The organism is Flavobacterium sp. TR2 (genome assembly GCF_025252405.1).
Classification (GTDB): Bacteria; Bacteroidota; Bacteroidia; order Flavobacteriales; family Flavobacteriaceae; genus Flavobacterium.
In genome coordinates this window covers 4,382,107-4,612,792 of the sequence record NZ_CP104307.1, presented here as the reverse complement: position 1 = coordinate 4,612,792, position 230,686 = coordinate 4,382,107, and the positions used below count along the sequence as shown (strand labels likewise).

The following is a 230,686-nucleotide window of genomic DNA, read 5'->3' as shown; positions in this document are numbered from 1 at the left end:
CGTTGATGTTATTTAGTTTCAACAAAGTTTCGGCTTTTGTCAAATACAGCTCAGAAGTTCTGAAAGATGACTTTTGATTATCATTACCGCCTTTTAGAATTCTGAAACGGCTTCCACTAGCAGAAAAGTAAAGAGGGAAACGCAAGTCTGCTGTTTTGTTGTACGCTGCAATTAAGTCTGCAGAAGCAAATGAAGCTCTTTGAATTCCAACTATATATCCATCTTCAAGCGCTAAAATAGATTCTTTTCCATCAAATTTTGTAGCCAGAACTGGAGTTGCTTTTAAATCGATTAAAGTATTATTGATTTCTAAAGCTTTGTTGGCTGCGTCTAATGATTTTTGCCATTGCTGCTGATACAAATACACGCGGCTTTCTAAACTGAATAAAGCTGCTTTTGAGAAACGGTAATTTAATCCTTTTGGCTGTGTGCTAATGTTGATTAATTTTTCAGCTTCTTTAGTGTCAGAAATAATTTGATTGTAAACAGCTTCTACGCTCTGCGGTACAAAAACTTGTTCTAAGTCAATTTCTAAAGCCAACGGAATTCCTTTGTCTGTTCCGGCAGTTGCAGCATTATAAGGTTTTCCGAAAAGGTTTACCAAATCAAAATGCGCCATTGCTCTCAAAGCATAAGCTTCTCCTAGTAATTGGTCTTTCTCTTCAGATGCCTCTACTTTTTTTGAAGCTTCGTTTATAACCACATTGGTGTAAAAAATGACATTGTATAAATCTTGATAGTGAAATTCTAATGTGCTCTTGTCAGGATTTACATCTTTCCATAAGTACACATCTTTATAAATAGAAACTTCACTATTGTCCTCATTCATTACCAATTCGTCTGTGCGAACCGCTGATAATGATTTGTGCTCTGGATATGAAGCATATCCTTTGGTTAGAACTGCACGAAATTCTTCTAGCGATTCTGGAATTACTTTTCCTATTGGCGTAATGTCCAGATAGTCATCGCAACTGCTAAAGGCAATAGCAGCAACGAATAGTGTTATATATTTTGAGAATTTTTTCATCTTTTTTAGTTTTTTAGAAAGTAACATTAAGTCCTACAGTAAATGATCTAGGAACTGGCTGCGCGTAAATGTTTCCATAAGTTTCTGGATCAAAATAACCTTTGAAATCTGAGCTTATCACAAATAAGTTTCTAGCTTCAAGATTTAAACGAATACTTTGGATATTGATGTGATCTGTGAATGTTTTTGGGAATGTATAACCAAAACGAACACTGCTTAATCTCATATAGCTCATTTCGCTAACCCACGTATCTAAGTAATTGTAAGTATTGATTTGATTTGCACCAGAAAACCAGCTGTATGCCATCCATGAATCGCCTGTACCAGAATCTTTACTTGTAATACCAGGCAAATTAGATGAAGTATTGGTTGGTGACCAAGCGTTTAAAATATCAGTCGTATAATTCTGTCCTCTGTCTACTATTGTTCCGTTGTAAGGAGGCGTTTTGGTAACAGTTTGTTTGATATTGAATGATGCTGCAACTGTAAGGTCAAAATTGCGAACTTTAAATGTGTTTGTAAGACCTCCTGTAAATTTAGGATCTCTGTCTCCTAGGTAAACAAATAGATCTCTAAATTCTGCTGGCGTTAAACTTGATTGAGTAATTTCTCCAGGCAAAAATTCAGCATAAGGATCATATAGACCAAAGAAAGTCTGTGCATTTACAGTTTCTCCTTTTTTGTTTACGAATAAAGGATAACCGTTTTCGTCAATTCCATTTGTTTTAAACCCAAAAACGGCGTTTACAGCATGGCCTTCTTGGTTTGGCAAATAACTGTTGTCTCTTATTTCTAAACGGTCAATGTTACTTTTGTTATGAGCAAAATTAATTGTGGTATTCCATTTAAAGTTAGGACGATCTATGTTTTTTGTTGCCAAAGCAATTTCGTATCCTTTGTTGCTTACTTGTGCCCAGTTCATGTTGGTAAATTCAAAACCATTTTCTAACGGGAGCGCTTTTAGACCAATTAAATCGGTACTTTTTCTTCCGTAGAAATCTGTTACAATGCTAATGCGGTTATTAAACACGCCAAGATCAAAACCTAAGTTGGTATTTTCTGTTTTTTCCCAACGCAATTTGCTGTTTGGTGGGGTCGTTACTTCTATTATAGGTTCTGTCTGTCCTGGTAAAATAGTAGTGGTTTTATTTTCTCCAACTACATAAGGCGAGGTATTTTTGTCAATATTCCCTTGTAAACCATAAGAAGCGCGAAGTCTTAAGTTAGAAATCGTTTTGCTGTCTTTTAAGAAATTTTCTTGAGATACTAACCAAGATCCAGATGTTGACCAAAGTGGCAAATATTTGTATTTAGGGTCTACACCAAATAAGTCTGAACCATCATAACGCACACTTCCGTAGAAGCTATATTTTCTGTTGTAAGTATATGCTGCTGTTGCAAAGAATGATGCAAAAGCATTTTCTTTTTGTGTTTTGATGTATGTTTTGTAAATAGCATCATTAACAGAATTTGAGTTAGGGAAAATAATTTGCTGCGTAGTCAAATTCTTTTCGTCAAAACCAAAACCTCTTGTCAAGATAGAAGTTGTTTTATTTCTTCTTAATTCATTACCAACCATTACTTCAATTTCGTGTTTTTCTCCTAAAAGTTTAGAATAGTTCACCATTGTTTTTAAGTTGTACTGAAAAAAGTCTGTGTTTGTATTTTGAATAATACCGCCTTCAGGAAGGAAATACTTTTGAACTCCTCCAGAATAGTAACTTGTTTTTTCTTTTTGCTTTCTAGTATAAAAAGTTTCTTTGCCTGCAAATTTTTCGCTAGAAGAATTATCCAACTGCAAACCTAATTGGCTTGATACTTTCAAATCTTTAGTGATTTTATATTCAGCATCAAACAATGCTTTTATTGCTCTCGTTTTTAAATCGTACGAAGTATTGTTTCTTTCTTCTAAGAAATTAAAAGGCAATTTAATATCTGAGTACGAAGCAATATCTGGATCGTATTTATAGCTTCCGTCTTCATTATAAGGTGTAAGATACGGATTTACATTTCTTGAATAATTTGCAGGATTTGTAAAGCCATCAGTATCTGTAACATAAGAAGTAGTTTTGCTGTCTGAACCAAAAATTCCAACACCAACTTTAAATTTGTCAGTAATGTCGTAGCTATTTTTTAAGGTTAAATTATAACGCTTAAGGCCAGTTCCTATTGTAGTTCCTTTTTCATCATAATATCCTAAAGAGAAATAGTAGTCAGATCTTTCGCTGCCTCCAGATAAACTTAATCCATGCTGTGTATTAATGGCTGATTGGTATAATAAATTACCCCAATTTGTATTAATGCTTCTTAAGTTGTTGATTGACTGTTGCGTTTGCGGACTCAAAGAAGAGAATCCACCGGCTCTGTACGCGTCTAATTCATTCGCTCCATTCAGGATACGAGCAACATCACCACCGGTGTCTCTGTATGTCAAATCTGCACGGCTAGCCATATCAAGTTCAAGATCAACTTTCTGATTAGAGTTCATCAAATTTAATTTTGAAAATTCTGGTCTCTGCGTGACAAAAGTATTGGTGTTGAAGCTAACGGTCATTTTTCCGCTTCTACCTTTTTTAGTAGTTACAACGATTACACCATTTGCCGCACGAGCACCATAAATTGCTGTTGCCGCGGCATCTTTTAAAATCGTAATGTCTTTAATATCGTCTGGATTTAAACCAGCAATAGAGTAATTGTTTAATACATCGATATTGTCTTTATCGTAATTTTTAGGAACATCATTGTTCTCTAATGGAAGTCCGTCTAATACCCATAAAGGATCCTGAGTTCCGTTTAAAGAAGCTGTACCTCTAATTCTGATTTTTGCTGCTGCTCCCGGCGCTCCAGATGGAGTCGTTACAGCAACCCCTGCAACTTGCCCAATCAGTAATTGGTCAATGCTTGAAACACCTGTCTGTTGGATCGAAGCCATATCTACTTTTGTAATAGCAGATGTCAGCTTTCTTTTTTCAATTTTCTGATAACCTGTTATAAGAACTTCCTGAAGTTTTGCTGTTTCGGAAGTTAATGCAATAGTATAATCTTTTTGAGCAGATAATTCAAGAGTGTACGATTTGTATCCCATGAAAGTAACTCTCAAAGTAGTAACGTTCTTTGCGATTTTTAAAGTGAATTTACCATCGAAATCTGAGGTAGTTCCAATTGCTTCGCTATGAATAATACCTGCCATAGCAGTTTTGTTCGATATAGAATTGTTCTCAACGAAGATTGATGCACCAGGAATTGGCGACGAATCTGCTGCGTCTTGAACAATTCCCGTAATGGTTCGGGTTTCCTGCGAGTATCCTGCGATGGCCAGGAACAGCAGTAAGGCTTGTAAAATTTTCTTCATGTTTTTGGGTTGTGTATTAAAAGGTTGTATTATTTAGGGCTTTTTCGATTCGTTGTATCAAATCGCGGTAATGGTTTTGGGTAGATTGATCTCCTGTATTCTTTTTAGTTTTTAGTAATTGAAGGATTTTATTTAGTTCTCCTTTTTTATCAGAAGTCACCTCTGTAACTCTTTTTAAAGAAGATTGATTAATATTTCTTGCCATATGCGCATCATCCAAATAGGTGCACAAATGCGGCATATTTAAAGTCTGCTGAATGTCGATTAATTTTTTAGCATCTGTTTTTTCAAACAATTTATTAGTCGAAACAACCAACACATCTACGTAATTCTTTTGCGTCATACGTTCTAGAATCGACAGTGATTTATTAGCAATCGTTCCTGCAAAAACACTTTGATGTATTTTTTTAAACAAATCATTTACGGTAAAAACTGGATCTTTGGTTTTGTTGCGCTGATATAATTCGTTTTCAGTCATTCTAAGCAAACGATCGTCGCTGAATAAATCATACATAATGCCGTACTGTAATTCTCTAGAAAGTGTATACGGAGTATATTCGTAAGGTCCAAGCGGAGAATCCTTCAGCGGGTTTGTTTTGTCCAAAATGTCATTAAAGAATAGCCATTGCGGAATGGTAATTACATTTTTAGCTAAATAATCTGCAGCTCTTTTTTGCATCGCTGCAGAGACAGGAATGTAGCTTTGCTTGTTGTCGCCGTGAACCGTTGTATTCAAATATACACCACCAATATTGTTCATTACGTGTCGGTTGTACATTTGCCATTGACCGATCGTTCCGATGTATAATTTTCCAGTTTCATAATATGACTGATCTTTATCGTAAGTCCAGTTTAAGATATTGTCTACGACACGTTTTAAGTTTTTTAAACCGTATTCGCTAGCTTTCATAGCATCATTTCCTAAATCTTCAGATTGCGAACGCGGATCAATTATATTTTCCTGCTGTTCTCCATAAAAATAAATGGGGTCATCTTGATGTTTTGTAATTAAGGCGTTTAGTTTTGTTGTTTCGTTGTCGTTAGGCGAGTACCATCTGTAACCCCATTCAATAGCATATTTATCATATTCTCCAATTTTCGGAGTGATAACTGTAACATTGTCTTCTGGCTGCGCTACATAATTGTAACGTGCATAATCCATAATTGACGGAGCAGTTCCGCCCATTTTTGCTGTAAATTCTTTAGAACGTAAAGATTCTACATCATAGGCAAAAGAAGAACCCATATTATGTTTCAAACCAAAAGTATGCCCCACTTCGTGAGACGAAACAAAACGAATTGCCTCTCCCATATGTTCATCACTAAATTTGTTTCCTCTAGCTTTAGGATCAATTGGCCCTGTTTGGATGCGCATCCAGCTTTGAAGAGAAGTCATTACATTATGCCACCAGATAATATCCGCTTCGATAATTTCACCGCTTCTCGGGTCAACCACAGATGGCCCCATAGCATTCGATTTTGGAGATGCTGCGTATGTAATTACAGAATAGCGCACATCATCAATGTCAAAATCTAAATCATTTTCAGTAGGTTCTTTTGCTATAATAGCGTTCTTGAAACCCGCTTTTTCAAAAGCTGCCTGCCAATCGTGTACCCCATCAATAATGTATTTTCTCCATTGTTTTGGAGTCGATGGATCGATGTAATAAACGATTGGTTTTTTCGGCTCTACTAATTCACCCTTTAAATATTTTTCTTCGTCTTCTTTTTTAGGTTCTAATTTCCAACGTGTAATGAGTTCTTTTTCAACCATTGCCTGCTGAGCATCGGTGAAATACCAATGTTTTTCAGAAAAGAAGCCAATTCGGTCGTCAGAAAAACGTGGTTTCATTGGAGTTTTATCCAATAAAACAATATTGCTTGTTACGCCAAGCGTTACCGATAATGCTGGTCCGCCTTCACTTACAGATGTAGTGAGCTGCGATTTTACAACTACATTTTTTGGAAAAGATTTTACACTTTCTATATATGAAAGATCAGATTTTACAGAACCGCCAAAACCAATGTTGCTCAAAACATCATTGAAGCTTTTTTGTTTTCCGTCAAAAATCTTATTTACTTTAATAACAACAGAAGTCGAGTCGTTGTTCTTTGTTTCGATATCAAAAACTTCGATAATAGACTCGGAAAAGTTATTTTTAACCGATTGAGTAATGGCGTCTTCTTTTGGAGAAGAAACTTTAGGAACATACGATTTTACCCAAACTTTCTTTGCAATTGTGTCTTTATAAAAACTAATGACTTTGTTTTCATAATTCATTCCTTTGTTCAAACCGGCTTCGTTTACTTGAAAAGGAACTTGAGATAATTTGTTTACAACTAAAAATTCTCTTTGGAATAAACTGTCTTGAATTTCAAAATAAACATCAGTTTTAACTTGAATGATATTGAACAGTCCTTTTTTGACAGAACCTTTTTTTACAAGGTCATTGTATTTTTTACCTTTTTTAGAATCGGTAGAGTCTTTTTTAATTTCAGTTGCGGTCTCTTTTTTGTCCTTCTTTTTCTTTTGAGAATGAACAGTAAGAGGCGATAATAGTAATAAGGATATGCAAAATATTATCAAATTATGCAGGAATGATTTTTCCTTCATCAGATGTTAAGTTTAGGTTAATTTTCGATCCGAAACTATTTTATTTTAGTTCAGGAAAAAAACAAAAAGGAGTGAGTGGCTTTTTTTTAGGAGTGAATGGATATTAATGGAAGAATACAAACAAAATAGCCATCTTTTTCTGATGTCTTAAATTCTGTTTTTAGATAATAATTGTAAATACGCTTTAGGTAATTTAACCCAAATTTGGTACTTGGCTCTGCAGTCAACTTCTTTTGAAGATTATTGCTGATGATAACCTGATCTTCTGTAATCAGGATTTTTGTAGTAAGAGGGCTTTCCTGAGTGGCTTTATTATGCTTAATGGCATTTTCGACCACAATCTGAAAAGCAAGATAGGGGATGTGTTTGTGTAATGCAGTTTCGTTTTCAATTTCGATAGAAAAAAATAATTCATCTTTAAAACGGGTCTGCTGCAAAAAGATATATTTTTCGATAAATAATAATTCGTCCTTCAAAGGAACAATGTTCTTTTCTGGCGGATCAATTAAATAACGATAAATGCGGGATAGGTTTAAAGTAAATTTCTGTGCAACTTTAATATCGCTACCAATCAGCATATAAAGCGAATTGAGCGAATTAAATAAAAAGTGCGGATTAATCTGCTCTTTTAATTGCTGCAACTGGATGAGCGCTTTCTCTTTGATGATTTTTTCGTTCTCAACCAAAAGTTTGTTCTTCTCTTTTATGACAATTCCCTTTTCTCGGTAAGCGCGTCTGTTGGCATACGAGAAAAGATAAAAAATCAAAAGCAGCATTATGGTCGTAATCGAATACGTTAAAGTCGAATACCTTTTGATGACTGCTACATTTTCATCAACAAAAATTTTAGGAAAATTGACGCAGATAAACCAGTTAGTATTTTTGACATCTAGTTTTTGTGTATAACGAATTACATCTAGCTTTAAAAACTCAGACATGGTAATTCTTTTTGCAAAATCTTCATTCTTCTGGAAAATCGTATCAGAAGAAACTAACGACGAAATTTTAAAAATGTTTTTTCCAATAAAAGCAGCTTCGGGATGGTAAACGCAAGTCCCTTTTTTGTCAAAAACAAAAGCGTAGTTTGAAGCTGTTTTGTCTATTTTAGAAAAATAAGTATGAAGCAATCTGAGATTAATGTCATAACCATATTTTACAACCGTATTATCATCAGAAACTAATCTGAAAAAAATACGCCAAACCAATTCTTTCCCCTGACGGACAACGATACTGATGTGCTTCGCGTTTTTATTTTGTAGCAGAAAAGTTTTTAGATCATTTTTGGTCTCATTAGAAATGCCTTTTTTTCCGTATTGAATCGGATTTTCATTAATCTGAAACCAATTATCCTCAATTAATCTATTGCTGGCTTGCAGCAGCGACATAAGCTGCAGATTATTATGAAGATTTGTGGCGTTGCTTATTTCTAAAACGTGCTGGATTTTTTTCTCCTGCTCCAGAAACTTAGAAAATTCTTCAGACATGAACTCCTGCTTTTTAATTAAAGTGCGCAGCGAAGCATCGTCATTGGCTTTTTCGGTCAGATCTGTAATCAGATTACTCAAAATGTAAACTGCCGAAACTGTAATGAGAATCGATACAATAACGTATATTAAAAAAGCACGTCTAGAAGTAATATTTTTTAACCTAAATTTCAAAAAGCAACATTATGACTTAATTTGCCACAGCAAATTGCGAGTCATACAAATTTTTATAGTAGCCATCAGTTTTAAGCAATAGCTCCTGATGGGTTCCTTGTTCAACAATCAATCCCTTATCCATCACCACAATTTTATCTGCATTTACAATTGTTGCTAATCTATGTGCAATAATAATAGAAGTTCTTCCTTTTGTAATCGTTTCTGTTGCACGCTGAATCATTTCTTCAGAATACGTATCGATCGAAGAAGTAGCTTCATCCAAAATCAAAATACTTGGATTGCTCACGTAAGAACGTAAAAAAGCAATAAGCTGGCGCTGTCCAGAAGAAAGCATAACGCCTCGCTCTTTTACATCAAAATCATAATTATCCGGAAGGTTCATAATAAAATCATGAACACCTATTTTTTTCGCGGCATCAATTACCCTGTCTCGAGTAATTGCCGGATTGTGCAAAGTAATATTATTGTAAATCGTATCGGCAAACAAAAACACATCCTGCAAAACAACAGCAATTTGTTTTCTAAGAGAAGCCAAAGTGTAGTTTTCGATATTTTCGCCGTCAATGCAGATTATCCCACTGTTGATTTCGTAAAAACGATTCAATAAATTAATGATCGTCGATTTACCTGCACCCGTAGACCCCACGATAGCAATAGTCTGCCCAGCCAAAACCGATAAATCAATTCCTTTAATAACTTCCTCTTCTGGAATGTAGCTGAAACGAACGTCCTTAAATTCGATGCTTCCCTCAAAAACAGGAGCTTCAATTGTTCCTGTATCCTGAATATGATCTTGAGTGTCAATAATATCAAAAACACGATTGGCAGCAATCATTCCCAGTTGCATCTCGTTAAACTTATCTGCAATTTGCCTCAACGGATTAAAAAGCATTCCGATAAACATGGTATAAGAAAATAAATCTCCAAACGTGGTAAAATGATCTCCATTCAAAATTCTAAAACCGCCATACACCACAACCAAACCTAAAGTGATAGACGAAATAATATCGGCGATAGGGAAGAAGATGGAGTTGTACAAAATAGTTTTAATCCAAGCGACTCTATGTTTGTTGTTGATTTCTTTAAAGTTTTCGGCTTCGATTTTTTCGCGGTTAAAAAGCTGCACGATTTTCATTCCCGTTACGCGCTCCTGTACAAACGAGTTCATATTCGCAATTTGAGTTCTCACTTCTTCAAAAGCTACTTGCATTTTGCGTTGGAAAATTCTAGTGACATAAACCAAAATCGGCATCGCAATCACAACGATCCAAGTCAGTTTCCAGTTCATGTAAAACATAAAAATCAAGACCACAACCATTTTCATCAAATCGCTTATAATCATAAACAGACCTTGGCTGAAAATACGAGCAATCGACTCAATATCCGAAACGGCACGTGTAACCAATTGTCCAACTGGCACCAAATCAAAATACTTCATTCTAAAACTCAGAATATGCTGAAAAAGTTTGGTTCTAATATCTTTTACAATGTCCTGACCAAGCCAGTTTGCCCAATACACAAAGTAAAACTGAGAAAAGACTTCCATAAGCAAAACCACCCCCATCAGAATGATGTACAGCAGCAATCCCATTTTATCGTGGGTTTTGATATAGCCGTCGACCGTTTCTTTAAGTAAATAAGGACGAAGCGCGGCAAAAATAGACAGCGAAATAGCAAAAATAATTACGCCGTAATAGCGCCATTTGTAAGGGCGGGTATATTTTAAAATTCGTTTGAATAATCCTGTGTCGAATGCTTTTGCTTTCATTTGTTTTTTCAAGCTTTAAGCTTTAGGCTTTAGGCAATAGGCTTAACACTTAGTGCTTAAAGCCTATAGCTTATTGCTTATAGCTATAAATAATCGTAATAAATATTGGTCAAATATAAACCATGTGCCGGGACAGAAAACCCCGCTTTTTCTCTGTTTTTGCTGGCAATAATATTTTCAAAATCTGCCAGGGTGATTTTGTGCAACCCTATATTAATTAGAGTTCCCACAATTGAGCGAACCATATTTCTTAAAAACCGATTTGCCGAAATGGTAAAAATCAGCTTTCCGTCCTCCTGTTTCCAAAAGGCCTCAAAAATCGTGCAATCAAAAGTGTTGACATCAGTATTAACTTTTGAAAAACACTGAAAGTTGGTATGATTCAATAATAATTGCGCGGCTTCATTCATTAAATCCACATCAAGTTTCTGTGTAACATACCAGCTCAATTCCTGTAAAAATGGGTTTTTGAAGGTATTGATATGATATTCGTAAGTTCGCTTTGTAGCATCAAATCGGCAATGCGCATCATCATGAACTAGTTTAATGTCAAAAATAGCAATGTCTTTTGGCAGATACGAATTCAATTTATAAACTAAAACCGGAATATCCAAAGTCTTTTCTGTGTCAAAATGACCGTACATTTCACTCGCATGAACACCAGTATCTGTTCTTCCAGCACCCATAATGCTGATAGTTTCGTTTAATAAAACCGAAAAAGCCTTATTTAAAGTTTCCTGAACTGAAGAAGCATTTGGCTGTATCTGCCAGCCATGATAATGTGTTCCGTTATAAGCGAATTGAATAAAATATCTCATTTTAAGGGACAGAGGTTCTGAAATGCAAAGGTATGAAAAAAAGCTTCTAAGATGTTAAGATGCTAAGGTGCTAAGGTTTTTTCTTTTTTAGGGGCAAAGGTTCAGAGTTGCAAAGAGGCAAAGGTTTTTTATCATACATATCTGTAGAGACGCATTGCAGTGTGTTTAACATCAAAGTTTTTTCTTTTTTAGAGGCAAAGGTTCAGAGTTGCAAAGAGGCAAAGGTTTTTATTATGCATATCTGTAGAGACGCACTGCAGTGCGTCTAACATCAAAGTTTTTTCTTTTTTAGAGGCAAAGGTTCAGAGTTGCAAAGAGGCAAAGGTTTTTTATCATGCATATCTGTAGAGACGCACTGCAGTGCGTCTAACATCAAAGTTTTTTCTTTTTTAGAGGCAAAGGTTCAGAGGTGCAAAGAGGCAAAGGTTTTTATTATGCATATCTGTAGAGACGCACTGCAGTGCGTCTAACATCAAAGTTTTTTCTTTTTAGAGGCAAAGGTTCAGAGGTGCAAAGTTGCAAAGGTTTTTTATCATGCATATCTGTAGAGACGCACTGCAGTGCGTCCAACATCAAAGTTTTTTTTAGAGGCAAAGGTTCAGAGTTGCAAAGAGGCAAAGGTTTTTTATTATGCATATCTGTAGAGACGCACTGCAGTGCGTCTAACCAATAGATATAAAAACATCTAAACGTGAACATAAAAACGAAAGACGCACAGCAGTGCGTCTCTACAAAAACCTTTGTACCTTTACACCTCTGAACCTTTGCACCTTTAAAAAAAAAATGACTAAAATTCTTCTCCTTTCCGATACTCACAGCCACATCGATGACACAATTTTAAAATATGTTGCCCAAGCAGATGAAGTCTGGCACGCTGGAGATATTGGAGATTTGAATGTTACGGATACGATTAAAAAACTAAAACCATTAAGGGCAGTTTACGGAAACATAGATGATGCAAAAGCAAGATTAGAGTTTCCGCTAAATAATCGTTTTTTCTGTGAAAACGTATCTGTTTGGATTACGCACATTGGAGGTTATCCAGGAAAGTATAATCAAAATGTTAGAGAAGAATTGGCTTTGAATCCGCCAAAACTTTTTATCTGCGGACATTCGCACATTTTAAAAGTCATGTTTGATAAAAAGAACAACCTACTGCACATGAACCCGGGCGCGGCAGGAAAAAGCGGTTTTCACAAAGTGAGAACCATGCTTAGATTTGTGATCGATAATGATAAAATAAAAGATCTCGAAATTATTGAAATAGGAGCGAAGTGATTAATGTGGCAAGGGAATCTGAATTTTTATTTTAGTTCCCTGATTCTCTTTTGAAACAATTGACAGCGAGCCTCTGTATTTTTTTATTCTAGCTCTAATTCTGTTTAAGCCAAAACCTTCTGCTTCTTTTAATTTTTGGGTTTTAAAGCCAATTCCGTCATCATTAATGCGCAGAATTAATTGATTCTCTTTTTCGTTCAAAGAAAGTTTTGCTTTTTTGGCGTTGCTGTGTTTGGTGATATTGCTGAATAATTCGCTGACAATAAAATAGATTTTCATTTCAAATTTTTCGGCATATCTTCTGCTGGTGGGAATAGAACTTGAAAATTCAAATTCAATGGCAGAATTGGAGTTCTTTTCGCATAAATCTTCTAAGGAATATATTAATCCAAAGCGCACCAAAAGCGTCGGAACAAGATCGTGAGACATATCTCTTAAGAGTTCATGAGCTTCAGATAAAATGGCTTTTGCCTTCTGTATTTCGTCCGATTTTATATTATGCTGTGCTGTAAATGTATTTAAATGCAATCCTGCTGAAGATAATAGCGAATTGATATTGTCATGCAGAAAAGAAGCAATTTTTTTGTGCTCTGCTTCTTGAGAGTCTATTCCAGAATTGATGATGTCCAGAAGGATTTTCTGCTTCGTGTCTTTTCGTTTTATTTTTTGCTTTAGTTTGCTATTTTGATATAAAAAGTAAAGCAAAAGAAAAATAACTACAGTAAGGATAATAGACAGGCTGACGATTTTTTTATTTTGCAGCTGTTCCGATTTGCCAATAGGTTTAGGCGCAGTGGTATGGACAGCTTGGGTTTTCAGCGCCTTTGCATCTACAGTATCTTTTGGCTGTGCAATGTGAGCTCCCTTAACAGCGAAAAATAATAATAAAGTGATGAAAAAATGTAAACCAGGCATATATGCAGCTGTTTAAGGATTAATCAAATTGTTTTTAAGAGCATATTTTACTAAACCGATTGTACTTTTTATATTCAGCTTTTTCATGATATTTTTACGATGTGTTTCGACCGTGTGCGAACTAATAAAAAGCTGTTCGCTGATTTCTTTTCCGCTGTATTCCAAAGCAATCAAAATAATGATTTCAATCTCTCTCGGACTTAAAAGAGGATTTTCAACTACAGCATTACGGTTTAATTTTGGATTGTCCATAAAGGAATTGAAGATTTTTTTTCTAACAGCGTCGCTAAAATATTCCTGACCCTGATATACGGCTTCAACCGCCTCAATAATGTTTTCGCCAGCACAATTTTTTGTCAGATAGCCTTTTGCTCCTAGTTTCATCACTTCCTTAATGATCTTTAAATCGTCGTAGCTGGATAAGATAATGACTTTGCAAAGCAGCTTTTTTTCATTAAATTCTTTCAGGGTTTCAATGCCATCTTTTTTAGGCATACTGATGTCTAAAATCAAAACATCGGCTTGATCTTTTACAACATCTTCGTAAACAGTAGTGCCGTCTAGAGAAGTTCCTGCTACTTCAAAGTTTGAAACGGTTTGAAGTAAGTTGGATAGTCCATCAATTAAGACCTGGTGATCGTCTGCAAGATGGATCCTTATTTTTGGTGTCATGATTATTTGAATTTGAAAATGCAAATTTATCATGGAAAGCACATTTTTATTATGCTCTTTAGGTCTGATTTATATTATAATAGGGTAAAAAAAAACCCGAATCAAAATTCGGGTTCTTCTTCGCACAAAATAAACTAAGTTTATAGGTTTACCTCAAACGATCAACAGATTTTACAAGATCTTCGTCCTTTTTGATGGCCTTATTAGCTAAAACTAATAACACGATAGCAACAATCGGCATGAACATCCCAATACCTTTCTCAGAGACTTCAGTCCCTCCAGATAAATTTAGTGATCGATATACAAATAATCCTAATAAAATTAAATTTAATATGATGTTCAGTCTGTTTAGCACAAACTGATTTTGTCTCTTCTTAAATGAAATAATACTGATAATGCTTAGCATAGTGGTTAAGCCTAATAAAACAGTATAAAGCTGGTCCTGCATAAAAAAGAATGGCTTTCCTGCACTAGTTGTCCAAAGCGGAATAAAAAGCATTAAAATGCCAGTTACAGCAAAAGCTAGAAATATATATACAGTCTGAATTCTTTGTATCATGATCTAAAAATGTTTTACAAAAATATATTTTCTTTTTTTAAAATACTATTGTATGATAAAATTTTATTCGTATTATTGCATCATAATACCGTAAGCACTTCATACTGCGGTCAATTCAATTTCAAATTAATTATCTACCTATTCTTTTTACAGTATTCCTTAAAATAATTAAATTCATAGAACATTCATGTTTGATATTTCTGCATTAAAAGAAATGAAGCTTTCTGAGCTTCAAGAAATAGCTAAATTAGCTAAAACAATAAAGATTACTGGTGTCAAAAAAGAGACTTTAATTAGTCAGATTTTAGCACACCAAGAAGCATCTATTGCGCCAACGGAAACTCCAAGAACTGAAACAGCTGCAGAAATCAAAGAAGAGAAACCAAAGCGTACTAGAATTGCTCCAGCCAAAACAAAAGCAGCAAATACCAAAAATACTCCCGTTTTAGAATTTGATAAAGTAGAGGAAACTGTTCAAAAAAACGATAGTGCTGAAACAGCTGAGCCAATTGCAGAAACGCCGGCAGCAGAAGCACAGGGAAATAAAGCATCAGCAGCAAAAAAAGAGCCTAAAGCTGTAAAATTCAATAAATCGGCATACGAGAAAAAAGTGGCTCTTAAAAAAGAGAAAGAGACCATAAAAGAAGCGGCAGCTGAAGAAACAGCAGAGTCAATTCCATCAGAATCAATTCCATCAGAATCAATTGCTTCTGAGCCAGTAGCTGAAACAGCAGAAAAAACTCCACAAATTGCTCCTGCAAAAAAGATCAATCCGAATCAGAATCAAAATCAGAACGGGAATGGCAATGGAAACGGAAATCATAACAATCAAAACCCTAATCACAAGAATAAAAAGAATAACAATAATTTCAGGGATTCAGACTTTGAATTTGATGGAATTATCGAGAGTGAAGGCGTTCTTGAAATGATGCCAGACGGTTATGGTTTTTTACGTTCATCAGATTATAATTATTTAGCTTCTCCAGATGATATTTATTTATCAACTTCACAAATCAGATTGTTTGGTTTAAAAACTGGAGATACCGTAAAAGGAGTGGTTCGCCCTCCAAAAGAAGGAGAAAAGTTTTTCCCGTTGGTTCGTGTGTTAAAAATTAACGGACACGATCCGCAAGTGGTTCGAGATAGAGTTTCTTTTGAACACTTGACACCGGTTTTCCCTTCAGAAAAATTCAAATTAGCCGAAAAAGGCAGTTCTATTTCGACAAGAATTATAGATTTGTTTTCACCAATAGGTAAAGGTCAGCGTGGTATGATCGTTGCACAGCCTAAAACAGGTAAAACAATGCTTCTTAAAGATATTGCAAACGCAATTGCAGCCAACCATCCAGAAGTTTATTTGATTGTTCTTCTTATCGACGAACGTCCTGAGGAGGTTACTGATATGCAAAGAAGTGTTCGCGGTGAAGTTATTGCTTCAACTTTCGATAGAGAGCCGCAAGAACACGTAAAAATTGCCAACATAGTATTGGAAAAAGCAAAACGTCTAGTTGAGTGCGGTCACGATGTAGTGATTTTATTAGACTCTATCACTCGTTTAGCAAGAGCTTACAACACTGTTCAGCCAGCGTCTGGAAAAGTATTGAGCGGGGGTGTTGATGCGAATGCATTGCAAAAGCCTAAACGTTTCTTCGGAGCTGCTAGAAATGTAGAAAACGGAGGATCGTTAAGCATCATCGCTACAGCATTAACAGAAACTGGTTCTAAAATGGACGAAGTTATCTTCGAAGAATTTAAAGGAACAGGTAATATGGAGCTTCAATTAGACCGTAAGATAGCCAATAAACGTATTTTCCCTGCAATCGATCTTACGTCTTCAAGCACACGTCGCGATGACTTGTTGTTAGACGAAAAAACACTGCAAAGAATGTGGATTATGCGTAAATATCTATCAGATATGAACCCAGTAGAATCTATGGATTTTGTAAACGATCGTTTCAAGAAAACTAAAAACAACGAAGAGTTTTTGATCTCGATGAATGATTAGAATAGGAGCAAAGGCTCAGAGGTTCAAAGTTACAGAGGTTTTACTAACTTTAAGATAATAAATATAAAGTAACAAAAAAGGATAAGCTAAGCTTATCCTTTTTTTTGTTTAGAAGTCAAAGTTTAGAAACCTTTGCAACTTTGCAACTTTGAACCTTTGAAGTTTATTTCTTATCCACCACAGGTCTATTTTCTCTATTGGCTAACTCCCATGCTACAACAAAAGCCAGTTTAGTTCTTTTGGTCAAAGCATCGTATTCAATTTTTTGAGGTTCGTCACCTTTTCCGTGGTAATCTTCGTGAACTCCGTTGAAGAAGAAAACAGAAGGAATGCCATGTTTAGCAAAGTTATAGTGGTCAGAACGCTCATAGAAATGATTAGGATCTTTCGGATCGTTAAATTTAAAATCTAAGTCCATTTTGATGTATTTGTCGTTTTGAGCTACAACAGCATTATGCAAATCAGATGATAATCTATCAGCACCAATTACATAAACATAATTGTTTGTATTAGAATGCTCAACATCGCGACGTCCGATCATGTCAATGTTGATGTCAGCAATTGTATTTGCAATTGGAAATAATGGATTTTCAGAATAATAGCGTGATCCGTGCAAACCATGTTCTTCGCCAGTTACGTGAAGAAACAAAATAGAGCGTTTTGGTCCGTGGCCCTGTTTTTTTGCTTTAGCAAAAGCCTTAGCCATTTCCATAACTGCAACAGTTCCTGAGCCATCATCATCAGCTCCGTTATAAACTTCGCCATCTTTGATTCCCACGTGATCGTAGTGCGCAGAAATTACCAAAATTTCATCCGGTTTTTCAGTGCCTTCAATGTAAGCCCAGATGTTTTCTGAATCAGGCAGGTTCTGATTGCGTTTTCCGTTCATAAACGCAGCAGGAACAGGCTGGTAATAATCTGAGGCTCCTTTTGGGAAAGAGATTCCATTTTTTTTGTATTGCTCAATCATGTAAAGCCCTGCTTTTTTCTGTCCTTTAGAACCGGTTTCACGGCCTTCCATTTCATCAGAAGCAACTGTATAAAGCATTTTCTTAAGATCTTTTTCGCTGATTGCCTTAATATATTTTGAAGGATCCGAATTGTCTTTAGATGCTGTCGACTGCGTAGTTTTACATGAGTACGCAGTAACAATTAAAAATAAAATGAGTAATTTTTTCATTCTAAATAGTTAGTGTAAATTAATAAATGTGTAAAGAACGTACAAAATGAGTAAAAATAGTATAAAAAGTGAGTTTATTACGAAGAGCATAGCGCTTTTAATAAATGACACGATTCTAGATTCGCCATAAAAACGATGGTGAGCTGGATAAAAATAGTAACACATCCAGATGGTTCCCGCAAAAGTGATTGTGCCTGAGATAAATGATAGCAAATTGTTTTCTCCAAATAGCCCTAAAACTCTGTCAATGACAAACATGATAAGGAAAATCAATAAGAGGAACGAAAAATAATGGAGCGTGAAAATTCCGTGGTCAAAATAGTACCATTTCTTTTTGTTGTGAAAAAGCCACAAGAAAAAAGCAAAAAACGGCATGATGATAAAGAGAATTTTAGGGAGATTATGAAAAAAAGCTTCTACGAATTTTTCATAAATTTCTTTTTTGGTGTATTTTTCTGTAACGTGAATTGCTTTTTCAGAAAACCAATAAGACGAAGCGTTCAGCTTCTCGCTTTCTTTTCCATATTTTTGAATCGAATCAATTTCTTTCATCGTTTTAAAGTGAAAATATCTTTTGTCTTCCTTTCTGCTTATGCTTATACTATCAGTAGCTTTAGAAATTTCTTTATTCAGTGCTTCCTCACTTTTATCAATTTGCTCATTGACATTATTTGGAAACATTGCAATCAATAGAAAAGTAATAAAACTGATGAAAATATACAGTCGAACTGGCGCAAGATAAGACAAACGTTTTCCAGAAAGGTATTCTTTTGTAAGTGTTGAGGGCTTGAACAGAAGATTTTTTATGGTTTTCCAAAAGGCATTTTCATAATGCGTCAAATCTTCGAAGAAATGAACAAATAAATGATGAAAAGTTTTTCGGCTATCGCTGTTTTCCTGTCCGCAGTTTGGGCAGTATTTCTGCTCCACTACGTGCCTGCAATTTAGACAAGTTTTGTCTTCTCTAATTTTATTATGTGACATTGGTTTGTGTTAAATGATTTGTTCTTGGGTATCTGTTTTTAGAAATTATTTTTTCAGGACTTCGTTTAAGAAAAGCTGTAAATGGTCAAAAGATCTTTTTGCTGCTACAGCGTTATATGCAGCGCCTTTAGAATTGTCATTGCCTGCTTCTGGATTAGTAAAAGAGTGAACGGCATTGGCATAATAAATCATTTGCCAATCTGCTTTGCCATCACGCATTTCCTGCTGAAACGATGTGATTTCTTCTTTAGAAACAAACGGATCATCTGCTCCATGACAAATAAGAACTTTTGTAGAAATTGGCTCATTTTTTCTGCTGTCATCTTTTCCTAAACCTCCATGGAATGAAGCAATACCTTTTATGTTCAAATGACCTCTTGCGGCTTCCAAAACTCCAGTTCCACCAAAGCAGTAGCCAATAGCGACAATATTATCTGCATTAGCTCCAGATTTGATTAATTCTTGAAGAGCGGCATTTATTCTTTTTTGATAAACTTGATAATTTGTTTTGTAAAAACCAGCCTGTTTTCCAGCTTCTCCCGTATTTTTAGGATAATTTCCTTCGCCATAGATGTCGGCGATAAAAACGTGATAGCCCAGTTTAGACAATTCTTCGGCGATTCCTTTAGAAGCATTGTCGATTCCAAGCCAAGCTGGCAGCAGTAAGATTCCTGGATTGTTAGCGCTTTTTTCAGCAGATTTTATAAATAAGCCATTCAATTTTTGGCTTCCATCGCTATATTTTACTGGTTTTAATTGCGCATTCATAAGATTTGAAAATAAGATTGCACTGAATAAAATGAGTATGGGATTTTTCATGATTTCTTCAATTTTTAACAAATATCAGAAATATTATGTTACAAAAAAACCTCACAAGTAAATTCTTGTGAGGTTTGTAACCCATATTGTAAAAGAATAATTTTTCTTTTTACAATGATATATTTCGTTTAAAAGCACAGCCCAATTCTACAATAGAATCGGTTTTGTCAATGCCAGGAATTCCATCAATTTTCTCATACAGGATTCGGCGCATATGCTCGTGATTTTTGGCAATGATTTTTATGTAAAGCGTAAAAGAACCAGTTACATAATAGCATTCGGTAATCTCGGGAATTTCTTTAAGCGCTTCAATAATTCTTTCAGAATCAGAATCTTTGTTTAATGTGAGTCCAGTAAAAGAAGCCCAGTCGTAGCCAATTTTCTTTTCTTGAATAATTGGTCTTATTCCGCCAATTACACCTTGTTCAATCATTCTGTTAATACGCTGATGTACCATTGTATTTGATATTTTTAGATTAGTGGCGATCGCAGAATAAGCCATTCTTCCATCTTTTTCTAATTCTTTTAGGATACTAATATCAAATTCGTCTAATAATTCCATTCAGTAAAAATCGTTTTAAAATTGAGTCTTTTGCGATTCATAAAAGTAATTCTTTTTTTTAATAAACAGGCATTGAATCATATTTCTCAAAAATAAATATGCCTTTTTTGAGGTGTGTAAATTTAAGTTTTGACTTTTATTTTGTTATATTTAAGTCAAAATATTGTTTTTTGGATTGTTATTGGTTTAATTTTAATATTTTTGCAGAAATAAAAAGCATATTATGATAAGTACAGAAAAAACACTTTCGTCGAAATCAGAAATTTTGATTGAAAAAGAAAACAAATATGGTGCTCATAATTACCATCCACTTCCAGTAGTTTTAGAACGAGGTGAAGGCGTATATGTATGGGATGTTGACGGAAAGAAATATTATGATTTTTTATCTGCTTATTCTGCAGTAAATCAAGGGCATTGTCACCCTAAAATTGTAAACGCAATGGTAGAGCAAGCTCAAAAACTTACTTTGACTTCTCGTGCTTTTTACAATGATAAGCTAGGAAATTACGAAGAATATGTAACGAAATATTTTGGTTTCGATAAAGTTCTTCCTATGAATACGGGTGCCGAAGCAGTTGAAACAGCGCTGAAAATTTCTAGAAAATGGGCTTATGAAGTAAAAGGAATTCCAGAAAATCAAGCCCAGATTATTGTGTGCGAGAATAACTTTCATGGAAGAACAACGACTATCATTTCATTTTCTAATGATGAAACGGCACGCAAAAACTTTGGGCCTTTTACAGATGGTTTCATCAAAATAGAATACGATAATCTTGAAGCGCTTGAAAATGCTTTGAACTCATCAAAAAATATCGCAGGGTTTTTGGTTGAACCAATTCAGGGTGAAGCAGGAGTTTACGTTCCTTCTGAAGGTTATTTGGCGAAAGCGAAAGCACTTTGCGAAAAACATAATGTACTTTTTATTGCTGACGAAGTTCAGACTGGAATTGCACGTACTGGAAAATTGTTAGCAGTTCATCACGAAAATGTGCAGCCTGATGTTTTAATTTTAGGAAAAGCAATTTCTGGCGGAGTTTATCCGGTATCTGCAGTTTTATGCAATGACGAAATCATGAATGTGATCAAACCGGGACAGCATGGCTCTACTTTTGGAGGAAACCCTGTTGCTGCTGCTGTAGCGGTTGCTGCTCTTGAAGTGATTAAAGACGAAAAACTGGCTGAAAACGCAGAACGTCTGGGAGTAATTTTGAGAGAGGGACTAAATAAAATAGCTGAAAAAAATAATTTGATTACGCTGGTTCGCGGAAAAGGTCTTTTGAATGCCATTGTCATCAATACAGATGAAGAATCTGATCTGGCTTGGGAAATTTGCTTGAAATTTAGAGATAACGGATTATTGGCAAAACCAACTCACGGAAACAAAATCAGATTGGCGCCGCCTTTGGTAATGACCGAAGAGCAAATTCTAGAATGTCTGCAAATTATTGAGAAATCTTTGAATGAATTTAAAAAATAACACTCCTTTTTGGGGTAAAACGAAAAAGCAGCAAATTAATTTGCTGCTTTTTTTGTAGACCATTTCATTTTTATTAAAAAGCGATTGCCCTGACAACAATCGCTTTTTTTATAATTACTTAAAATATCAAAAAAAGTAATTATTTCGTTGGGTTTCAACTTAGGCTTACAAATCAACAAAGTATTTCTGTTTGCCAAAATCGAATTCATAATAAGTTAAATTGGGCCAAAGTGGTTTAATTAAACCTTTTTCCCAAGTTTGCAGCGCAGTTTGCAATTCTTTTACTTTTTCTGGATGTTTTTGTGAGAGGTCTGTTATTTCAGATTTATCAGAGGCAAGATTATAAAGCCATTTTTCATGCGTTTTTCCGCTGATGATTAGTTTCCAGTCACCGCTTCTAATGGCTTTTGCATCGCCAGAGCGCCAATATAAATCTTTGTGCGCTACTTTGTTTTCATTTATTGTTTGAATTAAATCTACACCATCATAAATACGGTCTTTTGGTAATTCAGAACCAATAGCTGATGCGATTGTTGTAAAAATATCCAAAGTGCTTACAGGGTTTTTGTAAACGGTATGAGGTTTTATTTTTCCTTTCCACGAAAGCGCAAACGGAACATTGATGCCGCCTTCAAAATGAGAAAATTTGCCGCCTTTAAGAGGTGCATTTGTTGTCGCAAAAGTATAATCGGCACCGCCGTTATCACTGACAAAAATGATTAAGGTATTTTCTTCAAGACCTTCTTTTTTGACTTTTTCGCGAATTCTTCCAATGGCATCATCCAAAGCGCTGATCATGGCAAAATAGACACGTTTGTTTTCGTCTTTTACATTCGGGAAACGATCGTAATATTTTTTTCGAACTTGAAATGGCGTGTGAGGAGCATTAAACGGAATGTAGAGCAAGAAAGGCTTGTTTTTATTTTTATCAATAAAAGCTTCTGCTTCTTCGGCAAACTTTTCTGTCAAATAGGCTTTTTCATCAATAATTGTAGTGTCTCTGCGAATTTGTCCAATTCCGACACGGCCATTGCCCCAAATGGTCTTATCTGTAAAATCTTTATGATGATGATTGATAATATCTGGATCATCTTCGGGAGCAAAAAGCGAAAACGCCTGATAAAATCCGTAATGATAATCGAAACCTCGATCTAAAGGAAAAAATCCTTTGTTGTGGCCCAAATGCCATTTTCCGATAATTCCTGTGCTGTAACCTTGCCTTTTGGCTAAATCGGCAAAAGTGATTTCAGATTTAGGGAGTCCTTGCGTTTTGATAGAGGCCTCGTTTGGATAATCGATCTTGTCATTTAATTTCCAACCGTCCGTTTTGATTAAATATTTAAAAGCATAATATTCAAGATTGTTTTTAGGATAGCGATCTCCGGGCTGATATTCATGTCCAAAGCGTTCTTGATATCTTCCTGTGATCAGTCCTGCACGTGAGGGCGAGCAGATTGCGGCAGAGGCGTAACCGTCTGTAAAAGTAGCTCCTGAAGCTGCTAGAGAATCGATTTGGGGTGTCGGTGTCGATTTTCCGCCGTAAAGCGAAATGTCGTATTTTCCTAAATCATCTGCGAGGAGAATAATAATATTGGTCTTTTTCCCAGTAACGGAATCTTTAGGTTTTGAAGCTAAAAATTCTTTTTTCCCTTCTGCCAGTTTTTGGTCTTCTTTGATTAAAGTGCCATCCGTATTTATCGGCCAAAATAAAAATGCTGCCAGAATGAGAAGCGCTATTAAAATGGGAACAGCAATTTTGGTTATTTTTTTATAGGTTGCCATAGTATGGTTTTTGGTTGGTTTTTGAGTAACCTTTCTCAAGGTTTTAAGATTTTGATAAAGGTTTACAAGTATTTTTTGTCATTCCGAGGCTTCTCCCGAAGTCTCGGGATCGCTCAGCCTGACAAGCAGTGCACTGATTAACTTTGTCAAAGTTTAAAACTTTGACAAAGTTTGAAATATCTATTTCGAAACCAGTGCTACATCAACTTCGTTCTTCAAATCGTTGATGCCTTCTTTCTTAAAAACGATTTTTCCGTTTTGATATAAAATCAAAGTAGGGAAAACTTTTACGGTTTTTAAATCGGCAATAACTTGCGGACTGTCTTCTAGCTCAATTTCTACGATTTTTAAGTTTGAACCATATTCTGATCTAATGGTTTCTAAAAGCGGTTTGACTTTTTTACAGGCGCCGCAGTATTTTGAGCCAATATCAACCAAAACGGTTTTATTTTCAGCAATGATTGTATTGAATTCAGCCAAAGACAATTTGCTTTTTAGGTTGGAGTAAAAAGGTTTTCCGTTTCCAATCCAATTTGCAATTCCGCCTTCCAAACTATAGGCTTCTGAGAAACCGTTTTTTAATAGTTCTTTTTCTAAGGCGACACTTCTGCCGGCTCCGATAGAATAAATAAAAACAGGTTTTGACTTATCTAATTTAGCAACAGATTGCGCATAATTTTCAGACTGAAGATTAAAATTTACCGCACCTTCAATATGATTCAATGCAAATTCTTCAGGCGTTCTCGCGTCAACAATCTGTGGATTTTTTTGACTTTTAATTTTCGAATAAAAAGAATCCAGAGACAATGAGCTATGGATTTCATTTTGAGAAAAAGCAGCAACTGTCCATAAAAAGACAATTGCTGTTATGCTGGTTTTTAGAATTTTATTTTTCATAATCGAGAAGTATTATACTCTTTCTAATACTGGCGCAGGGGTTTCTTCAGCAGCCTTAGGTTTTAACGGAAGTGACAAAACGCCTTCGGCAAGAGAACTTCCTTCTTTTTTAGATTTAAAAATCGGCCAAAGAAACTGAGCGTACCATTCTTCTTGTTTGTACGATTTTGTTCCGAATGATTTTGGATATTGGCGAGTAATCAATCCTGTTCCGAAAATGACATCCCAGATGAAGAACATATTTCCGAAGTTTCCTTTGAAATGTCCTACACCGTCTCCGCTTGTGTCTGCGTGGTGTGCATGATGCGTTGCAGGAGTAGAAATCAGTCTTTCTAAAACCCACGCAATTGGATGCAATACTTTGTATTTGTAAAAAGGTTTATCCCATGGAATGCTGGAGTGCGCTCCTAAAGTGATGAAACTTTTGATTACTAAAACAAACAACGCAGGAAGCCCTAAACCTAAATACGTTAAAGTCGCCGTCAAATAAATTTGAGAGAAGAAAACCGTATAAATAAAGTTTTGTCTAGAAGCCATTGCCATTCCCATGTATGGAGCTGAATGGTGCGTTCTATGAAAACGCCACAAAAAAGGAACCTGATGATGCAATCTGTGATACCAATATTGGGTTAAATCGTCTGCAATTGCAATTAAGAAAAAACCTCCCCAAAATGGGACCCACGATAGTGAATTAGCCAAATTTGGCAATAGATAAGGCAAAGCGGTTAAGCTGAAAAATGCAATTACAGGAGGCAAAAGCAATTTTGGAGCTAAGAAACAAACAATGTCAATTTTGCGTTCTTCGCCTGTCCATTCATCATCGTATAATCCAGCCGCAAATTCAATGATTCCTAAAACGATCATAAAGACTGTTAGCCCCCAAGTTCTGATGTTAGCAAAAACAGGTTGGGCAAATTCTAAAAATGAAGGAAGCGTAATATGCGATTCGCTTACAGCTCCGCCTGTTAATTTAAAATAAAGGTAAATTGCCACAACAGGCAAACTGTAAATGAAGAAACTTATGGTTAAGTCTCTCGTTAATTTTTCTTTTTGAACTATTGCCATGATTTCTTATTTTAAAAATTGATTTACTACTGCTAGTCCGCCAGCAAGAATGGCCAGAGGAACTAAGAACAAGATTATCCCAACGACAATCTTTTTTCCGATAATTTCATAATCTACTCGTTTCATAATCGTTCATTTTATGTCCTGCAAGGTTTTTTAAACCTTGTAGGTATTTGTTTTTTTAGTAGAAACCTACAAGGTTTGGAAAACCTTGCAGGTTATGTATTTTAGTTATTTGTTCCTCCAGGTTTTGTAGCCTGTTTGATCAAGTCAGAAACTGTTTTTCCTTTGTCGGCACCAGTATTATGGATTCTTCTGTTGTAAACATCCTGCCAGTCAATCAATGGGTATAGATTGTTTTCTTTGGCTTGCTCGTCAAATAATTTTTGAAGTTCAGCCAGTTTTTCAGGATATTTTTTCGCCAGATTATTACGTTCGTTAAAATCTTCGTTTAGATTGTACAATTCCCAAACATCTGTATCAAAATTGCTTGGAGCGGGTTTCTCGTTATTGCCTAAAGATTTTTTCACAGCAAAAGAATCTGGCAAATGCGCGGCAGAAGCTTTCCATCCGTCTTTATAAATGGCCCTGTTTCCAAAAATGTAGTAGTACTGCACTTTATGCAGCGATTCTGCTTTAGGATTATCTAAAGAAGCTTGAAATGATGAACCTTGAATAATGTCTTGTTTGATTCCTTTGATATATTCTGGCGCTTTAATTCCAGTAATGGCTAAAGTAGTAGGAAGCAAATCGGTTACGTGGCTGTATTGGTTTCTAATGCCGCCTTTGTCTTTAATTCCGTTTGGATAAAAAACAATCAATGGGTTGCGAGTTCCGCCTTCTGAATGGGCATCTTGTTTCCAGTTTTTGAAAGGAGCATTTGTTGCCTGAGCCCATCCTAAAGGATAATTGGTGTTTAAACCTTTTGCTGTTCCGATTTCCCCAATATTGTTCAAATTGCTTTGAAAGTTCTCTTCGTCTGTTTTTCCTTGAGCAAATAAACTCTGATTGATTGTTCCTTGCAAAGTGCCTTCTTTACTTGCGCCATTATCGCCAATGGCCACAAAGATTAAAGTATTGTCAAGCTGTCCGCTTTGTTTTAAATAATAAACAACTCTTCCAATTTCGTAATCGGTATACGTCAAGAATCCAGCGTAAACTTCCATGAATCTAGCGTATACTTTCTTTTGGTCAGGAGTCAGTTTTTTCCATTCTGTAATTAAGGCGTTACGATCTGGAAGTCCTGCGTTTTGAGGAAATATTCCTAGTTTCTTTTGGTTAGCCAAAACTTTTTCGCGGTAAACATCCCAACCTTCGTCAAATTTGCCTTTGTATGGTTCAACCCATTTTTCTGCTACCTGATGAGGTGCATGAACTGCTCCCGGTGCATAATATAAGAAAAATGGTTTTCCAGGTGCCGCTTTCTGCTGCTTCTGAATGTAGCTGATGGCTTTATCAGTAATTAATTCATTCAAATGGCGCCCATCTGGTTTTATATGAACTTGATCTTCTACCAAATCAGGATTGTATTGGTCGGTTTGAGAACCTAAAAATCCGTAGAAATGATCGAAACCTTTTCCAGTTGGCCATCTGTCAAACGGACCTGCATCTGTGGCATCTTCGTCTGGCGTAACGCCATATTTTCCAACGGCGAAAGTATTATAGCCATTGTCACGCAAAATCTCTGCAATGGTTCCTTTATCAGAAGGGATTCTACCGTCCCAACCTGGGAAACCTGCTGATAAAATGGTGTGCGAAAATCCGCTTACATGAACTCTTCCTGAATTTCTTCCTGTCAATAATGCTGCACGGGTAGGAGCGCAAATTGCAGTTGTATGGAAGTTTGTGTAACGTAAACCATTGTTTGCCAGATTATCAAAAGTAGGCGTGTTGATTAAACCTCCAAATGCGCTTGAAGCTCCAAATCCTACATCATCCAATAAAATCCAAACCACATTCGGAGCGCCTTTTGGTGCCGTAACGGGATCTGGCCAATATTCTTTGGAATCGGCCAAAGTTTTTCCTATGGTTCCTTTAAATTCTGTATTTTCTTGTGCAAATCCTAATTGAGCAATTAAGAAAGCGGTAAGCAAAAGCCCCTTCTTAGAGCCTTTGATTGAGATGCTATTTTTTAAATTTTTCATAGTGTATAATTTTTTTAGTTAAAAGGTTTTCAAATAATATTTTGTTTTTTTAGGAGCTAATCCCGCTATCCGTTGCAATCTTTTGTGGCGAACCCCGCCACAAAAGGATTTTCACTTCTATCGGGGCTAGGGTATTCATTGTCAGAAGATTGATTTCGTCTCTATTTGTCATTTCGACGAAGGAGAAATCTCTGTGAGTAGCTCCGTAAAGCTTAGCAAATCTTTGTCGAGTTTCTTGCGGAGATTTCTCCTTCGTCGAAATGACAAGATTATGTGTTTATATTTCATTGAATACTAATATCCAGGATTCTGAGGCAAGCCGTCAGGGTTAATATTTCTTTCGCTTTGCGGTATCGGGTACAGATTATTGCGCTCTGAAACCGAGTTTTTAGCCGTTACTTTTTTAACTTCGGTAACCAATGTTCCCCATCTTACCAAATCGTACCAGCGCTGTCCTTCCTGAACAAATTCTTTTTTGCGTTCTTCCTGAATTGCAGCTCTAAAACTGGTTTGGTTTAATCCAACCAAATCAACAGAGGCATCTGGTGTTGTAATGGCTTTTCCAAAAGCTCTTCTTCTTACTTGGTTAATCAATTCATACGATTCTGCAGTTGGTCCGCTTTGTTCATTTATCGCTTCCGCTAAAGACAAAAGGATGTCTGCATAGCGAATAACCGGAAAGTTGATGGCAACATTGGAAGGCGTTGCGAGATTGCTTAAATCCAAATATTTTTTGAAGATTGGCTTCGGAAAAGTATAAAGCGTTCCTGTTGCAGGATTTAGCAGTTGTTTGGCATAGCTTACATCTCTTCTCTTGTCTCCAGGGGCATAGATATCGTAAAACAAAGCAACGTCTGAGACAATATCTGCCGGTTCTGTTGCTGTAAATCCAGTAAAAGAAGTAGCTTGAAAAGTGCTTCCGCTAGAACCATTTCCAGCTTGATTTGGCTCAAATTGAACAGAGAAAATATGCTCTTTCCCGTTCTTTTTGGTTTTAGTGAATATATCCTGAAAATCTTCAAATAAGGCATATCCATAACCGCCGTTTATAACTTCTCTTGATTTTGCAATTGCATTTGGCCAGTCTTTTCTAGTCAGATATACTTTTGCCAAAATAGCTTTTGCAGCTCCCGAAGTAGCGCGTCCAGCATCTGCCGCTGTGTATGTTTTGGGTAAAGCTTCAGCATCAGTCAAGTCTTTAATGATTTGATTGTAAACTTCGTCAGCTGTGGAACGATTTGTTTTTAAATCTCCTAAATTGATAGAAGTCGCTTCATGCAGCACAATCGGAACTCCGCCCCAAAGACGAACTGCCTGAAAATATAGCAATGCTCTAATGAATTTTGCTTCATTGATCAATCTCGTCTTGATGACTTCTGAGCCAGATACTTTCGGAATATTGTCAATCGAAACGTTGGCTCGATTAATTCCATTGTAAATTTGTCTCCATGCTACCTGAACGCGGTCGTTAGTAGCATCGTGCGTCAAACTGCTCATTGCCCTAACTTGCGGGTTTGTAGCAGAAACTCCTGCAGCTGCGTAATCAGATCCCATGTCGGTTAAGAAATAGAGATTTCGGCCAAATAAACTCTGTTCGCCCGGATCAAGGCTTAAAGAGGCGTAAACAGCGGTTACACTTGCAGTAGCATCATCTTGAGTGACAAAATAATTGTCTTCTGTGACAAAAGAGGTAGGCGTTACCTCAAGATCGGTGCACGATGCCAATAGACCGGCACTTAAAAGGAATGTTATGATTATCTTTTTCATTTTGATATTTTTTTACTTAAAAAGTTACGTTCAAGCCCGAGATGAATGTTTTGGAGTTTGGATAAGAGCCAAAGTCAATTCCCGGATATAAGTTGTTTTGTTCGTATGAACTTACCTCTGGATCATAGCCAGTGTATTTGGTCCATGTAATTAGGTTTTCTGCTGAGATGTAGATTTTTACGCTTTTTGTTCCCAATTTTTTAGAAACGCTTTTTGGTAAAGTGTATCCTAAGGTGATTAATTTTAATCGTAAGAAAGAAGCATCTTCTACATAGCGTTCAGAAACGATTCCTAACGGAGAACTTGAAGCTCTCGGAATTTCATTACTTGGATTTGTTGGTGTCCAGCGGTCATTCAGAGTGGCTGCGGCATTAGTTCCAAGTGTAGAAATTTCTAACTGCTGATTTAAAGCATTGAATATTTTTCCGCCATAAGCTCCTTGAAAAGAGAAATTCAGATCAAAATCGTTGTACGAAACCGTGTTGCTAAAACTTCCGACAAATTTGGGTTGGGAAGTGCCTAAATTTCCTTTGTCGAGAGCGGTAATTACGCCATCTCCATTGGTATCTACATATTTTCTGTCTCCCACTTTCGTATTTGCCAAACTGTTGATTTTTGGCTGCGTGTTAACTTCTTCCTGAGTCTGGAAAATTCCGTTGGTTTTATATCCCCAGAAAGTTCCCAAAGGCAGTCCTACTTTTACAGTAACGGGCTGCTGCTGCAACAAAGAACCGTTTGGCACGACAGGGAAAAACTGATCTACGCCATTTCCAATTTCTGTAACTTTATTTCGGTTTAAAGAAAACACGATGTTGGAGTTCCAAGCGAAGTTTTCTGTTTTAATGTTTTCAGTTGTTAAACCAACCTCAAAACCTTTATTTTCAACGCCACCAATGTTTTGAAGCACTGTTGCATAACCTGAACTCAATGGCACAGGAACGTTGATCAATAAATCTTTTGTCTTTTTATAATACACATCAAAAACAAAATTGATTCTTCGGTCTAGTAAAGACAAATCCAATCCAACATTATACTGATTTGTTTTTTCCCATCTCAAATCAGGGTTTGCCAGTCGGGTAGGGGCCAGACCTGTGTACAATGTTCCTCCAAAAGAATAATTTACAGATCCCATTGAAGCCAGAGGAAGATAGTTTCCAATTTCTTGGTTTCCTGTTGTTCCTGCTGTAATTCTAAGTTTTGCTTCGGTTACGCCTTTAATGTTGTTGGCAAATTCTTCGTCTGTAATATTCCAAGAAAATCCAGCAGAAGGAAAGTAGCCCCAAAGTGATTCAGAACCAAATCTAGAAGAACCGTCTGCTCTTCCTGATAGGGTAAAATTGTATTTTCCTTTATACGAATAGTTTATTCTAGCCAGCCAAGATTTCAAAACACTTTCGTAAGCTTCACTATAAGGTTTTACCGCTACACCATCTTGAAGCGCATTGTAAGTATTGGCATCATTAACAAAAGTTTGAGCGCCAGCATTTACAACTTCGCCTTTTGTGTACTGTAGCGTGTAACCTCCCAAAGCTGAGAATTTATGGTTTTCGCCAAAATGTGTGTTGTAATTCAGTGTGTTTTCATTCAAAACAGAACTTACCTGTCTTTCTCCAATAGAAGCCAATCCTTTTGTTCCTGCGCCAGTAGTGGTGTTTGAAGGAGCATAATAATTTTGTTTCGTATTTAAAACATCCCCGCTTACAGCAACTTTGGCAGTCAGTTCTTTATTGAATTTGTACTCGCCAAATAAACTGGTTAGAGTTCGGTTTAGCTTCGTTTCGTTGATTGTATTTTCCAAATCGTTAATCGGATTTGGGACATAGCCATTTACAGAAGTCGCATAAGGATTATTGGTTACATTATAGGTTCCGTCTGCATTTTTGATAGGAACAACAGGAGCGGTCAAAACGACACTAACAAGCGGATTTGGATTTCTTCCGGCAGAAGCGCCTCCATTTGTGCCTACGCCATTTGCAATAGAATTGGTATAATTGGCATTTACGCCGAATTTGAATTTTTGAGAATAATTTCGTTCATAGTTTGCTCGAAGCGAAATACGTTTAAAATCAGAGCCTAAAACAATACCGTCTTGATCAAAATATCCAGCAGAAACAGCATATCTTGATTTCTCGTCTCCGCCAGAAAAAGATAGATTATGGTTTTGTACCGGAGCAGCAGTTACGAATGCTGCAGACTGCCAATCGTAGTTCCCAGAAGTTTTTAACGCTTCAATTTGTTGAGGAGAAAAAGAAGGAGCTTGGCCAATGCTTGCCTGAACGTCGTTTCTTAAACTTGCCCATTCGCTGGCATTCATCAGCTTAAGTTTTTTTGAAATATTTTGGAATCCGAAATAGCCTTGATATGAAATGTTATCTTGACCTTTTGTTCCTTTTTTAGTTGTAATAATGACCACCCCATTCGCACCGCGAGAACCATAAATTGCAGTTGCCGAAGCGTCTTTTAGAACCTCGATAGACTCAATATCGGCTGGATTTATAGTAGAAAGAACGTTTACAGTTGCACCCGCATAGGTCACGCCCGCGCCACTGTTGCTGTTGTCATTGTAAATTAAAATTCCGTCAACAACATACAGAGGCTCATTACCAGCAGTAATAGAGTTTCCTCCACGTATGCGGACACTCGAAGATGCACCCGGGCGACCTGAACTTTGCGTAACTACAACTCCTGCAACGGCACCTCTTAAAAGATTATCGGCAGAAGAAGTCACTTGAGATAAATTGGCTTTTGGAACTGAAGCTACAGAACCCGTAATGTCTTTTCTCTTTTGGGTTCCGTATCCCACAACTACCAATTCATCTAGTTCCTGACGCTCTTCTTTAAGATTAATGATAACTGGATTTTTCTCTACAATTACTTCCAGTTTTTTATATCCAATGTAGCTTACAATCAACGTATAAGGGAATTTTTGTCCTGTCTGAAAATAAAATTTTCCTTCAGCATCTGTAACTACACCGTGAGTTGTTCCTTTAATGGTAACTGAAGCTCCTATAACAGGTTGATTTGTAATAGCATCTACAACAGTTCCATCCAATTTTGACTGAATAAGCGGGGTAGTATTTTGGGCTTGTATTCCTGCCGTTATGAAGAGTAGAAACAGCAGTATGTATATGTTTAACTTTTTTTTCATTTCTTTGTATTGGTTTTAAGTAATTAACAAGACGCCCTGAGCACTGTTTATACAGCACTCTAAAAGTGTTCTTGATTTAGTGATAAATATTCTTTAAGCCTCGCCATTTCTGTTGCCGCAGAAATGGCTTTTTTTATTTACAGCAACACGTTTGCATTATTTTCATTTTTGATTTTTTTAGTTGTTAGTCATTTAATTTGTTGGATAATAGGTATCATTTCAAGAATCCGTCCAATGCACTTACGGGCATAGGAGAGATTTTTGGTTTAAATTCAGTAAAATATTTTTGGTGGTGTTTTCTTAGAAATTTACTTTGATGCAAAACCTCAAAGCAAAAAGAATAAAAGCAGAGTATTAACAACAGATACACATATAACAAAAAGTGTTATAAGTGTACTTTTTAGGAAGAATGAAATGTAATATGCTTTCTGTTGTTTTCACAATAATAGTTTTTATGGTTTGAAATATTATTTTAAACTCTACTAATCCTATAGACAAAGTTAAATTTTATATAATAAAAACCAAAAGTTTGTGAAGTTTTTTTTGAAAAATATGCTGCTGTGAGGACCGAAATAAATGGAGGATTTATGTTCATGCCTTATTTTCAGGCGTATCATAAGAAATTTAGGTTCTGTAAAAATGTTAAAAAGAATTTTATTTCCGAACCTAAATTGTAGTATTTTTACGTTTGTTTTGAAGCTTTAAAATAACTCTATAAAGATTTTTTAATGGTTTAAACGAGCCAAAAAAGCCTTAAATGAATGTTTTGCCTATTTATTTGTAAAATCTACGCTAAAATTTTAAAGTTGATTTTGAATAAATTAGAGTAATTTTATAGTACCAAAAGAAATAATAAATTTTTTAACCAACCTAACGATAAATACTTATATTTTTATCAAGTATTATTATTTAGTTTTATAATTAACAGAAATGATAGAAGTAAAAGAAGCTTTAGAAATTGTCGCTGCAAATAGTTCAACTTTGTCAACTCAAAAAATTTCTGTGCGTAAGGCACTGGGATATATTTTGGCAGAAACAATTTATTCGCCAATTTCGATGCCTCCGTTTCGCCAGTCAGCAATGGATGGTTATGCTTTTATCCATTCGCGAAGACATCAATTTGATGTAGTCGGAATTTCTCAGGCAGGAGATCATGCCAATATAAAATTAAAAGAAAATCAAGCTGTACGCATATTTACAGGCGCATACGTTCCAAACAGTGCAGATACGGTAGTAATGCAGGAAGACGTGATGGTAAACGGAGATTCGATTTTGATTGCAAAAATGCCAGAACCTTTTTCCAATGTAAGAGGTAAAGGGGAACAAATTAATGAGGAAGATGTTGTTTTTGACGCTAATACCTTAATTACTCCTGCCGCAATTGGCTTTTTAGCGTGTTTAGGAATAACAGAAATTACAGTTTATAAAAAGCCGAAAGTGGCAATTTTAGTCACAGGGAATGAATTGGTAAAGCTAGGAAAAAAACTTTCAAAAGGAAAAATATACGAAAGCAACTCCGTTATGCTGCAAGCTGCTTTGCAAACTATCGGAATTGATAAAATTAAAATTCATACAGTTAAAGACAATTTAAAAGCGACTAAGCAAGCATTGAAATCAATTCTTAAAAAGAATGATATTGTTTTGGTTTCTGGCGGCATTTCAGTTGGAGATTATGATTTTGTGAAAGAGGCATTGTTGAAAAATGGCGTAGAAGAGCTTTTTTACAAGATCAATCAGAAACCCGGAAAACCGATGTTTTTTGGCGCCAAAAAAGATACGCTGGTTTTTGCATTGCCAGGAAACCCAGCTTCGTCACTGACTAATTTTTATATTTACGTATATCCTGCAGTCAAAAACAAAATGGGGTTTTCTAATACGCATTTGCCAAAAATTGTTCGAAAATTAGATAATGCAATAGCAAATGATACGGGAAAAACTCTTTTCTTGAAAGCATTATACAATGAAACTAGCGTTGAAATCTTACAAGGACAGGGATCTTCAATGCTGAATTCTTTTGCTGTAGCAAATGGTTTGGTCATTGTCCCGCATGATACTGAAAGCATTAAAAAAGGTGCGTCAGTAACAATTTTACCAATTGATTAATGACTCTTAGAAATAAATTTAGATAAAAAATAAAGAGCGCTATATAAATAAAAACACACAGCGATAAACCTGAAACTTGATCCCGAAGCTTCGGGAGAAACTTGAAACCTGAAACCTGAAACTTGAAACTGAAACCTGAAACTTGAAACTGAAACTTGAAACCTGAAACTTGAAACAAATAAAACAAATAAAACAAAAAGCAAAATGAGCCTCCTAAATTCAGAAAATATACTATTGTTTAGTTTTGCCTTAATAGTCATTGCATTTTTATATTCAAGCGTTGGGCACGGAGGAGCTTCTGGATATTTGGCTTTGATGAGCATTTTTGCTTTTCCGGTTTCGATCATGAAACCATCGGCTTTGCTGCTGAATTTGTTTGTTTCGAGCATTTCGTTTCTGTTTTATTACAAGAATAATTATTTCAAACCCAAGCTGTTTTATCCGTTTGCCATTGCATCAATTCCGGCAGCGTTTATTGGTGGGTTTATAACTTTAGAGAATGCAGTTTATAAAATTGTTTTAGGAATTGTATTGGTTTTTGCAGCGCTGAGGTTGTTTGGAGTATTTAATTTTAAAGAAAAAGAAGAAGTAAAAATCAACCTTCCGTTTGCCCTAGCAATTGGATTTGTCATCGGATTATTATCAGGAATGTTAGGAATTGGAGGCGGAATTATTTTAAGTCCGATTCTGTTATTTTTAGGATGGGCCTCAGTCAAAGAATCGGCAGCGATTTCGAGTTTATTCATTTTTGTGAATTCATTTGCCGGAATGCTGGGATTCTTTTTAGGAGGAAAAACAATTCCGATGGAAAGTTTTTATTTAGTTCCAATTGCGGTTGTAGGAGGAATGTTAGGAGGGTTTTACGGCAGCGGTTCCTTCTCAAACAGAACATTAAAAATGGTTTTAGGAACAGTGATTTTAATGGCAAGCATTAAATTGATTTTTCCTTGAAAAATTGATTTGCTTATTGGGGTGCTCCAGAGGTTGAAACCTTGGGCTATATTTGAAGATCAAATGTTAAAGGAAGCCATATAAACATAGCCAGCGGTTTCAACCGCTGGAGACATAGATTGGCAAAACCTGAAACTTAAATAAAGATTGTCACCCTGAGCGAAGTCGAAGGGCGCTCCAATTGGAATGTGGGCTTCTCCCGAAGTTTCGGGACGCTCAGCCTGGCAAACCATGAAACCTGAAACAAAGAAAACTTGAAACCTGAAACAAAAAACGACCATGGAAACACTAACAGTATTTATTCTTTGCGGAGGAAAAAGCACCAGAATGCAATCAGAGAAAGGATTGGTTTTGTTTCAGGATAAACCATTTATAGAACACATCATTCAGGCGATTTTGCCAATAACAGATCAGATAAAACTGATTACGGCATCAAAAGAATATGATTATTTAGCATACGAAAAAATACCAGATTTAATTTTAGATAAAGGTCCGCTCGGTGGAATTTATACCGCATTATCGCATTCAGAAACCGAATTCAATCTGATTTTAAGCTGTGATATTCCGTTAATTTCAACCGAATTATTGCAGGAATTAATTTCAAAGCATACCCAAGAAGCTGGAATTACAGTTTTTGCCTCCGAAAGCAAAACGCATCCATTAATTGGGATCTATTCAAAAAATATCGTTTCGACTATAAAAGAAGCCATCGATGCTAATGAATTAAAAATAATGGATTTGCTGGCAAAACTGCCTCATCAGATTATCAATATAGAAGAAAGTGAAAATTTTCCTTTGACCAATATTAATTCTGCCGACGAATTAAACGATTTGAATATCAATTTAAGTTAAGGATTATGCGAAATTTAAAAACACCAAAATTGACCATTGTAGGCGCAGGTCCAGGCGACGCTGAATTGATTACAATGAAAGCAATAAAAGCATTAAAAAGCGCTGATGTGGTTTTATATGATGCCTTGGTCAACGAAGAACTATTAGAATATGCATCAAATGCAGAAATTGTTTTTGTTGGAAAGCGTTTAGGCTGTCATGCTTATACGCAAGATCAGATTAATGATTTAATTGTTTCTATGGCAAAAGCTCACGGACACGTGGTTCGTTTAAAAGGCGGCGATCCGTTTGTGTTTGGGAGAGGAAGCGAGGAAATCGAATTTGCAGAAGATTTCGGAATCGAAACCGCAATTGTCCCTGGAATTTCATCTGCTTTAGGAGTTCCTGCTTCAGTTGGAATCAGTTTGACCCAGCGCAAAGTAGCCGAAAGTTTTTGGGTAATTACAGGAACTACTTCAGACCATAAATTATCAAACGATATTCTGTTGGCATCAAAATCGGCGGCAACAGTTGTTATTTTAATGGGGATGCATAAATTGGACGAAATCATTTCGATCTATCAGCAAAACAGAAATGACGATCTGCCCATTGCCATTATCCAGAACGGAACGAAAAATTCAGAACAAAAAGTGATAGGAACTATCAATACAATCACTAAATTGGTAGCTGAAAAACAAATAGCATCGCCGGCAATAATTGTCATTGGCGAAGTAGTGAGAAATACATCAAGCTGGATCTCGTATTTTCAAGAACACTTTGATGACGAATTTATTTTTCAGAATTTAAATTTATAAAAATGATTGAGGTAAAATATTTTGGAGCTGTTGCTGAAAAAACAAAATGTGAATTCGAAAAATTGTCTTTTTCAGAAGAATTATCATTGCAAAAACTATTGCAGGATTTAAACAAAAAATATGAGTTTGAATCGCTGACTTTCAGTGTTGCGGTCAATCAAAAAATAGTTCCCAAAACTGCAGATTACACATTGCAGACACATGATATCGTAGCTTTATTGCCGCCGTTTGCAGGAGGCTAAAAAAATTAAAAGATGAGTGGAACTGCACGATATAATAGACAGATTTTGCTTCCTGAAATAGGAGAGGCGGGTCAGCAAAAATTATTGGAATCAAAAGTTTTGGTTATTGGCTCTGGAGGTTTGGGCGCTGCAATTCTGCCTTATCTCGCTGCAGCTGGAGTTGGCGAAATTGGAATTGTAGATGATGATCTTATCGAAATTTCGAATTTGCAGAGACAAGTTATCTACAAAACTGACGCTATAGGAAAATCTAAAGCAAAGCAAGCCAAGGCAATGATTTCTGACTTGAATCCCTTGGTTAAAGTAAAATCAATTTCTGAAAAATTATCTGGAAAAAATGCTATTTCTCTATTTGAAAAATATGACATTATAGTAGACGCAACAGATAACATTGCAATAAAATATTTAATAAATGATGCCTGCCTGGCGACAGAGAAGCCAATGGTTTACGGATCTATTTTCAGGTTTCAAGGACAAGTATCGGTTTTCAATTATCAAAACGGTCCAACATACAGATGTTTGTATCCAGATGAAAATTCGAATGCTGCAAATTGTGAAGATGCTGGCGTTCTTGGCGTTTCGGTTGGAATTATCGGGATGTTTCAAGCTAATGAAATCCTAAAAATGATTCTGGGAATTGGCAAGGTCCTGAGCGGAAAAATATTGGTTTATAATACTTTGAATAATGAACAGCAAAAGTATGATTTTGAAAAAAGCAATTTTGAAGCCATAACTAGAGAAGCATTCGAAGAAAAATACAATAAATGCGAAGTTGAAGAAATAAATTTTGAAGCTGCATTGAATGAAATAGATACTGAAGGAGCTCTTTTTCTAGATGTCCGAAATACTGACGAATCGCCAAAAATCAGTATAAAAAATCAAATTCAGATTCCGTTGATGCATTTGGAAAAAGAAATTGAAAAACTGGATAAAAACCAAAAAATCTATGTTTTTTGCCAATCTGGAATTAGAAGTAAAATTGCAGCCGAATTGCTTCAAAAGCATCGATTTAAAAATATAAAAAGCATTGCTGGCGGAGCTTTGGCAATGAAAAATGTACTAAGTAAAAAGAATAGCTACGACTCGAGTGAAAACGAACTGTCGAGGCAATTGACGAATTAAACAAATATTTTGCGTATAGATTTTAAAAATAAAATTCGTGAATTCGTGGCTGTTAAAAAAAAATAAAAAATGAGTAAAAATGTATTTGTAGAAGGACCAATTTCTCCTGAATTTATTGCAGAATCGATTGCCAAGCACCAATCCAAACATACTATTGGGGCGCATAACATCTTTTTAGGGCAAGTTCGCGCAGATGTTATTCACGAGAATACAGTCGTTGCAATTGATTATTCGGCATATAAAGATATGGCAAATGAAGCACTGTACGCCATTCGCGAAAAAGCGTTCGCTAAATTTGACTTAACCTGTATGCATATTTATCACAGCTTAGGCGTTGTAAAAGCGGGCGAAATCTGTCTGTTTGTTTTTGTTTCGGCAACACGTCGCAAGCAAGTTTACGAAGCGACAGAAGCTATTGTAAACTGGATTAAAACCGATGTGCCGATTTTTGGCAAAGAAATGTTTGAAAATGATACCTTCACTTGGAAACAAAATACCTAAGAAAATAAAATGGTAGATATTACGCATAAAATAAGCACTTTAAGAGTGGCAACTGCAACTGCAATCGTAAAAGTCAGCAAACAGGAAACGATTGATGCCGTTGTCAATAATTTGGTGCCTAAAGGAAATGTTTTAGAAATGGCCAAAACGGCTGGATTATTTGCGGTAAAAAACACGCATTTGTCTATTCCGGACTGCCATCCGCTTCCTATTGAATTTACTTCTGTTGAATATCATATCGAAGGTTTAGAAATTCAGATTATTTTTAAAGTAAAAACGGTCTACAAAACTGGAGTTGAGGTAGAAGCAATGCACGGCGCATCAATTGTAGCGCTTACCATGTACGATATGCTCAAGCCGATAGATAAGGAAATTGAGATTTCAACCATCAAATTAATCAATAAAGAAGGCGGAAAGTCATCTTTCAAAAATAAGTTTCCAAACACTATAAAAGCAGCGGTTTTTGTCTGTTCCGATTCGATTTTTGCAGGCGATAAAGAAGATCGCTCAGGAAAAGCAATTGTCGAAAAATTAGAATTGCACGGAGTGGAGACTTCTCATTACGAAATCATTCCGGATGAGCTGGATATTATTCAGGAGAAAACAAAAGCTCTTGCTAAAGAAAACCAGCTGGTGATTTTTACGGGAGGAACGGGTTTGTCGCCACGAGATGTTACGCCAGAAGCTTTAGAGCCAATTTTAGAAAGCAGAATTCCTGGTATCGAAGAAGCTATTCGCAGTTATGGACAGCAGAGAATGCCTTATGCAATGCTTTCGAGAAGTGTTGCGGGAACTTTGGGCAAAAGTCTGGTTTTGGCCTTGCCGGGTTCTACAAACGGGGCAAAAGAATCGATGGATGCCGTGTTTCCTCACGTTATGCACGTTTTTCATATTTTAAAAGGAAAAAACCATGACAGCCTCTAACACTATTTTGACGGATGGTTTTGGGCGCAAGCACAATTATCTGCGCATTTCACTGCTAGAAAAATGCAACCTGCGCTGTACGTACTGTATGCCTGCAGATGGAATTGCATTATCTCCAAAAGCCAGTTTGATGACGGCCGACGAGATTTTTGCCATTGCCCAGACTTTCGTAAAAAACGGTGTTGACAAAATAAGGTTAACAGGCGGAGAGCCTTTACTAAGAAAGGATTTTCCTGAAATTGTTTCTAAATTATCTGATTTAGAGATTTCACTTTCCTTAACGACAAACGGAATTTTAATTGACCGTCATATCGAGACTTTAAAGCGGTTTAAAGTTAGAAAAATCAATTTGAGTCTAGATACTCTGGTTTCGTCTAAATTTGCTTCTATAACGCTTCGAAATCAGTTTGAGAAAGTGATTGGCAATTTGCATCTGCTTCTCCAAAATGATTTTCAGGTAAAAGTAAATGTGGTTTTGATCAAAGGGTTTAATGACAACGAAATTGTCGATTTTGTAAAATTGACGCAATTTCTTCCAATTTCTGTCCGTTTCATCGAATTTATGCCCTTTGCAGGAAACGAGTGGGACAGGAGTAAAATGGTTTCGCAGAAAGAAATCTTAGCTGCAGCTGAAAGTGTTTTTTCTTCAGAAGAAATTCAAAAACTGGAAGATGAAAAAAACTTCACCGCCCGAAATTATAAAATCAAAGATTTTCAAGGCGATTTCGGAATCATTAGCTCCATAACAAATCCGTTTTGCGATAGCTGTAACCGAATCCGCTTGACGGCAAACGGAAAAATAAAAAACTGCCTATTCTCCAATTCAGAAACCGATTTGTTGACCGCTTTTAGAAATGGAGAATCTATTGCCAGCTTGATTGCCGCATCGATTCAGAACAAAAAGGAAGTTCGTGCCGGAATGTCTACAGTAAGCGAAATCAATGATCCGTCACTTCACTCAGATAATCGCAGCATGATTGCGATTGGGGGGTGATAGTTATGAATTATGAATTATGAATTATGAATTATGAATGATTCAACGTAATATCCCTTCGACTTCGCTCAGGGTGACACAACGTTTGTCAGGCTGAGCGTCCCGAAACTTCGGGAGAAGCCTAATCTGTAATGGACTCGCTGGAGCGAATAAAAAAAGGTTCAACTCTCAAAGTCAAACCTTTCTTGCAGTTATTTTTTCTTTTTAGCCTTAGCCTTTTTCTGTGCTTTCGCTTTCTTTTCAAGTTTCTTAGCTTTCGCTTTTTCTTTTGCTTTCTTAGCCTTTTCTTTTTTCTTTTCGGCAGCTTTTAATTTTGCTTTTTTAGCTTTTTCTAATTTTTTAATCACTGCCTTAATCGCTTTTTCCCTTTTCTTTTCTTTCTCTTTTTTGGCTTTAAGCTTAGCTTTCAGTTTTGATTTTATATCGTTTTTTTCTTTGCCAATTTTCTCGACAGTCACCACTGGCTTGTTTTCTTCAAAAGGAACTGGTATATCATCAGTTTTAATTTCTACAATTTCAGAAACAATAGGCGCTGTCTTAGCAGGTGTTGCTGCTGCTTTTTTTACAGTTGCGCTAGGCGTTGTTTTAGACGCGGCGCTCACTGGTGTTTTTGCAGTTGATTTAACGGTTGCCGCAGGTGCTTTGGCAGTTGTCGTTTTGGTCGCTGGAGCCTTTACTGTCGTAGGTTTTGCAGCAGTTTTGGTTGTTCTTCTAATTGTTGTTTTGGCTTCTGGCTGCGTCTGTGTTTCTGTAGTGCTTTCTACAGCTGTTTCTGCTGGAACATCAGTAGCTTTTTCAGCAGAAGATTGTGTTGTTCTTTTTATCATAACTGTATTTTTTATTGAATAAATAGATGTTAACCAAGCAGATTAAAGCTTTTGAAGTGTATTGCTTTGCTGTGAATTCTTAGTTAAGCTAAATATACGCAATTTTTGAATACATAAATAATAGAACGCATTAATTTTCAACGGTTTCCAAAAATCTAAAATTGCTTTTAGAAGCTTCACAAAGAGAACAGCAGTAGGTTTCTGAAAGATTCTCAAACAAAAGGCCTTTTGGAATTCCTTGTGTCTCGTCTCCGTATTCTGAATTTTAAAGCTTTGGAAATGAGTTTGTTTTGTCTGTATTTTTCTAAAAGCTCAGCAGTTGTTTTATACTGTCGTTACTATTTTTTCAAGTTTACAAATTATCTTCTAAAAGAATATTTTTTAAGAGATCTTTTGTAGAGTTGCACTGCAGTGTTTCTCCATTTTAACACATAGAAACATAGAATTTTGAATTCCTAAATAAAATGATTTTAGAAATCTAGATTTTCACATATAATCTATGTGTAAGTTTCTGTGTGTTAAAATGAATGGTGTGCAAATATTTATTTTTTCCTTCCCACAAATCGAATTACAGAACCCGTTCCGTTGTGGAATAAACCTTCGCTGAGTTCGATTTCTTTTTCTTCCAATTCGATGATTTCATAATTTGTAAAATCGGTTTTTATTTCTTCGATAGAGAATAAGGATTCAATATCTTTTGGTCCGCCGACTTTTTCGTTTTGGGTTACATACTCTAAATGCTTTTTGCTGAAAGCTTCAAAAATAATAATGCCGTTTTTGCGTACTAAAGCATTTAATCGTTGATGAATTTCAGATTTAATTTCAGCCGGAAAATGCGCATAAATCAATGCGACAGCATCAAATTGCTCTTCGTGAAAATCCAGTGTTTCTAGTTCGCCAACCTGATAATCAATCGAAACATTATTTGCTTCAGCAAGTTTTAAAGCTTTATTTCTTCCTTCTTCGCTAATATCGAAAGCCGAAACTTTCCATCCTAATTTTGCGGCAAAAACGGCATTTCGTCCTTCGCCTTCGGCAGGAAAAAGAATTGTACTTGGGTTTAATTTTTCCAGTTGTTCTTTTAAATAATTATTGGGTTCTTCGCCGTATGCAAATTCTTCGCTTTTATAACGGTCGTCCCAACGCTGAGTCCAGTTGTTCATGGTTTATATATTGAATTTAATTATTAAAGGATAATTCTAAGAAACCCATGTTTCTTCAATCTTATCGATAATCCACTTTTCATTCATTTTTTTTATATAAATTCTAAAACCTTGACCGCAAAGTCTCCCGCAAACAAAACCTCCATTTAAAACCCCCAATTTTTTATTTTGATCAAATTGTATTCTTGTAAAGAAAACAGTTCCTGAAAAATTAAAGTTATATTTAGTTTCCCAAATTTTGCCTCTTTCTTTAGGAAACTGATTTCTGTTTCTTAATTCAAATCTGTTATTAAGTTTGATCTTTGCAAAGTCAAAATTATATTCATTGTATACTTTCTCTTTTGGAACAAATGCTTTTGTATTTTTAAAATATTTTTTAAGATATTCTTTTAAATCTTCCCTGCTATATTTTATTATAGGATCAAATGCAATTATGATTTTTGATGTGTCTTTTTTTATTTTCTCTGTATTAATTTTCCACTCTAATAATTTTTGCTTTTGTTCTTTTGTTGCTTTTGTGCTATCTACACCTACGTAATGACCTGCTTTATTATATATTGGCTCACCATATTCAGGAGGAAAATTAATAAATAGCCTTGTATCCATACAGGTTGAATCTATTAGACTAGGAAAAATTTCTGTCATTACATTTTTTTCAAATTCTAAATCGGTCATTTTCTTTTCACAGCTTGAAAAGAGAATAATTAAGAGTATAATTGCAAAACTTTTATGTTTCTTCATACATCAAATGTATCAATTAAAAAATTAGAATAATTTACATTAAACAAAAAAAATACCCTTTCTCAAAATAGAAAAAGGGCAGTTTATATGTTTATTTTTTTTTAATCTTAACCAACAAATTTTGTCTCACCGCTATTAATGTCGATTTCAGCAAAATTATGTTTTCCGATAACGATAAGCAGTTTGTCTGAGTTATAACCAACATATCTAATCTCAGGTTCTCCTTTTTTTGGTTTTCCGCAGATTGAAATTACATTGGTCTGCCATTTCAGTTTTTTTCTTTTGTAGGCAGAAATGGTTTGCAAATCATTTTCTACATAATAGACAATGTTGTTTTTTTTGATTCCTCTTTTTTGCGTTTTTGCAAAATTGATTTCAGAGTTTTTCGAAATTAAGGCATCATCGTACTTTTGGGCAATACCTGTTTGCGTGACAATAAAAGTCAGCAAAGACAATTTTAGAAATGGTTTCATTAGGATAGAATTGGGGGTTCATAATCGATTCAAATATAAATAATTAAACATATAATCTACACTATTTTGCAATAAAAAAATACCCTTTTCCAGAAATAGGAAAAGGGTAAAATTTATAGGTTAATTTTGATGAAAAATTATTTTTTCCAGCTAAAAATTTTAGGATCAACAGAAATCATCAGCCAAGCCCAATTGTTGGTATGGCTTGCATCTCCGCTTTTAATAAATTCCATTGTTTTAGAACCAAACATTTGAGAATATCCGCCTGAAACCGTAATGTTTTTCTTGAAATTATAACCAAAAGTTGCGTCAATCTCAGTTCCTAAATACGAATCCAGTTTTTCATTTGCAGGCGTAACAACATCAGCAGCCGATAAAAACACATGAGGAATCAAAGCAAACTGCCATTTGTTTACATTGTAATTCAATTTGATAAAAGCATCTTGCAAACCGACACTATTTAAATGATTTCCAACATAAAAGTAATCCATGTAACCGTTAAGACCGTGATTGGTTCCAAATATCGGATTAAAAGATTTTATGACTGTGCTTCCGTCATTTGAAGCTTTTCCGGATAAAAATTCGTAACCTAAACCTGCTTTAAATGAGTCTGTTATGTTGTAATTGAAATTTGCGGCCACATTGTATGCGCTTACTTGAAGATCGGTGCTTTTTCCCGTTTGTCCGTACAGCCAGAAATTAGTGTCGATTTTGCCTTTTTTGTAAGTCAGATAGGGACCAAAGGTTTGCTTGTAATCTACCAATAACTTTGCATCTGCATTGGCATATTCATAGCCTGTATTAAGCAATAGGAAACTCAAACCCAAATCAGCGCTAAATTGATTGTGATACCAAGCATATTGCATGGCTTTATAATTGGCAACGGTATATGGAGTCTGCACGACGTTTTCTGCATTTGAATTATAGGCGCCTCCAAAGTCTAATTTTTGAGTTTCGGTATGAAAAGTTACGGTAAGAGCATCGTGGCTCTGACCTTGCTGAGCCCAGTCCATCTCTCCAAGAATACGCTGGTTGTCATAAGAAAGCACCTGGCGTCCGATTCTGGCGCTCCATTTTTCAGTAAAGTTGTATTGTGCCCAAGCTTCAAAAACCGCGACGCCATTTTTATCGGCAACCGTTGCTGGAGGAACATCACCCCAGGTTCTTGTATTTTGGAAAGTTAATTTTAAAATTAAATCATCTTGTTTAAAATTGATATTTAAACGTGAACGCTGCGAAATTTGAGAAGTCCCTTCTTGACCATAAGGCAATAGGGTTTTGTAGCCGTTTCTGTATTCAAAACGTGGCCTAATCTGCAGATTGACATCTAATTCCTGTGCCTGAATTTCAAAACTTAATCCTACGATAAGAATTAAAATTAGTTTAAGTTTTTTCATAAATTTTTTAAATTTTTTAACGGTGGTAAATTTATAAGAAAAAGCCGTGTTTTTTTACCGCTGTAATCATAATTTCGCTTTTTAACTCTATCTCTAATACGCGGGCTCTAGTTTTGTCTTGCTGATTTTATTTTGTTTTTCTTTAGATAATTGATTTATAGTATAATGCATCCAAACAAGGCAGATTTGTTGAGAAGAGAAGAATAAAAATCCATGAGCTTGACCAGATTCCGGTTGCGGTCAATAAATATCCGAAGATGATTGGACTAAAAAATCTTCCTAAACCTCCTGAACGAGGAAAAGCAGAATCGAGCAAAGTGGTAATAAAAGAGAAAAAACGTATTTGCCGCCAAATTTATCGGTCAAAATTCCTATTGTGATAGTTACGTATTTGTACGTATTTTTTAAATTAAAGAATACTCTGTTGCTTTGTTCGAAAGTTCCATTAGGTTTTTCACTTTCAGTTTTTTCATTAGGTTAAAACGGTGCACTTCCGCAGTTCTTTTGCTAATGTCCAGCGCTTCAGCAATTTCTTTGTTTCCTTTTCCTGATAATAAAAGAGCAAGTATTTCTTTTTCTCTTTTGGTAATCATCATTTCTTCGCCTAGTGTTTGTTTAGGTTCTAATGATGCAGATGAATTTGTCAATTGGCTAATTAAAATAGAAGAGATATCTCCGCTATAGTATTTTCCGCCACTGGCAACGCTATGTAATGCCTTTAAGAATTCTTCTTTTGATGAACCTTTCAATAAATAGCCGTCGGCACCAGCTTTGATAGATTTCAGTACGTATTCTTCAGATTCATGCATTGAAAGCATGATGGTTTTAATGCTGTTTTTTTCGTTTCTAAGTTTTTCTACTACCTCGATGCCGGTTAAATTTGGCATACGAATATCTACTATAAGTAAATCTGGATTTGTCGCAGCAACGACTTCCAGAGCATCAGCACCATCGATTGCTTCGCCTACAACCTCAATGTTTGCTTCATTTTCAAGTAAAGATTTGATTCCGTCTCTAACAAAAACATGGTCATCTGCCAGTACTACTCGAATAATATTGCTCATAGTTTACTTAATTTTGATTTTGGATTTTTACGTATATTCATCTAAAGGGAAGACGCTAATATACGTACTTTTTTGATTTTAAATTCCAATTTTTTGAAATTTCAAATTCTAATATTAAAAAATCATTAGAAAAATTAAATTACAATATCTAAATTCCAAATTCCAAAGCTTTGTATGGTCAACTTTGACAAAGTTTGAGCTTCAATTGCCTCCAGATTTAGTCGGAGGTTTTGTAGAAAACATAAAGGGCTTTAGCCAAATGAATAAGTTTGGCTAAAGCCCTTTTAGAACTTGTTTGCCTACCTCCAGCTAAAGCTGTAGGCAATTGATTTGTAATTCTTAAATAAAGTTAAAATCTTCTTTTGAAAACCTTTGCCCGCGAGAGGGATAGGAGCAATCCGCCACTGCGGAGCGGATAGCCCGACAGGATTAGGGAAAGTGGGCGAATTAAGACATAGATTGGTAGCCCACTTTTTCTAATACTGGCTCGCCATGATAATTCGATAATGAGTTAATGTGTCAATTAGATAATTTTTATGAATGTGTTAAATAATTATCTAATTTTTGAATTGGCATATTGCCACATTATTTTAAGATCGGAATGTCGAAGGTAATTCTTGTGCCTTCGCCTGGAATGGAGTTCATGAAAACGCGCCCGTTGATGTATTGGATTCTTTCTTTCATGAATAAAAGTCCCATTCCAGATTCGCTGTTGCGTTTTTTATCTACCGAATTGATGTCGAAACCTTTTCCGTTGTCGTCTACGATGATGGTTAAAAGTGTCTCGCTGTGCGAAAGCTGGACAATAATATGCGATGATTCGGCATACTTTATGGCGTTGTTTATCGCTTCTTGCGTAAGACGGTAAATATTGATTTCGATTAAGGAATCTAAGCGCTGGTCGAAATCGGTTTTATTGTAGAAAAGGATTTCTTTTCCGGTAAGTTTAGAGAGTTCCTGAGTTAATTTTGAAAGCGATGAAACTATGCCGTGACCGCTTAATTCTGGTGGCATCAGATTAAAGGTTGCGGTGCGGGCGCCTTTGATAATATCCAGAGAAAGTTTCTTTAAATGCTCAATTTTTTGTTCTGATTTTTCTCTATCATCCAGATTAATGCTTTCCAAACTGAACTTTAAGCCCGTAAGCATTTGACCGATTCCGTCATGAATTTCTTTGGCAATTCGGTTTTGCTCGTTTTCCTGATTTTCGACAATTTTGCTTGAAATAATCTTCTGCTGATTGATTTTTTCGGTTGTGTTTTCAAGGTTTAAACGCTCGACTTCTCGTTGCATTTTTTTGCGTTCGGTAATGTTGAAACTGGTTGCTTTGAAAATGAAGAAGAATTCTAAAAGCAGAACAAGCAGAGTGAAACCAAAAATCCAATATTCGATTTTGCGCTGTTCGGTTACTTTTTGGTGTGCTTCGAGATTGTATTGCGTTACAATCTGATTCATTTTTGAAAGGAAAATACCTTCGTTTTCTAGAATAATTTGAACTAGTTTCAGATTTTCTGAAGCTGTTTTTTGCTGCTGTAAATTCAATAAAAAAGAATCTGTAGTTTGTGCAATTTTATTGAAAATCGGATTGATTTCAAGATATAATTTAGAAAGTGTTTCTGATTTTTCTTTTGGAAAAGCCAAACTATCACTGCCATTTTCCAGTGCATTTTGGTTCTTTTTCCAAAGTTCTAAAACCTCTTTTAAGTGCGAGGTTTTTTTGGCAGTAGCCGAATCAGAAACGTAATGTAAAATCAGTACTTCTTTGACGATTTTTTGGCTCAGCATTTTTTGCTTGCCCGAAAAATTAATGATTTTAGAATCGCTTAACTGCTGATTCAGATTGTGTTGTGCTAAAAACTGACTGATGATTATGATTAAGGCAATAGTAAGAAGCGCAAAAAAATACAGCCGTCGTAAATTTTTGAAAGTGATTTTTTCTGCAGCTTCCTCATTGCTTTTCTTCATATCTTTTTTACAATCCCAAAGAAGCTTTTATCAGGTTTAAATTTTCTTCAGAATATTTGATTTTTAAGGCTTCCTCGTGTCCTTTGTCCGACATTTTATCCCAAGTTTTCTTGATGATGTTTTTCAGCTTTTCTTCATCGTGTTTGTGAACGAAAGGTTCTAAATAATATTCTAAGAAAACCAGACAGATAACATCTTCGAGTAATTGTGTTTCAGCATCTTTTTTCAGCAGTTTTTTTTCAATTAAGAAAGAAACGCGATCAATAAAAGTTTGATCGTACCCCGCTTTTTCTAATATCTCTGCAGTAGTTTTTGCGTGAAATTTTTTCAGTTCTTCTCTCCATTTTAAATAACCTACACGATCCATTGGGTACGATTCGCGAGCGACTTTCCAGCGACAGATGTGCTGTGCTTTTGAAGCAATCTGAATTTCTTCTGATGCATTAGGCTCAAATTCCATCAGTCTTTTGTACATCCTGTCAGAATACAGTAATTCTTTTGGGTATTCTTTGTTTTGGTCTAATTCGATGTTGGGATCTTGTGCATTTTCTGCATCAATCCATTCGCTTGCTTTTTGAAAAGGTGTAGTCATTTTTTGGTTTGATAATGGAATTTCAAAGATAGGGAATTAAGTAGAAAAGTCGAAAGTCAAAAGTCGAAAGTCAAAAGTCGAAAGTCAAAAGTCGAAAGTCAAAAGTCGAAAGTCAAAAGTCGAAAGTCGAAAGTGAGATGAAAGGAGCCAGACTATTTCTTGGTTCTTCTCCAAATACTGTGATTTGATACTTTTCCTGTCCTGATTTTGCAACGAACTTTTCGCAAAATTTATTACTTTAATTAAGTGTTATTACGTAAATGTAAGTATTTGTGCTTATAAAAACACGTAATTTGTTTATTTTTTGTTTCGTGATTTGGGTTTTAAATTAAGTATTTTGACTTAACCTTTTACGTACTCTGGGGTTGAAATAATTTTACAGCTGTCTTGCTTTTTTAAATTTGAAAAAATTCTAAATAGGCTTTTCGAAAAAATGTCGTAAATTCATAAGAATTTTATAGGCGTTTTAAAAATAGGAGCATTTTTTAAACTGAAATCTCATGAAAAATATACTTTCAATATTGTTTTTGTCATTTGTAATGATAGGCTGTAAAACAGCGGCAAACAAAGAATCTAGCGCAAACTCTTCTGTAAGTTCGACAGAAGAAGATTTAAAATACTATTTTAAAGGTACAGGGAATGAACCTTTTTGGGGAATCAAAATAGGAAATGATGAAATTGTTTTTACGTCTTTAATACCAGGGAAAGAAAAACTGATTTTTCCTGCGGTTGATGCAGTTAGAGCGATGGATGCGAATGTGAAAATGTATAGAGTAAGTAACGAGACTGCTTCTGCAACGATTACAATTCAGCAGTTAGATTGCCAGGATTCGATGTCGGGAGCGATTTCTCCTTATAGCGTAAAGGTTGAAATTAAAAACAGCTCAGAATTAGAAATGAAGAAATTAAGCGGCTGCGGAAAATATCTAACGGATTATCGACTTCATGATATTTGGGTTTTGGAAGAATTAAACGGTTATAAAGTTTTTGCTGCAGACTTTCAGAAAGAATTCCCAAGGATAGAGATTAATTCAGCTGAAAACCGATTCTCTGGCTTTGGAGGCTGCAATTCCATAACTGGACAAATCTTTTTCGAAAAAGATTTACTCCGCTTTACAAAAGTAGTATCTACATTAATGGCTTGTCCTCAAGGAAATAAAGAAGGCGATTTTTTGAAGGCGCTGCAAAGTACAACAACGTATGCTATTGGAAACAATCAATTGACTTTGTCTAATCCTTCTGGAAAATTGGCTGTTTTTAAGAAGGTGGATTAAAGGTTTTGTTTGTTTTGTTTCAAGTTTCAAGTTTCAAGTTTCTGTTGAGCATAATTAATAGAAACATAGCCCACGGTTTCAACCGTGGGAGAGTTGATAGGATTTATTCAAACAATTCCTTAGGTTCTTCGTCTTGCGGTTCTTCTTCGATAAAATCCAATTCTAAAGCTCGAACGCTCTGAACTGCATTTCCGGCTATGCCACGTATAGAACCGTACATTCCTAAAGTGTTGTGAACGACTTTTTCAATTTGTTTTTCACGCTGTTTCCAGATTCTCTGCATGGCTCTTTTTTCAGAATCTAAATCGCTTTGCATTTGAGTGAAACCTTCTACAATTCCTTCAATCTGCAAACGGAATTCATTGCTCGTCAAGAAATCGTATAGCATTGACATTTTATCTCCTTTGTTTTCCTGCGCTTGAACCGCTTGATTGATCTGAATTAGCGACTGGCGCAAAACAGCGCTCAAACCTTTAAATTCTTCGTAAGTGCAAATCCATATTCCGTCGCGCATACCCATTCGTTCCATTCCCGAAGGCATTACTTCAGTCACTAAAACTCCGATATTGGCCCTTTTGGTTCTAATATCATTTTTGAATTTCTCGATCCATGAAGGCTGAAAAGCTTTGGTTCTTTTGCTTTCGTAATAAATTGATCCGCAGTTTTGATGTTCGCGCGTGTTGACAATTTGAAGGCAGTCAGCACCGTTGGCGCCTTTCTTAATTTCGTCAATACTGTCAAGCGGGAAATTGTTGGCCAGCCATTCTTCAATCGCCAATTCCATTACTTCGCCCTGCAATTGCATCGAACCTTGTTCTTGTTTGCGCTTCATTTCTTCGGTCAGCTTTTTTTGTTCTTCCAGCTGTTTCTGAAGTTCCTTAAATTTCAGTTCGTTTTTATCGTCCTCCTGTTTTCTGATTTTTTCGCGTTCCAAAGCCAATTGCGCATTCAATTGCTTTTCGGCTTCGGCTTGAATCGCTTCTTTCATTTCCAGTTTTTCGCGCTGCAATTTGGCGATTTCACCTTCCATTTTATTTAATTCTCTGATTTTTTCCGATTTTTCAGAGAGTTCTTTTTCCATCAAAAGCAAACGGTCTTTATTTTCTTCTTCGAGTTTTGCTTTCAGCTTTTCAGAAATTTCTTTTTCGGCTGTTTTTTTCTCGCGCTCTAGGCGTTCAGCAAAAAGTTCATTTTCCTGTTTTTTCTTCGCTTCAAATTCGGCTTTCGATTTTTCCAATTGTTCGCTTTTAAGCTCTAATTCACGGTTTTGAATATTGGCTTTTTGCTGAAACTCTTTACGAATGCTATCTTCCAATTGATGTTTTAAGACATCATTTACATCGATAGGAGTTCCGCAGTTTGGACACTGAATTGAAGATTGCTCGGCCATTTTTATTGAAATTTATTGTAGAATTTGAATTTGCTAAGATATTTAAAACTTCTCTTTTTATAATGTGGATTTCTGTACTAATTTGTAACGATTTTTTTTTATAGCTACGAAGGCGCTAAGACGCAAAGTTTTTTTTAGCTACAGATTAAGGATTTTTTGAATTGCCTCCAGCTTTAGCTGGAGGTGTAAAAGTTGAATTGGAAAAGGCTTTAGCCAAACCCGTATTTGTTGGTTAAAGCCTTTTAAACTTAATTATTTTTCCATCCAGCTAAAGCTGGACGCAACTTATAAATAAAAACGTTGCACCTCTGCGTCTTTGCGAGATTAATTTCACCACGAAACTTAGCTTTTATTCAATAAAAAATGAACAGCAGTTTTCGTGATCTCAGAATCATCTTCTTTTGAAATTATAATTGACACATTTGTCTGAAGATTCACTTTTTTCAATTCAATAAAACCAATCTCCGGATCCTGATTGTTTTTGGCAATGTTTGACGAAACAATCGAAATTCCCAATCCGTTTTTGACTAATTGTACGATGGAGTTAATATTATTGGCTTCGTGAATAATCTTCGGCGTAAAGCCATAAAACGCACAAAGTTCTAATAAAACTTCATGATAATGCGGTGCATAGTCTTTGTTGAAGAAAATGAATGTTTCATCTTTTAGGGATGTAATTTCACTTTCAGATTTTATCTGAATAAATTTTTTATTGTAAACCAATGAAAATCCATCTTTAAACCATAAATGCGATTTTATTTTAGGCGAATGAATGGGCGATCTGATAATTCCCATTTCTATTTTTCCTTGCTCTAAAGCATTGATTTGTTTAGTGGTGGAAACTTCAAACAGTTTGAAATTCACATACGGAAACTGTGTTTTCAGATGTTTGATTAAATCTGAAATAATAGAAGAATATATCGAGCTGATGTAAGCGATCCTAAATTCGCCAGAAACGTTTTCTGCAATCTTTTTTGTTTTCGCCGCAACGTGCTCAAGATGCTGGAAAAGTTCTTTTATTTCTTTTTCAAAATACTTTCCCGCTTCTGTAAGTTCTACTTTTTTATTATTTCTGATGAAAAGCTTGGCCTGAAGCTCTTCTTCCAGTTCAGCAATCTGTCGGCTTAATGGAGGCTGCGAAATAAAGAGTTTTTCGGATGCTTTGGTAAAGTTGAGTTCTTCGGCTACAGCCAAAAAATATTTTAAGTGTCGTAATTCCATGATACTTTAAAAGTATTATTAATTGATAAAAATAGTATTTTTAAAGTATTTATGAAAAGGATAGTTTTGAAATAAATAAACCTCTCGCAGATTGAGCAGATTATTAATTTAGATAAAAATCGTCTAAACCATAATATTTCCAATCCATAATAGCAAAAAGATTCGCGAAATCTGCGAGAGATTACAAAAACAAAAGACCATGAAAAAATCAACTATTGCAGAAATCAAAGAACGATTTGACAATGATGTCGAACGATTTTCAAATTTAGAAACGGGGCAAGTGGCGACAATCGATGCTACTATTTCTTTAGAATTGATAACTGAAGCTTCAAAACGTATTGTACCGAATGCCAAAAATGTTTTGGATGTGGGCTGCGGAGCTGGAAATTATACTTTAAAAATGTTGTCTAAAGTGCCGGATTTAAACTGTATCTTGGTCGATTTGAGTCTGCCTATGTTAGATCGTGCTTTTGAAAGGGTTTCGGCAGAAACAAAAGGAAAGGTTGAAATTAAACAAGGTGATATTCGTGAGGCAGATTTAGAAGAAAACAGCTTTGATATTATTTTAGCGGGTGCCGTTTTGCATCATTTGCGTGATGATAAGGACTGGGAGACAACTTTTGCAAAATTATTCAGATTGTTAAAACCGGGAGGCTGTTTGATGATTTCGGATTTAATTACTCAAGATACCGAATTATTGAACGAATACACTTGGCAGCGTTATGGCGAATATTTGGAAGGAATAGGAGGGAGTGAATATCGACAGAAAGTTTTGGATTACATTGAGAAAGAAGATTCTCCGAGATCGATGAATTATCAATTGGATCTGATGAAAAAAGTAGGTTTTTCTAAAGTTGAAATTTTACACAAAAATATGTGCTTCGGGGCTTTTGGAGGAATAAAATAAGATTTGAAAGAGACTCAAATGCATAAATGCATTTAAGAGAAACTGCCCTTGGAGGCAGTTTTTTTGTTTTATAGAAATAGTTTAGGAACTTAACGGAACTAGTTAATATACAATTGTTTTACAATAAGATAATATCATTTTCTTGCATTCCATTTAAATATTTTTATCAAAAAAAATAATAAACAAAACAATTAAGAGGCGAAGTGAGGATGCTTTTTTAATTGGTTTTTGTAGGAGCTAACCAGTACTACTAACCTAAACAACACTATTTTGAAAAAACACTACTTTTTTGCAGCAGCTTTTCTGCTTCAATTTTTTGTGTCCTTTGGACAAAACCCAACTCGATGCGGAACCCAATTATCTCAAAAGGAAGAAGCCGCTTTCGTAAAATCGCTATCAAAAATTAAAACATGGAAAAAAGGAAGTACGGCCAAGATGACCGCAGCGCCCTATATCGTTCCTGTTGTATTTCATATTTTGACGGATGGAACCAATGTTAGCAGCGGTTTTACCAAAGAGCAGATGAAATGCAGGATTGATGATGCATTGCTTACCATAAATAAAGATTTTAATGGTTTGTTTCCTGAATATGCCATGACAGATCCGCGTTTTGACGGAGTTAAAAGTAAGATGAATATCCAGTTTGTTTTAGCTACTGTTGATCCAGAGGGCAATCCATTGGAGATACCTGGCGTAGACTGGCACCCGGAAGCGCATATAAGCGATGGATACGATTCTAGAATTTACGATTACATTTGGTATGGCAAAAACAGCAGGTATTATCTGGATGTTTTGGTTGTTAATGAGCCGAATACAGGTCAAGGATCTGTTGGTTCTGGGCACGCATTTTTGCCCATTCAAGATGCTATTCCTCGCGTGACCTACAATCACAGGTATATTGGAAGCACGTGCGGATCTGATGCCAGCGCTACTTTCGCAAAGGTAATGACACATGAGTTTGGCCACTATTTTGGATTAAAACACACTTTTCAAGATGATTGCGATCCTATTAACGATGGTATGGCCGATACTCCGCCTACAAAAGTAGGGGAAGGCTGCACTAGAAATGTGCTCAATAGCTGCGGAGTTTACGCCAATGCTGAGAATCATATGGATTACAATACAGATTGCCAAAATATGTTTACCAGAGATCAGACAAATGCAATGACTTATTGGCTAGACGATACTTCGGTGGCAAAATACCCAAGAGGGTTTTTATGGCAGGAAAACAATCTTAGATCGGTTGGGGTGATAGAAGCGGTTCCTGTAGCAAATTTCAGCAGCAGTACAACTGCGGTTTGTTCTGGAAAAGCAATTGTTTTTAAAGATCGTTCTCTAGGTTTGCCTGTTTCGAGGTTATGGACTTTTGAAGGAGGAACGCCTTCGACCTCTACAGAATCGAATCCGACGGTTGTTTACAATGCTTCTGGAGTATACAAAGTGAAATTGGAGGTTACAAATTCTTTGGGAACAAACGCAAAAGAAATACCAAATTATATTGAAGTAGACCAAAAATCGGCTGTGAATTTAGCGGAGAGTTTTTCTGGCGCTTTTCCTCCTTTAGGATGGGAAGTTTCTAATCCTGATAATGGATTGACATGGGAAAAACGCAATGGAATAGGGCACAACGACAGTTCTTGTATGATTATGAACAATGCCGATAATGCAGTTGTTGGCGCATTAGATTATATCAGACTGCCTTATTTTGATTTTACCGCAGGACAAAACAGCCAAATGTTTTTTGATGTGGCTTACACAAAATTTGATGATGTGAGCCCAGATGTTTTGAAAGTGCAGGTTTCGACTGACTGCGGACAGACATGGAATGACGTGTACTCCAAAACACATACGCTTTTGCAGACCACTGAGGTGCCTACTGCTTTGGCAAATAATTGGATCCCTACAGGAGATGCCAATTGGAGAAAAGAAGTTGTAGACCTGAGTGCTTATCAAGGAAATGGAAATGTTTCTATTCGATTTGTCAATATATCAGGATACGGAACGAGAATTTGGATTGATAATGTAAATGTAGCAGTAACACAAGCAGCTACTCCAGTGTCTGATTTTACTTCCAATACCAGAAGCACGAGATGTACAAATCTTACTGTTCCGTTTGTAGATGTTTCAACAGGAAATCCTACATCTTGGGAGTGGTCTTTCCCAGGAGGTACGCCAGCAAGTTCGACAGATAAAAATCCTTTGGTAACTTATAATGTGCCAGGTTCTTATGCGGTTACACTTTCTACAAAAAACAGCAATGGAACAGGAACAACTTTAACCAAATCTAATTTTATTAAGATTGTTGATCCAGACCGAATTTCTTATACAGAGGATTTTGAAAATTCTTTTCCTCCAGCAGAATGGGAAATTGTTAATCCAGACAATAAACTGACTTGGGAAAAACGAGCAGATGCAGGACATAATTCTTCGTCATGTATGGTCATGAATAATGCAGATAATGATAAAGTGGGCGCTATTGACGAAATTATCCTTAAACCTGTTGATATGTCTGTAGGAATAACTGATTTTTCATTTGATATTGCTTATGCGAAATTTGATGCTGAAAGTCCGGATGTTTTAGAAATTTTAGCTTCTACAGACTGTGGTGCAACTTGGAAAACTATTTATGCAAAGACGCATACCGAATTGGAGACTTTTATAAGTACAGATCCTAATAATTGGATTCCGACGGCAGATTCTCATTGGAGAACAGAAAGAGTGTTGCTGACCGAATTTAAAGGTACTTCGAATGTTTTATTTAAATTTAAAAATACTTCAGGATATGGATCGAGAATATGGATTGACAATGTTAAATTCACTTTTGACAGTAAAGAAAGTCCGTTTTCAGAATTTACTATAGAAAGCGATAAAATCTGCAGCGATTTGCCAGTTGTATTTAAGGATATTTCAACAGGAGAGCCTACTTCTTGGCTATGGTCGTTTCCAGGCGGTTCTCCGTCTACTTCTACAAGCAAGACGCCAGCTGTTATTTATGAAAACCCAGGTACTTACGACGTTACATTAACGGCCACCAATTCTTATGGAGTTGGAACCGTAATGCATAAAACAGGGGTAGTGGTTGTAAAAGGAAAAAATAGTCTTCCGTATTTTGAGAATTTTGAATCGAATTTTCCTATTCAGGATTGGGAAATTATTAACCTAGACAAAGATGCTATAACTTGGGAAAAACGTTCAGATGCTGGAAAAGGAGATTTGTCTTGTCTAGTAATTAATAATGCCGACAATCCAGCCGATTTGGTAGATGAGCTGATATTAAAACCATTTGATTTTTCTGCCGCTTCAAGTCCATTTTTATATTTCGATTTGGCTTATACGCAATATATAAATGCTTTTGATCCAACGCCTGCTCCCGATAAAATAGAGATATTCGCGTCTTCAGATTGTGGAGCAACATGGACTTCTGTTTATTCAAAGAATCAGACACAGCTGCAGACTGTTACGCCTAGAATTGAGGACGATCCTGCCACTACAATGACAAATGAAACCAATGATTGGATTCCGACCAAAAATTCGGATTGGAGAGAAGAAAAAATTAATTTAGAGATTGTAAAAAATCAAAAGAATGTGCTGCTTAAAATAAAAAATACTTCGGGCTACGGGACAAGAATCTGGTTCGATAATTTGAAAGTGGATAATGGTCCGAATTTGGCCGTGGCAAAACCTAAGAAGCCAATTGATTTAGAGGGCGTTCAAATATATCCAAATCCGTCGAGCGATGTGTTTTACCTAACAGCACCGTCTTCTGGAGATGATTATACTGTTACCGTTCATAACGTGGCTGGACAAGTGATTTACAGCGAAAAATTCCAAACAAAAAACAATAACACTAAAGCGATTAATTTAGCAAAACAATCAAAAGGAGTGTACTTTTTAAACGTGACTTCTTCGACCCAAAAGATTTTTAATCAGAAAATAATAAAACAATAGATTAAAAATCAATAAAAAAGAAAAGACTGCATCTGTAAATAGATTGCAGTCTTTTTTTTGTTTTATGAGATAAGATTTTAGAAAAATGCCTATTCTATTTCTGAAGTGTTTTTTGCTCTCGGTGCTGGAAACTTAGTTCTAAAATCAAAAACCAATTCTGAAGCTCCATTTTGCTGCAGATAATCTAATTTTCCAACAGCTTCTTCGAGACTTGGAATATGCCCTTTTGGAATCCACCACATAGCAGTATGCGCTTTTCCGAATTTTTGAAACCATTCTTTTCGGCGTCTTAAAAAGTCACTGTGAAAAGTTTTGTACATATAATGTTCTAAAGTTTCGATGCTTTCCCAAACAGAAACATTGATAATAATTTGTTCATCATTGTACGGATTAAGATTTGTAGCATTGTCGGTTTCGTCTTTTAAACGCCAGACAAAACCTTCGCTTTCTTCAGCTAAAGTATTTATAGCATCCAAATTATCTACAAATTCTTTCATAATTGGGTCGTTAATATCGACACCTTTCATTTTGGCAATATTAATTTCGGCAAGATGATATTTGCTCATATTAAATTATTTGTGATTTTGCAGACAAGTTAAGCTTTTTCTGAATTATTATTTTAAAGAAATAAGTTATGTATGCCACCCATATTAATCCTGCAAGATTTTTAAAACATTGTAGGTATTTTTTTGAAAGGTTTTAAAAACCTTGCGGGAGGAGAATTATAAAATCTGCGCAGTTTTGTAAACCTGAATTGGGCTTGAAACCAAGTTTTCGGTTTTTTTGATGAACTCTTGCAAATAGGACTGATTGTTGTGCAGCTCCAATCCCGGTTGATCTTTCCATTCTTCCCAAAGAATAAAAACATTTTCGGAAGTGTGTAAATCGTAACGAATACAGGCAGCCTCTTTTCTAGTTTCGGTTACTAGATGCGTCAGCAGGTTTTGAACTTCAATTAAATGCTCTGGTTTACTTTTTAAAATTGCTGTAATCGAAATCATAATTATAAGTTTTTAAAAGTTTGCTCTAAATGTTTCGTATAATTCTCTTTAAAGATAACAATATTTTCTGGTGTTGCGCCTTTTTCCACATCGTGAAAATGGAATCCGTTTATTTTTTCCATTCCTGTAAATTTGTTCATTTTATGGAAGCCAAACATTACGCCATCATCAACAGAAGTTTCTTCGAAGAATTCTCCCGGAAGGGTAAAAGCCGTTGCGGGCGCGTTCCAGCTTGTGGTGAGCATATATTTGCGTCCATGTAAAAGTCCGCCAGTTCCGTAATTAATGTCTGGGTTTACGCGACTTCTGCCGTCACTTTTATAGATTCCATTGTCGTGCCCTTGTGTGAAAACATCATCAATATATTTCTTGAAAAGGTTTGGCAGTTGAAACCACCAAACAGGCGTGTGATAGATGATTAAATCTGCCCAAACAAATTTTTCTACTTCTTCCTGCAGATCAATCTCGTCTTCAATATGTGTAGTTTTTATTTCGTAATTGCTGTTTTTTGAAAGAAATTCTACTGTCCAGTCTTGAACGGTTTTGTTGAATTGTCCTCCTGAATGTGCGAACTTTTGCCCGCCATTAATTATAAATATCTTTTTCATTTTTACTGTTGTTTCTTTTGAAAATGGATGCGTGAGGGATAGTAGTGGAAATTCTTTTGTGTCTCGTTTTTTAACGAGTCGCAAAAGATTGTAACGGATAGCCCGATTCGCCGCGGCGAAACACGCCCAAATCTTAATTATTTAATTTTTATGATTTTTTAAACACATAGAAACATAGAGTTTTTCTTTCTGGAAAAGAGAATAGAAAGAAACTAGTTTCTAAAACATAGCTCACAAAGTTTGTCATTTCGAATGGCGAGGTTGTGCATACTATGTGTGTTTATGCAAGTGAAACGCCTTTGCAGACAAAGCAAAACCTATGTTTCTATGTGTTAAAAAAAAAGAATTATTTTATTTTAGCAATTGCCTGATTGATAAATTCCAATTCAGAAGCTGATAAGTCAAAATCCATTGTTTTGGCGTTTGAAATGGCTTGTTCTGCATTTCTCGCTCCTGCAAGAACAATTGAAATTCCTTTTTGTAAAGTCGTCCAGCGCAAAACCAATTGAGAAATAGAAATATGTTTTGAATGCGCTAAAGCACTTAATTCTTCGATTAAAGTTTTTACCTGCTGCAAATCGAATTTTCCAAAATAACCGTTTCTATGGTCGTTTTCTTTTAATTTGCTGTCAGTGAAATATTTTCCAGTCAATAAACCTCTTTCCATTGGACTGTAAGCAATGATTCCGATGTTTTCTGCTACTGTAAATGGAACTAAATCTGTTTCAATTCCGCGGTTTAGCATACTGTACGCCACTTGGTTTGAAGCCACTTGAATTGTTTTTTGAGCTTCTTGAATTTGCGCTACATTGTAATTGCTCACCCCAAAAGCTCTAATTTTTCCCTGTTGGATAAGGGTTTCAACAGCTTCCATTGTTTCAGAAATTGGCGTTGTTGAGTCTGGCCAGTGAATCTGCATTAAATCGATATAATCGGTTTGAAGACGTTTTAGGCTTTCTTCAACTTCCTTAATTACGTTTTCTTTTGATGAAAATTTGTAAATCGGAACTTTTTTGCCATTATCATCTGCATCAAAAAAGTAATCGCCTTTTCCATTATTGCTTCCGTCCCAAACCAGACCGAATTTAGTAAGCAATTGAATTTTAGAACGGTCGTAAGATTTTATCGCCTCGCCGATCATTTCTTCACTTAAACCAAATCCGTAAAAAGGAGCGGTGTCAATTGTAGTAACGCCGTGGTCGATTGAAGCTTGAACAGATTCTATTGAATCTTTCTTTTCTGTTCCGCCCCACATCGTCCCGCCAATGGCAAATGCACCGTATGTAATTGCTGATAATTCAAGTTCTGAGTTGCCTAGTTTTCTATATTCCATGATTGTGATTTTTTATATTTAAAATTGATGAGGCAAAATTATACCGTTTTTGTGATTCTTATTTGGTATATATTTGTCTTTTTTAGGTATATTTGCATCTTCAAATAAATTGAATCATGAAAAAAGAAAACTTATACGAACCCTTTACAGTCTCTTTTGAAACCCTGAATGAATATCCAGACGTTGGAGATCGTCATAATTTTTTTGAACTCGTTTATATTTTAGAAGGAACGGGGAGGCAATGTATCAATAAGAATATTTTCGAGTATGATCCAGGGCATTTGTTCTTATTGACGCCTGAGGACTGCCATAATTTTACAATTGAAACTAAAACGAAATTTTTCTTTTTGAGGTTTAATGATATCTATTTGAAAAATTCTAGTCTGCAGAACGAAAACATTCAACGATTGGAATATATTCTTCAAAATGCCAATCATCAGCCGGGCTGTATTCTTAAAAATGACCCTGATAAATGCTTGGTGAAAGTAATGATTGAAGCCATTTGCCGTGAACATCAGGACAAAGATGTTTACAATCAGGAATTGATTCAGCAGTTGGTAAACACCCTAATTATCATCGTAGCGAGAAATATTGCGAAATATCTTCCAGAACAGGTAACAATAAATACTGAGGCTAAAGCGATGGATATTCTGCAGTATATTCAGAACAATATTTATTATCCAGAAAAAATCAAAGCAGAATCAATCAGCGATTATTTCGGAATTTCGAATACCTATTTAGGCCGTTATTTTAAAAAACACGCCAGCGAAACCATGCAGCAGTATATCAGTAACTACAAAACCAAACTGATTGAACATCGTTTGCAATTCAGCGAAAAGCGCATTAATGAAATCGCATATGAATTTGGTTTTACGGATGAAAGCCACTTTAATAAGTTCTTTAGAAAACAAAAGGGATATAGTCCGTCTGAGTTTAGAAAAACAATTCGACTAAGCGCATAGGTTTTTTAGCCACGAATTTCCCGAATTTGCACTAAATTTATTTTTGCCACAGATTTTGTGGATTAAAAATGATTTTTTAGCTTATTAATTTTCTCTCGCAGATTTAGCAGATTATGCGAATTTATTTTTTTTAAATCTGTTTAAATCCGCTCAATCTGCGAGAGAGAAAAAACAGATCCGTACAAATCCGCGTCTTCGCAAAGCAAATCCGTTTTATCCGCGTACTTTAATTCTCTTTTCAATAATAAAAATTAAAACTAGATAATCTTCTTAATTACACGAAGTTTATGAGTGTGCTTGTTTAATTCAGGATTGTAAATTCCGGTATGATCCAAGCGGTCAATGCGAACTTTACCACTTGCGTGAATGATGTAGTTATTTTCCATTATGATGCCAACATGGGTAATATTGCCTTCGTCATTATCAAAAAAAGCCAAATCACCGGCTTCACATTCTTCAATAAAACTCAAAGGATCGCCTTCGAGCGCCTGTTGAGAAGCATCACGATGAATTTTATAACCGTTTAATTTGTAAACCATTTGGGTAAAACCAGAACAGTCAATGCCGAAAGGAGTTTTTCCGCCCCACAAGTACGGAGCATTCAAATACATAAAAGCAGTTTTAATTAAAGCGCTTTTAGGCTTTATGCCGCTAGTTTTGGTTCCTTCAAAATCAAAGTTCGAAATATTGATTTCGCTGTTGTTTAAAAAAGATAGTGAGGCTCCAAGCGGAATTGGCAGTAAAAGATTGTTTGGAGCTGTAATATAATCAACTAAATCAGCATTTAAAATAATTGCCTCTTGGCTCAACTGATCAAATTGTTCTTTTGTAATTACCTGATATTGTTTAGAATCTACCCAGCCTTCATAATTATCAAACTGAATTCTTATTTTAGCCCATTGATTATGGCGTTCTAAAATTTCGATGTGTTCGCCAAACAAAAGCTGTGTAACGATTTCACTTCTGTCGCTTGGTTCAGATCGAACAGGTACTATGGCTAAATTGCAAATTCCAAACATTTAAGGAAATTTATAAAGTTGAAAAAATCAGGAGCTGTATTTATAACTCCTGATTTTTTGTGATATTGTTTTAAGCTCTTTCGATAACAATTGCCGATGCGCCACCACCACCGTTGCAAATTGCAGCAGCTCCAGTTTTTGCATTGTTTTGTTCTAAAACGTTTAGTAAAGTTACAATAATACGTGCTCCCGAAGCTCCAAGAGGATGTCCTAAAGAAACAGCACCACCGTTTACGTTTACTTTGTCGTTATCTAAATTTAAAATTTTTGCATTAGCTAATCCTACTACAGAGAAAGCTTCATTGAATTCGAAGAAATCAACATCTGAAATTGAGATTCCTGCTTTGTCTAAAGCTTTTGGTAAAGCCTTTGCAGGACTTGTTGTAAACCATTTTGGCTCTTGAGCAGCATCTGCATACCCTTTTATGTAAGCTAAAGGTTTTAAACCTAATGCATTTGCCTTTTCTTCAGACATTAAAACCAAAGCAGCAGCGCCGTCATTGATTGTTGAAGCATTTGCAGCAGTTACAGTTCCGTCTTTTGTGAAAACTGGAGCTAAAGATGGAATCTTATCTAATTTCACATTAGTATATTCTTCGTCTTTAGAAAATATAATAGGTTCGCCACGTCTTTGCGGAACTTCAACAGGAACAACTTCATTGTCAAATTTTCCAGCGTCCCAAGCCTTTGCGCTTCTTTCATACGATTGGATAGCGAAAGCATCTTGCTCTTCACGAGTAATTTTATATTCAGATGCACATAAATCAGCGCAAACTCCCATTGCGTTGTTGTCGTAAGCATCTGTCAAACCATCTTTCTGCATACCGTCAAGCATAGTTGCAGGACCAAATTTGTTTCCAGCACGCATTTGCACATAGTGAGGAATCAAGCTCATGCTTTCCATTCCGCCCGCAACTACGATTTCAGCATCTCCACAGGCGATAGCCTGAGTGGCAAACATTACGGCTTTCATTCCAGAAGCGCATACTTTGTTTACTGTTGTTGCGGCAACTTCTTCAGACAGGCCGGCAAAAAGTGCTGCTTGGCGTGCAGGAGCTTGTCCAACACCTGCCTGAATTACATTCCCCATGAAAACTTCATCGACTAATTTTGGGTCAAGGTTAATTTTTGAAAGGGCTCCTTTTATAGCAGCAGCGCCTAATTTTGGTGCAGGTACAGTAGATAACCCGCCCATGAAACTTCCGATAGGTGTTCTAACGGCAGAAACGATAACAACTCTTTTGTTCATTTTCTGTTTAATAATAGTTAGTAAGCAAATTTACTGTTTATTTGAATAAATTCAAATTTTGTATTGAATAGGGTTAATTTTAAATTTAAGGTGAAATTTTTGTTAATTCTATTTGTTTGATTGTGAAGTGGTTTTGAAAAAAGATGAAAAAAAACTAAAAAAAACTCAAAAAAAAGCTTGTGAGAAAAGGAATGTTGTTATACATTTGCACTCGCAAAACGGAAGCAATTCCACTAGCAAGGAGAGGTGCCAGAGCGGTAATGGAGCAGATTGCTAATCTGTCGACGGGTAACCGTCGCCAGGGTTCGAGTCCCTGTCTCTCCGCTTAAATTTTGCATCGGGGTGTAGCGTAGCCCGGTTATCGCGCCTGCTTTGGGAGCAGGAGGCCGCAGGTTCGAATCCTGCCACCCCGACTACAATTGAAATAATGGACGCATAGCTCAGCTGGATAGAGCACCTGCCTTCTAAGCAGGCGGTCGAAGGTTCGAATCCTTCTGCGTTCACAAAAAGTCACTCAAATAGAGTGGCTTTTTTGTTTTATATCCTTTCGAAAGCATAAAATGTTGTGCATTATCTTTTTGTTTTTTCATTTGTTTGCATATAGTTTGCACATAAGAACCATAATTTACCCTTTATTATGGCAAATTTAAAAGTTCTCCTTGATAAAAGAAGACAAAAGAATGATGGCAACTATAATGTTATTTTTAGGATTACTCACAATCGAAAAGTTTACACTTTAAACTCTGGAATATCAACTACAGAAATGTATTGGAATGAACAAAGAAAAGAATTGGATAAATCTCATCCCAATTCAAAACTGTTGAATATTAAGTTGTCAAAAGAATATTTCAAGATACAACAATTGATCTTAGAGCTTGATGAAACTTTTTCTATTACTGATTTGAAGAATAAATTGGAAGGAAAAGCAAATGTTTCAGAAGCGGTAACTTTTAAATCATTTTCAGATAAGTTAATAGTTCAAATGTTTGAAGTGAAAAAGACTGGTAATGCTTTGGTTTATCAAACTGCGGTTAATCAGTTTGTTTCTTTTGCTTCTGAATCAAGTTTGTTGTTTAGTGATATTGATTATACTTTATTGGAGCGGTTTGTTCATCATCTTCAAATAAAAGGATTGAAGCAAAATAGTATTTCGAATTATTTACGAACTATTAGGGCAATTTATAATAAAGCTATAAAAGCTAAAATAGTGGAACGTTCTTTTTATCCTTTTAATGATTTAATTATAAAGTCTGAAAAAACAGGGAATAGAGCTGTTTTAAGGAAGGATATTCTAAAGTTTGAGCAAATGGCCCTTGTTGAAAATTCAGGCTCATGGAAGGCTGTAAATTGTTTTCTTTTAAGTTTTTATCTTGTCGGTATGTCGTTCACTGATTTGGCCTATTTAAAGACTGAGAATATCATTAATGGGAGAATAATATTTAAAAGGAGAAAAACTCATAAAAACTATTCAATTAAACTTTTTGCAAAGTCAGAAAGTATTATTAATAAGTTCAATTCAGCTACTAGTAAGTATTTGATTCCTGTTTTAAATGAAAATATTCCTGAGGATAGTCAAGAAGCTAAGAAAATTATCAAGCAGTGGATTAAAACCACAAATAAGTATTTAAAGCGTCTAGGAAGGCAAGAAGATATGAGTGTTCAGATAACTACCTATGTGGCAAGGCACACTTTCGCAACAACAGCAAAAAGACTAGGTTATTCAAATGAAATTATTGCGGAGGCTTTAGGACATGAGTATGGAAATCGGACAACTAATATTTATTTGCATTCATTTAATCAAAATATTGTTGATGAAATGCATTTTTCGGTAATTTGTTAAAAGTATTTGGATTGTATTTTTTTGATAGGATATGCCTTGGCGATATCCTGTCAAAAAAAGATTTTTTTACTTTTATCAATTTATTTGTGTTTAGTTATAGTTTCAAAAAAACTTATTAATATTTCATGTTAGATTATTAGAGTTTTTTTGTAATATGCTAACAGATGTTATTTCAGGTAACAAATTAAATAAACAAAAGACAAAATATGTTAACAACAGAAATAAAAAACAAAATACAACTTTTATGGGATAGACTATGGGCTGGAGGATTGTCGAATCCCATAACAGCCATTGAACAAATTTCGTATTTACTTTTTATGAAAAGATTGGAAAAATTTTCTCCAAATCTAGAAAAGAATTTAAAATGGAGTACCTATAACACTTTTGAAAATGAAAAATTAGTCCGTCACATAAAGGAGGTTGTTTTTGAGTATATTAAAAATAATTTAGCGAGTGAAGAAGAACCTTTTGCTAAAGCGCTTAGAGATTCTTCTTTCATTGTTAATAATCCATCACTTTTAAAAGATTGTATAGTTTTTATAGATTCGATTTATGAAGATATTGAAAAACAAGAAAAGGAAAATAATCAATATTTTCATGATATTCAGGGAGATGTTTATGAGTATTTGTTAAAGCATACTAGTGAGGCAGGAAAAAATGGACAATTTAGAACACCAAGGCATATTATTCAAATGATGACAGAGATATTAGATCCTGATGTTGATGGTAAAATTTGCGATCTAGCATGTGGATCTGGAGGTTTTTTAATAGGTGCGTATCAGTATATTGTTACAAAGTACTCTGCAAAAAAAATAAAAGATGAAAATGGTTTGTGGAAAGGGTTAGATGGCAAAGAATTTCAAAAAGCAGAAAATAATGGGAAGGATATATTGTTGAGGGAAAATACATTTTACGGATTTGATATTGATCAAACAATGGTTCGTATAGGCATGATGAATTTAATGATGCATGGAATTACTAAGCCGAATATTGAGCATATTGATACTCTTTCATTAGATTATGAGAAGTTAGAAGCTAAAAGGATTAATGAATCATTTGATTCAAGTGATAGGATTAAAATCGAAAATAAAAAGTTGCAAGGTCAGTATAAATATATTCTTGCAAACCCTCCTTTTACAGGCAAGATTAATAGTGAAACTGTTTCAGAAAACTTAGATAGAATCTATCCAATCGTACACAATAAGAAAAGTGATAAAAAGGAAAGGCAAAAAACAGTACAGTCGGAATTGTTATTTTTGGAAAGGATGATCTATATGCTTGAAGATGGTGGTAAAGCCTGCGTCGTTGTTCCTGAAGGCTTACTTTTTAATACTTCATCAGCACATGTTTCTACTCGTAAAATATTAATGCATGATTGTGATCTTCAGGGAGTTATTTCGCTTCCTAGTGGTGTTTTTCAGCCATACACAGGAGTGAAAACTTCTATATTGATTTTTGAAAAGAAAAAATATAGAAAAACTACACCACAAGAAGTTGATGTGTGGTTTTATGAAATGAAATCAGATGGGTACACTTTAGATACAAATAGGAAAAAATTAAAAGAGAATCCCTTACCTGAATCAATTAAAAAATGGAATAATCGACATAAGGAAGAACAGTCTGATAGGAAATTGCAATATTTTGCCATACCATTCGCTGAAATTCAAAAAAACAAATATGAATTAAACCTTAATAGATATAAAGATTTTGAATACCAAGCAGAAGAATATAGGTTGCCTAAATATATTTTAGATGAGTTGTTTGTTTTGGAAGAAGAAATATTTAAGGGGTTATCCCAATTAAAAGAAAGTGGAGAATAAAAAAGTAAAATTAAAAGAAGTTGTCAAATTAGTTAATGGTTATCCTTTTAAGCCTGTTGATTGGGGGGAAAAAGGAATTGAAATTATTCGAATCCAAAATTTGAATAATCCACTGGCAATTTTTAATAAAACGGCTATAGAAATTGACGATAAGTATCTTGTGAGGGAAGGTGATATTCTTATATCTTGGTCTGCCTCATTAGGAGTGTATGAATGGAAAAAAGAAAGTGCTTATCTTAATCAGCATATTTTTAAAGTTGAATTTATTACCAATAAAATTTCAAAAGATTACTTCAGATATGTTATTCAATTAGCTATCGAAGAATTAACTTACAAAATGAGAGGGGTCGGTTTAAAACATTTGACAAAAGCTCAATTTGATGAGTATGAATTTGTTTTGCCTGATTTAGTAAAGCAAACAGAAATTATAAATAAACTCAATAATATTGAATCTTTAATTGTAAAGAGAAAAAGAACAATAGAATTACTTAAAGAGTATATTAGTTCAACATTTTATAATATGTTTGGACCTCCTATTTCAAGTAATAAAAAATTTAAATTTAAAAAATTATCAGAATTAGTTTTAAATAAAAGGAATGCTATTAAAGCTGGCCCGTTTGGTTCAGAATTGAAAAAAGAATTCTATGTAGATAATGGTTATAAAGTTTATGGGCAGGAGCAGGTTATTAGAAATGATTTTAATTATGGAGATTATTTTATTGATGATGAAAGATATGAAAAATTAAAAAGTTGTAAGATAGAATCTGGAGATATTTTAATTAGTTTAGTAGGCACGTTAGGGAAAGTTGCAATTGTTCCTGAAAATTTTCAAGAGGGTATTATAAATCCACGTTTAATTAAAATTTCAATAAATAATAATTTGGTAAATCCTTTTTATATTAAGTCTTTATTTGAAACAAATTATTTTGAAGCATACCTTAAGGATATAGCTAAGGGTGGCGCTGTTCAATCATTAAATGTAAGTGTGTTGAAAGGAATTGATTTTCCAATTCCTAGAATTGACCTCCAGAATAAATATTGTGAAACATTAAAAAAAGTTGAAATACAAATACAGAAATGTCTAAAGTCATTGAGTCTTTTAGAAGAGATTTTTCAATCAATTTTGTATAATTCTTTTAATAATGAAAAGGTCGATGAGGATGAAGTAGATAAAATAATGAATGATGATTTAGAAGTTGAAACTATTATAGGGACAATTTTAGCATCCGATTTTGAATCTTTAGCGCAATACAATGTTTATAAAAATATATTATTTAAAATTTTAGACAGAACTGAAAAGAACATTGAAATTTCTAAAGATGATTTATCTTATAGTAAAGGGATTGTACAAGTTTATTCTAATAATAAAATATCTATAAAGACACTTAGGGAACATAAATTGGATGATAATGAAGTTATTACGTTTTAAATTAAATACTAAATTTAGGAGTTTACCGAAAGGTTTTGAATTAATTTTTAGAAAAAATAGTTCTTTAGATCGTGATAAATTAAATCAATTTCATCCTTTTTGCTTTGCTGGTCTTAATGGGAGCGGTAAATCTAATATTCTGGAGGCTTTATCGCTAATTTTTTTTTATTTAGAATGTTCTTTTTCAAAATATCTGCCAGATGATTTTAATGAAGCGTTTGAAAAAAGCAATATTCCATTTTCATTTGAATTAGAATATCTTATTTATAAACAAGATAACGATTCGATTATTCCAATAAAAATTATTAAGCCTGACAATAAACCAGTTGAATTTTATCGTTTTTCGGAAGATGGCGAAATTATTAGAGTTAGTACAGTGCCAGTAAGGGAAGGGATTATTAAAAGTAATGCTGTTGCAAAACAGTATCTTCCAGAAATTGTGATAGGTTATTCATCAGGAGAGAATGAAATATTAAGTTTACCGTTTTTAAAAACAAGATTAATTCACAGTGATAATTATAAACAATCTTTACTTGAAGATGAAAAGTATGAAAAGAAACCATTAACAAGTTTAGTTTATATAGATTATAGTATGAGTCAAGCGGTACTATTATCTAATTTTTTGATGCAAAAAGAATTTGAAGATGAAAAATTAGATTTATTACAACCGATAAAAGAAATATTGGAGATTGAGAAGTTACAGAGCTTTCGATTGGTAATTAAAGATTTTTTAATTAGAAAGGAAGAAAGTTCGAAATCAAAGAATCGAAAACTATTATCTCAATTGAAAGAAAAAGGGGAACTATCAATTATTGATAAATTAAAGTTGTGCTCAACTTCATCATATTTAACTGCTGATGGAGAATTAGTATTAGATTATTTTGTAAATAGAGAAACAAAAACGGCATTTCAAAAAAATTTTGATTCTCCATATGATTTATTTCAAGATTTGCAAACATTATTAGAGCTTAATCTTCATTCCATAAACGAAACTTTAAAGAAAACAATTTATACATCTAATAGTATGTATGTTTCTGAAAAAATGCCAAAGCCAGAAGGGAAGGATTTAGTCTTTTATTTTAATGATTTTTTAATAAAAAAGAAAAATGATGATCAACCAGTTTTAGTAAAAAATTTGTCTGATGGCGAGCATCAATTTTTGCACAGTATGGGAATTTGTTTAATGTTGAAAAACAAAACAGCTTTATTGTTGTTAGACGAGCCTGAAACTCATTTTAATCCAGACTGGCGGTCAAAATTTATAAGTGTTTTAAAGGATAGCTTAGAACGAGGAGAGAGTAATAATCTTGTTAGGGATATTTTAATTACGTCACATTCTCCATTTATAATATCAGATTGTTTTCCTGATAAAGTGGTAGTCTTTAAAAAAGGTCATCAACCAGTTAATGCATGGGATATGAATTTTAATACTTTTGGAACTTCTGTAAATATTGTGTTGGAAGAAATATTTAGAAAAGAAGAAAGTATACCTAATTATTCTTTGTCTGAATTAAATAAAATAAAAAATAGAAAGTTCGATTCAATTGAAGATATTCAGAAAGCTAAGGAGGATTCTAGATTGTTGGGAGATTCTCCTGAAAAGGTATTTCTTTTTAGAGATTTATTGCTAAAAGAAGAAGAATTTAAAGAAGAGAATTAGATGCTTAGATCATATAAATACATAGAGACTTCACACCGTTTTTTAAACGAGAATATAATTGGTTTTTTTAATCGCATTGAATTTGAAACAGATGATTATTCAACAAATTTTTTTGATCCCGATTTTTATAATAATATTGTTAGTCATCATAAAAAAATATTAGAAGAGCCTCTGATTGCGATCTATGATATTATTAAAAAATGGGATCAAATTAAAAGGACAAATTTTTGTAATGAGATAAGGATAAGTAATGATATAGAAAGAATCTGTAAAAGGGAAGTTTTTCCTTTGAAGATAACAGAGATTGATGAAGAAATAACGAATGCAGTTGATATTAAAAAATTATTTGCCGATCTATATAAGCAAGTTTTGTATGGGAGTCATTGTAAAGGAATTTATGGAGATATGCAGGAGCATTTTAAATTATTTAAGATTGATGAGAATGAGATTTTTAAATGCCCAGTATGTGGACTAATACCACAAAATTCTAGAGAAGAAAAAAAAGAGGATTATGATCATTTGTTACCATATACTATTTATCCTTTTTCAGCTGTAAATTTTAAAAATCTTGCACCAATTTGTGTTGATTGTAATTCCGATTACAAAGAAAATAAAGATGTATTAAATAATGGAGGCAGGAAAATATTCTGGTATTATGATCAATTGCATCAAGGCATTACAATAAATGCCAAACTAGAAAATGAAGCAGATTATACATTTACATTTGATTATGGTACTTTGGATGACAGAGTTGACGAAATCGAGTCATGGAATGATATTTTTTGTATTACTACAAGATACATAAAAAGAGCAAAAGGGAAAGCAGATAACTGGTTTAGGAATTACTGGGAATTTTTAGAGGATCCGACATTTAAGCATGTAGATCTTGATACAAAGAAAAATATGTATGCCACGATTATGAAAAAAGATCTGGATATTGAATCTATTAAAGCACCTGTAATACTTGCTATGGAGAATTCTAAACTGTCGATAGCTTATCAGGAAACAGCAAGATACAAAATGAACTTTTAAGTAATACTGTAATAAGGTTAGCAACAGGGCATAGCTATCCCCTTAATTATTTGTTATACTTTTTAAAGTATTTACTTTTCTTTATTCCTTGATAGAACTAAGAAGTATGAGAGATTCTTTCAAGGGAGTGTTTGAAAAGAGTTGATTAAAAAAATGAAGTGTTAATTGTAAAGGAACTCTACCAAGTTCCTTAGTGTTCAGCAAAGTTCGACTATTTTTTGGACAATTTCAAGGGTTTGATTGATAAAATTGATGTTTTACTGTAAAGTTTTATAATTAAAAAAGTTATAACATCTCAAATCTTAGCATTTGTTATTTGGAAAGGAAATACAAGCCGTCTTCTCATTAGTTGAGAATTTATCTTTTCAAGAATTATTTAATAATTAGATCCCAAAATATAATAATATAGCTTTATAACTTTTTTAATTAGATAATCTAAAAAATTATTTTGCTTTTATAAAATTGAACAACTCCTCTATAGAAACGTCTAAAGATTTAAGAATCTTGAGCATTGTTGTAATTTTCATTTCTTGTTTCCCTTTCATGTATTTTCGTAGATTTTCTACATCTAAATCAGCATCATGTGCTACAATTCTAGTCTTTAACCCTTTTTCTTTAATAATTTCAGTAATACGTGTTCCTAAAAGAACAACTTCTTCGTTGATTGCTGATTTTCTACCTTTCTTTTCCATTTAGGAAAATTACTTTCAAGAGATTAAAATAAAGTGATTGATGTAGTCGTATTGTTTTCAACCGTTTTTTTTATAAGTTTGTAAATAAATTGAATTTAAAGAATTTGATTTGCCCATTGAATAAACAAGCTTTAAATAACCTTAATCAACTAAAATATAAATAATGAAAAAAGTTAGTCTTTTAATTACAATCCTTTTTTTTGTTCTCCAATCTTGTTCATCAGATGATGATAAATCTGTTGTAAATGAAAATATTAAACAGCCCTTTGATGTAAAGTATGAGGTAATCTTTTCAGAAGGTCTAAAAGAAAAAAGGAATTATACAGTTATTGAATACGGAAGTGAAAGTTCTTCCGAAAATTATTTTTTACATAATAGAGTAAAAATAGGTGATTTAAGTAAAACGTGGACTCATAGTTTTACTTCTAGAGTTGCAAAAATGCCTATGTTTTTAGTTGTTAACACTAATATAGAGCCTGTGAGCGAAGGAAATGTGAGATTTAAAATATATGTTAATAATAAGCTCGTTCAAGATAAAACTACCACTGTTAGTCCAAGGACAGATATTTTGATTGAGAAATTCTTTGGGGCTTCTTATTGGGTAAACAATACTAAATAAAATCTATTAAATAGTCTTAATAATCATTTGCCACAGAAATGAAAAAAATAGCCAAACTCATCTTTGTTTTATTCTGTTTTAGCATAAATGCACAGGTTAGTAATCAAAATAATAAAGGGCTTCAGTCTAAGAACAAAATAAGTAATAATAATGTTTCTTATGTCTATTATACTTTTTTGGAAATGGGAAATAGTGTTTCGAAGAAAGATTTCTTTGGGGATATTATTCCGCCTGAATATTCTAAGATGTACTCTATATCAAATTATACAAATGAATTAGAAAAAAGCTTACAATTCTGTTTAATCAAGAATTATAAGGAGATGAATGGCAAAATTGTAGTTTTAATTCCTCATTTGTTTTTTGATAGGCATTCATTATTACAAAGTTGGCAAAAAGAGAAAGGAAATGTTTTTAATTCTTATAAATGCTCCAATTTGAGTGAATTTGGAATAAATGAGCAATAGCACTTTCAATGCGTAAAGTGTCTGTAGATAGGCTTATTTTGCTTGTTAGAAGTATAATTTTTAATTTGAAATATGGTTGATAAAGAAGTTTTAGAAGATAGTTTTATGACCGACAGTTTTTTAAAAGTCATTTTTATGAGTTCTCTTTTGATAGCTGTTTTAATTTTTCTTTTCAAAGGAAAAGATGAATCAAAGACTTTTTTGTCAGTCATTACAGTAGTAGTAATTACAATCTTTATTTTTAGTATGATTTTCATAGGTCTAAGAAGCTTGTTTTAGAATTAAATACTTTTTAATATCAGGGATTAATTTTGCCATTTCTCCTGCCTACGCACAAGGAAAGTTTAGTTGGGGTAATCTTCCATTTCCCCAAGCCCCTATGGATGCTCTTTTTTAAAGAATTTAAAAATTACAATGTGAGTAGAATTCTTTAAAAAGAGAGCCATTGTATATTCATAATTATTTTTTTTGATTTTTTTTAATGATTTGTGTTGGAAAAGACAGGGTACTCCTGATAAGACACCCCCTTAAGATTTAGTAAATTGAGTGTTCCCCCCTTGGAAGCATCAATTAAAAGCAATATTAATCAGGTTTTTGTTTGCACACTATTTGCACAAACGATTAGAATAATAAAAGAACTCAATAGTTTCAATAGCTCAGCTGGATAGAGCACCTGCCTTCTAAGCAGGCGGTCGAAGGTTCGAATCCTTCTGCGTTCACTTTTAAGGATGATCAAGAAATGATCATCCTTTTTTGTTTTATACCTATTTTGTTTATTTTAATTGTTCATGATAAAAAAAATATTCAGAATATGAAAATAGCAATATTAGGAGCTCATAGGGTTGGCAAAACTACTTTGGCTGAAAAACTGCATGAATCTTTTCCTAATTATGAGTTTTATCCGGAGCCTTTTTTTGAATTGCAGGAAATGGGTTTTGATTTTTCTGAAACACCGACTACAGATGATTATATGATGCAGCTTGAACATTCATTAAAGCAAATCTTGAGAAGCGGCAGAAATGCTATTTTCGATCGCTGTCCGATTGATCTTTTAGCATACGCTATGGCAGCGGACAATACATTAGATTTTTCGGCACTATTTAATAAAATTCAAAATGCAATTCAAGAAATTGATGTTTTTGTATTTGTCCCTATTGAAGAGCCCGACCGATTTTCATGTGCAGACTCCGATTTGCCTGATCTTAGAAATGAAGTAAATGATAGTATTGTCGAATTAATTGATGATTTTGATTTGAAGGTAATTAAAGTCAGAGGAAGTTTATCTGAAAGACTAGATCAAATTCTACGCAAATTATAAAATAGCCATTCAATTGAGCGGCTATTTTATCAGTTCTAAATGCAGAATCGGGTAGGGTTTTCCACAGCCGTCTACATCAGATGTTGATTTTGTCTCAAAACCAAAATGTTTGTAAAATGCTGAGGCTGTTAGGTTTTCTTTATTTACATCAACTTTCGTGATCTTAAGCTCTTCAATTGCGTACAATAATAATTTTTTGCCAATTCCTTTTCCTATTTGGTCTGCCGTTACAAATAGCATTTCTAAGTTTCCATCATGGGTTCCGATAAAACCAATAATCTGCTGTTGGTCATTTTTTATGCAGTGCAATGAAACATTATCAAAAAAGTTTGGGATAAGTTCTTTGTAAAATATAAAATCTTCGGGTTTTAAGAAGTCGTGTGTTGCTTTTACAGAAGACTCCCAAACCGAAATAAGTTCAGGATACTCTGTTTTATTTACTTTTTGAATCACAGTTTAAATTTGTTTATTTTTTGATGAATGGCAAAAATAGCAATTATGTCCAATATTGACTTTATCTTTTGCCAGCTGCCCAGAAAATTGAATTTCGAAGCAGGGTAGTATAGGCGCCATTTTCGAATAATTCTGGCGAATGTCCCATAAAGATGTAAACATTTCGAGATTTAAAATGATCGTTTGTCCATACTACAGGGTGATCCCCCATTTTTATTTTTGAATCTGGCTGATAAGTAGATTCGTCAACCGAAGCCAAAATATGAACATTTGGCCTAGGGCTTTTATCATACGTGTACCATTCTTCTTTTTTAATCAGGAAATCAAAAGGAACTCCTTTAGTTACTGGATGTGATTTATCTTCTACATTTACTTTTCCGCTCGCAAAATCTGGTATGTAATTCGCAAACCTAATGCCGCCCATAAAATCAGAAAACCATTTCCACATTTGAAATCCATCAAATTCACCGAGCAGGGTAGCGTGATGCAAGCCAACCCATCCGCCTTTGCCGCTGTTCATGTATTTCTGAAAGGCCTGCATCGATTCTTCGCTCCAGGTATAAGGAGGATAATCCAATTGGATGAAAACTTGATATTGCTTTAAAAGTGCTTCATTGATTGTTTTAGTGTTCTCGATATAGTCAATTGTAAAACTGCTATCGATGGCAAGTTTATTGAGCCACGGTTTTGCTGCTTTGGTAAATGGAAGGTGATGCCCGCCATTTTCATATAAAACCAAAGCTTTAAAACGTGATTTTTTTTGTTTTTGAGCCTGACAGTCCTGCTGAAAGAAACAGCTTAAAAGAAGTAAAATAAATACTATTGCGTTTTTCATGAAAGTAATTTAGTAAATCGAATTAATTTACGGTTCAACCATTGCAGTTATTGCTTGTAAAAACCATGCTGAGTGCGGAATCCATTGTTCGGTCCAGCGCCATTCGTTTCCCTTATCTTCCATTTTAAAATCAATGCCAGAACCATCTCCATTTCCGTCTTTACCGGTAATTCCGTTAGAAATACCGCCTTTTTCAGATCCATGACCGTAATTGGAATGCATATAAGGCACATTGTTTTCTCCAAATTTGTACAAAAAGCACATGGAATACGGATTGCATCCTAAAATCCAAGATAATTGCTGAGAAGCATACAAATCGAGTGATTTTTTTGTACTGTTATTTTTTTGAAACGAAATGTTTTTTCCGCCTTCTATTGCCGCAGTTGCCAATGAGGCCAATCTGGCATTTTCGCCTTGCCACCACCAGCCAGTTTCGTTATCATGCGGAATAAAAAATCCGTCTTGAACTTTGTCATTAAATAAAAAGCTTTGTCGTGCATAACCAAACGGATTAGCTACACTGTTTGTAACGGCTAGATTGTATTCTAAGGCCTTTTTGATGACATTTTCTGCAGCAGCTTTTTCTTTATTGTCAGATTCTTTTTTTAGATATCGAGTTAGCGCTACAATTGGTAAACCTGCATCGGCTGCGTGCCAAAACGGACGATTCGTGTCATTGCTTCTAAACCATCCTTTATCCGTCATTCGGTTTTCAAGTTTATGAGCCCATTTTCTGGCTTCGCTTTTATAAAAATCATCATTGGTTGCAATCCACAATTCTGTCGCAGCCATCAAAGCGCAATAATCATCTATAATATTTTCTTTTCCGTCATCATCATATTTTGTGTTGTTGATTAGGAGATGGGCGTAGGCTCGTTTGGCGCCCTCTAGATATTGTTTTGAAGTAAAATCGCCTCTCTTTTTCCATTTTGAAATTCTCGCAAGTGATGCTATAGCCATTCCTGCGCCTTCGCGAAAAGCAGATTGATATTCATCTGTTGTAACACTATTAGCCTTTAATCCGACAATTCTTCTCGCTGATGGATTTTTGTCAAAATAGCTAAAGACAATCATGTAAAAATAGTCTTCATCAGAAAGGCAGCGCATCATATAATCGGCTCCCCAAATGGCTTCATTATCCAAAGAATCTTTTATTTTCCATTCTGTAAGCTTTTTTGGAATGGTTTCGGAGGTATTAATAAGCGACCAAGTGACCAAAGGTGTCTGCTGAGGCGATACAAAATTAGCGTAGGCTAAATGCGAAAAATACTTGCTCACGTCGCCAGACGCATCACACCATCCGCCATGTACATCTACTTTTTTAGTGCTTCCAAACAATAGCATATTTTTGTCTGCCTCAAGTTCTTCGGGAGTGTTGGCTCTTTGTTTATTGTAATAATGTACAATGGAAGAAATGGTTTTTTTGGCTAATATGTTTTCTTCAATTGAAAAACGTGCGGAACTATAAGTTTGATCTCCAATTTTGAATGCAACTTGATAATTCCCCGGTTTTTGGAAAGACGAAAAATCAGCTTTGTAATAATATTTGCCTAGTTTCCAATCTTCAACAGTTTCTGCTTTTCCAATTTTAGAAGTGAAAACTGTTTTTCCTGTTTCGGCATCTATGATATCAAAAGTTGAATTCAAGAGATTGCTGGAATATTCGATTATAGCAATTTTTGGACTTTTGGGATCAAAGCCAACTTGATTTACAAAAATGATAGTTTTGCTGTAAGCCGAAATGGAAAGGAGCAAAACTAATACAACACATCTTAATTGTTTTCTGATTTTTAGCATGGTTTTTTTGTTTTTTAGCCCGTAGAAAGGGCAAATTACAAAAAAGGTAAAATTTACCTAAACCAAATGTTTTTCCACTAAAAATTCGAAAATTGCAATATCGAATTAATTTTAGCGGGATTTATGCTTTAATTAAAAAATCAATGATGTGTATTTGATGTGATTTTTATTGGCTGTCGGACAATTTTAATTCATTATTTGTTTTATTTTTTTCATCTGATTAAAGTATTGTGAGTGAATTTCAAGTCCTTCTTTATATTCTTCAAGGCTCATTCCGTATAAATAAGGTATATTTTCAAAGTCGATCTTGTGTGAAGACGTAACTTCAAATTTTTGAATAGAATCTGACTGGTTGTTTTCTTTTTTATTGCTATTGTGGGCGGTCATAAAATTGATGCTTTTGTTAAAATAGTTAACGGTACTTTTTAGACTTGAGAAGTTAAAAGCTTTATTTTTTCGATGGCTTGTTTATTTTCATATGCGACTTCTACTAATGCGAGTAGGATGTCATTTCTCAAAATGGTTTTGTTTCTCACGTTTCTGACTAGTGCTTTGCTTGGAGCAGGCAGTCCTTTTTTTACGATGCAGTTTATAGTAAGGTCTACATAAGTTACAGGTAAATGCTTATCTATAAATTCGTAAGCTTTCGTATTGTGAGAATTATCTTCTTTAAAATTGCTATTATTGATTAATTTTGACATATCTTTGCTAATTATTATTAATAGGTTAATTGGTCTGTGTAAATGTAAGAATATTATTATATTTATTATTCTTTTTAATGTTAAAAAATATATTTTGGCTATATTTTACATGAATTTTTAGAAGATGTATCATGAGAAACTAAGTAAATTCTTTAGGGATAAAGGATTAAAGCAAAAGGAAGTAGGGGCAATTTTAGGATTTAGCCCTGCGATGATTGGAAGATACTTACATGGGACTGCCAGTATTGGCTCAGATTTTATTATCAGTCTAAGTAAAAATTTTCCAGATGTGGATTTGAATGATCTTTTTGCTCCCGATGAGCAAGATATGGTCAATGAAATTGGTGCAGTTTATGAAAAACAGAATATTTTGAATGACTTGCAAGAAATTGAAGTGCGCATTCATAATATCAGGCTGCGTTTAGCAGATAAAAATTTTGAGGAATAATTGCAGTAAGGAGTTTTCTAAAATTATAGCTGACAATTTTAGCAATTACAGCATTGGTTAAACCACTCTAAAAGGAGTGGTTTTTTTGTTTTAAAATACTTCATTTTTAATTAAGTACAGCTTAACTGTTTAAGTTTTTTTTTATTAAATTTGATTAACAATTTCTAGCAGTAACCAATATGGAAAAATTAAAACGACCGGTTTATGTTAAACCTGGAGCAGATGATTTTTTTAAAAAGATGCGTTTAGAAGTGAATGAAACGGTCTTAAAAAACTCGTCTTTGTATGTATTGAATGTCGTGAAGTCTTTAGGGCTTCTGGCAGTATTTTTTTTGTTCTACGCCTGTATTTTAATTTTTGGCAACCAGACGCCTTTGTTATTTCTTTTTTACATTTTGTCTGGCATTACAATGATCGTTTTATTTATAAATGCTTTTCATGATGCTGCACACGGAGCTTTGTTTAGAAAGCCAAAGCACAATGAATGGTTTTTATATGTTTTAGAACTCTTCGGGAGTAATCATTGGCTTTGGATGCGACGCCATATAAGCCTGCATCATGCCTATCCAAACGTGCCAGATTGGGATGTTGACATTAAGCAGAGTGATATTATTAGGATATTTCCAAATAGCCCATTGTTTAATTACCACAAGTATCAGCATATTTATATGTGGTTCATCTATCCTCTTTATAGCTTGAACTGGCTTTACATAAGAGATTTTAAAGACTTTTTTGGAACAAAGGATAATTATGTAAAGAAAGTTGTAGACAAAATTCCGAGACAAGAAGTTTACAGATTATTTGCGGCTAAGATTATTAACCTTATTTATTTGCTTTTTATTCCAATGATGCTTTTAAGCCAGCCTTGGTATATGGTGCTTTTTGCTTGGCTGTCTATGCATTTGTGCGGTAGCGCAATTGGTGTCGTGGCATTGGTTTCCACTCACGTTGATGAAGATGCCCACTTTCCGCATACTGATGAAGACGGAAATCTTTCGGATACATGGGTTATGCATCAAATGATCGTGACTAAAGATTTTAGCACAGAGAGCAAATTGGCTAATTTTCTTTACGGCGGATTTACACATCATGTAGCGCATCATCTTTTTCCAGCGGTTGGACACACTTACTATCCGTATATTACGCCAATTATCAAGCGTTATGCAGAAGAATATAACTTGCCTTATACTTCATATCCGTTTTATCACGCTGTTCGATCTCATTTCAGAATGTTGAAAGACAAAGGTGTAAAAGAAAATATTTTAGTGACAGGAGAAATCTAATGCTAAAAAATAGTAAATGGAAAAGCGGTTCATTTGAACCGCTTTTTTTATGATTGCGCTTATTTTTTAACTGCTGTATTTTCTTTTTTAATATTTAAATCTTTCAAGAAGTTGCCTTTTATTTCAATATCAAAATTATCTTCTTTAAAAATCGTCAGTTTGGACTCAGAGAATTTATAGACATTGATTTTGTTGTTTTTTACATCAATATACAAATCATACGAATACGTGCTGCAGTCATGCTGTTTGCATCCCCAAGCGTGCAGTACATTGTCTTGCTTTTCAAAAGGGGTCTCAGTATTCCAGTATTTTACCATCTGATCGTAATCGGGGCCTAATAATTTTTTCAATCTTGGCGCTAAACTGCTTTTGGTTAAAAATTGTGTTCCAATGACGCTTTTGTCTACAAGACCATACAAAGAATCATTCGGGTTCAAAACAGTGCTGTCTGCTTGTAAAGCTTCAGTTTTTATTGAAGTTGAATCTGTTTTGGGCACTTCTTTTATAATTTCTTTTTTGCATGACAACAAGACTAAACTGCTAACAATGGCTGCTGAAATGTATTTGGCTCTGTAATTCATAATATAACTGATTTTAGAATTAATAATTTTAGTTTACAAAGTCGTAATGATCTAATTTTCATAAAGATATTAAAATTATTCTTTGTTTTGAAAGTAATTTATGACGGTTTTTAATCCCAAAAAGTAAATTTTTAAGTTTAAGTAATAATGCCAAAAATCAATTTTTAAGATTTTTTGTTTAACTTCAATTTTTTAAAATCTTCTTACAATGAATCATACTTTCAAAATTTTAAGCTTTTTTCTTTTAGGAATTGGCTTTTTGCAAGCGCAGAATGAAACTTACGCTTCTCCAGCAGAAGTTAAAATTTCTGATACTACATTTGTAAATCTAAGAGATTATAGCAACGATTTTGTTTATGATATGAAATATGCTACCGAAGACAATTTCTTGAAAACAAAAGTTTACGATTGTGCCGAATGTATGCTTCGCCTAAAGACTGTAAAAGCATTGATTGCGGCCAATAAAGATTTTTTGAAAAAAGGCTACAGAATCAAATTGTATGATTGTTATAGACCTTTGGACATTCAGAAAAAAATGTGGGAGATTGTATCGGATCCAATTTATGTTGCAGATCCAAAAAAAGGCTCCATCCATAATAGAGGAGGAGCCGTTGATATTTCTTTGGTAGATATTACAGGAAAAGAAGTTGATATGGGAACTTCTTTTGACTTTTTTGGCATTATGGCAAGTCATAATTTTAAACAGCTTTCTAAAGAAATTCTTTCCAATAGGGCTTATCTAAAAAAGACCATGATAAAAAATGGTTTCAACTCTTTTGAGTCGGAGTGGTGGCATTACAATTTAAAAACAGGTTTAAAAGATAAAGTGGCCAACCAAAAATGGAAGTGCAATTAATTACTCCACACACCTAATATTATCCATGAAGTAGGTATTCGGATTAGTCACTTTTCCAGTTAACTCAGAAGTAAGTTCTCGTTTTACAATATAATCTTCTATATTGGTTAGATATTTAATTCGCATTATTGAAATTGGAGATTTTTTCAGTTCCTCATAATTATCTTTCATAAACATAAAAATCCCAGTATTGATTCGGTTGTCGAAACCTTTTTCGTCACGAACCAATGTGCCGCAATTTTCTTGATTGATATGCATAAGCGTTACAATCTTCCCGTTTTCTAACTGCAAAAAGATTTTTGAATTTTTATCAAAACAGTTAGCCTTAATAAAATCCTTGCTTTTTTGGATAGATTGCAGGTTTAATGTCGGCAAACCATCTGTTTGAGCCAAAGAGAAGAAAATATAATTAAAGCTTCCGCCAAAATATTTTTCACTCATCAAGTATTCGTTTGTCACTTTGTATGATCCGATAGAGTCATTTACATTGACGCTATATTCGCAAGGTTTTTGGGCAAATGCGGTAAAGGTTAATAAAAAAAGAGCTAGTGTAATTAGTTGTTTCATTGTATTAGATTATTTTGGTGCAAATTAAAACTATTTTGTTATCTTTTACATCTGTCGTAAAAAAACAATACAAATCACCGCCATTTTTTATTTTCCACTTTTTTCGAATGTTATCTACAGTCTCAGGAAAATTACGAGTGGTAATATTGGCCTGCTGATTGGATAATTCGTTTTTCATCTCATTTTTGTTATATGAAATCACTTTTTGAACCTCAAATTTTCTTCCCGGAAAATCAATTAAATTTTCTGAAGTATACAAATGCGAGTGTTTATGGAGTTTGTTAATTTGAAAACTGGCGCTAACTTCATCAAAACCGCCAGATTTCATTATTGCCGCATTGGGTTCGTAAAGATATTGTTGAGGTAAGCCGTAAGAAAGCGATGGTGTTTCATGGCCTAAAGAAAACTCAAAAGTTTCTATTTTTTCTTTTAAAAGGTTAGCTGTTTTTAGTGTTATTTCGCCAGAATAGCCTTTTTGAATTTCGAAGAGCAGTTCTTTGACTTCGTTTTCAAGGGCAATGATATGAATGTTCTTTACATTTTTTAATTCGGATAATCCTGCTGAAATGTCTAATAAGGGTGCAGTCTTAATTAAAATGCAGTCCGATTTTTCGAAATAGAAATCAAGGAGTTCAGGAACATTTGGAAGACAGTCTTTTAGCATAAAAACTTTGCCTTTGCTGTCATTTCTTCGCGAAGGATCAATATAAATCCAATCGTATTTTAGTTCAGATTCATGTAAAATATTGATTGAATCGGTTGGGTAACAAAAGCAATTTTTTATTTCTAATTGTTGAAAATTATGTTTGACAATCGAAGATAATTCTTCATTAATTTCACAATGCGCAACAACTTTAAATTTCTTTGAAAAATAATAATCATCAACACCAAAACCTCCTGTAAGATCAATTAAAGTTTTGCCAGAAATTAAAGAAGCTTTGTAAGCAGCTGTTTTTTCTGATGAGGTTTGTTCTACAGAGACTTTGCTAGGATAAATGATATTTTCGGCATCAAACCAAGTCGGCAGTTTATCCTTTGCTTTGCTCCGTGCTTCAATTTGATTCAAAATTAAAATCCAATCCGTTTCTGGGAATGGATTTTTTTGCAGCGCCAATTTCGTTATATCTGCACCCGTATTTTCAATAATAAATTTCTGAATATCTGAATGCAAAAGGGAAGTGTTCAAAGCTAAATTCTTTCGGTTAATACGGAGACAATTTTATTGTCAGGGAAAAATTCTTTTAAAATTACTTTAATCATCGTAAATGCAGGAATGGCTATTATCATACCTACAATTCCAAACGTAATGCCGCTGATTAATATTACCAAGAATATCTCTAACGGATGCGAATTTACACTTTTTGACGAAATTATGGGCTGGCTAATATTGTTGTCAATTGCCTGTACCAATAAAAAACCAATAATGACATAAATTGTTGTTGGCAGAATTTCTGATTGAAAATCCTTTCCAATCATACTAATCATGGTTAATAGTCCTGCCAAAGTAGTTCCGATAATTGGACCCAAATACGGTATTATGTTTAGAATTGCACATAAGAAGGCAATTACAAATGCATTTTTATTTCCAAATATCAGTAACACGATTAAGTAAAGAATAAAAACAACTATCAATTGTAATAATAAACCAATAAAATAGCGGGTTAAAAGATGATTTATTTTGGTAATAGAATTTAATATTTTGTCTTCATTTGAATCTGGTAATATTCTTCTAGCCTGATCTTTAAAAATGTCCTGGTCTTTAATAAAAAAGAAAGTAATAAAAAATACAGAAACAAGTCCCATTCCCATATTAGCCATAAAATTGATTATCGAATTGATAAATCCTGTAAAATAACTGAAATCTAAAACAGAAGTAAGTTTAGAATCTTTTATCACTTTATTTAAATCAATATGCTGAATATTAAAGTAGTCTTCTAGATGTCTTTCTGCCTCTATAAAATTGGTTTGGAGATGTGCAGTATCTAGTAATGCTAAATTATTGGCTTGAGAAATAATTAAAGGAACAAACAAAAGGATGAAACCCACAATTAGAAATATAAAAAAGATGATGGTGGTGGTGGCAGCCATTGAATTGCTGAATTTCAGTTTGTTTTTTAGAAATAAAACTAACGGATTTGCAATTAAACACAATATTAAAGAAATGCATAAATAGACAATAACAGTTTGTATTTCATAGAGAAAATATAAAACAATGCCGATAATTAAAATTGTTGCTAAAGCTCTTAAAATTCCGTTAGAAATAGTTTTTGATGTGATCATGCTTAAAATTTAGACCATAAATATAGGAAAAAGCATTGTAAAATTCAGGGATAAACAAAAAAAGGCGAGATGAAATCATCTCGCCTTTTTTTAAATTTCTTTTTTATTATGGTTGTGCAAAAGAAGCTCTAGCGCCTCCAGTTGTAAAAATAGCCGATATTCTGTTTTTCTGTCCTGTTGAGAACATATACATTGCAGCATCATCAACATAATCCATGTAGTTCATTGTCATTTCTACAGGTGTGCCTGTACAAGTGCTGTAATGAGGGTAAGCAGGAACTCCGTAGTTTGCTGTGTTATGAGTAGGAGTATCTGCAACTAAGTCGCTTCCGCAAGTTGCATCTCCCCAGATGTGACGTAAATTCATCCAGTGACCTACTTCGTGAGTAGCTGTTCTTCCTAAATTATATGGTGCATTTGCAGAACCAGATAATCCGAAGTATTTAGGATCAATTACCACTCCATCAGTAGCAGAAGCGCCGCCAGGAAATTGTGCATAACCTAAAATTCCGCCACCAATAACACATGACCACAAGTTTAATTTTGTAGTTGGGCTAGTTGGAGCAAGTCCGCCTTGAGCTGTTTTTTTCATCGCATCATTTGTTCCCCAAGAAGTTTTAGTTGTTGATTTTCTAATAACTTGGTCTAAAACAAAAGAAATTCCGATGTTTGCTTTAACTCCTGCAAATAATGCTGGCACATTATTGTAATCTGAGTTTAAAGCATTGAAATCTTTGTTTAGCACATCAATCTGTGATTGGATTTGTGCATTTGAAATATTTTCAGCTGTAGTTCTATAAAGAACATTCACTACAACTGGAATTTCAATTTTTCCATTTACCAGACGGCCTGTGAAATTTTTACCTTCGTGTTGTATAGTAAAAGTTTCGATTTCATTCATTCTGATTGCCAATGAAGGATCAGCTTTCAATTGAGCTTCTAAAACTTCTTGCGTTGCGCATCCTCTTCTAGATGGAACACTTGCATCAGCGTTAGCAGATTCAGCCGATTGATCATTTTGACAAGCAAACAGCATTAATGCTGCGAATGTGGTAATAATAACTTTTTTCATAATAATTTAGGTTTTTGTTATAAAATAGTTGATTAGTTGAATAATGTGGCAATTTTATAACAAAATACCTTTCTTGCAAAATATTAGAACAGAAATTTTGTGAGAAATTTTACAACCCCTTACAAACATTGATTCCTACAAAAATTAGTCTTTAAAAATTATGCAGTATTTTCTTTCTTTTGTATTTTTTAACGCATTTTGTCGTGATTATCTGTCGTTTAACGATAATATAAAAAGTTAAATTGCTGTTAAGTCAGAATATTGCTTCAAAAATAAATTTCAAGAATTCAATTTTTTACAAAGAAGTAATTTCGTAAAGCGCTATGCTTGCCGCTTGCACAACATTCATGCTGCTATTTTTTCCGAACATATTAATGTGCACAATTTGATCAGAAAGTTTTAGGAGTTCCTCAGAGATTCCATTAATCTCGCTTCCGATCAAAAGCGCGATTTTTTTGTCAAAAGGAATCATGACTTCTTTCAAAGGTTTGCTGTTTGAAGTGATTTCTAAGGCAATAATTTCAAAATTATTGTCAGTCAAATAGGATTCAAGCTCATTATAGTCTTCAATGGTAGAATGAGGCACATGAAGATGCGTGCTGCGTGAAGTTTTATTGATTTTGCGTGGTGTCAGCGGAATGTCTTTTCCAAAAAAAATAATGTTTTCAACTCCGAAAGCTTCAGAAATTCGGAACAAAGAACCAATATTTTGCTGAAAGTAAATATGATCACATACCAAAGTAATGGGAAATGTTTTTCTTTCAAATTGATTTTCTTCGTGAGTCAGCTGCACTTTTTAAAATTTAATTGGTAAAAATATAATTGATAATGTTAGCACCCATTTTAAGCGCTTTGTCCCTTACGTTTGCTGGATCGTTATGCACTTCGGGATCTTCCCAGCCATCGCCCAAATCACATTCGTAAGTATAAAGTAAAACCAGTTTGTTGTCTATGAAAATTCCAAAAGCTTGAGGACGGGTTCCGTCGTGTTCGTGAATTTTTGGCAATCCGTTCGGGAAAGGAAATGGTTTCTGAAAAATCGGATGATTTGCCGGAAGTTCTACCAAATTATTATTTGGAAATATTTTTTTGATTTCTTTCCTAATAAACTGATCCATTCCGTAATTATCGTCGATATGCAGAAAACCTCCAGCTGTTAGATAATTTCTTAGATTGGCTACGTCAGCGTCGCTAAAAACAACATTTCCGTGCCCCGTCATGTGTACAAACGGGTACGAAAGTAAATCTGGATTGCTTGGCTCTACAGTCGAAGGCTTGCTTTTGATGCGGGTATTGATATTAGCATTGCAAAAACTGATTAAGTTAGGCAAAGAAGTTGGATTTGCATACCAATCGCCACCGCCACTGTATTTAAGCAAAGCGATTTCCTGTGAAAAAGAAGAAATTGAAAAAAGTAATAATAAATAGAATATTTTTTTCATGTGAGTTTTAAATATCTCGTTCCTCGGAATGAAAAACTTAGCGTTTTAATTTATGTATAAATAAGCTTTGTCAAAGTTTTAGACTTTGGCAAAGCTGACTTGAATTATTCATTAAAAAAAACAACGCTATGGCAAGCCACGACTGCTGCTGTTTCTGTTCTTAAACGCGTGTTTCCTAGAGTTACCGGTTTGTAATTGTTTTCTAATGCCAATGCAATTTCTTTTTCAGAAAAATCGCCTTCTGGGCCAATTAAGATCGTTACGTCTTCATTGGGTTTTAAAACCTCTTTTAGCGACTTTTTATCGGTTTCTTCGCAGTGCGCAATTAATTGCAGTCCATTTTGCTGTTGTTTAATGAATTCTTTAAACGAAATAGCTTCATTCAATTTCGGAAGAAAGGTCTCATTGCATTGCTTCATTGCCGAAAGAATGATTTTCTCAAAACGATCACGATTAATTACTTTTCGTTCAGAACGGTCACAGAAGATCGGAGTGATTTCCTGAATTCCAATTTCTGTAGCTTTTTCCAGAAACCATTCAAAACGATCGTTCATTTTGGTTGGAGCTACAGCCAGATGCAGGTTAAATTTTGGTTTTTCGGCATTTTTTATCGAAAGAACTTCAACCGTGCATTTATTGTCAGAAGCCAATGTAATCTGGGTTTCAAATAATAGTCCTGAGCCATTTGTAACGTGCAGGATATCTGAATCTTTCTTTCTGAGCACTTTTATGATATGACGGCTTTCTTCTTTGTCAAAAGAAAAACTTTGTGTTGTCTCGTCTATATTCGGATTAAAAAATAACTGCATGGTTTAAAATTCGATTCTGGCTTTAGAAACCACAGAAGAAGTTTCAAAACGATTAGATAAGTATTTTTGGTAGCCTACAATTCCAATCATTGCAGCATTGTCTGTTGTATATTCAAATTTCGGAATAAAAGTTTTCCAGCCGTATTTGCTTTCGGTTTCCTTCAATGTATTTCTGATTCCTGAATTTGCAGAAACACCTCCGCCTATGGCAATTTGCGTAATTCCAGTTTCTTTAACGGCTAGTTTAATCTTATCCATCAGAATTTCGATAATCGTATGTTGGATGGAAGCGCAAATATCATTGAGGTTTTCTTCTATAAAATTCGGATTCTGCTGTTTATTTTTTTGAATGAAATATAAAATGGCGGTTTTTAGTCCAGAGAAACTGAAATCTAATCCTGGAACTTTTGGTTTTGTAAAAGGAAACGCTTTCGGATTTCCTTCTTTTGCATATTTGTCTATCAAAGGTCCTCCGGGATAAGGAAGTCCAAGAATTTTGGCACTTTTGTCAAATGCTTCACCCACAGCATCATCGGTAGTTTCTCCGATAATTTCCATATCAAAAAAGCTATTCACTTTTACAATTTGGGTGTGTCCTCCGCTAATTGTTAAAGCTAGAAAAGGAAATTCGGGTTTATCGTAACCTTCTTCGTCAATAAAATGAGCCAATATATGTGCGTGCATATGATTTACAGCAATTAACGGAATATTTAAGGCCAATGACAATGATTTGCTGAAAGAAGTTCCCACCAATAAAGAGCCCATTAATCCCGGTCCTTGCGTAAATGCGATTGCGCTTAACTGTTCTTTTTGTACATTTGCTTTACGAAGTGCAGCATCTATCACTGGGACAATATTCTGCTGGTGCGCTCGGGAAGCCAATTCGGGAACAACACCTCCGTATTGATTATGAATTAATTGATTGGCTACAACATTTGACAATACTTTGTCGTTATGTAAAACCGCGGCAGCAGTATCATCGCATGAACTTTCGATGGCTAGAATAAAAACCTCTGGATTTTGCATATAAAGGCACAAATTTTGAATTATATTTGACAAATCAAATGATTATATTTCTTTGATTTAAGCAGTGCCCCAAAATTAAAGAATTTTTATCAAAAACAGCCGTTCTTTGTCTGTTCAAAATAAATTAAAAGAAAAACTAAAATTAAAGAAGCTATCAAAAAAGTAAAGAAAATAATATCTAGAACCCTAATTGGGTTGATTTTACTTTTGTTAGCGCTTGCTATCATATTATCTCTTCCTGTCGTTCAGACACAGATTGCCAATTATGTTACCAACTCATTAAATGAAGATTATAAGGTTAATATTAATGTAGAAAAAACCGCAATCAATATTTTTGGCGGAGTCAAATTGAAGAAAGTAACGATCTTGGATCATCATAAAAAAACGATGATTTATTCGGACATCATTACTACAGATATTGCCAGTTTCAGCAGATTGCTAGACGGAGATTTGATTTTTGGAGATTTGCGTCTGACCGGTTTGATTTTTAATCTGAAAACCTACAAAGGCGAAGATGAAAATAATATCAATAAGTTTATTCAAGCTTTTGAGGTAGAGAATACGCCTAAGAAAAAATCGACAAAACATTTTCTTTTAACGGCCAAAAACGCTTACATAGAAAAAGGAAGATTTTCTGTTGTTGATGAAAATAAAACTACTCCAAAATTTCTCGATTTCACAAAATTAAATGCGTACATCAGCGAGTTCAAGTTGTACGGGCCAGATGTAAATACAAACATTCACCGATTTTCGTTTATGGATCATCGCGGTTTGTATGTTTCTAATTTCGCTGGAAAATTCAGTTATACCAAAAAACAGATTAAGGTTGAAAATCTGGCTATTAAAACCAAAAGATCTTCTATTTATGGCGTAGCAATTTTAAATTATAAGCCATCAGATTTTATTGATTTTACAGACAAAGTCCGATTTGATGTGTTGATAGATTCATCTTCTATTGCAACCAATGATATTCGCCATTTTTATGATGGCTTAGGTAAAAATCAGCATTTTAAATTGAAAACCAAATTAGACGGTCCGTTGAATAATATGACGCTTACAGGATTGAGGCTGAGCGATACAAACGGATCGAAAATTAATGGAACAATTAATTTCAGAAATCTTTTGGGAAGTAAATCTCAGAAGTTTTCTATGGATGGAAAGTTTAGCAAACTGCTTTCTAGTTATGACGATTTAGTGGTTTTGCTTCCAGGAGTTTTAGGTAAAAGCCTTCCGAAAGAAATGAAGCGAATTGGCAAATTTAATATTGTCGGAAAAGCTAAAGTTTCGACCACAGCATTAGAAACCGTTTTTAAAGTTGCAACAGATCTAGGAAATGGAGAAGTCGATCTTCATTTGAATAATATGGATTTTATTGACAAGGCTTCGTATGCGGGAAATATTATTCTGAATAATTTTGACGTAGGCGCTGTTTTAAATCGTAAGGATATTGGCAAAACAACTTTAAACCTTGATGTCGATGGAGTTGGTTTTACTGAAAAATATCTGAATACCGTTATTAAAGGAGATATTTCAAAACTAGATTACAATAAATACACCTATAATAATATTGTAGTAAACGGAAATTTTAAACTTCCTTATTATAAAGGGCAAATTGCAATAAATGATCCGAATTTAAATTTAAATTTTGATGGTTTATTGGATTTGAGCAAAAGAGAAAACCGTTATGACTTTCATATTAATATTGAAAACTCAGATTTAAGAAAACTTAAGTTTATTAGCGATTCTATTTCACATTTTAGAGGAGATGTCGTAGTTCAATTATCTGGAAATTCTATTGAAAATCTGCAGGGAGATATTTTTATAAACGATGCAGAATATCAAAATCCAAAAGCTACTTACGTTTTTGACCAAGTAAACTTAAACTCAAGTTTTGATGCAGATCGATTAAGAACCATTACAGTAAGTTCGAATGATGTTGTAGACGGAAAAATTGTAGGTAAATTTAGATTTGATCAATTAGATAAATTGGTCATGAACTCAGTTGGTAGTTTATATACCAATTACAAACCTTATAAAGTTAGAAAAGGGCAGTTTCTGAATTTCAATTTCCGCGTCTACGATAAAGTGGTCGAAATGCTTTATCCAGAAATAAATATTGATTCTTCGACGGTTGTGCGAGGAAAAATAGATTCAGATTTGCAGGAATTTAAATTCCGTTTCAGATCCAAAAAAATTACGGCAGACAAAAATACATTTGACAACATACGCATTAACATCGATAACAAAAATCCGCTTTATAATGCTTATGTTGAGTTAGACAGCATCAAAACGCCTTATTACAAAATACGTGATTTTAACTTGATCAATGTTACTGCAAACGATACTCTTTTTGTTCGTTCAGAATTTAAAGGCGGAGATAAAGGCGAAGATTATTTTAATCTGGATTTGTATCATACAATTGACAAAAGCAAAAATAATATTGTCGGAATCAAGAAATCTGAAATGAAGTTTAAAGACTATATCTGGTATTTAAACGAAGATGCAGAAAAAGACAATCAGATTGTTATTGATCAATATTTTAAAAATTTCAATTTTGATAATATTGTTTTATCTCATGAAAACCAGAAAATCGATTTAAACGGAGTTATAAAAGGAAAAGATTATAAAGATCTCGTGCTGAGCTTTGAGGATGTGGATATCAATAAGATTACGCCAGTAAATTCCAAATTCGTATTTAATGGTAATTTGAACGGAAATGTCAATTATAAGCAAAATAAAAATGTTTATCAGCCCACGGCATCCATAAAAATTGACCATCTTATCATGAACAAGACGGAGCTCGGGACGCTTAATTTTGATATTTCGGGAGATGAATCCTTTAGGAAATTTACGGTCAATTCGTCAATTCAAAATGGTTTTACCGAGTCGTTTAGAGCAAACGGAACATTTGCTGTAGAGAATAAAGAAACGATTATGGATATGAGCCTGAAATTGGAAGGTTTCAATCTGGCGACTTTAGGAACTATTGGCGGAGATGTTCTGTCAAATGTGCGCGGATCTGTTTCTGGAAATGCCGCTGTTATCGGAAATTTGAAAAAGCCTGAAATCAACGGGCGTCTTTATGTTGAAAAAGCAGGAATGACAATTCCGTATCTAAATACCGATTATGAATTAAGCGATCGAACGGTTATTGATTTGACTAATGAAAAATTCCTGTTTAGAAATAATCAGTTAACCGATACTAAATATGGTACAAAAGGTTTGCTGAACGGTAGCATCGAACATCATAACTTTGGCGATTGGAAATTAGATTTAAATATTACTTCTAAACGATTGGTGGCTTTAGATACAAAAGATAGTGATGATGCCGCTTATTTCGGAACCGCGTTTATAAACGGAACGGCAAGCATAAAAGGCCCAGTAGAAAGTCTCTTTATTAAGGTGGATGCAAAATCTGAAAAAGGAACAGAAGTTAAGATCCCGATTAATAATGCGCAAAGTGTTGGGGAAAGCAACTGGATTCATTTTGTAACCCCAAAAGAAAAGTATAATCTTGAAAACGGAATTGTTGAAAAAACAAGAGATTATAACGGACTTGAACTTGAATTTGATTTTGATATTACCCCAGATGCCGAAGTAGAAGTTATTCTAGATCGAAATTCGGGACATGGTATGAAAGGAAAAGGATACGGATCGCTTTTGTTTAAAATCAATACATTAGGTAAGTTTAATATGTGGGGAGATTTCCAGGCATACGAAGGAACTTACAATTTTAAATACGGCGGACTTATCGATAAAAAGTTTACCGTGAAAAAAGGAGGCTCGATTATTTGGGAAGGAAACCCAATGCGTGCCCAATTGAATTTGGAAGCAGTTTATAAAACACAGGCCAATCCAGCAGTGCTTTTAGATAATACTTCTTCATTCAATAAAAAAGTTCCGGTAGAAGTGGTTATTGGATTGAGAGGAGATTTGGCTAGCCCAGAACCTAATTTTGATATCCAGTTTCCATCGGTAAGTAATGTTTTAAAATCGGAGATACAATATAAGCTGGACGATAAAGATATTCGCCAGACACAGGCGTTGTACTTATTGTCGACAGGCTCATTTATGAGTACGGACGGATTTAGCCAAGGAGATTTTTCTGGAACATTGACAGAAACAGCTTCAAGTTTATTGGGTGGCATTATTAAGTCAGATAATGATAAAGTGAACATCGACTTAAATTACATCGCAGCAGACAGAAGAACAGGGCAGGAGGTTGATGGTCAGTTTGTGGCTAATATATCTTCTCAGATTAATGAAAGAATTACGATCAACGGAAAGTTAGGAGTTCCGGTTGGAGGTGTAAATGAATCTGCAATTGTTGGAGATATCGAAATTTTGTATCGTGTAAATGAAGACGGTACAATGAACCTTCGTCTGTTTAATAAAGAAAATGACATTAATTATATAGGACAAGGAATCGGTTATACGCAAGGTGTCGGTATTTCGTACGAAGTAGATTTTGATACCTTTAGCGAGCTTGTAAACAAACTGTTTAAAAACCATAAAATTGAAAAAGCCGTAAAAGGTTCTTCACATGATGATCTTCAAGATTCGTATCTTCCTGAATATATGAATTTCTCAAGCAAGAAAGATTCAGAAAAAAACAAAAAGAAAGCAAAAGAAGAGGAAGAGAAAAAGAAAAAGGAGGAAGAAAAGAAGAAAAAAGAACAGGAACATACACCAAGCAATAATCAAGGGTTAATTCCTGACAACGATTATTAACACTTTGTTAAAAATAGCCTTTTATAAAACCATTATTCTCATAATGGTTTTTTTTGTGCTAAATTTAAGCACTCTTTTAAAATTTTCCATGTGAGCGGGAAATTCTGATTTTTATAACACTTCATCAGGGTATTGTTAATTTTGACGATTTAATTAAAAAATTAGCGTTTTATTATTTTTAATGAAATTTTTTCCTAGAAAAAACTTATTAACGAAAACGTTTGAATTTAACAGATTTTATTAATTTATGATAATCGTAACCCGAAAAGTGCTGAATGTTTGCTAATTTTACACTTTAATACTTAAATAATGCCAAAAACAATAAAAAAAGTAGGTGTTCTTACCTCAGGAGGAGATTCACCTGGAATGAATGCTGCAATACGATCAGTTGTTCGAACTTGCGCATATCATAATATAGAATGCATCGGAATTTATAGAGGGTACCAGGGAATGATTGAGGGTGACTTCAAAGAGATGGGACCACGTAGCGTAAATAATATTGTAAACAAAGGTGGAACGATCTTAAAATCGGCTCGTTCAGTTGAGTTTAGAACGCCAGAAGGTAGAAAAAAAGCACACGAGAATCTTGTTAAGGCTGGTGTTGATGCTTTGGTTGTTATTGGTGGTGACGGAAGTTTTACCGGAGGATTAATTTTTAATTCAGAATTTGGTTTTCCAGTAATGGGAATTCCAGGTACAATTGATAATGATATTTATGGTACAAGTTTTACTTTAGGGTATGATACAGCTTTAAATACTGTTGTAGACTGTATCGATAAAATTAGAGACACAGCGAGTTCTCATAACCGTCTTTTCTTTGTAGAGGTTATGGGTAGAGATGCTGGTCATATTGCTCTTAATGCAGGTATTGGTGCAGGAGCAGAAGAAATCCTTATTCCTGAAGAAGATTTAGGTTTAGATCGTCTTTTAGATTCGCTTCAAAAAAGTAAAGCGTCAGGAAAATCATCTAGTATAGTTGTTATTGCTGAGGGAGATAAGATAGGTAAAAACGTATTCGAATTAAAAGATTATGTTGAAGCCAACCTTCCAGAATACGATGTACGAGTTTCTGTTTTAGGACATATGCAGCGTGGTGGTTCTCCGTCTTGTTTTGACCGTGTTTTAGCAAGCCGTTTGGGAGTAAAAGCAGTAGAATCTTTAATAGAAGGAAAATCCAATTATATGGTTGGACTTCGTGAAGATAAAGTGGTTTTAACTCCGCTTGAGCAAGCTATCAAAGGAAAATCAGAAATTGATAGAGAATTGTTAAGAGTGTCAGACATTATGTCTACATAGACAATATAAAAAGTTTAAAAAAGAAAAGAAGTTTATTGTGAGGAAATTAGACTTTGAAATAGTGTAATAAAAACAAAAGCAAAAAATTTAGTAAAATGTCAAAAGTAAAATTAGGAATAAACGGATTTGGACGTATCGGAAGAATCGTTTTTAGAGAGTCTTTCAATAGAGATAATGTAGAAGTTGTTGCAATCAACGACTTGTTAGACGTAGATCACTTAGCTTATTTATTAAAATATGATTCAGTTCACGGTCGTTTCAACGGAACTGTAGAAGTTAAAGAAGGAAAACTTTATGTAAACGGAAGAAACATCCGTATCTCTGCAGAAAGAAATCCAGCTGATTTAAAATGGAACGAAGTAGATGTAGATGTTGTTGCTGAATGTACTGGTATCTTCACTACTGTCGAAACTGCAAGCGAGCACTTAAAAGGTGGTGCAAAAAAAGTAATCATTTCTGCTCCTTCTGCAGATGCTCCAATGTTTGTAATGGGAGTTAACCACGAAACTGCAAAAGCTTCTGATTTAGTTGTTTCTAACGCTTCTTGTACTACAAACTGTTTAGCTCCTTTAGCTAAAGTTATTCACGATAATTTCGAAATCGTTGAAGGTTTAATGACAACTGTTCACGCAACTACTTCAACTCAAATGACAGCTGACGGACCTTCTAGAAAAGACTGGAGAGGTGGACGTGCTGCTGCAATCAACATCATTCCTTCTTCAACAGGTGCTGCTAAAGCGGTTGGAAAAGTTATCCCATCTTTGAATGGTAAATTAACTGGAATGTCTTTCCGTGTTCCTACTGCTGACGTTTCTGTAGTAGATTTAACAGTAAAAGTTGCAAAAGAAACTACTTACGAAGAAATCTTAGCTGTATTGAAAAAAGCTTCAGAAAATGAAATGAAAGGTATCTTAGGATACACTGAAGATGCTGTTGTTTCTCAAGATTTTATCTCAGATAAAAGAACTTCAATTGTTGATGCTGGTGCAGGAATTGGATTAAATTCTACTTTCTTCAAATTGGTATCTTGGTATGACAATGAGTACGGATACTCAAGCAAATTAATTGATTTATCTGTACATATTGCAGGTTTAAAATAATAATATATTTTTGCAAAATCCCGTTACCTTACAATAACGGGATTTTCTTATTTTGTTACCTCTATGATTAATGTAAAAAACACACTTTTGAATTAAAAATAGAAAAACCTAATTCCAAAAACGAAACAAATGAAATTAATAGTTGACAGTGGATCTACTAAAGCCGATTGGATTGCAATAGATGATAATGGAAAAGTATTATTCACAACACAAACTTTAGGATTAAATCCTGAAATTCTAGACGAGCCAGAAATCATCGAAAGATTAAATGACCGTTTTGACATCTTACAAAATAAAAAAAATGCTACGCATTTATTCTTTTATGGTGCCGGCTGCGGTACTGACAGAATGAAAGAGTGGTTGAAACAAATTTTTCAAGAATATTTTTCTAACGCAATTGTAGACGTTCAAGAAGACACTTATGCTGCTGTTTATGCAACAACTCCAAAAGGAGAAGAAGCAATCGTTAGCATCTTAGGAACAGGTTCTAACTGCAGTTATTTTGATGGAAAAACATTGCATCAAAAAGTGCAATCATTAGGATACATTGTTATGGATGATTGCAGTGGAAATGTTTTTGGAAAAGAATTAATTAGAAAATACTATTTTAATAAAATGCCTAAAGAATTGGCTGTTGAACTTGAAAAAGAGTACGACGTTGATCCGGATTTTATTAAAAATAAATTATATAAAGAGCCAAACCCAAATGCTTATTTGGCAACTTACGCTAAGTTTTTAATTAAGCATAAAGACACAGAGTTCTGCAGAAAAATCATTTTCAAAGGAATGAAGTCTTTCGTTAAGAATTACATCAAACAATTTGACAATTGCAAAGAAGTTCCTGTACATTTTGTTGGTTCTATTGCATTTTATTTGAAAGATGAGTTGCAAGAGACATTTAATAAATATGAACTTCAATTGGGTAACGTTTTAAGAAGACCAATTGACGGATTAATTGCTTATCATGTCGCTAATCAATAGTTCTGGTTTTATGGAAATTGCCATTATTGCTCATGATGGCAAAAAAGCTGATTTGATTGATTTCTTAATCAAAAATGAGGCTGTTTTGCACAATGAAAAAATAAGGCTTATTGGTACTGGTACTACGGGAGGAAAAGCTGAAGCTGCTGGATTTAAAACTCAGAGAATGCTTTCTGGACCTCTTGGAGGCGATGCGCAAATTGCGGGAAGAGTTGCAGAAGGAATTACGCAGATGGTTTTCTTTTTTAAAGATCCTTTGTCAAGCCATCCGCATGAAGCAGATATCAATATGCTAATCCGTGTTTGTGATGTGCATAATGTGCCGCTGGCAACCAATGAAGCAACGGCACAATTATTATTAGATGCTATTGAACAGCAATTATAGAAATTTCTACATTAACATTTTTTGGCAGACAAGCCACTTGAACCGTTTCACGAGCTGGAGCGGTTTTTTCGTTAAAATAAGAACCGTAAACGGTATTTATTGCACCAAAGTTATTCATGTCCATGATGAAAATAGTTGACTTTACAACGTTCTCAAATGTCATCCCTGCAGCTTCAAGAATAGCAGCAATGTTTTTCATCACTTGAGTAGTCTCATCATTAATGTTGTCTGTAATCAATTCTCCTGATTCAGGATCGATTGCAATCTGCCCAGAAGCATAAAGTGTGTTTCCAGATAATACGGCTTGATTATAAGGTCCGATTGGAGCCGGAGCTTTCTCGGTAAAAATTATTTTTTTCATAATGAAATTATTTTGATTCGAAAGTAGTTTATCTATTTGAAACGCTGCGTTTGTTCCATTTGATGTCACTAAGCATACCAGATTTAATTCCGATGAAGAAGTTCCAGTTCGAATTTGTTCCTAATGGCTGCCAGTTGAAAGCCATTCTCCAGCTCAATAAATCTCTTTCAAAACGGAATTGAGTAAAGGTGACTCCTTTTTGCACAAAATCGTAACCCGTTGAAACCCCTGCTTTCCATTTTGGAGTAAGGTCAGTGTTAATAGAAACCATGATAGAGTTTCCAGAAATAGTATTCTCTCGTTTGACATTTGAATACGTTAACGAATAGGCGAGAGTCATATCCCACGGAACTTTAGAATTAAAAAATTCCGTAATGGCATCCTCTCTTTCAGGTTCATTGGCAAATTGGCTATTTCGGCTGTCGTTTAAGTCTGTATTGGTACCAAACAAGTCATCGTTTCGCCCTCCGTTCCGCTGACTTTGGGTGTTCTTTTCCTTTTCTTTTCCAGTTCCTTTATTCGAAAATGAGTAATTCACTGTCACGTTTGCACTTGTCATTCTAAATAAACTTCCGCCGTTGTCAATGTTGAATTTGTCAATTTTGTTACCGCCATTATCAATCGCATATGGATCTAATGTTGCGCCAAAGTTCATATTCATTTTATTGTCAAAAAACTGCGTTCCACCGCTAACTAATACAGGCTGCCATCCAAACGTCGATTTACCGTCAGCATTGAAATTGTAGCTCGTGCTGAAGTTTAAGTTGTTTAGCAGCATTATTTTTTTAGGCTCTGTTTTTGTGCTGTCGCGGTCTCTAACTTTTGCTTCAAATGTGTTGCTCAAAGCAAAACCTACAATGTTGGAATTTTCTTTTCCAGGAGCGCCATATAATCCGTTTTCGAATCTCGTGTATTCAGAAGTGATTCTTCCAGATGCATCTACTGCATAAGTATCATAGTACTTTTCAAAACTTGGCGTATAAGCATACGTTATGCTTGGACGCATGACGTGTCGGATAGATTGAATTTTTTTGTCATCTCCAAAATTGAAAGTCCCGTAGATGGTCGTTCCTAGATTGGTGCTGAAATTGTAAGTTCTGAAAGCGTCAAAACCATTTACTGTTTTGTTGATGGTTTGGGCCGTAGTAGGGTCGTAAACTTTCTGAATGGTCTTATTAACCCATGTTTCCTGATAAGTTGTAGATGCTCCAGCACTAAAATACTTGAAAATCTTAAAGTTAGTGCTCAATGGAATTGTCTGCTGTAATCCTAATTGCGCATCGTCAAACATCTGAGGTTTGAAGAACAACGAATCTTTTGTTTTGAAATAGTTTTTACCGCTGACGTTATATTGCAAGTTGATATTCTTTATTAATCCCTTCTTTACGCCATCTTTTCCAACAAAAGGATAAACACGGTCAATACTTCCCTGTAAAGACGGAAGTGTCATAATGATGTCTTCTGTCTGCGTATTCTGGCTATGGGTTGCAGATAACGAAATACGGGACCCAGGAATGGTATTAAAAGTTTTATTGTATGAAATAGAAGAACTTAATGTGTTATTTAAGTTCGATCCAATATTAGCTTGGTTGATAGACTGTTTGAAATACTTACTGCTACCCATGTTTACAGAAGCAGAGAAAGTAGAGTTCGGATTTGATTTTGTGTCTTTAGAATGTGACCATTGAATATTGTAAATGCTTTGTTTTGAGTAATCAGGATAACCGCGTTCGCTGCTGATTAAGTTCTCAAAACGAACGTTTACATTTCCTCTGTATTTATATCGTTTTGCATAAGCCGACTCGAATCGCATGGCGTAACTTCCATTGGTATAATAATCTCCCAGTACAGTCAAGTCGTAATTATCGCTTAGCGCAAAGTAATAACCTCCGTTTTGAAGCGAAAATCCTCGCGTATTAGAGTCGTTGTAGCTTGGAATGATAATACCTGAAACACTCTTTTCCTGACTCATTGGAAAGTAAGCGAAAGGCAACGCCAGTGGAGTAGGAACATCAGCAATTACCATATTGGTCAAACCGGTAATTACTTTTTTGCCAGGTATAAATTTAACTTTACTAGTCTGAAAATAGTATTCAGGATGATCGACATCTGTTGAAGTTGTAAAACGTGCGCCTTTCAAAAAGTAAACCGAATCGTTTTCCTTTTTGGTGACAGCGGCTTTAATTTTAAATTCGCCTTGTTCTGTTCTAGAGTTGTAGATTAAGGCTTTTTTAGTTTTAAAGTTAAATCGGATAGAGTCTGGCTGTACCTCGCTTGCCCCTTGTTTAAAGTTAGGATATTGCGTTAAAACTCCAGCAGAATCTTTAATCCTTCCAGCATAAACTTCATCTTTTTCGTAATTAAGTACAATTATACCCGATTTTAATTCTACGTCTTTATAGTATAATTCAGCTTCATTATATAAAGTGATCAGCTTTTTTTTCTGGTCAATTTTAGCATAATCTTTGGCTTTATATCTAACTTTTCCGTCCAAAAAAGTCTTTTTGGGTTTTACAGTATCTAGTTTTATGGTATCTGTAATCGCAGTATTTTCTTTATCTGTTTGTTTTACAGCAGGTAAAGGCTTTTTTTTGTTTTTTATTTCTTGCGAATATAAATTACCACAACCTATAGTTAGGAAAAATGATATTAAAACGATATTAAATAAGTTTGTATGCAAAGGTTTAAATGCTATTTTTGTAAAATTATGGCTTGTTTTTTGACACGTCAAACTTACATATAATTTTTTGGCAAAAATAATCAATTCTAAAAATTATAACAGCCGTGTTTTATTAAAATTAACTTTTAGATTTATGAATAGAATTAACAAATTTAAAGTAATATTTGCTTTATTTCTAATGATATCGTCCTTTTGTGCTCATAGCCAGTCAAATGTGTTTAAGGTAACACTAGATGCTGGACATGGAGATCATGACTTTGGAGCTGTTTATAGTGGGCGGATAGAAAAAAATATTGCTTTAGCTATTGTTTTGAAAGTAGGGAAAATTTTAGAGCTAAATCCAAATGTTAATGTAATCTATACTCGTAAAACAGATGTTTTTGTTGATTTGGTCGAAAGAGCCAATATTGCAAACAGAGCGAATTCAAATATTTTTGTCTCAATTCACTGTAACGCCAATAAAAATACTGCAGCCGACGGAACCGAAACTTATGTAATGGGTTTAAGTAAAGTAGCATCAAACCTTGAAGCTGCGAAAAAAGAGAACTCTGTAATTACATTAGAGAAAGACTATAAACGCAAATATGAAGGTTACGATCCAAATTCTCCAGAATCGATGATTGGTATGACCTTGATGCAGGAAGAATATTTAGATAACAGCATCACACTTGCTACCAAAATTGAAGAAAACTTTGAGAAGTTAGGAAAAAAACTTCGTCATGGAGGTGTAAAACAAGCCCCTTTTATGGTACTTCATAAAGCCTATATGCCTCGCGTTTTGGTTGAAACAGGATTTGTTTCTAATCCAACAGAAGGAAATATTCTAAATTCAGAAGAAGGTCAGGATGATATTGCAAGAGCAATTGCAGAGGCTATTTTAAGCTATAAAAGAGAATACTTTGGTTCAGGAACTGAATCAGAGGATAGTCGGCCCATAAGAGATACTTCAACTAAGGCAAAACCAAAAACAACTGCTCCAGTTGCTGTTGTGAAAAATGCGCCAAAAGGAACTTTTTTTAAAGTGCAGCTTATTGCAAGCATCAAGAAAACACCTTTAGAGCCTAAAAACTTTAAAGGACTTAAAAATGTAACTATGGCATATGAAAATAATATTTACAAATATTTCTATGAAGAAACGCCAAGTTACGAAACCGCACAAAAATACCTGCAAGAAGCTAAAAGCAAAGGATATGGCGCTGCCTTTTTAGTGGCTACTAAAGATGGCGAAAAAATCAGTATTCAGGACGCGATTAAATAATAAGCGCAAGTTCGAATATTTATATTAATTTTGTACAAACACTTAGAATTTTGAAACTAACAAGAGAAATTAAAACGGCTATTTTAGTCATCGCATCCATTCTACTATTTATCTGGGGATATAGTTTTTTAAAGGGAAGAGACCTTTTTACTAATTATACAATATTATATGCCGAATATGATAATGTTGAAGATTTATCACCATCAGCGCCAGTAACGCTTAACGGGCTTGCGATTGGTAAAGTAAATAAAATTACAATTGATGAAGTTACAGGAAAATTATTAGTTGAGCTTCAGCTTAAAACAGATTTTCCAATCTCAAAAACGAGCACAGCTTCTATTTATTCTCCAAGTTTGATTGGAGGGAAACAAATTAAAATTATTCCAAATTTTGCTGATAAGGAATTGGCAGAAGACGGACAAAAATTAGTTTCGACTGTAGAATTAGGATTGACAGAATCGTTAGGTGGAAAAATTGAGCCAATCCAGCAGAAGCTTGAAAAAATGCTTTTGAACATTGATGTTTTAGTTAGCGGATTGAATAATACTTTAGACAAAAATACTCAAGAAAATCTAAAGAAAACAATTGCTGAGTTAAGCCAGACAATGTCACAGTTTCATAAAGCTTCTGGAAGTCTAAACAATATTTTGGATACCAATAAAGGACAGATTAATGGAGTTGTATCAAACTTTAATAAAATGTCTAGCAATTTCAACAAAATTTCAGATTCATTAAACAAAGCAGATTTAGGTAAAACAGTTCGTAACTTGAACCAGACTTTGGCTAAAGTAGATGTTTTAATGTCTAATTTGAATTCTGGAAAAGGAACAGCAGGAAAAATATTAAATGATGAAGCATTATACAATAACTTGACTAAAACTTCAAAAGAGCTAGAATTGTTATTGCAGGATCTTCGTCTTTACCCAACTCGTTACGTAAACGTTTCTCTTTTTGGAAAGAAAAATAAACCATACGTAGCACCAACTGAAGAAACAAACTCAACTGATAAAAAATAATTGTAAATGAGTTATTTAGATAATATTTTATTCGCGGTACTTCTTATAGCAGGTTTCGGTTTTTTTGCAGCGAGCGTAAAAAAAATCATCCGAAATATTAATTTGGGAGTCGATGTAGATCGAAAAGATAACCCTAAAGCTCGTTGGAAAAACATGGCATTGATTGCTCTTGGGCAGTCAAAAATGGTGAGACGCCCTGTTGCAGGAATCCTTCATATTATCGTATATGTTGGTTTCATTATTATTAACATTGAATTGCTGGAAATCATCATCGATGGTTTATTTGGGACTCATAGAATCTTTGCGCCTTACTTAGGAGTAGTTTATGATGTTCTAATTGCCTCATTCGAAATTTTAGCTATTCTTGTAATCTTTGCAGTTACTGTTTTTTGGCTTAGAAGAAACTTTATTCGATTGAAACGTTTTATCCATTCAGATTTAACTGGTTTCCCAAAAAGCGATGCCAATTACATTTTGTATTTTGAAACTGTTTTAATGATTTTTTTCTTGTTGATGAATGCTTCTGATTTTCATTTGCAAAATGTGCCAGGAGGATATTCTCATTTTCACAAAGCAGGAAGTTACCCAATAAGCCAGTTTATAGCGCCAATTTTTAATGGAACTTCTAATGAGGTTGTTGGATTATTATTTGAAGTTTTCTGGTGGCTGCATATCGCTGGGATTTTAGTTTTTATGAACTATTTATATTTCTCAAAACATTTGCATATTCTTTTAGCATTTCCAAATACGTATTTTGCTAACTTAAAACCAGAAGGTCAGTTTGATAATTTAGCTTCGGTTACAAAAGAAGTGAAATTAATGATGGACCCAAATGCAGATCCGTTTGCAACAGCTCCAGCTGATGAAAATGCGCATCCGGCTAAATTTGGTGCAAGTGATGTTCAGGATTTAAACTGGGTTCAGTTGTTAAATGCTTATACTTGCACAGAGTGCGGGCGTTGTACTTCTTCATGTCCTGCAAATCAGACGGGTAAAAAGTTGTCTCCACGTAAAATTATGATGGATACAAGAGATCGTTTGACAGAAGTTGGTAAAAATATCGACGCTAACAAAGGTGTTTTTGTTCCAGATAACAAAACGCTTTTAAACGATTACATTACACCAGAAGAACTATGGGCTTGTACGTCTTGTAACGCTTGCGTAGAAGAGTGTCCTGTTAATATCAGTCCGTTGTCTATCATTATGGATATGCGCCGTTATTTGGTAATGGAACAAAGTGCTGCTCCAATGTCGTTGAACGCGATGATGACTAATATTGAGAATAATGGTGCGCCTTGGCAGTACAGCCAGCAAGACCGTTTAAATTGGAAAAACGAGAATTAAGATTTATTGTTTAATCGGTTAGTTGTTTAACCGTTTAATCGATTTTAAAATAATATTTCGGTTTTTATAGAATTGTAATTTTGCTTTTAGCGATTAAACAATTTCACAATTAACCGATTAAACAAAAGTGAGAGAAATGTCAGAAAGTTTAGTAGTGCCAACAATGGCAGAAATGCTTGCCCAAGGAAAACAGCCAGAGGTTCTGTTTTGGGTAGGTTGCGCAGGAAGTTTTGATGATAGAGCAAAAAAAATTACTAAAGCGTTTGTACGAATTTTAAACCGTACGAATGTTTCTTTTGCAGTTTTAGGTACAGAAGAGAGCTGTACTGGCGATCCTGCAAAGAGAGCTGGAAATGAGTTTTTGTTTCAAATGCAAGCCATGATGAATATCGAGGTTTTGAATGCTTATGAGGCAAAAAAAATCGTTACAGCTTGTCCGCACTGTTTTAATACTTTAAAAAATGAATATCCTGAATTAGGAGGCAATTACGAAGTTATTCACCATACAGAATTTTTGAAATCATTAATTGATGATGGAAGATTAACTGTTGAAGGCGGTCAATTTAAAGGAAAGAAAATTACTTTCCACGATCCATGCTATTTAGGAAGAGCAAATAAAGTTTACGAAGCGCCAAGAGATTTAATTCAGAAATTAGATGTTGAATTAGTTGAAATGAAGCGTTCTAAAGCAAACGGATTGTGCTGTGGAGCAGGAGGAGCGCAAATGTTTAAAGATGCTGAACCTGGAAATAAAGAAGTAAACGTTCTTCGTACGGAAGATGCTTTAGAAACTCAGCCTGATATTATTGCAGCGGGCTGCCCGTTCTGTAATACGATGCTGACAGACGGAATTAAGAATAAAGAAAAAGAAGGTCAGGTTAAAGTTTTAGATGTCGCTGAATTAATTGCGAATGCACAAGATCTTTAGTTTTTAAGGGACAAAGTAACAAAGGGACAAAGGTTTTAATCTGAAACTTGAAACTTGAAGCTTGAAACTTTAAAAAAAAAAATCTAAAATCAACAATTTAAAATCTAAAGTTAAAATGTATATACCTTTTGAAAATTTACCAGGTGAATCTAGAGTTTGGATTTACCAGTCTAACAGAAAATTTTCTGAGGAAGAGTTTTCTGAAATAGAAGCCGATTTAAAAGCTTTTGTAGAACAATGGGCTGCACATGGCACAAGTTTGGAAGCTTCATTTTTATTAAAGTACAATCGATTTATTATATTGGCAGTAAATCAAGAAGTGCAGGCTGCTACAGGCTGTTCTATTGATAGCTCTGTCGAATTTATTCAAGGATTAGAGAAAAAATACGACGTTGATTTATTAGATAAAATGAACGTTACTTTTAAACTTGGAGAACACATTGCGCACAAACCGTTAATTGATTTCAAGAAGATGGTCAAAGACAAAGCGGTTACTGCAAATACAATTGTGTTTAATAATTTGGTTAACAATATCGAAGAGTTTAATGATGCTTGGGAAGTTCCTGCCGCTGACAGTTGGCACAGCAGATTTTTCTAAAAGTATTTAAAGTATATTTTAAAGGCATGAAATTATAGATTTTGTGCCTTTTTTTATGGTTTCAAGTTTCAGGTTTCAAGTTTGAATCGCGACAGTTTTTAAAAACTTGTCGGGTTTCGTTGTAAAGAACTTTGTCAAAGTTTAAAACTTTGACAAAGTTGGAGTAGAGTTTTTATGAAGGTAAAGTTTTCAGATTAACCCGACAGGTTTCAAAAACCTGTCGGGTTTCGTTGTGTAAAGAGCTTTCTCAAAGTTTAAAGCTTTGACAAAGTTGGGATAGAGTTTTTATGAAGGTAAAATTTTCAAATTAACCTGACAGGTCTCAAAAACCTGTCGGGTTTCGTTGTGTAAAGAGCTTTGTCAAAGTTTTAACTTTGACAAAGTTAGGATAGAGTTTTTATGAAGGTAAAAGTTTTCAAATTAACCCGACAGGTTTTAAAAACCTGTCGGGTTTCGTTGCGTAGATAGGTTCTTATGAAAATAAAAACGTCTAATCTAGCCCCGATGGGAGCGGTATCTCCCGATTTAGAAAAACAAGGCTTTTTAGCCGTAGTTTTTGTTGATCGGGAATTTAGCGGACAGCGGGACTGCAAGTTGTTTTGAATGATATTGTTCTGCTTCTAAAAAATATTTATCAACCAGAGTTAATCTAATTTTGTCAAAAATCTAACAATTTAAACGGTTAATTAAACGCTATTTTTGAGTATTTTCGTAGAATTAAATTTAATCCATGAAAATAGCAATAGTTTGTTATCCTACTTTTGGAGGTAGTGGTGTAGTAGCCACAGAGTTAGGTCTAGAATTAGCCAGAAGAGGACACGAAATACATTTTATCACATACAGCCAGCCAGTTAGATTGGCTCTTTTAAATCCGAATGTACATTATCACGAAGTAAATGTGCCGGAATATCCTTTATTTCATTATCAGCCTTACGAATTAGCGTTATCGAGCAAGTTGGTCGATATGGTTAAATTGTACAAAATAGAGCTGCTTCATGTGCATTATGCCATTCCTCATGCTTATGCGGGTTATATGGCAAAGCAAATGTTGAAAAATGAAGGAATTAATCTTCCGATGATTACAACGCTTCACGGAACCGATATTACGCTTGTTGGAAATCATCCGTTTTATAAACCTGCGGTAACCTTCAGTATCAATAAATCGGATTATGTGACTTCGGTTTCTCAGAGTTTGAAAGATGATACTTTAAAATTATTCAAGATTAAGAATAAAATTAAGGTGATTCCGAATTTTATAGAATTGGATAAAGTCAAAAAAGACCCAAGCGCGCCTTGCCATCGTTATGTGATGGCCAATGCAGACGAGCGCATTATTACGCATATCAGTAACTTTAGAAAAGTAAAGCGCATTCCAGATATCATTAAGATTTTCTACAACGTTCAGAAAGAGATTCCGGCAAAACTGATGATGGTTGGAGACGGACCTGAGAAAGAAAAGGCAGAAATTTTATGTCAGGAATTGGGTATTTTAGACAAAGTTATTTTCTTTGGAAATAGCCATGAAATTGATAAAATCTTATGTATGACCGATTTGTTTTTGCTTCCTTCTGAAACTGAAAGTTTTGGCTTGGCGGCATTAGAAGCTATGGCTTGTGGGGTTCCGGTGATTTCGAGTAATTCTGGAGGTTTGCCTGAAGTTAATTTTGATGGTTTCTCAGGATACTTGAGTAATGTTGGCAATGTGGAAGAAATGGCGCAAAACGCTGTGAAAATCTTAAAAGATGATGCCGTTTTGAATCAATTTAAAGCAAATGCGCTTGAAGTGGCAAGAAAGTTTGATATTAAAAACATCCTGCCTAAATATGAAGCTTTATATCAAAAAGCGATTGATGATTATAAGCATGAAAACTCTAATTTGTAAAAGCTATATAATGAAAAAAGTAATTTCTGTTTTAATCGTTTTTGTTATGATTTCGTGCGGAGTAAAGAAGGTTGAAAATTCAAATGCACTGTATGAGGTTTTGACAAAACAATCTGATGGCGGTGGGAATATTAAATTTTTTGAAATCCTGACCGAGCCAAATGAAATTAAAATGCTTGAAAATGACCCGAATCTGGCTCATAAGATGAAAGACCCAGATGTTCAAGACTATAATTATGTGATTCTGAATATGGGCGAGAAAAATACGAGCGGCTATACCATTGATGTAGAAAAGGTTGAAGAAACAGATAAAAATATTATTATAACTGTAAAAGAAAACAATCCTCCCAAAGATGCAATGTCCCTACAGGTGATTTCCTATCCTTATACGGTTGTAAAAATACATTCTAAGAAAGAAATTATTATTAAATAAAATTATTTAAAGACTGGGCTTCTCCCGAAATCTCGGGATCGCTCAGTCTGACATTGATTGTTTTTTAGGAAGTGATTTCGAAGATTGTCAGTCTGAGCGGAGTCGAAGCCCTTTTTTATATCAAAGCTCTTCTCCTGAAGCCTCGGAATCGATCAGGGAAGCAATCAAAAGAAATCCATAAAAAAAGCCTGTCGCTTTAAACGACAGGCTTCTTCTTACAATTATTTTTTAATTTTATTTTAGAATCTAAATTTGACACCTAAACCAACGTCAAATCCAAAATTATCATCGTCATAATATCCAGAACCAATTTCAGGTCTTGCGTCTAATGATAAAGTAAGCGGCACTTCTTTAAATCTATATTCTATACCGATATCTCCAGCTGCAAAAACATAAGTTCCGCTGTCTTTATATCTGTAATCGTTGTGATAGTAGTCGTAATCCCAAGCAGCTAATCCTCCTCCGACACCAGCATACCAGTTAAAGCCTCCATCGATGTTCCAAACCCATTGGTACAGAGCAACTCCTTTTACTGCGTCTACATCATGGCTGTTTCTCCATCCTAAATCAAATTCTAATCTGTTTTTTTGATTTAATCCTAGTTGGTATGATATTTCTCCTCCAAATCCGTTGTTGTCTCCTAGACGTAATCCTAAAGCGTGCTTCGAAATTTCTTGCGATTGAGCCGTAAATGCTAAACCAACAAACATAAGGGCTGATAAAAGTATCTTTTTCATAAAAATGGTAAATTAATTTTTTTTTCAAATGTATTATTACAGTCAGATACAGAACGTATAAAATTTTTGAAAATTGTTACATAATTTACATTTTCAAGATTTTAGCGTGTTAAAAACCTTAAAAAACTGCTTCTGAGGTGTTTATTTTAGGATTATCGAAGAAATAAGCTGAGAGGTAAGGAGGTCTTCCATTTCTAAAAGGTTTTCCTCTTCTGCAAAATTACTGGCTTTATAAGAAAATAATTTCCAGCGTTTTTTGTGGTATTCTAAAGCGGTTAAATTTTCTACCCAATCGCCAGAATTGAGATATAGCGTAGAACCGTGTTTATTCTCTTTAGTCATTATTTTAGGTTCGTGTATATGCCCGCAGATTACATAATCGTATTTTTTTTCTATAGCCAGATCGGTTGCCGTGGTTTCGAAGTCAGAAATAAATTTTACAGCTTTCTTAACGCTCGCTTTTATTTTCTTTGAAAAAGAATAAGGCTCGCGCCCTAATTTTGCCAGACACCAGTTTGCAAAACGATTCATTAATATTAAATAATCGTAACCCAAGCCACCGAGTTTTGCAATCCATTTTGAGTGCTGAACAGAAGCGTCAAAAACATCTCCGTGAAAAATCCAGGCTTTTTTATCGTCTAATTCTAAAACCAATTTATCAACAAGAGCAAAATTTCCCATATTCATGTCACTGAATTTTCGAAGTATCTCATCGTGATTTCCAGTAATATAATACACTTTTGTTCCTTTAGAAGCCATTCCGATAATGCGTTGGATAACACGTAAATGTGCTTTCGGAAAATAAGATTTACGAAACTGCCAAGCATCAATTATATCGCCGTTTAAGACTAATATTTTTGGTTTAATGCTTGAAAGATAGTTGTTTAGTTCTTTAGCGTGACTTCCGTAAGTTCCTAAATGGACATCAGAAAGGATGACCAATTCGACATTTCTTTTTTTCAATTTTTCTTGATTTGAAGTTTTACAAATGAAAGAAAGTTTGTGAAATTTGACTTTATTAAATGGTTATTAAAAAGAGGATAATTTTACCAAATTGTGATTTTTACACCATTTAATGTTTCGTTAATAATACCAGTTTTAAATTTTTTAATTTAATTCATAAAACTTACATTTGCTCAAAACAAAACACAATGGCAGGAAACAGCTTCGGCACATTATATAAAGTTACAACATTTGGGGAATCTCACGGTGAAGCATTAGGCGGCATTATTGACGGATGCCCTCCTGGAATACAATTAGATTTTGAAGCGATTGAAGTTGATATGGCTCGCAGAAAGCCAGGTCAGTCAGCAATTGTTACCCAAAGAAAAGAACCAGACAGCGTTCAATTCTTATCAGGAATATTTGAAGGAAAAACAACTGGAACCCCAATAGGATTCATTATTCCAAATACCAATCAAAAATCAGACGATTACTCTCATATAAAGGATAATTACAGACCAAGCCATGCTGATTATGTTTACGATCAGAAGTATGGTTTTCGCGATTATCGAGGCGGCGGAAGAAGTTCTGCAAGAGAAACAGCAAGCAGAGTTGTTGCTGGTGCAATTGCTAAACAAATGCTGCCAGCAATTAAGATTAATGCTTATGTTTCTTCTGTTGGGCCAATTCATTTAGAGACACCTTATCAGGAATTGGATTTTTCTAAAATTGAAAGCAATCCAGTGCGTTGTCCAGATGAAAAATCAGCGGCAATTATGGAAGAATATATTCGTGATATCCGTAAGCAGGGAGATACTGTTGGCGGCGTTGTAACTTGCGTAATTCAGAATGTGCCAGTTGGTTTGGGAGAACCAGTCTTTGATAAGCTTCATGCAGAATTAGGAAAAGCGATGCTTTCTATTAATGCAGTGAAAGGTTTTGAATATGGAAGCGGTTTCTCTGGTTCTGAAATGAAAGGAAGTGAGCATAACGATCTATACAACCCAGACGGAACAACAAAAACAAATCTCTCAGGCGGAATCCAAGGGGGTATAAGCAACGGAATGGATATTTATTTCAGAGTTGCTTTTAAACCAGTTGCAACTATCATGCAGACTCAAGATTCGTTAGATAATAAAGGTAACATTACACCAATGACAGGGAAAGGACGCCATGATCCGTGTGTAGTGCCTCGCGCAGTGCCAATCGTAGAAGCGATGGCAGCAATTGTTTTGGCTGATTTTTATTTAATCAACAAAACATATTAATAAAAGGTAAGACAGTGAGGGTCTTATATTTTAATAATCAAAAAATAAATTAATGCAAGAAGTTACAGAAACTAAAAAAACATCATTCCTTTCGGGATTAACAGGGCAGATTATAATTGCGATGGTTCTTGGAGCCATTTTGGGAATTATTTTGCACAATAGTATTTCACCCGAAGCAGCGCAGGCATTTAGCAGTAAAATAAAAATGCTTGCCACTATCTTTATTCGTTTGGTGCAGATGATTATTTCTCCATTGGTTTTTACTACTCTGGTAGTAGGAATTGCAAAATTGGGAGATATTAAAACAGTGGGAAGAATTGGAGGAAAAGCTCTTGGATGGTTTTTTACAGCTTCTTTTATTTCTCTTTTAATTGGATTGTTTTATGTAAATATTTTGCAGCCTGGAGTTGGTTTAAAACTAGACCATGTTGACATGGCAGCGGCTACTGAAGTTACCGGTAAAACACAAAACCTGTCTTTCGATAATTTCGTTGAGCATATCGTGCCAAAAAGTATCATTGAAGCAATGGCAACCAATGAGATCTTACAGATCGTAGTTTTCTCCATTTTCTTCGGATTAGCAGCGGCTTCTTTAGGAGAGACTGTAAAACCAATTATTGGTGCTTTCGATAAGTTATCGCACGTGGTTTTAAAAATGGTAAACTATGTAATGAAATTTGCGCCAATTGGAGTTTTTGGAGCAATTGCAGGCGTATTTGCTATTCGAGATGCAGAAGAGCTGGTGATTACTTACTTTAAATTTTTCGGCTCGTTTTTAATCGGTATCGGGACATTGTGGGCTATTTTAATCCTTATCGGATATATTTTCCTTAAAGGCAGAATGACTGAGCTGTTAAGACGTATTACAGGACCTTTGGCGATTGCCTTTGGAACAACAAGCAGTGAAGCTGTATTTCCAAAATTGACTGAAGAATTAGAAGGTTTTGGAGTAAAAGATAAAATCGTTTCTTTCATGCTGCCACTTGGATATTCATTTAACCTTGACGGAAGCATGATGTACATGACATTTGCCAGCATCTTTATTGCTCAGTTTTATAATGTGCATTTAGATTTAGGAACGCAAATGGCGATGCTTTTGGTTTTGATGCTTACTAGTAAAGGTATTGCAGGTGTGCCAAGGGCAAGTTTGGTTGTCGTTGCTGCAACTTGCGGTATGTTTGATATTCCGATTGAAGGAATTGCATTAATCCTTCCGATTGACCATTTCTGCGATATGTTTAGAAGTGCTACTAATGTATTAGGAAATGCATTAGCTACTTCTGTTGTAGGACAATGGGAGAACAACAAAGAATAAATAATAGCACTGAGATTTTAATTTTTTCTTAGGTTATTGAAATAATATTTGACAAGCTGTATTTTTTTATAAAATACAGCTTTTTTTTATTTTAAAGTGTATATTTGATCAAATTAGCCGATTAATGCCCCACAAACGGATTTTTTTACTTTTTCTATTGGTTCTGAATTGCTTTGCCAATTCGGCAATCGCGCAATCTAATTGTAACCTCGATCCTAAAATTGATAAGAATGTAAAGAAAGCGCTTTTAAATTTTAGAGAATCCAATTTCGAAAAATCACTCATCTATTCTAGAGTTGCCCTAAATGCTGCGACAGCAATAAAAGATTATTGCCTTACGGCTCGCTCGTATAATATTATAGCTGCCAATTATAACGAATTGGAAGAGTATGATAAAGCCATTTTTTTCTATAAAAAAGGGTTGTATTATGCTAATAAAACTAATAACGATTCCTTAAAATGCAACCTTTATAACAATTTGGGGAATATGTATTGTTTTGGAAAGGAACAATTTGATGAAGGAATTCGGAGCTATAAAAAAGCAGTAGCTTACGCTTTGAAAATAAATGATTTAAAAGAAGTCTATTTTACAAACGTAAACATTGCATGGGCTTATTTTGATATTGGAAATTACAATCAGGGATATCTCTTTTTAAAGTATGTAAACAGTACCAAAATAAAGTACAATGACGAGTCGACTGAGGTTATTGTTGCTATGTTGAATGGTATCTACTCGAGCTATAAAAATGAAAATAAGGAAGCCAATGCTTATTTTTTGAGTGCTATTGAATCAGGCAAAAAATGTCAGGAGAAAATAGATCTGGCACGTGCTTATTTAGAATATTCGCATTTTTTAAGAAAAACGAATAGAGATAAAGAAGCGTACGATGCACTTGTTAAATATTATGATCTTTCAGCTAAACTATACGATGTTAAGAAAATTAAAAAGGCTTCTCAAGCTGGTTTAAGTCTAGAATTGGACGAATACAAAAGACAGATTGATAAAGTTGAGGGAGAAAAAGTAGAACAATCTCAAAGTTTAAGAAAATCGAAAATCATTGTAATTCTTTTTATTCTGATTTCGCTGATTCTTTTAATTTTAATTATCACGCTGATAAAGAACATTCGATACAAGAAAAAACACAATTTGGAGCTTCTTAAAGCGAAAGAAATTGCAGAAGAAGCCTCTTTGCTCAAAACACAATTTATATCGACTATAAGCCACGAATTGCGTACTCCTCTTTATGGTGTGGTCGGAATTACCAATATGCTGCTCGAAGAGCATAAAGAAATTTCAAGAAGCCAGCATTTAAGTTCCCTTAAGTTTTCCGCCAGATATTTATTATCCTTGGTAAATGATATTCTGCAGATTAATAAAATTGAAGAAAACAAAATCGTACTTGAAAACCTAACTTTCAATATTTCTGATGAAATTACGGTAATCAAAAACTCGCTTTCTTTTCTTTCCCAGAAAAATAACAATAGCATTTCTATTGATATAGATCCTAATATTCCTGAATATTTAATTGGAGATAAGCTGCGTCTGGCTCAGATTTTAATGAATTTAGTTAGTAATGCTTTGAAGTTCACCAAAGATGGACAGGTTGAAATTGTCGTAAAAGTAAACAAAGTTGAAGGAAAGCTGCATTATTTGGATTTCTTGATTAAAGACAATGGAATAGGGATTGCGGCTGTAGATCAAAACAAAATATTTGAAAAGTTTGTTCAGGTTGGAAGAAAAGACGAAGATTATCAGGGTACAGGTTTAGGGCTCAGCATTGTAAAAAGATTGTTAGGACTTTTTGGCAGCTCTATTACGCTCGATAGCGATCTCGGAAAAGGAACGGCATTCTCGTTTACAATTGCCTTTGAGCACGATTTGGCCAAAACTAAAAGCATTATCGATGAGATTGAAGTTGATTTGACTTCAAGCGAGGTCTATAAAATTTTAGTGGTCGAAGATAACTTGATTAACCAGCTGGTGACGAAAAAGATTATCGAAAAGAATAATTATTCCTGTAAAGTAGTAGACGATGGCTTTGCAGCGCTTAAAATTCTAGAAGACGAAACGTTTGATTTGATTTTAATGGATATCAATATGCCGTTAATGAATGGCTTTGAAACCACAAAAAGAATCCGTCTTCAAGGAATTGAAACTCCAATTGTTGCCTTGACTGCTTTTGATAAGGATGAAATAACAGATGAAGCGATTTCGTCTGGAATGAACGATATTATAATCAAACCTTTTGAACCGGTTAAATTATTTAAAATAATCAATTTCCTGATAAACGAAAAAAACGCTGTTTAGTACCAGCGTTTTTTGTTTTTCTTAGCATTATTTGATTTTCTCGACTTATGAGCGCCACCGCTTCTGTTCGAGTTTTTAGGTTTTTCTCCAGCTTCTGGACTTCCAGAATGCCATTGATACGGGTGGTCTGCAATTGTTTTTACGTCAACTTTAATCAGTTTCTGGATGTCTTTCCAATAAGGAAGTTCATCTTTTCCGCAGAAAGAAATCGCTATTCCGCCATTTCCTGCACGGCCCGTACGGCCAATACGGTGCACATAAGTTTCAGGAATATTCGGCAAATCAAAATTGATTACATACGGAAGCTGCTCAATGTCAATCCCACGCGCAGCAATATCGGTTGCGACCAAAACGCCGACTTCTTTGTTTTTAAAGGCGTCCAAAACTCGTTGTCTTGCATTTTGCGATTTATCTCCGTGAATTGCTTCTGCTGGAATATCTTTTTTGCGAAGCGCTTTTACAACATTGTCAGCGCCATGTTTTGTTCTCGAAAAAACAAGTACGTTTGATAAGTTTTCTTCTTTAATCAAACTATACAGTAAATTTCTTTTTTCGGTTTTATCTACAAAATAAATGCGTTGTTCTACATTTTCGGCAGTAGATGAAACTGGAGAAACTTCAACTTTTTCTGGGTCTTGTAAAAACATTTCTGCCAGTTCGCGAATGGCAATTGGCATTGTCGCAGAGAAAAGTAAAGTCTGTCTGTTTTTTGGCGTCAGCTTTACAATTTTCTTCACATCGTTTATAAAACCCATATCTAGCATCTGATCGGCTTCATCAAGCACCAAAGTGTGCAGATGGTTGAAATCAAGAAAACCTTGCTTGTGAAGATCCAATAAACGGCCTGGAGTGGCAATTAAAATATCGACGCCATTCTTTAAAGCATCAACTTGAGGGTTTTGAGAAACTCCTCCAAAAATAGTCAGTTGCGTTAAATTGGTGTATTTTGCATACGTGTCAAAACTTTGTCCAATTTGCACGGCCAATTCGCGAGTAGGCGTAACCACAAGCGCACGAATTTGTTTGGCTTTTTTTGACGAACCTACAATTCGGTGTAATTGATGTATGATTGGGATAGCAAATGCTGCTGTTTTTCCTGTTCCGGTCTGCGCACAGCCAATTAAATCACGCCCCTGTAAAACAATTGGAATGGATTTTTCCTGAATTGGGGTCGGATTTAAATAGCCTTCTTCAAATACGGCTTTTTGTATACTTTTTGAAAGTGATAAATCTTCGAATAACATATCTTTGGTATTAAGTATTTTAGCTTTAATTGCCAAAATGCTGTGCAAAGATATGTTTATTCGTTCAAAGGTTTGTTTGAATTTGGTTTTATTTGGCAAACTGGCCTTGCATCAAGATCAAATATGGCGGTTAAAATCAAGCAGGTTCAAGATTTGCTTTGATGAAATCGGTGACCAGATAGCCAATTAGTTTGCCTATTAAATTGTTGTTTGGAGAATTGTCTAAATCTGGCGCGCCTTCGCAAATATGAAGGTAAGCGGCATTTTTATGTTCGCCAAAGAAAGAAATAAACTGTCTCAGTTCCTCCACAGAAAACCCGCTAATTGTCATGGCGCTGCTTGCAATATTTGGAATGGCGTCAAGATCGATTTCGATTCCGAAAGCGTCATTTTTAATAAAATCCAAAGCAGTAATCATTTCACGATTAAAATCTTTTTCTTTTCGGATATTGACGCTATCATACGTATTGTATCGAACACGGTCTTCTAACTTTTTTATAATATCTAAAACGCTTTTTGAAGTGTAGTTTTCGTGAAGGCCAAAAATGAAGTATTTCTTTAGAAAACCTTCTTCGTAAGCGTACGAAAATCCGTTTCCGCTATGACGGCCTTCTAAAATTCTAAAGTCAGAGTGCGCATCAAAATTGATTGCATTTACCGGCTTTCCTTTCGCAAGGGCGGCGCCTTTAATATTTCCGTAGGCATTATTATGGCCTCCACCGATAATAATTGGCGTTTTACCGGCTTTAATAATCGTAAAAATGATATGAGAAACTTCTTTGTCTATTTTTTCAACCAGCTGGCTTAATTTAGAACGATCGTCAATGTCATTAAAATCAAGGTTTTCTACTTCACGCATTTCAGCGCTAACATTAATTTGCCCTAAAATAATGATGTTGCTTCCTTTGCAAAAACGATTATGCTGTATGTTGGCAATGCTTTTTATGGCAGACTGCCATGCCGAAGCAGCCCCAGGCCTGCCGTAATTGGCGCGCACACCAATATCTTCAGGAATTCCTAAAAGAACATATTTTGCTTCGCTTTCTTTGAGAAAATTAACTTTGTCAACTCCTGAGGGAATGACAATCATTTTTTCTCCGAACTTTAATTCACCACTTCTATGATTTGTAACTTTTGCTAAATCATTTATAGTGAAAGGGATTAATTTTTCCATGAAAAAAATTTATTTTCCAAAAATAATATAATTGTAGAAACTTACGTTATTACCTTATATTAATTCTTAAATTTGTTATTAAAGAAAATTATTTAAATATGGAAAACCCAAAGAACAACAATTCAAGTCTAAAGGCGGTAATCGCAGTTTTAGCAGTCCTACTGATCGGTAGTTTAGTGTATATTTTTAAATTATCTTCTGATACAGAAGTAGTTAAAACCGAGCTTACAACAACTTTGACTGAAAAAGAATCTGTAATGAAAGACTTACAGGAGTTAAAAGCAACTTACGATGCTGCAATTGCTGAAAATACTTCGATGTCTGACGAATTGATCCAAGAGAGAGATAAGGTAGTCGCTTTAATGGATGATTTGAACAAGTCTAAAGGAGATGTTTCTAAATATAGATCTCAAGTTCAGGCAATGCAGAGCAAAATGAAAACTTTAGTTGCTGAAAACGATGAGTTGAAAAAACAAAATGGTGTTTTAACTACTCAGAGAGATAGTACTATTGTAGTTTTAGGAGAATCTAAAAAATATAACGAAGTTTTGGTTGGCCAAAATGAGGAATTAGCTAAAACTGTAGAAAAAGGTTCTAAATTATCTATATTGAATACTAAAACTTCAGCTTACAAATTAAAAAGCTCTGGTAAACAAATCGAAACGGATAAAGCAAGCCGTGCTGATGTTTTGAAAGTTAGTTTTACAATTGCAGAAAATCAAATTGCTAAATCTGGAGATAAAACATATTACGTTCAAGTTATCGATGCTAAAAACAATGTTTTAGGAGAAAAGAAAACAGAAAGCTTTGGAGATAATACATTAACTTACAGCTTTAAAACTACAGTTAAATACGAGAATAAAACTGTACAAGTTAGTGAAGATCTTCCTGGAAAAGATTTTGCAAAAGGAACATACTTCATCAATATTTTTGATAACGATGAATTAGTTTCTAAAACTAGTTTCAGTTTAAGATAATTGCCAAAAGGAAAAATACCACTTAAGATATTAAAGGTCTGTGAAAATCACAGACCTTTTTTTATGGAGAAATTTGAATGTTTTATTGTTTGAAAACAATACGTTTCCCGTAATTGAAACCACGAGCTGTATTTAATTTATTTGAATAAATAGTTATTCTAGAATTCTTCCTTCTATAAAAACAGATTCAATTAAATTGCTTCCAAAAGCATATGGAATTTGGTAGTAGGAAGAAATTGGTTTTGTCAAGATTAAATTGGCTTTTTTGCCTTTTGTAATACTTCCGTGAGTTTCAGAAAGACCCATTGCATATGCGCCATTTATTGTCGCGGCGTTTATCGCTTCTTCTGGAGTCATTTTCATTTTGATGCAAGCTGTTGCCACCACAAAATTCATATTTCCTGATGGAGTAGAACCGGGGTTGAAATCTGTAGCCAATGCTAAAGGCAATCCGGCTTTTATCATTTCGCGTGCTGGCGTATATGGAATGCTTAAAAAGTAAGAGCACGAAGGCAAAGCCACAGGCATCGTTTCTGTGTTTTTTAATGCCTGAATATCTTCTGAATTCATAATTTCTAAATGATCCACAGAAAGCGCATTAAATTTAACTCCAGACTGAATTCCGCCAATAGAATTGAATTGGTTTACGTGAATTTTCGGTTTTAAGCCAAATGCTAAACCTGCTTCCATAATTTTTTCTGTTTCTTCTACAGAAAAATAGCCGCTTTCGCAGAAAACATCAACATAATCGGCAAGCTTGTCTTTTGATATTTCGGGCAGCATTTCGTTGATAATTTCGTCTAGATAACCTGCTTTATCGTCTTTGTAATGTAAAGGAAAAGCATGGGCGCCCAAGAACGTAGCTTTTATTGCAATAGGATAGTTTTCGGCCAATTTTTTAATGACGCGAAGCATTTTTAATTCTCCATCAACTGTCAAACCGTAACCCGATTTAATTTCGACAGCTCCTGTTCCTAAATGCATTACTTCTTCGAGACGAATCTTAGATTGTTCGTAAATTTCCTCTTCTGACGTCTCGTTTAGTTTTTTAGCCGAATTTAAAATTCCGCCGCCGCGATTGGCGATTTCTTCATAAGAAAGTCCGTTGATTCTGTCTACGAATTCCTGCTCGCGATTTCCTGCGTACACAATGTGCGTATGGCTGTCGCACCAAGATGGAAGAATAACTTTTCCTGTCGCATCAATTATTTTGTCGGCATTTATTTTTGGAAGATTATCCATTGAGCCGAAATCTTCAATCAGATTGTCTTTTATTATTAAAAATGCGTTCTTTATAGTTGGGAGTTCGGCCATTTCGGCACCTGAAACTTTAGCAATCGGAGTCTCGCGAACCTGTAATAACTCTTGTATGTTTGTGATTAAAGTGATCATTAATGTGAATTGTTATAAAACACAAATTTCACAAATTTTCACGTATAAATGTGTGAAAACTTGTGAAATTCGTAAAATTCTTTTTTGACTGTAATTATTCAGAAACTGTTATTTCAAACATTTTGCTCCAATTTTTACCCGTTACAAAAATGGTTTTAGTTTTAGGATTGTATGCAATTCCGTTTAATACATCTTCAGTTGTAATGTCGTTCATAGATTTGCGTAAATCAGAAAGATTTAAAATTCCTTCAACAGCTCCGTTTTCTGGATTTACAACTGCAATAGCGTCTTTAAACCACACGTTTGTATAGATTTTTCCGTTAATCCATTCTAACTCATTAACGGCTTTGATTTTTGAGTTTCCAGAATAAACATTCACATAATCGATCATTTTTTGAGTATTTGGGTCAACTTTCCAAATCTTTTCTGTTCCGTCAGTCTGATAGATATATTTTCCGTCATTCGTCATTCCCCAACCTTCAATATCTTTTTCGTAATCAAAAGTTTTTTCCAGTTTTAAAGTTTTAGCATCGTAGATAAAACCTTTTTTGTTTTTATACGTTAGCTGAAATAATTTGCCATTTATGAAAGTGATCCCTTCTCCAAAATATTGCTGATCGAGATCAATTTGTTTAAAAACTTTACCCGTTTTATAATCGTATTTTTTTATAAACGAAGCGCCTTCTTGTCCAGTGCTTTCATACAAAGTGTCGTTGTAAAACTCAAAACCTTCTGTAAAGGCTTTTTTATCGTGCGGATAAGTGTTTACAACTTTATACTTTAATAATTTTGGTTCAATATCAGAAACAACTTCTATTCTTTTGGTTGCATCAGAAGAGTCTCCTCCAAAATAAACAGTAGCTTTTAGGTATTGATAGCCTAATTTTTGATCTATTAATTCAAATCTAAAATCTTTAGCGCCTTTTGTGCCTCCAATTCTTTTGTCGTTTAAGAAGTAGGCAACGCTGTCGATTTCCTTCGAATTTGGATTTAAAATTCCAATATTTAACACTTCTTTTTGCGTAAAATGGGCTGGAAAAGCAGAATCATCGATAGTAAATAAAGAATTTTCACCTTTTTTTGTATCTCCACATCCAATTAATGTGATTCCTAATAAAATGACAGCTAGGAAGTTATATTTTTTCATAGTTTAAAATTTCAATATGCCAATATACGACGTTATTTTTATAGCAACAAAGGTCTTGCAAAAATATAAAAAGGTTGTATATTTGCACCGGCAAGTCCTACACGACCAGCTCCTGCAGACTCCCCCAGGATGGGAACATAGCAAGGGTACGCGGTTGAGCGGTGCGATGTAGGTCGCTTGCCATTTTTTTTTTTTTTTTTTTGAATTTTAATTAGTTTGCAATCTTCCTTTCAGGAGGATTTTTTTATTTTTGGCCCTATCTGAAGTTAAATGTTATTGGATAGAAGTTTTAAAATAAAGGCCAATTCCGAAAACTTATAACTCTTAATTTATAACTTATAACTAAAAAAATGAGCAAAGTCGTTTTAATTACCGGAGGATCATCAGGAATTGGTAGATCTATTGGTGAGTTTTTACATCAAAAAGGTTTTGTTGTATACGGAACAAGCAGAAATCCTGAGAAAGTTTTAAATTCTATTTTTCCTTTGGTGGCTTTAGATGTTCGAAATTCTGATTCTATTAAAACTGCTGTAAACAGAATTATTGAAACTTCCGGAAGATTAGACATTGTGATTAATAATGCTGGAGTTGGAATTACAGGGCCATTGGAAGAAATTCCTACTGAAGAAATTCGAAATAATTTTGAAACAAATTTTTTTGGGCCTATTGAAGTTATGAAGGCCGCGCTTCCGCAAATGCGCAAGCAGAATTCTGGGCTTATCATTAATATTACTTCTATTGCTGGATATATGGGACTTCCGTATAGAAGCGTTTATTCGGCTTCAAAAGGGGCTTTGGAATTAATTACAGAAGCTTTAAGGATGGAAGTGAAATCTTTTGGCATCGAGATCACCAATGTGGCTCCAGGGGATTTTGCCACTAATATTGCGGCAGGACGTTATCATGCGCCAGTCATTAAAGATTCGGCTTATGAAAAGGTTTATGGTGAAGTTCTAGCAACGATGAACGATCATGTTGATGCAGGAAGCAATCCGAATGAAATGGCAGAGGCGGTTTATAAAATCATTCAGACCAAGAAGCCAAACGTGCATTATAAAGTCGGGGCTTTTATGCAGAAGTTTTCGATTGTGCTAAAACGAGCTCTTCCAGATAAAATGTACGAGAAAATGTTAATGAACCATTATAAGTTATAAAACGGAATTAATTGCCTGATTTTAGATTTAAATCACAAATTGATTTGATTTTTGAAATTGTTATTGGTATTGATTTCGTAATTTTGCAGCTGCGTTTGCGTGAGGGATAGGAGTGAACTACCAAAGTAGTACGGATAGCCCGACCGGATTTGAAAAAGGCGCTTGTAAGCGGTTTGATTGGTGCGCCTTTTGCAAATATGGTCACGCCCTAATAAATCAACACAATTTAAATAATATAAATTATGAAATTTTTTATTGACACAGCTAATTTAGCTCAAATTAAAGAAGCACAAGCTTTAGGTGTTTTGGATGGTGTAACGACTAATCCGTCATTAATGGCAAAAGAAGGAATCACTGGAAAAAACAATATTCTTAAGCATTATGTTGACATCTGTAATCTTGTTGATGGTGATGTAAGTGCTGAGGTTAATGCTCTTGACTTTGAAGGTATGGTTAAGGAAGGCGAGGAGCTGGCTGAATTGCACGAGCAGATTGTTGTAAAGCTACCTATGACTAAGGAAGGGGTTATGGCAGCTAAATATTTTTCTGATAAAGGAATTAAAACTAATGTAACGCTTGTTTTCTCTGTTGGGCAAGCTATTTTGGCTGCAAAAGCTGGAGCTACTTATGTTTCTCCATTTGTTGGACGTTTGGATGATATTTCTACTGATGGATTGAATTTGATTCAGGAAATTAGAGAAGTTTATGATAATTACGGGTACGAAACTCAAATTTTAGCAGCTTCTGTACGTCACACGATGCATATTGTAAACTGTGCTAAAATTGGTGCTGATGTTATGACTGGACCTCTTTCTGCAATTTACGGTTTATTGAAACACCCATTGACAGATATCGGTTTAGCGCAGTTCGTTGCTGACTTCGAAAAAGGAAATAAGTAGTCCTTAAGATATTTATAAAATTAAAATCGTCTTTTTTCTTATGAGAAAGGGCGATTTTTTTTACTTTTATATTGAATCTTAAATAGTTAAATATGAAAGTTATCTTATTTATGTTGTCGTTTTTTGTAGCGAGTTTTTCTATAAATGCTCAAGCTGCTAAGGTTATCACTTCGGTAAATGATGCGGGAGATGTTGCTACTTATGAGTTGGATTGTTCGGTTAAATTTCAAACTCTCGCTAAAGGTCTTCGATATAATATTACGAGACACGAGTTTAAAGGTCCGGAATTAAAAAATACTTATCGTCTTTTGCTGGTAATGGACGGTTTTTACTCTAAAACATTAAATAGCGAAATGACAATTTCGGCGGTTTTAAGTGATGGCACCAAAATAGAAGCTAGAAAAACAATAGAGGATGACGGTTATTTTGATGGAGCTTGCACGCTAAAAATAAAAGATCCGCAAGCGCTTTTAAATGCTGATATTGATAAGATAATTGTTCATGCAGATAAAGATGTAGTTTATCCTTTAACGGCGCAGAATAAAGCTATTTTCAAGAAAAATTTGAGCAATATTATTAACGCGAAGTAAAGATTCTAAGTTTCTAAGCTTCTAAGTTTCTAAGATGCTGAGGCGCTAAGTTTTTTTCTTTTGAAATAAAAAAAATCCAAATTTCAAGTAAAACTGGAATTTGGATTTTTTATATATTGGAGTTTTTTTAATTTTTAGTGTCCTCCGCCAGCACTTTCGATATGGCTGATTCCTTGTCTTTTTAAGATTTTCGGGCAGTAGAAGCCGTAGAATCCTAAATAAGCAAAACCGATAAGCGGTACAATGTAAGAGAAGTGTGTATAAGTAATGCCGAAAATTCCGTTTGGATTTGTAGCATCTAAATCACAGATGCTTCCTTGCAATAATGGAATTACTCCACCTCCAAGAATCATCATGATTAAGAAAGATGATGCTTTTCCTGTGTTTTTTCCTAGTCCTGCAATCGCCAAATCGAAGATTGATGGCCACATGATAGATAAGAACAATCCTCCAGAAATGAAGAAGAATTTAGCAATTTCTGGGTTAGGCCAAGCTAGTCCTAAAACCATCATTGTTAATCCTGAGATTCCGAAAAGCATTAATGTTTTTCCAGCGTTTTTACCGCCAACAAAACTTACGGCAATAAATAATAAAATCCAGATTGGGTAGATATAGAATGAAGAAACATCGTGAGCGGCAAAGATGTTTGCTCCGATAATTACTCCAAATGCCGCAGCAGGAACGATAAATTTAAGTGCTGTATTTACTAAGTTTGAAGTGTTGAATACGTTAACACCGCCATTCCAACGGCCAATCATTAAACTTCCCCAGTAAAGGGCAATAAATGGTGCAACAGCGTCTTCTAGAATGTTTCCGAACTCGTGTGTGTGCAATAAGGCAGGCAGGTTACTGATGATCGTTACCTCAGTTCCAACATAAATAAAAATTCCTAACATACCCAGGTATAATTGAGGATAGTCAAGAATGTTGAAATTACTGTGTTTGTCCTTGATGATTGCTTCTTCCTCTTTTACAGGATCTTCAATTTTAGAGAAGTTCATGAAAACAGCAACAGCAATAAATGCAAGACCTAGAATGATGAATGGCAATTTAATGTCTTCTAATGAAAGAGCTGTTTTTTTGTTGTCTCCCATTCCGAATAAAGCGATACCTAATAAAATAGCTCCGATCGTTGTTCCGAAAGAGTTAATTCCGCCTGCAAGTGTCAAACGGTGTGCTCCAGTTTCTGGGCTCCCCATTTTAATGGCTAACGGATTTGCAACAATTTGCTGAATTGAGAATCCTAATCCTACTGTAAATAAAGCTGTTAGGAAGAAAGGGAAACTTTGGATTGTAGCTGCAGGAACGAATAGAAATGAACCTACTGCTGATAAAACTAATCCTGCTGAAAGTGTTCTTTTGTAGCCATATTTTTGCAAAACATCTACTTTTAAAGAAACGATAAAGAATATAATTGATCCAACAAAATAAGCAGCGTAAAAAGCCCATGCCACTAATTGAGATTGTACTTGCGATAACGTAAATACTTTTTTGAATACTGGAATCAGGATGTCATTGGCTGAACCAACAAAACCCCAAAAGAAGAAGACGATTATCAAAGAGATAAATTGCCCCCATTTGGTTTGCACATTTTCTGAACTCATAATAATAAGGTTAATTTTTTATTTTATTGTTTTTTGAAGACCGTAAATATATTTGTTAGGATTATCAAAAAAAAATAAAAAGGTATAAATAATGTTAAATTTAAACCAACGACTATGTTTTTTCAACAAAGTGTTAATTTTAACCTGTTTAGAAAATGTGATTCGCAATTAGGTTTTATTCCAATATCTTGTTTTTAACTTCTTTACTGTAGTTTCGGCCTATCGGAATGTTGTAAGATTGAATTTGAACTCGGTTTCCTTCTATAGATTTTACTTTATTTAGGGCGATTACATAGGATTTATGTATTCTAAGAAAGCGATCTGCAGGTAATTCTTCCGATAGAGATGTAAGAGATTTATGGGTAATATAGGTTTTGTCTGGAGTGACAACTTTTATATATTCTTTCATTCCTTCAACAAATAGAATTTCTTCAATATTAATTTTCATCATTTTTTTATCGACTTTGATGAAAATATGAGAATCTCCTTTTGAGGTTTCAACTTTAATATTGTTTTTAAGATTGTATTCGGTTGTGATTTTGTTGATGCATTTAATAAATCGTGGCAACGGAATTGGTTTTACCAAATAATCTAAAACATCCAAGTCATAACTTTCTGCGGCAAATTCTCTAAAGGCAGTGGTGATGATAACTTTGGTTTTGCTTTCGATTAGACTAATAAGTTCAAAACCAGTCATCATTGGCATATTAATATCCAAAAAGACGGCATCTATAGGTGTGCTGTTAATAAAATCTAGCGCCTCCAAAGAGTTAGTAAATGTTGCTACAACCTCAAAGTCTGTAAAATTGGCAAAATAATTTTCCAGGACTTTAATAGCTAAAGGCTCATCATCAATTAACACACATTTAATCTTCATTCTGGGTAGGTATTTGTAATCTGATTATGTAGAAATTAAGTTTGGTTTGGTGTTTAAGGCTAAAATTGCTTTTGTAAATCAGCTTCAGTCTTTTTTTTGTATTTACCAAACCAATCCCCCTTTTCGGATTATGATTTTGTGAAATTACAAAATTATTTAAGATTTCAAAATCGAGTGTTTTGTTGTCGATAACTTTGCAATTGATTTTTATTTTTAAATTTTTGTTATTCAGACCACCGTGTTTGAATGCATTTTCGACTAAAGAAATAAAAATTAGCGGGGGTACAACTACATCTTCAATATTTGATTCTAAGTTTATGGTTACTTCGACATTTTCAAATCGGAGCTTTTCTATCTCGATATAATTCTGGATATAATCGATTTCTTTTATAAGAGGTACAAATTTGGTTCCTTTAACATCATACAAAACGTATTCCATTAAATTGGAAAGTTTTATAATTACATCTGGAACTTTTTTTGAAGATTCCAGCGACAATGCATACAGATTGTTTAAGGTATTGAAGAAAAAATGCGGCTGAATCTGATTTTCGAGATACTTGAGTTTTATCTTAAACTGATTCTCTCGCAAAGATCTGTTTCTTTCTCTCTCTTTTAGCCAGGTTAAGGTGAGATAAACGGACGATGCCATTGCGAGAACATACAATTCGCCAATGCAAACGGCAACAATGTGATTGATTTCGAAAGGATGGTATTCTCTATTGGCTTCTGGCCAGATATTTTCGGATATAATATAATAGGTAAGAGCAGTTTTGGCCAAATAAATCGCAAATAGGCTCAGAAGCAATAAAAATGTATACATAATATATTTTTGCTTCAATACATATCTCGGAACTAAAACAAATAAATTCAAATATACTAAAGGTATAACCAGTGAAAATTCGATTAGGTTAGATTTGAATGAATAAGGGTAATCATTAAAGTAGGCACCCCATCTTAAGAAGTTTAAAGTAAAGTATACTCCCCAGAACCAGATATGATTTTGCAGTTTAATGTCAAATTTAACTTTTCGTATTTCTTTCAACTGGTTTAAAGTTCTTTATGAGGTTTTTAGATTTTCTTAACAATATTGAAATATAGTGCAACTTTAAACAATTAACTGCAAAATGCCAATTTTTTTAAATAAAATTTCGCAAAAAAAGGATATTGGTGTTTAATTTTTCTATTAGAACGTTTTCGTAAAGCGTATTATTGAATGATTTATGTCGTTCGTTTAAATTTTATTGCTGTTGGTTTAATTTATTTTTTTTAACAATGCCTTAAGAATAATTTTACTTCATAACTAACAAAATAAATTAAACATGAAAAAAATTTTCTTAATCTTTATGATTGTTTTTACTGCGCAAGTTTCGCTTGCACAAGTAAAAAATGTCAAAGGTGTGATTACAGATTCTGAAGGTATGCCATTACCAGGAGCTTCTGTTTTGGTACAGGGAAGTCAAAAAGGAACAACTACCGATTTTGACGGATTGTACACTATTGAAGTTCAAAAAGGACAAACATTAGTTTTTAGTTATGTAGGTCTTGGAACACAGAACATAGTTGTAGGCGATGCTTCTACAATAAATGTAAAAATGGTACAGGCTGCATCAAACGCATTAAATGAAGTAGTGGTAACTTCATTAGGACTTAAAAGATCAAAAAAGACTTTAACGTACGCAGCTCAGGAAGTTAAAGGAGATGAGGTTACAAGAGTTAAGGATGCCAACTTAATGAACAGTTTATCTGGTAAAGTTGCAGGTCTTATCGTTGGAAAAAGTTCTGCTGGAGCTGGTGGAGCTGCAAAAGTGACAATACGTGGTAACTCATCTGCGACAAATAACCAGCCTTTATATGTTATTGACGGGATTCCAATGTTGAACTCTAATTCAGCTCAAGCAAATCAGGTTTTTGGTGATACAGCTGGAGGAAACAGAGATGGTGGAGATGCAATCTCTATGATGAACCCTGATGATATTGAATCGATGACAGTTCTTAAAGGAGCTTCTGCAGCTGCTTTATATGGTTCTCAAGGAGCAAATGGTGTTATCGTAATTACAACTAAAAAAGGAAAAGAAGGAAACGTAACAGCAGCTTACAACGCGAGTGTATTTGTTGATAATGTAGTTTCATTGCCAAAATTTCAAACTAGTTATGGAGCAGATCCAACATCTGACAAAACTTGGGGAGCTGCTAAAAATTCTCCTGACCATGTAAAAGATTTTTACAATACAGGTCTTACTATGATCAACTCTGTATCTGTAAATGGAGGATCTGATAAAATGTCAACTAGTCTTACTTATGCAAATACTAAAGTTGACGGAGTAATTCCAACAAACGAGTTCAAGAAAAATAATATTGCACTTCGTCAAAGCGTTAAATTATTTAATGATAAAGTAACTATTGATGGTGCTATATCTTATGCAGAGCAAAAAATTATAAACAAACCAACAAACGGATTGTACTTCAACCCATTGACAGGAGTTTATTTGTTCCCAAGAGGAAATGATTTTAACGATTACTATAAAAACTTTGAAGTATTCGATCCAGCAAGAAACTTAATGACTCAAAGATGGCCTTCTCAGACATCTGATATTATTCAAAACCCAGGTTGGATTTTAAACAGAAATCAATCAATCGATAAAAACCAATCTTTAATCACTTCTGCTGCTATTACATATAAAGCAACTGATTGGTTGAGCATTAAAGCAAGAGGAGGTTATAATAAATTTGATAACATTTTTGACAAAAGAATGTATGCTGGTACAAACGAAACTTTGGCACCATCTACAGGTAGATATATCTATTCAGATAGTGAAAGTAATCAATTATATGGTGATTTAATTGCTACTATCAATACAAAATTCAGTGATGATTTCTCATTCAGCGCTAACCTTGGTACAAGTATTACAAAATCTACAATCAATGATGCTTACATCAGCGATTCAGGTCAAAAGAATGGACTTGTAAATGCAAACTGGTTTAATACAGGAAACTTTGTATCTGCAGAAAGAAATGCTCATACTATTGGTGGTAAAAAAGAAGTTCAGTCACTTTTTGCAAGTGCAACGATTGGTTACAAAGACATGGTTTATCTTGATTTGACTGGAAGAAACGACTGGTCATCAACTTTGGTAAATACAGATAATTTAAGTTTCTTTTATCCTTCAGTAGGTTTATCAGCTGTCTTAAGCCAAATGGTATCATTGCCTGAAGCAATTAGTTATGCAAAAGTTAGAGCTTCATTTGCTCAAGTAGGTAATGATATTTCTCCTTTTTTAACTTCACCAGTAAATACTTTAGTTGGTGGTATCGTTACAGCACCAATAGTTGGTCCTCAGCCAGGAACTTCTTTGAAGCCAGAAATGCAAAATTCATATGAATTTGGTACAGAATGGAGATTCTTAAATAACAGAATTGGATTTGATTTTACATACTACAGAAATGAAACAAAAAATCAATTAATTACTTCTCCGGCGCCAATTCCAAATACTACAGGATATACTAATTATGCGTTCAATGCTGGTAGTATCGAAAATAAAGGTTTTGAGATTACAGTAACTGGTAAAGCAATTCAAAATGAGAATTTCTCTTGGGATCTTGGATTGAATTATGCTTCAAATAAAAACACGGTTCTTAGCTTAGGTACAGGTGCAAATGGCGAAGTTAATACAGTTATTTTGACTAACGGAGATCCAAATAGTTACAGATATGTTATGAAAGTTGGACAACCATTCGGGACAATTCAGGGGAAAGATATTTTGAGAAACGCACAAGGTCAAATGTTGCTTGCTGGTGTTGGAGATCAGGCTTTAGTTCAAAAAACGGACTGGGTAGACATGGGAAGTTCAAACCCTGATTTTATGTTAGGTTTTTCAAACTCATTCAAATACAAAAAAGTATTCTTAAATATTCTTATTGACGGTAGATTTGGAGGTAATGTAATGAGTATGACAGAAGCAATGCTTGATTCTTATGGTGTATCTAAAGCTAGTGGCGATGCAAGAGCTGCTGGTGGAGTTAAAGTAAATGCTATAGATGAAAACGGAACTCCAGTTACAACAATGTCTGCACAAAATTACTATAGCTCAGTTGGAGATAGAGCTGGTGCTACTGGAGAATATATGTACAAAGCAACAAATGTTAAATTAGGCGAGCTTTCTCTAGGATATACTTTTGATTTCAGTAAAACTACAATCTTCAAAGCAGTGAATGTTTCTCTTGTTGGTAAAAACTTATTTTTCTTCTACAAAGATGCTCCATTTGATCCAAACGTAACATTAAGTTCAGGAGAAGGATTGCAAGGTGTTGATATTTTCGGATTGCCTTCAACAAGAAGTATAGGTGTTAATTTGAATTTAACTTTCTAAAATAATTAATAAAGGACAAAACCTTCTGGTTGTTGTAAGACTCTTGTTTATTGATTGAATGTAGAAATAATGTAAAATAATAAACAAGTAACTCTTTAATGGGTTGGCTTATAAATCAATAAAAATGATTTTAATTAACGATAAAAATTCACAGATGAAAAATAAATTATTAATATTAGGTTCAGTTTTAGCTCTTTCATTAAGTAGCTGTACGGGAGACTTTGAAGACATAAATACCAATGAGACTGGCTTTAGCAACGAACAATTAGAACAAGATTTTAATCAGGTTAAAGCGCCTCTTAAGACAATGCAGAGAGGAATGTATATCTTGGTTGCTGATGATTGGCAGGGAGATATTCAGTTTAACTTAAATGCAGATATCTTTTCAGGATACATGGGAACTCCTCACGATTTTGCGGGTAACAGTAATAACTCTACTTATGCTCTTGTTGATGGATGGAACGGTGCTGAATGGGTTCAGAAGTACCAAAAGGAGATGGTAAATGCCTATAATCTTGAGAAATTAACAAAAGAGAAATATCCTCAGTTTTATGCTTGGTCTTTGATCTTAAAAGTATATGCAATGCATAAAACAACAGATTATTACGGACCAATCGTATATTCAGGTTTTGGAAACCCTGATGGAACAACTCCTTACGATTCTCAGAAAGCAGTTTACGATCAGTTTTTTACAGAGTTAAAAACGGCGATTGACATTTTAACTCCAAAAGCGGCAGATGCTTCTGCAACTTTCTTTGCAGCAGGTGACGCAACAGACGGAACTACTGCATCTGGAAATATTCAGAAATGGGTAAAATTTGCTAACTCTTTAAGATTACGTTTAGCATTGCGTATTTCTAATGTTGATCCTGTAAAAGCAAAAGCTGAAGGAGAAGCTGCATTGGCTGGTTTAGGAGTAATTACTTCTAATGCTGATAACATGGCTTATATCGCTGAGCATCCTGTTAAAACTTATACAGGTCCTTGGGCAGATATTAATGCAGGGGGAGCCATTACATCTATCATGAACGGTTATAATGATCCAAGAAGAGCTGTATTCTTCCATCAAGCAACTGGAGGTGTTTATCAAGGTATTAGAATGGGAACTTTAGTTGATGCTAATTATAGAACTGCAAAAGCAGATTTATTCTCTAAAGTTGGTCCAATCGTAGAAAATAACTTGATTCCTTGGTTTAATGCATCTGAATCTTATTTCTTAAAAGCTGAGGCAGCATTAAAAGGATGGAATGTTGGCGGATCTGCTCAATCATTTTACGAAGCGGGAATTGCAGTTTCATTTGCTCAGTTAGCAGCAGGAGATGCATCTGCTTATATTAATGACGATACTTCAATGCCAGCAAACTTTACTGATCCGTTAAATGCAGCGAATAATATTGCAGCGCAAAATTTAGTGACAGTAAAATGGTCTGAATCGGCTTCTAATGAAGTTAAACTGCAAAAAATTATTACTCAAAAATGGATCGCTGGTTTCCCTGATGGTCAAGAAGCTTGGGCAGAGACAAGAAGAACTGGATATCCAAAATTATTCTTGCCAGCAAATAACTTCTCTGGAGGAAAAATTCCTAACGGAACGTTTGTAAGAAGATTGAATTTCTATGTAAATGAGAAAACTTCTAATCCAACAGGTTATGCTCAAGGGGTTCAGCTTTTAGGAGGTCCTGATACTGGAGCGACAAGACTTTGGTGGGATACTGGAGTAAACAAGTTCTAAGAAAAAGAATATTAAGTTTGGTTAGTGGTATGGTATAGATGGCGAAAGTTGTCTATACCATTCTTAAAACCAAAAATGGTAATACTACAAAAAAGAAAAGAAATGAAAAGTGCTTTAGAAATAAAACCTGATATTAGTTACAAAAGCGCGGGAAAATTTGAAGAAACTCGATTTGAAAAAATTCATAACGAAATCTTCAAAAGTTCTATTGAAGCTTCTGTAATTGTAGCACAGGAAATTGCGCAGCTAATTAGATCTAAGCAAGAAAGAAATAAAGCTTGCGTTTTAGGTCTGGCAACAGGTTCTTCTCCTATCAAAGTTTATGAGGAACTAGTGAGAATGCACAGAGAAGAAGGACTTAGTTTTAGCAATGTAATCACCTTTAATCTGGATGAATATTATCCGATGACTAAGGAGAACAATCAGAGCTATCATTATTTCATGCATGAGCATCTTTTTAATCATATTGATATCAAACCTGAAAATATTAATATTCCTGATGGTACTGTAGCAATCGATGAAATTAATCAATACTGCATCGATTATGAAATGAATATTAAAAATGCGGGCGGTCTCGATTTTCAACTATTAGGAATTGGCCGTACTGGACACGTTGGGTTTAACGAGCCAGGTTCGCATATTAATTCAGGAACTAGAATTATTACTTTAGATCATATCACAAGAGTCGATGCATCATCAGCTTTTAATGGTATTGATAATGTGCCGAAACGTGCCATAACAATGGGAGTTTCGACTATCATGAGATCAAAGCGTATTGTTTTGATGGCTTGGGGACAAAACAAAGCAGATATTATCAAGAGAACTATTCAAGGAGATATCAGCTCAGAAGTTCCAGCTACATTTTTACAGAATCACCCAAATGCAACTTTCGTTTTAGATCAATCTGCAGCTTCAGAACTCACCCGTTTCAAAACACCTTGGTTAGTTGGCGAATGTCTTTGGACACCTGAATTGAAAAGTAAAGCGATTGTTTGGCTATGTCAAAAAACAAAGCAATCTATCTTAAAATTGACTGACCGTGATTATAACAATAACGGAATGTCTGACCTTTTGGCTCAGGAAGGTTCTGCTTACGATATGAACATTAATATGTTTAATATCTTACAGCATACCATTACCGGATGGCCAGGAGGAAAACCAAACACAGATGATTCATTTCGTCCAGAAAGGGCAAATCCGGCAAAAAAGAGAGTCATACTTTTTAGTCCGCACCCAGACGATGATGTGATTTCTATGGGAGGAACATTTTCAAAATTAATCAAACAAGGACACGATGTTCATGTGGTTTACCAGACTTCGGGAAATATTGCGGTTTCAGATGATGAGGCGTTAAAATTTGCAGAAGTAGCCAGTGATTTTATTGGAGAAGGCCAAGCAGACATCAATTTCAAATCGGTTATCAAATTTCTAAATAACAAATCTGAAAACCAGATCGATTCCTTAGAAGTTAGAAAGCTAAAAGGACTTATCAGAAGAAGAGAATCTTACGGAGCAACACGATATATCGGATTGAAAGATGAGAATACGCACTTTTTGGATCTCCCATTTTATGAAACAGGACAAGTAAAAAAGAATCCGTTAGGGCCAGAAGATATTGCGATCGTAAAAGATATCATTGCAAAAATAAAACCGCATCAGGTTTTTGCTGCTGGAGATCTTGCAGACCCGCACGGAACGCATGAAGTTTGTTTAAATGCCATTTTTGCGGCACTAAAAGAACTGAAATCAGAACCGTACATGGACGATTGTTGGTTATGGCTTTATAGAGGCGCTTGGCACGAATGGGACATTCATGAAATAGATATGGCAGTTCCTTTGAGCCCATCCGAGGTTTTATTGAAACGCCATGCCATTTTACACCATCAGTCTCAAAAAGACAGGGTAATGTTTCAAGGAAATGATTCTCGTGAATTCTGGGTTAGAGCAGAAGATCGAAATAAAAACACAGCCGTATTGTACGATGAGTTAGGTTTGGCTGAATATGAAGCAATTGAAGCCTTTAAACGTTTTGATTACTAAAAAAAAACGATTTGTTTTCTAATGAATCAAATAGCAAAATTCAGATTGGTCTCCTAGCAGTGAGGTAAAGCTGAAATCATTCTGAGTTTTGTTTTTTTATAAATTATGGATGCTTAAAACTATCCGCCAAAAAAAAAGAAAAATGAAATATTTATTTGTACTATTATTTGCAGGTATATCGGCAGGTGCTCAAGTCCAGAAAGAGCAGCTAAATCTTATGCCTTGGCCTCAGAGTGTTGCTATTAATGACGGTAATTTTAATTTAAGTAAAAACTTTAAAGTAAACATTACAGGAAATCCAAATCCAAGAATTTTTGGAGGAGTAACTCGTTTTTTGCGCCGTTTAGATGGTAGAACAGGTATATTTTTCGAACAAGGTTTTATTGAAAAATTAAATGAAGTGCCTAATGCAGAATTACAGATCAATTGCACCAAAAGCGGTAAAATTGGTTTGTATGAAGATGAGAGCTATCATTTAGACATTACTTCAAACAAAATTACTCTAAATGCTTCGAGCGATTTAGGGGCTTTGCATGGTTTGGAGACTTTATTGCAAATGCTTCAGAACAACTCAAAATCTTTTTATTTTCCAGTTTCAAAAATTTCAGATTTTCCAAGATTTACATGGAGAGGTTTAATGATGGATGTTTCAAGACATTTTCAGCCTATTGATGTGGTTAAAAGAAATATTGATGCTTTGGCAGCAATGAAAATGAATGTTTTTCATTGGCATCTAGTTGATGATCAAGGATGGAGAATTGAAATGAAAAAACATCCAAGATTTACTCAAGTAGCTTCGGATGGAATGTATTACACACAAGAGGAAATTAAAAATATCGTAAAATATGCCGATGAGCGCGGTATTTTGATTGTTCCAGAAATAGATGTTCCAGGTCACGCATCTGCAATCTTAACTGCTTATCCGGAAATTGGAAGCAAAGTGATAACGCTGACAGGAGGAACATCCGAAAAAAATATTCAAGGTACAGCAATTGCTACCTATGGAATTGAAAGAAATGCGGGAATTTTTTCTCCAACATTAGATCCTTCAAATCCTAAAACATACCAACTTTTAAGCGAAGTTTTTGATGAGGTTTGCCCATTATTTCCAGGTGCCTATTTCCATATTGGAGGAGATGAAAATGAAGGAAAGGACTGGGATGCAAATCCAAAAATTCAAGAGTTCAAAAAGAAACATAATTTAAAAAACAACCACGAACTGCAAACGTATTTCACAATGCAATTGGCTCCGATGTTAAAGAAACACGGAAAACAATTAATGGGGTGGGAAGAAATTTTGACAAAAGATTTATCTAAAGAAGCGATTGTGCATTCTTGGAGAGGTCCAAATGAAGGAATGCCGGCAGGACAATCTTTGATTGATGCTGTTAAAAAAGGATACAAAACAGTTTTATCAAACGGGTATTATATCGATTTGATGTATCCAGTTGCAAGTCATTACTTAAATGATCCGATGCCAAAAGGGGCTAATTTAACAAGCGACGAAAAAGCAAGAATTCTTGGTGGAGAAGCAACAATGTGGTCAGAATTGGCTACACCAACAACTATCGATTCTAGAATTTGGCCAAGAACCGCTGCAATAGCAGAAAGATTATGGTCTGCAGAAGATGTTGTAGATGTAGAAAATATGCGCAAACGTTTGGAAACAATTTCTTTTAGATTAGAAGAATTAGGCATTACCCATATTCGCAATAAAGATGTGATTTTAAGAAATATTGCAAATAATCAGGATATCAAATCATTGGAAGATTTTTCAAATGTAAGCGAACCATTAAAAGGTTATACTCGTAATAAAGGCGGAACAGAATATCAAATGTATTCTCCGTTTACCTTATTTGCAGATGCTTGCGGACCAGACGCAAAAGATGCATTAGCTTTTGACGCAGCTGTAAATCAGTATTTAGCCAATAAATCGGCAGATAATAAAGCCAAAGTAGCTGCATTTTTCGCTAAGTGGATTGCAGTTCACAAAGGATTAACAGAAATAAGCAATAACGCGCCATTGGTGCAGCCAATATTACCATTGTCTAAAAAACTGAATGATGCTTCTCAGGAATTGTTATTGGTTTTGGATAATAAATCAACTTTAGCACCGGCAGATCTGAAAAAATTGATAGAACAATGCAATACAAAAGATCATGCAGATGTAGAACTATCTGTTTATGAGAGTTTAAAGAAATTAATTTAGAGTTGGATTTGAATTAGTATTTAGTACGTTTTTGAGCTGCTAATGTTTTTTTAGAGTGTTGATTATCTCTGCCATACTTATGGCAGGGGTAATTACAATTTTGAAGTCTTTTTTTTAGAACGATTATCAGATATAATCAATAATAATTTAATATAAACAATAACCAATAACGAAGTATTAACCTTTAAAAAACCAAATAGAAAGAATACACTAAAACATGACAATATAAAGAGTATAGATTGATGAGTCGTCCCAAATTTATCATTTGTATTTAACATTAATTTTTTTAAAAATTATAAATAAATATCAATCACTACTATTGGCTAATGATTATGTATGAATCAGTAATAGTAATATTTATCTATAGAATTTAATTTGAGTTTATTTCCAATCGACAGCAGCCTTCCAACCTGCAGTTGAGCGAAACCCAGAAGCGTAACGCTGCTGTGGCCCAATTATTTATTTTCTATTAACTAATATTTATTAATTATGAAACATTATTACAGATTGCTCTTTTTGTTACTGTTTCCCTTACTTGCGTTGGCACAACCGGCCCACGGAAAAAAAGTAGTAGGGTATTATGCACAATGGTCTATTTATGCCCGGGATTTCAATGTTCCGAAAATTGATGGAAGTAAATTGACGCATTTAAATTATTCTTTTTATGGCACCACTTATGATCCTGCGCATCCTGAGAATACAAAATTAAAATGTTTAGACACGTATGCTGATTTTGAGCATATGGAAGGTGGAATTCCGTGGGATGCACCAGTAAAAGGAAACTTTTATGATTTAATGAAATTGAAAGAAAAGTATCCGCATTTAAAAGTTTTAATCTCTGTAGGGGGCTGGACAAAAGGTCAAGATCTTTCTCCAATTGCTGCAAGTCCTGTAGCAAGAGCAGCTTTAGCAGCAGATATGGCAAACTTCATTACTACATATCCATTTATTGATGGTTTCGATATTGACTGGGAGTATCCTCTTTCAGGCGGAACTGACGGTACAGAAATAGTAAATGGCGCGCCTGTTCCTCCACAAAAATACAGCCCTGACGATAATAAAAATTTAGTGCTTCTGTTGAAAGCCATGCGTCAGGCAATGCCAAATAAACTTATTACAATAGCTGCAGGAAACAACGTTAGAAATGTTTCAAAACAGTATTTGGGACCAAACAATAGATCACAATACGGAATGACAGAAGATATTTCGACTTACTGTGATTATATTACGTATTTCGGATATGATTTTGGCGGTAACTGGTACGATAAAACTTGTTACAATGCACCTTTATATGCTAGTGGAAATCCAAACGATCCGTTGTATGGCGCAACGCAATCTGAATCATTAGACGAATTAACCAATCAATATTTAAATGTAATTGGTTTCCCTGCCAATAAATTGATCATGGGACTGCCTTTTTACGGAAAGAAATTTGATAACGTTGCTGCAAATTCAACAAACGGATTATTTGTTGCAGCGCCAAGATATACGGTTCCAGGATGTACAAATCCGCAGAACCCAACAGGAACATGGGATGGTTCTGGAGCTTGCGAAAAATCTGGAAGTATCGAAATCTGTGATTTAGTCGGAAACCCTGTTACGAATTCTCATGCCTATTTAGATCCTAATACAATGATGGTAACACCATCTGCAGCTTCGGCAGGGTGGGTTCGCTATTTTGATAATACTACTAAAGTTCCTTACTTATATAATGCTACTACAAAAGAATTTATTTCTTATGAAGATAAGCAGTCAATGGATTTAAAAGTTCAGTATATAAAATCAAGAAACTTAGCTGGAGGTATGATTTGGGAATTATCTCAAGATACTAGAGGTTCAATTCCAAATTCATTATTAAACCAAGTTGACACTTCTTTTGGAAGCGTTGTTCCTGGAACGGTTAGCATTTCTGGTTCTGTAAAAAACGGATCAGCTTTGGTTACCAATGTTACGGTTGAATTGCGTAATGCAAGCAATGCGGTAATTCAGACGGTAGTTTCTGCTACAGGGAATTTTGCATTCAATAATTTAACTTCAGGGCAAAACTATTCGCTTACAGCAGTAAAAGCAAGTTATACATTTACTCCAGTAACGTTAACAAATGTTACAGTTAACCAAACAGCGGTTGTAATTAACGGAACTCAACCAACTTACACAGTAAGCGGAACCGTTCTAGACGGAACAACAGGAGTTTCTGGTGTTACAGTTTCGGCAGTTTCTGGAAGCACAACTTTAACAGCAGTTTCAAGCACAAGCGGAACTTACAGTGTTGCAGGTTTAACAGCAGGATTAAATTTTACCGTTACAGCTGCAAAATCTGGATTTTCTTATACACCAGCTTCAACAGTTTATAATGCAATTGATGCTAACAAAACGCTTAATTTTACTCAAGGACCAGCAGTAGTAACGTACACGGTAAGCGGAACAGTTCTTAACGGAACAACTCCAGTTTCTGGCGTAACAGTAACTGCATCATCTACAGCAGGAAATGTTACAGCAACAACCAATTCAAGCGGAGCATATTCATTGACTTTAGCTTCCGGCGGAAATTATACTGTAACAGCTGCTTTAACAGGTCAAACATTTACACCAGCATCTACAGTTTATTCTAACTTGAATGCTAATAAAACATTGAATTTTACTCAAGATGCTGCAACAACTACGAGCAAAATCAGTGGAACAGTTAAAAACGGAACAACTCCAGTAGCTGGCGCAAAAGTAGAAATCGTTTTGCCATGGACAGATAATGCACATCCGTGGAAAAGTGTCCTAGCAACAACAGATGCACAAGGAAAATACAGTTTTGATAATGCTGTTACAGATGGTTATACCACTGTTACAAGTTTGAAGTTAAATACCTGGTCAAACGGAGAAGTAAATTATTACCCAAATAATTTGGCAAACTTTCCAGTTCCATCAACTCCAACGGTTTATAATTTTAATACAAGTTCAACGGCCAAAGCAGCATTGGCGGCAGCTGCAAATTTAATCAGCGGAACTGTGAAAAATGGTTCAACGCCAGTAGCCAATGCAAAAGTAGAATTGGTTGTGCCATGGACAGATAACACGCACAACTGGAAAAGTGTTCTAGCAACAACAGACGCATCAGGAAATTATGCTTTCGATAATTCAGTTGTAGCAGGTTATACGCAAATTTTGAGTTTGAAATTAAACTCTTGGCAAAACGGAGAAGTAGCTTATTACCCAAATAATCTGGCAAACTTTGCTGTTCCAACAACGCCAACAGTTTATAATTTTAATACGCAAACAACGGTTGTAACTAAGCCAGTGGTTGCCATTACAGCACCAACAGCTTCGGCGATTGCTATAAATTTAGGATCATCGATTAATTTTGTTGCAAGTGTTGGCTTGAGTGCTGCCGATGCCACTACAATCTCTTCTGTGGTATTTAGTTTAGACGGCCAAACTATAAGCGCTACCAATTCTTCTGGAACTTATACAGCGACTTGGACACCAGTGGCAAATCAGTTCTCGCAAAGTCATACCTTAACGGTTACGGCTACTGCATCAAACGGAACTACAGATTCAAAATCGTATAGTTTTACATTAACTTGTTCGGGTGCAAATTGCCCAAATGCATTGCCTGTAATTATTTGGAATTCACCATCAAATACTACGGTATATCAAAGCTCTTTCCAAGCCGTTCCAATTTCAGTTACAGCTGTTGATAGCGACGGAACTGTTTCAGGCGTTACCATTACCATAAACGGAGGCACATTTAATATGACAGCAGGTACAAATAATACTTATACGTATAATTTTACGCCAACTGCTTATCAGGATTATCCGGTTGTAATCAAAGCAACCGATAATAAAGCTGCTGTAACGACATTAAACAACACTATTAAAATTGCAACAATAAGTGGCAATAGATTCATACCGCTTCCTTCTAAAATTATTTTAGGGTATGCGCATTCTTGGGAAAACACTTCAGCCCCATTCCTATATTTTTCTCAAATAAAGGGAAGTAAGTTTAACGTAGTCGATTATGCTTTCGTAGAAACCGTTAATCGTGACGGTTATACGCCAATCTTGACTACAAACGATGCAAGATATTTGACTAATGGTGTTTTCGACAAGCAATTGCTGAAAAATGATATCAAAACTTTAAGAGACAGCGGAGTTCCTGTTATTGTTTCTATTGGAGGTCAAAATGGTCACGTTGTTTTAGAAAATGTAACTCAGAAAAATATTTTCGTTAATGGTTTAAAAGCCATTATTGACGAGTACCAATTTGATGGGGTTGATATTGATTTTGAAGGCGGATCGATGAATTTTAGCGCAGGAAGTTTAAGAGATATTTCTTATGCAGGTATTTCTGCTTATCCAAGATTGAAAAACGTAGTAGATGCATTTAAAGAATTAAAAGCATACTATGGCCCAGGATTCTTGTTAACTGCAGCTCCAGAAACACAATACGTACAAGGAGGATATACTACTTATACAGACACTTTCGGTTCGTTCTTGCCAATCATTCAAAACTTGCGTAACGAGTTAGATCTGTTGGCGGTGCAATTGTACAATACAGGAGGAGAAAACGGATTGGATGGCCAGTATTATGGTTCGGCTAAGAAAGCAAACATGGTTACAGCCTTAACTGATATGGTGATCAAAGGATATAACATTGGTTCAACAGGAATGCATTTTGACGGCTTGCCAGCTTCAAAAGTCCTTATTGCCTTGCCAGCTTGTCCAAGTGCAGCAGGTAGCGGCTATCTGACTCCAACAGAAGGAATAAATGCTATGGATTATTTAAGAAACGGAACCAATTTCTCAGGAAGAACATACACGATGCAGCCAGGCGGACCATATCCTTCGTTAAGAGGTTTAATGACTTGGTCTGTAAACTGGGACGCATCTTCTTGCGGGAACTCATCTGAATTGTCTAAAGCGTACGCAGCTTATTTCGCATCGCAAGCAACAGCAAAAACACTGGCTGTAGAAGATATAACGGCTGAAAGCAATACCACTGTAGCTTATTTTAGAAACAATACATTATCTGTGTCTAACGAGACAGAAGAAATTGCTCAGGTTGATGTATTCAATACGATAGGACAGAATGTTACAAGCCATAGAAATATTCAAAACAACAAAGAAGTACTGCTTAACAGCCCAAGTTTTGCTAGCAAACAGATTTTTGTTGTGATAGTGACAGATAAATCAGGACACAAAAAGTCATTGAAAGTAATGAACTTTTTAAACTAAAATAAAATGATTGAAAATTTAGAAATAAGAAAATTGGGACGGTTAAAATTGAGTTTGGTTATTTGTTTTTTAACCTAATTTTTATTTCGCTTAAATGCTGTGAATTGAGGTAATTTGTTATTTGGTTTTTGCCTCAAGTAGCGCATTATGAACCTGGCAATTTTTGTTGCCAGGTTTTTTTTGTTTTCACAGTAATAAAAAAACAGAAACTATAATAGATGTAATTTTTTTAGAAGTATTTTGCATTAAAATTTAATTCTTAAAAAATGAAAAACAGCTTTTTTAGTTTAAAATATATTTTCTGCATAATGGGTTTGATGATATGGGCGCAAACCTTTTATATTTATCACAAGAATAGGGAGGGTATAGAAAAAGCAAATCTTGTATCGGGTATCGTTTTAAGTGACTCGGCAAATGATAGAACTGTTGTGTCTTTTGTCACTAAAGAGGGGAAACGAATTAAATTTTCATCTAATACGAGTAATAATCCATCAGGTTTCACCAAAGGTGAAAGAGTTGAAGTTTTGTATAATCCCTCGAACCCTAATGATGCTAGCATCAATGATTTTTATACCCTGTATTTAGGAGTAACAATTTTAGGACTTATAGGCGCAGTTTTCTTTTTTACAGGTTTCTCGTTTTTTCGATCTGATCGTTCCAAACAAAAGAAAACAGATTTTTTACAACAAGGCGGTAAAAGTATTATCACAAAGTTTATCGATGTTCAGGTCGATTTAGGCGTATCATTTAATGACAGTAATCCTTATTTTATTTGCACAGAATGGCTGGATCCAAAAACTAATAAAATCCTTTTTTTTGAAAGCGACAATATTTGGTTTGACCCAACAGAATATATAAAAACTGATGAAATAAAAGTGGTAATAGATTCAAAAAATCCTGATAACTATTATATGGATATTTCTTTTTTACCAAAAAACAAAAAGTAAATTTTAGCGATATTATTTTTTGAAAAAGCATAATTAAAAATGGTTTGTCGAAACTGATTAACCATTTTTTTTCTCAACAAAACAAACAAAAATCCGCGTTTTCGCGATAGCGAATCCGTATCATCTGCGAACCATTTTTTTACAATTGATCCTAATTGCAAACTATTTTAAGTACTTTTGATTTTACAATTATCGCATAAAACTTCATGAAGAAATCATTCGCTATTCTAATCGCACTTTTAATTTTTGCCACTTCTTTCAGTCAAAATAAATTCGGAAATCCAGAAGTTGATCCCGTTCAAATTCAAAAAACATATACAGATTGGTCCGTTTATCAAAGTAAGAAAATCATGCTTTCGAGAGATTTTACCGCTTTAGATGCTGCTTCAAAAGAAATTTCAAAAGAAGCTTTCTTAGATCAGTTGGCAAACGGGAACTTTATTCCAATCCGATTAAAATCTGAAGAAAGCGTATATGTTTACAAGCTTTTTAAAATCTTGCCCAAAACAGATACAAGCATAAAAGCCACCATCAATCAAATAGGTTTTGATGCTTACAAAAATTATAAAATGGAAGGAACAGCTTTTCCTAAATTCTCTTTTAAAGATTTAGACGGAAATCTGGTAACCAACGAATCCATGAAAGGAAAAATCATTGTCATAAAATGCTGGTACATTCACTGCACACCATGCATTAGAGAATTCCCGCAAGTCAATAAATTGGTTTCAGAGTACAAAGACAGAAAAGATATTGTTTTCATGAGTCTAGCCGAAGATTCAGCAGAACAATTAAAAACATTCTTAGCAAGAAAACCATTATCGTATTCGGTTATTCCAGATATGAAAGAATATATGAATACTGCTTTACAGCTAAATTCCTTCCCAACACATTTCATTATCAATAAAGAAGGAGTGATTTCGAAAGTATTGCCAAACTTTGAAAGCCTAGAAGTTGCTTTAGTAAAAGCAAGCAAGTTGTAACATAAATTAATCTCGCGAAGGCGCAAAGACGCAAAGTTTTTTTTAAACCAATAAGTAACGATCCAGTTTGTCATTTCAACGCACGCTTGTCAGGCTGAGCGGAGTCGAAGCCCACGCAAGTAACTCCGCAACAAAAATCCAAACTTTGAAAGCCTAGAAGGAGCTTTCACCAAAGCAAGCAAGTTGTAGTTTATTGAACCATATAAGTTCATATGAGAGATTATAAGTTTAGTTTAAATGAACTTATATTGCTTATATGGTTTTATTTTCAGCACAAAGTTCTTTTCTTGCGTCTTTGCGCCTCTGCGAGAACCCCTCACAAGCATAAAAAACTTAGAACCTTTGCCTCTTTGCAACTCTGAACCTTTTTCCGTACTTTTGCACCAAATTAATAAAAAAGACATTCATGTTAACAGTCAATAATTTATCAGTTCAGTTTGGTAAAAGAGTTTTATTTGATGAAGTAAATACAACCTTCACTCATGGAAATATTTACGGAGTTATCGGAGCAAATGGTGCTGGGAAATCTACTTTCTTAAAAGTTATTTCGGGCGATATCGACCCAACTTCAGGGCACATTCATTTAGAACCGGGAAAACGTATGTCGGTTTTAAACCAGAACCACAATATGTTCGACGAGCATACGGTTTTAGAAACTGTTTTGATGGGGAATAAAGTGCTGTACGCTGTTAAAAAAGAAATGGATGAGCTTTATTTAGATTATAATGATGCTAATGCTGATAGAATAGGGGAGCTTCAAGTTCAGTTTGAAGAAATGAACGGATGGAACGCCGATTCTGATGCAGCTGCGATGTTGTCTAACTTAGGAATCACAGAAGCAGATCATTATACTTTAATGAGTGATATGGAAGGAAAAATGAAAGTACGTGTGCTTTTGGCGCAGGCACTTTTCGGAAATCCTGACTTGCTGATTATGGATGAGCCTACCAACGATTTGGATTTCGAGACAATCGCTTGGTTAGAAAACTTCTTGGCAAACTACGAAAACACTGTAATTGTTGTATCTCACGACCGTCACTTTTTAGATGCGGTTTGTACACATATTTCTGATATTGATTTCGGAAAAATCAATCACTACTCAGGAAACTATACATTCTGGTACGAGTCTAGCCAATTAGCGGCAAAACAGCGTGCTCAGCAAAACAAAAAAGCAGAAGAGAAGAAACAAGAGCTGGAAGAATTTATTCGTCGTTTTAGTGCAAACGTGGCAAAATCTAAACAAGCAACTTCTCGTAAAAAAATGATTTCGAAATTGAATATTGCCGAAATCAAACCATCTAGCCGTCGTTACCCTGCGATTATCTTCGATCAGGATCGTGAAGCTGGAGATCAAATCTTGAATGTGCAAAACTTATCTGCTTCTGTAGAAGGAGAAGTTTTATTCAAAGATGTTGATTTGAATATGGCAAAAGGCGATAAAATTGTTCTTTTCTCTAAAGATTCGCGTGCAACAACTGCTTTCTACGAAATCTTAAACGGTGAGCAAAAAGCAGACGCTGGAACTTTTGACTGGGGAATTACAACCAACCAAGCGTATTTGCCAGCTGAAAACCATAAATACTTCGAAAACGATTTGACTTTAGTTGACTGGTTACGTCAGTACGCTAAAACTGAAGAAGAGCGTGATGAGGTATTCATTAGAGGTTTCTTAGGAAAAATGATTTTCTCAGGAGAAGAAGCTCTTAAAACATCTAGAGTTTTATCTGGAGGAGAAAAAGTGCGTTGTATGCTGTCTAGAATGATGATGGAGCGTGCAAACGTTTTAATGCTTGATGAGCCAACAAACCACTTAGATTTGGAGTCTATTACAGCTTTCAACAACTCATTGAAAAACTTCAAAGGTTCTGTAATCTTCACAACGCATGACCACGAGTTCGCGCAAACAGTTGGTAACAGAATCGTAGAATTGACACCAAACGGAGTCATCGACCGTTACATGACATTTGACGAATATCTTGATGATGAAAAAATTCAAGAACAAAGAAAGAAGATGTACAATCTTTAATTTTTAAATTCCAATAATTTAAATTCCAAATTCCAATCGTTGACTTTGCAACTTTGTCAAAGTTTGGCACCCATAAAAAAATCCCAAACTTCAATTTAACTTGGAGTTTGGGATTTTTTGTGTTTAAAAATATAGCCACTAATTGCACGAATTTCCACGAATTAAATTTGTGCTAATTTGTGTAATTTGTGGCAAAAAAACAATCCGGCTATAAAAATTGGAATTTGGGATTTTTTTTTATTGATAATTGATAACTATTTGCTTCCGAACATTTTGGCGAAAATCCAGATAATAATCGCAATGATAAAAATTACGATAAATATCCCGAATCCCATTCCGGCTTTAAAAATGTCTCCAATAACTTCACAGCTTGAAAATGAAAACAGTATTACAAATACCATTAACAATCTTAGTATTTTATTTTGCATGATTCTGATGTTTTAAATTGATACTTAAAATTACTTCACGAATCAGGAAAATGTGTTATAGAATTTTTTGGAAATGTTTTAGGATTTTGATTTTATAATTTTCATTTCTAAAATGACAAGTCCAATAATTACAGCTATTTCTGCTAGAAAGTAAATTGTTCCATAAATAGAAATAGTTTTATAGTTATATAATATAACTCCAAATGTGAGAAGGCAATACAAGATATTAGCCACACAGATTATTTTTAAAAACGATTTCCAATTTTGTTTGACTAAAAAATAACAGCTAATTGAATAAGCGAAAAATATGAATGCTATAATTGAAAGTCGTTCAAAAATGTCTTTAGATAAACCAAAAAAATCGTTGAAATTTCTAAAAATAAAATAGAGTAGAATGGAAGTAAGCAAAGCTCCAAAGGCATCTAACAAAAACACGTTTTTTGGTATTTTAATAAACTCTTCCATAAGTTTTATTTAATAATATTCTTTTCTTTCAAATAATAGTATTCTTTTCGTTTCATTCTCAATTGATTCTAAATAATCGTTTTCATTAAAACAGACATAATAATTTAAATCCCAAGGAGAGATTTTAGCTGAATTAGAATCTAAATAGGTTTTAATTCTGTTTAGCAAAATTTCTCTATTAGTAATTAAACCATTAAAATTTTCTATACGTACATTTTCTTCTCTATTGACTAATATGTTATGAAGTTTTAGAAGATTATTTTTGAAATTATTTTTACCCAGGACTTCGATTGTGTATTCAAGATCAGATAGTTTAGGATCAATAGATAGATTGAAAATAGGTGTTATATCTTCGTATGGTTCTCCCCATTCAAATTTTTTCTCTTCTACATAGCAAAATGGGAATGTATTTTTATTAATGTAAATCATTTTTGATGTCTAGTGGGTTTGAGTCTAATGGTGTTTTTTTTGTTAAAAATAGCTTTTTTAAATATAAACATTTTTAAGTCAAAAAATATTTCCAACCCCAACACCCCAACAAATAAAATCAGATTCCGTATATTTGCGCAACCAAACATTACAATCACTTATGAGTCAAAAAGTATTACTTAATTCGAAAGAAGTTACTATCATACTGCATCGTTTGGCTTGTCAGTTAATCGAAAAACATCTTGATTTCTCTGAAACTATTTTAGTTGGAATTCAGCCAAGAGGCGTTTTTTTAGCTGAACGTTTAAAACAAATATTAGAAAACGAATACAAGGTTCCTGAAATTTCTTTAGGATATCTGGACATCACTTTTTTTAGAGATGATTTCCGTCGTACTGATAAACCGCTTGAAGCCAATAAAACCCAAATCAATTTTATAGTCGAAGACAAAAAAGTCATTTTTATCGATGACGTTTTGTTTACAGGAAGAAGCATTCGTTCTGCCTTAACTGCCATTCAATCTTTCGGAAGACCTTCAGAAATTGAATTGTTAGTTTTAATAGACAGACGTTTCAGCCGTCATTTGCCAATTCAGCCCGATTATAGAGGCCGTCAGGTAGATGCTATCAATGGCGAAAAAGTAATTGTAAGCTGGAAAGAAAACGATGGTGAAGATGTTGTTCACCTAGTGACAAATTAGTTTAATCGGTTAACCGGTTAATTGTTTAATCGGTAGTAACGATTAAACGATTAAACGATTTAACAAATAAACGATTAAACAGTAAAAAAACAAATAAACAATAAAAATGAAAGAATTAAGCGTAAATCATTTATTAGGAATCAAATATATCAACGAGAATGATATTAACCTGATTTTTGAAACGGCAGATCATTTTAAAGAAGTCATTAACCGACCAATTAAAAAAGTTCCTTCATTACGAGATATCACCATTGCCAATATTTTCTTCGAAAACAGTACCAGAACCAAACTCTCTTTCGAATTAGCGCAGAAACGTTTATCTGCTGATGTCATCAGTTTTTCTGCAGCTCAGTCATCGGTTAAAAAAGGAGAGACCTTGATTGATACTGTAAATAATATCCTTTCGATGAAAGTAGATATGGTTGTAATGCGCCACTCCAATCCCGGAGCGGCTTATTTTTTATCTAAAAATGTAAAAGCCAGTATCGTAAACGCGGGAGACGGAGCGCACGAACACCCAACTCAGGCTTTATTAGACAGTTATTCCATCAGAGAAAAACTGGGCGATGTTGCTGGAAAAAAAGTAGTTATTGTAGGCGATATTCTGCACTCGCGTGTAGCGCTTTCAAACATATATGCTTTGCAGATGCAGGGCGCAGAAGTAAAAGTTTGCGGACCAAAAACCTTGATTCCGAGATATATTGAATCGCTTGGTGTTACGGTCGAGCCGAATTTGCGTAAAGCATTAGAATGGTGTGACGTTGCCAATATGCTTCGCGTGCAAAACGAACGTATGGATGTGAATTTCTTCCCATCGACACGTGAGTACGCACAGCAATATGGAGTAGACAAACCGCTTTTGGATTCGCTAGGAAAAGAAATCGTAATCATGCACCCAGGGCCAATCAATAGAGGAGTAGAGATTACTTCTGAGGTGGCAGATTCTGACCATTCGGTGATCCTAAATCAAGTTGAAAATGGTGTAGCGATTAGAATGGCGGTTATTTATTTGCTGGCTTCTAAGATACAGCAATAATTTTAATTTGTTTCAAGTTTAATGTTTCAAGTTTGAAAACAGTTGTCACACTGAGCTATCCCGAGGCTTCGGGAGAAGTGTTTTTATAAACAGAACTTGCTTTGCAAACGTTGGCTTCTCCCGAAGTCTCGGGACGCTCAGCCTGACAAACTTGAAACCTGAAACTTGAATCCTGAAACAAAAAAAATAGTAAATTTGCACAATCAAATATAAGCCCCACAAATTATAAAATGAAAGTAGATCAAAAAGGACATACCGTTACCATTAAAGATACGCAAGGAGATGTAAATGCTTTCTTGGAAAAAGTAACGCAACAATTTAAAACCTTTGAAAAACAGAATATTATAATCGATTTGTCGTCAGATTCTAATATTTCAGAAAATGATTTAAAAGCTTTTTTACCACTTTCGAAGGTTCATAGAAAAGCAAAAAAATCTTTTGTAATTGTAGCAACTGACCTTGATTTTAATTCTATTTCAGATAAGTTGGTTGTGGTTCCTTCTCTTTTAGAGGCCCACGATATTATTGAAATGGAAGAAATCGAAAGAGATTTAGGGTTTTAATTGTAGATTTTAGAGTTCAGATTTTAGATTTTGAATGTTGAAGTCTAAAATGTCTTCAATCTAAAATCTAAAATCAGCAATCTAAAATGAAATTAACAATACTTGGCTGTTATGCCGCAACTCCCAGAACGCTTACTAATCCGACTTCGCAGGTTTTAGAGATTAAGAACAGATTGTTTTTAATCGACTGCGGCGAGGGAACTCAGGTACAGCTTCGAAAAAACAAGATTAAATTCTCCAAAATCAATCACATTTTTATTTCGCATCTTCATGGAGATCATTTGTATGGATTGATCGGAACTATTTCAACTTTTTCGCTTTTAGGAAGAACCACAGATTTGCATATTTATGGGCCTAAAGGAATTAAAGAATTGATTCTGCTTCAGTTAAAGTTGACAGAATCATGGACAACTTATTCGCTGTTTTTTCATGAATTAGAATCGAAAGAAAGTGAAGTTATCTTTGAAGATAAACGGGTAATAGTAAAAACGATTCCGCTAAAACACCGTGTGTATACCAATGGTTTTTTATTTCAAGAAAAGCCTGACGAGAGAAAATTAGATGTTGAAGCGGTTCAGCGCTATAATATCCATGTGGCGTATTACCAAAAAATCAAAAACGGAAGCGATATCACACTAGATGATGGAACGGTAGTGGAGAACGAAAAACTTACTTTTGATCCGCCTCCTGCAAAAAGCTACGCCTTTTGCTCTGATACGGTTTACAATGAAGAGATAATTCCGATTATACAAAATACAGATGTTTTGTACCACGAGTCGACTTTTTTGGAGTCTGAAGCAAGGCTGGCCGAAAAAACATTGCATTCGACTGCAAAAGAAGCCGCTACGATTGCTTTGAAAGCGAATGTAAAAAAACTCATTTTAGGTCATTATTCAACACGTTACGATGGATTGGAGCGCTTTAAAAAAGAAGCGGAAGAAGTTTTTCCAAATGTCCTTTTGGGAGATGACGGACTTAGTTTTGAGTTATAATTAAAAAAAGGTTCTGAGATGCTTAGGTTCTAAGTTTTTTGAAAGTGAATATACTTATGTCACACTGAGCGATAAAACAGAACGTGCTTTACAAACATGGGCTTCTCCCGAAGTCTCGGGACGTTCAGCCTGACAAACTTGAAACTTGATCCCGAAGCTTCGGGAGAAACCTGAAACCTGAAACAAAAAATCTAAAGTCAACAATCTAAAATAATAAATCATGAACGATTTAAGCAATTATAGAAAATCATACGAGAAAAGTGAATTGTTAGAAACTAATATTCCTGAGGATCCAATTAATCTTTTTAATCGATGGTTTCATGAAGTGGAAGACTTTGGCGGAAGCGGCGAGGTAAACGCTATGACGGTTTCTACGATTGGATTGGACGGTTTTCCGAAATCGCGTGTGGTTTTATTGAAGAAATTTTCTGAAGAAGGTTTTATATTTTATACCAATTATAATTCGGAAAAAGGAAAAGCAATAGAAGCAAACCCAAACGTTTGTCTGTCTTTTTTTTGGCAGGAAGCAGAGCGTCAGGTGATTATTAAAGGAATTGCGCAAAAAACATCTGAAATTATTTCTGATAATTATTTTGATTCGCGACCTGATGGGAGCAAGCTCGGCGCGATTGTTTCGCATCAGAGCGAAGTGATTCCGTCAAGAACTTTTTTAGAAGAAAACTTGAAAAAACTAGAAGCAGAGTTTGACGGAAAGCCAATTCCGAGACCAGAAAATTGGGGCGGCTATATTGTGACTCCGCTGCAGGTAGAGTTTTGGCAAGGAAGACCAAATAGACTTCATGATAGAATTCGATATACTAGCCAGTCAGATTTTTCTTGGAAGATTGAGAGATTGTCTTCTTAAAAGTATTTTTACGTAGGAATTTTACTTGTATAAAAAGAAAATATATGCATTTCATCGATTAATTTTGCACTTTAACGGTAAATTGAATACGTTTGGAATATAAAATTGCAAACGATATTTATTCAAAGATAAATTTAAAGGATTTGCCCCAACATTTACTTTAAACCGCTAAAATGCTGATGATTATGAAAAAGATTATGCGCACCATGTTGTTCATTGCGATTCTAGTCGCAATGAACGCATGTTCTGCTGATGCTGCCGAAGCAAGCTTGGATTCTACTCCAACAGAAACGCTTGTTGCCAGCTACACTTACAATGATACCGAAATAGAAACGATGAGGCTAATAAACGAATACCGTGTGAGTATTGGTTTAAATGCTTTGGAAAGAGTTAATCATATATCTTTTAAATGTGAAGAGCATAATAAATATATGATTGAAAATAATGTTGTGAATCATAATGATTTTGCTGCGAGATCTAGCAATATGACTAGTGTGCTAGGGGCCAAGAAAGTAGGGGAGAATGTTGCCTACAATTATAAAACTCCTGAAGCAGCTGTGAGAGCTTGGCTTGAAAGTCCAGGCCACAAAGAAAATATAGAAGGTGATTTTACTCATTTTGGGTTGTCTGTAACAACAGATGCTGCCACTGGAAAAAAATATTATACTAACATATTTGTTAAGCTTTAAAAAATATATTGAACAGGTTGGTTTTTTAGAAGTCGTTGTGATTCATAGAATTGCAACGACTTTTTAAATTAAAAAAAGCTGCCAATTGGCAGCTTTTTTTGTTTTGTTGTTTAGCATTATAAAGCGGTGATAATAAATTCGCTTCGTCTGTTGGCCTGATGTTCTTCTTCTGTACACGGAACACCGTCTGAGCATTTGTTTACCAATTCAGTTTCTCCGTATCCTCTGCCTGTTAGTCGGTTTGGAGCGATTCCGTTTTTAACCAGCCATTGGATTGTCGATTTGGCTCTGCGGTCAGATAAAGCTTCGTTGTACTGATTCGACGCTCTACTGTCTGTGTGCGAACGGATATCTAATTTCATCGTTGGATAGTCATTCATGACGGCCAGTATTTTTTCTAGATCTAGCGCCGCTTCGGTTCTGATGTTCGACTTATCCAGATCGAAGTAGATCATTTTAATTCCGAAGCATTTTCCTAAGTCATCGCCCACAGTAACTTTGCAGGTTGATTTTTCCAAAGCAATCGGAAGACTGGTTTTTCCGCTTGTTTTGTCGATAGTGACGCTTAGCTCTTTTGTGGTATAATCTGGCTTTTCAGCTCTTACATAATAGGTTTTTCCGCATTCTACAGAGAAGCTGTAATTGCCAGACGCATCGGCAACAGCAGAATTTTTAAGATTCATTTGGCTGTCATACAGCGTAACTTTGGCTCCCGGAAGCGCGACACCCGTGTCGGCATCTGTAATGGTGCCGTACAGTTCCTGAATGCATTTCAATCTTCTAGTTTCCAAGAATGTGTAGATATCATCTGAACCTTGCCCGCCGTCCTTATTGGAAGTGAAAAAGCCTCTTCTTGTTTCGGGATCGATGATGTAGGCAAAATCATCTTTCGGAGAATTGACGTCTGCTCCCACATTCTGGATATTGCTGATTTTTCCGTTATTGTCAATATTGGCAACAAAAACATCTAAACCTCCAAGTCCAGGATGCCCGTCAGATGCAAAATAAATCTCGTTTTCGCTGGTCAGATACGGATAGGTTTCTTTTCCTTCTGTATTAATAGTATTTCCGAGATTCTCAGGTGTTCCGTATCCTCCGTTTGGATTTATGCTGACTTTATATAAATCTGACTGTCCTATAGTTCCCGGCATATCAGAAGCAAAATACAGCGTTTTTTCATCGGGGCTCAGCGCCGGATGCGCCGTGCTGTAATTGTCGCTGTTGAAAGGAAGTTCTGCAATGTTGGTCCATTTTCCGTCAGCTCCCAGCTCTGCTTTGTATAGCTTGATTAAAGTGATCTTATTATCGTCTTTTCCTTTTTTTCCGTCGATATAGTTATTTCTGGTAAAATAAACTGTTTTTCCGTCTTTTGTAAAAACTGGAGAAGCTTCATGGAATTTGGTGTTAATGGCAGATTTAAATTTATTTACCTTCGATGCGTTTCCTGTTGAAGGATCCAGATCGGCATTATAAATATTGGTGAAATATTCTCCTGTCCATTTGTGCTTGCGTTGCGTAAAGTTTCCTGTATCTCGTGCAGATGCGAAATAAATTTTGTTGTTGTATACAAACGATCCATAATCTGAGTACTTGCTGTTGATGCCCGCATTATCTATCTTGTACCTCCCAGAGTTTGCTTTAATCTGATCGAGATAGTTTGCATCTTCTTTGTAAAGTTTTCCTCTGCTGTCATTTTTTGACACGGCATTAAATTCTTCCAGAAGCTTATTTGCTTTGTCGGTATCTCCAGTAGATTTTAGAGATTGTGCGTATCTAAAATAGTATTCCGGTTCTACGTTGGTGTTCATTGCAAATAATTCGCCATACCATTTTGCAGCATTCTGAAAATCTGAATTGAAGTAATAGGCGTTTCCCAGCTTTTTAAACATATCTTCAGATTTGTAGCCTTTGGCAGCAACTTTTTCATAGGTTTTTATGGCATCTATATAAGCGTAGCCGTCATATTTTTTGTCTGCATTATTTATTTTGGACTGCTGTGCATAACTGCTAAATGAAAAAGCACCTATAATTGTAATTAAAAGTAGTGTATAGTTTTTCATGATACCTTAATTTAGAAGAAACGAGGAGTTGTCATTTTGCCTTTGTTTGAGAAGAATTCATAGCGAAGGAAAATTTCGTGTGAGCCTGAGTTATAATTATTTAAGTGTGTGGTTTCTCTGTCATATCCATAACCTAAATAAAGTCCGTCTGTGATCTGAAATCCGACCATAGCACTTAATGAAGCGCTCCATCTGTAAGCTACACCAGCCATAAATTTATCGTAGAACATAAAATTGGCAGAAACATCTACCTGCAGCGGTGCACCCTCAACCATTTTGGTTAAAATAGCTGGTTTAAATTTCACATATTCATATTTGTCGAGATTGAATACATAACCCCCCATTAAGTAAAAATTGATTTTGTCTTTGTAAATCGCCACGTCATTGTCATCATAACGGTTGGTTTCAATAAAGTTTGGAACAGATAAACCAATATAGGCTTTGTCAGAGTGCCAGTAGACTCCGGCTCCGACATTAGGGGTAAATTTGTTGCTTAAATCTTGAAATTGAGGATCTCCCTGATCTCCAGGATTTAATTTGCTCACATCTAAATTGAAGATATTTGCAGTTCCTTTGATACCAAATGAAAGTTTAAAATCTGCTGAGGTCTGAATGGTGTACGAAAGATCGACAGAAATGTTATTTTCATTTGTAGGACCAATTTTGTCATTAACTAACGAAGCACCTATTCCTAGTCTGCTATTATTTAATGGCGTATTAATTGAGAAAGAACTTGTTTCTGGTGCTCCATCGAGACCAACCCATTGGGTACGATATAGACCAAAAACACTAAATACTCCACGAGAACCTGCATAGGCAGGATTTATATTTATTGTGTTGTACATATACTGTGTGTACTGCGCATCTTGCTGTGAATACCCTGAATATGTAACTAACAGAATGACGAAGAAAAATAATTTTGTTCTCATAGTAGATTTTATTAGTTTAATAATTACTATTGACTTTTAAATCATTGAAATTCAATGTTTTGTTCGGTACTAGTCAAATTGTCGGATGTTTTAATACGCTGTAAATAAACATTTACAGCGTATTTTGATTACTATTTGGATAGATATAAATATCCGTCTAATTTATGTTCTTGAACATTGTTGTTTCCATCCAGAGATTTATAATTAATAATGTAAAAATAAGTTCCGGTTGGTAGTCCGTCAGATTGCTTAACAGTTGTTCTTCCTCTTGAAGTACCGTCAAAAGCATTTGTTGTATTGTTGTAGTTTGTAGTTTCAAAAACTAGAACTCCCCAGCGATTGTATATTTCAACAGAATTGCTTGGATAACAAGTTGTGTCATCGATATTGTCAATTTTGAAGAAATCGTTTATGTTGTCGCCGTTTGGAGAAAAAGCATTATGTACTAATACATTACCACAAGCTAGGACTTTACAGTCATCATTGATTTCCATATTTAAAACGATGCTTCTTGGACATCTTTCATCAGCTATGATATATTCAAAAATATAATTGCCCAATGCTAAACCAAAAGGATTAAGGACTCCACCTTGAAGGGCATTGGTGTTGTTTCTGTCCTGCCAAACTCCAGTTAAAGGGCTTCCTTCTGGAAGTAAGTTGCTTAAGTTTATTAGTGTCGAATCATCTGTACAAGCTGTACTTCTGGTTTCAACAACGCCTTGAGGCAGTACTGTAATGGTAACCGTTGCAGAATCACAATTTTGTGCATTTGTTTTATCACAGATGGTATAGCTATATGTATATGTACCTGCAGGTGTTAAACTGGATACGTTTACATTCCCAGAAGCGTCAACCGTAATGTGCGGATCTGTTTTGGTATTGTTTCCTTCAGCAATAAGTCTGAAGTCTACTAACTCTATCGTTACAGGTGTTCTTCCTTTTAAGTCATTGCTTAATACATTGCCCACTAGTCCAAAGGAATTACATCCAATATTATTGTAAGTGTCGTCATTGGCCACTAGAGGTGAGATTACAACAACGGTCACAATAGCAGTGTCACAGTTTCCGAAATCTGCTTTTTCACAGATTTGGTATGTTAAGGTATAAGTGCCGCCTGGTGTATTTGCCGCAACATCTACAGATCCGTCAGGATTTAAGGTTATTGAACCAGTTGGATCTGGAATTGTTGTTGTTAGCGTTACGTCGTTTATGTTTACCGCAGAACCATTTAATGTATCATTGGTTAAAGCGTTAATGATATTAGTTTGTGCATTATTTCCAATTATTGGTGCAGGACTATCATCATTAGCAACGATTGCAAATGTTGGTCTGGCAGTACAATACGGATCGGCTGGCGGATAACTAAGTGTAATTGTCTCACTTGGATTTAGAGATATGATCACATTAGCTGTTGGGCGTAATTTTTCAAATCCGTCAGGTGCTTCAATCCATCTGTTGTTTTCGAAAACCCATCCTGGCCAGTCAATGCCTTTTCCTTGATCATCTACTACTGCTCCTGGCCATAGTACACGTCCGCTCAATGGCAGATCGGTCATTGTTGTTACTACATTGTTATTGCTGTCAGCCCATGCTATGGTCACGCCATTTGCAGGAGTGAAGTTTACAGGTGTTACAACATAATCTACATAAGGAACGTCATTTACACATATCGCTGTAGCCGTAACGGTCATTACTGGTGCTTCGATTGTAACTGTAACCGTAGCAGTGTCGCAGTTGTCTGTCTGATCGGCTTCACAAATTTGGTATACCATTGTTAATGTTCCTACTGGAGCATTTGGCAGTACATCAACCGAACCGTCAGCGTTTAATTGCAAGAACTCGTTTGGTGTTACGGTTGTTATAATAACATCAGATGCAGTTATGGCATTTCCTTCTAAGGTATCATTTGGCAATACATTTAATACATTAGTTGTGATATGATTTACACCCGCAATCGGACCTGCACTATCATCATTGGCAACAATGTCTTTGTAATCTTTGCAGCTTACGCCGAAGTCTGCATCTAAATGAACCAAATCTTCAGGGGTCACCGTAACAACATAACCGCTGTCTGTTGTTGTTTTACAAACAGTATGCAATTGCATTTTTCCTGTTTTTGCAGTTATGTTTTTAGCAGATGTTGAAGGAAGAACTTTTACTAAGCCAGTAGCGCCTAAAGCAGCTGCCACAGCGTCAAGATTAGCATCTCTTACTAGTTTTATAGTATAGTCCCCGTAAGGATTTTCTATTTCTGGACGATTTCTCCAGAATCCTTCAATTCCTACAATAACTTCAGAATGATATCCATTTGGACCATCAACAATTACATTGGCACTAAGCGCATTTCCGAAACCTCCAGCATTTAACTCCCCAACATTTTGAGGGCCAGCGTAACTTCCGTCTCCATTAAGATCGATCCATTCCCATTGGCTGTAATCAATAGCTCCATTAGAATCTGGAATGTTTTTGGTTACAGCGCCATCATTATTGGCATCATACCATTCGTCTTGAACTCCGTTGCTATTGGTATCATACCAAACATAATCTCCAAGTACAGGCAGTTTTGATGCTCCGTATTCAAAGTTATGAACTTGGAATTTACATTCTTCAAGAGTAGTAAAGAACAAACTAGAATCTACTGGATATAATTGATATGCACTATTCAAATTAGCATCTTGCACTTGTACCAAATAACTTCCGGCAGGCATTCCTGTGAAACTGTACATACCATCGGCACCTGTAATACGCATTTGTATTGGGCCAGTAGTTGTTCCTTGCGGAATCAATGTTACAGGAACATTTGCAATTGGAGTGTTAGTATCTATATTGATAATTTGTCCAGATATTTTAACTCTGTAATTTGGTTCTGTAATTACAACCGTTGCAGTTGCAGTACAAGTTTCATTTTCACCATTTACTACAGATGTTGCAGTAAGGGTATAAGTTCCAGCAGGTAAATTAGTATTTCCAACTACTTCATTATTTTGATTTGTAATAACTACAGTAGCTCCAGGACTGCTGGTCACGGCAATAGAACCATCACTTTCTCCTTGACAGCTTACATTAGTAGGAACTCCACTCACAGAAACTTTGTTTTCAACTGTAAAGGTTTGAACTAATTCAGTTTTATTGCCTGCACAGTCTGTTAGCGTATAAGTTCTGGTTAAGATGTAAGATTCTCCGTTACATCCTGTTCCTCCATTATTAGTGTCGGTTACAGTAACATTTACAGGCCCTCCGCAGTTGTCTGCTTCATCTTTTATATCTTCTGGATTTGCAGCTGGAATATCCGCAGCATTTTGAAGATTAGCAACATCTGCTGGCGCAGTACCAGTTGGAGGTGTAGTATCTCTCACTGTTATGACTTGAGAATAAGAAATTGAATTTCCTGCGCAATCGCTTGTTGACCAGTTGCGGGTTAAGGTATATTCTGTACCGCATTCGTTTTTAATGTCGCTTTTAGTTTCATTGAAAACAATTGGCAAGTCTCCATTGCAATTGTCGGAAGCCTGCATATTATAAGGTTCAGGAACTGCATCACAAGAAACGGTAATATCTGCCGGAAGTTCGCCAACAAAAGTTGGTTTTGTGGTGTCCTGAATTGTAATCACCTGAGTGAAAGTTTCAGAAGTATTTCCGCAGTCGTCATTTACAGTCCAAGTGTTGGTGTATGTTCCAGCATTTCCGCAATTTTCAGAAGCTACAAACTGTCCGCTTACTTTAATGATGTTAGAAACATCCGTGTCGCATAAGTCAGTAGCTATTGGAAATTTAGCTTGAGCAGCTGCAAGTCCTTCTGCATCACTGCATTCTAAAATTTCATTTAGAGTTCCAGCTACAGTTGTCCATGTTGGAGCTGTTTTATCCTCAATTGTAATGATTTGAGTGAAAGGCTCAGAAGTATTTCCGCAATCATCTTTTACAGTCCAAGTGTTGGTGTATGTTCCAGCATTTCCGCAATTTTCAGAAGCTACAAACTGTCCGCTTACTTTGATGATATTTGAAACATCAGTATCGCATAAATCAGAAGCTATTGGGAATTTAGCCTGAGCTGCTGCAAGTCCTTCTGCATCACTGCATTCTAAAGTTTCATTTAGAGTTCCAGCTACAGTAGTCCATGTTGGAGCTGTTTTATCCTCAATTGTAATGATTTGAGTGAAAGTCTCTGAAGTGTTTTTACAATCATCTGTCACAGTCCAAGTATTGGTGTAAGTGCCAGAATTTCCGCATCCTTCAGACGCTACGAACTGTCCGCTTACTTTTATAATATTGGTTACATCATTGTCACAAGAATCATAGGCAGTCGGGAATAAAGCTTGAGCATTTGCTAAAGCCTGTTCGTCACTGCATTCTATAGTTTTGTCTAAAGAGCCAGCTTCTGTTGTCCAAGTTGGTGCAGTATTGTCTTGTACTATTATGGTTTGGCTTACAGGAAGCGAAACATTTCCGCAAGCATCTTTTGCAGTCCATGTTCTTGTTTTTGTGTAAGTTCCAGCACAATCTCCTTGTGTAATTGTGTCTTCATAAGTTAATGAAGAGATTGTTCCATTGTCATCAGTTGCAGTTGCTTGTGCAAAAACTGGTTCTGCGGGACAATTAATAGTGCTAACTTCTGGCAGTGGATTTATAACTGGTATAACTGAATCTCCATCAAGAATAGTTACTGTTTTTACAATGGTACATAAGTTAGCATCTTTAACGGTAACGTTATAAGTTCCAGCTTTAAGCCCAGTAGCTGTAGCATCTGTTTGAACAGGAGTTGTATCCCAAGAATAAGTGTAAGGGCCTGTTCCTCCTGATGGAGTTACAGTAGCTGAACCTGTTGTGCCGCCTCCACAAGCAACATTAACTTGAGTTGTTGTTGCGCTTAAAGGTGCTTGCGGTTGACCAATTGTGATTTCACAAGTTGTAGTGTATCCTAATTTATCAGTAACGGTTACAGAATGTAAGCCAGCTGTTAAAGCAGTTGCCTGTGCAGCTGTTTCGCCGTTATCCCAAAGGTAAGTGTATTCGCCGTTACCGCCTACAGCGATTACTGTAGCTTTACCAGTACTATCCCCATAACATTTTACAGTAGCATCTTGTGTTATGCTGCAAGAAAGAACATTTGGTTCAGTGATTAGTACGCTGCATTCTGTAGTACAGCCGTTGGCATCTGTAACTTTTACGGTATGTGTCCCAGCATTTAATGCTAGTGCTTTAGGTGTAGTTTCACCATTGTCCCATAAATAAACGTAGCCAGGAGTGCCACCAATTGGAGATACTGTTGCCTCTCCATTGCTTAGACCGTTTGAAGTAACTGGTTTGTTTTGTACCACAGAGCATGATAACGCTGCACCTGGTTGGCCAATGGTCACAGAAAGCTGTGCAGAAGAGCATCCGTTGGCATCTTTCACCGTTACGGTGTAAGTTCCCGCGGCAAGACCTGTTCTGTCTTCAGGATTATCGGTTCCTGCAATGTCCGCCCAATCGTAAGTGTAAGGAGCAACTCCGCCAGAAGCTGTTATGTTGATTGCCCCAGTTGAAGCGCCGTAGCACAATACGTCAGTTTGTGAAGTTTTGGCAACAGTCACTGCAGCAGCAGGTTCTGTGATAGTCACAGAAAGCTGTGCAGAAGAACATCCGTTGGCATCTTTTACCGTTACGGTGTAAGTTCCCGCGGCAAGACCTGTTCTGTCTTCAGGATCATCAGTTCCCGCAATGTCAGCCCAATCGTAAGTGTAAGGACCGACTCCGCCAGAAGCTGTTATGTTGATTGCCCCAGTTGAAGCGCCGTAGCACAATACGTCAGTCTGTGAAGTTTTGGCAACAGTCACTGCAGCAGCAGGTTCTGTGATAGTCACAGAAAGCTGTGCAGAAGAGCATCCGTTGGCATCTTTTACCGTTACGGTGTAAGTTCCCGCGGCAAGACCTGTTCTGTCTTCAGGATTATCGGTTCCCGCAATGTCAGCCCAATCGTAAGTATAAGGTCCGACTCCTCCAGAAGCTGTTATGTTGATTGCCCCAGTTGAAGCGCCGTAGCACAATACGTCAGTTTGTGAAGTTTTGGCAACAGTCACTGCAGCAGTAGGTTCTGTGATAGTCACAGAAAGCTGTGCAGAAGAGCATCCGTTGGCATCTTTCACCGTTACGGTGTAAGTTCCTGCGGCAAGACCTGTTCTGTCTTCAGGATTATCGGTTCCTGCAATGTCCGCCCAATCGTAAGTGTAAGGAGCAACTCCGCCAGAAGCTGTTATGTTGATTGCCCCAGTTGAAGCGCCGTAGCACAATACGTCAGTCTGTGAAGTTTTGGCAACAGTCACTGCAGCAGCAGGTTCGGTGATTGTTACAGAAAGCTGTGCAGAAGAGCATCCGTTGGCATCTTTCACCGTTACGGTGTAAGTTCCTGCGGCAAGACCTGTTCTGTCTTCAGGATTATCGGTTCCCGCAATGTCAGCCCAATCGTAAGTATAAGGTCCGACTCCTCCAGAAGCTGTTATGTCAATGGCTCCTGTTGTAGCGCCAAAGCACAATACATCAGTTTGAGAAGCTTTGGCAACGGTAACCGCAGCGGCAGGTCCTGTGATAGTCACAGAAAGCTGTGCAGAAGAGCATCCTTTTGAATCTTTTACTGTTACACTATACGTTCCAACAGGAAGTGCTGTTCTGTCTTCAGGATCATTAGTTCCCGCAAGGTCAGCCCAGTCGTAAGTGTAAGGAGCGACTCCTCCAGAAGCTGTTATGTCAATGGCTCCTGTTGCAGCGCCAAAGCACAATACATCGGTTTGTGAAGCTTTGGCAACGGTAACGGCAGCGGCAGGTCCTGTGATAGTCACAGAAAGCTGTGCAGAAGTGCATCCTTTTGAATCTTTTACTGTTACACTATACGTTCCAACAGGAAGTGCTGTTCTGTCTTCAGGATCATTAGTTCCTGTAAGGTCAGTCCAGTCGTAAGTGTAAGGAGCGACTCCTCCAGAAGCTGTTATATCAATGGCTCCTGTTGCAGCGCCAAAGCACAATACGTCAGTTTGGGAAGCTTTGGCTACAGTAACGGCAGCGGCAGGTCCTGTGATCGTCACAGAAAGCTGTGCAGAAGCGCATCCTTTTGAATCTTTTACTGTAACGTTATAAGTTCCCGCAGCAAGTCCTGTTCTGTCTTCAGGATCATTAGTTCCAGCAAGGTCAGTCCAGTCGTAAGTGTAAGGCCCGACTCCGCCCGAAGCTGTTATGTCAATGGCTCCTGTTGTAGCGCCAAAGCACAATACATCAGTTTGGGAAGCTTTGGCAACGGTAACGGCAGCGGCAGGTCCTGTGATAGTCACAGAAAGCTGTGCAGAAGAGCATCCTTTTGAATCTTTTACTGTTACAGTATACGTTCCAACTGGAAGTGCTGTTCTGTCTTCAGGATCATTAGTTCCTGCAAGATCAGTCCAGTCGTAAGTGTAAGGTCCGACTCCGCCAGAAGCTGTTATGTCAATGGCTCCTGTTGTGGCGCCAAAGCATAATACGTCAGTTTGGGAAGCTTTGGTCACAGTAACGGCAGCGGCAGGTCCTGTGATAGTCACAGAAAGCTGTGCAGAAGTACATCCTTTTGAATCTTTTACTGTTACAGTATACGTTCCAACAGCAAGTCCTGTTCTGTCTTCAGGATCATTAGTTCCCGCAAGGTCAGTCCAGTCGTAAGTGTAAGGAGCGACTCCGCCAGAAGCAGTTATGTCAATGGCTCCTGTTGCAGCGCCAAAGCACAATACGTCAGTTTGGGAAGTTTTAGCTACAGTAACGGCAGAGGCAGGTCCTGTGATAGTCACAGAAAGCTGTGCAGAAGTGCATCCTTTAGAGTCTTTTACAGTTACACTATACGTTCCAACTGGAAGTGCTGTTCTGTCTTCAGGATCATTAGTTCCCGCAAGGTCAGTCCAGTCGTAAGTGTAAGGCCCAACTCCGCCAGAAGCTGTTATGTCAATGGCTCCTGTTGTGGCGCCAAAGCACAATACGTCAGTTTGAGAAGTTTTAGCTACAGTAACGGCAGCAGCTGGCTGAGTGATTACCACTCCATTTATAGTTGCAGAACAGCCATTTGCATCTACAACTTTTATATTGTATGTGCCAGCAGTTAAATTCTGCAAAGTATTTGTGGTGGTTTCGCCGTTTATGTAATATTTGAACGGACCTGTTCCATTCGTTACATTTATCTGAATTTTACCATCATTGCCGCCAAAACAAGTCACATTGCTTGTTGTTCCTAAGGCAACAGTATAAAATGGAGGCAAGACTATATTGGAGGTTACAAAATCTCTATTCGCGTACCACCATGTGTTTATGGTATTTAAATTTCCATATTGCGGAGAATTGTTGTTGTTGCTATTGAATCCATCCCAGCGATGACAATTTCCAGGAGGGGTATTGTTAGGCGGACAGCCGGTAAGATTTACTTTGGCATCAAAAGTACCGCCAGTATAAGTAATAGCACTATCATCCCAGTAAAACTTTAGAACATATCCCGCTGGAGCGGCTGGTCGTACGGTTGTACATGAAAAACCGTATTGATTTTCCTCTACATCATACATTGGAAAATGAAAAGCGGCTTGTCCAAAAGTAACTACTATTGGTATCGTTGTCCCTTGAGCAATCGTATTTCCTAAACCATCTTTACCATTCCAAGGAACACTTACGGCATAAGGAGGAGATCCGGATGCAGTAACACTTTGAGTTGTCAAGACATCTTTGGTTCCGGGAGTATAAATGCCATCACCGCCATTAAAATCTAACAATATTTCAATTGTCCCACTCTTAAAAACGCTAATGTTGATATTGCTTTCTCCAATACCGCAGTTGGTAATTCCATTAATTTGGATGTTTCCATTATAGGTTCCGTTTTTCCAGACATTAATATCGGGGTCATTTAAGAATACCTCATACTTGGGACTCATTTTTGTTGCATCAGAAGCATTATAGACACTTTTCTGATCGTTTGCAGTGTTTCCTGTATTTCCAGGACCTGTATTATTAAAAGCAACATTGAAGTACCAAGGTCTAAAACCAGCACCGTTAAAATTAATTTTATTTACAAAACCATTTTGGGTAACTGCTCCAGTTGTAGAACCGTTATCGGGAGCAAAAACATAAAATGCACCGTTAAAATCGGTATCAACATTATCCATACCAAAGGCCCAGCGTTTTGAATAGATACGGCCAGGAATTGAATTGTTTGAAGTATTAGCTACTGTGATATCGTAGTAATTGTAAAAGATTTGTGTGCTACTGCCGTCAGTAGTGCTTTCAAATTCAATCCAATAATCACCAGCAGGCATTCCATTTGGATTAAAAACAATAGGGGTGTATCCGGCTGAGGCAACTCCATCAATACCGTTTGGCCCGTTTTGAGCTCTTGTAAGCCTTTGGCTTTCAGTTCCGGTAATGTTGGATGTGCTTCCATCTAGCGTGTAGTTGCTAAATGCTACAGTTCCATCAGGTTTCATGATTCTAAATCTAGAAGTAATTTCATCACCTGTAGGGCTTGATCTTCTAGCTCGGCTAAAACCTAAGTATACTTTTTCACTGTTAGGATTCTGAATTCTAATATACAATCGCTGTACATCTGTAGAACCATATCTGGCAAAATTACCATATTCATCACTATTTATGCAAAGTGACGCCCTGTGATTGGTATCGGGAGTAGTTTGTTTGCTTCCTTCTCCGCCATAAACATTAAGAAACAAAATGCTTAATGCAAAACTTAGAAGGATTTTTATTCTGTTTTCGAAAGTAGAGTTTTTCATATTAAAGAAGATTAATAATGATGTAATGTTTTGACTAACAGTAAAAACGAGTTGCAGCTACATGGCGTAGTAAAAAAACATTAAATGTTTTTGGGGTCATTTTATTCTTTAAATTTAATAGTGGCTCATAAAAACCTATTCCTTTTGTCTTTTTTGGAGGAATATATGTGTACACAATAGTTTGGCTTTTACTGTCAGGGCAGGTAGTAGAGGTAGCAGTTACAGCTGTGCCGTTCCATTGATCAAGTTTCGAAAGATCTGCCAAGCTAAGTTTGACATAGAATTCTGCAGTTTCTCCAGGAGCAAGCGTAATTGTTTTGTTCAAGGGCGCGTAGTTTTTGTTTTCGAGCCTATTGTTTAATGAAACGTTGTTCTTTGTAGCGCTGCCATCTGGGTTTTCCGCAAAATTTGAAAAATTCTCGGCAGCTACTTGATAAGTGTCGGTATTAGTTCCAGTGTTTTTAACTTGAAGTAAAAATGAAACTTCAGAACCATTGTACTTTTGATGATTCTCTCCATTAATGGTTATTTCAGAATTACACGAACCAGATTGCGAAAATGCAATTGAAGTAATTAAAAAACAAAGCAGGGTAAAAAAGTTTTTTTGAAAGATGCTTCTTCGCGAAGAAAAAATAATCTTACAATCGCTTACAAATTTCACCGCTTTTTCAAGAGTAGATTTAGTTTTCATAACTTAAGATTTTATTTTAAAGTATTTATGAAATTTTAACAGAATCAAAGTTATATTAGAGTTTTTCTAATATTATTTTTTTATCTATGACTAACCTAAAAACTCGTTGAAGTGTTGTTTTTTTCTAAAAAATTGACTCAAAAAAGCATTTTTTTAACCCAAAAAAGTAGAATTTTTTCGTACATTTTTTTGCTTTATTAGTGAAAATGGGTTTGTTTTGAAATGATTAAATAGCTAATAATCAAGTATTTAGTTAAAATATTGTCAACTGTGAGATTATCGACTAAATACTAATTTTATAGATGAAGTACATAAAAAATAATTTTTGCTTTCTCTGTAATATTCAAATGTTAACATTTTGAGGATTATGCATTCTTGTTAAAATTTCGTTATAATGTTAACAGAAATAAAAAAAAGAAAAGGTTTAAAATTTCTTTTGTAAATTAGAACTTAAATAAAAAAATAACCTGCAATCCAGGTTTTTAAATTTTGCTGCTTATGAAAAATCTTATTTTAATTCGTCATGCCAAATCTAGTTGGGAAGCACCATTGAGAGATTTTGACCGTCCGCTAATGAAGAGGGGAATTTTGGACGCGCACGACGTTTCATTAAAAATTTCAGAGTATCTTCCTAAAACCTATATTATTTGGAGCAGTACTGCTGCCAGAGCTACAGAAACAGCTTTAATTTTTGCTCAAAACATCTCCTACCCTTTAGAAAGCATTATTTTTAGAGATGACCTATACACTTTTGACGAGAAGCAGCTCGAAAAAGTTATTAAATCGTGTGATAATAGTTTTGAAAGCGTTATTCTTTTCGGACATAACGAGGCTATTACAAATTTTGTTAATAAATTTGGGGATGTTTTTATAGAAAATGTACCAACTTCAGGCTTTGTTTCGTTACAATTTGATGCCGAAAGTTGGGATACGATCCATAAGGGCAAAACACATAAAACTATTTTCCCCAAAGATTTAAAATAATTACAGTGTACGAACAGAAATATATCGATAGAGAAAAAAGCTGGCTAGCGTTTAATGCAAGAGTACTTCAAGAAGCAGCAGACAATACGGTTCCACTTTTAGACAGACTGCGTTTTGTTGGAATTTTTTCAAACAATTTAGACGAATTTTTTAGAGTTCGGTACGCGGCCATTAGACGATTAAGCCTTTCAGGTATTTCTGGCGAAAAGTATTTAGGAGGTATTTCTGCCCATCAGTTAATTAAAGACATCACCGAAATCGTAATTCAGCAGCAATCTGAAAGTTTGCGTATTCTCGGAAATATCGAAGCAGAGCTGGAATCTGAGAATATCTTTATTATTAATGAAACGCAGATTACGCCAAAACAAGAGTGTTTCTTAAAAGATTTTTATACCCAAAAATTAAGTCCAGAATTGGTGACTATCATTTTAAATGATTTGGCTGTTTTTCCAATTCTAAAAGATACTTTAGGATATTTGGCAGTTCGTTTGGAATTAGCAAATGATGAGGTTCGTTATGCCTTAATAGAAATTCCAAAAAACATCAACAGGTTTGTCGTGCTTCCTTCTGAGGACGAAAAACAATATGTTATTTTGATAGATGATGTCATTCGTTTCAAACTGAAAAACATCTTCAATATATTTGATTATAAGAGCGTTTCTGCCCACATGATCAAAATTACCCGTGATGCGCAATTGGATATCGACAGTGATTTGAGTAAAAGTATGCTCGAGAAAATCGCTTCGTCTGTAAAAGATCGCCGAATAGGAGAGCCTGTCCGTTTTATCTACGACAATTTAATCGAAGAAGATACCCTGCAATTTTTCTTGGACAAAATGAAAATTGTAGAAACAGACAGTATTATTCCGGGAGGAAGATACCATAACCGCCGCGATTACATGAGTTTTCCAAATCTTGGAAGATACGATTTATTGTATAAGCCAAACGAACCGCTGCCCGTTCCGGGTTTGAGTTTGGAGGGAAGTATTCTGGAAAAAATCACTAAAAAAGATTATCTGGTGCACGCGCCATATCAGTCATTTTCGTATCTGACTAAGTTTTTGCGTGAAGCGGCTTTAGATCCAAAAGTAACGAGCATTAAAATTACCTTATACCGTTTAGCAAAGAATTCGCAAATCATCAGTTCGCTTATAAATGCTGCAAAAAATGGTAAAAGAGTGGTGGTGCAGATCGAGCTTCAGGCACGTTTTGATGAAGCTTCGAATATTTCTTATGCAGAACAAATGCAGACTGAAGGAATCGAACTTATTTTTGGTATCAAAGGGCTGAAAGTGCACAGTAAAATTTGTGTAATCGAAAGATTGGAGGAGGGCAAAAATCGTCGTTACGGATTTATTTCAACTGGAAATTTTAACGAATCAACTGCGAAAATTTATACCGATGTTACCCTTTTCACTTGCCATCAGGGAATTTTAAAAGACACATCTAAAATATTTGAATTTTTTGACATCAATTATAGAGTGCACCGATACAAACATTTAATAGTATCGCCTCATTATACAAGAACCAAATTCATAAAACTGATTGATCGTGAAATTCTTCACGCATTGGCAGGAAGAAAAACGCATATTAAATTAAAAATGAATAGTTTATCCGATTTTAAAATGATCGATAAACTTTACGAAGCAAGTAATGCTGGAGTCAAAATACAGCTTCAGGTAAGAGGAATATGTTCTCTAATTCCTGGGATTCCTGGCATGAGCGAAAACATCGAGGCCATAAGCATCGTAGATAATTACTTAGAGCACTCGAGAGTTTATATTTTTGGAAACGCTGGTCTTACAGAAGTTTATATTTCGTCTGCCGATTTCATGACCAGAAATCTTGACGGTAGAGTCGAAGTAACTTGCCCGATTTATGATCTTGAAATTAAAAAAGAACTGATTGATAACTTCAATATTGCATGGAAAGGAAATGTAAAAGTGAGATATCATTCGTATAAATTAGATAATAAATACAAACCCAAAAATCATCATGCTCCATTTAGAGCGCAATTTGAAACCTATAAATATTATCAGAAGAAAGTAGCGATAGTAGATGAGGTTCCCCAAAAAGTAAATTAATAACAAATACCAATTTTCAAATCATAAAGTGAGCATGATTAATATTAGGAAGTTTGCAGCGATAGATATCGGTTCAAATGCTATGAGGCTTTTGATCGCTAACGTTGTGGAACAAGAAGGCAAAGAACCGCAGTTTAACAAAAGTTCCCTTGTTCGTGTGCCAATTCGTTTAGGGCAGGACGCCTTTACGGTTGGAGAAATTTCACCAGAAAATATAGATCGAATGGTAGATGCCATGAAAGCATTCAACCTTTTGATGAAAGTACATAAAGTTGAGCGTTATATGGCATTTGCAACTTCTGCAATGCGTGAAGCTTATAATGCTAAAGAAGTTGTGGCTTTAATTAAGAAGAAAGCCGACATTAAAATCGAAATTATAGACGGTAAAAAAGAAGCGGCAATTATTGCTTCTACAGATTTACACCATTTAATTAAATCTGACGAAACCTATCTTTTTGTGGACGTTGGAGGTGGAAGTACCGAGTTTACCTTATTCTCTGACGGAAAAATGATTACTTCAAGATCTTTCAAAGCAGGAACCGTTCGTTTGTTGAACAACATGGTTCATGATGTTGTTTGGGATGAAATCGAAAAATGGATTAAAACCAACACGGCAGATTACGATGAGGTAACGCTGATAGGTTCTGGAGGTAACATTAACAAGTTGTTTAAAATGTCTGGAAAACAGCAGGAAAAACCGCTTTCGTACATTTATGTTAATTCACAATACGCATTCTTAAATTCATTGACTTACGAACAGAGAATTGCCGAATTAGGTCTGAATTCTGACCGTGCAGACGTAATCATCCATGCAACTCGCATTTATCTGAATGCGATGAAATGGAGTGGTGCGCGCCAGATTTATGTTCCTAAAATCGGACTTTCAGATGGTATCGTAAAAGCAATGTATTTCGGCAAAATTTAATATTTTATTTAAATGAATAAAGGCAGGCTTGAAGCTTTCAGTGATGGCGTTTTGGCAATCATCATAACCATTATGATTCTGGAAATTAAAGCGCCGGAAGGGCACGAATTTGCAGATTTAAAACCGCTTATCCCTAAGTTTTTAAGCTATGTTTTAAGTTTTATTTATGTTGGAATATACTGGAACAACCACCATTATTTGCTTCATGGCTTATCTAAAGTAAACGGAAAAGTATTGTGGAGCAATCTGCATTTTTTGTTTTGGCTGTCTTTAATTCCTGTTTCTACAGCGTGGATGGGAGAACATAATTTTGAAAAAGCGGCAATGGCATTATATGGTGCTATTCTGCTTCTTTCTGCAATCTCGTACGTTATACTGCAATATACAATTATATGCAGCGAAGGAGACGATTCGGCTTTGAGAAAAGTGCTTAAAAAAGATTTCAAAGGTAAAATCTCTCTAGTTTTGTATGTAATAGGGATTGCCGCGGCATTTTACAATCAGTGGATTTCTGGCGCTGCTTATTTTACTGTAGCCATGCTGTGGCTTATTCCAGACAAAAGAATCGAGAGCGTTTTTGCTTCAAAAGAATAGTGCATGAAAGCTATTTTTCAATCCATTCAAGATTTTTCAGCCGATGAATTAAGCCTTTTAGAAAGTTTGATTACATTTCGGGTAGTAAAAAAAGGAGAACTTTTGTTGACTGAAAATAAGGTTTGCAACGAAATTGTTTTTATTGAAAAAGGAATTCTCCGTTCCTTTTTTGTCAATCATAAAGGAGACGAAATCACCAATTGTTTTGCTTTCGAAAATGAATTTATGGCGTCCTTTGCCAGTTTTATCACAGAAGAAAAAGCAGAAGAAAGTATTCAGGCGCTAACCGATACAGCATTACAGATTCTGGATCGAAAAGCTCTCGAAAAACTGTATCAATCTAGTTTCAATTGGCAGGAAACAGGAAGAAAGTTAACTGAAATAGAGTTTGTAAACCTACACAAAAGAATGGTTTCCTTTCAGAAATTATCGGGCGCACAACGTTACGAAGAACTTTGCCAGAATCATCAAAAGTATATTCAGCTAATTCCGTTACAATATTTGGCTTCTTACCTAGGAATTACCCCAAGACATTTAAGCCGAATTAGAAAGGCAATGATTTGATATTTTTGTTTCACGCAGATTTAGAATGATTTGAGCAGATTTTTATCTGATTTTTTACTCATTTTAAACAGAAATCTGCGTAAATCTATCACAGATTAAATTATTTGCATAATCTGCTCAATCTGCGTGAAAAATTGTTTTTTTAGTTTACCAAAAGACTAATCTGTTCAAATCAAGATTTGTTTTCTTGCTCTTTTATATGAGACTAAAATCTATATTTCTATGTGTTTAAATTTTAGGCTGAGATTGAAAAAAATCCCTTTAATCTGTGTAATCTGTGGCAAAAAAAACTTTTCAGGACATTTGTCCAGTAAAAGAAAATATACTAATAGTATTTTTGAAAAAACATAAATATGAAAAAAATACTGATCATAAACGGGCATCCGAATGCTGAAAGCTTCAATTTTGGCATTGCAGAATCGTACCAAAAAGGCGCAATTGATTCTGGCGCTATAATAGAAACCATTACAATAGTCGATTTAAATTTCAACCCCAATCTCAAGTTTGGCTACCAAAAACGAACCGATCTAGAACCAGATTTGTTAGAATCGTGGGAAAAAATAAAAAGAGCCGATCATTTGGTTTGGATTCATCCTGTTTGGTGGGGCGGACTGCCAGCCATAACAAAAGGATTTATCGATCGTCTATTCCTGCCAGGAATGGCCTTTCAATACCGTGAAAATTCAGTCTGGTGGGATAAATTGCTCAAAGGAAAAACAGCGCACATCATCACAACACTAGATCAGCCGAGCTGGTATTATAGATTTGCTTATGGAAGACCAAGCGTTAACCAGTTAAAAAAATCTACTTTAGAATTCTGCGGTGTAAAGCCTGTAAAAGTAAGTTACATCGGAATTATAAAGGGTTCAGATGATTCCCAAAGAGAAAAATGGTTAAAGAAAGTTTATAATCTTGGACTCAAAAACAAATAAAACTTTGTTCTAAATTGCCAGAATGAATTGATTCGGAGTAGAAAATAGAGACTAAAGATTTAAATCCAATCCAAATGTAGTGCGTAAAAGCTCAATGTTTGGATTGATTTCTAAGAAACGATTGTATCGATCTTGATCGTTAAGAGATCTTACGGTTTTAATTTCTTCATTTACAATCACTTCTATTGAAATGTCATGATTATGTAAGTGGCCTTTTAAGTATCCTAATAAACCGTTCATCTGACTCTCAAAATCCAATTTGGAACCTTCATTTGGCAATTCATAAGAAATTGTTGTGCCATTCAGAACGGGATCACTAATCAATAGAATTGATTCCATGATCTTAAGACCTTTTTGGCCTAAACGTTCCGCATATTTGTTCCAATGAAGACGCATATCGGTTTCGTTAAATTCTTCCGTTAGATAAGCAGTAGTGGGTTTAACATACGTCTTGCCGTTGGCTTCCATTTCTTTTTTCTTGCGAATGCTGGCAAGAGAAAAAGCAGAAACTTTTGGAGCGCCATTTTCTTCAGTTTTTGGAGCTTCCTGAGTTTGCACTTTTGGAGCTTGAGCAACTTGTTGTGGTTGAGAATTGGCTGTATTGTTTTCTGTTACAGCTGCAATGCTTTGATTTTCAGTTGCAGGAGAGCTTTCTGTCTTAGGCTTTGGACTTTGAACTTCAACAATAGAATAACCTCCGTTTTTAAAGTAAACGGGCGGAATTATGAATTGCTCAGCTTTTTTTTTTCTCCATCAAAGTTGATAGAGGCCAATTGCATCAAGCATAATTCAACTAAAAGGCGTTGATTCTGACTTAATTTGTATTTTAAATCGCAGTCGTTCGCAATGTCAATTCCTTTAAGCAAGAAATCCTGAGAACATTTTTGCGACTGAACGGCATACATTTGCTGCGCTTGTTCGCCAACTTCTAATAAAGCAATGGTCGAAGGTGTTTTGCTGACCAATAAATCTCTGAAATGTGAAGCCAGACCAGCAATAAAATGATGGCCGTCAAAACCTTTGGCTAAGATGTCATTGTATGCCAATAAAAGTTTCGGAATCTCGTTTTCAAGAAGTAAATCAGTAATCGAAATGTACGTTTCGTAATCTAAAACGTTCAAGTTTTCGGTTACAGCCTGACGAGTCAAGTTTGTTCCGCAGTACGAAACTACACGGTCAAAAATAGACAAAGCATCACGCATGGCGCCATCTGCCTTTTGGGCAATAATATGCAATGCATCATCTTCAAAATTGATTCCCTGACTTTCAGCAACATCTGCCAAATGTTCTTTAGCATCTTTTACTGTAATTCTTTTAAAATCAAAAATCTGACAGCGAGATAAAATCGTTGGAAGGATTTTGTGTTTTTCTGTTGTTGCTAAAATAAAAATAGCGTGTTTTGGCGGTTCTTCTAATGTTTTAAGAAAAGCATTAAAAGCGGCCGAAGACAACATATGAACCTCGTCAATGATATATACTTTGTATTGTCCAGTTTGTGGCGGGATTCGAACCTGATCGATAAGGTTACGAATATCATCAACCGAGTTGTTTGAAGCGGCATCTAACTCAAAAACGTTAAAAGCAAAATCTTCGGTAGGATCGTCATATCCAGGCTGATTTATTTTTCGAGCCAAGATACGGGCACAAGTAGTTTTACCAACTCCACGCGGTCCTGTAAATAAAAGAGCAGAGGCTAAGTGATTGGTTTCTATAGCATTCAACAAAGTGTTTGTAATGGCTTTCTGCCCCACAACATCCTTAAAGGTCTGCGGGCGATATTTTCTTGCCGATACTACAAATTGTTCCATATTCTCTTTTATTGGATAGCAAATATAGAGTATAATTTAATGATTTAAAAATTTAAAAATTGAAAGATTAGAACTGTTTTGAACATTCTCATTTTTAGTATTTGTCAATTAATGAATTAGGTGTAATTTGGCTTTAGATTTCAATTTCTATATTTATTTCTTGTAGTAAAAAAAGATTAATTTTAGAATCAAATAACTCATTGTTGATGAAAATACGATTTCAAATATCATACATAATTATCATGTTTTTTTTAATTAATTGTGTAGATAAATCTCATGAAAAGAGAAATGATTCAATTGATATTTCTACAGTCAGACTTCCAAAAAAGAAAAGTTTGGATATAAAGTATTTATTAAATCCACCAAAATCAGATTCGCTGTGCTTTTCGTCAGTCGAAAGGGCAAAAAAGGATATGAAAAAATATAAAGGTGTTTATGTGAAAACTATATGTTTTGGCTGTAATTCAAAACCTTATGAAACTGAAATTGAAGAAGTACTAAAAAGTAAAAATTTTAAATTAGGGATTGAAGAACTTGATTGTGTTGTTTATGAAGATCAGACTAGAGGATGTTATAGAGATTATATTGATTTAAAAATGAAAGAGAAATATGGTGAGAATTATATTTCTAAGATTGAAGAAGAGGCTGAAAAGTTGTTTATAAAAAACATAAATGAAAATGATGCACTTATAAGCGTTTTTGATTTAGAAAGAAAACAAATTCCTCAATCAATTAATAAAGGTATTTATTTTGAAAATGATTATTACACAACTTTAAAAACAGATTTGCCAATTCAACAAAATTTAAAAAAATATATATTTCTGGATTTCGATCTTATTGTTGAAAAAAACGGAACTTTAAGTCAATTTGAGGTGAGTTATTATCATGCAAATATTAAAGATAAAAATATTAAAGAACAATTGATCGATTTCTCAAAAGAGAAAATTAAAGCAAAATATAATAACTGGAAACCTGGGATTTATAAAGGAAATGTTGTAAGAACTAAGATTCATTTAAGAATAGCTTTTGTTTAAGTTTTAATTTAACGATAAACGATGAAAAAACTTTTTTTAATTTTTGTACTGCTTATTGCATTAACTGCAAAAGCTCAAAATAGAACTCCAATTTATCAATTACGTATTTATGAAATTTTTGAAAATAATAAAAAAGAGTTTCATGAACGTTTTCGAGATCATGCCATGTGTATCATGAAGAAATACAACTTTAAGATTATTTCTATTTACGAATCAAAATCAGATAAGAAAACCGAGTTTGTTTATTTTCTGGAATGGCCAAATGAAGCAACGATGAAAAAAGCTTGGGAAGATTTTAGAAAAGATCAGGAATGGATTGATATCAAAAAACTTTATACCGAAAAATATGGCGATGTTGTAGGCAATATCGAAGATCGAGTTTTGACTAAGCTTGATTATTCGCCTAACTAGATTTTGTTTTGAAACCGTATGTTTCGAAAATTTATTTAAACCTTAAATTGAAAAATTTGAGTTTTTTTTATGGGTTTCTTTTAAGGAAGAACAAAATTCGATTGCTGAAAAACTTATAAAACTCACCCCAGCATCATATAACCTTTTGCTAATTAATCTGTTTAATTTTAAAACAGTTAATTATTAAAAGAGCGTATTATGAAAATGAGATCCATTTTATTAGGAATGAGCCTTAGCATTGCTTTGGTTTCCTGCAAGCCAAACGATGCCGATGTTGAGAAAGCAATTCGAGAAAAGCTTAGCGATGCTACAACGGTGCAAGTTTCAGTGCATGACGGTGTTGCAACGATAACAGGAACTTGCGAAGACGAAATTTTCAAGAAAAACATTGAAAAAAGCGTAAGAGCGACCAAAGGTGTAAAATCTGTGGTAAACACCTGCGAACTGGCGAGAGCCAATCAAGAGCCTGCTGCAGCGACCGTTGTTATTAATTCTGATGCTGATTTAGATAAATCGGTTAGTAAAGTTGTAGATGCCTACGATGGCGTTAGCGCTACTGTTGTAGGCGGCGTTGTGACACTTTCGGGCGAAATCAAAAAAGAGAAACTGCAGCCTTTGATACAAAGCATACAGGAATTGCGTCCGAAAAAAGTAGATAATAAATTAACGATTAAATAAGGAGTTATGAGTTTGCAAGACAAATATAGAGAAGTGACCAATTTAGCATCTGAATTGGGAATCGAAAATTTGCAGGTGAGAGAACAAGATAATGTGCTTTACATTGACGGAACGGCAAAATCTGCTGCAGATAAAAACAAACTTTGGAACGCCTATGAAAAATTGGATCCAGAATATAGATCAGCTGATGTGGTGATGAATATAGAAGTTGAAGAAAGTGTTTCTAGAGAATATACCGTCGAAATTGGAGATTCGCTTTCTAAGATCGGAAAGGCTTATGGGGTTTCTTGGCAGGATATTTTTGAGGCCAATAAAGACATTATTTCAAATCCTGATTTAATTCAGCCAGGTTGGAAACTGAAGATACCTACGGTTTAGCTTTTTAGATGCTAAGGCTCAGAGTTTTTATTTTATGTCATTCCTAAAATGAAAAAGATTTCAGTTTTTAGGAATGACATAGATTATTGAATCATTTTTGGTTCTCATTTGTTTTGGCTTGACTTATCAAAGGATAGCAGGAATCAGCTCCTAAAAATTATCTTCCTCGAATACTTAAATCAGACAAAAATTTTGCTGTTTCCTGATCTGAATCGGCTGAGAAACCAGCTACATAAACTCCTTTTTTTCCATTCACGGACTTAATTCCGTATACAACTGCCTCATCCGCTGGGTCCGACTCACCCTCGTATCGATACACATGAACAATTTCAAATTTCTCAGGATTCTTTCTAATCGCATCAGCATTTCGATTAAAATCGCACGTAAATCCTTTTTCATTCAATTGATCTAAAGCCTTTGAAACAGTTGCGTAATGATACATTCTTTTCATGATAAACTGAATTTAAAATTAAAGATTTCTAAAGATAACTATTTTAAAATTAAAAAGTTATGATATGATTCATAAAATCTGAAATTTAAAATCATTATTCTTAGCTCTTAAATCGTTACTTTTGCAGCGCAGACCGCCTTATCGTCGTCCCGATTCATCGGGAGGGAGGAAAGTCCGGACACCATAGAGAAGCATAGCGGGTAACGCCCGTCGGTCTCGATTTTATCGGGATTAGGACAAGTGCAGCAGAAAGTATGTACAGGTAATGCTGTAGTGAAACCAGGTAAACTCTATGCGGTGAAATACCAAGTATATCGGCATTTAAGGGCTTCTCGTTCGTTGCCGAAGGGTAGGTAGATTGAGTCCCGAAGCAATTCGGGATCTAGATAAATGATAAGGTATTGTCTCGTTGCAAAATTAGACAAGAACAGAATCCGGCTTACAGGTCTGCTTTTTTTTATGTTTATAAACGTGTGAACTTACATTTATAAATAATACCACTACTATAAATAATACCACTCTTACTCTCCTGTATGAACGTTTAGACTATATTTGGAAATATTGTTATTTCATTCCATTTCATAAAAAATTATAAATAAATACTTTTTGTAGGACAATTATTATTTTTTATATATTTGTGAAAGTTAAAACTTACAAATTATGGATATTGCCACACCAAACCAGCCGACTAACAAGTCAAAAAAAAGTACTTTTCATGCCATAAGTACTAATCTTACCTTTTGGGTTCTAATCGCTATTATTGCGGGTGTTCTACTCGGACATTTTTCTCCTGAAAATGGGGTTAAAATGGAAATTGTAGGAAAAACATTTGTTGATATTATTAAATTATTTATTGCTCCAATTATATTTCTGACGATTGTTTTAGGAATTTCCGGAATGGGAAATTTGAGAAAAGTAGGAAGAATTGGAGTGAAAGCCTTGGTTTATTTTGAAGTAGTTTCTACAGTTTCCTTAGCAATTGGTATTGGCGTTGCCTATTTTTTTCAGCCGGGAAAAATTGATAAATCAGGTTTAGCTTTGCAGGATGCAAGCAAATATACCGACCATGCGTCTGAGAGCTTCTCATGGCTGCAATTTTTTCTGTCAAATTTGACGCTGCAGGTTTTGCTGGCCGCAATTGTTTGCGGTATTGCATTGAATTTTTATGATAAAAGAGAACAGACCATTTTGGTTCTGGAACGTTTCTCCAAATTTGTTTTCCTCGGATTAAAATATGTGATGTATCTGGCTCCAATTGGTGCTTTTGGCGGAATGGCCTACACAATTGGTAAATTTGGTTTAGCAACTTTGATTCCCCTAGGAAAATTGATGCTTTGCGTTTACATCACAATGGCTTTGTTTGTGTTTTTAGTTCTTGGAGCTATCCTGAAATATTATAAAATCAGCATTCTTTCCATCTTAAAATTCATCAAAGAAGAACTTTTACTAGTTCTTGGAACTTCGTCTTCTGAAGCTGCTTTGCCAAGCATCATGATAAAGTTAGAAAGAATGGGGTGCAGTAAATCGGTTGTGGGATTAGTGATTCCTACGGGTTATTCATTTAATTTGGATGGAACTTCAATTTACCTTTCAATGGCGGTAATATTCTTGGCTCAGCTGTATGATGTGCATTTGAGTTTTATGGAAATTCTGAGTGTAATCGGGATTTTGATGATTACATCAAAAGGTGCTGCGGGCGTGACCGGAAGTGGTTTTATTGTTTTGGCTTCGACCTTGACAGCCATACATAAAATTCCCGTTGAAGGTTTGGCTTTTTTATTGGGAGTAGATAAATTTATGAGCGAGGCTAGAGCAATTACAAACATTATTGGAAATACTGTCGCAACTATAATAGTTTCAAAAACAGAAAGAGATTTTACAGAGCTAAATTTAGAGCCTGTTTCAGAGTAGTTTTTTATAGGTTCAAAGGCGCAAAGGTTCAAAGTTACAGAGATTCAAAGTTTTTTGAACCTTTGCGCCTTTGAACCTTTGCTTTTTAGTGCCTTTTAGCTTTCATCTTTTGTGGTTCGCACCAGACTAATGCCCGACATGAAAAAGACAATTCCTAATATTCCGTAAATAATTAGCGATTTTATATCTCTTGTTTCTCCAGACGTGCCGGCAAAAATAACGGCTGTATAAATAAGTCCTACTATTCCGAGGATTGTAAGCAACCCACCGAAAAATCTTTTTAGGTTCATGATTGTTAGATTTAAAAGTTCTCTAACAAAATTAAAATTCGATAAGTTAATTGCTGTTATACAATTGTTTACGAAAATTATATGATTTTAATTCTATTCTTTGTAAGAAAATAGTTTTAATGTTTAGAGGTTCGTGTTGTTTTAAAACTATTTTTGCACCAATTAACCAATTGAAAAAAAATGAAGAAAAACTACTTTTTATTATTCTTGTTTACTATTTCATTTACTGCAATTCAAGCACAAGAAGATGCGCCTGTTTCTGTAGCAAAACATCAATTTAAAATCAACCCTTTATTGTCTCCTGGATTTGTTTATGAATATGGATTTTCTGCAAAAAATACTCTTTATTCAGAAGCGAGTTTACTTATTGGTTATAGAAGTAATAGTTTTTACAATGAGTCTTCTTGGTATTTTGTTCCAAGAATTACAGAACAATTTAGGCGCTACTATAATTTAGAAAAAAGAGCACAAAAAGGAAAAAGAACTGCACATAACTCTGGTAACTATTTAGCATTATATGCGGACTATGATTTTGAATCTATTTCAACAAATAAATGGTTTAACGAATATGTATCTGCTTTTTCTGCTGGACCAGTTTGGGGATTACAGCGTACCTATAAAGGAAAATTTAATATTGATCTTAATATAGGTGCTGGAATACTCATAGATAAATGCAACACTGAATTTGCTCCGATTGCTAATTTCAGTTTAGGCTGGGTTATTGGAAAATAATTTAATTCTTGAATAAGATAGAAAAACCTTGATTCGTCAAGGTTTTTCTATTTTAAATTCCAATCCAACATTTCGGACGCTTTCGATCTTGATTTTCGGATCTGAATTAAAGTATTTTCTCAATCTGCTGATGAAAACATCCATGCTTCGGCCTGAGAAATAATCGTCTTTTTTCCAGACTGACATTAAAATTTCGTCTCTTTTTAATAGCTGATTATGATTGAGATACAAATATTCGATAAGAGTGGCTTCTTTCTCCGTAAGCTGTTGGATATGATTTTTATTGTTGAGCGTTAAGCGTTCGTTGTCAAAAATATACGAGCCAATTTCAATTTTGTTATTTCCATCAAGACTTCTTTTTTGCTCAATTCTTTTGAGGATATTCTGCAAACGAAGAACGAGCTCGTCAACTTCAAAAGGCTTTACGATATAATCGTCTGCGCCAAGTTTCAATCCAATAATTTTGTCTTCTTTGAGTTTTCTTGCCGTCAGAAAAATAAAAGGAATTTCAGGATTGATTGTAATAATCTTTTCTGCCAATGAAAACCCGTCCATTTGAGGCATCATGACATCTAAAATGCAAATATCAAAAGTTTGGTTTTTAAAATAATCTAAAGCAATCTCGCCATTTTCGGCCCAGATTACTTCAAATTGATGCAGTTCTAGATACTGCTTTAAAATTGCAGCAAAATCAAAATCGTCTTCGGCTAAAAGTAATCTTTTCAAAATAAGGGAATTAAACTTTTAATAAAATAGTAAACTGAGCACCTTTTCCTAAATCGCTAATAACATTTACAGAGCCCTGGTGCGCCTTAACAATCTGATCGACATAATATAGTCCTAAACCCAAACCTTTTGTATTATGCAGGTTTCCTTGCTCGACGCGATAGAATTTTTCAAAAAGAAGGGCCTGTTTATTTTTGGCAATACCGATTCCGTTATCCTCAAAGCTTACAGAGAATTGTCTTTCTATAATTGTTGTTTTAACTGTAATCGTGCTCGAACCGTATTTTACAGCATTTTCAAGCACATTTAAGAAGGCAGTCGTCAAATGGAACCTATCCAAAAACAAAAATGTTTTTTCTGTCTGAAAATCGGTTTCAAGAGTGATTTTCGGAAAAGCAATCTTGAAATCGCTTACGATAGAAATCAGGAAATCTTCTACTTCAATTTTTTCTTTCTGCAGTTCAATTTCGTTTTCTGCTAGCGAATTTGCCACAACCTGATCGATCAGATTTTGGAGACGGCTGTTCTGGCGTGAAATGGTGCTTACAATTGCATTGAAGTTTTCGTCGTTGTCACGAATGTTTTTTTGGGCTAAAATCTTTGTCGAAATTCCTAAAGTGGCCAATGGCGTTTTAAGTTCGTGCGTAATATTATTGATAAAATCGGTCTTAACATCGCTTACTTTTTTCTGTTTAATTAAAGCTTTTAAAGCTATGGCAAAAAGTGTAATTAAAGTTAGAATTGATAATAAAGATAGAATGAGAATAAAAGTCATTCGTCTCAAAATAATCATTTCCCAATCAATTACAGAAACATACATAGAATCTTCTGTTAGCAATTGATATTCCTGATTTTCAAAAGTTCCGTTGGTTGTTCCAACATAATTTCGAACTAAAAAAGCATGATTTAAAGAAGCCAGATTTCCGTACAATTTATTTTGAATAAAAGGTTTTTCAGAGAAAATGGTGTCGGCTTTTTGAGCGTTTTTGTACAAAATGAATTTGTTGAGCACAATGGCAAAATCAATTTTAAAATTCGGAAGATCTCTTTCAAATTTTCGCTGAATTTCTCTCGTTACAGCACTCTGGTATTCATTCTGCAAAACACCAATTTTAGTATCCAGCTTACTATTTTTTCCTTTTATATATTTTTCAGAAAGACTTTTGTAAAGTGCTTCTTTTTTTGCAACAAAGGCCGAATCGATATCACTGTAGTTGTTTGAAATCTGGGCGATTTCATTTTTAATCTGCGTATGAAACTGCGCCACTTTGTATTCGTAGGCCGTTTTTACCAAATAGCATTGCACAGTCATAAGCACGATAAGCGCTATGACAGAAAATGCGATCAATAAATTGATTCTTTGTTTCATATTTCTTTGGGAAAATTCTGTTTCAAAAATACAGCTTTTAGCAAACAAATGGCAGATTAACGCTGCATTAACCTACGATTAACTTTCGCAACTAGGTTTTCAAACCATTTTTGCAGCAATACTAATCAATTTCAATTTTAAAGAATGAATATTTGCCTGCCATTAAAATTACTTGTTGCACTTTTGCTCTTTTGTCTTTCACTTGTTGCAAATGCCCAAAATGAAACGCCGAGAGATTCTATTTCAAATCAATTGGATGAAATAGTGATCAGTCAGGAGAAAAAAACGTTTATAAACTCAAACGGAAATATAAAAGTTGACGTTGCCAATTCAATTTACAATTCAGTTCCAAATCCGATTGATCTGCTTTCAAAACTGCCAAATGTTCAAATAAGCCATGATCGAGAGAGTATTGCAATTGTTGGTAAAGGAAATCCGCTGATTTATATTGATGGTCAAAAAGGAACTATGAATGATTTAAATGCTTTGTCTGTTGCAGATATCAAAACCATAGAAATCATTAAAAATCCTTCTTCCAAATACGAAGCTGAGGGCCGTGCTGTGCTATTAATTACTCGAAAACTGAGTAAAAAGGACAGTTTTAAAACTGAAATTTCTGAAGTAGCCTCTTTTAAAAGAAACTATAATAATTATTTGGGTTTTAATTCTAGCTTTAAGAAGGGCAAGTTAGAATGGAAGGCTAATTTTAATTACAATAAATTAAATCCGTGGGAAAGGCATACTTTAGATTATGAAATTCCAAAAGCATCAATTGTTTCAAATTATGATGTAAGGGCAGTCACACACCGCAATCAATATGTTTTTGGAGGCGGGATGTTTTACAAAATAAAAGAGGATGATTATTTTTCTGTCAATGTAAATGGGAAGCTGCAAAATGATGCTTTCGATATCAATACTTTTACTTTTAACCAAATTCAGGATCAGATAAATAATGTTTTTACCTTAAGCGATAATGGCAGCAAAAAGAATTTTATCAATGCATTTGTAAATTATTCTAAAAAGATAAAATCAATAGACACGCAGTTTTTTGCTGGTTTTCAGTATTCAAACTTTAATCAGCATTTAGAAAGTTTAGTGGCTAACAATTATAATGAAACCGATTTTGAATTATCGCAAAACCGTAATCAGAAATTTAATGTTGATGTTTTTTCCGGAAGAATCGACTTGGAGAAAAAGTTTAAAAATGAGATGAATTTGGAATATGGCGGATTGTATTTAAAAGCAAAATCAACATCGAATGCCAAGATTTTTGATTTTGAGAAAAACCAAAACGAAATTTCGGACTATGACTTTAAAGAAGAAAACTTAGCGGCTTATATTCAGTTTTCGGGGAAACTTAAAAAAATCGATTTTTCATTCGGACTGCGAGCAGAAAATACGAATGTATATGCAAAATTTAGAATGCAAGTTTTGCCTTCTATCGATAAAAATTACACTAATTTGTTTCCTAAAGCCGACGTTACATTTTCTGTTGACAGTACAAAAAGTATCAATGTAAATTATTCAAAAAGTATCGTGCGGCCTAAATATTCATCGTTAAGTCAAATTGCCACCTATATAAATCCATATTTTTTGTATGGCAGCAGTATAAATTTAGGGCCGGCATTTGTAGACGAAATTTCGAGTTCTTTTCAATATCTTGACAAAACTTTAAAATTGAGTTACTATAAGACCAAAGATGTTGTCAATCCGACTTTTGTATTTAATGAGGAAACCAATTTGCTGATGATCACCGATATCAATTATAAGAGAGAAACTGGTTTTACGATAGATTTGACTCTTCCATTTACGTATAGACTCTGGACAACAACCAATTCTCTAGTTTTTGCAAAAAGCAAGGTTGAAGACGACAGAGCTTTTTTGCATCCTTCAAAACCTTATTTATATTATTACTCGAATAATGCATTCAAATTGCCTAAGGAATTTTCTTTTGTTTTTTCTTTTTGGGGAATGACGAAACAAAACGATGGAATTTTTGAACGAAAAGCCAATTTTATAGTCGATTTATCGCTAGCAAAAACATTTGGCAAAAATTGGAGCTGCACGTTGAATTACAATGATGTTTTTAAGGCTACGAGCTATACAGATGCTTTTAGCATTAATAATGTAAATTCGAAGTTTAAATATTGGGTTGATGCAAATGAGATTTCTATTGCAGTTCGCTATTCTTTCGGGAAAATAAAAGATTCTGAATTTAAAGAAAAAAGCGTCAATGAAAGTGAAAATAGAATCAGATAAAGTTTAAAAACTCCAAAAAATAAATCCCAAATTCCAATCCTGAGGCTTCAAGAAAATATTGGAATTTGGGATTTTTAGATATAAAATTTAAAAAAATTATCCTTCGTCTTCTTCAGATTCTTTTTTAGAAACATCGTGCGGCAATTCTTCGTCATCGTCGGTTGAATTTAATTCGAAGAAACTAAAATAAGAACCGCCATAACTCTTCTGAAACGAAAAATTAATCATATGATCCAGCTTTGTATATTTTGAATGCTCTATAATCATCATTCCGTCTTCTTCCAGTAAATCCCTTTCAAAAACAGTCAGAACAATTTTCTCAAAAGTAGCCTGATCTAATCCGTAAGGAGGGTCTGCGAAGATAATATCGTAAGTAGATTTAGAATTTTCTAAAAATTTAAAAACGTCGCTTTTGGTTGCGGCAATATCAAAATCATACTCTGACGAAACCTGTTTAATGAATTTTACGCATCCAAAATCGCCGTCAACAGAGGTGATTGGCGCGCTCCCGCGTGAAGCAAACTCATAGCTGATGTTGCCTGTTCCCGAAAAAAGATCTAAAACCTTTAAGCTGTCAAAATGAAAATGATTATTCAAAACATTAAACAATGCTTCTTTACTCATGTCAGTAGTTGGTCTTACAGGTAGATTTTTTGGCGGAAAAATTCTGCGTCCTTTATATTTTCCTGAAATGATTCTCATGATTGAAATAAGATATAATGTTTTTGATTTTGAGCAGTTGAAAAGCTGTTTCTTTCCTTCAATTTTGAAACATCCATGAAAGAAATATGGCGCACATACTTGTAAGCAATCGCATAAAAAGGATCGTTCTCTGAAATCGTTCCCAATAATTCTAATTTGAAACTTTCGGGATTCATGCTCATTTGCTCAGCAGTAAATAAAATGTAGTAGATAAAATCTTCTGGGGTATTGTATTCGAATGAATTAAACAATAAAAGCTTTTGATTTTGCACCACGATAATTTCAAAATTGCCTGGATTGAAATTGACGATCATTTTCTTGTCATCATTGTTTCTTGAGTTGTCCAGAATTTTTTCGACCAAAATGGTGTTGGCGTGTTTAGAATTAAATGACCCCACATTGTCTATCAGGAAGTTGTTGATATTCACGTACGGAATATAAACCGAATTCATCTGATAATTAGGAATTTGATCAAAAGTGAAAAAATCTGTTTCAAATACTTTTGTAGTGTATTGCAGATAACTCCCTAAATAATTCTCATCAAATAAAGCAGTAGGAACAAAAGTAGAAAGATTGTTATTATGAATAACCATTACTTCATCGTAAGTCTCTTTTAGTTCAGGATTAATCTTGAAAGCATTGCTGAATAGATCTTCAATTCGAGGTGTTTTGTTAGTGGTGTCAAACTTTATTTCTTTAAAAGAAGTGATGACATTGTTTAGAGTATCAAAACAGCAGTATGAAAATCCAGTCAGAGAAACCTGAATAGAAAGTTTTCTGTAATTTTTTGAAGTAATGTTAGTGTTTTGTAATGACATAGTTGATTTACAATTCGTTACCTGTTTTAAATCAAGAAAGAATTTAAGCGACCACAAACTTACAAATTAAAAAGGAACAATTATAATTGCAATTTCAAAAAACAATTTGAATCTAAGTTTAAAATAAGGTTAAGAAAAAGTGTATTTATTTGAAAATTAATTAGTTAGTTCGTTTTTCTCTTTTGATTGTTGAATGTGTCCTATTATTTCAAGAATTTTAAAGTTTGGAATTTAAAGATTGGAATTTAAAATTAAAAAAGTCGACCTTTGTATTTCAATATTATTTTATGAATTCTGCACAGTTTTACGGTATTTTACAAAAACGATTTCCTTTTCCTCCAACCTATAAGCAGGACATTTTTTTTCAGAAAATTGCAATCTTCCTGACTGAACCGCAAAACGATACGATTTTTGTTTTGAAAGGATATGCCGGAACGGGGAAAACAACCGTTATTTCTACCATTGTCAACAATTTAGGCGATATCAATAAAAAGTATGTTTTATTGGCGCCAACAGGACGCGCGGCAAAAGTAATTGCCAATTATTCGAATAATCCGGCTTTTACGATTCATAAAAAAATATATTTTCCGAAGAAATCTTCTGGTGGAGGAGTAGCTTTTACCAAACAAGTCAACAAACATAAAAATACCATTTTTATCGTCGATGAAGCCTCGATGATTTCAGACAGCACTTTAGACAGCGGATCGCTTTTGGACGATTTGATCAATTATGTGTATTCTGGACAAAATTGTAAAATGATTCTTTTGGGAGACACAGCTCAGCTTCCGCCAGTTAATCTAGATGTTAGCCCTGCTTTGGATATTGATACTTTGGGCTTTCATTACAGCAAAGAAATTGAGCATATCGAATTGGACGAAGTGATGCGTCAGGAAGAAAGTTCAGGAATTTTATACAATGCGACAGAATTGCGGGAATTGCTGAAAGAAAGCTTTATAACCGAATTTAAATTTAATGTAAAGAAGTTCAAAGACATTGTTCGTCTGACAGACGGTTACGATATTCAAGACGCAATTAATATGGCTTACAGCAATTATAGCATCGAAGATACCGCTTTTATTGTTCGTTCTAATAAAAGGGCCAATCAATATAATGAGCAGATTAGAAGCCGTATTTTGTTTAAAGAAAGCGAACTTTCGGTTGGTGATTTCCTAATGGTGGTAAAAAACAATTACTTCTGGCTGAAAGAAACCGATGAAGCAGGATTTATTGCAAACGGTGACATTATAGAAGTTTTGGAGCTTTTCGGAATTAGAGAACTCTACGGATTTACGTTTGCGAAAGTAAAAATCAGAATGGTCGATTATCCAGAGCAAAAGCCTTTTGAAACGGTTTTGATTTTGGATACTTTAAAAAGCGAATCGCCTTCTTTAACTTACGAAGAATCTAATCGTCTGTACGAAGAAGTAATGAAAGATTATGAAGATGAGCCAACTAAATACAAGAGATTTCAAAAGGTAAAAGAAAACGAATATTTCAACGGACTTCAGGTTAAATTTTCCTATGCTATAACGTGTCATAAATCGCAGGGCGGGCAATGGAATACGGTTTTTATCGAACAGCCATTTCTGCCAAACGGCATTGATACTGATTATATTAGATGGCTTTACACCGCTATGACACGTGCCAAAAATAAACTATATTTGATAGGATTTAAAGACGAGAGTTTTGAGGAATAATGGTTTGCCACGAATTTCACGAATTAGCACGAATTATTTTTTTAGCTATTCAAATTAGTGTAATTCGTGAAATTCGTGGCAGAAAAAAAGTTTTGGCAAATGACAACACTAAACGACTTACATTCGATTTCATCGACGTTTTCGAATACAGATAAAATGCCGGTTTTGTTTTTAGGACACGGCAGTCCTATGAATGCTATTGAAGAGAATCAGTTTGTGGCTGGTTTTCGTAATTTGGCAAAGACACTGCCGCAGCCCAATGCTATTTTATGCGTTTCAGCACATTGGTTTACCAAAGGGACAAAAGTAACTTCGATGGAAATGCCAAGAACAATTCATGATTTTGGCGGTTTTCCGCAGGCGCTTTTTGATGTGCAGTATCCGGCAAAAGGAAGTCCCGAATTAGCATTGGAAACAAAAAAGATTTTAGATCCTGTTATGGTCGAATTAGACGAACATTGGGGATTGGATCATGGTGCTTGGAGCGTGATTAAGCATTTGTATCCAAACGCAGATGTTCCGGTAATTCAGCTGAGCATCGATTACACCAAATCGGGACAGTATCATTTTGAGTTGGCCCAAAAACTGCAGGCGCTTCGCTACAAAGGCGTTTTAATTATCGGAAGCGGGAATATTGTCCACAATCTTAGAATGGTCGATTTCAGAAATTTTGATAAAGACAATTACGGCTATGATTGGGCAATTGAAGCACGAGAAACGGTGAATAATTATTTGCTGGATGGAAATTTTCAGCCTTTAATTGATTTTGAAAAACTTAATAAAGCAGTTCAATTGGCTGTTCCGACTCCAGAGCATTATCTTCCGTTATTATACACTTTAGGGTTAAAAGATAAAACTGATGAAATAGATTTGTTTAATGATAAATTATTAGCAGGTTCATTGAGTATGACCTCGGTAAAATTGATGTAATATACTTTTGTGTATCTCAGCGAAAGCTTTGCGAATCTTTGCAGTATAATTATTGCACAAAGATTCGCAAAGTTTGCAAGGAGGTGTACAAAGATTACTTTGCTTTTCTCAAATTATAAGCATAAAGATAACCATCAGCACTTCCATAAAAAATAACATTATTGCTAATAAAGGGAGAAGAAACAATTGGGCCTAATTTGTAAAATTCATTCATAACCCTTTGATTTTCGGCATAAATAGACAAATCGGTTGCTTTGGCAGCGTGGCTAAAATCTAAAAGATCATTGTTTAGAATTGTTTTGGCGTACTTGGTTCTGTTTTCGGTTGGAGTAACTTGAAATTCTTTTTTGGAAAGTAAATTCAAACTGAAGAAATTCCCCGTGAAATCTCCAAAATAAACAGTATTTCCAGCAATTGCCGGCGAAGAATAAACATATCCGTTTCCTTTAAAACGGTATTTTTCTTCTCCTGTTTTTGCATCCAGCGCGAGAAGCGCATACGTGTCTGAAGTTCCAACATAAATCGTATGGTCTTTAATGACAGCCGTACTCAAGATCCAAGAGTTTTCGGCATTGTACTTCCAGATTAATTTTCCGCTTTTAGCATCAAGCGCAAAAAGATAAGGATCTCTTGCCCCAAAATATACTATTCCGTCAGAGACAGTTGCAGAAGCCTGAATTCCAGTAAAACCCGTTTTGATTTCGGTAGAAAACTTCCATTTTTCTTTTCCTGTTTTACAGTCTAAAGCGTAAAAAACGCCATCCCATCCGCCAAAATAAACAGTGCTTTTTTCTAAAAGAGGAGTGCTGTGTATGGCGGCTTTTGTGTGGAAATTCCATTTTAAACTCCCTTTTTTGGCATCAACGGCGTACATATTTCCGTCGCTGCTTCCAAAAATAACCAATGCAGTTGTCGGATCTAAATAAACAGTTGGTGTCGAAAGATAAAAACCCCATAAATCGGCCATAAGTAAATCGCTCGGCTTCATGCCCCACATTCCAATTTCGCTGTACCAATGTTCGCCTTTAGTTTTAAAGTGCCAAACCTCTTTTCCGGTTTTGGCATTTACAGCATAATAGTGGCCGTCAAAACTTCCGAAATAAACAAGATCATTATAAATGCTGGCAGAACTATGAATCGCTCCATTAGTTTTAAATTTCCATTTTAAGTTTCCAGATTTTTCATCGATGGCGTAAAAGCAGCCATCTTCACTGCCAATATACACGATTCCGTTTTGTGCAATTGGAGAAGAAAAGATTTTACCGTCTGTCTTAAATTTCCATTTTAAATCTTGCAATGGCTGATAGCCTTTTCCTGAAAATACTCGATTTGCAAAAGAATTTAAAACATTTGGTTTATTCTGAGAAAAAATATTTGGGGAGAAGATTAAAAAGAAATAGAGCAGGAGTAAGGTAAAGTTTCTTTTCATGGTTTTTCTTATAAAAGTAAAAATATTTATAATAAATTAAAATGCAATGCTTTAAGAAATATGTTATAAATATATTTTGAATAGCTATTTGTAAATAGTATTTTGTTTTTATATGGAAATAGCAGAAGAACTCGTCAAAGTTTTCCAATCGTTTCCCTTTTATTAGTTATTGGTCTAAAAGCTTGTAATCTACACAATTTGTTTAAAAAATAAATTTTGGGAGACAGTAAAATGTTTTATCTAAATTTGTTTATTTTTGTGTAAGTAATTGTTTGTCAGTTGATTATTTAGTTTGCGTCTTCTTTTTTAAGTAGTTTTTTTAATGCCTTTTGTGATTAACTGGTAATAAATTTAAAAAATGATAGAAGATGTTTACAAATTAAGTAAGAGTGCGGCATCAGCACTATAATCACTGATAAAATTAAGATGAATCCAAATAAAGCATTATGGGAAAAAGGCGATTTTACGCGCATTGCAGCATCTATGAGAGAGAGTGGTGCGGAATTGGTTGCCAAAATTGGAATTAAAGAAAATAGCAACGTTTTAGATCTCGGCTGTGGCGATGGCACTACCGCAATACCTTCGGCAAAATTAGGAGCCAATGTTTTAGGTGTTGATATAGCAAGAAATTTAGTAGAAGCTGGCAATCTTCGTGCAAAAAAGGAAGGATTGGTTAATATTGTATTTAAAGAAGGTGACGCAACCGATTTGAACGAATTGAATGACCAAACTTATGATGTTACGATGAGCATATTTGGAGCCATGTTTGCTCCAAAACCTTTTGATGTTGCTAAAGAAATGGTTCGTGTCACACGGCCTGGCGGTAAAATCATCATGGGAAATTGGATACCGGGAGACCCAACGCTGGTTGCACAAATCCTGAAGATTAGTTCTGAATTTACACCACCGCCTCCTGAGGGTTTTGTAAGTCCGATGCTTTGGGGTATTGAGGATAATGTAATAGAAAGATTTACAAGTGCCGGTATTCCTAAAGAGAATATTTCTTTTGAGAGAGATACCTTTACATTTAAAGCGGCATTCCCACCTTCGGAGTGGCTAGATCGATTAAAAAATTATTATGGCCCAACTATGAATGCTTTTGAAGCTGCCGAACAAAATGGGAAAACTTCGGAATTGTATGCTAAACTTGAAGAATTAGTCAATAGCCAAAACAAAAGTAATGACAAAAATTCTACATTAATTCCCGCAACTTATCTTCGTGTTACAGTTATGGTTTAATTTCTTGTCTTAGTATTCTTGAATATGAATTTCATCCTTTACAGAAATAGAAAAACAGAAAATTAGAAGTAATTTTTGCATATTTGCAAACACTTAAAACCGGTGAAAATTAAATTACTAAATTTTGAGTTTTAAACTCAGCAAAATATAAGAATGAAAATAATAGCAGTAATTCCAGCCAGATATGCTTCAACACGTTTTCCTGCAAAACTGATGCAGGATTTAGGAGGTAAAACAGTAATTTTAAGAACCTATGAAGCGGCTGTTTCTACAAAATTGTTTGATGATGTTTTTGTAGTGACCGATTCAGATTTAATATTTGATGAAATTGTTTCCAATGGAGGCAAAGCGATTATGAGCATCAAAGAGCACGAATCAGGAAGTGATCGAATTGCTGAAGCTGTTGCTAATCTGGATGTAGATATTGTAGTAAATGTGCAGGGCGATGAGCCTTTTACAGAAGCTGCGCCATTAGAGCAGGTTTTATCTGTCTTTAAAAATGATCCTGATAAAAAAATCGATTTGGCTTCGCTAATGCGCGAAATTACAAATGAAGAAGAAATCGATAATCCGAACAATGTAAAAGTTGTGGTTGATCAGTCGCAATTTGCATTATACTTTTCACGTTCTGTAATTCCGTATCCGAGAGAGAAAAATGTGGGAGTAAGATATTTTCAGCATATCGGAATTTATGCTTTCAGAAAACAGGCGTTATTAGACTTTTATAGTCTTCCAATGAAATCTTTAGAAGCTTCTGAAAAACTAGAGCAATTACGTTATTTAGAATTCGGAAAACGCATCAAAATGGTTGAAACAACTCATGTTGGAATAGGTATTGATACTGCCGAAGATTTGGAAAGAGCTCGAGCTATGCTGCGTGATATTTAGACGCTGATAAAACGGATTCGCTTTCGCGAAAGCGCAGATTTAAACGAATTTTTTTCTGTCCCGTTTTGTCATTCTGAGGAACGAAGAATCCCATTCGTAAATCGACAAAGATTGCGTAAAGAACTTTGTCAAAGTTTTAAACTTTGACAAAGTTGACATAAGATGATGAAATAAAAAAAAACGCTCCAAAATCTTGGAGCGTTTTTTAATGTCTAAAAGTCTTATTTTATTGATATAAAGCAGGATATTTGGAAGGATTAACCTCGTGCATCATATCGTAAATTTTTTCGTAAATATCTTCTGCTGAAGGTTTAGAGAAATAATCTCCATCCGTTCCGTATGCAGGCCTGTGCGCTTTAGCGGCTAAAGTTTGCGGTTTGCTGTCTAAATATTTGTAAGCATCTTGCTCTTCTAATATCTGCTGTAAAATAAATGCTGAAGCTCCTCCAGGAACATCTTCGTCGATTACTAAAAGGCGGTTTGTTTTGGCAATACTTTTTACAATGTCTTTGCTAATGTCAAACGGAAGTAAAGATTGAATATCGATAACCTCACACTCAATTCCTTTTTCTGCCAATTCGTTAGCTGCCTGCTGAACCAATCTTAAAGTCGATCCGTAAGAAACTAAAGTAATGTCCGAACCTTCTCTTAAAGTTTCTACAACTCCAATTGGCGTTTTAAATTCGCCAAAATTAAGCGGCGTTTTTTCTTTTAAGCGATATCCATTCAAACATTCGATAACCAAAGCTGGTTCGTCACATTCTAGCAAAGTGTTGTAGAAGCCAGCTGCTTGCGTCATGTCTCTTGGAACCAAAACGTGAATTCCGCGGATTGCATTGATAATCATTCCCATTGGAGAACCAGAATGCCAGATTCCTTCTAAACGGTGTCCGCGGGTTCTAATGATTAATGGTGCTTTTTGTTTACCGACAGTTCTATATTGTAAAGTCGCTAAATCGTCACTCATGATCTGAATAGCGTACAATAAATAATCTAAATACTGAATTTCAGCAATTGGGCGTAACCCTCTCAATGCCATTCCGATTCCCTGACCAATAATAGTCGCTTCACGGATTCCAACATCGGCAACACGAAGTTCTCCGTATTTTTCCTGCATTCCCTCTAAACCTTGATTTACGTCTCCAATGTTTCCAACATCTTCACCGAAAATTAAAGTTTCAGGATATTTAGCAAATAAGGCATCAAAGTTATCACGAAGAATCATTCTTCCGTCCAAATCCGGTTTCGCATTTTCTGGATATTGAGGAAGCACTTTTTCTACCGAAAATACATTTTTAGTAGATTCAGAATGTAGATTGCTGCTAAATTTTTCTTGTGTTTCAGCTAAAAATCCTGTAATCCAGTTTGATAAAATAACTTTGCTGTTTGGCACTTCAATAAAACGAAGAATCTTTCTAGCGTAAACTAACAATTCTTTCTTCAAAGGTGCTTTGATCGCTGCCAATTCAGAAATTAATTTTTTGATTCTTTCTTTATGGTTGATGCTTGCCTCAGCAATTTGCTCCAATAAAGCTAAAAGATTTTTTTGCTCTTCGATAATAGGATTAATGAAGTTGTTCCAAGCTTCTTTTTTAGCTTCTAAAACCTCTTTCTTTAATTCGAAATCAAGCTCTGCCAATTCTTCTGGAGAAGCTATATTAATTGCAATCATCCATAAACGCATTTGGCGAATACAGTCAAAATCTCTTTCCCAAGCCAGCCTTTCTGCACTTTTGTAGCGTTCGTGTGAACCAGAAGTGGAGTGGCCTTGCGGCTGTGTTAATTCGTTAACGTGAATTAAAACCGGTATGTGTTCTTCGCGTGCAATTGCTCCGGCTCTTTCATACGTCGAAACCAATTCAGCGTAATCCCAGCCTTTTACTCTAAAGATTTCATAGCCTTTAGAATCTTCATCACGCTGATATCCTTTTAAAATTTCAGAAATATTTTCTTTGGTAGTCTGGTGCTTAGCATGAACCGAGATTCCGTATTCGTCATCCCAAACGCTCATTACCATCGGAACTTGTAGAACTCCAGCAGCGTTTATGGTTTCAAAAAATAAACCTTCAGAAGTACTTGCATTGCCAATAGTTCCCCAAGCCACTTCGTTTCCATCAACAGAAAATTTGTCTTTAATGGTAATCCCGTCAACGTTTCTGTAGATTTTAGATGCTTGAGCTAATCCTAATAATCTAGGCATTTGACCAGCAGTTGGAGATATATCTGAACTTGAATTTTTTTGTTTGGTTAAATCTTTCCAAGAACCATCTTCGTTTAAACTGTGCGTTACAAAGTGTCCGCCCATCTGTCTTCCTGCAGACATCGGATCAAAGGCCAAATCGGTATGTCCGTAAAGACCGGCAAAAAACTGTTTAGCATTCAATTCGCCGATAGCCATCATAAAAGTCTGATCGCGATAGTATCCAGAACGGAAATCTCCGTTTTTAAAAGCTTTTGCCATTGCCAGCTGCGGAACTTCTTTTCCGTCTCCAAAAATGCCAAATTTTGCTTTTCCTGTTAATACCTCTTTTCGACCTAAAAGACTACATTCGCGGCTTGTTACCGCAATTCTATAGTCATTCAATACCTCAGTTTTGAAATCTTCAAATGTCAGTGTAGTATTGTTTTGTTCTTTTATCATAATCTTGAGGAGTCATGTTTGTTTATGTCGCGAAATTACTTAAAAACAATCAATAATCATAATTCTTTGAAGTAAATATAATTTAATTATTTGTATTCAAATCTAAAAACTACGTATTTTATTTATGTTATTTTTATATGAAATTTAATTTTATTGATAATTTCGCAAGTTTTTATTTAATTTTCATTTGATTAAAACCATTTTCGGGTAAAAAGTGTAACTAACGTTTTTGGCGAAAAAGTGATTATAAATCTTATTTTTTCATTGTATTTGGGCTGTGATATTTCCCATCCATTGTTAGAATAAACGGGAAAATAGAGTTCAAAATAGTCAGGAACAAGGTTTAAACGCACTCCTGAGTCATAAGCAAAGAACTCACTTTGATGTTTATTTTTCAAAAAACCGATGTCTCCGTAAAGTTCTACCCAGTTCCATATAGCATAGCTAGCATTTAAAGTAGTAATCCATTGATTGGCGTAAGAAGGTTCCAGCTGCGATTTGAAACCTCCCTCAGCAATGACGTACTGCTGGCTAAAGAAACCTGTGCTTTCCGATCTTCCAAATAAATTATAATCAAATAAATAATCTGTAGGACGGTCTAAACCAAAACTAAAATAATCTGAGTTTGTTGTGTTGTACAAGAAACTTCCCGCGTATAATCTTAAATTTAACTTTTTGTTGTTTTCAAACAGCCTTCTGTATTCTACTTCTCCCGAAACTTTTCCGAATCCGCCAGAAAACTGCAAATCGGTCATAAAACTAAAATGGTCAATTAATTCCGTTTTGGTATTAGAATAGCGAGCATTGAAAACAGAGTAGTTAGGTTCTGAATTATCCGTAATATAATCGCTCGCTTCACGGTTTACGATAACCTGTCTGAACATAAACGTTTGCTTTCTATTGTCTCTGAAATCTTTTTCGCGAATGCGGAAGACCACCATCGGATTTAATCTCAAATAAGTCGCGTCTGGCGCATAGTGGAAATAGTTTTGGCTAATAGAATATCGAACATTATACAAGGTGCTGTTTCTGTAGTACTGATTCCATGAAAAGGCCGATGAACCAGAAATAGTACCTGCTTTTATCGAATAAGCTGGATTGATGTCAAAATTAAAAGGCTTGTCTAAAATGGTTTTATTATGAAAGCGAATTCCTGGCGTAAAACCATCATAGTAATTGTAATTTAATGTCGGAATATATAGAATCTGATTGTAATCTGGATCTTCTAAATCTTTAGTAAAATTAAATTTCAGAGGGCGATTGAGCGAAACACTTTTTAATGATCGCCAGTTGTTTCTCTGGTTGTACTCTGGAACTTCATTGTTGTAATTGATGACGATTTTATCAGCATTTTTTCGGCTGAATTCATAGACAGAGTCTTTTTTAGTAGGCTCAATCCATTCTTTAAAAACGACTTCTTTCTTTTTAATTCCGTAAATCGGAATAGGAGCGTAGATTCCGGTTTTGTTTTTAACCGAAAATGAGATGCTGTCCGCAGTTCTTGAAACATTCGAAAATTTATAATCGATAATATCTCTCGAATCGATAATAGTTTTAAAGAACCAGTCGATATTTTTCGGGCTTTTTTGAGTTAATATTTTTTCGAAATCGTAACGATTTGATTGTCCAATTTGATTGAGGCTGTAAAATTCTTTAACGCTTTTAGGAACAATATCATGATTAAGATAATCGTCTAAATAACTCAAACTTAAACCTGCACGATATTTACTGGCAATCTGTTCATTAAATTTTATTAGCGTGTTTTTCGGGTCCCCAAGTGGCTGGTCCAAGTTTTTGCGCGCCATCAGCATATAATAATAGCTGTATTGCTCATTAAAAGTCAGATTGGTGATATTGTAGCTTTTGAAGAGTTTCATGTCAGAAAGTCTTCCTAGCATTTTTTCGTCCTGATGATGTTCTTCCATATACTTCATCATCGTATAAATCTGGATTCCGTCATAGACCCAATTGTCTTTTCTCGGATCTAAACGCAGGCTGTTTTTGAGATAATTATTTAAAAAAGTCTTTAAAAATTGAATCTCAAACATAAAATCATCCTCAAACGGACTGATGAACGAAGGCAGCTGATTTAAACCATAAAACGGATTTCGGTCATAATCTGCCTGCGAAACGGTGATTTTTTCGTGCGGATATTTGCCGATGGTTTTTTCAGCATAAGAAACAACTCGGTTTATAATAATAGCTTTCTGAAATTCGTCTATTTTTTTGTTTTTTAAATTCGTCTGAACCTGTACAGAGCCATTATCGTAGGTTCTAAAACTGTTTTGTTTTTCGATGTAAAGGCTAATATCCGTTCTGTTTTTGCCCGAAAAAGAATAGATATTGTAGCTCTGATTGGTTGAATCTTTCGAAATGGAGTTTAAATCTGTCGTAATCGAATACTGATTTGGGATTTTAATTTCCATTTCATAATCGCTCACGGCATTTGCGATATCATCCAAGTTGAAATTGTTGTACTTTACAAAAAGGCCATTTTCGAAACGGGCAGGGCTCAAAAACCAGTTTTTTAATGCCATGCCACCATTTTGAGTAAACCCAAAATGGGTAAACTTATCGTTCGGTATTTTTACGATATAATTGAGGTGAAGATCGATTTTTTCGTTCGGGAGAAGCTTACGATTCAGTCTTACAGTGATATAATCAGGATCTTTAGCACTTCTTTCCCATTCTAGAGCAGAAAAATTAGTCTCGGTCAGATTTATGATTGTAGTTTTTCCTCTATCTGCGGCTTTGGCCAAATGGAATCCTCTGTAAAATTCATCAGAAAAACGTTTTGCCAAAGGCGTATTTTTGTCTGCAAAAGCATTATTCCAATCGTTCAGCACAATCGAAACCAAAGTGTCGTTTGTATTGTTGAAATACGTAATGTCCTGTTTTATATTCAGTGTTTTAAGCTCAAGATTTACCGCCACTTCCATCTTAGATTGATGTTGTGCGGTCAGTTTTATCGAAAATGATAAAGCTAGAGCGAGGCAAATAATTTTATAAAGTGCTTTCAAATAATGGCTTAAAAAATTATTAGATATACTTAAGTTATGGACATATTGAAGTTACGGATTTTTGTAAAAATAGTATAAAAAAAGCTGTTTAAAAAAACAGCTTTCAATTTTTGTGTATTTGCGGTATATTTTAACCATATCACTGATATAAGTTTATTTCAAACAATTGCTTTGAGCGTTGCGCTTAAATATACTTATACATACCACTTACTTAGTTTGAAGAATTAGAAATTCGGACTTAAATCGTACTTTTTGTAGAATTTATCCAATGCTTCGACAACTTCGTCTTCTGTGTCTACAATTTTAAACAAATCTAAATCTTCAGGGCTTACCGTATGCATTTTTTCAACCAAAACGGTTTTAACCCATTCGATCAAACCAGACCAGAATTCAACTCCAACCAAAATAATCGGGAACTTTCCAATTTTCTTAGTCTGAATCAAAGTAATAGCTTCAAACATTTCGTCTAAAGTTCCAAAACCACCCGGCATAACCACAAACCCTTGCGAATATTTTACGAACATTACTTTTCTCACAAAGAAATAGTCGAAATTCAGGTTTTTATCATGATCAATATATGGATTAAAATGCTGTTCAAACGGAAGTTCGATATTTAAACCAACAGAAGTTCCTCCGCCCAAATGTGCACCTTTATTTCCAGCTTCCATAATTCCGGGACCACCTCCTGTAATCACACCGTAACCTGCCTTACTGATTTTATAAGCAATTTTTTCTGCCAATTGATAGTATTTATCTTCTGGTTTTGTTCTAGCCGATCCAAAAATAGAAACGCAAGGGCCAATTCGTCCCATAGCTTCGTAACCATTTACAAACTCAGACATAATTTTAAAAATTGCCCAGCTGTCATTGGTTTTAATTTCATTCCACGTTTTTTGTTTCAAACGATCCTGAATTACTTTGTCTTCATCATTATCAAAATCTTCTAATCTCATTTTAGGTATTTTAATTTATTATTATGTTTTTATGTTTTTGTCCCATTTTGTCATCTTGAGCGTAGTCGAAGGAAGGAACTTCCCGATAGCTATCGGGACTGCCTGTCCGCTATAATCCCGATAAACAAAAACTACGGCTAAAAAGTCTTGTTTTTCTAAATCGGGAGATGCCGCTCCTATCAGGGCTAGGGCAATCGGTTCCAAATAAACTGTTGGTTTAATTGAAATAGTTTTTCTTTAAAAAGCTTGAATTTTTCAAAAAAAGCGGATACTAAATTAACGCTTTTTTCTAAAATTGTTACAAAAAGGAGGAATTATAATCCAAAAGTAATGTTGCGATAATAATCAAGTAAAGGTTTTTGATTCATTATCAGGTATATAGTTCGTAAAAATCTTTTGTAGTTAAAATGAAATCTTTGTCAAAGTTTTAAACCTTGACAAAGATCTGCTTTCTTACTCTAGCTCTTTTTTCAAAAACTTAGCTGTGTAACTCTTTTTATTTTGAGCCACTTCTTCTGGAGTTCCTTTGGCAACCAATTGTCCGCCGCCTTTTCCGCCTTCTGGACCAATATCAATAATATAATCGGCAAGCTTGATGACATCCATATTATGTTCGATAACTAGAATCGTATTTCCTTTATCAACCAGTTTATTGATTACTTCCATCAATACGCGAATGTCTTCAAAATGTAGACCTGTAGTGGGTTCATCGAGGATATAAAATGTATTTCCAGTATCTTTTTTAGACAATTCTCCCGCTAGTTTTATACGCTGAGCTTCACCGCCAGAAAGTGTTGTACTTTGCTGTCCAAGCGTAATGTAACCCAAACCAACATCTTGAATTGTTTTGATTTTTCTATGAATCTTCGGAATGTTTTCAAAGAAAGGAACGGCCTCGTCAACTGTCATATCCAAAACATCAGAAATAGATTTTCCTTTGTATCTAATTTCTAAAGTTTCTCTGTTGAAACGTTTTCCTTGGCAAGTTTCGCATTCAACATAAACGTCTGGTAAAAAGTTCATTTCGATTGTTCTTACGCCAGAACCTTCGCAGGTTTCGCAGCGCCCGCCTTTTACGTTAAAACTGAAACGTCCCGCTTTATAACCGCGAATCATACTTTCAGAAGTCATGGTGAACAGGTTTCTGATTTCAGTGAAAACTTCGGTATAAGTTGCAGGATTAGAACGCGGTGTTCTTCCAATCGGGCTTTGGTCAATATCTATAACTTTGTCAATATGCTCTAAACCTTCAATCTTTTTATAGGGTTGCGGTTTTTTTACTCCATTAAAATAATGCGCGTTTAAAATCGGGTAAAGCGTTTCATTAATCAAAGTAGATTTTCCGCTTCCGGAGACTCCTGTTACGCAGATTAACTGCCCTAACGGAATTTCAATAGAAACATTTTTTAAGTTGTTTCCTGTTGCTCCAGTCAGTTTTAAGAATTTGCCATTTCCTTTTCTTCTTTTTTTCGGAATGTCAAATTTCATTTTACCATTCAAATATTGAGCAGTAATTGTATTTGATGCTAAGGTTTCTTTCGGGGTTCCTGTGCTGATAATTTGTCCGCCGTATTTTCCAGCTTTTGGTCCAATATCAATTACATAATCTGCCGTTTCAATCATGTCTTTGTCGTGTTCAACCACAATAACAGAGTTTCCAATATCACGTAATTGTTCTAAAGACTGAATCAACTTTTCGTTGTCTCTTTGGTGCAAGCCAATGCTTGGTTCATCCAAAATATAAAGAACACCAACCAATTGCGAACCAATTTGCGTTGCCAGACGAATACGCTGCGCCTCACCGCCAGAAAGCGATTTTGAACTTCGGCTTAAAGCCAAATAATTCAAACCAACATTCATAAGGAAGTTCAAACGGTCTTTTATTTCTTTGACAACTTCAGAAGCGATTAAAAGCTGTTTGTCGGTTAAGTGGTTTTCTAAATCTTTAAACCAAGCGGTTAAATCTGAAATATCCATATCACACAATTCGGTGATATTTTTTTCATTTACTCTAAAAAATAAAGCTTCTTTTTTAAGACGTGAGCCATCGCAAACAGGACAGTTAATTTCGTCCATAAAATCTTTTGCCCAGCGTTTTATGCTAGTTGTGGCACTCTCGTCATATTGATTTTTGATGAAATTAGAAATTCCTTCAAAATCAATTTTATATTCTCTTGTTACGCCAAGGTCTTTTGAGTTGATAGAGAATTTATCTTTTCCGCCATACAAAATCATTTGCATTGCTTCTTCAGGAATTTTCTCAATCGGATCGGTTATTTTAAACCCAAATTTTTCTCCGATGGTTTCCAATTGCTTAAAAATCCATGAAGATTTGTATTCGCCAAGAGGGGCAAAACCGCCTGCTTTTATTGATAGTTTAGGATTTGGAATAATCTTTTTAACGTTGATTTCGTGTACAGTTCCCAATCCGTTGCAGTGCGGACAAGCTCCTTTTGGAGAGTTAAACGAAAACAAATTCGGTTCTGGATTCTGATACGAAATTCCAGTTGTTGGACACATTAAATTTCTGCTGAAATAACGCACTTCATTTGAATCTTGATCCAAAATCATCAAGACATCTTCGCCATGATGCATCGCCGTGTTGATGCTTTCTGATAATCTTTTCTGAGTATCAGGATTATCTTCAATCACCATTCTATCAACTACAATCTCGATATCGTGCGTTTTGTAACGATCTAATTTCATTCCCGCAACCAAATCTTGAACCTCTCCGTTTACACGAACTTTCAAGAATCCCTGTTTGGTAATCTGCTGAAATAATTCGGCATAATGACCTTTTCTCGCTTTAATAACTGGCGCCAGAATATTGATGCGTTTCCCTTTATAATCCTGAATGATCAAATCTTTGATCTGCTCATCAGAGTACGAAACCATTTTTTCGCCTGTGTTATAACTGTAGGCATCTGCACCACGTGCATACAAGAGCCTTAAGAAATCGTATATTTCAGTAATAGTTCCAACCGTAGAACGTGGGCTTTTACTGGTAGTTTTTTGTTCAATTGCGATTACAGGCGAAAGTCCGTCAATTTTATCAACGTCAGGGCGCTCCAAACCGCCTAGAAATTGTCTCGCATAGGCAGAAAATGTTTCTACATAACGGCGCTGGCCTTCAGCATAAATGGTATCAAATGCCAAAGAAGATTTTCCCGAACCTGATAGACCGGTAATTACAACCAGTTTTTCACGCGGAATAGATATATCGATATTTTTTAGATTATGAACTCTTGCGCCAAGAACTTCAATAGTATTGTCTTTATCTAACATAATTTTGAGCAAAACGCAAAGTTACCACTTTGATTTGTTCTTTTAGTGCTCGATAGCAAAAGTTTATGTTACAAATAGTAACAAAAAAACGCTGATGTAAAATCAGCGTTTTCTTTTTCGGGTTGCCATATAGTTTTCAATTGCTTCTTTGGTAGTGTACCAGTTTCTGCCTTCTTTGTAAGCGTCAATTTTTCCTGTTCTGGCCAATAGGCTTACATATTCTTGGCCATAAGGAGTGTCAGGCTCACTAACAATGTTTTGGATAGATTGATAGTCGTAGCTGCTTCCTGGCATTGCGCCTAGGTAAATATTGAGCGTTCTTTCGAGTGCCTGACACATCAAAAGCGTCAATTTCTGATAGTTTCCGTTATTGGCTTGATTGAGCGCTTCGTAATATTTCTTGCGATCATTTTTTAAAATAATGGCAGGAGGAAAACCGCAGCGCATTAATAATAAATTCATGCTTAGACGAACCGTACGGCCATTTCCATCAAAAAAAGGATGAATCCAGACAAGTTTATGATGATAGATTGTTGCCAGTTCTATATCATTTAAATTTAAAGGATTTGTATTGATAAATTCTATTAATTCGTCTAAATAATCTGAAACCTTATTAGCGTTTGGAGGCATAAAATTAGCTCCTGAAATTCTAACGCCACCATTACGAATTCTTCCGGCAAAGTCTTCCTCGATGGAGCGCATCACCAAACCGTGGATAGACAAAATGTCTATGCTACGCAGCTTATATTCTTCATCTACAATTGAATAAAGATAATCAATGGCTTTGTCGTGATTATGCGTTTCAAAATGTTCGCGAAGCGATTTCCCTTTAATGGTAATTCCTTCTTGAATAACCATTTGGGTTTCTCGCAGGCTAAGCGTATTTCCTTCAATACTATTAGAATTATATGTCCATTCTAGTGAAAGGCTTTCTCGTATTTTGTTCAAAGCAATATTGGGCAATGGTCTGCTGTTTTGCAGTTCTTGCCTTTTTTGGTACAATCGGTCAAAGGTTGATTGAAATTCTTCTCTGTATGTTAGGTCAATATTAAACATAATCCTACAAAGGTACTTCTTAATATCGGATATTGAAAATTTTTAACGTATCCGATATTAAATTTATTCGATTGTCATGGAGCGGAGTTTTGTTCTGTAGGCTTCGAGCGCTATCGATTTGGAAATGAATCCGTGGTATTTGCCGTCTCTTAAAACAGGAAGGAAAGCAGATTTTGTGGTTTCAAATTTGCGCATTACAATTTCCATGCTGTCGAGTGTGGAAATTGTCGCAGCAGGTGCTTTCATTACATCTCTTATAAAGGTGTATTTAACTCGGTAAGAATTAAAAATGATTTCTCGAATATCGTTGAAATGAACCACGCCAACCAAGTCTTTGTCATGATTTACTACAGCAAAAACAACTTGGTTAGAATGCGAAATAAGATCTACCAGTTTAGTTAAGTTTTCGTCTGGATGGACTGTCAGATAATCGCATTGAATAATCGAGTCAATATCTAAAGTAGACAAGATATTAGAATCTTTGTTGCTCGTAAAAGCGTGCCCTTTTTTGGCTAATCCTTTTACGTCAAGCGAATATTTTTCGAAACGTTTAGAAATGGCAAAACTGATAGAAGAAACAATCATCAGCGGAATCATTAATCCGTAGCCTCCTGTAATTTCCGCAATTAAGAAGATAGCAGTTAGAGGCGCATGAAATAAACCGCTCAAAATTCCGGCCATTCCAACCATTGTAAAATTGGTTATAGGAAGTTTAGATAAACCCAACATGGTTATAAGTTTCGAAAAGAAATATCCTAAGTACGAGCCTAAAAATAGCGAAGGAGCAAAGTTTCCTCCGTTTCCACCGCTTCCAATCGTCAGTCCTGATGCAAAAACTTTAACCATCATAGTCGCGCCAACAAAAAGCAGTAACACCCATTGATTGTTTCTGAAATCTGCAAAAAGCGTATTATCCAGCAATTTTCCAGGATCGGTTTCAGATAAAGTTCTTATGCTTTCGTATCCTTCACCAAAAAGCGTCGGAAAAATAAAAATGAGCAAGGCTAATAAAGATGAACCAATTAAAGCTTTTTTATACGGATTGATTTGCTGTTTGGCAAAATAATGTTCTACTCTCTGAAAATTTCTTGAATAATAGATGGCAACCAAGCCCGTTAGAACTCCCAGAATAACATAAAAGGGAATATTATGGTAATCAAAAGATTCTTGCTTTTTGAAACTTAAAAGAATGCTTTCATCCAAAACAATGGCAGAAACCAAAGCTCCCGTTGCAGCCGAAATCATAATAGGAGTAAAAGCAGCAATGCTTACGTCTACCAATAAAACCTCGATAGCAAAAAGAACACCAGCAATTGGGGCATTAAAAGCGGCCGCAATTCCAGCAGCTACACCGCAACCAATCAGTAAAGTTCGGTCCTTATACTGCATTTTGTAATTTTGAGCATAATTTGAACCAAATGCTGCTCCAGTTATTACAATTGGACTCTCTAAACCTGCCGAACCTCCTAAACCAACAGTCAAGGAACTTGTTACAATTTGAGCATACATCTGCTTTCTCGGAATAATGCTGGCTTTTTTGGCAACCGCATACAAAATTTGCGAAGTTCCTTTTTGAATACTTCCGTTAAGCACTTTGTTTACTACAAAAACAGTTAATGTAATACCAATAATAGGCAGAATACTGTTGATGAAACTTAATTTTAAGATTCCATTAATGTATGTGGCAAATGAGAATACGCTATGCGCGAAAGTTTTAAGCACGATAACCGCAAGGGAACAAGATATTCCGATAAGAACGCTTGACAAAAAAAGAAACTGCTTTGGAGTCATTAAGGATTGTGCCAAAGCAATGATGCTTTCGAGTCTTCTGAAATATTTTTTTAGCATTCTGTTATAAAATTATCGTTCTTACAAAATTAGTTCATAATGTTAGATTAAAAAAATAAAAACGGAGAACTATTAAAAACCAACGGCTTTATCATCGCCCCTAAAGTCGGCTCCTCCTTCTAAATTATTGTTTGGCAATACCAAAATAGCATCAACTTTTCCGATAATTGGAGTTGGTTTTTCGTTAATCAAATAATTTTTAGCTTTAAGCTGATCAATTGTTTTTGCTTCAAATGTATTTGGTTCAAAAGTAATTAAATCTGGCAGCCATTGGTGATGAAAACGGGGCGCATTAACCGCTTCCTGCATACTCAGATTAAATTCGTAAACGTTTAAAATAGTCTGCAAAACCGAAGTGATAATTGTTGAACCTCCCGGAGTTCCTACCACCATAAATAATTTTCCGTCTTTTTCTACAATTGTTGGCGTCATAGAACTTAACATTCTTTTTTGCGGAGCGATGCTGTTGGCTTCGTTTCCAACCAATCCGAACATATTTGGAGAACCAGGTTTGGCACTAAAATCGTCCATTTCGTTGTTTAAAAAGAAACCTAGTTCATCGCAATAATATTTTGAACCATAACCGTCATTTAATGTTGTGGTTGCCGCAATAGCATTTCCGAATTGATCTACAATTGAATAGTGAGTGGTTTCTGTGCTTTCGGCATAATTTACTTTCCCTTCTTTAATTTCAGTAGATAAAGTTGCTTTTTCAGGATTAAAACTAGCCATTCTTTCACGCAGGTAATTTTTGTCCAACAATCCTTTTAATGGAATTTTGACAAAATCTGGATCTCCTAAAAAGTAACTTCTGTCTGCATAAGCTCTTCTTTCTGCTTCAACAATAACCTGAATGGCATCTGGCGAATTATGCCCCATTTTGGCTAAATCATAAGGCTCAAGCATTTCTAAGATTTGAGCCAGACAGATTCCGCCGCTGCTTGGCGGAGCCATTGAGGTAATCTTTAGATCTTTATATGTAAACTGCAATGGTTTTCTCCACTTGGCTTCATACTTGGCCAAATCCTGCATCGTGATAATGCCTCCTTTTTCCTTAAGGTAGTTGACCAGAATTTTTGCTGTTTCACTTTTATAAAACTCGTTTCTCCCTTTTTTCTGAATTCTTTTTAAAGTTTTGGCTAATGCTGGATATTTGATTGTGTCATTTTCTTTAAAATTGCCAGATAAAAGAGATTTTTCTCCATTTATTTTCACAATGCTTTCGTGATAATCTTTTAAGCTTTTCTCTTGCTTTTTAGTTACCACGACACCTCTTTCTGCTAAGGCAATAACAGGTTCAAGGATCTTAGAGATTGGCATGGTTCCATATTTTTTATGCACGGCAAAAACGCCTGCAATTGTGCCCGGAACACCAATGGCAAGTGCTGTCTGAGTGCTTTTTCCTTTTATAACATTTCCTTCGCTATCCAAAAACATATCCTTTGTAGCTGCCAGCGGAGCTTTTTCGCGATAATCTAAAGAGCCGACTTCGCCATTTGCTTTTCTGTAAACCATAAATCCGCCACCGCCAATATTTCCGGCAAACGGAAAGGCAACCGCAAGAGCCAATTCGGTTCCTACCATGGCATCAAAAGCATTTCCGCCTTTTTTCATAATGTCAGAACCTATTTTTGAAGCTTCTTCTCGTGCAGAAACCACCATGGCTTTTGTGACAACCAATCCTGTTGGCTGAGGGGGTGTCTGTTGTGCATTACTGTTGCTTATGTATAAAAGGGCGATTAAAAACGTAATTTTTTTCATAATCTACTAAAATTAATTGGCTTAAAGTGAATGTAGTTTTTCTTTGGCTTGTGCTCTCATTTCTTCAAAAAAGAGCGTAAATTCGTCTTCAAATTCATCATAAAATTCAGTAAGCTCTTCGACAGCAAACTGCATTTGAGAAATGTTTTTGGATCTTCTGTCCATTTGGGTTAGTATATTCTGGATTCCTTCGGTCGTTCGATAGCTCAAAAGCCAGTTTCTTTCAATCATATAAGGCATTAAGCCTTGTGTTTTTTCGGTTAAAATATCATAATTGTCATGCAGCGAATGGTAAAAACGCTTGATAAAAAGCTCTAATTTTTCATCAGAATATTGGGTCCAGTTTTTGGCTAGAAAATGATCATAGACAATATCTACGATAACTCCTGCATAATGGTGGTATCTGTCATGCAGGCGTTTGGTGCTTTTTCTGAAAATATCGTGAGAATCGGTGTAAGTGTCTATGAATCGGTGCAGTAAGATTCCCTTTTGCACATCTTCAGGAAAATGTTCAAACTGTTTTCCGCGAATTCCGTCTGCCATAAAATTCCCGATTTTAATTAAATCATTGTCTCCAGAAAGATATATATGGGCTAAGAAATTCATTTTTTATAAGTTTCAAAGAATCGAAGTTTAAGACTCTGAGTTATTTTAGTAAATATATAAAACTTTTTTAAAACATTTTGTTATAAAAATAGCGAGAAGCAAGTGCTTTGCTAGAGGCGATTTTAAAATCTTAGAAACTTATGGACTTAGTAACTCAGTAACTTTTTTATATTTGTAAAAAAATAACCCTAACTCACAAAAATGACTCTAATAAAATCTATTTCTGGAATCCGTGGGACGATCGGAGGAAAAGTAGGAGACAATTTAACTCCTGTTGATGCAGTAAAATTTGCATCGGCTTACGGAACTTTCTTAAAAAATAATATTGCTAAAGATAAATTGACAGTTGTAATTGGCCGCGATGCTAGAATTTCTGGGCCAATGATTCATAATTTAGTGGTAAATACATTGATTGGTTTAGGAATCGATGTTATTGATCTTGGACTTTCTACAACGCCAACTGTAGAAGTGGCTGTGCCTTTGGAAAAAGCTGACGGAGGAATTATCTTAACAGCGTCGCATAACCCAAAACAATGGAATGCTTTAAAATTATTAAATGCTAAAGGCGAATTTTTAAGCGGAGCTGACGGAGCAAAAATTCTTGAAATTGCAGAAGCAGAAGCTTTTGATTTTTCTGATGTGGATAGTTTAGGGGAAGTTATTTCTAATGACGCTTACATGGATATTCATATCGATGAAGTTTTAAATCTGCCATTGGTTGACATTGAAGCGGTTAAGGAAGCTAAATTTAAAGTGGTTGTTGACGGAGTAAACTCTTCTGGAGGAATCATCATTCCGAAACTTCTCAAATTAATGGGTGTTGAAGTAGTAGAATTGTACTGCGAACCAAACGGGCATTTTCCTCATAACCCAGAACCATTAAAAGAACATTTGACCGATATTTCAGAATTGGTGGTAAAAGAAAAAGCTGATTTTGGTATCGTAGTAGATCCAGATGTAGATCGTTTGGCTTTCATCAGCGAAGATGGTGAAATGTTTGGTGAAGAATACACTTTGGTTGCTGTTGCAGATTATGTATTGAGCAAAACTCCTGGAAATACGGTTTCTAATATGTCATCTTCTCGCGCATTAAGAGATGTTACCAAAACCCATGGCGGAAGCTATGAGGCAAGTGCAGTAGGAGAGGTAAACGTGGTAGAATTGATGAAGAAAAATAATGCTGTAATTGGTGGTGAAGGAAACGGAGGAATTATCTATCCTGAATTGCACTATGGACGCGATAGTCTGGTGGGAGTGGCTTTGTTTTTAACGCATTTGGCAAACAAAAAAATGCCAGTTTCTGTTTTGAGAGCTTCTTATCCAGAATATTACATGAGCAAAAATAAAATTGAATTGACACCGCAAATTGATGTTGATGCGATTTTATCTCAAATGACAGAGAAATATAAAAATGAAGACATTTCGACAATTGACGGCGTGAAAATTGATTTTGCTACAGAATGGGTTCATTTAAGAAAATCAAATACAGAACCAATTATTCGTATTTATACTGAGGCTCCTTCTCAGGAAGCTGCAGATCAATTAGCGCTTCGAATTATTGATGAAATTAAAGTCATTGCTGGAATCTAAAATTTTCAGTTTTTAAAATAAAAAAGCCCGAAAAACAGTGTGTTTTACGGGCTTTTTGTTGCATTATTCCAACGCAATTATTCAATGCGGTGTTTCCATCTTTTGTGTGTCCACAAATAAAACTCTGGAGCTTCTAGAATTTGTTTTTCCACTTCTTTCAAATACATTTCGGTGATTTTGAAATTTTCAAATTCTTTCGGATTATCGGCAAGCGAAATAAATGTGGCCTCATAATAACCTCTTTTTACTTTTTTTACCTGTACAAATATCACAGCCAAATCATATTTTTTTGCCAAAGTTTCTGCGCCCGTATGCACAGGAACTTCAATCCCCATAAACTTCATTGAATGAAAAATCCTTTCCATTTTTGGCGATTGGTCACTTGCTAAACCGTACATACTTAACACGCCATTTCGCTGATTTTTTGCCATTGTCGGAATCGCTTTTCGGGTTTCGATCATTTCGGTATTGTACTTAGAACGTATTTTTCGAACCAATTTATCAAAATAAGGATTGGCCAGTCTTTTGTAAACCGCAACTCCCTGAAATCCTAGTTTCGGATTTATAGTTAAAAGCCACTCGTAACTTGCATAATGCGAAGCTACAAGAATCACGCTTTTTCCTTTTTTAGCATAATCTTGCACAAGATCAATATTGGTTACATGAAATCTTCTCTCCATTTCTTCAGGAGACATACTCATTGTTTTAATCATCTCCAAAAACATATCGCACATATGCTTGTAGAATTTCTTTTCAATAACTTTTCTTTCTGCGTCACTTAAATGAGGCAAAGTCAAGGCTAGATTTTCGCGCACTACTTTTTTACGGTATCCGATAACTCTGTATACTAAAAAATATACAAAATCTGAGAATAAGTAAAATATAGGAAAGGGAAGTATAGAAATAAGCCAAAGCAATGGGAAGGCTAAAATATAAACAAGAAACTGCATGTAAATTTTTTTTACAAAGATAAATTAAAAATGATTAGCGATTGATATTTTGCTTTCTTGCTAACTTATCTTTAAGAATGATTATATTTACAATTCACAATAATGAACACTTATGAATTTTATTTTAATAGCGATTATCGTTGCGAACGTTGTTATTAGTTACAAAGGTTTTAACGATCTTTATTTTTTTAGAAAATACGAATTTCATGTCGGAAGCATCCGTTCTGGAGAGCAGATCAGAATGTTATCTTCTGGCTTTCTGCACGTAGACATGATGCATTTGATTTTTAATATGCTGACCTTGTATTTTTTTGCTCCTGTAGTTTTAAGCTGGCTTGGCAATTTTTCTTTTGTATTAGTCTATTTTGGAAGTTTAATTTTCGGAAGCCTTCTTACCATGTTGTTCCATAAAAACGATTACAGCTATAGAGCCGTTGGGGCTTCGGGGGCTGTAACAGGAGTTTTGTATTCGGCCATATTGTTGCAGCCAGATATGATGCTCGGAATATTTTTTGTCATACCGATGCCGGCTTATCTTTTCGGAATTTTATATTTATTGTATTCTATTTACGGAATGAGAGCTAAAAATGATAATATTGGCCATACAGCACACTTTGGAGGTGCTATAGGAGGCTATTTGATAACTTTAATAAAAATGCCCTCATTGCTTACAGACCATACATTGATGGTAATTCTGCTTGCAATTCCGATTTTGATACTTTTTGGAATGGCAAAATTGGGAAAACTGTAAGCTTGGCACAACTTTTGGGATGCTCTTGTAAAATATTAAAATTTAACAAAAATGAAAAAACTAGTATTATTTTTAACTATCATGTTTATGACTATGTCTTACGGCCAAGAAATCAAACAAGTACCTCTAATTAATGTTAATGGAGAAGGAAAAGTAAAAGTAGCACCTGATCAGGTTTGTATTTCAGCTTCGGTTGAAACAAAAGGGAATAATGCTAAAGATGTTAAAAAACAAAATGATGAGAAAGTGGATGCTGTTTTAAAATTCATCAAAAAAATGAATATCCCAACAGCAGATTTCAAAACAAAACAAGTAGCTCTTAATCCGCAGTACGATTATGAGAAAAAGAAAACTTCTTATAATGCTACGCAAACTGTAGAAATCGTAGTAAAAGATTTAGCTAAATACGATGAGTTAATGGAAGGTCTGGTTCAGCAAGGAATTAACCGAATTGACAGAGTTTCTTTCGAATCATCTAAATTAGCGCAATACGAATCTGAAGCTAGAAAATTAGCCATGAAAGACGCTAAAACAAAAGCTGAAGAATACGTTTCTGTTTTAGGACAAAAAGTAGGTAAAGCGTTTACAATTTCTGATAACTCTCAAGTTTACCGTCCACAGCCAATGTATGCTGCAATGAGAATGAAAGAAGCAGATGCAATGGGTGGAGCTTCAAACGAAACTTTAGCTGTTGGAGAAATCGAAATTACAGCAAATGTTAGCGTAAGTTTTGTATTAGACTAAACTTTTTAAAATTCCAATATTTAAAATCCAAATTCCAATTCAAACTGGGATTTGGATTTTTTTTGTTTTTAGATCTTTCATAAAGCATTCACGCACAGCTTTTCTTTCTGTAAGGAGTTGAATGATCTTGTGTAAAATCATTGCTGTATGTTCCTCGGTAGTTATTCTTCGACTTCGCTCAGGAGGCATAAGCTAGTATCGGAATTTTGAATTTGAGGTTTAAATAACTTTTAGCGGAAGCGTAAATCTAAATGTGCTTCCTTTTCCCAGTTCGCTTTCGACCCAAATTTTGCCTTGATGAATGGTTACAAACTCTTTGCAGAGCAGCAAGCCAAGTCCGCTGCCGAGTTCGTTTTCAGTTCCTTTCTGCAGCACTTTGCCATTAATTTTAAATAGTTTTTCTTTGATGGAATCAGGAACGCCAATGCCGTTGTCTGTAATAGAAACTTCGACTTTTTGGCTGTTTTTGAGTAATTTGACTTTTATCTCGCCATTTTTGTCAGTAAATTTTATGGCATTGCTTAGCAAATTACGCAAAATCGTGCTGATCATATTTTGGTCAACTTCAGCTTCGATAAGTTCAGCCGATTCAAATTGGATTGAAATATTTTTATTTAAGGCCACATTTTTGCTCAGTCCAATATTTTCCTCGACCAAGGCATTTAAAAGTATGTTTTTAGGATGAAAAGTAATCATTCCAGTCTGAACTCTAGACCATTCTAAAAGATTTTCAAGCAGTTTGTAAATGTTTTTATTGGAGTCATGCAGCAGTTCTGATATTTCTTTTATTTCTTCTCGGCTGTACTGTTCAATATTTTCCAGCAAAATTTCAGAAAGTGAAATCGATGATCCTAACGGGCCCCTGAGATCATGAGATATGATAGAAAAAAATTGGTTTTTATCGTTTAAAAGCTTTTTGATTTTATAATCCTGCTTTTCTTTGACTAAAAGCAAAAAGCCTACAATTCCAATCAGAGTCAATAGAAATAGACAAATGCTGTATAAGCTGTCGAAAGTGTCGTTGGAAATAATAAGATTTTGAGGATATAAGTATCGGTGAACTATTCGTACCGCAATTAGAATTTCAAAAACGATGTAACACAAAACATAAAAAGTCTTGAAAAAGCTTTTTTCTTTTTCTGAAAAATAAGTTAGCGTGGGCAGCAAATAGATGACAAACACTCCGATGCCGCCAATTATCACACGGGTATTCATTGAGGCATCAAAAATGGTCGAAATATTAAAAAATACTATTGATGCAGCTGTAATGGCTATTTGAAACTGATACTGCCTTTTGGCTTTTGTTTTAATAAGCGATAACATGGCAAGTGTTTCAAAGCAGCAGGCGCCAAGAATCATAGAATTGGCAATATTGATAGAAATAAAATCTGGGATGATGTCTCGTAAAAGCGCCAATATCCAAGCAAGGGTCAGAATTAATTTGCCTAACCCAAACCATTTTAATATTTTTCTATTGTCGCTCGTCGCGTACGAAAAAGAAAAACTAAAAATGAGGATGCAGGTAAAAAAATTACCCCAGAAATAAAGTAGAAAAATGGTTTTTGGATCTACTGGTAATAGTTCAAACATTAATAGGGGATTTGCTTTTTAGAGATCTATTTTTACAAATATACAAATAAAGTAAACAGTTAGACTTGTGGCAGCAGTTCACGAGCTGTGCTGCTGCACATTTAACAATTAGTTTTCTTTAGAATTGGTTTGTATGCTTTATTGTTTTGAAATTTACATAATAGTTAAATTATTTAAAAAGAACAGCAAATAGAAAGAAAGAATTAAATTACATATTAAATGATTTCTTAGCTTTGTAAAAAGTACCACAAAACTCTTCGTTATGCCACTAATTGAACAGTCAGAATATAATTCTCCCTCTATTCTTCAGCGCAACAGGCATATATCTACCATTTATGCCGCTTTGATTAAAAAGTTTGAAGTTCCCCAATACACAAGGGAAAAACTGGAATTGAAAGACGGAGATTTTATCAATATCGATTATGTTATAAACGATTCTAAAAAGGCAGTTATTTTATGTCATGGATTAGAAGGCGATTCGCGCAGAACCTACAATAATAGTTGTGCTGCCTATTTTCAGCAGAAAGGCTTTTCGGTTTTTGCCTGGAACAATCGCACGTGCGGAGGAGAAATGAACCGTCTTCCGAGGCTGTATCATCATGGCGCAGTAGACGATCTTGATGAAGTTGTTCAATTTGCTTTGCATAAAGGATTTGAAGATATTTACTTGATAGGATATTCTATGGGAGGTGTTCAGCTGCTAAATTATTTGGGCTGGACAAAAATAGATGAACGCATAAAAGCTGCCGTTTCTATTTCGGTTCCTACCCATATAGCCACAAGCGCAGAGGTGCTTAAGCAAGGATTTAACAGAGTTTATTTGAAGAATTTTACAATTGACATAAAAAAGAAGCTGAAATACAAAGCGGCGCAATTTCCTGATTTTATCAATAGTGATCAAATTGATAATATCTCTACTTTTGATGAGGTCGATCAGTATTTTACAGCTCCGCTTCATGGTTTTGCAAGCCGTGATGATTATTACGAACGCGTTTCTCCAGAATTTTCGCTTAAAGATATTACCACTCCGGTTTTGATTATCAATTCGCTAGACGATCCTTTTTTGGGCGAAAGATGCTACCCGAGAACAATTGCCAGAGACAGTGCATTTGTTTATCTCGAAACTCCAAGGTATGGCGGACATTGTGCTTTTCCGCTTCGCGATTCGGAGTATTCTTATGCTGAAAAAAGAGCTTTTGAGTTTTTTGAGTCTTTCAAATCTAACAATATTTTGGGTTTTGAAAAGCTATAATTTATTCGTCACCAGAATTTTCAATCGTTGGTATGGGTTCTTTCCTCACGCTGGTATTTAAATAGAAAAAAAGCCTGATGGTATGGTTCATATCGTATTGATATCCAGAATATTTTTGCTGATAAACATTCATATAGCCAAAATCATAACTCCATTTGGGATTGATTGTTTTTTTAATGCCGATGAAAAAGCGGTTTTGATCTAAGGTATTGTACACCACTTCTTCTCCAAAATGCAAAAGAATTTCATCTGAAAGAACCATTTGGGGCCATGACTTTTTATCTGAAATAGGAAAAGTAAAACTCATTAAATAACGAATCCGATTTGTAAAACGCCAATCGCCGCTAGGTTTGTCGTTTACTATTTTTTCCTGCCAGCGCTGTTCATTTCGCAAACGCTGTAAAACGTGCACTTTTCCCACTTTGGTATTAAATTGTGCCTGCTGGTAAATCCTGTTTTCATCTGCAAAAGTACTCCAATCGGGATTTGAAGGGGCCAGCCACATATGCGCATATCCGGCGGTTAAGGAAAGATTTGAGTTTACGAAATAAGTAAAACCACCTCTTAAAAAATAAAAACTGGGATCGGCCACAAAGTCGTTTCGTCTAATATGAAAATCGCCAATTACAGCCCATTTATCTGCAAATCGAGTGACCGTGTTTATGGAGACCCAAGTTTGCAGCTGGTGGTTGATTTCTTTTTTTTGGTCATTTTGTCCTAAAACTGTGAGAGGAAACACGAAAAGTAGGATTCCAATAAAATTGCTTTTCATATAAAATGCGATAGAAATTAGTTCAGTAAATTTCTTTTAGAATCGATAGAGGCAACCATATAAACAACTAGAAGTAAAGATATTCTTTTTTTGTGAGAATTTATATGGTATGGTTGAGTTTTAATTTGTTTTATATCAGATGTTTATGGTGTCTTTTGTAAAGCGTATTAGGGAATTAAACAACTTTTTTAATCAAATGATTAAAAAAAATGTTTAATGTGTTTGAAAAAAACTTAAATTTGTACCTAAATTATTAAATATGAGTGCTTCAGTATCAGGGAAAAAAGATTCTACTACAGAGAAAAAGATAAAAACAGCCGCCAAAATTGTTTTTTACAAAAAAGGCTTTACAGCAACGCGAACAAGAGATATTGCTGAAGAAGCGGGTTTAAATCTTGCTTTGCTCAATTATTATTTTAGAAGCAAGGCTAAGCTTTTTGAAATCATTATGACAGAAACTTTTGCCGGTTTTGTCGGCAGCATGAAAGTGATTTTGGATGACGAAAAAACTTCTTTGGAAGAAAAAGTAGCCATTATTGCCGAGCGATACATCGATTTTATCGGTGCAGAACCTGAAATTCCCACTTTTATTTTAACTGAAATACGCAATAATCCAGAGGGACTATTAAAAAGGCTGCCAATTAAAGAAATCGTTAATGATTCTGTTTTTATTAAACAATTTCAAGAAGCGGTACAAAATGAAGAAGTAACAGAACCCAATCCGCTGCATTTCTTGATGAATCTTTTAGGATTGGTCGTTTTTCCATTTATAGCGAAACCGATTATTATGGGAAGCAGAAATTTGGAAGCAGAACAGTTTCATGCGCTAATGCAGGAGCGCAAGAAAAAAATTCCGATCTGGATCAAAATGATGTTTACTGCGGTTTAAATACTAACTAGAAGTCAAATTTGCAATGAGGAAATTATACTTTAAATATATAGCAATCTTGTCCTTTGTAACCGTGGAGGCTCAAACCTTGACAATTGAGCAAAGTTATCAGCTGGCTGTAGAAAATTATCCTTTAATCAAACAATATGAGCTTATTGAAAAAAGTAAAGAATATACTTTGAGTAATGCCAACAAAGCCTATTTGCCTCAAATAAGTTTGACCGCTATTGAGGGATATGTTTTTGGAGATTTTCCAACCATGGGCGGTTCGGGAAACGACAGCAAATTTAAATTTATCGGTCTCGGGCAGGTCAATCAGGTTGTTTGGGATGGAGGAGCCACCAAAACGCAGAAAAAAATTATTGAAGCCTCTTCAAATGCCGATAAGGCTTCGGTAGATGTTTCGCTTTACGATTTACGTTCACGAGTAAATCAGCTATACTTTGGCGTATTGCTTATTGATGAGCAACTGAAACAATTACAGATCCAGAATGCCATTATTGCCAATAACATTGATAAGGTAAAAAAACTTCACGAAAATGGTTTAGCCTATAAAACTGATGTTGATGAAATGAAAGCTGAACAGCTTAATCTGAGCAGACAGAAAAAAGATTTTGAATATACTAAGGCAGGTTACCAAATGATGCTTTCTTATCTGATAGGAAAAAATATTAGTCAGGAAAAATTTGGAAAACCTTTCAATTCTGCCAGTACCGACACCATTATCAAACGTCCGGAGCAGCAGCTTTTTGCCAGTCAGCGGAATCTGGTAACCGCACAATCTAAAATGCAGAAAGTAAATCTGATGCCTAAAGTGGGACTGCTTGGAGCAGGTATCGCTTTGGCACCGGGAATTAATTTGGGAGCCAACAAAATTTCAACCGTTGGCGTTGCCGGAGTAAGTGTTGGATGGGATATAAAAGGCTTGTATAAAAATTCGAATGAAAAACAGCTGACACAACAGGAACTGAAAAAAATAGAGGTTCAAGAAGAAACTTTTTTATTTAACACCAGATTTCAGATGAACCAAAAGACGGCTGATATTGAACGGCAGAAAGCCATTTTGAAAGATGATGACGAAATTGTAAAACTTCGCCAGACGATTCGCGAAGGATATCAGCTGAAATACGACACTGGCGCTGGCCCGCTGATTGATTTGCTGAATGCAACCGAAAAGGAAGGAAATGCGCGAGCGGAAAAAGCATTGCACGAAATACAATTGCTTATGGCTGAATATGAGTATCAAACAATCAAAGGAAATTAACATTATACACTATGAAAAAGATAACGTTTTTCTATTTTCTTACCCCGCTGGTTTTTATGTTTTCGTGCAAGAATACAGAAAATGATTTTGATGCTTCGGGGTCTTTTGAAGCAGTTGAAACCATTCTTTCGGCAGAAGCAAACGGCCAGATTTTGCAATTGAATGTAGAAGAAGGCCAGCAATTGGAGGCGGGGCAAAAAGTTGGTTTTATAGACAGTACGCAGCTAGCCATAAACAAAATGCAATTGCGCCAGAACGAAAAAGCCATTCTGAGCGGAAGACCTCAAATACAGATACAGACTGAAAGTTTAAAAAGACAGCTTGATAATGCCATTTTAGACCGCAACCGCACTGAAAAATTGGTAAAAGGAGGAGTAGCTTCTCAAAAACAATTGGATGATATAAATTCTAAAGTAGCTGCGTTGCAGGCGCAGATAAAGGCTCAGAAAAGTTCGCTGGAAACTACAACTGAAAACTTGACTCAACAAGGAAATACTGTTGGAGTTCAGTTAAAAGGAATTGAAGATCAATTGAGCAAAAGTGTAATCGTTAATCCAATCAAAGGAACTGTTTTAGCAAAATATGCAGAACAATACGAAATGGCTGTAATTGGAAAACCATTGTACAAAATTGCCAATCTCGAAACATTAGATTTGAGAGCTTACATTACAGGCACGCAATTGACTCAAATTAAAATCGGACAGCAGGTTAAAGTGCGCATTGACCAAGGCGAAAAGAAATACAAAGAATATCAGGGTACGATAGGTTGGATTTCAAATAAATCTGAATTTTCTCCAAAAACAATTCCGACCAAAGACGAGCGGGTCAATTTGGTTTATGCCGTAAAAGTAAGAGTGAAAAACGATGGCTATCTGAAAATTGGAATGTACGGAGAAGTGCTTTGGTCAAAATAAAACAACATTGATATGCCTGCAGTTACATTAAAAAATATTACTAAAAAGTATGGTGATTTTGTCGCTGTAGATGCGGTGTCTTTTGAAGTGCAGAAAGGAGAACTTTTCGGATTAATTGGCCCGGATGGCGCAGGGAAAACTTCCATTTTTAGAATTTTAACAACGTTGCTGCTTGCAGACGGTGGAACTGCGTCTGTTGAAGGGCATGATATTGTAAAAGGGTTTCAGGAAATTAGGAATAAAGTAGGTTATATGCCTGGGAAATTCTCCTTGTATCAGGATTTGACAGTAAAAGAAAATCTTGAGTTTTTTGCCACTATTTTCGGAACTACAATTGAAGAAAATTATGATCTGATTAAAGATATTTACGATCAGATAAAACCTTTTAACGATAGGAGAGCTGGAAAACTCTCAGGCGGGATGAAGCAAAAGCTGGCTCTATGCTGCGCTTTAATCCATAAACCTGAGATTTTATTTTTGGATGAACCTACTACAGGCGTGGATGTGGTTTCGCGAAGTGAGTTTTGGGAAATGCTTGCAAAACTTAAAAAGCAAAATATCACAATAATCGTTTCTACTCCTTATATGGACGAGGCAAAATTATGCGATCGGATTGCGCTTATTCAAAACGGAAAAATAATGACTGTTGATGAGCCGCAGCAAATTATAAAAAGCTTTCCAAAGCCGTTATTTGCAGTAAAAGCAAAGAATATTTATAAGCTTTTGCAAAATCTTAGAACCGAAAAAGAAGTTGAGGATTGCGATGCCTTTGGAGAATTTCTTCATCTTACCTTAGTGTCAGAGCAGGCAGATGCGGAAACGGTTAAAGCGATCGCACTAAAATACAATCCCGAAGATTTAGAAGTAAAAAAAATAGAGCCTACCATTGAAGACAGTTTTATTCGTCTAATGCGAGAACAGAACAATTCTAGAGAACCAAAAGAAATGCTGGATGGAAAATAAAGCTATAATTTGTAAAGACTTAACCAAACAGTTTGGAGATTTCAAAGCGGTTGATAAAATTAGCTTTGAAGTGGGCGAAGGCGAGATTTTTGGTTTTTTGGGAGCCAATGGAGCTGGAAAAACAACTGCGATGCGAATTCTCTGCGGACTTTCGTATCCGACTTCTGGAGAAGCCCATGTGGCAGGATTTGATGTTTATAAACAGCAGGAAAAAATCAAGAAGAATATTGGTTACATGAGTCAGAAGTTTTCGTTGTATGATAATCTGACCATTTTAGAAAATATCGAGTTTTTTGCTGGCGTGTATGGAGTTTCGAGGCTTGAAATTAAAGAGAGAAGCAAGGATCTTATTTTGGCTTTAGGTTTAGAAAAAGAAGCAAAAAAACTGGTAGGAGGATTGCCATTAGGATGGAAACAAAAATTGGCTTTTTCAGTTGCGGTATTTCATCGTCCTAAAATCGTTTTTTTGGATGAACCTACAGGCGGTGTCGACCCAATAACCAGACGCCAATTTTGGGAAATGATTTATCAAGCTGCTGCTGACGGAATTACGGTTTTTGTTACCACGCATTATATGGACGAAGCTGAATATTGCGACCGAATTAGTATTATGGTTGATGGGCGCATGGCAGCAATAGATTCTCCTTCGGCATTAAAAAAACGCTTCAATGCCGTTTCTATGGATGAGGTTTTTTATGAACTGGCACGAAATGCCAAAAGAACATCAGATTAGTATGAAAAGATTGCTGGCTTTTATTCGAAAAGAATTTTATCATGTTTTCAGAGACCAAAGAACGCTGCTGATTCTCTTTGGACTTCCTGTCGCACAGATCGTTCTTTTTGGCTTTGCATTGAGCAGCGAAGTCAAGAATATCGGAATTGCCATTCAGGATAATTCGCACGATATTCATACCGAAAAAATAATACAAAAAATACAGTCCAGTTCTTATTTTCATGTTGAAAATGCGATCTTGAATTACAATGACATTGAAAACAGATTTAAAGACGGAAGCATTAAATGTGCGGTTATTTTTCCTTCCAATTTTGGCTCTGATGTGCAACGTCTCGGAGGAGCAAAAATTCAAGTAATTGCAGATGCTTCAGATCCTAATACAGCAACAATAGTGACCAATTATTTAAATGCAATTATTAGAGATTATCAGCAGGAATTAAATCTGTCTGCAAAATTAAATTATCAAATAATTCCAGAATTAAGACAGCTGTATAACGAAGAGCAAAATGGCTCGCTTAATTTTATCCCAGGTGTAATTGCATTGATTTTTATGATTGTAAGCACAGCTTTGACCTCTGTTTCTGTTGTGCGCGAAAAAGAACTCGGGACGATGGAAATTTTGCTTGTATCGCCTTTTAAACCCATTATGGTTTTAATTGCAAAAGCAATTCCGTTTCTAGTGCTTTCCATAATCAACTTTATCATTATTATATTTCTTTCGGTGTATCTGCTTAATGTTGAGATCAAAGGAAGTTTTCTGCTCCTTTTTGCAGAAAGTATCTTGTTTATCATCACTTGTCTTTCTCTTGGTCTGTTGATTTCAAATGTCACCGATTCGCAACAGACAGCCATGCTTATATCGATGATGGGAATGATGGTGCCTACTTTGATACTCACTGGTTTTATGTTTCCAATTGAAAATATGCCTTGGATATTTCAAGCTATTTCTCATCTAATTCCGTCTCATTATTATTACATCATCGTAAAAGCAGTAATGCTGAAAGGTTTAGGTTTTTCTTATATCTGGAAAGAAACGCTTATTCTTGCCGGAATGACAATTGTATTGCTGACAGTGTCTTTGAAAAAATTTAAAATCAGATTGTCATGAAAGTGCTTCGTTTTATATTACAGAAAGAATTCCGCCAGATATTTAGAGACAAAACCATATTGGCCATGATGTTTTTTGTGCCTACCATACAGCTCATCATTTTACCGCTGGCCGCGAATTTTGAAGTGAAAAGTGTAAATATTGTTTACGTAGATCATGACCATAGTTCGTATTCTCAAAAATTAATCAATAAGATAGGTTCCTCTGGATACTTTCATATTGTAGGAGCTCCTGCATCGTATTTGGAAGGCATGAAGTTTATTGAAACGGGAGATGCCGATTTAATTCTAGAAATTCCTTCTGGATTTGAACGAAACTTGGTAAGAGAAGGCAGCCAGCAAGTGAATATCGCCGCAGATGCCATTAACGGAACGAAATCCAATATAGGAAATGCTTATTTAAATGTTGTACTGGCGGATTTTAGCAATGATCTGGATATACGGTTTAAATTACCGCCTCAATTTGCTTCTGTTTCGCCTTCGATCATTACTTTAAATAGTACAAATTGGTACAACCCCAGAGCAGAATATAAATATTATATGGTTCCCGGAATTCTGGTTTTATTGCTCACATTGATTGGGGGATTCATTACAGCATTAAATATTGTAAAAGAGAAAGAAATAGGCACAATTGAACAGATTAATGTGACGCCAATTCAGAAATGGCAATTTATTTTAGGCAAACTCATTCCTTTTTGGATTGTCGGAATGATTGTGTTTACCGTTGGTCTTATTGTAATGTACTTGATTTATGGAATATTTCCGCTCGGAAGTCTTTTAGTTTTATATCTTTTTGCAGGAGTTTATCTGACCGCTTTATTAGGATTGGGACTTTTAATTTCAACATTTGCCGATACGCAATTGCAAGCCATGTTTATTGCCTTTTTCTTTATGATGATTTTTATGCTCATGAGCGGTTTCTTTACCAGTACTGACAGTATGCCGAATTGGGCAAGAACCATTTCTGAATTTACTCCTGTAACACATTTTATAAAAGTGGTTCGGCTCATCGTTTTAAAAGGAAGCGGTTTGCACGAAGTAGGACGAGAGCTGTTTTACTTGTTTATTTTTGCTATTGCATTAAATTCCTTAGCGATTTATAACTACAGAAAAACAAGTTAATAGAAAGAGATTTCAAGTGTTTTTAGGAATCTTTTTTAGTTAAATATGCATTAGAAATAGGGTGTATGTTTTTGATAGTCAAATTCTTATGTTTTTTATTTGATTATACTCGCATTAGAAAGTTTAAAAAGGGCTTGAATTATAATTAAAATACTACTTTTGCTTTTTTTTAACATGGAAATAATTACATCTTAAATGTCCCAAAATAAGTATATTTTTTTCTTTTTATTATTTATATCTCTATCTTATTCTCAAACCAAACGCGCTGTTGTTATGGTAAATGCAAGAGCTCAGAAGGATAGAATTTTAGTTCGCTGGGCTGTTAATTCTCCAGCAGAATGGCAAAAAGCAAACAAAAAAGGCTTTATAGTGACCAGAACTACAGTTTTACGTGACGGGAATGTCATATCTAAACCAGAAAAGGTTCGTCTTACCCCAAAACCATTAACTCCAGAACCGTTAGATTCTTGGATTGATTTTGTTCAGAAAGACAATAACGCAGCGATTATTGCACAATCAATTTATGGTGAAAGTTTTGAAGTAACCGACGCCAAAGAAGGCGATCTGTCAAGAATAGTCAATATGGCAGATGAATTGGACCAGCGTTATACTTTTGCGCTATATGCTGCCGATATGAGTTTTGAGGGAGCGGTAAAAGCAGGCTGGGGATACGTTGATACTGATGTTAAACCGAATGAAGTATATGCGTATCAGATAAGCGTTTTCGAAAGTCCGCAGATAAAAGAATCATCCTATATGATCGGGCTGAAAGATTATGCTGTTCTGCCGGCTCCAACCGATTTTATTGCGATTCCAGATGATAAAAAAGTGCTTCTTTCTTGGGATTATGAAACTTTCAAAAGGATTTACACCTCGTTTATGGTGGAGAAATCTTCAGACGGAATCAATTATACGCCAATATCCAATACCGCACTTGTAAACTTAAATGATAAAGACGAACATCCGTCCAAAAATATGTATTATGTGGATACGCTTAGCGTAAACGACAAAGTATATCATTATAGATTATACGGTATAACTTCGTTTGGAGAAAAAGGAGAATTTACAAAACCTATAACGGCAAAAGGAGTTGCAGCTGTAGTAACTCCGGCAAGGCTTATTGACTATAATATTATAAATTCAAATGAAGTTAATCTGGAATGGGAGTATCCCAAAGAGTCAGAAGGATTTATTCAAGGCTACGAAATTAACTTAGCCAATAATGATAGAGGCCCCTATAAAGTAGTTTCTAAAATTATTCCGCCATCAGAAAGAAAACTCAATTTTAAAGAGGGGTTATATCCATCCAACTATTTTACAATCTCGGTTGTTGGAAAAAACAATCAGAGATTAACCTCTCAAAGTATGCTTGTCCAGCCTGTCGATTCGATCCCACCAGCAAAGCCAATCGGTTTAGAAGGAGTTATTGATAGTCTTGGAACGGTTAGACTGAAATGGAAGCCAAATCTGGAAAAAGATTTGCGCGGATATCGAATATTACGTGCAAACACCGAAGGTGAGGAGTTTGTGGATATTTACCATCAATCTTACATCGGTACAGAATATAAAGACAGCGTGAGTTTAAAAATGACAAATAGTAAAGTATACTATAGAATTGCTGCGGAAGATATGCGTTTCAATGTCTCCGATCCCTCTGATATTTTGGTATTGGACAAACCAGATAAAATTCCGCCAGCAGCTCCTATTTTTAAAGATTATGATAACAAAGACGGCAAAGTTCACTTAAAATGGATCCGAAGCTATAGTGAAGACGTAGTGGGCTATAGTCTTAGAAGAAGAGAAAAAGGTCAGGAAAAATGGCTGGAAATAAAGCAGATAAATGATACCATTCAGGAATTTACAGATGATCGCGTAGAAAATAAAAAAACATATCAATATGCAATTTTGGCTAGGGATAAAAGCAATCTCTGGTCGTCATTAGATCATTCTACGATAACGGTAAGCGTCCTAAACTTTACGCCAGTAAAAGTCATTACATTTTTGCAGGGGACAGCAGACAGAGAAAATAAAAAAATAGTGCTCTCTTGGGATTATGCCAAAAACAAAGGCAAGATTTTAGGACTTAGCATTTACAAAAATGAAAAGGGTGTTCCTCCAACTTTATGGAAGGAATTAAATGGCACGGTCTTCACTTTAGAAGATAAAAATTTAAATATTAATAAAGAATACGAATATCATCTGGTTCCAAATCTAGAAAACGATAGTCCTGCAAAAACAGAGACTTTAACCGTTATATACTAAGCCTATGAAGAAATTTTACTTATTTGTTGTTTTATTGGTTTGTGGATTAGGGTACGCTCAGGCTCCACAATTAGGTGAGTATGAAGTTATTTTTAATGGCTCAGTTTATAATGATGAACACCATAATTGCGGGACTGCATACGTTACCTTAGAATTTAGCACTCCTGCAGATAATTATAAAGCCTTAGACATTACGTATTCTGATAATAGGAAGACAGACTATTATACTAATGTGAGAACTACATTTAAAGCAAATAAAGTTCTACAATCTATGTTTTTTTCTGCTTCACGATACGATAGGAAGTCCTGCAACGGAAATAGGCCTTATAATATGGGGAGACTTACAAGAGCAGATAGATTTCGTTGCTATACTGATGATTTTCAATTTAAAGAATATAGAAATATAGACAGTGACGGGGATGGACTTGGCACATCTTCATTTAACGTAAAGATTCGACCTGTTCTTGTAATCGTTGATCAAGGAATAGAAAACGATTTGCCGACGGATACTAGAGTTATTTTAACGTCTAATACAGGATTTGACAGTTCCGAATACAATTGGCAATATTCGTTTGATGAAAGTAGTTGGGTCAATATGCCACAATTTTCTGGAAGGTCAAGTTTTACGGCTAATGCAAAAGAAATTTTAGGAGACCAAGCTGGAGAATATCATGGAAAAAAAATTTATATTAGACAAGTAGCATGTGGTGGTGCTGTGTCTAATAAGGTTACTTATATTGTGCGTCAATCTGCTCCTTTAATTGATTCTCATCAAGAAGAAAAAACAAAGTGCTTTGATTCGAAGGATGGTAAATTAATCATGAAATTGAACAGACCTTTGTTTAACAACGAAAAATTAACTTTTAGTATTAGAGATTTTGATGAAGTTGAAAATAAGTGGAAGGAAGTAATGTGCTCCTCACAAGAAGGGCAAATTGCTCTTGATGGGAGTAATAGCTATGAGTTTCCGTGTGATTTTGCAAAAGGACGATATGGTCTCACACTTACGGGATTTATTAATGGTGCAAGTACAGGTTCAATATATATAGAAAAAAGCCCATATGTATTCAATATAGGCTCACCAACCCCAGTAGATTTTACCCTTGACAAAAAAGATATTAATTGTTTTGGAGGTTCTGATGGTGCAATTGATGTAACCGCAACAGGAGGAGTTGATAATGGTATTTATCAATATTCAAATGATGGAGGAGCAACTTGGGTCTCTTTTTTAAATGGAAATAAAACTACATTAAGCGACCTTGGTCTTGGGGAATATTTTTTTAAAGTTAGAAAAATAAAAGATGCTAATGACAAGATTGGCTGTATAGCAAAAACATCAGATGATAAAGAAAAAGTGCTGTCAAAAATAATTGATCAGCCAAAGGCTCCTCTTGCACTTTCGAGCCCAGTACTTCTTACGCATCCTACTTTTTATAAAGCAGAAGATGGTAAAGTTATAGTTTCAGTAACAGGCGGTTCTCTTATAAATAATAATAGTTATTCTTATGAATGGAGAAATGAAAAAAATGAAAAAATTGCTTCTGATAAATCTGAAACAAAATTTGTCGATGGCATCTTTACAATTATACTTCAAAAAGTTCCTGAGGGAACATACACACTGACTGTAACTGACAAATACAATTGTGTGTTAATACCAAAACCGGTTGGTATTTTAGACGATCCCGATCCCATTGAAATAAAACTGAAAGTTAGACAGAATATTTTTTGTAATTCAGCAAATTTGGGTGAAGAAGGATATGAAAATAAGGCTTTAGCATCCAATGGAAGTTTAGTGGCTTTGGTTACGGGAGGAAAAGCATTAAAAGCATCAGACAATAAAGGCTTACCGTATTATTTTTACTGGAAAAAGCAAGTTTCTAAGGATTTTTGGGAAGATTTAGAAGTAAACGATTCGATAGCAGCTAACCTTCCGAAAGGGACTTATTCCGTTAACGTTAAAGATGCTAACGATATTATGCATGGAACATATACCATGACTGAACAGACGCCTATAGCTGTTGAGCAGTCACTTGTAGAACCAGAGGCATTAAAAGTTGAATTTACTTCTGGAGATGTTTCTTGTTTTGAAGGTGCGAACGGATGGGCTAAGGCGAGTATAAAAGATGCAAAGTCCACCTATAAATTTACTTGGTACGGACCAGATCATAATGGCGTTGTAGGAGAAGAAATAACCAAATTAAAAGTAGGAACTTATTATGTAAATGCTGTCGATACAATTAAAGGCTGTTTTGTAAGAGATAGTATTGTCATAGATGGACCAGATGAAGAAGTAAAAATTACATATTCAACTGTTTCAACTCCTACTTTTTCAGGAGCAAGCAACGGAAAAATTGTTGCGGAGATTACAGGAGGAACACAATTTGATCCAGCAAAAAATAATGGCAGGCTGTATGATTACGAATGGAGAAATTCGGCTGACGTCAAGCAAAATGCAACTACTGAAATAGTAAATGGAGTTTACATTATTACATTAGACAATTTGCCTGCAGAGTCTTATTTTCTAACCATAACAGATAAAAATTATAATAAAGCAACTGGGCAGACGGTTAATTGCTCTATTGTAAAATCTAAAATTAAACTGACCGAACCAGATCCTTTAAAAGTAGTTTTTGAAATTGTCCAGACTATTTCGTGTAATGCGAAAAACGAGTATGGAGACAAAACAGATGTGAATCCAAAAGACGAACAGCGTGACGAATCGCAGGATGGAATTTTGGTGGCGCACGTTACAGGAGGAACAGCACTATTATCAAATAAAAATAACAAGCTTCCGTATTTTTACTATTGGAAAAAACAGCGAGACAATGGCACTTGGGAAGATTTAGCTGTACAAGATTCGATTATCTCAAACCTTTCTCATGGAAAATATGCACTTAATGTTAAAGATGCAAACGATATTATTTTAGGAACTTATTCAAATGGAAATTGGATCGCAAAAGATTCTATTCAGGTAATGGATCAGCCGCCAGTATTATCAGTAAAAATCGAAAAGGGAGATGTTTTTTGCCATGGTGGCAATGACGGTTGGGCAACCGCAACGGCTGAAGGCGGAAGCGGATCTTATACTTACGAATGGTCTAATGAATTTAAGTCCGATAAAAATACCGTTTTAAAAACCGGGACTTATTGGGTAATTGCAACAGATAAAAAAGGCTGTACGGCTTATGCCGAAGTTTTTATTGATGAGCCTAAAAAGCCGCTGGCGATTAACTATAAAGAAGTTTTTAACCCGACATTTTATAAAGCAACAAATGGAAGAATTGTAGTTGAAGTTACAGGTGGAACTATATTTAAAGACAACACCTATTGGTTTGAGTGGAAAAATAGCAAAGGAGTAATCCAGAAGACTACAACAACAAGTTTTGCAAATGATATTTATACGATTTCGTTAAATGGACTTGGAGAAGAAACGTATACCCTAACGGTTCGTGATAAAAATTATAATGAAGCAACAAATAAAACCAGCTGTACGGTGGCAAATTCCGTTACTGAATTAGAAGATCCAGATCCGCTTGAAGTTACTTTTGAAGTTATTCGTACTATTTCTTGTAACGTGAGCAATGAATTTGGAAATGAGACAGATGCTAATCCGAAAGATACCCAAAGAGACGAATCGCAAGACGGTATTTTGAAAGCTCATGTAAAAGGAGGAATTCAGCTTCCAAAAGAAAAAAATAACGGATTGCCATACTTCTACACTTGGAAGAAAAAGCAAAAAGACGGTTCTTGGACTCTTTGGAACAATACAGGAGATACGGCAGAATACCTTTCAGAAGGAACTTATGCTTTGAATGTTGAAGATGCCAACGGAATAAAACTGGGAAGCTATGTGAATAACGTTTTGGTTAAAGAAATAGATGCTGAGAAGTATATTCCGCAACCAGATCAATTAAAGTTGAGTTTTACCAAGTTTGATGTGGGCTGCACAACAGGTGATGATGGTTGGGCAGAAGCGCATGTAACAGGTGGAACTCCGCCATATACATATGAATGGACAAACGGGGCAACTACCCCAAAAATAGAAAACATTACGACCAATAATTATTTCGTAATAGTAACCGATCAAAAAGGATGTGTGGTTCAGGGAAGTATTTTTGTGGGAGACCCTAACGGAATATTTACTACAGAAACAGTAAAAAATCCTACCTGTTATCAAGGAAATGATGGATCGATCGAACTTAATGTTACTGGCGGAAACTTGCCTTATACCTATACATGGAGTACAGGCGCGACTACAAAAGATTTAAATAATCTTGCGGCAGGAAATTATGAAGTTACGATTACCTGTCCAGAATGTTGTGTCTATAAGAAAAGATTCGTTTTAAAAGATCCAGCGCCAGTTATTGTAAATATTGGAGCGGATAGAACGCTATGCATAGACCAAAGTTTAGATTTAGATGCTACGATTAAGGATCCTCAAGCAAAATACAGCTGGACTTCTACAAATGGTTTTACATCAAATGACGCAAAAATCAAGATATCAAAAGCAGGGACTTATCATGTAAAAGTGACTTCGGCTTTAGGTTGTATTGGCGAAGATGAAATCGTGATAAAAACAAGTCAGACTGCAATCAGTGCCGAATTTTTATTGAGTTCTCAGGCTTATTTAGACGAAGAAGTAATCTTGGTCAATACCAGCAGTCCTTTTGGAGAAAGTACAGACTGGGTTATTCCAAATGGAGTAAAAGTGGTAGAACAAAAAGAAAAATACATCACATTAAAGTTTAATGCAACAGGAGTATATTCTATCGGATTAAAACAGACGCAAGGCGAATGTTATGCCGTATATACCAAAAATGTTACAGTCGAACAGCGAAGCGCAATGCCAAATGAAGGTACTGCATCGAAGTTTATTACAGATTTTATGGTAACCCCAAATCCAAACAATGGAAATTTTAAGGCAATTGTAAATTTAGAAAACAATAGTGCCATAAATTTAAGATTGTTCTCATCTTCTGGACAAAACACCATGATTCAGAAACAGGAATCAGGAAAGAAAAAGTACGAAGTAGATTTTAATACTTCATTACAATCTGGTATGTACATTATTGTATTAGAAACAGAACAGCAAACATTGGTTAAAAAAATTATCGTCAATTAAAAAATGAAGAACCTTTTCCATAACATATATTTTTTTGTTCTATTCCTGCTTTTTAATGCAGCTGGATACGCGCAGTTATATCCCGTTCAGCTAACGCCAGTTTTTAATAGTCCGTATAGCGTCAAAATATCCGATTATGCCACAAGCATGGATACTAAGATGCAATTATTGATTAATCCGACAGATATTACGATATCCAATAGAAGAGTGCGTTTAAAACTGTACATACAAGGCAACGGATTGAATATTCAGACCTCAGATTATGCGCAGGAGCAAAGGCCAATCTATATAAATGGGGGAGAACTGCAAACCCTTACCAATGTTGATATTGCATCATTTTTCAGATTAGAAAACCTGCAGGGAATTACTCCAGCGCAATATGCCAATCCTTTGCCGGAGGGGATGTACAATTTCTGTTTTGAGCTGTACGATTTTGTAACCAATCAGAGAATATCGCAGAAAAGCTGTGCTAATCTGTATTTGATATTAAATGATCCGCCAATATTAAACACGCCGCAGAAAAACGAACAAATCGCCGCGACGGAGTTTCCCAATATTCTTTTTACTTGGACGCCGCGCCAGATTAATGCGACAAACGTATCGTATAAATTTGAGCTAAAACAGCTTTTGGACCCAACATTAGATCCGCAGATAGGGTTTCAAATGTCGCCAACCTTATACGAAGAAACGTTGTTTGGAACAGCTGTTCTGTACAACCTGAGCATGCCAATTCTTACGCCAGGCCTGCGTTATGCGTGGCGAGTAAGAGCCATTTCCACAACAGGACTTTCAGAAAATGCCATTTTTAAAAATGACGGGTATAGCGAGATTTATTCCTTTAAATATACCGCCTCTTGTGCTGCGCCAACCTTTTTGCTAAGCGAATCCCAAAGCTCCAAAAGCGTAAAAATCACTTGGGAAGGAGTGCCAGAACACACACGCTACCAAGTGCAGTACAAAAAACAAGGTGTTCGCAACGCGCAGTGGTTTTCATCAAATAGTTTAAACAGACAAAGTTTAATAACCAATTTAGAACCAGGAGTCACCTATGAATTTAGAGTAGGTTCAAGTTGTGATCCAGCAGAAGACGGAATCCAGTCGTTTACCTACTCCAATACAAGCACTTTTACCACGCCTACAGAAACCAGCAGCGTTCCTGCTTACAATTGTGGCATTGTGCCTCAGATCAATATTCAGAACCAAAAACCGCTTACCAATTTAATTCAGAGCGAAACGTTTAAGGCGGGCGATTTTCCTGTCACTATTTTAGAGCTGCAAGGAGAAAACAGCCCCTACTCGGGTCGTGGATATATTGTTGTGCCTTATTTGGGAGATACCAAAATTGCGGTTGAGTTTAATAGCATCGTAATCAATACCGATTATCAATTGATAAGCGGTATTGTGGAGACGAGTTATAATCCAGATTGGAAAAATATTACCGATACAGAAGATTTTGCTGGCGAAGGTGAGGGAGGACAGATTGAAGAAACTGTTCCGTTTGTAATTAAAGATATTGTGATTAACCCTAATGGTGATATCCTTGTAAATGGTGTAGACGGTGAGCAGGTAACTATTCCGGGAGGAAAAGATATCGTAATTACAGACAGCGGTGTTAAAGATGAAAAAGGAAACGTTATTGTACCTCCAAAAGTGTATAACGTAGACAGCCAAGGTAATGGCAGCAATGAAGGAGTTACAACCGCCGAAGGAGGAAAATCAACACCAGAAAATACCGATGGCGTAGATAAAAATGGTCAAGCTACTGAACTTACGGCAAAAGGTGTTACTATTGCGTTTGCCAACAATGAAGACACAAATAAAGGAGCTATAAGCAAGTACGCTTTTGATGTAATGCCAGAAGGGGCAGCTCCGGCTTTGAAAAAATTATACAAACAGGCTAGTAATGTTGCTTTGCCTTATAAAGCGGTTTTAAACGGTGATTCCGATACAATGTTGGCTACAGTAGCCCTTACTGATGCCAAAATAAATCTGGATAGCATTGTTTTTAAAACGCAGAGTGGAGCAAAAATTGACTTTAAAAGAAATGATAAAGTTTTTGTGCTAACCGTAAAAGGAAATCAAAGTTATGCCGAAGAACAGGTATTAGCCACAATAAAACAAGGCAAGAAGTGGAAAGTTATTGGTGCTTTTATGCTAGTGCATATTTCACCAAAAACGGTCAATGTTGCCTTAGTGCCTACTTATGACATTTCAAAAATTAAAGCTGATGCAATTATCTCACGTACTCAGGCAATTTATGAGAAGGTTGGAGTAAAAATTAATTTTACCAAAGAAAACGTATTAAAAATTGACAGCGTAGTTCCCGATGATGTAAAGGAAATTCAAACTGAAAAAAGTACATTAACATCAACCTATAGTCCAGAACAGCAAAGGATAAATGCATTGTATCAAGGTTCAGCTTTTAGTTATGTGTTGTTTGTTACCGATAAAGCTTCAAGCAAAAAGCAGCAGGGATATATGCGTTTGAATGGACAGTTTGGTTACGTGTTTAATTCAGCTGATGATAAAACGCCTGCACACGAGCTAGGCCACGGAATCTTTAGATTGGAGCATCCTTTCGAAACTTATAACACTTCAGAATCTAGTACCAATTTATTGATGGATTACGGCTCAGGTACTGTTTTAAACCATCTGGATTGGAAACAGATTAATGATCCTGCATTTAAATTATATGCGTTTCAGAGTCAGAGTAGTGGGGAGTTATTGAATGGATATGGACTTACTCCAGACTTTAAATTTATTACTGCAG

At 35.1% G+C, this 230,686-nt stretch carries 181 protein-coding genes, 3 tRNA genes, 2 other RNA genes and 1 pseudogene (2 of these 187 running past the window's edge); 97 read left to right on the top strand and 90 right to left on the bottom strand.

Annotation, left to right across the window (positions count from 1 at the left end):
• The 6 genes from N4T20_RS19635 to truA form a co-directional block, all read right to left on the bottom strand.
• Window positions 1-1,027, bottom strand: the 5' portion of a protein-coding gene (locus N4T20_RS19635; protein ID WP_260670755.1) for a RagB/SusD family nutrient uptake outer membrane protein. 293 nt of this gene lie to the left of the window's left edge; only the first 1,027 of its 1,320 coding nucleotides appear in the window; the start codon lies at window positions 1,025-1,027; the stop codon falls past the left edge of the window.
• A gap of 13 nt (window positions 1,028-1,040) precedes the next feature.
• Window positions 1,041-4,379 carry a SusC/RagA family TonB-linked outer membrane protein gene (locus tag N4T20_RS19630; protein ID WP_260670754.1) on the bottom strand — a complete coding sequence of 1,113 codons (3,339 nt, stop codon included), beginning with the start codon at window positions 4,377-4,379 and terminating at the stop codon, window positions 1,041-1,043.
• 16 nt (window positions 4,380-4,395) lie between these two features.
• Complete coding sequence (locus N4T20_RS19625) at window positions 4,396-6,993, bottom strand: zinc-dependent metalloprotease (RefSeq protein WP_260670753.1); 2,598 nt, start codon at window positions 6,991-6,993, stop codon at window positions 4,396-4,398.
• An 86-nt stretch (window positions 6,994-7,079) separates the two neighbouring features.
• Window positions 7,080-8,651: a histidine kinase gene (locus N4T20_RS19620; RefSeq protein WP_260670752.1), complete on the bottom strand. Its 1,572-nt coding sequence runs from the start codon at window positions 8,649-8,651 to the stop codon at window positions 7,080-7,082.
• Between the two features lie 16 nt (window positions 8,652-8,667).
• Window positions 8,668-10,422: an ABC transporter ATP-binding protein gene (locus N4T20_RS19615; protein WP_260670751.1), complete on the bottom strand. Its 1,755-nt coding sequence runs from the start codon at window positions 10,420-10,422 to the stop codon at window positions 8,668-8,670.
• Between the two features lie 83 nt (window positions 10,423-10,505).
• On the bottom strand, window positions 10,506-11,240 hold the full coding sequence (truA, locus tag N4T20_RS19610) for a tRNA pseudouridine(38-40) synthase TruA (protein ID WP_260670750.1): 735 nt from the start codon (window positions 11,238-11,240) through the stop codon (window positions 10,506-10,508).
• A 783-nt stretch (window positions 11,241-12,023) separates the two neighbouring features.
• Between truA and N4T20_RS19605 the strand changes: the two genes are divergently transcribed.
• Window positions 12,024-12,518, top strand: coding sequence for a metallophosphoesterase family protein (locus N4T20_RS19605; RefSeq protein WP_260670749.1), 495 nt, complete (start codon window positions 12,024-12,026; stop codon window positions 12,516-12,518).
• Here N4T20_RS19605 and N4T20_RS19600 read toward each other — a convergent pair whose 3' ends face one another.
• The 3 genes from N4T20_RS19600 to N4T20_RS19590 form a co-directional block, all read right to left on the bottom strand.
• Window positions 12,519-13,433 carry a sensor histidine kinase gene (locus N4T20_RS19600; RefSeq protein ID WP_260670748.1) on the bottom strand — a complete coding sequence of 305 codons (915 nt, stop codon included), beginning with the start codon at window positions 13,431-13,433 and terminating at the stop codon, window positions 12,519-12,521. It lies immediately after the preceding gene.
• A 12-nt stretch (window positions 13,434-13,445) separates the two neighbouring features.
• Window positions 13,446-14,105: a response regulator transcription factor gene (locus N4T20_RS19595; protein ID WP_260670747.1), complete on the bottom strand. Its 660-nt coding sequence runs from the start codon at window positions 14,103-14,105 to the stop codon at window positions 13,446-13,448.
• Window positions 14,106-14,253: 148 nt separating this feature from the next.
• Window positions 14,254-14,664: a DUF4293 domain-containing protein gene (locus N4T20_RS19590; RefSeq protein WP_260670746.1), complete on the bottom strand. Its 411-nt coding sequence runs from the start codon at window positions 14,662-14,664 to the stop codon at window positions 14,254-14,256.
• A 187-nt stretch (window positions 14,665-14,851) separates the two neighbouring features.
• Here N4T20_RS19590 and rho point away from each other — a divergent pair, with 187 nt between their 5' ends.
• Window positions 14,852-16,669, top strand: coding sequence for a transcription termination factor Rho (gene rho, locus N4T20_RS19585; protein WP_260670745.1), 1,818 nt, complete (start codon window positions 14,852-14,854; stop codon window positions 16,667-16,669).
• A 163-nt stretch (window positions 16,670-16,832) separates the two neighbouring features.
• Here rho and N4T20_RS19580 read toward each other — a convergent pair whose 3' ends face one another.
• The 4 genes from N4T20_RS19580 to N4T20_RS19565 form a co-directional block, all read right to left on the bottom strand.
• Window positions 16,833-17,849 carry a M28 family peptidase gene (locus N4T20_RS19580; protein WP_260670744.1) on the bottom strand — a complete coding sequence of 339 codons (1,017 nt, stop codon included), beginning with the start codon at window positions 17,847-17,849 and terminating at the stop codon, window positions 16,833-16,835.
• 9 nt (window positions 17,850-17,858) lie between these two features.
• Window positions 17,859-18,833, bottom strand: a complete 975-nt coding sequence (locus N4T20_RS19575) for a DUF3667 domain-containing protein (protein ID WP_260670743.1) — start codon at window positions 18,831-18,833, stop codon at window positions 17,859-17,861.
• A 45-nt stretch (window positions 18,834-18,878) separates the two neighbouring features.
• On the bottom strand, window positions 18,879-19,652 hold the full coding sequence (locus N4T20_RS19570) for a dienelactone hydrolase family protein (protein ID WP_260670742.1): 774 nt from the start codon (window positions 19,650-19,652) through the stop codon (window positions 18,879-18,881).
• Window positions 19,653-19,761: 109 nt separating this feature from the next.
• Window positions 19,762-20,214, bottom strand: coding sequence for an Lrp/AsnC family transcriptional regulator (locus N4T20_RS19565; protein WP_260670741.1), 453 nt, complete (start codon window positions 20,212-20,214; stop codon window positions 19,762-19,764).
• A gap of 223 nt (window positions 20,215-20,437) precedes the next feature.
• Here N4T20_RS19565 and rocD point away from each other — a divergent pair, with 223 nt between their 5' ends.
• Window positions 20,438-21,691 (top strand): ornithine--oxo-acid transaminase, encoded by a 1,254-nt coding sequence (gene rocD / locus N4T20_RS19560; protein WP_260670740.1) that lies wholly within the window; start codon window positions 20,438-20,440, stop codon window positions 21,689-21,691.
• Between the two features lie 165 nt (window positions 21,692-21,856).
• On the opposite strand, the gene N4T20_RS19555 is transcribed toward rocD, so the two are convergent.
• The 6 genes from N4T20_RS19555 to N4T20_RS19530 all read right to left on the bottom strand — a co-directional run bounded on the left by N4T20_RS19555 (window position 21,857) and on the right by N4T20_RS19530 (window position 32,494).
• Window positions 21,857-23,473 (bottom strand): sulfatase-like hydrolase/transferase, encoded by a 1,617-nt coding sequence (locus tag N4T20_RS19555; RefSeq protein ID WP_260670739.1) that lies wholly within the window; start codon window positions 23,471-23,473, stop codon window positions 21,857-21,859.
• Between the two features lie 180 nt (window positions 23,474-23,653).
• Complete coding sequence (locus N4T20_RS19550; protein WP_260670738.1) at window positions 23,654-24,370, bottom strand: thioredoxin domain-containing protein; 717 nt, start codon at window positions 24,368-24,370, stop codon at window positions 23,654-23,656.
• A gap of 12 nt (window positions 24,371-24,382) precedes the next feature.
• Complete coding sequence (locus N4T20_RS19545; RefSeq protein ID WP_260670737.1) at window positions 24,383-25,435, bottom strand: sterol desaturase family protein; 1,053 nt, start codon at window positions 25,433-25,435, stop codon at window positions 24,383-24,385.
• A gap of 227 nt (window positions 25,436-25,662) precedes the next feature.
• Complete coding sequence (locus N4T20_RS19540) at window positions 25,663-27,579, bottom strand: arylsulfatase (RefSeq protein ID WP_260670736.1); 1,917 nt, start codon at window positions 27,577-27,579, stop codon at window positions 25,663-25,665.
• Window positions 27,580-27,873: 294 nt separating this feature from the next.
• Window positions 27,874-29,346 (bottom strand): RagB/SusD family nutrient uptake outer membrane protein, encoded by a 1,473-nt coding sequence (locus N4T20_RS19535; RefSeq protein ID WP_260670735.1) that lies wholly within the window; start codon window positions 29,344-29,346, stop codon window positions 27,874-27,876.
• Between the two features lie 16 nt (window positions 29,347-29,362).
• The gene (locus N4T20_RS19530) at window positions 29,363-32,494 is read right to left on the bottom strand and encodes a SusC/RagA family TonB-linked outer membrane protein (protein WP_260670734.1); all 3,132 of its coding nucleotides are present in this window, start codon (window positions 32,492-32,494) and stop codon (window positions 29,363-29,365) included.
• A 930-nt stretch (window positions 32,495-33,424) separates the two neighbouring features.
• On the opposite strand from N4T20_RS19530, the gene glp reads away from it, so the two are divergent.
• The 9 genes from glp to moaA all read left to right on the top strand — a co-directional run bounded on the left by glp (window position 33,425) and on the right by moaA (window position 40,977).
• Window positions 33,425-34,597 carry a gephyrin-like molybdotransferase Glp gene (gene glp, locus N4T20_RS19525; RefSeq protein WP_260670733.1) on the top strand — a complete coding sequence of 391 codons (1,173 nt, stop codon included), beginning with the start codon at window positions 33,425-33,427 and terminating at the stop codon, window positions 34,595-34,597.
• A 204-nt stretch (window positions 34,598-34,801) separates the two neighbouring features.
• Window positions 34,802-35,548: a sulfite exporter TauE/SafE family protein gene (locus N4T20_RS19520; RefSeq protein ID WP_260670732.1), complete on the top strand. Its 747-nt coding sequence runs from the start codon at window positions 34,802-34,804 to the stop codon at window positions 35,546-35,548.
• Between the two features lie 279 nt (window positions 35,549-35,827).
• The gene (locus N4T20_RS19515) at window positions 35,828-36,400 is read left to right on the top strand and encodes a molybdenum cofactor guanylyltransferase (protein WP_260670731.1); all 573 of its coding nucleotides are present in this window, start codon (window positions 35,828-35,830) and stop codon (window positions 36,398-36,400) included.
• A gap of 5 nt (window positions 36,401-36,405) precedes the next feature.
• The gene (gene cobA, locus N4T20_RS19510) at window positions 36,406-37,194 is read left to right on the top strand and encodes a uroporphyrinogen-III C-methyltransferase (protein WP_260670730.1); all 789 of its coding nucleotides are present in this window, start codon (window positions 36,406-36,408) and stop codon (window positions 37,192-37,194) included.
• Window positions 37,195-37,196: 2 nt separating this feature from the next.
• Window positions 37,197-37,436: a MoaD/ThiS family protein gene (locus N4T20_RS19505; protein WP_260670729.1), complete on the top strand. Its 240-nt coding sequence runs from the start codon at window positions 37,197-37,199 to the stop codon at window positions 37,434-37,436.
• Window positions 37,437-37,448: 12 nt separating this feature from the next.
• Window positions 37,449-38,558 carry a HesA/MoeB/ThiF family protein gene (moeB, locus tag N4T20_RS19500; RefSeq protein ID WP_260670728.1) on the top strand — a complete coding sequence of 370 codons (1,110 nt, stop codon included), beginning with the start codon at window positions 37,449-37,451 and terminating at the stop codon, window positions 38,556-38,558.
• A 69-nt stretch (window positions 38,559-38,627) separates the two neighbouring features.
• Window positions 38,628-39,059, top strand: coding sequence for a molybdenum cofactor biosynthesis protein MoaE (locus tag N4T20_RS19495; RefSeq protein ID WP_260670727.1), 432 nt, complete (start codon window positions 38,628-38,630; stop codon window positions 39,057-39,059).
• Window positions 39,060-39,068: 9 nt separating this feature from the next.
• Window positions 39,069-39,983, top strand: a complete 915-nt coding sequence (gene moaCB, locus N4T20_RS19490; protein WP_260670726.1) for a bifunctional molybdenum cofactor biosynthesis protein MoaC/MoaB — start codon at window positions 39,069-39,071, stop codon at window positions 39,981-39,983.
• On the top strand, window positions 39,970-40,977 hold the full coding sequence (gene moaA, locus N4T20_RS19485) for a GTP 3',8-cyclase MoaA (protein ID WP_260670725.1): 1,008 nt from the start codon (window positions 39,970-39,972) through the stop codon (window positions 40,975-40,977). The genes moaCB and moaA overlap by 14 nt, the downstream gene beginning before the upstream one ends.
• Window positions 40,978-41,168: 191 nt before the next feature.
• Here the strand turns inward: moaA and N4T20_RS19480 are convergent, their stop codons facing one another.
• Window positions 41,169-41,435: a hypothetical protein gene (locus N4T20_RS19480; RefSeq protein WP_260670724.1), complete on the bottom strand. Its 267-nt coding sequence runs from the start codon at window positions 41,433-41,435 to the stop codon at window positions 41,169-41,171.
• A 7-nt stretch (window positions 41,436-41,442) separates the two neighbouring features.
• Here N4T20_RS19480 and N4T20_RS19475 point away from each other — a divergent pair, with 7 nt between their 5' ends.
• Entirely contained in the window at window positions 41,443-41,826 is a 384-nt protein-coding gene (locus N4T20_RS19475) for a hypothetical protein (RefSeq protein WP_260670723.1), read from the top strand.
• A 108-nt stretch (window positions 41,827-41,934) separates the two neighbouring features.
• Here the strand turns inward: N4T20_RS19475 and N4T20_RS19470 are convergent.
• The 8 genes and pseudogenes from N4T20_RS19470 to N4T20_RS19435 form a co-directional block, all read right to left on the bottom strand.
• Window positions 41,935-42,051: pseudogene (locus N4T20_RS19470) on the bottom strand (hypothetical protein); the annotation flags it as partial.
• A 295-nt stretch (window positions 42,052-42,346) separates the two neighbouring features.
• Window positions 42,347-42,967: a class I SAM-dependent methyltransferase gene (locus N4T20_RS19465; RefSeq protein WP_260670722.1), complete on the bottom strand. Its 621-nt coding sequence runs from the start codon at window positions 42,965-42,967 to the stop codon at window positions 42,347-42,349.
• Between the two features lie 36 nt (window positions 42,968-43,003).
• Window positions 43,004-43,708, bottom strand: a complete 705-nt coding sequence (locus tag N4T20_RS19460; protein ID WP_260670721.1) for a hypothetical protein — start codon at window positions 43,706-43,708, stop codon at window positions 43,004-43,006.
• 107 nt (window positions 43,709-43,815) lie between these two features.
• Window positions 43,816-44,181, bottom strand: coding sequence for a hypothetical protein (locus N4T20_RS19455; protein WP_111379137.1), 366 nt, complete (start codon window positions 44,179-44,181; stop codon window positions 43,816-43,818).
• 137 nt (window positions 44,182-44,318) lie between these two features.
• Window positions 44,319-45,578 carry an alginate export family protein gene (locus tag N4T20_RS19450; protein ID WP_260670720.1) on the bottom strand — a complete coding sequence of 420 codons (1,260 nt, stop codon included), beginning with the start codon at window positions 45,576-45,578 and terminating at the stop codon, window positions 44,319-44,321.
• A 404-nt stretch (window positions 45,579-45,982) separates the two neighbouring features.
• The gene (locus N4T20_RS19445; protein WP_260670719.1) at window positions 45,983-46,642 is read right to left on the bottom strand and encodes a response regulator transcription factor; all 660 of its coding nucleotides are present in this window, start codon (window positions 46,640-46,642) and stop codon (window positions 45,983-45,985) included.
• A 585-nt stretch (window positions 46,643-47,227) separates the two neighbouring features.
• Window positions 47,228-48,607, bottom strand: a complete 1,380-nt coding sequence (locus N4T20_RS19440) for an ATP-binding protein (RefSeq protein WP_260670718.1) — start codon at window positions 48,605-48,607, stop codon at window positions 47,228-47,230.
• A gap of 7 nt (window positions 48,608-48,614) precedes the next feature.
• Window positions 48,615-49,199 carry a DUF4202 domain-containing protein gene (locus N4T20_RS19435; protein ID WP_260670717.1) on the bottom strand — a complete coding sequence of 195 codons (585 nt, stop codon included), beginning with the start codon at window positions 49,197-49,199 and terminating at the stop codon, window positions 48,615-48,617.
• A gap of 500 nt (window positions 49,200-49,699) precedes the next feature.
• Here N4T20_RS19435 and N4T20_RS19430 point away from each other — a divergent pair, with 500 nt between their 5' ends.
• Window positions 49,700-50,473 carry an META domain-containing protein gene (locus N4T20_RS19430; protein ID WP_260670716.1) on the top strand — a complete coding sequence of 258 codons (774 nt, stop codon included), beginning with the start codon at window positions 49,700-49,702 and terminating at the stop codon, window positions 50,471-50,473.
• A gap of 103 nt (window positions 50,474-50,576) precedes the next feature.
• On the opposite strand, the gene N4T20_RS19425 is transcribed toward N4T20_RS19430, so the two are convergent.
• Together N4T20_RS19425 and N4T20_RS19420 are read right to left on the bottom strand one after the other, a co-directional pair.
• Window positions 50,577-51,863 (bottom strand): DUF2130 domain-containing protein, encoded by a 1,287-nt coding sequence (locus N4T20_RS19425; protein ID WP_260670715.1) that lies wholly within the window; start codon window positions 51,861-51,863, stop codon window positions 50,577-50,579.
• 342 nt (window positions 51,864-52,205) lie between these two features.
• Window positions 52,206-53,084 (bottom strand): LysR family transcriptional regulator, encoded by an 879-nt coding sequence (locus tag N4T20_RS19420; RefSeq protein ID WP_260670714.1) that lies wholly within the window; start codon window positions 53,082-53,084, stop codon window positions 52,206-52,208.
• 199 nt (window positions 53,085-53,283) lie between these two features.
• Here N4T20_RS19420 and N4T20_RS19415 point away from each other — a divergent pair, with 199 nt between their 5' ends.
• Both N4T20_RS19415 and N4T20_RS19410 read left to right on the top strand, forming a co-directional pair.
• On the top strand, window positions 53,284-53,991 hold the full coding sequence (locus tag N4T20_RS19415; RefSeq protein WP_260670713.1) for a class I SAM-dependent methyltransferase: 708 nt from the start codon (window positions 53,284-53,286) through the stop codon (window positions 53,989-53,991).
• A gap of 270 nt (window positions 53,992-54,261) precedes the next feature.
• A complete protein-coding gene (locus N4T20_RS19410) occupies window positions 54,262-57,939 on the top strand; it encodes a PKD domain-containing protein (RefSeq protein WP_260670712.1) in 3,678 nt (1,225 codons plus the stop codon).
• Window positions 57,940-58,028: 89 nt separating this feature from the next.
• Here the strand turns inward: N4T20_RS19410 and N4T20_RS19405 are convergent, their stop codons facing one another.
• From N4T20_RS19405 to N4T20_RS19390, 4 genes are all read right to left on the bottom strand, one after another.
• Window positions 58,029-58,505, bottom strand: coding sequence for a DUF3291 domain-containing protein (locus N4T20_RS19405; RefSeq protein ID WP_260670711.1), 477 nt, complete (start codon window positions 58,503-58,505; stop codon window positions 58,029-58,031).
• 156 nt (window positions 58,506-58,661) lie between these two features.
• Window positions 58,662-58,940: a putative quinol monooxygenase gene (locus tag N4T20_RS19400; RefSeq protein WP_260670710.1), complete on the bottom strand. Its 279-nt coding sequence runs from the start codon at window positions 58,938-58,940 to the stop codon at window positions 58,662-58,664.
• Window positions 58,941-58,942: 2 nt separating this feature from the next.
• The gene (locus N4T20_RS19395) at window positions 58,943-59,548 is read right to left on the bottom strand and encodes an NAD(P)H-dependent oxidoreductase (RefSeq protein WP_260670709.1); all 606 of its coding nucleotides are present in this window, start codon (window positions 59,546-59,548) and stop codon (window positions 58,943-58,945) included.
• Between the two features lie 346 nt (window positions 59,549-59,894).
• Window positions 59,895-60,881, bottom strand: coding sequence for an aldo/keto reductase (locus tag N4T20_RS19390; protein ID WP_260670708.1), 987 nt, complete (start codon window positions 60,879-60,881; stop codon window positions 59,895-59,897).
• 116 nt (window positions 60,882-60,997) lie between these two features.
• Between N4T20_RS19390 and N4T20_RS19385 the strand changes: the two genes are divergently transcribed.
• On the top strand, window positions 60,998-61,843 hold the full coding sequence (locus tag N4T20_RS19385) for an AraC family transcriptional regulator (protein WP_111285332.1): 846 nt from the start codon (window positions 60,998-61,000) through the stop codon (window positions 61,841-61,843).
• A 257-nt stretch (window positions 61,844-62,100) separates the two neighbouring features.
• Here the strand turns inward: N4T20_RS19385 and N4T20_RS19380 are convergent, their stop codons facing one another.
• Together N4T20_RS19380 and N4T20_RS19375 are read right to left on the bottom strand one after the other, a co-directional pair.
• Window positions 62,101-62,862, bottom strand: coding sequence for a C40 family peptidase (locus N4T20_RS19380; protein ID WP_260670707.1), 762 nt, complete (start codon window positions 62,860-62,862; stop codon window positions 62,101-62,103).
• A gap of 70 nt (window positions 62,863-62,932) precedes the next feature.
• Window positions 62,933-64,111 (bottom strand): acetyl-CoA C-acyltransferase, encoded by a 1,179-nt coding sequence (locus tag N4T20_RS19375; RefSeq protein WP_260670706.1) that lies wholly within the window; start codon window positions 64,109-64,111, stop codon window positions 62,933-62,935.
• 240 nt (window positions 64,112-64,351) lie between these two features.
• On the opposite strand from N4T20_RS19375, the gene N4T20_RS19370 reads away from it, so the two are divergent.
• The 8 genes from N4T20_RS19370 to N4T20_RS19335 all read left to right on the top strand — a co-directional run bounded on the left by N4T20_RS19370 (window position 64,352) and on the right by N4T20_RS19335 (window position 71,892).
• Window positions 64,352-64,435: transfer RNA gene (locus N4T20_RS19370), tRNA-Ser, on the top strand.
• Between the two features lie 14 nt (window positions 64,436-64,449).
• Window positions 64,450-64,524, top strand: a tRNA-Pro gene (locus N4T20_RS19365).
• 16 nt (window positions 64,525-64,540) lie between these two features.
• A tRNA-Arg gene (locus N4T20_RS19360) sits at window positions 64,541-64,614 on the top strand.
• Window positions 64,615-64,748: 134 nt separating this feature from the next.
• Complete coding sequence (locus N4T20_RS19355; protein ID WP_260670705.1) at window positions 64,749-65,951, top strand: site-specific integrase; 1,203 nt, start codon at window positions 64,749-64,751, stop codon at window positions 65,949-65,951.
• Between the two features lie 206 nt (window positions 65,952-66,157).
• Window positions 66,158-67,771: a class I SAM-dependent DNA methyltransferase gene (locus N4T20_RS19350; RefSeq protein WP_260670704.1), complete on the top strand. Its 1,614-nt coding sequence runs from the start codon at window positions 66,158-66,160 to the stop codon at window positions 67,769-67,771.
• Window positions 67,761-69,200 (top strand): restriction endonuclease subunit S, encoded by a 1,440-nt coding sequence (locus N4T20_RS19345; protein WP_260670703.1) that lies wholly within the window; start codon window positions 67,761-67,763, stop codon window positions 69,198-69,200. Before N4T20_RS19350 ends, N4T20_RS19345 begins: the two co-directional genes overlap by 11 nt.
• A complete protein-coding gene (locus N4T20_RS19340; protein WP_260670702.1) occupies window positions 69,181-70,860 on the top strand; it encodes a restriction system-associated AAA family ATPase in 1,680 nt (559 codons plus the stop codon). The genes N4T20_RS19345 and N4T20_RS19340 overlap by 20 nt, the downstream gene beginning before the upstream one ends.
• A complete protein-coding gene (locus N4T20_RS19335) occupies window positions 70,861-71,892 on the top strand; it encodes a hypothetical protein (RefSeq protein ID WP_260670701.1) in 1,032 nt (343 codons plus the stop codon).
• 443 nt (window positions 71,893-72,335) lie between these two features.
• Here N4T20_RS19335 and N4T20_RS19330 read toward each other — a convergent pair whose 3' ends face one another.
• Complete coding sequence (locus N4T20_RS19330) at window positions 72,336-72,584, bottom strand: helix-turn-helix domain-containing protein (protein WP_260670700.1); 249 nt, start codon at window positions 72,582-72,584, stop codon at window positions 72,336-72,338.
• A 163-nt stretch (window positions 72,585-72,747) separates the two neighbouring features.
• Here N4T20_RS19330 and N4T20_RS19325 point away from each other — a divergent pair, with 163 nt between their 5' ends.
• The 3 genes from N4T20_RS19325 (at window position 72,748) to N4T20_RS19315 (ending at window position 74,985) form a co-directional block, all read left to right on the top strand.
• Window positions 72,748-73,203 (top strand): hypothetical protein, encoded by a 456-nt coding sequence (locus N4T20_RS19325; protein ID WP_260670699.1) that lies wholly within the window; start codon window positions 72,748-72,750, stop codon window positions 73,201-73,203.
• A 38-nt stretch (window positions 73,204-73,241) separates the two neighbouring features.
• On the top strand, window positions 73,242-73,667 hold the full coding sequence (locus tag N4T20_RS19320; protein ID WP_260670698.1) for a hypothetical protein: 426 nt from the start codon (window positions 73,242-73,244) through the stop codon (window positions 73,665-73,667).
• Window positions 73,668-74,478: 811 nt separating this feature from the next.
• On the top strand, window positions 74,479-74,985 hold the full coding sequence (locus tag N4T20_RS19315) for an ATP-binding protein (protein ID WP_260670697.1): 507 nt from the start codon (window positions 74,479-74,481) through the stop codon (window positions 74,983-74,985).
• Window positions 74,986-75,006: 21 nt separating this feature from the next.
• Here N4T20_RS19315 and N4T20_RS19310 read toward each other — a convergent pair whose 3' ends face one another.
• The 5 genes from N4T20_RS19310 to N4T20_RS19290 form a co-directional block, all read right to left on the bottom strand.
• Entirely contained in the window at window positions 75,007-75,438 is a 432-nt protein-coding gene (locus tag N4T20_RS19310) for a GNAT family N-acetyltransferase (protein ID WP_260670696.1), read from the bottom strand.
• A gap of 61 nt (window positions 75,439-75,499) precedes the next feature.
• A complete protein-coding gene (locus tag N4T20_RS19305) occupies window positions 75,500-76,273 on the bottom strand; it encodes a ThuA domain-containing protein (RefSeq protein ID WP_260670695.1) in 774 nt (257 codons plus the stop codon).
• Between the two features lie 27 nt (window positions 76,274-76,300).
• On the bottom strand, window positions 76,301-78,070 hold the full coding sequence (locus N4T20_RS19300) for a glycoside hydrolase family 9 protein (protein ID WP_260670694.1): 1,770 nt from the start codon (window positions 78,068-78,070) through the stop codon (window positions 76,301-76,303).
• A 186-nt stretch (window positions 78,071-78,256) separates the two neighbouring features.
• A complete protein-coding gene (locus tag N4T20_RS19295; protein WP_260670693.1) occupies window positions 78,257-78,457 on the bottom strand; it encodes a hypothetical protein in 201 nt (66 codons plus the stop codon).
• A gap of 38 nt (window positions 78,458-78,495) precedes the next feature.
• The gene (locus N4T20_RS19290; protein ID WP_260670692.1) at window positions 78,496-78,771 is read right to left on the bottom strand and encodes a hypothetical protein; all 276 of its coding nucleotides are present in this window, start codon (window positions 78,769-78,771) and stop codon (window positions 78,496-78,498) included.
• A 124-nt stretch (window positions 78,772-78,895) separates the two neighbouring features.
• Between N4T20_RS19290 and N4T20_RS19285 the strand changes: the two genes are divergently transcribed.
• Together N4T20_RS19285 and N4T20_RS19280 are read left to right on the top strand one after the other, a co-directional pair.
• A complete protein-coding gene (locus tag N4T20_RS19285) occupies window positions 78,896-79,219 on the top strand; it encodes a helix-turn-helix domain-containing protein (protein ID WP_260670691.1) in 324 nt (107 codons plus the stop codon).
• Window positions 79,220-79,398: 179 nt separating this feature from the next.
• The gene (locus tag N4T20_RS19280; RefSeq protein ID WP_260670690.1) at window positions 79,399-80,502 is read left to right on the top strand and encodes a fatty acid desaturase family protein; all 1,104 of its coding nucleotides are present in this window, start codon (window positions 79,399-79,401) and stop codon (window positions 80,500-80,502) included.
• A 59-nt stretch (window positions 80,503-80,561) separates the two neighbouring features.
• Here N4T20_RS19280 and N4T20_RS19275 read toward each other — a convergent pair whose 3' ends face one another.
• Window positions 80,562-81,083 (bottom strand): hypothetical protein, encoded by a 522-nt coding sequence (locus N4T20_RS19275; RefSeq protein ID WP_260670689.1) that lies wholly within the window; start codon window positions 81,081-81,083, stop codon window positions 80,562-80,564.
• A 208-nt stretch (window positions 81,084-81,291) separates the two neighbouring features.
• Between N4T20_RS19275 and N4T20_RS19270 the strand changes: the two genes are divergently transcribed.
• On the top strand, window positions 81,292-81,939 hold the full coding sequence (locus N4T20_RS19270) for a M15 family metallopeptidase (protein ID WP_260670688.1): 648 nt from the start codon (window positions 81,292-81,294) through the stop codon (window positions 81,937-81,939).
• Here the strand turns inward: N4T20_RS19270 and N4T20_RS19265 are convergent, their stop codons facing one another.
• The 8 genes from N4T20_RS19265 to tsaD form a co-directional block, all read right to left on the bottom strand.
• On the bottom strand, window positions 81,940-82,506 hold the full coding sequence (locus N4T20_RS19265) for a hypothetical protein (protein ID WP_260670687.1): 567 nt from the start codon (window positions 82,504-82,506) through the stop codon (window positions 81,940-81,942).
• Window positions 82,507-82,510: 4 nt separating this feature from the next.
• Window positions 82,511-83,692 (bottom strand): THUMP-like domain-containing protein, encoded by a 1,182-nt coding sequence (locus tag N4T20_RS19260; protein ID WP_260670686.1) that lies wholly within the window; start codon window positions 83,690-83,692, stop codon window positions 82,511-82,513.
• A gap of 2 nt (window positions 83,693-83,694) precedes the next feature.
• On the bottom strand, window positions 83,695-84,786 hold the full coding sequence (locus N4T20_RS19255; RefSeq protein ID WP_260670685.1) for an AI-2E family transporter: 1,092 nt from the start codon (window positions 84,784-84,786) through the stop codon (window positions 83,695-83,697).
• A gap of 106 nt (window positions 84,787-84,892) precedes the next feature.
• Window positions 84,893-85,858, bottom strand: a complete 966-nt coding sequence (locus tag N4T20_RS19250) for a zinc metalloprotease (protein WP_260670684.1) — start codon at window positions 85,856-85,858, stop codon at window positions 84,893-84,895.
• Between the two features lie 295 nt (window positions 85,859-86,153).
• The gene (locus tag N4T20_RS19245) at window positions 86,154-86,651 is read right to left on the bottom strand and encodes a TrmH family RNA methyltransferase (RefSeq protein WP_260670683.1); all 498 of its coding nucleotides are present in this window, start codon (window positions 86,649-86,651) and stop codon (window positions 86,154-86,156) included.
• A gap of 10 nt (window positions 86,652-86,661) precedes the next feature.
• Window positions 86,662-87,300, bottom strand: coding sequence for a DUF4159 domain-containing protein (locus N4T20_RS19240; protein WP_260670682.1), 639 nt, complete (start codon window positions 87,298-87,300; stop codon window positions 86,662-86,664).
• A gap of 104 nt (window positions 87,301-87,404) precedes the next feature.
• A complete protein-coding gene (locus N4T20_RS19235; protein WP_260670681.1) occupies window positions 87,405-88,109 on the bottom strand; it encodes a 16S rRNA (uracil(1498)-N(3))-methyltransferase in 705 nt (234 codons plus the stop codon).
• A 3-nt stretch (window positions 88,110-88,112) separates the two neighbouring features.
• Window positions 88,113-89,135 carry a tRNA (adenosine(37)-N6)-threonylcarbamoyltransferase complex transferase subunit TsaD gene (tsaD, locus tag N4T20_RS19230; RefSeq protein WP_260670680.1) on the bottom strand — a complete coding sequence of 341 codons (1,023 nt, stop codon included), beginning with the start codon at window positions 89,133-89,135 and terminating at the stop codon, window positions 88,113-88,115.
• A gap of 195 nt (window positions 89,136-89,330) precedes the next feature.
• Between tsaD and N4T20_RS19225 the strand changes: the two genes are divergently transcribed.
• From N4T20_RS19225 to N4T20_RS19205, 5 genes are all read left to right on the top strand, one after another.
• Complete coding sequence (locus tag N4T20_RS19225; protein ID WP_260670679.1) at window positions 89,331-93,866, top strand: translocation/assembly module TamB domain-containing protein; 4,536 nt, start codon at window positions 89,331-89,333, stop codon at window positions 93,864-93,866.
• A 309-nt stretch (window positions 93,867-94,175) separates the two neighbouring features.
• A complete protein-coding gene (gene pfkA / locus N4T20_RS19220; protein WP_008468812.1) occupies window positions 94,176-95,162 on the top strand; it encodes a 6-phosphofructokinase in 987 nt (328 codons plus the stop codon).
• A gap of 95 nt (window positions 95,163-95,257) precedes the next feature.
• Window positions 95,258-96,262 carry a type I glyceraldehyde-3-phosphate dehydrogenase gene (gap, locus tag N4T20_RS19215; RefSeq protein WP_260670678.1) on the top strand — a complete coding sequence of 335 codons (1,005 nt, stop codon included), beginning with the start codon at window positions 95,258-95,260 and terminating at the stop codon, window positions 96,260-96,262.
• 129 nt (window positions 96,263-96,391) lie between these two features.
• Window positions 96,392-97,243, top strand: a complete 852-nt coding sequence (locus tag N4T20_RS19210; protein ID WP_260670677.1) for an N-acetylglucosamine kinase — start codon at window positions 96,392-96,394, stop codon at window positions 97,241-97,243.
• A 10-nt stretch (window positions 97,244-97,253) separates the two neighbouring features.
• Complete coding sequence (locus tag N4T20_RS19205) at window positions 97,254-97,628, top strand: methylglyoxal synthase (RefSeq protein ID WP_260673126.1); 375 nt, start codon at window positions 97,254-97,256, stop codon at window positions 97,626-97,628.
• Here the strand turns inward: N4T20_RS19205 and N4T20_RS19200 are convergent.
• Both N4T20_RS19200 and N4T20_RS19195 read right to left on the bottom strand, forming a co-directional pair.
• Window positions 97,609-97,989, bottom strand: a complete 381-nt coding sequence (locus tag N4T20_RS19200; protein WP_260670676.1) for a RidA family protein — start codon at window positions 97,987-97,989, stop codon at window positions 97,609-97,611. The genes N4T20_RS19205 and N4T20_RS19200 overlap by 20 nt on opposite strands.
• Window positions 97,990-98,017: 28 nt before the next feature.
• Window positions 98,018-100,720, bottom strand: coding sequence for a putative LPS assembly protein LptD (locus N4T20_RS19195; RefSeq protein ID WP_260670675.1), 2,703 nt, complete (start codon window positions 100,718-100,720; stop codon window positions 98,018-98,020).
• 82 nt (window positions 100,721-100,802) lie between these two features.
• Between N4T20_RS19195 and N4T20_RS19190 the strand changes: the two genes are divergently transcribed.
• The 7 genes from N4T20_RS19190 (at window position 100,803) to N4T20_RS19160 (ending at window position 108,128) form a co-directional block, all read left to right on the top strand.
• Window positions 100,803-101,927 carry an N-acetylmuramoyl-L-alanine amidase gene (locus N4T20_RS19190; protein WP_260670674.1) on the top strand — a complete coding sequence of 375 codons (1,125 nt, stop codon included), beginning with the start codon at window positions 100,803-100,805 and terminating at the stop codon, window positions 101,925-101,927.
• A 50-nt stretch (window positions 101,928-101,977) separates the two neighbouring features.
• Complete coding sequence (locus N4T20_RS19185) at window positions 101,978-102,943, top strand: MlaD family protein (RefSeq protein WP_260670673.1); 966 nt, start codon at window positions 101,978-101,980, stop codon at window positions 102,941-102,943.
• Between the two features lie 6 nt (window positions 102,944-102,949).
• The gene (locus tag N4T20_RS19180) at window positions 102,950-104,287 is read left to right on the top strand and encodes a (Fe-S)-binding protein (protein WP_260670672.1); all 1,338 of its coding nucleotides are present in this window, start codon (window positions 102,950-102,952) and stop codon (window positions 104,285-104,287) included.
• A gap of 136 nt (window positions 104,288-104,423) precedes the next feature.
• A complete protein-coding gene (locus tag N4T20_RS19175) occupies window positions 104,424-105,215 on the top strand; it encodes a (Fe-S)-binding protein (RefSeq protein WP_260670671.1) in 792 nt (263 codons plus the stop codon).
• Window positions 105,216-105,330: 115 nt separating this feature from the next.
• Window positions 105,331-105,813 (top strand): ABC transporter ATPase, encoded by a 483-nt coding sequence (locus N4T20_RS19170; protein WP_260670670.1) that lies wholly within the window; start codon window positions 105,331-105,333, stop codon window positions 105,811-105,813.
• Window positions 105,814-106,543: 730 nt separating this feature from the next.
• The gene (bshA, locus tag N4T20_RS19165; RefSeq protein WP_260670669.1) at window positions 106,544-107,695 is read left to right on the top strand and encodes an N-acetyl-alpha-D-glucosaminyl L-malate synthase BshA; all 1,152 of its coding nucleotides are present in this window, start codon (window positions 106,544-106,546) and stop codon (window positions 107,693-107,695) included.
• A 10-nt stretch (window positions 107,696-107,705) separates the two neighbouring features.
• Window positions 107,706-108,128, top strand: coding sequence for a protease complex subunit PrcB family protein (locus N4T20_RS19160; RefSeq protein WP_260670668.1), 423 nt, complete (start codon window positions 107,706-107,708; stop codon window positions 108,126-108,128).
• 239 nt (window positions 108,129-108,367) lie between these two features.
• Here the strand turns inward: N4T20_RS19160 and N4T20_RS19155 are convergent, their stop codons facing one another.
• Together N4T20_RS19155 and N4T20_RS19150 are read right to left on the bottom strand one after the other, a co-directional pair.
• On the bottom strand, window positions 108,368-108,865 hold the full coding sequence (locus N4T20_RS19155) for a hypothetical protein (RefSeq protein WP_260670667.1): 498 nt from the start codon (window positions 108,863-108,865) through the stop codon (window positions 108,368-108,370).
• A gap of 141 nt (window positions 108,866-109,006) precedes the next feature.
• Window positions 109,007-109,828: a UDP-2,3-diacylglucosamine diphosphatase gene (locus N4T20_RS19150; RefSeq protein ID WP_260670666.1), complete on the bottom strand. Its 822-nt coding sequence runs from the start codon at window positions 109,826-109,828 to the stop codon at window positions 109,007-109,009.
• A gap of 188 nt (window positions 109,829-110,016) precedes the next feature.
• Between N4T20_RS19150 and aroC the strand changes: the two genes are divergently transcribed.
• From aroC to N4T20_RS19135, 3 genes are all read left to right on the top strand, one after another.
• Complete coding sequence (gene aroC / locus N4T20_RS19145) at window positions 110,017-111,075, top strand: chorismate synthase (RefSeq protein ID WP_260670665.1); 1,059 nt, start codon at window positions 110,017-110,019, stop codon at window positions 111,073-111,075.
• Window positions 111,076-111,127: 52 nt separating this feature from the next.
• On the top strand, window positions 111,128-112,390 hold the full coding sequence (locus N4T20_RS19140) for a dicarboxylate/amino acid:cation symporter (protein ID WP_260670664.1): 1,263 nt from the start codon (window positions 111,128-111,130) through the stop codon (window positions 112,388-112,390).
• Between the two features lie 124 nt (window positions 112,391-112,514).
• The gene (locus N4T20_RS19135; protein WP_260670663.1) at window positions 112,515-114,698 is read left to right on the top strand and encodes a response regulator; all 2,184 of its coding nucleotides are present in this window, start codon (window positions 112,515-112,517) and stop codon (window positions 114,696-114,698) included.
• On the opposite strand, the gene N4T20_RS19130 is transcribed toward N4T20_RS19135, so the two are convergent.
• Both N4T20_RS19130 and N4T20_RS19125 read right to left on the bottom strand, forming a co-directional pair.
• Entirely contained in the window at window positions 114,695-115,942 is a 1,248-nt protein-coding gene (locus N4T20_RS19130; protein WP_260670662.1) for a DEAD/DEAH box helicase, read from the bottom strand. The genes N4T20_RS19135 and N4T20_RS19130 overlap by 4 nt on opposite strands.
• 136 nt (window positions 115,943-116,078) lie before the next feature.
• Entirely contained in the window at window positions 116,079-117,116 is a 1,038-nt protein-coding gene (locus N4T20_RS19125; protein WP_260670661.1) for a formimidoylglutamase, read from the bottom strand.
• Window positions 117,117-117,214: 98 nt separating this feature from the next.
• Here N4T20_RS19125 and N4T20_RS19120 point away from each other — a divergent pair, with 98 nt between their 5' ends.
• Window positions 117,215-118,093, top strand: coding sequence for a hypothetical protein (locus tag N4T20_RS19120; RefSeq protein WP_260670660.1), 879 nt, complete (start codon window positions 117,215-117,217; stop codon window positions 118,091-118,093).
• A gap of 153 nt (window positions 118,094-118,246) precedes the next feature.
• Here the strand turns inward: N4T20_RS19120 and hutI are convergent, their stop codons facing one another.
• Together hutI and N4T20_RS19110 are read right to left on the bottom strand one after the other, a co-directional pair.
• The gene (gene hutI, locus N4T20_RS19115) at window positions 118,247-119,485 is read right to left on the bottom strand and encodes an imidazolonepropionase (RefSeq protein WP_260670659.1); all 1,239 of its coding nucleotides are present in this window, start codon (window positions 119,483-119,485) and stop codon (window positions 118,247-118,249) included.
• A gap of 94 nt (window positions 119,486-119,579) precedes the next feature.
• A complete protein-coding gene (locus N4T20_RS19110) occupies window positions 119,580-120,632 on the bottom strand; it encodes a glutaminyl-peptide cyclotransferase (RefSeq protein ID WP_260670658.1) in 1,053 nt (350 codons plus the stop codon).
• A gap of 88 nt (window positions 120,633-120,720) precedes the next feature.
• Here N4T20_RS19110 and ffs point away from each other — a divergent pair.
• From ffs to N4T20_RS19090, 4 genes are all read left to right on the top strand, one after another.
• An RNA gene (gene ffs, locus N4T20_RS19105) (signal recognition particle sRNA small type) lies at window positions 120,721-120,818 on the top strand.
• A gap of 164 nt (window positions 120,819-120,982) precedes the next feature.
• On the top strand, window positions 120,983-121,786 hold the full coding sequence (locus tag N4T20_RS19100; RefSeq protein WP_260670657.1) for an SDR family oxidoreductase: 804 nt from the start codon (window positions 120,983-120,985) through the stop codon (window positions 121,784-121,786).
• A gap of 242 nt (window positions 121,787-122,028) precedes the next feature.
• Window positions 122,029-122,685 (top strand): fructose-6-phosphate aldolase, encoded by a 657-nt coding sequence (gene fsa, locus N4T20_RS19095; RefSeq protein ID WP_066034088.1) that lies wholly within the window; start codon window positions 122,029-122,031, stop codon window positions 122,683-122,685.
• Window positions 122,686-122,777: 92 nt separating this feature from the next.
• Window positions 122,778-123,275, top strand: coding sequence for a hypothetical protein (locus N4T20_RS19090; RefSeq protein WP_260670656.1), 498 nt, complete (start codon window positions 122,778-122,780; stop codon window positions 123,273-123,275).
• A gap of 134 nt (window positions 123,276-123,409) precedes the next feature.
• On the opposite strand, the gene N4T20_RS19085 is transcribed toward N4T20_RS19090, so the two are convergent.
• From N4T20_RS19085 to N4T20_RS19075, 3 genes are all read right to left on the bottom strand, one after another.
• The gene (locus N4T20_RS19085) at window positions 123,410-124,879 is read right to left on the bottom strand and encodes an MFS transporter (protein ID WP_260670655.1); all 1,470 of its coding nucleotides are present in this window, start codon (window positions 124,877-124,879) and stop codon (window positions 123,410-123,412) included.
• Between the two features lie 175 nt (window positions 124,880-125,054).
• On the bottom strand, window positions 125,055-125,756 hold the full coding sequence (locus N4T20_RS19080; protein ID WP_260670654.1) for a LytR/AlgR family response regulator transcription factor: 702 nt from the start codon (window positions 125,754-125,756) through the stop codon (window positions 125,055-125,057).
• Window positions 125,746-126,798, bottom strand: coding sequence for a sensor histidine kinase (locus N4T20_RS19075; protein ID WP_260670653.1), 1,053 nt, complete (start codon window positions 126,796-126,798; stop codon window positions 125,746-125,748). The genes N4T20_RS19080 and N4T20_RS19075 overlap by 11 nt, the downstream gene beginning before the upstream one ends.
• A 277-nt stretch (window positions 126,799-127,075) precedes the next feature.
• Between N4T20_RS19075 and N4T20_RS19070 the strand changes: the two genes are divergently transcribed.
• The 8 genes from N4T20_RS19070 (at window position 127,076) to N4T20_RS19035 (ending at window position 145,283) form a co-directional block, all read left to right on the top strand.
• On the top strand, window positions 127,076-130,123 hold the full coding sequence (locus tag N4T20_RS19070) for a SusC/RagA family TonB-linked outer membrane protein (protein ID WP_260670652.1): 3,048 nt from the start codon (window positions 127,076-127,078) through the stop codon (window positions 130,121-130,123).
• A 154-nt stretch (window positions 130,124-130,277) separates the two neighbouring features.
• Window positions 130,278-131,855: a RagB/SusD family nutrient uptake outer membrane protein gene (locus N4T20_RS19065; protein WP_260670651.1), complete on the top strand. Its 1,578-nt coding sequence runs from the start codon at window positions 130,278-130,280 to the stop codon at window positions 131,853-131,855.
• A gap of 102 nt (window positions 131,856-131,957) precedes the next feature.
• Window positions 131,958-133,895, top strand: a complete 1,938-nt coding sequence (gene nagB / locus N4T20_RS19060; protein ID WP_260670650.1) for a glucosamine-6-phosphate deaminase — start codon at window positions 131,958-131,960, stop codon at window positions 133,893-133,895.
• 142 nt (window positions 133,896-134,037) lie between these two features.
• Window positions 134,038-136,104 carry a beta-N-acetylhexosaminidase gene (locus N4T20_RS19055; protein ID WP_260670649.1) on the top strand — a complete coding sequence of 689 codons (2,067 nt, stop codon included), beginning with the start codon at window positions 134,038-134,040 and terminating at the stop codon, window positions 136,102-136,104.
• Between the two features lie 489 nt (window positions 136,105-136,593).
• Window positions 136,594-141,330 carry a T9SS-translocated chitinase ChiA gene (gene chiA / locus N4T20_RS19050; protein WP_260670648.1) on the top strand — a complete coding sequence of 1,579 codons (4,737 nt, stop codon included), beginning with the start codon at window positions 136,594-136,596 and terminating at the stop codon, window positions 141,328-141,330.
• Between the two features lie 266 nt (window positions 141,331-141,596).
• Entirely contained in the window at window positions 141,597-142,277 is a 681-nt protein-coding gene (locus N4T20_RS19045) for a DUF3592 domain-containing protein (protein ID WP_260670647.1), read from the top strand.
• 206 nt (window positions 142,278-142,483) lie between these two features.
• Window positions 142,484-143,257: a TlpA disulfide reductase family protein gene (locus tag N4T20_RS19040; protein ID WP_260670646.1), complete on the top strand. Its 774-nt coding sequence runs from the start codon at window positions 142,484-142,486 to the stop codon at window positions 143,255-143,257.
• Window positions 143,258-143,663: 406 nt separating this feature from the next.
• Complete coding sequence (locus tag N4T20_RS19035) at window positions 143,664-145,283, top strand: ABC-F family ATP-binding cassette domain-containing protein (protein WP_260670645.1); 1,620 nt, start codon at window positions 143,664-143,666, stop codon at window positions 145,281-145,283.
• Window positions 145,284-145,537: 254 nt separating this feature from the next.
• On the opposite strand, the gene N4T20_RS19030 is transcribed toward N4T20_RS19035, so the two are convergent.
• The 3 genes from N4T20_RS19030 to N4T20_RS19020 all read right to left on the bottom strand — a co-directional run bounded on the left by N4T20_RS19030 (window position 145,538) and on the right by N4T20_RS19020 (window position 146,605).
• Window positions 145,538-145,711 (bottom strand): hypothetical protein, encoded by a 174-nt coding sequence (locus tag N4T20_RS19030; RefSeq protein WP_165352393.1) that lies wholly within the window; start codon window positions 145,709-145,711, stop codon window positions 145,538-145,540.
• Window positions 145,712-145,789: 78 nt separating this feature from the next.
• Window positions 145,790-146,176 (bottom strand): hypothetical protein, encoded by a 387-nt coding sequence (locus N4T20_RS19025; RefSeq protein ID WP_260670644.1) that lies wholly within the window; start codon window positions 146,174-146,176, stop codon window positions 145,790-145,792.
• 9 nt (window positions 146,177-146,185) lie between these two features.
• On the bottom strand, window positions 146,186-146,605 hold the full coding sequence (locus tag N4T20_RS19020) for a hypothetical protein (protein ID WP_260670643.1): 420 nt from the start codon (window positions 146,603-146,605) through the stop codon (window positions 146,186-146,188).
• A gap of 160 nt (window positions 146,606-146,765) precedes the next feature.
• Here N4T20_RS19020 and pyrR point away from each other — a divergent pair, with 160 nt between their 5' ends.
• The 6 genes from pyrR to N4T20_RS18990 all read left to right on the top strand — a co-directional run bounded on the left by pyrR (window position 146,766) and on the right by N4T20_RS18990 (window position 151,450).
• Window positions 146,766-147,305 carry a bifunctional pyr operon transcriptional regulator/uracil phosphoribosyltransferase PyrR gene (pyrR, locus tag N4T20_RS19015; protein WP_008468864.1) on the top strand — a complete coding sequence of 180 codons (540 nt, stop codon included), beginning with the start codon at window positions 146,766-146,768 and terminating at the stop codon, window positions 147,303-147,305.
• 106 nt (window positions 147,306-147,411) lie between these two features.
• The gene (locus N4T20_RS19010) at window positions 147,412-148,341 is read left to right on the top strand and encodes an aspartate carbamoyltransferase catalytic subunit (RefSeq protein WP_109194141.1); all 930 of its coding nucleotides are present in this window, start codon (window positions 147,412-147,414) and stop codon (window positions 148,339-148,341) included.
• Window positions 148,342-148,571: 230 nt separating this feature from the next.
• Window positions 148,572-148,904 (top strand): ribonuclease Z, encoded by a 333-nt coding sequence (locus N4T20_RS19005; RefSeq protein WP_260670642.1) that lies wholly within the window; start codon window positions 148,572-148,574, stop codon window positions 148,902-148,904.
• Window positions 148,905-148,990: 86 nt separating this feature from the next.
• Window positions 148,991-149,896 carry a ribonuclease Z gene (locus tag N4T20_RS19000; protein WP_260670641.1) on the top strand — a complete coding sequence of 302 codons (906 nt, stop codon included), beginning with the start codon at window positions 148,991-148,993 and terminating at the stop codon, window positions 149,894-149,896.
• Between the two features lie 220 nt (window positions 149,897-150,116).
• Window positions 150,117-150,761: a pyridoxamine 5'-phosphate oxidase gene (gene pdxH, locus N4T20_RS18995; protein WP_260670640.1), complete on the top strand. Its 645-nt coding sequence runs from the start codon at window positions 150,117-150,119 to the stop codon at window positions 150,759-150,761.
• Window positions 150,762-150,946: 185 nt separating this feature from the next.
• Window positions 150,947-151,450 (top strand): CAP domain-containing protein, encoded by a 504-nt coding sequence (locus N4T20_RS18990; protein ID WP_260670639.1) that lies wholly within the window; start codon window positions 150,947-150,949, stop codon window positions 151,448-151,450.
• A 116-nt stretch (window positions 151,451-151,566) separates the two neighbouring features.
• Here the strand turns inward: N4T20_RS18990 and N4T20_RS18985 are convergent, their stop codons facing one another.
• From N4T20_RS18985 to N4T20_RS18970, 4 genes are all read right to left on the bottom strand, one after another.
• Window positions 151,567-153,510 carry an OmpA family protein gene (locus N4T20_RS18985; RefSeq protein ID WP_260670638.1) on the bottom strand — a complete coding sequence of 648 codons (1,944 nt, stop codon included), beginning with the start codon at window positions 153,508-153,510 and terminating at the stop codon, window positions 151,567-151,569.
• Between the two features lie 11 nt (window positions 153,511-153,521).
• Window positions 153,522-154,439 carry a type IX secretion system membrane protein PorP/SprF gene (locus N4T20_RS18980; RefSeq protein WP_260670637.1) on the bottom strand — a complete coding sequence of 306 codons (918 nt, stop codon included), beginning with the start codon at window positions 154,437-154,439 and terminating at the stop codon, window positions 153,522-153,524.
• A gap of 131 nt (window positions 154,440-154,570) precedes the next feature.
• On the bottom strand, window positions 154,571-164,197 hold the full coding sequence (locus tag N4T20_RS18975) for a gliding motility-associated C-terminal domain-containing protein (protein WP_260670636.1): 9,627 nt from the start codon (window positions 164,195-164,197) through the stop codon (window positions 154,571-154,573).
• Window positions 164,198-164,231: 34 nt separating this feature from the next.
• Window positions 164,232-164,888: a hypothetical protein gene (locus tag N4T20_RS18970; RefSeq protein ID WP_260670635.1), complete on the bottom strand. Its 657-nt coding sequence runs from the start codon at window positions 164,886-164,888 to the stop codon at window positions 164,232-164,234.
• A 498-nt stretch (window positions 164,889-165,386) separates the two neighbouring features.
• Between N4T20_RS18970 and N4T20_RS18965 the strand changes: the two genes are divergently transcribed.
• The 6 genes from N4T20_RS18965 to N4T20_RS18940 all read left to right on the top strand — a co-directional run bounded on the left by N4T20_RS18965 (window position 165,387) and on the right by N4T20_RS18940 (window position 170,971).
• The gene (locus N4T20_RS18965; RefSeq protein ID WP_260670634.1) at window positions 165,387-165,872 is read left to right on the top strand and encodes a histidine phosphatase family protein; all 486 of its coding nucleotides are present in this window, start codon (window positions 165,387-165,389) and stop codon (window positions 165,870-165,872) included.
• 5 nt (window positions 165,873-165,877) lie between these two features.
• The gene (gene ppk1 / locus N4T20_RS18960; protein ID WP_260670633.1) at window positions 165,878-167,956 is read left to right on the top strand and encodes a polyphosphate kinase 1; all 2,079 of its coding nucleotides are present in this window, start codon (window positions 165,878-165,880) and stop codon (window positions 167,954-167,956) included.
• A 34-nt stretch (window positions 167,957-167,990) separates the two neighbouring features.
• Complete coding sequence (locus tag N4T20_RS18955; RefSeq protein WP_260670632.1) at window positions 167,991-168,881, top strand: Ppx/GppA phosphatase family protein; 891 nt, start codon at window positions 167,991-167,993, stop codon at window positions 168,879-168,881.
• A 12-nt stretch (window positions 168,882-168,893) separates the two neighbouring features.
• Complete coding sequence (locus N4T20_RS18950) at window positions 168,894-169,475, top strand: TMEM175 family protein (RefSeq protein ID WP_260670631.1); 582 nt, start codon at window positions 168,894-168,896, stop codon at window positions 169,473-169,475.
• Window positions 169,476-169,478: 3 nt separating this feature from the next.
• Window positions 169,479-170,039: a Crp/Fnr family transcriptional regulator gene (locus tag N4T20_RS18945; protein ID WP_260670630.1), complete on the top strand. Its 561-nt coding sequence runs from the start codon at window positions 169,479-169,481 to the stop codon at window positions 170,037-170,039.
• A gap of 353 nt (window positions 170,040-170,392) precedes the next feature.
• Window positions 170,393-170,971 carry an NAD(P)H-dependent oxidoreductase gene (locus tag N4T20_RS18940; protein WP_260670629.1) on the top strand — a complete coding sequence of 193 codons (579 nt, stop codon included), beginning with the start codon at window positions 170,393-170,395 and terminating at the stop codon, window positions 170,969-170,971.
• Between the two features lie 51 nt (window positions 170,972-171,022).
• Here the strand turns inward: N4T20_RS18940 and N4T20_RS18935 are convergent, their stop codons facing one another.
• Both N4T20_RS18935 and dnaX read right to left on the bottom strand, forming a co-directional pair.
• The gene (locus N4T20_RS18935) at window positions 171,023-171,529 is read right to left on the bottom strand and encodes a DNA polymerase III subunit gamma/tau (RefSeq protein WP_260670628.1); all 507 of its coding nucleotides are present in this window, start codon (window positions 171,527-171,529) and stop codon (window positions 171,023-171,025) included.
• A 164-nt stretch (window positions 171,530-171,693) separates the two neighbouring features.
• Entirely contained in the window at window positions 171,694-172,779 is a 1,086-nt protein-coding gene (gene dnaX, locus N4T20_RS18930; RefSeq protein ID WP_260670627.1) for a DNA polymerase III subunit gamma/tau, read from the bottom strand.
• Between the two features lie 242 nt (window positions 172,780-173,021).
• On the opposite strand from dnaX, the gene N4T20_RS18925 reads away from it, so the two are divergent.
• The 4 genes from N4T20_RS18925 to N4T20_RS18910 all read left to right on the top strand — a co-directional run bounded on the left by N4T20_RS18925 (window position 173,022) and on the right by N4T20_RS18910 (window position 175,280).
• Window positions 173,022-173,813, top strand: coding sequence for a hypothetical protein (locus tag N4T20_RS18925; RefSeq protein WP_260670626.1), 792 nt, complete (start codon window positions 173,022-173,024; stop codon window positions 173,811-173,813).
• A 21-nt stretch (window positions 173,814-173,834) separates the two neighbouring features.
• On the top strand, window positions 173,835-174,224 hold the full coding sequence (locus N4T20_RS18920; RefSeq protein ID WP_260670625.1) for an NIPSNAP family protein: 390 nt from the start codon (window positions 173,835-173,837) through the stop codon (window positions 174,222-174,224).
• Window positions 174,225-174,422: 198 nt separating this feature from the next.
• Window positions 174,423-174,902 carry a BON domain-containing protein gene (locus N4T20_RS18915; protein ID WP_260670624.1) on the top strand — a complete coding sequence of 160 codons (480 nt, stop codon included), beginning with the start codon at window positions 174,423-174,425 and terminating at the stop codon, window positions 174,900-174,902.
• Between the two features lie 6 nt (window positions 174,903-174,908).
• Complete coding sequence (locus N4T20_RS18910) at window positions 174,909-175,280, top strand: LysM peptidoglycan-binding domain-containing protein (RefSeq protein WP_260670623.1); 372 nt, start codon at window positions 174,909-174,911, stop codon at window positions 175,278-175,280.
• A gap of 157 nt (window positions 175,281-175,437) precedes the next feature.
• Here N4T20_RS18910 and N4T20_RS18905 read toward each other — a convergent pair whose 3' ends face one another.
• Window positions 175,438-175,731 carry a hypothetical protein gene (locus N4T20_RS18905; protein ID WP_260670622.1) on the bottom strand — a complete coding sequence of 98 codons (294 nt, stop codon included), beginning with the start codon at window positions 175,729-175,731 and terminating at the stop codon, window positions 175,438-175,440.
• Window positions 175,732-175,856: 125 nt separating this feature from the next.
• On the opposite strand from N4T20_RS18905, the gene rnpB reads away from it, so the two are divergent.
• An RNA gene (gene rnpB, locus N4T20_RS18900) (RNase P RNA component class A) lies at window positions 175,857-176,189 on the top strand.
• A 202-nt stretch (window positions 176,190-176,391) separates the two neighbouring features.
• Entirely contained in the window at window positions 176,392-177,642 is a 1,251-nt protein-coding gene (locus N4T20_RS18895) for a cation:dicarboxylate symporter family transporter (protein ID WP_260670621.1), read from the top strand.
• A 95-nt stretch (window positions 177,643-177,737) separates the two neighbouring features.
• Here N4T20_RS18895 and N4T20_RS18890 read toward each other — a convergent pair whose 3' ends face one another.
• The gene (locus tag N4T20_RS18890; RefSeq protein ID WP_008467912.1) at window positions 177,738-177,932 is read right to left on the bottom strand and encodes a hypothetical protein; all 195 of its coding nucleotides are present in this window, start codon (window positions 177,930-177,932) and stop codon (window positions 177,738-177,740) included.
• A 180-nt stretch (window positions 177,933-178,112) separates the two neighbouring features.
• Between N4T20_RS18890 and N4T20_RS18885 the strand changes: the two genes are divergently transcribed.
• Entirely contained in the window at window positions 178,113-178,664 is a 552-nt protein-coding gene (locus tag N4T20_RS18885) for a hypothetical protein (RefSeq protein ID WP_260670620.1), read from the top strand.
• Between the two features lie 36 nt (window positions 178,665-178,700).
• Here N4T20_RS18885 and N4T20_RS18880 read toward each other — a convergent pair whose 3' ends face one another.
• Window positions 178,701-179,390 (bottom strand): response regulator transcription factor, encoded by a 690-nt coding sequence (locus tag N4T20_RS18880; protein WP_260670619.1) that lies wholly within the window; start codon window positions 179,388-179,390, stop codon window positions 178,701-178,703.
• Between the two features lie 10 nt (window positions 179,391-179,400).
• Complete coding sequence (locus tag N4T20_RS18875) at window positions 179,401-180,759, bottom strand: sensor histidine kinase (RefSeq protein ID WP_260670618.1); 1,359 nt, start codon at window positions 180,757-180,759, stop codon at window positions 179,401-179,403.
• A gap of 144 nt (window positions 180,760-180,903) precedes the next feature.
• On the opposite strand from N4T20_RS18875, the gene N4T20_RS18870 reads away from it, so the two are divergent.
• Window positions 180,904-183,018, top strand: a complete 2,115-nt coding sequence (locus tag N4T20_RS18870) for a TonB-dependent receptor domain-containing protein (RefSeq protein WP_260670617.1) — start codon at window positions 180,904-180,906, stop codon at window positions 183,016-183,018.
• Window positions 183,019-183,114: 96 nt separating this feature from the next.
• On the opposite strand, the gene N4T20_RS18865 is transcribed toward N4T20_RS18870, so the two are convergent.
• Together N4T20_RS18865 and N4T20_RS18860 are read right to left on the bottom strand one after the other, a co-directional pair.
• The gene (locus N4T20_RS18865) at window positions 183,115-183,720 is read right to left on the bottom strand and encodes an RsmD family RNA methyltransferase (protein ID WP_260670616.1); all 606 of its coding nucleotides are present in this window, start codon (window positions 183,718-183,720) and stop codon (window positions 183,115-183,117) included.
• Window positions 183,717-184,538 carry a DUF3822 family protein gene (locus N4T20_RS18860; RefSeq protein WP_260670615.1) on the bottom strand — a complete coding sequence of 274 codons (822 nt, stop codon included), beginning with the start codon at window positions 184,536-184,538 and terminating at the stop codon, window positions 183,717-183,719. Before N4T20_RS18860 ends, N4T20_RS18865 begins: the two co-directional genes overlap by 4 nt.
• 287 nt (window positions 184,539-184,825) lie before the next feature.
• Here N4T20_RS18860 and N4T20_RS18855 point away from each other — a divergent pair, with 287 nt between their 5' ends.
• Together N4T20_RS18855 and ygiD are read left to right on the top strand one after the other, a co-directional pair.
• Window positions 184,826-186,235 carry an ATP-dependent RecD-like DNA helicase gene (locus N4T20_RS18855; protein WP_260670614.1) on the top strand — a complete coding sequence of 470 codons (1,410 nt, stop codon included), beginning with the start codon at window positions 184,826-184,828 and terminating at the stop codon, window positions 186,233-186,235.
• A gap of 99 nt (window positions 186,236-186,334) precedes the next feature.
• Window positions 186,335-187,165: a 4,5-DOPA dioxygenase extradiol gene (ygiD, locus tag N4T20_RS18850; RefSeq protein WP_260670613.1), complete on the top strand. Its 831-nt coding sequence runs from the start codon at window positions 186,335-186,337 to the stop codon at window positions 187,163-187,165.
• A 94-nt stretch (window positions 187,166-187,259) separates the two neighbouring features.
• Here the strand turns inward: ygiD and N4T20_RS18845 are convergent, their stop codons facing one another.
• A complete protein-coding gene (locus tag N4T20_RS18845; RefSeq protein WP_260670612.1) occupies window positions 187,260-188,594 on the bottom strand; it encodes a PQQ-binding-like beta-propeller repeat protein in 1,335 nt (444 codons plus the stop codon).
• A gap of 426 nt (window positions 188,595-189,020) precedes the next feature.
• Here N4T20_RS18845 and N4T20_RS18840 point away from each other — a divergent pair, with 426 nt between their 5' ends.
• Complete coding sequence (locus tag N4T20_RS18840; protein ID WP_260670611.1) at window positions 189,021-189,833, top strand: class I SAM-dependent methyltransferase; 813 nt, start codon at window positions 189,021-189,023, stop codon at window positions 189,831-189,833.
• 153 nt (window positions 189,834-189,986) lie between these two features.
• A complete protein-coding gene (kdsB, locus tag N4T20_RS18835) occupies window positions 189,987-190,721 on the top strand; it encodes a 3-deoxy-manno-octulosonate cytidylyltransferase (RefSeq protein WP_260670610.1) in 735 nt (244 codons plus the stop codon).
• A 226-nt stretch (window positions 190,722-190,947) separates the two neighbouring features.
• On the opposite strand, the gene N4T20_RS18830 is transcribed toward kdsB, so the two are convergent.
• From N4T20_RS18830 to N4T20_RS18790, 9 genes are all read right to left on the bottom strand, one after another.
• Window positions 190,948-193,362: a thiamine pyrophosphate-dependent enzyme gene (locus N4T20_RS18830; protein WP_260670609.1), complete on the bottom strand. Its 2,415-nt coding sequence runs from the start codon at window positions 193,360-193,362 to the stop codon at window positions 190,948-190,950.
• 191 nt (window positions 193,363-193,553) lie between these two features.
• Window positions 193,554-196,301, bottom strand: a complete 2,748-nt coding sequence (locus N4T20_RS18825) for an aminopeptidase (RefSeq protein WP_260670608.1) — start codon at window positions 196,299-196,301, stop codon at window positions 193,554-193,556.
• Between the two features lie 305 nt (window positions 196,302-196,606).
• Window positions 196,607-197,335 carry a TIGR00730 family Rossman fold protein gene (locus N4T20_RS18820; protein WP_260670607.1) on the bottom strand — a complete coding sequence of 243 codons (729 nt, stop codon included), beginning with the start codon at window positions 197,333-197,335 and terminating at the stop codon, window positions 196,607-196,609.
• Window positions 197,336-197,356: 21 nt separating this feature from the next.
• On the bottom strand, window positions 197,357-197,539 hold the full coding sequence (locus N4T20_RS18815) for a hypothetical protein (protein WP_260670606.1): 183 nt from the start codon (window positions 197,537-197,539) through the stop codon (window positions 197,357-197,359).
• A gap of 249 nt (window positions 197,540-197,788) precedes the next feature.
• A complete protein-coding gene (gene uvrA / locus N4T20_RS18810; RefSeq protein WP_260670605.1) occupies window positions 197,789-200,620 on the bottom strand; it encodes an excinuclease ABC subunit UvrA in 2,832 nt (943 codons plus the stop codon).
• A gap of 102 nt (window positions 200,621-200,722) precedes the next feature.
• The gene (locus N4T20_RS18805; RefSeq protein WP_260670604.1) at window positions 200,723-201,676 is read right to left on the bottom strand and encodes a Fic family protein; all 954 of its coding nucleotides are present in this window, start codon (window positions 201,674-201,676) and stop codon (window positions 200,723-200,725) included.
• 63 nt (window positions 201,677-201,739) lie between these two features.
• Window positions 201,740-203,524: a chloride channel protein gene (locus N4T20_RS18800; RefSeq protein WP_260670603.1), complete on the bottom strand. Its 1,785-nt coding sequence runs from the start codon at window positions 203,522-203,524 to the stop codon at window positions 201,740-201,742.
• 72 nt (window positions 203,525-203,596) lie between these two features.
• Complete coding sequence (ggt, locus tag N4T20_RS18795; protein ID WP_260670602.1) at window positions 203,597-205,285, bottom strand: gamma-glutamyltransferase; 1,689 nt, start codon at window positions 205,283-205,285, stop codon at window positions 203,597-203,599.
• A gap of 21 nt (window positions 205,286-205,306) precedes the next feature.
• Window positions 205,307-205,891: an acyl carrier protein phosphodiesterase gene (locus N4T20_RS18790; RefSeq protein ID WP_260670601.1), complete on the bottom strand. Its 585-nt coding sequence runs from the start codon at window positions 205,889-205,891 to the stop codon at window positions 205,307-205,309.
• A 201-nt stretch (window positions 205,892-206,092) separates the two neighbouring features.
• Between N4T20_RS18790 and glmM the strand changes: the two genes are divergently transcribed.
• A complete protein-coding gene (gene glmM, locus N4T20_RS18785) occupies window positions 206,093-207,481 on the top strand; it encodes a phosphoglucosamine mutase (RefSeq protein WP_260670600.1) in 1,389 nt (462 codons plus the stop codon).
• A 77-nt stretch (window positions 207,482-207,558) separates the two neighbouring features.
• Here the strand turns inward: glmM and N4T20_RS18780 are convergent, their stop codons facing one another.
• Window positions 207,559-208,431 carry a lysophospholipid acyltransferase family protein gene (locus tag N4T20_RS18780; protein ID WP_260670599.1) on the bottom strand — a complete coding sequence of 291 codons (873 nt, stop codon included), beginning with the start codon at window positions 208,429-208,431 and terminating at the stop codon, window positions 207,559-207,561.
• 112 nt (window positions 208,432-208,543) lie between these two features.
• Between N4T20_RS18780 and N4T20_RS18775 the strand changes: the two genes are divergently transcribed.
• Together N4T20_RS18775 and N4T20_RS18770 are read left to right on the top strand one after the other, a co-directional pair.
• Window positions 208,544-209,182, top strand: a complete 639-nt coding sequence (locus tag N4T20_RS18775) for a rhomboid family intramembrane serine protease (RefSeq protein ID WP_260670598.1) — start codon at window positions 208,544-208,546, stop codon at window positions 209,180-209,182.
• Window positions 209,183-209,233: 51 nt separating this feature from the next.
• A complete protein-coding gene (locus N4T20_RS18770) occupies window positions 209,234-209,926 on the top strand; it encodes an SIMPL domain-containing protein (RefSeq protein ID WP_260670597.1) in 693 nt (230 codons plus the stop codon).
• 219 nt (window positions 209,927-210,145) lie between these two features.
• Here the strand turns inward: N4T20_RS18770 and N4T20_RS18765 are convergent, their stop codons facing one another.
• Window positions 210,146-211,516 carry a sensor histidine kinase gene (locus N4T20_RS18765; RefSeq protein ID WP_260670596.1) on the bottom strand — a complete coding sequence of 457 codons (1,371 nt, stop codon included), beginning with the start codon at window positions 211,514-211,516 and terminating at the stop codon, window positions 210,146-210,148.
• Between the two features lie 262 nt (window positions 211,517-211,778).
• Between N4T20_RS18765 and N4T20_RS18760 the strand changes: the two genes are divergently transcribed.
• Window positions 211,779-212,768 (top strand): YheT family hydrolase, encoded by a 990-nt coding sequence (locus N4T20_RS18760; RefSeq protein WP_260670595.1) that lies wholly within the window; start codon window positions 211,779-211,781, stop codon window positions 212,766-212,768.
• Window position 212,769: 1 nt separating this feature from the next.
• On the opposite strand, the gene N4T20_RS18755 is transcribed toward N4T20_RS18760, so the two are convergent.
• A complete protein-coding gene (locus N4T20_RS18755) occupies window positions 212,770-213,540 on the bottom strand; it encodes a DUF2490 domain-containing protein (protein WP_260670594.1) in 771 nt (256 codons plus the stop codon).
• A 259-nt stretch (window positions 213,541-213,799) separates the two neighbouring features.
• Here N4T20_RS18755 and N4T20_RS18750 point away from each other — a divergent pair, with 259 nt between their 5' ends.
• The 10 genes from N4T20_RS18750 to N4T20_RS18705 all read left to right on the top strand — a co-directional run.
• Window positions 213,800-214,429, top strand: a complete 630-nt coding sequence (locus N4T20_RS18750) for a TetR/AcrR family transcriptional regulator (protein WP_260670593.1) — start codon at window positions 213,800-213,802, stop codon at window positions 214,427-214,429.
• Window positions 214,430-214,454: 25 nt separating this feature from the next.
• Window positions 214,455-215,693, top strand: coding sequence for a TolC family protein (locus N4T20_RS18745; RefSeq protein WP_260670592.1), 1,239 nt, complete (start codon window positions 214,455-214,457; stop codon window positions 215,691-215,693).
• 11 nt (window positions 215,694-215,704) lie between these two features.
• Window positions 215,705-216,607 (top strand): HlyD family secretion protein, encoded by a 903-nt coding sequence (locus tag N4T20_RS18740; protein WP_260670591.1) that lies wholly within the window; start codon window positions 215,705-215,707, stop codon window positions 216,605-216,607.
• A gap of 12 nt (window positions 216,608-216,619) precedes the next feature.
• The gene (locus N4T20_RS18735; protein ID WP_260670590.1) at window positions 216,620-217,570 is read left to right on the top strand and encodes an ABC transporter ATP-binding protein; all 951 of its coding nucleotides are present in this window, start codon (window positions 216,620-216,622) and stop codon (window positions 217,568-217,570) included.
• Window positions 217,560-218,303 (top strand): ABC transporter ATP-binding protein, encoded by a 744-nt coding sequence (locus N4T20_RS18730; protein ID WP_260670589.1) that lies wholly within the window; start codon window positions 217,560-217,562, stop codon window positions 218,301-218,303. Before N4T20_RS18735 ends, N4T20_RS18730 begins: the two co-directional genes overlap by 11 nt.
• A 1-nt stretch (window position 218,304) precedes the next feature.
• Complete coding sequence (locus N4T20_RS18725) at window positions 218,305-219,411, top strand: ABC transporter permease (protein ID WP_260673125.1); 1,107 nt, start codon at window positions 218,305-218,307, stop codon at window positions 219,409-219,411.
• Complete coding sequence (locus N4T20_RS18720) at window positions 219,408-220,532, top strand: ABC transporter permease (RefSeq protein WP_260670588.1); 1,125 nt, start codon at window positions 219,408-219,410, stop codon at window positions 220,530-220,532. The genes N4T20_RS18725 and N4T20_RS18720 overlap by 4 nt, the downstream gene beginning before the upstream one ends.
• A 273-nt stretch (window positions 220,533-220,805) precedes the next feature.
• Entirely contained in the window at window positions 220,806-222,794 is a 1,989-nt protein-coding gene (locus tag N4T20_RS18715; protein ID WP_260670587.1) for a fibronectin type III domain-containing protein, read from the top strand.
• A 4-nt stretch (window positions 222,795-222,798) separates the two neighbouring features.
• On the top strand, window positions 222,799-227,916 hold the full coding sequence (locus tag N4T20_RS18710) for a T9SS type A sorting domain-containing protein (protein WP_260670586.1): 5,118 nt from the start codon (window positions 222,799-222,801) through the stop codon (window positions 227,914-227,916).
• A gap of 3 nt (window positions 227,917-227,919) precedes the next feature.
• A protein-coding gene (locus tag N4T20_RS18705) for a fibronectin type III domain-containing protein (RefSeq protein WP_260670585.1) crosses the window boundary here: on the top strand, window positions 227,920-230,686 show its 5' portion. Its footprint extends 1,529 nt past the window's final position; only the first 2,767 of its 4,296 coding nucleotides appear in the window; its start codon is at window positions 227,920-227,922; the stop codon falls past the right edge of the window.

Coding starts and splice junctions, on each gene's coding strand:
- N4T20_RS19550 (WP_260670738.1), bottom strand. CDS start 24,370: ATGAAAAATAAAATTCTAAAAACCAGCATAACAGCAATTGTCTTTTTA.
- N4T20_RS19495 (WP_260670727.1), top strand. CDS start 38,628: ATGAGTAAAAATGTATTTGTAGAAGGACCAATTTCTCCTGAATTTATT.
- glp (WP_260670733.1), top strand. CDS start 33,425: ATGATAGAAGTAAAAGAAGCTTTAGAAATTGTCGCTGCAAATAGTTCA.
- N4T20_RS19055 (WP_260670649.1), top strand. CDS start 134,038: ATGAAATATTTATTTGTACTATTATTTGCAGGTATATCGGCAGGTGCT.
- N4T20_RS19125 (WP_260670661.1), bottom strand. CDS start 117,116: ATGGAAAAATTAATCCCTTTCACTATAAATGATTTAGCAAAAGTTACA.
- N4T20_RS18885 (WP_260670620.1), top strand. CDS start 178,113: ATGAAGAAAAACTACTTTTTATTATTCTTGTTTACTATTTCATTTACT.
- N4T20_RS19005 (WP_260670642.1), top strand. CDS start 148,572: ATGAAAGTAGATCAAAAAGGACATACCGTTACCATTAAAGATACGCAA.
- moeB (WP_260670728.1), top strand. CDS start 37,449: ATGAGTGGAACTGCACGATATAATAGACAGATTTTGCTTCCTGAAATA.
- N4T20_RS19580 (WP_260670744.1), bottom strand. CDS start 17,849: ATGAAAAAATTACTCATTTTATTTTTAATTGTTACTGCGTACTCATGT.
- pfkA (WP_008468812.1), top strand. CDS start 94,176: ATGCCAAAAACAATAAAAAAAGTAGGTGTTCTTACCTCAGGAGGAGAT.
- N4T20_RS19235 (WP_260670681.1), bottom strand. CDS start 88,109: ATGCAGTTATTTTTTAATCCGAATATAGACGAGACAACACAAAGTTTT.
- N4T20_RS18965 (WP_260670634.1), top strand. CDS start 165,387: ATGAAAAATCTTATTTTAATTCGTCATGCCAAATCTAGTTGGGAAGCA.
- N4T20_RS19595 (WP_260670747.1), bottom strand. CDS start 14,105: ATGACACCAAAAATAAGGATCCATCTTGCAGACGATCACCAGGTCTTA.
- N4T20_RS18945 (WP_260670630.1), top strand. CDS start 169,479: ATGAAAGCTATTTTTCAATCCATTCAAGATTTTTCAGCCGATGAATTA.
- N4T20_RS19380 (WP_260670707.1), bottom strand. CDS start 62,862: ATGTTTGGAATTTGCAATTTAGCCATAGTACCTGTTCGATCTGAACCA.
- N4T20_RS19575 (WP_260670743.1), bottom strand. CDS start 18,833: ATGTCACATAATAAAATTAGAGAAGACAAAACTTGTCTAAATTGCAGG.
- N4T20_RS18775 (WP_260670598.1), top strand. CDS start 208,544: ATGAATTTTATTTTAATAGCGATTATCGTTGCGAACGTTGTTATTAGT.
- N4T20_RS19040 (WP_260670646.1), top strand. CDS start 142,484: ATGAAGAAATCATTCGCTATTCTAATCGCACTTTTAATTTTTGCCACT.
- N4T20_RS19255 (WP_260670685.1), bottom strand. CDS start 84,786: ATGATCACATCAAAAACTATTTCTAACGGAATTTTAAGAGCTTTAGCA.
- N4T20_RS18825 (WP_260670608.1), bottom strand. CDS start 196,301: ATGGAAGTGGCGGTAAATCTTGAGCTTAAAACACTGAATATAAAACAG.
- N4T20_RS18870 (WP_260670617.1), top strand. CDS start 180,904: ATGAATATTTGCCTGCCATTAAAATTACTTGTTGCACTTTTGCTCTTT.
- kdsB (WP_260670610.1), top strand. CDS start 189,987: ATGAAAATAATAGCAGTAATTCCAGCCAGATATGCTTCAACACGTTTT.
- N4T20_RS19340 (WP_260670702.1), top strand. CDS start 69,181: ATGAAGTTATTACGTTTTAAATTAAATACTAAATTTAGGAGTTTACCG.
- N4T20_RS18730 (WP_260670589.1), top strand. CDS start 217,560: ATGGAAAATAAAGCTATAATTTGTAAAGACTTAACCAAACAGTTTGGA.
- N4T20_RS18895 (WP_260670621.1), top strand. CDS start 176,392: ATGGATATTGCCACACCAAACCAGCCGACTAACAAGTCAAAAAAAAGT.
- N4T20_RS19300 (WP_260670694.1), bottom strand. CDS start 78,070: ATGCTAAAAATCAGAAAACAATTAAGATGTGTTGTATTAGTTTTGCTC.
- N4T20_RS19110 (WP_260670658.1), bottom strand. CDS start 120,632: ATGAAAAAATATAACTTCCTAGCTGTCATTTTATTAGGAATCACATTA.
- N4T20_RS18725 (WP_260673125.1), top strand. CDS start 218,305: ATGAAAAGATTGCTGGCTTTTATTCGAAAAGAATTTTATCATGTTTTC.
- N4T20_RS18715 (WP_260670587.1), top strand. CDS start 220,806: ATGGTAAATGCAAGAGCTCAGAAGGATAGAATTTTAGTTCGCTGGGCT.
- N4T20_RS18745 (WP_260670592.1), top strand. CDS start 214,455: ATGAGGAAATTATACTTTAAATATATAGCAATCTTGTCCTTTGTAACC.
- N4T20_RS18860 (WP_260670615.1), bottom strand. CDS start 184,538: ATGTCATTACAAAACACTAACATTACTTCAAAAAATTACAGAAAACTT.
- N4T20_RS19035 (WP_260670645.1), top strand. CDS start 143,664: ATGTTAACAGTCAATAATTTATCAGTTCAGTTTGGTAAAAGAGTTTTA.
- N4T20_RS19290 (WP_260670692.1), bottom strand. CDS start 78,771: ATGTCAAAATTAATCAATAATAGCAATTTTAAAGAAGATAATTCTCAC.
- N4T20_RS19000 (WP_260670641.1), top strand. CDS start 148,991: ATGAAATTAACAATACTTGGCTGTTATGCCGCAACTCCCAGAACGCTT.
- N4T20_RS18925 (WP_260670626.1), top strand. CDS start 173,022: ATGTTTTTTTTAATTAATTGTGTAGATAAATCTCATGAAAAGAGAAAT.
- N4T20_RS19625 (WP_260670753.1), bottom strand. CDS start 6,993: ATGAAGGAAAAATCATTCCTGCATAATTTGATAATATTTTGCATATCC.
- N4T20_RS19425 (WP_260670715.1), bottom strand. CDS start 51,863: ATGGCCGAGCAATCTTCAATTCAGTGTCCAAACTGCGGAACTCCTATC.
- dnaX (WP_260670627.1), bottom strand. CDS start 172,779: ATGGAACAATTTGTAGTATCGGCAAGAAAATATCGCCCGCAGACCTTT.
- N4T20_RS18805 (WP_260670604.1), bottom strand. CDS start 201,676: ATGTTTAATATTGACCTAACATACAGAGAAGAATTTCAATCAACCTTT.
- N4T20_RS18920 (WP_260670625.1), top strand. CDS start 173,835: ATGAAAAAACTTTTTTTAATTTTTGTACTGCTTATTGCATTAACTGCA.
- N4T20_RS19430 (WP_260670716.1), top strand. CDS start 49,700: ATGAAAAATATACTTTCAATATTGTTTTTGTCATTTGTAATGATAGGC.
- N4T20_RS19210 (WP_260670677.1), top strand. CDS start 96,392: ATGAAATTAATAGTTGACAGTGGATCTACTAAAGCCGATTGGATTGCA.
- tsaD (WP_260670680.1), bottom strand. CDS start 89,135: ATGCAAAATCCAGAGGTTTTTATTCTAGCCATCGAAAGTTCATGCGAT.
- N4T20_RS19545 (WP_260670737.1), bottom strand. CDS start 25,435: ATGGCAATAGTTCAAAAAGAAAAATTAACGAGAGACTTAACCATAAGT.
- N4T20_RS19350 (WP_260670704.1), top strand. CDS start 66,158: ATGTTAACAACAGAAATAAAAAACAAAATACAACTTTTATGGGATAGA.
- N4T20_RS18985 (WP_260670638.1), bottom strand. CDS start 153,510: ATGAAAAACTATACACTACTTTTAATTACAATTATAGGTGCTTTTTCA.
- N4T20_RS18780 (WP_260670599.1), bottom strand. CDS start 208,431: ATGCAGTTTCTTGTTTATATTTTAGCCTTCCCATTGCTTTGGCTTATT.
- aroC (WP_260670665.1), top strand. CDS start 110,017: ATGGCAGGAAACAGCTTCGGCACATTATATAAAGTTACAACATTTGGG.
- ygiD (WP_260670613.1), top strand. CDS start 186,335: ATGACAACACTAAACGACTTACATTCGATTTCATCGACGTTTTCGAAT.
- N4T20_RS19630 (WP_260670754.1), bottom strand. CDS start 4,379: ATGAAGAAAATTTTACAAGCCTTACTGCTGTTCCTGGCCATCGCAGGA.
- chiA (WP_260670648.1), top strand. CDS start 136,594: ATGAAACATTATTACAGATTGCTCTTTTTGTTACTGTTTCCCTTACTT.
- N4T20_RS19065 (WP_260670651.1), top strand. CDS start 130,278: ATGAAAAATAAATTATTAATATTAGGTTCAGTTTTAGCTCTTTCATTA.
- N4T20_RS19030 (WP_165352393.1), bottom strand. CDS start 145,711: ATGCAAAATAAAATACTAAGATTGTTAATGGTATTTGTAATACTGTTT.
- N4T20_RS19420 (WP_260670714.1), bottom strand. CDS start 53,084: ATGGAATTACGACACTTAAAATATTTTTTGGCTGTAGCCGAAGAACTC.
- N4T20_RS19205 (WP_260673126.1), top strand. CDS start 97,254: ATGGAAATTGCCATTATTGCTCATGATGGCAAAAAAGCTGATTTGATT.
- N4T20_RS19405 (WP_260670711.1), bottom strand. CDS start 58,505: ATGAGCAAATATCATCTTGCCGAAATTAATATTGCCAAAATGAAAGGT.
- N4T20_RS19085 (WP_260670655.1), bottom strand. CDS start 124,879: ATGAGTTCAGAAAATGTGCAAACCAAATGGGGGCAATTTATCTCTTTG.
- N4T20_RS19330 (WP_260670700.1), bottom strand. CDS start 72,584: ATGGAAAAGAAAGGTAGAAAATCAGCAATCAACGAAGAAGTTGTTCTT.
- N4T20_RS19180 (WP_260670672.1), top strand. CDS start 102,950: ATGAGTTATTTAGATAATATTTTATTCGCGGTACTTCTTATAGCAGGT.
- N4T20_RS19415 (WP_260670713.1), top strand. CDS start 53,284: ATGAAAAAATCAACTATTGCAGAAATCAAAGAACGATTTGACAATGAT.
- N4T20_RS19155 (WP_260670667.1), bottom strand. CDS start 108,865: ATGAAAAAGATACTTTTATCAGCCCTTATGTTTGTTGGTTTAGCATTT.
- N4T20_RS19160 (WP_260670668.1), top strand. CDS start 107,706: ATGAAAAAAGTAATTTCTGTTTTAATCGTTTTTGTTATGATTTCGTGC.
- N4T20_RS19445 (WP_260670719.1), bottom strand. CDS start 46,642: ATGAGCAATATTATTCGAGTAGTACTGGCAGATGACCATGTTTTTGTT.
- N4T20_RS19450 (WP_260670720.1), bottom strand. CDS start 45,578: ATGAAAAAACTTAAACTAATTTTAATTCTTATCGTAGGATTAAGTTTT.
- N4T20_RS19175 (WP_260670671.1), top strand. CDS start 104,424: ATGTCAGAAAGTTTAGTAGTGCCAACAATGGCAGAAATGCTTGCCCAA.
- N4T20_RS18800 (WP_260670603.1), bottom strand. CDS start 203,524: ATGCTAAAAAAATATTTCAGAAGACTCGAAAGCATCATTGCTTTGGCA.
- ggt (WP_260670602.1), bottom strand. CDS start 205,285: ATGAAAAAAATTACGTTTTTAATCGCCCTTTTATACATAAGCAACAGT.
- N4T20_RS19100 (WP_260670657.1), top strand. CDS start 120,983: ATGAGCAAAGTCGTTTTAATTACCGGAGGATCATCAGGAATTGGTAGA.
- N4T20_RS19565 (WP_260670741.1), bottom strand. CDS start 20,214: ATGGAATTATTAGACGAATTTGATATTAGTATCCTAAAAGAATTAGAA.
- N4T20_RS19270 (WP_260670688.1), top strand. CDS start 81,292: ATGAATCATACTTTCAAAATTTTAAGCTTTTTTCTTTTAGGAATTGGC.
- N4T20_RS18735 (WP_260670590.1), top strand. CDS start 216,620: ATGCCTGCAGTTACATTAAAAAATATTACTAAAAAGTATGGTGATTTT.
- N4T20_RS19190 (WP_260670674.1), top strand. CDS start 100,803: ATGAATAGAATTAACAAATTTAAAGTAATATTTGCTTTATTTCTAATG.
- N4T20_RS19025 (WP_260670644.1), bottom strand. CDS start 146,176: ATGGAAGAGTTTATTAAAATACCAAAAAACGTGTTTTTGTTAGATGCC.
- N4T20_RS19540 (WP_260670736.1), bottom strand. CDS start 27,579: ATGAAAAATTTAAAAAATAGCATCTCAATCAAAGGCTCTAAGAAGGGG.
- pdxH (WP_260670640.1), top strand. CDS start 150,117: ATGAACGATTTAAGCAATTATAGAAAATCATACGAGAAAAGTGAATTG.
- bshA (WP_260670669.1), top strand. CDS start 106,544: ATGAAAATAGCAATAGTTTGTTATCCTACTTTTGGAGGTAGTGGTGTA.
- N4T20_RS19395 (WP_260670709.1), bottom strand. CDS start 59,548: ATGAAAAAGATATTTATAATTAATGGCGGGCAAAAGTTCGCACATTCA.
- N4T20_RS19285 (WP_260670691.1), top strand. CDS start 78,896: ATGTATCATGAGAAACTAAGTAAATTCTTTAGGGATAAAGGATTAAAG.
- N4T20_RS19615 (WP_260670751.1), bottom strand. CDS start 10,422: ATGAAAGCAAAAGCATTCGACACAGGATTATTCAAACGAATTTTAAAA.
- N4T20_RS19275 (WP_260670689.1), bottom strand. CDS start 81,083: ATGAATTACAGAGCCAAATACATTTCAGCAGCCATTGTTAGCAGTTTA.
- cobA (WP_260670730.1), top strand. CDS start 36,406: ATGCGAAATTTAAAAACACCAAAATTGACCATTGTAGGCGCAGGTCCA.
- N4T20_RS19440 (WP_260670718.1), bottom strand. CDS start 48,607: ATGAAGAAAAGCAATGAGGAAGCTGCAGAAAAAATCACTTTCAAAAAT.
- rho (WP_260670745.1), top strand. CDS start 14,852: ATGTTTGATATTTCTGCATTAAAAGAAATGAAGCTTTCTGAGCTTCAA.
- gap (WP_260670678.1), top strand. CDS start 95,258: ATGTCAAAAGTAAAATTAGGAATAAACGGATTTGGACGTATCGGAAGA.
- N4T20_RS19520 (WP_260670732.1), top strand. CDS start 34,802: ATGAGCCTCCTAAATTCAGAAAATATACTATTGTTTAGTTTTGCCTTA.
- N4T20_RS18955 (WP_260670632.1), top strand. CDS start 167,991: ATGATTAATATTAGGAAGTTTGCAGCGATAGATATCGGTTCAAATGCT.
- N4T20_RS19325 (WP_260670699.1), top strand. CDS start 72,748: ATGAAAAAAGTTAGTCTTTTAATTACAATCCTTTTTTTTGTTCTCCAA.
- N4T20_RS19280 (WP_260670690.1), top strand. CDS start 79,399: ATGGAAAAATTAAAACGACCGGTTTATGTTAAACCTGGAGCAGATGAT.
- fsa (WP_066034088.1), top strand. CDS start 122,029: ATGAAATTTTTTATTGACACAGCTAATTTAGCTCAAATTAAAGAAGCA.
- N4T20_RS19295 (WP_260670693.1), bottom strand. CDS start 78,457: ATGACCGCCCACAATAGCAATAAAAAAGAAAACAACCAGTCAGATTCT.
- N4T20_RS19090 (WP_260670656.1), top strand. CDS start 122,778: ATGAAAGTTATCTTATTTATGTTGTCGTTTTTTGTAGCGAGTTTTTCT.
- N4T20_RS19250 (WP_260670684.1), bottom strand. CDS start 85,858: ATGAAAAAAGTTATTATTACCACATTCGCAGCATTAATGCTGTTTGCT.
- N4T20_RS19080 (WP_260670654.1), bottom strand. CDS start 125,756: ATGAAGATTAAATGTGTGTTAATTGATGATGAGCCTTTAGCTATTAAA.
- N4T20_RS18865 (WP_260670616.1), bottom strand. CDS start 183,720: ATGAGAATCATTTCAGGAAAATATAAAGGACGCAGAATTTTTCCGCCA.
- N4T20_RS19170 (WP_260670670.1), top strand. CDS start 105,331: ATGTATATACCTTTTGAAAATTTACCAGGTGAATCTAGAGTTTGGATT.
- N4T20_RS18760 (WP_260670595.1), top strand. CDS start 211,779: ATGCCACTAATTGAACAGTCAGAATATAATTCTCCCTCTATTCTTCAG.
- N4T20_RS18890 (WP_008467912.1), bottom strand. CDS start 177,932: ATGAACCTAAAAAGATTTTTCGGTGGGTTGCTTACAATCCTCGGAATA.
- N4T20_RS18790 (WP_260670601.1), bottom strand. CDS start 205,891: ATGAATTTCTTAGCCCATATATATCTTTCTGGAGACAATGATTTAATT.
- N4T20_RS18750 (WP_260670593.1), top strand. CDS start 213,800: ATGAGTGCTTCAGTATCAGGGAAAAAAGATTCTACTACAGAGAAAAAG.
- truA (WP_260670750.1), bottom strand. CDS start 11,240: ATGAGATATTTTATTCAATTCGCTTATAACGGAACACATTATCATGGC.
- N4T20_RS18990 (WP_260670639.1), top strand. CDS start 150,947: ATGAAAAAGATTATGCGCACCATGTTGTTCATTGCGATTCTAGTCGCA.
- N4T20_RS18845 (WP_260670612.1), bottom strand. CDS start 188,594: ATGAAAAGAAACTTTACCTTACTCCTGCTCTATTTCTTTTTAATCTTC.
- N4T20_RS18940 (WP_260670629.1), top strand. CDS start 170,393: ATGAAAAAAATACTGATCATAAACGGGCATCCGAATGCTGAAAGCTTC.
- N4T20_RS18710 (WP_260670586.1), top strand. CDS start 222,799: ATGAAGAAATTTTACTTATTTGTTGTTTTATTGGTTTGTGGATTAGGG.
- N4T20_RS18975 (WP_260670636.1), bottom strand. CDS start 164,197: ATGAAAAACTCTACTTTCGAAAACAGAATAAAAATCCTTCTAAGTTTT.
- N4T20_RS19200 (WP_260670676.1), bottom strand. CDS start 97,989: ATGAAAAAAATAATTTTTACCGAGAAAGCTCCGGCTCCAATCGGACCT.
- N4T20_RS19505 (WP_260670729.1), top strand. CDS start 37,197: ATGATTGAGGTAAAATATTTTGGAGCTGTTGCTGAAAAAACAAAATGT.
- N4T20_RS19010 (WP_109194141.1), top strand. CDS start 147,412: ATGAAAGAATTAAGCGTAAATCATTTATTAGGAATCAAATATATCAAC.
- N4T20_RS18855 (WP_260670614.1), top strand. CDS start 184,826: ATGAATTCTGCACAGTTTTACGGTATTTTACAAAAACGATTTCCTTTT.
- N4T20_RS19240 (WP_260670682.1), bottom strand. CDS start 87,300: ATGAAAAAAATATTCTATTTATTATTACTTTTTTCAATTTCTTCTTTT.
- moaCB (WP_260670726.1), top strand. CDS start 39,069: ATGGTAGATATTACGCATAAAATAAGCACTTTAAGAGTGGCAACTGCA.
- N4T20_RS19130 (WP_260670662.1), bottom strand. CDS start 115,942: ATGTTATTCGAAGATTTATCACTTTCAAAAAGTATACAAAAAGCCGTA.
- N4T20_RS18770 (WP_260670597.1), top strand. CDS start 209,234: ATGAAAAAACTAGTATTATTTTTAACTATCATGTTTATGACTATGTCT.
- N4T20_RS18980 (WP_260670637.1), bottom strand. CDS start 154,439: ATGAGAACAAAATTATTTTTCTTCGTCATTCTGTTAGTTACATATTCA.
- N4T20_RS19460 (WP_260670721.1), bottom strand. CDS start 43,708: ATGAAGAAACATAAAAGTTTTGCAATTATACTCTTAATTATTCTCTTT.
- N4T20_RS19455 (WP_111379137.1), bottom strand. CDS start 44,181: ATGAAACCATTTCTAAAATTGTCTTTGCTGACTTTTATTGTCACGCAA.
- N4T20_RS19120 (WP_260670660.1), top strand. CDS start 117,215: ATGGAAAACCCAAAGAACAACAATTCAAGTCTAAAGGCGGTAATCGCA.
- moaA (WP_260670725.1), top strand. CDS start 39,970: ATGACAGCCTCTAACACTATTTTGACGGATGGTTTTGGGCGCAAGCAC.
- rocD (WP_260670740.1), top strand. CDS start 20,438: ATGATAAGTACAGAAAAAACACTTTCGTCGAAATCAGAAATTTTGATT.
- N4T20_RS18830 (WP_260670609.1), bottom strand. CDS start 193,362: ATGATAAAAGAACAAAACAATACTACACTGACATTTGAAGATTTCAAA.
- N4T20_RS18840 (WP_260670611.1), top strand. CDS start 189,021: ATGAATCCAAATAAAGCATTATGGGAAAAAGGCGATTTTACGCGCATT.
- N4T20_RS19375 (WP_260670706.1), bottom strand. CDS start 64,111: ATGAACAAAAGAGTTGTTATCGTTTCTGCCGTTAGAACACCTATCGGA.
- N4T20_RS18905 (WP_260670622.1), bottom strand. CDS start 175,731: ATGAAAAGAATGTATCATTACGCAACTGTTTCAAAGGCTTTAGATCAA.
- N4T20_RS19135 (WP_260670663.1), top strand. CDS start 112,515: ATGCCCCACAAACGGATTTTTTTACTTTTTCTATTGGTTCTGAATTGC.
- N4T20_RS18910 (WP_260670623.1), top strand. CDS start 174,909: ATGAGTTTGCAAGACAAATATAGAGAAGTGACCAATTTAGCATCTGAA.
- N4T20_RS18765 (WP_260670596.1), bottom strand. CDS start 211,516: ATGTTTGAACTATTACCAGTAGATCCAAAAACCATTTTTCTACTTTAT.
- N4T20_RS19315 (WP_260670697.1), top strand. CDS start 74,479: ATGAAAATAGCAATATTAGGAGCTCATAGGGTTGGCAAAACTACTTTG.
- N4T20_RS19355 (WP_260670705.1), top strand. CDS start 64,749: ATGGCAAATTTAAAAGTTCTCCTTGATAAAAGAAGACAAAAGAATGAT.
- uvrA (WP_260670605.1), bottom strand. CDS start 200,620: ATGTTAGATAAAGACAATACTATTGAAGTTCTTGGCGCAAGAGTTCAT.
- N4T20_RS18740 (WP_260670591.1), top strand. CDS start 215,705: ATGAAAAAGATAACGTTTTTCTATTTTCTTACCCCGCTGGTTTTTATG.
- N4T20_RS19590 (WP_260670746.1), bottom strand. CDS start 14,664: ATGATACAAAGAATTCAGACTGTATATATATTTCTAGCTTTTGCTGTA.
- N4T20_RS19265 (WP_260670687.1), bottom strand. CDS start 82,506: ATGAAACAACTAATTACACTAGCTCTTTTTTTATTAACCTTTACCGCA.
- N4T20_RS19305 (WP_260670695.1), bottom strand. CDS start 76,273: ATGAAAAACGCAATAGTATTTATTTTACTTCTTTTAAGCTGTTTCTTT.
- N4T20_RS19555 (WP_260670739.1), bottom strand. CDS start 23,473: ATGGCAACCTATAAAAAAATAACCAAAATTGCTGTTCCCATTTTAATA.
- N4T20_RS19390 (WP_260670708.1), bottom strand. CDS start 60,881: ATGGAATATAGAAAACTAGGCAACTCAGAACTTGAATTATCAGCAATT.
- N4T20_RS18970 (WP_260670635.1), bottom strand. CDS start 164,888: ATGAAAACTAAATCTACTCTTGAAAAAGCGGTGAAATTTGTAAGCGAT.
- N4T20_RS19335 (WP_260670701.1), top strand. CDS start 70,861: ATGCTTAGATCATATAAATACATAGAGACTTCACACCGTTTTTTAAAC.
- N4T20_RS19045 (WP_260670647.1), top strand. CDS start 141,597: ATGAAAAACAGCTTTTTTAGTTTAAAATATATTTTCTGCATAATGGGT.
- N4T20_RS19600 (WP_260670748.1), bottom strand. CDS start 13,433: ATGCCTGGTTTACATTTTTTCATCACTTTATTATTATTTTTCGCTGTT.
- N4T20_RS19605 (WP_260670749.1), top strand. CDS start 12,024: ATGACTAAAATTCTTCTCCTTTCCGATACTCACAGCCACATCGATGAC.
- N4T20_RS19465 (WP_260670722.1), bottom strand. CDS start 42,967: ATGAACAACTGGACTCAGCGTTGGGACGACCGTTATAAAAGCGAAGAA.
- hutI (WP_260670659.1), bottom strand. CDS start 119,485: ATGATCACTTTAATCACAAACATACAAGAGTTATTACAGGTTCGCGAG.
- N4T20_RS19435 (WP_260670717.1), bottom strand. CDS start 49,199: ATGACTACACCTTTTCAAAAAGCAAGCGAATGGATTGATGCAGAAAAT.
- N4T20_RS19400 (WP_260670710.1), bottom strand. CDS start 58,940: ATGATTTCGATTACAGCAATTTTAAAAAGTAAACCAGAGCATTTAATT.
- N4T20_RS18820 (WP_260670607.1), bottom strand. CDS start 197,335: ATGAGATTAGAAGATTTTGATAATGATGAAGACAAAGTAATTCAGGAT.
- N4T20_RS18950 (WP_260670631.1), top strand. CDS start 168,894: ATGAATAAAGGCAGGCTTGAAGCTTTCAGTGATGGCGTTTTGGCAATC.
- N4T20_RS19570 (WP_260670742.1), bottom strand. CDS start 19,652: ATGAAAAATCCCATACTCATTTTATTCAGTGCAATCTTATTTTCAAAT.
- N4T20_RS18875 (WP_260670618.1), bottom strand. CDS start 180,759: ATGAAACAAAGAATCAATTTATTGATCGCATTTTCTGTCATAGCGCTT.
- N4T20_RS19530 (WP_260670734.1), bottom strand. CDS start 32,494: ATGAAAAAAAAGTTAAACATATACATACTGCTGTTTCTACTCTTCATA.
- N4T20_RS19535 (WP_260670735.1), bottom strand. CDS start 29,346: ATGAAAAAGATAATCATAACATTCCTTTTAAGTGCCGGTCTATTGGCA.
- glmM (WP_260670600.1), top strand. CDS start 206,093: ATGACTCTAATAAAATCTATTTCTGGAATCCGTGGGACGATCGGAGGA.
- N4T20_RS19320 (WP_260670698.1), top strand. CDS start 73,242: ATGAAAAAAATAGCCAAACTCATCTTTGTTTTATTCTGTTTTAGCATA.
- N4T20_RS18755 (WP_260670594.1), bottom strand. CDS start 213,540: ATGAAAAGCAATTTTATTGGAATCCTACTTTTCGTGTTTCCTCTCACA.
- N4T20_RS19385 (WP_111285332.1), top strand. CDS start 60,998: ATGAAAAAAGAAAACTTATACGAACCCTTTACAGTCTCTTTTGAAACC.
- nagB (WP_260670650.1), top strand. CDS start 131,958: ATGAAAAGTGCTTTAGAAATAAAACCTGATATTAGTTACAAAAGCGCG.
- N4T20_RS19515 (WP_260670731.1), top strand. CDS start 35,828: ATGGAAACACTAACAGTATTTATTCTTTGCGGAGGAAAAAGCACCAGA.
- N4T20_RS19020 (WP_260670643.1), bottom strand. CDS start 146,605: ATGATTTACATTAATAAAAATACATTCCCATTTTGCTATGTAGAAGAG.
- N4T20_RS18915 (WP_260670624.1), top strand. CDS start 174,423: ATGAAAATGAGATCCATTTTATTAGGAATGAGCCTTAGCATTGCTTTG.
- N4T20_RS19140 (WP_260670664.1), top strand. CDS start 111,128: ATGCAAGAAGTTACAGAAACTAAAAAAACATCATTCCTTTCGGGATTA.
- N4T20_RS18720 (WP_260670588.1), top strand. CDS start 219,408: ATGAAAGTGCTTCGTTTTATATTACAGAAAGAATTCCGCCAGATATTT.
- pyrR (WP_008468864.1), top strand. CDS start 146,766: ATGAGTCAAAAAGTATTACTTAATTCGAAAGAAGTTACTATCATACTG.
- N4T20_RS19070 (WP_260670652.1), top strand. CDS start 127,076: ATGAAAAAAATTTTCTTAATCTTTATGATTGTTTTTACTGCGCAAGTT.